The 228,017-nt window shown below is 70.2% G+C and carries 207 protein-coding genes and 10 pseudogenes (2 of these 217 only partly in view); 104 read left to right on the top strand and 113 right to left on the bottom strand.

Annotated features, from left to right (window positions below):
* Positions 1-210, top strand: partial view of a transcriptional repressor LexA gene (lexA, locus tag QF030_RS04920; RefSeq protein ID WP_307161410.1) — the end only. It extends 462 nt beyond the left edge of the window; 210 of the gene's 672 nt are visible here — the last part of the coding sequence; the start codon falls outside the window, past its left edge; its stop codon occupies positions 208-210.
* Positions 211-241: 31 nt separating this feature from the next.
* Here lexA and QF030_RS04915 read toward each other — a convergent pair whose 3' ends face one another.
* Together QF030_RS04915 and QF030_RS04910 are read right to left on the bottom strand one after the other, a co-directional pair.
* On the bottom strand, positions 242-1,804 hold the full coding sequence (locus QF030_RS04915; protein WP_307161409.1) for a DUF4139 domain-containing protein: 1,563 nt from the start codon (positions 1,802-1,804) through the stop codon (positions 242-244).
* A gap of 8 nt (positions 1,805-1,812) precedes the next feature.
* Complete coding sequence (locus QF030_RS04910; RefSeq protein ID WP_307161408.1) at positions 1,813-3,957, bottom strand: DUF4139 domain-containing protein; 2,145 nt, start codon at positions 3,955-3,957, stop codon at positions 1,813-1,815.
* A gap of 249 nt (positions 3,958-4,206) precedes the next feature.
* Here QF030_RS04910 and QF030_RS04905 point away from each other — a divergent pair, with 249 nt between their 5' ends.
* From QF030_RS04905 to QF030_RS04890, 4 genes are all read left to right on the top strand, one after another.
* Complete coding sequence (locus tag QF030_RS04905) at positions 4,207-5,019, top strand: SDR family NAD(P)-dependent oxidoreductase (RefSeq protein WP_307161407.1); 813 nt, start codon at positions 4,207-4,209, stop codon at positions 5,017-5,019.
* 475 nt (positions 5,020-5,494) lie between these two features.
* The gene (locus QF030_RS04900) at positions 5,495-6,679 is read left to right on the top strand and encodes a carboxylate-amine ligase (protein WP_307161406.1); all 1,185 of its coding nucleotides are present in this window, start codon (positions 5,495-5,497) and stop codon (positions 6,677-6,679) included.
* 98 nt (positions 6,680-6,777) lie between these two features.
* Positions 6,778-8,562 carry an N-acetylglutaminylglutamine amidotransferase gene (locus tag QF030_RS04895; protein ID WP_307161405.1) on the top strand — a complete coding sequence of 595 codons (1,785 nt, stop codon included), beginning with the start codon at positions 6,778-6,780 and terminating at the stop codon, positions 8,560-8,562.
* The gene (locus tag QF030_RS04890; RefSeq protein ID WP_307161404.1) at positions 8,535-10,718 is read left to right on the top strand and encodes a S9 family peptidase; all 2,184 of its coding nucleotides are present in this window, start codon (positions 8,535-8,537) and stop codon (positions 10,716-10,718) included. The genes QF030_RS04895 and QF030_RS04890 overlap by 28 nt, the downstream gene beginning before the upstream one ends.
* Positions 10,719-10,860: 142 nt before the next feature.
* Here QF030_RS04890 and QF030_RS04885 read toward each other — a convergent pair whose 3' ends face one another.
* Positions 10,861-11,616 (bottom strand): helix-turn-helix domain-containing protein, encoded by a 756-nt coding sequence (locus QF030_RS04885; RefSeq protein ID WP_307161403.1) that lies wholly within the window; start codon positions 11,614-11,616, stop codon positions 10,861-10,863.
* A 222-nt stretch (positions 11,617-11,838) separates the two neighbouring features.
* On the opposite strand from QF030_RS04885, the gene QF030_RS04880 reads away from it, so the two are divergent.
* The gene (locus tag QF030_RS04880; protein ID WP_307161402.1) at positions 11,839-12,504 is read left to right on the top strand and encodes a DUF4097 family beta strand repeat-containing protein; all 666 of its coding nucleotides are present in this window, start codon (positions 11,839-11,841) and stop codon (positions 12,502-12,504) included.
* A 297-nt stretch (positions 12,505-12,801) separates the two neighbouring features.
* Positions 12,802-13,155: a VOC family protein gene (locus QF030_RS04875; RefSeq protein ID WP_307161401.1), complete on the top strand. Its 354-nt coding sequence runs from the start codon at positions 12,802-12,804 to the stop codon at positions 13,153-13,155.
* Positions 13,156-13,230: 75 nt separating this feature from the next.
* Here QF030_RS04875 and QF030_RS04870 read toward each other — a convergent pair.
* Positions 13,231-14,057, bottom strand: a pseudogene (locus tag QF030_RS04870) (class I SAM-dependent methyltransferase).
* 391 nt (positions 14,058-14,448) lie between these two features.
* Between QF030_RS04870 and QF030_RS04865 the strand changes: the two are divergent.
* Together QF030_RS04865 and QF030_RS04860 are read left to right on the top strand one after the other, a co-directional pair.
* Positions 14,449-14,895, top strand: coding sequence for a hypothetical protein (locus QF030_RS04865; RefSeq protein WP_307161400.1), 447 nt, complete (start codon positions 14,449-14,451; stop codon positions 14,893-14,895).
* Positions 14,896-15,274: 379 nt separating this feature from the next.
* The gene (locus QF030_RS04860) at positions 15,275-16,135 is read left to right on the top strand and encodes an oxygenase MpaB family protein (protein WP_307161399.1); all 861 of its coding nucleotides are present in this window, start codon (positions 15,275-15,277) and stop codon (positions 16,133-16,135) included.
* A gap of 51 nt (positions 16,136-16,186) precedes the next feature.
* Here the strand turns inward: QF030_RS04860 and QF030_RS04855 are convergent, their stop codons facing one another.
* On the bottom strand, positions 16,187-17,086 hold the full coding sequence (locus QF030_RS04855; protein WP_307161398.1) for a helix-turn-helix transcriptional regulator: 900 nt from the start codon (positions 17,084-17,086) through the stop codon (positions 16,187-16,189).
* A 310-nt stretch (positions 17,087-17,396) separates the two neighbouring features.
* A complete protein-coding gene (locus QF030_RS04850; RefSeq protein WP_307161397.1) occupies positions 17,397-18,929 on the bottom strand; it encodes an MFS transporter in 1,533 nt (510 codons plus the stop codon).
* Between the two features lie 608 nt (positions 18,930-19,537).
* On the opposite strand from QF030_RS04850, the gene QF030_RS04845 reads away from it, so the two are divergent.
* On the top strand, positions 19,538-20,731 hold the full coding sequence (locus QF030_RS04845) for an acyl-CoA dehydrogenase family protein (protein ID WP_307161396.1): 1,194 nt from the start codon (positions 19,538-19,540) through the stop codon (positions 20,729-20,731).
* Positions 20,732-20,899: 168 nt separating this feature from the next.
* Positions 20,900-21,391 carry a hemerythrin domain-containing protein gene (locus QF030_RS04840; RefSeq protein ID WP_307161395.1) on the top strand — a complete coding sequence of 164 codons (492 nt, stop codon included), beginning with the start codon at positions 20,900-20,902 and terminating at the stop codon, positions 21,389-21,391.
* A 533-nt stretch (positions 21,392-21,924) separates the two neighbouring features.
* Here QF030_RS04840 and QF030_RS04835 read toward each other — a convergent pair.
* Complete coding sequence (locus QF030_RS04835) at positions 21,925-22,203, bottom strand: GlsB/YeaQ/YmgE family stress response membrane protein (protein ID WP_057577098.1); 279 nt, start codon at positions 22,201-22,203, stop codon at positions 21,925-21,927.
* Between the two features lie 239 nt (positions 22,204-22,442).
* Positions 22,443-23,801: a glycine betaine/L-proline transporter ProP gene (gene proP, locus QF030_RS04830; protein WP_307161394.1), complete on the bottom strand. Its 1,359-nt coding sequence runs from the start codon at positions 23,799-23,801 to the stop codon at positions 22,443-22,445.
* A 348-nt stretch (positions 23,802-24,149) separates the two neighbouring features.
* Between proP and QF030_RS04825 the strand changes: the two genes are divergently transcribed.
* Positions 24,150-25,052, top strand: a complete 903-nt coding sequence (locus tag QF030_RS04825; RefSeq protein ID WP_307161393.1) for an NAD-dependent protein deacetylase — start codon at positions 24,150-24,152, stop codon at positions 25,050-25,052.
* Between the two features lie 30 nt (positions 25,053-25,082).
* On the opposite strand, the gene QF030_RS04820 is transcribed toward QF030_RS04825, so the two are convergent.
* From QF030_RS04820 to QF030_RS04810, 3 genes are all read right to left on the bottom strand, one after another.
* Positions 25,083-25,598, bottom strand: a complete 516-nt coding sequence (locus tag QF030_RS04820; protein ID WP_307161392.1) for a carboxymuconolactone decarboxylase family protein — start codon at positions 25,596-25,598, stop codon at positions 25,083-25,085.
* A 215-nt stretch (positions 25,599-25,813) separates the two neighbouring features.
* A complete protein-coding gene (locus tag QF030_RS04815; RefSeq protein WP_307161391.1) occupies positions 25,814-27,094 on the bottom strand; it encodes a YhgE/Pip domain-containing protein in 1,281 nt (426 codons plus the stop codon).
* Between the two features lie 213 nt (positions 27,095-27,307).
* On the bottom strand, positions 27,308-27,838 hold the full coding sequence (locus QF030_RS04810; protein ID WP_307161390.1) for a GNAT family N-acetyltransferase: 531 nt from the start codon (positions 27,836-27,838) through the stop codon (positions 27,308-27,310).
* A 332-nt stretch (positions 27,839-28,170) separates the two neighbouring features.
* On the opposite strand from QF030_RS04810, the gene QF030_RS04805 reads away from it, so the two are divergent.
* A complete protein-coding gene (locus QF030_RS04805) occupies positions 28,171-29,160 on the top strand; it encodes an aldo/keto reductase (RefSeq protein ID WP_307161389.1) in 990 nt (329 codons plus the stop codon).
* A gap of 99 nt (positions 29,161-29,259) precedes the next feature.
* Here QF030_RS04805 and glpK read toward each other — a convergent pair.
* The 4 genes and pseudogenes from glpK to QF030_RS04785 form a co-directional block, all read right to left on the bottom strand.
* Positions 29,260-30,778, bottom strand: a pseudogene (gene glpK, locus QF030_RS04800) (glycerol kinase GlpK).
* A gap of 25 nt (positions 30,779-30,803) precedes the next feature.
* Complete coding sequence (locus tag QF030_RS04795; RefSeq protein WP_307161388.1) at positions 30,804-31,649, bottom strand: MIP/aquaporin family protein; 846 nt, start codon at positions 31,647-31,649, stop codon at positions 30,804-30,806.
* Positions 31,650-31,932: 283 nt separating this feature from the next.
* Entirely contained in the window at positions 31,933-32,229 is a 297-nt protein-coding gene (locus tag QF030_RS04790) for a hypothetical protein (protein WP_307161387.1), read from the bottom strand.
* 325 nt (positions 32,230-32,554) lie between these two features.
* Complete coding sequence (locus QF030_RS04785) at positions 32,555-33,094, bottom strand: cupin domain-containing protein (RefSeq protein WP_307167467.1); 540 nt, start codon at positions 33,092-33,094, stop codon at positions 32,555-32,557.
* Positions 33,095-33,248: 154 nt separating this feature from the next.
* Between QF030_RS04785 and QF030_RS04780 the strand changes: the two genes are divergently transcribed.
* Positions 33,249-33,887 carry a nucleotidyltransferase domain-containing protein gene (locus tag QF030_RS04780; protein ID WP_307161386.1) on the top strand — a complete coding sequence of 213 codons (639 nt, stop codon included), beginning with the start codon at positions 33,249-33,251 and terminating at the stop codon, positions 33,885-33,887.
* A gap of 112 nt (positions 33,888-33,999) precedes the next feature.
* Here QF030_RS04780 and QF030_RS04775 read toward each other — a convergent pair whose 3' ends face one another.
* The 6 genes from QF030_RS04775 to QF030_RS04750 all read right to left on the bottom strand — a co-directional run bounded on the left by QF030_RS04775 (position 34,000) and on the right by QF030_RS04750 (position 39,731).
* Positions 34,000-34,761, bottom strand: a complete 762-nt coding sequence (locus QF030_RS04775; protein ID WP_307161385.1) for a bestrophin-like domain — start codon at positions 34,759-34,761, stop codon at positions 34,000-34,002.
* Positions 34,762-34,826: 65 nt separating this feature from the next.
* A complete protein-coding gene (locus QF030_RS04770) occupies positions 34,827-35,387 on the bottom strand; it encodes a hypothetical protein (protein WP_307161384.1) in 561 nt (186 codons plus the stop codon).
* Positions 35,388-35,692: 305 nt separating this feature from the next.
* Positions 35,693-37,303, bottom strand: a complete 1,611-nt coding sequence (locus QF030_RS04765; RefSeq protein WP_307161383.1) for a sodium/solute symporter — start codon at positions 37,301-37,303, stop codon at positions 35,693-35,695.
* On the bottom strand, positions 37,300-37,656 hold the full coding sequence (locus QF030_RS04760; protein ID WP_307161382.1) for a DUF485 domain-containing protein: 357 nt from the start codon (positions 37,654-37,656) through the stop codon (positions 37,300-37,302). Before QF030_RS04760 ends, QF030_RS04765 begins: the two co-directional genes overlap by 4 nt.
* A gap of 366 nt (positions 37,657-38,022) precedes the next feature.
* Positions 38,023-38,964, bottom strand: a complete 942-nt coding sequence (locus tag QF030_RS04755) for an ornithine cyclodeaminase family protein (protein ID WP_307161381.1) — start codon at positions 38,962-38,964, stop codon at positions 38,023-38,025.
* Positions 38,961-39,731, bottom strand: coding sequence for an IclR family transcriptional regulator (locus tag QF030_RS04750; protein WP_307161380.1), 771 nt, complete (start codon positions 39,729-39,731; stop codon positions 38,961-38,963). Before QF030_RS04750 ends, QF030_RS04755 begins: the two co-directional genes overlap by 4 nt.
* A 193-nt stretch (positions 39,732-39,924) precedes the next feature.
* Here QF030_RS04750 and QF030_RS04745 point away from each other — a divergent pair, with 193 nt between their 5' ends.
* Genes QF030_RS04745 through QF030_RS04735 form a run of 3 tightly spaced genes read left to right on the top strand, consistent with a single transcriptional unit; the run spans position 39,925 to position 42,767 of the window.
* On the top strand, positions 39,925-41,268 hold the full coding sequence (locus QF030_RS04745; protein WP_307161379.1) for an amidohydrolase family protein: 1,344 nt from the start codon (positions 39,925-39,927) through the stop codon (positions 41,266-41,268).
* Positions 41,265-42,332, top strand: a complete 1,068-nt coding sequence (locus QF030_RS04740) for a dipeptidase (protein ID WP_307161378.1) — start codon at positions 41,265-41,267, stop codon at positions 42,330-42,332. The genes QF030_RS04745 and QF030_RS04740 overlap by 4 nt, the downstream gene beginning before the upstream one ends.
* A 9-nt stretch (positions 42,333-42,341) precedes the next feature.
* Positions 42,342-42,767, top strand: a complete 426-nt coding sequence (locus QF030_RS04735) for a PRC-barrel domain containing protein (protein WP_307161377.1) — start codon at positions 42,342-42,344, stop codon at positions 42,765-42,767.
* A 291-nt stretch (positions 42,768-43,058) separates the two neighbouring features.
* Here QF030_RS04735 and QF030_RS04730 read toward each other — a convergent pair whose 3' ends face one another.
* Both QF030_RS04730 and QF030_RS04725 read right to left on the bottom strand, forming a co-directional pair.
* Positions 43,059-43,394, bottom strand: coding sequence for a MerR family transcriptional regulator (locus QF030_RS04730; RefSeq protein WP_307161376.1), 336 nt, complete (start codon positions 43,392-43,394; stop codon positions 43,059-43,061).
* A 122-nt stretch (positions 43,395-43,516) separates the two neighbouring features.
* Positions 43,517-44,218: an NAD(P)-dependent oxidoreductase gene (locus tag QF030_RS04725; protein WP_307161375.1), complete on the bottom strand. Its 702-nt coding sequence runs from the start codon at positions 44,216-44,218 to the stop codon at positions 43,517-43,519.
* 139 nt (positions 44,219-44,357) lie between these two features.
* Between QF030_RS04725 and QF030_RS04720 the strand changes: the two genes are divergently transcribed.
* The 3 genes from QF030_RS04720 (at position 44,358) to QF030_RS04705 (ending at position 47,016) form a co-directional block, all read left to right on the top strand.
* Positions 44,358-45,068, top strand: a complete 711-nt coding sequence (locus QF030_RS04720) for a TetR/AcrR family transcriptional regulator (protein ID WP_307161374.1) — start codon at positions 44,358-44,360, stop codon at positions 45,066-45,068.
* Positions 45,069-45,422: 354 nt separating this feature from the next.
* Positions 45,423-45,806 carry a hypothetical protein gene (locus QF030_RS04710; protein ID WP_307167854.1) on the top strand — a complete coding sequence of 128 codons (384 nt, stop codon included), beginning with the start codon at positions 45,423-45,425 and terminating at the stop codon, positions 45,804-45,806.
* Between the two features lie 610 nt (positions 45,807-46,416).
* Positions 46,417-47,016: a DUF3291 domain-containing protein gene (locus QF030_RS04705; RefSeq protein ID WP_307161373.1), complete on the top strand. Its 600-nt coding sequence runs from the start codon at positions 46,417-46,419 to the stop codon at positions 47,014-47,016.
* Between the two features lie 32 nt (positions 47,017-47,048).
* On the opposite strand, the gene QF030_RS04700 is transcribed toward QF030_RS04705, so the two are convergent.
* The 5 genes from QF030_RS04700 to arr form a co-directional block, all read right to left on the bottom strand.
* Entirely contained in the window at positions 47,049-47,279 is a 231-nt protein-coding gene (locus QF030_RS04700; RefSeq protein WP_307161372.1) for a hypothetical protein, read from the bottom strand.
* Positions 47,280-47,363: 84 nt separating this feature from the next.
* Positions 47,364-47,816 carry a DUF5707 domain-containing protein gene (locus QF030_RS04695; RefSeq protein ID WP_307161371.1) on the bottom strand — a complete coding sequence of 151 codons (453 nt, stop codon included), beginning with the start codon at positions 47,814-47,816 and terminating at the stop codon, positions 47,364-47,366.
* A gap of 278 nt (positions 47,817-48,094) precedes the next feature.
* Positions 48,095-48,280, bottom strand: a complete 186-nt coding sequence (locus tag QF030_RS04690; protein ID WP_307161370.1) for a hypothetical protein — start codon at positions 48,278-48,280, stop codon at positions 48,095-48,097.
* Positions 48,281-48,328: 48 nt separating this feature from the next.
* Entirely contained in the window at positions 48,329-48,457 is a 129-nt protein-coding gene (locus QF030_RS04685) for a hypothetical protein (protein ID WP_307161369.1), read from the bottom strand.
* A 229-nt stretch (positions 48,458-48,686) separates the two neighbouring features.
* Positions 48,687-49,097 carry an NAD(+)--rifampin ADP-ribosyltransferase gene (arr, locus tag QF030_RS04680; RefSeq protein ID WP_307161368.1) on the bottom strand — a complete coding sequence of 137 codons (411 nt, stop codon included), beginning with the start codon at positions 49,095-49,097 and terminating at the stop codon, positions 48,687-48,689.
* 89 nt (positions 49,098-49,186) lie between these two features.
* On the opposite strand from arr, the pseudogene QF030_RS04675 reads away from it, so the two are divergent.
* Positions 49,187-49,550 (top strand): annotated as a pseudogene (locus QF030_RS04675) (hypothetical protein); the annotation flags it as partial.
* Between the two features lie 26 nt (positions 49,551-49,576).
* On the opposite strand, the gene QF030_RS04670 reads toward QF030_RS04675, so the two are convergent.
* Positions 49,577-49,996 (bottom strand): VOC family protein, encoded by a 420-nt coding sequence (locus QF030_RS04670; protein ID WP_307161367.1) that lies wholly within the window; start codon positions 49,994-49,996, stop codon positions 49,577-49,579.
* Positions 49,993-50,535: pseudogene (locus QF030_RS04665) on the bottom strand (transposase); the annotation flags it as partial. The gene QF030_RS04670 and the pseudogene QF030_RS04665, both read right to left, overlap by 4 nt.
* 373 nt (positions 50,536-50,908) lie before the next feature.
* Here QF030_RS04665 and QF030_RS04660 point away from each other — a divergent pair.
* Positions 50,909-51,247, top strand: a complete 339-nt coding sequence (locus QF030_RS04660) for a thioredoxin family protein (protein WP_307161365.1) — start codon at positions 50,909-50,911, stop codon at positions 51,245-51,247.
* Between the two features lie 175 nt (positions 51,248-51,422).
* Here the strand turns inward: QF030_RS04660 and QF030_RS04655 are convergent, their stop codons facing one another.
* The gene (locus QF030_RS04655; protein ID WP_307161364.1) at positions 51,423-51,941 is read right to left on the bottom strand and encodes a cupin domain-containing protein; all 519 of its coding nucleotides are present in this window, start codon (positions 51,939-51,941) and stop codon (positions 51,423-51,425) included.
* 188 nt (positions 51,942-52,129) lie between these two features.
* Here QF030_RS04655 and QF030_RS04650 point away from each other — a divergent pair, with 188 nt between their 5' ends.
* Positions 52,130-52,411, top strand: coding sequence for a hypothetical protein (locus QF030_RS04650; RefSeq protein WP_307167466.1), 282 nt, complete (start codon positions 52,130-52,132; stop codon positions 52,409-52,411).
* Positions 52,412-52,555: 144 nt separating this feature from the next.
* Here the strand turns inward: QF030_RS04650 and QF030_RS04645 are convergent, their stop codons facing one another.
* Positions 52,556-53,431: an MBL fold metallo-hydrolase gene (locus tag QF030_RS04645; protein WP_307161363.1), complete on the bottom strand. Its 876-nt coding sequence runs from the start codon at positions 53,429-53,431 to the stop codon at positions 52,556-52,558.
* A 468-nt stretch (positions 53,432-53,899) separates the two neighbouring features.
* On the opposite strand from QF030_RS04645, the gene QF030_RS04640 reads away from it, so the two are divergent.
* Positions 53,900-54,598, top strand: a complete 699-nt coding sequence (locus QF030_RS04640) for a GAF and ANTAR domain-containing protein (RefSeq protein WP_307161362.1) — start codon at positions 53,900-53,902, stop codon at positions 54,596-54,598.
* 44 nt (positions 54,599-54,642) lie between these two features.
* Here the strand turns inward: QF030_RS04640 and QF030_RS04635 are convergent, their stop codons facing one another.
* Positions 54,643-55,374, bottom strand: a complete 732-nt coding sequence (locus QF030_RS04635; protein WP_307161361.1) for a maleylpyruvate isomerase family mycothiol-dependent enzyme — start codon at positions 55,372-55,374, stop codon at positions 54,643-54,645.
* 311 nt (positions 55,375-55,685) lie between these two features.
* Positions 55,686-57,152 carry a non-reducing end alpha-L-arabinofuranosidase family hydrolase gene (locus QF030_RS04630; protein WP_307161360.1) on the bottom strand — a complete coding sequence of 489 codons (1,467 nt, stop codon included), beginning with the start codon at positions 57,150-57,152 and terminating at the stop codon, positions 55,686-55,688.
* An 877-nt stretch (positions 57,153-58,029) separates the two neighbouring features.
* On the opposite strand from QF030_RS04630, the gene QF030_RS04625 reads away from it, so the two are divergent.
* Together QF030_RS04625 and QF030_RS04620 are read left to right on the top strand one after the other, a co-directional pair.
* A complete protein-coding gene (locus tag QF030_RS04625) occupies positions 58,030-59,460 on the top strand; it encodes an endo-1,4-beta-xylanase (protein ID WP_307161359.1) in 1,431 nt (476 codons plus the stop codon).
* A 100-nt stretch (positions 59,461-59,560) separates the two neighbouring features.
* A complete protein-coding gene (locus QF030_RS04620) occupies positions 59,561-60,862 on the top strand; it encodes an RICIN domain-containing protein (RefSeq protein ID WP_307167465.1) in 1,302 nt (433 codons plus the stop codon).
* A gap of 94 nt (positions 60,863-60,956) precedes the next feature.
* Here the strand turns inward: QF030_RS04620 and QF030_RS04615 are convergent, their stop codons facing one another.
* Positions 60,957-61,187, bottom strand: a complete 231-nt coding sequence (locus QF030_RS04615; protein WP_307161358.1) for a hypothetical protein — start codon at positions 61,185-61,187, stop codon at positions 60,957-60,959.
* A gap of 138 nt (positions 61,188-61,325) precedes the next feature.
* Between QF030_RS04615 and QF030_RS04610 the strand changes: the two genes are divergently transcribed.
* The 6 genes from QF030_RS04610 to QF030_RS04585 all read left to right on the top strand — a co-directional run bounded on the left by QF030_RS04610 (position 61,326) and on the right by QF030_RS04585 (position 67,235).
* Positions 61,326-62,069, top strand: a complete 744-nt coding sequence (locus tag QF030_RS04610) for an SOS response-associated peptidase (protein ID WP_307161357.1) — start codon at positions 61,326-61,328, stop codon at positions 62,067-62,069.
* Between the two features lie 135 nt (positions 62,070-62,204).
* Positions 62,205-63,158, top strand: coding sequence for a hypothetical protein (locus QF030_RS04605; protein ID WP_307161356.1), 954 nt, complete (start codon positions 62,205-62,207; stop codon positions 63,156-63,158).
* A gap of 381 nt (positions 63,159-63,539) precedes the next feature.
* Positions 63,540-64,289 (top strand): SDR family oxidoreductase, encoded by a 750-nt coding sequence (locus tag QF030_RS04600; RefSeq protein WP_307161355.1) that lies wholly within the window; start codon positions 63,540-63,542, stop codon positions 64,287-64,289.
* 494 nt (positions 64,290-64,783) lie between these two features.
* Complete coding sequence (locus QF030_RS04595) at positions 64,784-65,623, top strand: helix-turn-helix transcriptional regulator (RefSeq protein WP_307161354.1); 840 nt, start codon at positions 64,784-64,786, stop codon at positions 65,621-65,623.
* A gap of 308 nt (positions 65,624-65,931) precedes the next feature.
* Positions 65,932-66,174: an acyl carrier protein gene (locus QF030_RS04590; protein ID WP_307161353.1), complete on the top strand. Its 243-nt coding sequence runs from the start codon at positions 65,932-65,934 to the stop codon at positions 66,172-66,174.
* Between the two features lie 392 nt (positions 66,175-66,566).
* On the top strand, positions 66,567-67,235 hold the full coding sequence (locus tag QF030_RS04585; protein ID WP_307161352.1) for a Type 1 glutamine amidotransferase-like domain-containing protein: 669 nt from the start codon (positions 66,567-66,569) through the stop codon (positions 67,233-67,235).
* Positions 67,236-67,360: 125 nt separating this feature from the next.
* Here QF030_RS04585 and QF030_RS04580 read toward each other — a convergent pair whose 3' ends face one another.
* Complete coding sequence (locus tag QF030_RS04580; RefSeq protein WP_307161351.1) at positions 67,361-70,429, bottom strand: FG-GAP-like repeat-containing protein; 3,069 nt, start codon at positions 70,427-70,429, stop codon at positions 67,361-67,363.
* A 790-nt stretch (positions 70,430-71,219) separates the two neighbouring features.
* Here QF030_RS04580 and QF030_RS04575 point away from each other — a divergent pair.
* Positions 71,220-71,513 carry a hypothetical protein gene (locus QF030_RS04575; protein WP_307161350.1) on the top strand — a complete coding sequence of 98 codons (294 nt, stop codon included), beginning with the start codon at positions 71,220-71,222 and terminating at the stop codon, positions 71,511-71,513.
* Between the two features lie 361 nt (positions 71,514-71,874).
* Positions 71,875-72,408 (top strand): 2'-5' RNA ligase family protein, encoded by a 534-nt coding sequence (locus tag QF030_RS04570; RefSeq protein WP_307161349.1) that lies wholly within the window; start codon positions 71,875-71,877, stop codon positions 72,406-72,408.
* A 212-nt stretch (positions 72,409-72,620) separates the two neighbouring features.
* Here QF030_RS04570 and QF030_RS04565 read toward each other — a convergent pair.
* The 3 genes and pseudogenes from QF030_RS04565 to QF030_RS04555 form a co-directional block, all read right to left on the bottom strand.
* A pseudogene (locus tag QF030_RS04565) lies at positions 72,621-72,707 on the bottom strand (IS5 family transposase); the annotation flags it as partial.
* 41 nt (positions 72,708-72,748) lie between these two features.
* Positions 72,749-73,330, bottom strand: coding sequence for a cadmium resistance transporter (locus QF030_RS04560; RefSeq protein WP_444875787.1), 582 nt, complete (start codon positions 73,328-73,330; stop codon positions 72,749-72,751).
* 457 nt (positions 73,331-73,787) lie between these two features.
* Positions 73,788-74,432, bottom strand: coding sequence for a TetR/AcrR family transcriptional regulator (locus QF030_RS04555; protein ID WP_307161347.1), 645 nt, complete (start codon positions 74,430-74,432; stop codon positions 73,788-73,790).
* 166 nt (positions 74,433-74,598) lie between these two features.
* Here QF030_RS04555 and QF030_RS04550 point away from each other — a divergent pair, with 166 nt between their 5' ends.
* A complete protein-coding gene (locus QF030_RS04550; protein WP_307161346.1) occupies positions 74,599-75,561 on the top strand; it encodes a zinc-dependent alcohol dehydrogenase family protein in 963 nt (320 codons plus the stop codon).
* A gap of 116 nt (positions 75,562-75,677) precedes the next feature.
* On the opposite strand, the gene QF030_RS04545 is transcribed toward QF030_RS04550, so the two are convergent.
* Together QF030_RS04545 and QF030_RS04540 are read right to left on the bottom strand one after the other, a co-directional pair.
* Complete coding sequence (locus QF030_RS04545; RefSeq protein WP_307161345.1) at positions 75,678-76,973, bottom strand: MFS transporter; 1,296 nt, start codon at positions 76,971-76,973, stop codon at positions 75,678-75,680.
* Positions 76,970-77,506, bottom strand: coding sequence for an ArsR/SmtB family transcription factor (locus QF030_RS04540; RefSeq protein ID WP_307167464.1), 537 nt, complete (start codon positions 77,504-77,506; stop codon positions 76,970-76,972). Before QF030_RS04540 ends, QF030_RS04545 begins: the two co-directional genes overlap by 4 nt.
* A gap of 573 nt (positions 77,507-78,079) precedes the next feature.
* On the opposite strand from QF030_RS04540, the gene QF030_RS04535 reads away from it, so the two are divergent.
* Complete coding sequence (locus QF030_RS04535) at positions 78,080-78,892, top strand: hypothetical protein (protein ID WP_307161344.1); 813 nt, start codon at positions 78,080-78,082, stop codon at positions 78,890-78,892.
* Positions 78,893-79,179: 287 nt separating this feature from the next.
* On the opposite strand, the gene QF030_RS04525 is transcribed toward QF030_RS04535, so the two are convergent.
* From QF030_RS04525 to QF030_RS04500, 6 genes are all read right to left on the bottom strand, one after another.
* Complete coding sequence (locus QF030_RS04525; protein WP_307161343.1) at positions 79,180-80,379, bottom strand: PP2C family protein-serine/threonine phosphatase; 1,200 nt, start codon at positions 80,377-80,379, stop codon at positions 79,180-79,182.
* Positions 80,380-80,899: 520 nt separating this feature from the next.
* A complete protein-coding gene (locus tag QF030_RS04520; RefSeq protein ID WP_307161342.1) occupies positions 80,900-81,940 on the bottom strand; it encodes an LLM class flavin-dependent oxidoreductase in 1,041 nt (346 codons plus the stop codon).
* A 90-nt stretch (positions 81,941-82,030) separates the two neighbouring features.
* A complete protein-coding gene (locus QF030_RS04515; protein WP_307161341.1) occupies positions 82,031-82,402 on the bottom strand; it encodes a DoxX family protein in 372 nt (123 codons plus the stop codon).
* A gap of 90 nt (positions 82,403-82,492) precedes the next feature.
* A complete protein-coding gene (locus QF030_RS04510; protein WP_307161340.1) occupies positions 82,493-83,344 on the bottom strand; it encodes an SDR family oxidoreductase in 852 nt (283 codons plus the stop codon).
* Between the two features lie 27 nt (positions 83,345-83,371).
* The gene (locus QF030_RS04505; protein ID WP_307161339.1) at positions 83,372-84,013 is read right to left on the bottom strand and encodes an NAD(P)-dependent oxidoreductase; all 642 of its coding nucleotides are present in this window, start codon (positions 84,011-84,013) and stop codon (positions 83,372-83,374) included.
* A gap of 86 nt (positions 84,014-84,099) precedes the next feature.
* Positions 84,100-85,038, bottom strand: a complete 939-nt coding sequence (locus QF030_RS04500) for an NADP-dependent oxidoreductase (RefSeq protein ID WP_307161338.1) — start codon at positions 85,036-85,038, stop codon at positions 84,100-84,102.
* 100 nt (positions 85,039-85,138) lie between these two features.
* Between QF030_RS04500 and QF030_RS04495 the strand changes: the two genes are divergently transcribed.
* A complete protein-coding gene (locus QF030_RS04495; protein ID WP_307161337.1) occupies positions 85,139-85,846 on the top strand; it encodes a TetR/AcrR family transcriptional regulator in 708 nt (235 codons plus the stop codon).
* A gap of 271 nt (positions 85,847-86,117) precedes the next feature.
* Here the strand turns inward: QF030_RS04495 and QF030_RS04490 are convergent, their stop codons facing one another.
* Complete coding sequence (locus tag QF030_RS04490) at positions 86,118-86,345, bottom strand: hypothetical protein (protein ID WP_307161336.1); 228 nt, start codon at positions 86,343-86,345, stop codon at positions 86,118-86,120.
* A gap of 26 nt (positions 86,346-86,371) precedes the next feature.
* Between QF030_RS04490 and QF030_RS04485 the strand changes: the two genes are divergently transcribed.
* Positions 86,372-86,917 carry an SDR family NAD(P)-dependent oxidoreductase gene (locus tag QF030_RS04485; protein WP_307161335.1) on the top strand — a complete coding sequence of 182 codons (546 nt, stop codon included), beginning with the start codon at positions 86,372-86,374 and terminating at the stop codon, positions 86,915-86,917.
* Between the two features lie 172 nt (positions 86,918-87,089).
* Here QF030_RS04485 and QF030_RS04480 read toward each other — a convergent pair whose 3' ends face one another.
* The gene (locus QF030_RS04480; protein ID WP_307161334.1) at positions 87,090-87,971 is read right to left on the bottom strand and encodes an NAD(P)-dependent oxidoreductase; all 882 of its coding nucleotides are present in this window, start codon (positions 87,969-87,971) and stop codon (positions 87,090-87,092) included.
* 96 nt (positions 87,972-88,067) lie between these two features.
* Here QF030_RS04480 and QF030_RS04475 point away from each other — a divergent pair, with 96 nt between their 5' ends.
* Both QF030_RS04475 and QF030_RS04470 read left to right on the top strand, forming a co-directional pair.
* Positions 88,068-88,442 carry a winged helix-turn-helix transcriptional regulator gene (locus QF030_RS04475; RefSeq protein ID WP_307161333.1) on the top strand — a complete coding sequence of 125 codons (375 nt, stop codon included), beginning with the start codon at positions 88,068-88,070 and terminating at the stop codon, positions 88,440-88,442.
* A gap of 49 nt (positions 88,443-88,491) precedes the next feature.
* Positions 88,492-88,704: a hypothetical protein gene (locus QF030_RS04470; protein ID WP_307161332.1), complete on the top strand. Its 213-nt coding sequence runs from the start codon at positions 88,492-88,494 to the stop codon at positions 88,702-88,704.
* A gap of 34 nt (positions 88,705-88,738) precedes the next feature.
* Here QF030_RS04470 and QF030_RS04465 read toward each other — a convergent pair whose 3' ends face one another.
* Positions 88,739-89,170 carry a hypothetical protein gene (locus tag QF030_RS04465; RefSeq protein WP_307161331.1) on the bottom strand — a complete coding sequence of 144 codons (432 nt, stop codon included), beginning with the start codon at positions 89,168-89,170 and terminating at the stop codon, positions 88,739-88,741.
* 392 nt (positions 89,171-89,562) lie between these two features.
* Positions 89,563-90,156 (bottom strand): DUF4291 domain-containing protein, encoded by a 594-nt coding sequence (locus tag QF030_RS04460; RefSeq protein WP_307161330.1) that lies wholly within the window; start codon positions 90,154-90,156, stop codon positions 89,563-89,565.
* Positions 90,157-90,455: 299 nt separating this feature from the next.
* Between QF030_RS04460 and QF030_RS04455 the strand changes: the two genes are divergently transcribed.
* A complete protein-coding gene (locus QF030_RS04455; protein ID WP_307161329.1) occupies positions 90,456-91,061 on the top strand; it encodes a dihydrofolate reductase family protein in 606 nt (201 codons plus the stop codon).
* A 164-nt stretch (positions 91,062-91,225) separates the two neighbouring features.
* On the opposite strand, the gene QF030_RS04450 is transcribed toward QF030_RS04455, so the two are convergent.
* From QF030_RS04450 to QF030_RS04430, 5 genes are all read right to left on the bottom strand, one after another.
* On the bottom strand, positions 91,226-91,915 hold the full coding sequence (locus QF030_RS04450) for a type 1 glutamine amidotransferase domain-containing protein (RefSeq protein WP_307161328.1): 690 nt from the start codon (positions 91,913-91,915) through the stop codon (positions 91,226-91,228).
* A 90-nt stretch (positions 91,916-92,005) separates the two neighbouring features.
* Complete coding sequence (locus QF030_RS04445) at positions 92,006-92,602, bottom strand: TetR/AcrR family transcriptional regulator (protein WP_307161327.1); 597 nt, start codon at positions 92,600-92,602, stop codon at positions 92,006-92,008.
* A 182-nt stretch (positions 92,603-92,784) separates the two neighbouring features.
* On the bottom strand, positions 92,785-93,387 hold the full coding sequence (locus QF030_RS04440) for a DUF305 domain-containing protein (RefSeq protein WP_307161326.1): 603 nt from the start codon (positions 93,385-93,387) through the stop codon (positions 92,785-92,787).
* Positions 93,363-94,733, bottom strand: a complete 1,371-nt coding sequence (locus tag QF030_RS04435) for a DUF1996 domain-containing protein (RefSeq protein ID WP_307161325.1) — start codon at positions 94,731-94,733, stop codon at positions 93,363-93,365. The genes QF030_RS04440 and QF030_RS04435 overlap by 25 nt, the downstream gene beginning before the upstream one ends.
* 9 nt (positions 94,734-94,742) lie before the next feature.
* On the bottom strand, positions 94,743-95,072 hold the full coding sequence (locus QF030_RS04430; protein WP_307161324.1) for a galactose-binding domain-containing protein: 330 nt from the start codon (positions 95,070-95,072) through the stop codon (positions 94,743-94,745).
* Between the two features lie 205 nt (positions 95,073-95,277).
* On the opposite strand from QF030_RS04430, the gene QF030_RS40530 reads away from it, so the two are divergent.
* Both QF030_RS40530 and QF030_RS04420 read left to right on the top strand, forming a co-directional pair.
* Complete coding sequence (locus QF030_RS40530) at positions 95,278-96,150, top strand: LacI family DNA-binding transcriptional regulator (RefSeq protein WP_373428734.1); 873 nt, start codon at positions 95,278-95,280, stop codon at positions 96,148-96,150.
* The gene (locus QF030_RS04420; protein WP_373428733.1) at positions 96,038-96,547 is read left to right on the top strand and encodes a substrate-binding domain-containing protein; all 510 of its coding nucleotides are present in this window, start codon (positions 96,038-96,040) and stop codon (positions 96,545-96,547) included. The genes QF030_RS40530 and QF030_RS04420 overlap by 113 nt, the downstream gene beginning before the upstream one ends.
* A gap of 202 nt (positions 96,548-96,749) precedes the next feature.
* On the opposite strand, the gene QF030_RS04415 is transcribed toward QF030_RS04420, so the two are convergent.
* From QF030_RS04415 to QF030_RS04400, 4 genes are all read right to left on the bottom strand, one after another.
* Complete coding sequence (locus QF030_RS04415; RefSeq protein ID WP_307161321.1) at positions 96,750-97,511, bottom strand: hypothetical protein; 762 nt, start codon at positions 97,509-97,511, stop codon at positions 96,750-96,752.
* Positions 97,508-99,154: a protein kinase domain-containing protein gene (locus QF030_RS04410; protein ID WP_307161320.1), complete on the bottom strand. Its 1,647-nt coding sequence runs from the start codon at positions 99,152-99,154 to the stop codon at positions 97,508-97,510. Before QF030_RS04410 ends, QF030_RS04415 begins: the two co-directional genes overlap by 4 nt.
* 413 nt (positions 99,155-99,567) lie before the next feature.
* Entirely contained in the window at positions 99,568-100,368 is an 801-nt protein-coding gene (locus QF030_RS04405) for an SDR family NAD(P)-dependent oxidoreductase (RefSeq protein WP_307161319.1), read from the bottom strand.
* A gap of 33 nt (positions 100,369-100,401) precedes the next feature.
* Complete coding sequence (locus QF030_RS04400) at positions 100,402-100,875, bottom strand: anti-sigma factor antagonist (RefSeq protein ID WP_307161318.1); 474 nt, start codon at positions 100,873-100,875, stop codon at positions 100,402-100,404.
* A gap of 330 nt (positions 100,876-101,205) precedes the next feature.
* Between QF030_RS04400 and QF030_RS04395 the strand changes: the two genes are divergently transcribed.
* From QF030_RS04395 to QF030_RS04375, 5 genes are all read left to right on the top strand, one after another.
* A complete protein-coding gene (locus QF030_RS04395; protein ID WP_307161317.1) occupies positions 101,206-101,418 on the top strand; it encodes a hypothetical protein in 213 nt (70 codons plus the stop codon).
* Between the two features lie 10 nt (positions 101,419-101,428).
* A complete protein-coding gene (locus QF030_RS04390) occupies positions 101,429-102,088 on the top strand; it encodes an MSMEG_1061 family FMN-dependent PPOX-type flavoprotein (RefSeq protein WP_307161316.1) in 660 nt (219 codons plus the stop codon).
* Between the two features lie 585 nt (positions 102,089-102,673).
* Positions 102,674-103,051 carry a fic family toxin-antitoxin system, toxin component gene (locus QF030_RS04385; RefSeq protein ID WP_307161315.1) on the top strand — a complete coding sequence of 126 codons (378 nt, stop codon included), beginning with the start codon at positions 102,674-102,676 and terminating at the stop codon, positions 103,049-103,051.
* A gap of 169 nt (positions 103,052-103,220) precedes the next feature.
* Positions 103,221-103,613, top strand: a complete 393-nt coding sequence (locus QF030_RS04380; protein WP_307161314.1) for a YciI family protein — start codon at positions 103,221-103,223, stop codon at positions 103,611-103,613.
* Positions 103,614-103,995: 382 nt separating this feature from the next.
* On the top strand, positions 103,996-104,196 hold the full coding sequence (locus tag QF030_RS04375; RefSeq protein WP_307161313.1) for a hypothetical protein: 201 nt from the start codon (positions 103,996-103,998) through the stop codon (positions 104,194-104,196).
* 29 nt (positions 104,197-104,225) lie between these two features.
* Here the strand turns inward: QF030_RS04375 and QF030_RS04370 are convergent, their stop codons facing one another.
* Positions 104,226-104,753, bottom strand: coding sequence for a winged helix-turn-helix transcriptional regulator (locus QF030_RS04370; RefSeq protein ID WP_307161312.1), 528 nt, complete (start codon positions 104,751-104,753; stop codon positions 104,226-104,228).
* An 83-nt stretch (positions 104,754-104,836) separates the two neighbouring features.
* On the opposite strand from QF030_RS04370, the gene QF030_RS04365 reads away from it, so the two are divergent.
* The 3 genes from QF030_RS04365 to QF030_RS04355 all read left to right on the top strand — a co-directional run bounded on the left by QF030_RS04365 (position 104,837) and on the right by QF030_RS04355 (position 107,881).
* Positions 104,837-106,399: an MFS transporter gene (locus QF030_RS04365; protein ID WP_307161311.1), complete on the top strand. Its 1,563-nt coding sequence runs from the start codon at positions 104,837-104,839 to the stop codon at positions 106,397-106,399.
* 253 nt (positions 106,400-106,652) lie between these two features.
* The gene (locus QF030_RS04360) at positions 106,653-107,138 is read left to right on the top strand and encodes an HIT family protein (protein ID WP_307161310.1); all 486 of its coding nucleotides are present in this window, start codon (positions 106,653-106,655) and stop codon (positions 107,136-107,138) included.
* A gap of 500 nt (positions 107,139-107,638) precedes the next feature.
* Positions 107,639-107,881 carry a hypothetical protein gene (locus QF030_RS04355; protein ID WP_307161308.1) on the top strand — a complete coding sequence of 81 codons (243 nt, stop codon included), beginning with the start codon at positions 107,639-107,641 and terminating at the stop codon, positions 107,879-107,881.
* A 130-nt stretch (positions 107,882-108,011) separates the two neighbouring features.
* Here the strand turns inward: QF030_RS04355 and QF030_RS04350 are convergent, their stop codons facing one another.
* Positions 108,012-108,911 carry a LysR family transcriptional regulator gene (locus tag QF030_RS04350; protein ID WP_307161307.1) on the bottom strand — a complete coding sequence of 300 codons (900 nt, stop codon included), beginning with the start codon at positions 108,909-108,911 and terminating at the stop codon, positions 108,012-108,014.
* 25 nt (positions 108,912-108,936) lie between these two features.
* Here QF030_RS04350 and QF030_RS04345 point away from each other — a divergent pair, with 25 nt between their 5' ends.
* From QF030_RS04345 to QF030_RS04320, 6 genes and pseudogenes are all read left to right on the top strand, one after another.
* On the top strand, positions 108,937-109,227 hold the full coding sequence (locus QF030_RS04345; protein WP_307167853.1) for an alpha/beta fold hydrolase: 291 nt from the start codon (positions 108,937-108,939) through the stop codon (positions 109,225-109,227).
* On the top strand, positions 109,140-109,445 hold the full coding sequence (locus QF030_RS04340) for a transposase family protein (RefSeq protein ID WP_307161306.1): 306 nt from the start codon (positions 109,140-109,142) through the stop codon (positions 109,443-109,445). The genes QF030_RS04345 and QF030_RS04340 overlap by 88 nt, the downstream gene beginning before the upstream one ends.
* A 2-nt stretch (positions 109,446-109,447) precedes the next feature.
* On the top strand, positions 109,448-110,224 hold the full coding sequence (locus tag QF030_RS04335) for an IclR family transcriptional regulator (protein ID WP_373428732.1): 777 nt from the start codon (positions 109,448-109,450) through the stop codon (positions 110,222-110,224).
* 105 nt (positions 110,225-110,329) lie between these two features.
* Positions 110,330-111,265: a PDR/VanB family oxidoreductase gene (locus QF030_RS04330; protein WP_307161304.1), complete on the top strand. Its 936-nt coding sequence runs from the start codon at positions 110,330-110,332 to the stop codon at positions 111,263-111,265.
* Positions 111,266-111,351: 86 nt separating this feature from the next.
* The gene (locus QF030_RS04325; RefSeq protein ID WP_307161303.1) at positions 111,352-112,566 is read left to right on the top strand and encodes a cytochrome P450; all 1,215 of its coding nucleotides are present in this window, start codon (positions 111,352-111,354) and stop codon (positions 112,564-112,566) included.
* Between the two features lie 97 nt (positions 112,567-112,663).
* Positions 112,664-112,807 (top strand): annotated as a pseudogene (locus tag QF030_RS04320) (S-(hydroxymethyl)mycothiol dehydrogenase); the annotation flags it as partial.
* Between the two features lie 54 nt (positions 112,808-112,861).
* On the opposite strand, the gene QF030_RS04315 reads toward QF030_RS04320, so the two are convergent.
* The 3 genes from QF030_RS04315 to QF030_RS04305 form a co-directional block, all read right to left on the bottom strand.
* Positions 112,862-113,212, bottom strand: coding sequence for an STAS domain-containing protein (locus QF030_RS04315; protein ID WP_307161302.1), 351 nt, complete (start codon positions 113,210-113,212; stop codon positions 112,862-112,864).
* Positions 113,213-113,817: 605 nt separating this feature from the next.
* Positions 113,818-113,988, bottom strand: coding sequence for a DUF5670 family protein (locus tag QF030_RS04310; protein ID WP_030933194.1), 171 nt, complete (start codon positions 113,986-113,988; stop codon positions 113,818-113,820).
* Between the two features lie 621 nt (positions 113,989-114,609).
* Positions 114,610-115,230, bottom strand: coding sequence for a TetR/AcrR family transcriptional regulator (locus tag QF030_RS04305; protein WP_307161301.1), 621 nt, complete (start codon positions 115,228-115,230; stop codon positions 114,610-114,612).
* 168 nt (positions 115,231-115,398) lie between these two features.
* On the opposite strand from QF030_RS04305, the gene QF030_RS04300 reads away from it, so the two are divergent.
* Positions 115,399-116,358: an alpha/beta hydrolase family protein gene (locus tag QF030_RS04300; RefSeq protein WP_307161300.1), complete on the top strand. Its 960-nt coding sequence runs from the start codon at positions 115,399-115,401 to the stop codon at positions 116,356-116,358.
* Positions 116,359-116,669: 311 nt separating this feature from the next.
* On the opposite strand, the gene QF030_RS04295 is transcribed toward QF030_RS04300, so the two are convergent.
* Positions 116,670-116,873 carry an isocitrate/isopropylmalate family dehydrogenase gene (locus QF030_RS04295; protein WP_307161299.1) on the bottom strand — a complete coding sequence of 68 codons (204 nt, stop codon included), beginning with the start codon at positions 116,871-116,873 and terminating at the stop codon, positions 116,670-116,672.
* Between the two features lie 79 nt (positions 116,874-116,952).
* Between QF030_RS04295 and QF030_RS04290 the strand changes: the two genes are divergently transcribed.
* Positions 116,953-117,336, top strand: coding sequence for an NAD(P)-binding domain-containing protein (locus QF030_RS04290; protein ID WP_307161298.1), 384 nt, complete (start codon positions 116,953-116,955; stop codon positions 117,334-117,336).
* Here the strand turns inward: QF030_RS04290 and QF030_RS04285 are convergent.
* Positions 117,315-119,057: a subtype B tannase gene (locus QF030_RS04285; RefSeq protein WP_307161297.1), complete on the bottom strand. Its 1,743-nt coding sequence runs from the start codon at positions 119,055-119,057 to the stop codon at positions 117,315-117,317. The genes QF030_RS04290 and QF030_RS04285 overlap by 22 nt on opposite strands.
* Positions 119,058-119,404: 347 nt before the next feature.
* On the opposite strand from QF030_RS04285, the gene QF030_RS04280 reads away from it, so the two are divergent.
* A complete protein-coding gene (locus QF030_RS04280; protein ID WP_307161296.1) occupies positions 119,405-120,832 on the top strand; it encodes a PHB depolymerase family esterase in 1,428 nt (475 codons plus the stop codon).
* Positions 120,833-120,955: 123 nt separating this feature from the next.
* Here the strand turns inward: QF030_RS04280 and QF030_RS04275 are convergent, their stop codons facing one another.
* Complete coding sequence (locus QF030_RS04275; RefSeq protein WP_307161295.1) at positions 120,956-121,960, bottom strand: NADP-dependent oxidoreductase; 1,005 nt, start codon at positions 121,958-121,960, stop codon at positions 120,956-120,958.
* A gap of 101 nt (positions 121,961-122,061) precedes the next feature.
* On the opposite strand from QF030_RS04275, the gene QF030_RS04270 reads away from it, so the two are divergent.
* Positions 122,062-122,976, top strand: a complete 915-nt coding sequence (locus QF030_RS04270) for a LysR family transcriptional regulator (RefSeq protein ID WP_307161294.1) — start codon at positions 122,062-122,064, stop codon at positions 122,974-122,976.
* Positions 122,977-123,235: 259 nt separating this feature from the next.
* Here QF030_RS04270 and QF030_RS04265 read toward each other — a convergent pair whose 3' ends face one another.
* Positions 123,236-123,694, bottom strand: a complete 459-nt coding sequence (locus QF030_RS04265; RefSeq protein ID WP_307161293.1) for a MerR family transcriptional regulator — start codon at positions 123,692-123,694, stop codon at positions 123,236-123,238.
* Between the two features lie 143 nt (positions 123,695-123,837).
* On the opposite strand from QF030_RS04265, the gene QF030_RS04260 reads away from it, so the two are divergent.
* The 3 genes from QF030_RS04260 to tkt all read left to right on the top strand — a co-directional run bounded on the left by QF030_RS04260 (position 123,838) and on the right by tkt (position 127,732).
* Positions 123,838-124,575, top strand: coding sequence for an MBL fold metallo-hydrolase (locus QF030_RS04260; protein WP_307161292.1), 738 nt, complete (start codon positions 123,838-123,840; stop codon positions 124,573-124,575).
* A gap of 318 nt (positions 124,576-124,893) precedes the next feature.
* Positions 124,894-125,286, top strand: a complete 393-nt coding sequence (locus tag QF030_RS04255; protein ID WP_307161291.1) for a hypothetical protein — start codon at positions 124,894-124,896, stop codon at positions 125,284-125,286.
* Positions 125,287-125,494: 208 nt separating this feature from the next.
* A complete protein-coding gene (gene tkt / locus QF030_RS04250) occupies positions 125,495-127,732 on the top strand; it encodes a transketolase (protein WP_373428731.1) in 2,238 nt (745 codons plus the stop codon).
* 262 nt (positions 127,733-127,994) lie between these two features.
* On the opposite strand, the gene QF030_RS04245 is transcribed toward tkt, so the two are convergent.
* Complete coding sequence (locus QF030_RS04245) at positions 127,995-129,128, bottom strand: fatty acid desaturase family protein (RefSeq protein ID WP_307161290.1); 1,134 nt, start codon at positions 129,126-129,128, stop codon at positions 127,995-127,997.
* A 7-nt stretch (positions 129,129-129,135) separates the two neighbouring features.
* The gene (locus QF030_RS04240) at positions 129,136-130,191 is read right to left on the bottom strand and encodes a ferredoxin reductase (protein ID WP_307161289.1); all 1,056 of its coding nucleotides are present in this window, start codon (positions 130,189-130,191) and stop codon (positions 129,136-129,138) included.
* A gap of 86 nt (positions 130,192-130,277) precedes the next feature.
* On the opposite strand from QF030_RS04240, the gene QF030_RS04235 reads away from it, so the two are divergent.
* Both QF030_RS04235 and QF030_RS04230 read left to right on the top strand, forming a co-directional pair.
* The gene (locus QF030_RS04235; RefSeq protein ID WP_307161288.1) at positions 130,278-131,417 is read left to right on the top strand and encodes a PucR family transcriptional regulator; all 1,140 of its coding nucleotides are present in this window, start codon (positions 130,278-130,280) and stop codon (positions 131,415-131,417) included.
* 678 nt (positions 131,418-132,095) lie between these two features.
* Positions 132,096-133,481, top strand: coding sequence for a condensation domain-containing protein (locus QF030_RS04230; protein ID WP_307161287.1), 1,386 nt, complete (start codon positions 132,096-132,098; stop codon positions 133,479-133,481).
* Positions 133,482-133,698: 217 nt separating this feature from the next.
* On the opposite strand, the gene QF030_RS04225 is transcribed toward QF030_RS04230, so the two are convergent.
* Positions 133,699-134,892 (bottom strand): FAD-dependent monooxygenase, encoded by a 1,194-nt coding sequence (locus QF030_RS04225; RefSeq protein ID WP_307161286.1) that lies wholly within the window; start codon positions 134,890-134,892, stop codon positions 133,699-133,701.
* 101 nt (positions 134,893-134,993) lie between these two features.
* Between QF030_RS04225 and QF030_RS04220 the strand changes: the two genes are divergently transcribed.
* The gene (locus tag QF030_RS04220; protein WP_307161285.1) at positions 134,994-135,710 is read left to right on the top strand and encodes a TetR/AcrR family transcriptional regulator; all 717 of its coding nucleotides are present in this window, start codon (positions 134,994-134,996) and stop codon (positions 135,708-135,710) included.
* Between the two features lie 280 nt (positions 135,711-135,990).
* On the opposite strand, the gene QF030_RS04215 is transcribed toward QF030_RS04220, so the two are convergent.
* The 5 genes from QF030_RS04215 to QF030_RS04195 all read right to left on the bottom strand — a co-directional run bounded on the left by QF030_RS04215 (position 135,991) and on the right by QF030_RS04195 (position 139,620).
* Positions 135,991-136,722, bottom strand: a complete 732-nt coding sequence (locus QF030_RS04215) for a GAF and ANTAR domain-containing protein (RefSeq protein ID WP_307161284.1) — start codon at positions 136,720-136,722, stop codon at positions 135,991-135,993.
* 46 nt (positions 136,723-136,768) lie between these two features.
* Positions 136,769-137,521 (bottom strand): GAF and ANTAR domain-containing protein, encoded by a 753-nt coding sequence (locus tag QF030_RS04210; protein ID WP_307161283.1) that lies wholly within the window; start codon positions 137,519-137,521, stop codon positions 136,769-136,771.
* A 91-nt stretch (positions 137,522-137,612) separates the two neighbouring features.
* Complete coding sequence (locus QF030_RS04205; RefSeq protein ID WP_307161282.1) at positions 137,613-138,029, bottom strand: hypothetical protein; 417 nt, start codon at positions 138,027-138,029, stop codon at positions 137,613-137,615.
* Between the two features lie 348 nt (positions 138,030-138,377).
* A complete protein-coding gene (locus tag QF030_RS04200) occupies positions 138,378-138,638 on the bottom strand; it encodes a DUF5958 family protein (protein ID WP_307161281.1) in 261 nt (86 codons plus the stop codon).
* A 106-nt stretch (positions 138,639-138,744) separates the two neighbouring features.
* On the bottom strand, positions 138,745-139,620 hold the full coding sequence (locus QF030_RS04195) for a LysR family transcriptional regulator (protein WP_307161280.1): 876 nt from the start codon (positions 139,618-139,620) through the stop codon (positions 138,745-138,747).
* A gap of 121 nt (positions 139,621-139,741) precedes the next feature.
* Between QF030_RS04195 and QF030_RS04190 the strand changes: the two genes are divergently transcribed.
* Positions 139,742-140,740 (top strand): NADP-dependent oxidoreductase, encoded by a 999-nt coding sequence (locus QF030_RS04190; protein WP_307167462.1) that lies wholly within the window; start codon positions 139,742-139,744, stop codon positions 140,738-140,740.
* 9 nt (positions 140,741-140,749) lie between these two features.
* Here the strand turns inward: QF030_RS04190 and QF030_RS04185 are convergent, their stop codons facing one another.
* A complete protein-coding gene (locus QF030_RS04185; RefSeq protein WP_307161279.1) occupies positions 140,750-141,703 on the bottom strand; it encodes a LysR family transcriptional regulator in 954 nt (317 codons plus the stop codon).
* Between the two features lie 96 nt (positions 141,704-141,799).
* Here QF030_RS04185 and QF030_RS04180 point away from each other — a divergent pair, with 96 nt between their 5' ends.
* The 5 genes from QF030_RS04180 to QF030_RS04160 all read left to right on the top strand — a co-directional run bounded on the left by QF030_RS04180 (position 141,800) and on the right by QF030_RS04160 (position 148,835).
* Entirely contained in the window at positions 141,800-142,957 is a 1,158-nt protein-coding gene (locus QF030_RS04180) for a nuclear transport factor 2 family protein (protein WP_307161278.1), read from the top strand.
* 407 nt (positions 142,958-143,364) lie between these two features.
* Positions 143,365-145,911: a hypothetical protein gene (locus QF030_RS04175; RefSeq protein WP_307161277.1), complete on the top strand. Its 2,547-nt coding sequence runs from the start codon at positions 143,365-143,367 to the stop codon at positions 145,909-145,911.
* A 907-nt stretch (positions 145,912-146,818) separates the two neighbouring features.
* Positions 146,819-147,403, top strand: coding sequence for a TetR/AcrR family transcriptional regulator (locus tag QF030_RS04170; protein ID WP_307161276.1), 585 nt, complete (start codon positions 146,819-146,821; stop codon positions 147,401-147,403).
* Positions 147,404-147,489: 86 nt separating this feature from the next.
* A complete protein-coding gene (locus QF030_RS04165) occupies positions 147,490-148,074 on the top strand; it encodes a hypothetical protein (RefSeq protein WP_307161275.1) in 585 nt (194 codons plus the stop codon).
* Positions 148,071-148,835, top strand: a complete 765-nt coding sequence (locus tag QF030_RS04160; protein WP_307161274.1) for an SDR family NAD(P)-dependent oxidoreductase — start codon at positions 148,071-148,073, stop codon at positions 148,833-148,835. Before QF030_RS04165 ends, QF030_RS04160 begins: the two co-directional genes overlap by 4 nt.
* A gap of 232 nt (positions 148,836-149,067) precedes the next feature.
* Here QF030_RS04160 and QF030_RS04155 read toward each other — a convergent pair whose 3' ends face one another.
* On the bottom strand, positions 149,068-150,054 hold the full coding sequence (locus QF030_RS04155) for an alpha/beta hydrolase fold domain-containing protein (RefSeq protein WP_307161273.1): 987 nt from the start codon (positions 150,052-150,054) through the stop codon (positions 149,068-149,070).
* A 173-nt stretch (positions 150,055-150,227) separates the two neighbouring features.
* A complete protein-coding gene (locus QF030_RS04150) occupies positions 150,228-151,151 on the bottom strand; it encodes an SDR family oxidoreductase (RefSeq protein WP_307161272.1) in 924 nt (307 codons plus the stop codon).
* Between the two features lie 134 nt (positions 151,152-151,285).
* On the opposite strand from QF030_RS04150, the gene QF030_RS04145 reads away from it, so the two are divergent.
* Positions 151,286-151,909 carry a TetR family transcriptional regulator gene (locus tag QF030_RS04145; RefSeq protein ID WP_307161271.1) on the top strand — a complete coding sequence of 208 codons (624 nt, stop codon included), beginning with the start codon at positions 151,286-151,288 and terminating at the stop codon, positions 151,907-151,909.
* Between the two features lie 347 nt (positions 151,910-152,256).
* Here the strand turns inward: QF030_RS04145 and QF030_RS04140 are convergent, their stop codons facing one another.
* The 4 genes from QF030_RS04140 to QF030_RS04125 all read right to left on the bottom strand — a co-directional run bounded on the left by QF030_RS04140 (position 152,257) and on the right by QF030_RS04125 (position 154,171).
* Positions 152,257-152,541 carry a GlsB/YeaQ/YmgE family stress response membrane protein gene (locus QF030_RS04140; protein WP_307161270.1) on the bottom strand — a complete coding sequence of 95 codons (285 nt, stop codon included), beginning with the start codon at positions 152,539-152,541 and terminating at the stop codon, positions 152,257-152,259.
* A gap of 565 nt (positions 152,542-153,106) precedes the next feature.
* Positions 153,107-153,388 (bottom strand): hypothetical protein, encoded by a 282-nt coding sequence (locus QF030_RS04135; protein WP_307161269.1) that lies wholly within the window; start codon positions 153,386-153,388, stop codon positions 153,107-153,109.
* A gap of 73 nt (positions 153,389-153,461) precedes the next feature.
* Positions 153,462-153,740: a hypothetical protein gene (locus QF030_RS04130; RefSeq protein ID WP_307161268.1), complete on the bottom strand. Its 279-nt coding sequence runs from the start codon at positions 153,738-153,740 to the stop codon at positions 153,462-153,464.
* Positions 153,741-153,901: 161 nt separating this feature from the next.
* Entirely contained in the window at positions 153,902-154,171 is a 270-nt protein-coding gene (locus QF030_RS04125; RefSeq protein ID WP_307161267.1) for a hypothetical protein, read from the bottom strand.
* An 88-nt stretch (positions 154,172-154,259) separates the two neighbouring features.
* Between QF030_RS04125 and QF030_RS04120 the strand changes: the two genes are divergently transcribed.
* On the top strand, positions 154,260-154,472 hold the full coding sequence (locus tag QF030_RS04120) for a hypothetical protein (protein ID WP_307161266.1): 213 nt from the start codon (positions 154,260-154,262) through the stop codon (positions 154,470-154,472).
* Positions 154,473-154,752: 280 nt separating this feature from the next.
* Entirely contained in the window at positions 154,753-156,414 is a 1,662-nt protein-coding gene (locus QF030_RS04115) for a RecQ family ATP-dependent DNA helicase (RefSeq protein WP_307161265.1), read from the top strand.
* 87 nt (positions 156,415-156,501) lie between these two features.
* Here QF030_RS04115 and QF030_RS04110 read toward each other — a convergent pair whose 3' ends face one another.
* On the bottom strand, positions 156,502-157,488 hold the full coding sequence (locus tag QF030_RS04110; protein WP_307161264.1) for an oxidoreductase: 987 nt from the start codon (positions 157,486-157,488) through the stop codon (positions 156,502-156,504).
* Positions 157,489-158,014: 526 nt separating this feature from the next.
* On the opposite strand from QF030_RS04110, the gene QF030_RS04105 reads away from it, so the two are divergent.
* On the top strand, positions 158,015-159,235 hold the full coding sequence (locus QF030_RS04105) for a DUF3500 domain-containing protein (protein ID WP_307161263.1): 1,221 nt from the start codon (positions 158,015-158,017) through the stop codon (positions 159,233-159,235).
* Positions 159,232-160,632, top strand: coding sequence for a HupE/UreJ family protein (locus QF030_RS04100; protein WP_307161262.1), 1,401 nt, complete (start codon positions 159,232-159,234; stop codon positions 160,630-160,632). The genes QF030_RS04105 and QF030_RS04100 overlap by 4 nt, the downstream gene beginning before the upstream one ends.
* A gap of 285 nt (positions 160,633-160,917) precedes the next feature.
* Here the strand turns inward: QF030_RS04100 and QF030_RS04090 are convergent, their stop codons facing one another.
* The 3 genes from QF030_RS04090 to QF030_RS04080 all read right to left on the bottom strand — a co-directional run bounded on the left by QF030_RS04090 (position 160,918) and on the right by QF030_RS04080 (position 163,760).
* Positions 160,918-161,694 carry a hypothetical protein gene (locus QF030_RS04090; RefSeq protein WP_307161261.1) on the bottom strand — a complete coding sequence of 259 codons (777 nt, stop codon included), beginning with the start codon at positions 161,692-161,694 and terminating at the stop codon, positions 160,918-160,920.
* Between the two features lie 227 nt (positions 161,695-161,921).
* Positions 161,922-162,362, bottom strand: a complete 441-nt coding sequence (locus QF030_RS04085; RefSeq protein WP_307167461.1) for an ALF repeat-containing protein — start codon at positions 162,360-162,362, stop codon at positions 161,922-161,924.
* Between the two features lie 513 nt (positions 162,363-162,875).
* Positions 162,876-163,760, bottom strand: coding sequence for a sigma-70 family RNA polymerase sigma factor (locus tag QF030_RS04080; RefSeq protein WP_307161260.1), 885 nt, complete (start codon positions 163,758-163,760; stop codon positions 162,876-162,878).
* 69 nt (positions 163,761-163,829) lie between these two features.
* On the opposite strand from QF030_RS04080, the gene QF030_RS04075 reads away from it, so the two are divergent.
* Entirely contained in the window at positions 163,830-164,306 is a 477-nt protein-coding gene (locus QF030_RS04075) for a carboxymuconolactone decarboxylase family protein (RefSeq protein WP_307161259.1), read from the top strand.
* Between the two features lie 125 nt (positions 164,307-164,431).
* Here the strand turns inward: QF030_RS04075 and QF030_RS40760 are convergent, their stop codons facing one another.
* Positions 164,432-164,953, bottom strand: coding sequence for a barstar family protein (locus QF030_RS40760; RefSeq protein ID WP_307167460.1), 522 nt, complete (start codon positions 164,951-164,953; stop codon positions 164,432-164,434).
* Positions 164,954-165,185: 232 nt separating this feature from the next.
* Between QF030_RS40760 and QF030_RS04065 the strand changes: the two genes are divergently transcribed.
* The 6 genes from QF030_RS04065 (at position 165,186) to QF030_RS04040 (ending at position 172,378) form a co-directional block, all read left to right on the top strand.
* Positions 165,186-165,422 (top strand): hypothetical protein, encoded by a 237-nt coding sequence (locus QF030_RS04065; RefSeq protein WP_307161258.1) that lies wholly within the window; start codon positions 165,186-165,188, stop codon positions 165,420-165,422.
* Positions 165,419-166,165, top strand: a complete 747-nt coding sequence (locus QF030_RS04060; RefSeq protein ID WP_307161257.1) for an RNA polymerase sigma factor — start codon at positions 165,419-165,421, stop codon at positions 166,163-166,165. The genes QF030_RS04065 and QF030_RS04060 overlap by 4 nt, the downstream gene beginning before the upstream one ends.
* The gene (locus QF030_RS04055) at positions 166,162-167,601 is read left to right on the top strand and encodes a M48 family metallopeptidase (RefSeq protein ID WP_307161256.1); all 1,440 of its coding nucleotides are present in this window, start codon (positions 166,162-166,164) and stop codon (positions 167,599-167,601) included. Before QF030_RS04060 ends, QF030_RS04055 begins: the two co-directional genes overlap by 4 nt.
* Before the next feature lie 247 nt (positions 167,602-167,848).
* Entirely contained in the window at positions 167,849-168,523 is a 675-nt protein-coding gene (locus tag QF030_RS04050; RefSeq protein WP_307161255.1) for a formylglycine-generating enzyme family protein, read from the top strand.
* A 404-nt stretch (positions 168,524-168,927) separates the two neighbouring features.
* Positions 168,928-170,616 (top strand): carboxylesterase/lipase family protein, encoded by a 1,689-nt coding sequence (locus QF030_RS04045; protein WP_307161254.1) that lies wholly within the window; start codon positions 168,928-168,930, stop codon positions 170,614-170,616.
* Position 170,617: 1 nt separating this feature from the next.
* On the top strand, positions 170,618-172,378 hold the full coding sequence (locus QF030_RS04040) for a tannase/feruloyl esterase family alpha/beta hydrolase (protein WP_307161253.1): 1,761 nt from the start codon (positions 170,618-170,620) through the stop codon (positions 172,376-172,378).
* Between the two features lie 407 nt (positions 172,379-172,785).
* On the opposite strand, the gene QF030_RS04035 is transcribed toward QF030_RS04040, so the two are convergent.
* Together QF030_RS04035 and QF030_RS04030 are read right to left on the bottom strand one after the other, a co-directional pair.
* Positions 172,786-173,693 (bottom strand): IS5 family transposase gene (locus QF030_RS04035; RefSeq protein ID WP_373428878.1). Its coding sequence is split into 2 segments (ribosomal slippage): positions 172,786-173,348 and positions 173,348-173,693, totalling 909 coding nucleotides; the frame shifts between segments, so codons are not numbered across the junction.
* 225 nt (positions 173,694-173,918) lie between these two features.
* A complete protein-coding gene (locus tag QF030_RS04030) occupies positions 173,919-175,433 on the bottom strand; it encodes a Helicase associated domain protein (RefSeq protein ID WP_307161251.1) in 1,515 nt (504 codons plus the stop codon).
* An 861-nt stretch (positions 175,434-176,294) separates the two neighbouring features.
* Here QF030_RS04030 and QF030_RS04025 point away from each other — a divergent pair.
* The 3 genes and pseudogenes from QF030_RS04025 to QF030_RS04015 all read left to right on the top strand — a co-directional run.
* The gene (locus QF030_RS04025; RefSeq protein WP_307161250.1) at positions 176,295-177,287 is read left to right on the top strand and encodes a hypothetical protein; all 993 of its coding nucleotides are present in this window, start codon (positions 176,295-176,297) and stop codon (positions 177,285-177,287) included.
* A 1,055-nt stretch (positions 177,288-178,342) separates the two neighbouring features.
* Positions 178,343-178,639 carry an acyltransferase family protein gene (locus QF030_RS40520; RefSeq protein WP_373428729.1) on the top strand — a complete coding sequence of 99 codons (297 nt, stop codon included), beginning with the start codon at positions 178,343-178,345 and terminating at the stop codon, positions 178,637-178,639.
* Positions 178,640-178,669: 30 nt separating this feature from the next.
* A pseudogene (locus QF030_RS04015) lies at positions 178,670-178,804 on the top strand (IS5/IS1182 family transposase); the annotation flags it as partial.
* A gap of 341 nt (positions 178,805-179,145) precedes the next feature.
* Here QF030_RS04015 and QF030_RS04010 read toward each other — a convergent pair.
* Positions 179,146-180,096, bottom strand: a complete 951-nt coding sequence (locus QF030_RS04010) for an alpha/beta fold hydrolase (protein WP_307161249.1) — start codon at positions 180,094-180,096, stop codon at positions 179,146-179,148.
* A 143-nt stretch (positions 180,097-180,239) separates the two neighbouring features.
* Here QF030_RS04010 and QF030_RS04005 point away from each other — a divergent pair, with 143 nt between their 5' ends.
* A complete protein-coding gene (locus QF030_RS04005; protein WP_307161248.1) occupies positions 180,240-180,899 on the top strand; it encodes a TetR/AcrR family transcriptional regulator in 660 nt (219 codons plus the stop codon).
* A gap of 21 nt (positions 180,900-180,920) precedes the next feature.
* Here the strand turns inward: QF030_RS04005 and QF030_RS04000 are convergent.
* The 5 genes and pseudogenes from QF030_RS04000 to QF030_RS03980 all read right to left on the bottom strand — a co-directional run bounded on the left by QF030_RS04000 (position 180,921) and on the right by QF030_RS03980 (position 184,711).
* Positions 180,921-181,794, bottom strand: a pseudogene (locus QF030_RS04000) (IS5 family transposase).
* Positions 181,795-182,003: 209 nt separating this feature from the next.
* Positions 182,004-183,188, bottom strand: coding sequence for an IS701 family transposase (locus QF030_RS03995; RefSeq protein WP_307161247.1), 1,185 nt, complete (start codon positions 183,186-183,188; stop codon positions 182,004-182,006).
* Between the two features lie 117 nt (positions 183,189-183,305).
* Positions 183,306-183,538: pseudogene (locus tag QF030_RS03990) on the bottom strand (IS630 family transposase); the annotation flags it as partial.
* A gap of 295 nt (positions 183,539-183,833) precedes the next feature.
* A complete protein-coding gene (locus tag QF030_RS03985) occupies positions 183,834-184,058 on the bottom strand; it encodes a hypothetical protein (RefSeq protein WP_307167459.1) in 225 nt (74 codons plus the stop codon).
* A 95-nt stretch (positions 184,059-184,153) separates the two neighbouring features.
* Positions 184,154-184,711, bottom strand: coding sequence for a CGNR zinc finger domain-containing protein (locus QF030_RS03980; protein WP_307161246.1), 558 nt, complete (start codon positions 184,709-184,711; stop codon positions 184,154-184,156).
* Between the two features lie 135 nt (positions 184,712-184,846).
* Here QF030_RS03980 and QF030_RS03975 point away from each other — a divergent pair, with 135 nt between their 5' ends.
* Complete coding sequence (locus tag QF030_RS03975; RefSeq protein WP_307161245.1) at positions 184,847-186,076, top strand: MFS transporter; 1,230 nt, start codon at positions 184,847-184,849, stop codon at positions 186,074-186,076.
* A 14-nt stretch (positions 186,077-186,090) separates the two neighbouring features.
* On the opposite strand, the gene QF030_RS03970 is transcribed toward QF030_RS03975, so the two are convergent.
* Together QF030_RS03970 and QF030_RS03965 are read right to left on the bottom strand one after the other, a co-directional pair.
* Positions 186,091-186,330: an ATP-dependent DNA ligase gene (locus QF030_RS03970; RefSeq protein ID WP_307161244.1), complete on the bottom strand. Its 240-nt coding sequence runs from the start codon at positions 186,328-186,330 to the stop codon at positions 186,091-186,093.
* A 384-nt stretch (positions 186,331-186,714) separates the two neighbouring features.
* Entirely contained in the window at positions 186,715-187,149 is a 435-nt protein-coding gene (locus QF030_RS03965) for a nuclear transport factor 2 family protein (protein WP_373428728.1), read from the bottom strand.
* A gap of 77 nt (positions 187,150-187,226) precedes the next feature.
* Here QF030_RS03965 and QF030_RS03960 point away from each other — a divergent pair, with 77 nt between their 5' ends.
* On the top strand, positions 187,227-187,793 hold the full coding sequence (locus QF030_RS03960) for a TetR/AcrR family transcriptional regulator (RefSeq protein WP_307161242.1): 567 nt from the start codon (positions 187,227-187,229) through the stop codon (positions 187,791-187,793).
* Positions 187,794-187,891: 98 nt separating this feature from the next.
* Here the strand turns inward: QF030_RS03960 and QF030_RS03955 are convergent, their stop codons facing one another.
* Entirely contained in the window at positions 187,892-188,143 is a 252-nt protein-coding gene (locus tag QF030_RS03955; RefSeq protein WP_307161241.1) for a hypothetical protein, read from the bottom strand.
* Positions 188,140-189,225, bottom strand: a complete 1,086-nt coding sequence (locus tag QF030_RS03950) for an ArsR/SmtB family transcription factor (RefSeq protein WP_307161240.1) — start codon at positions 189,223-189,225, stop codon at positions 188,140-188,142. The genes QF030_RS03955 and QF030_RS03950 overlap by 4 nt, the downstream gene beginning before the upstream one ends.
* Positions 189,226-189,281: 56 nt before the next feature.
* On the opposite strand from QF030_RS03950, the gene QF030_RS03945 reads away from it, so the two are divergent.
* A complete protein-coding gene (locus tag QF030_RS03945) occupies positions 189,282-190,565 on the top strand; it encodes an MFS transporter (RefSeq protein WP_307161239.1) in 1,284 nt (427 codons plus the stop codon).
* 318 nt (positions 190,566-190,883) lie between these two features.
* On the opposite strand, the gene QF030_RS03940 is transcribed toward QF030_RS03945, so the two are convergent.
* Entirely contained in the window at positions 190,884-191,948 is a 1,065-nt protein-coding gene (locus tag QF030_RS03940) for an alpha/beta hydrolase family protein (RefSeq protein ID WP_307161238.1), read from the bottom strand.
* Positions 191,949-192,061: 113 nt separating this feature from the next.
* On the opposite strand from QF030_RS03940, the gene QF030_RS03935 reads away from it, so the two are divergent.
* The 3 genes from QF030_RS03935 (at position 192,062) to QF030_RS03925 (ending at position 193,778) form a co-directional block, all read left to right on the top strand.
* Positions 192,062-192,706 carry a GNAT family N-acetyltransferase gene (locus tag QF030_RS03935; RefSeq protein WP_307161237.1) on the top strand — a complete coding sequence of 215 codons (645 nt, stop codon included), beginning with the start codon at positions 192,062-192,064 and terminating at the stop codon, positions 192,704-192,706.
* A complete protein-coding gene (locus QF030_RS03930) occupies positions 192,703-193,578 on the top strand; it encodes a PaaX family transcriptional regulator C-terminal domain-containing protein (RefSeq protein ID WP_307161236.1) in 876 nt (291 codons plus the stop codon). The genes QF030_RS03935 and QF030_RS03930 overlap by 4 nt, the downstream gene beginning before the upstream one ends.
* Before the next feature lie 68 nt (positions 193,579-193,646).
* Positions 193,647-193,778 (top strand): hypothetical protein, encoded by a 132-nt coding sequence (locus QF030_RS03925; RefSeq protein WP_307161235.1) that lies wholly within the window; start codon positions 193,647-193,649, stop codon positions 193,776-193,778.
* A gap of 50 nt (positions 193,779-193,828) precedes the next feature.
* On the opposite strand, the gene QF030_RS03920 is transcribed toward QF030_RS03925, so the two are convergent.
* Both QF030_RS03920 and QF030_RS03915 read right to left on the bottom strand, forming a co-directional pair.
* Entirely contained in the window at positions 193,829-194,392 is a 564-nt protein-coding gene (locus QF030_RS03920; protein WP_307161234.1) for a bacterial transcriptional activator domain-containing protein, read from the bottom strand.
* Between the two features lie 328 nt (positions 194,393-194,720).
* Positions 194,721-195,146, bottom strand: a complete 426-nt coding sequence (locus QF030_RS03915; RefSeq protein WP_307161233.1) for a Tat pathway signal protein — start codon at positions 195,144-195,146, stop codon at positions 194,721-194,723.
* A gap of 397 nt (positions 195,147-195,543) precedes the next feature.
* Between QF030_RS03915 and QF030_RS03910 the strand changes: the two genes are divergently transcribed.
* The gene (locus QF030_RS03910; protein ID WP_307161232.1) at positions 195,544-199,134 is read left to right on the top strand and encodes a BTAD domain-containing putative transcriptional regulator; all 3,591 of its coding nucleotides are present in this window, start codon (positions 195,544-195,546) and stop codon (positions 199,132-199,134) included.
* An 88-nt stretch (positions 199,135-199,222) separates the two neighbouring features.
* Here the strand turns inward: QF030_RS03910 and QF030_RS03905 are convergent, their stop codons facing one another.
* Positions 199,223-199,873, bottom strand: coding sequence for a TetR/AcrR family transcriptional regulator (locus QF030_RS03905; protein ID WP_307161231.1), 651 nt, complete (start codon positions 199,871-199,873; stop codon positions 199,223-199,225).
* Between the two features lie 89 nt (positions 199,874-199,962).
* Here QF030_RS03905 and QF030_RS03900 point away from each other — a divergent pair, with 89 nt between their 5' ends.
* Positions 199,963-201,024 carry an oxygenase MpaB family protein gene (locus QF030_RS03900; RefSeq protein WP_307161230.1) on the top strand — a complete coding sequence of 354 codons (1,062 nt, stop codon included), beginning with the start codon at positions 199,963-199,965 and terminating at the stop codon, positions 201,022-201,024.
* A gap of 455 nt (positions 201,025-201,479) precedes the next feature.
* Here QF030_RS03900 and QF030_RS03895 read toward each other — a convergent pair.
* Positions 201,480-201,596: pseudogene (locus tag QF030_RS03895) on the bottom strand (NAD(P)-dependent oxidoreductase); the annotation flags it as partial.
* A 333-nt stretch (positions 201,597-201,929) separates the two neighbouring features.
* Here QF030_RS03895 and QF030_RS03890 point away from each other — a divergent pair.
* Entirely contained in the window at positions 201,930-214,223 is a 12,294-nt protein-coding gene (locus QF030_RS03890) for a non-ribosomal peptide synthetase/type I polyketide synthase (protein WP_307161229.1), read from the top strand.
* Positions 214,224-214,560: 337 nt separating this feature from the next.
* On the opposite strand, the gene QF030_RS03885 is transcribed toward QF030_RS03890, so the two are convergent.
* Positions 214,561-215,397 (bottom strand): YihY/virulence factor BrkB family protein, encoded by an 837-nt coding sequence (locus QF030_RS03885; RefSeq protein WP_307161228.1) that lies wholly within the window; start codon positions 215,395-215,397, stop codon positions 214,561-214,563.
* A gap of 366 nt (positions 215,398-215,763) precedes the next feature.
* On the opposite strand from QF030_RS03885, the gene QF030_RS03880 reads away from it, so the two are divergent.
* Positions 215,764-215,940 (top strand): hypothetical protein, encoded by a 177-nt coding sequence (locus QF030_RS03880; RefSeq protein WP_307161227.1) that lies wholly within the window; start codon positions 215,764-215,766, stop codon positions 215,938-215,940.
* Between the two features lie 5 nt (positions 215,941-215,945).
* On the opposite strand, the gene QF030_RS03875 is transcribed toward QF030_RS03880, so the two are convergent.
* The 3 genes from QF030_RS03875 to QF030_RS03865 form a co-directional block, all read right to left on the bottom strand.
* A complete protein-coding gene (locus QF030_RS03875; protein ID WP_307167458.1) occupies positions 215,946-217,190 on the bottom strand; it encodes a PP2C family protein-serine/threonine phosphatase in 1,245 nt (414 codons plus the stop codon).
* 639 nt (positions 217,191-217,829) lie between these two features.
* A complete protein-coding gene (locus QF030_RS03870) occupies positions 217,830-218,132 on the bottom strand; it encodes a WhiB family transcriptional regulator (RefSeq protein WP_307161226.1) in 303 nt (100 codons plus the stop codon).
* A 428-nt stretch (positions 218,133-218,560) separates the two neighbouring features.
* On the bottom strand, positions 218,561-220,858 hold the full coding sequence (locus QF030_RS03865) for an ATP-binding protein (protein ID WP_307161225.1): 2,298 nt from the start codon (positions 220,856-220,858) through the stop codon (positions 218,561-218,563).
* 283 nt (positions 220,859-221,141) lie between these two features.
* On the opposite strand from QF030_RS03865, the gene QF030_RS03860 reads away from it, so the two are divergent.
* The 3 genes from QF030_RS03860 (at position 221,142) to QF030_RS03850 (ending at position 223,816) form a co-directional block, all read left to right on the top strand.
* Positions 221,142-222,041, top strand: coding sequence for a PIG-L deacetylase family protein (locus QF030_RS03860; RefSeq protein WP_307161224.1), 900 nt, complete (start codon positions 221,142-221,144; stop codon positions 222,039-222,041).
* Between the two features lie 83 nt (positions 222,042-222,124).
* Positions 222,125-222,808, top strand: a complete 684-nt coding sequence (locus QF030_RS03855) for a DUF4232 domain-containing protein (RefSeq protein WP_307161223.1) — start codon at positions 222,125-222,127, stop codon at positions 222,806-222,808.
* Positions 222,809-223,375: 567 nt separating this feature from the next.
* Positions 223,376-223,816, top strand: a complete 441-nt coding sequence (locus QF030_RS03850) for a DUF3592 domain-containing protein (protein ID WP_307167457.1) — start codon at positions 223,376-223,378, stop codon at positions 223,814-223,816.
* Positions 223,817-223,986: 170 nt separating this feature from the next.
* Here QF030_RS03850 and QF030_RS03845 read toward each other — a convergent pair whose 3' ends face one another.
* From QF030_RS03845 to QF030_RS03835, 3 genes are all read right to left on the bottom strand, one after another.
* Positions 223,987-224,895 carry an RNA polymerase sigma-70 factor gene (locus tag QF030_RS03845; RefSeq protein WP_307161222.1) on the bottom strand — a complete coding sequence of 303 codons (909 nt, stop codon included), beginning with the start codon at positions 224,893-224,895 and terminating at the stop codon, positions 223,987-223,989.
* Positions 224,896-224,969: 74 nt separating this feature from the next.
* Positions 224,970-226,148, bottom strand: a complete 1,179-nt coding sequence (locus tag QF030_RS03840; protein ID WP_307161221.1) for an NAD(P)/FAD-dependent oxidoreductase — start codon at positions 226,146-226,148, stop codon at positions 224,970-224,972.
* A gap of 448 nt (positions 226,149-226,596) precedes the next feature.
* Positions 226,597-226,848: an acyl carrier protein gene (locus tag QF030_RS03835; RefSeq protein WP_307161220.1), complete on the bottom strand. Its 252-nt coding sequence runs from the start codon at positions 226,846-226,848 to the stop codon at positions 226,597-226,599.
* A 121-nt stretch (positions 226,849-226,969) separates the two neighbouring features.
* On the opposite strand from QF030_RS03835, the gene QF030_RS03830 reads away from it, so the two are divergent.
* Both QF030_RS03830 and QF030_RS03825 read left to right on the top strand, forming a co-directional pair.
* Positions 226,970-227,272: an acyl carrier protein gene (locus QF030_RS03830; protein ID WP_307161219.1), complete on the top strand. Its 303-nt coding sequence runs from the start codon at positions 226,970-226,972 to the stop codon at positions 227,270-227,272.
* On the top strand, positions 227,269-228,017 hold the 5' portion of the coding sequence (locus QF030_RS03825) for a bis-aminopropyl spermidine synthase family protein (RefSeq protein ID WP_307161218.1). The gene runs 409 nt beyond the window's last position; 749 of the gene's 1,158 nt are visible here — the first part of the coding sequence; the start codon lies at positions 227,269-227,271; the stop codon falls past the right edge of the window. Before QF030_RS03830 ends, QF030_RS03825 begins: the two co-directional genes overlap by 4 nt.

Raw genomic sequence — 228,017 nt, 5'->3', positions numbered from 1 at the left:
GACGGCGACATCGTGACCGTACGGCGTCAGGACAGCGCTGATCACGGAGACGTCGTCGCCGCGCTCCTGGACGACGAGGCCACCGTCAAGGTGCTGCGCCGGCAGGACGGGCAGGTATGGCTCATGCCCCGCAACCCGGCCTACGCCCCGATCCGTGGCGACCAGGCGCAGATCCTCGGAAAGGTCGTCGGCGTCCTGCGCCTCCTCTAGAGCGGGCGCGCCGCACTCCCCGCCCGGCGGCTCACAGCCCGGCGACCTTCGCGCTCGCCGACAGCTCGTAGACCAGGGTGACGGTGCGCCGGCCGCCGGGCGGCAGGGTCAGGCTCCAACCGGCGATGCCGTCGGCGTCGACCGTGTCGGGGGCGGGGGAGCAGGCCTCCTCGCGGAGCCGCACCTCCACCGCCGACACCTCGGAGACGGGGATCCGTTCGCGCAGGACGATGACCCGGTCGCCGTGTTCGCCGGGGGAGGAGAACCGGGACACGTGCAGGCGGACCGTGCGGGTGACCACCGTCCGCTGGGTGAGCGTGGCGGTGTCGCGGCTCTCCTCGGTGTGCCGGACGACCCGGTGGTCGTCGCGGCTGCCGTAGGCGAGTTCCACGGGAGCGTGCGGAGCGGTGAAGTCCAGTGTGCCGCGGCCGGTGAACCCGCTGCCCCGGATCAGGTCGACGGGCCCGGCGAGCAGTGCGTGGCCGGACCGGTTGTCGAAGCGTGCCACCTCGGTGACCAGCGGGGACAGTTCGGGTGCGCAGGCGTACTCGAGGCTCGCGGTCGTGGTGAACGAGGAGAGCGGCACACGGTGGGCGCGGCCGTCCGCGGGCACCGAAACCGGCGCGGGGGACTTCAGCACGCGTACCTCGTCGCCGTCGTCCAGCCCCGGCAGGCCGAGCACCGGGGCCGGACCGAGGTCCGCGACGTCCTCCTCGCGCAGCTCGACGTCGACGGTGCGGCGCTCGGCGGGGGAGCGGTCCTGCAGCGTCAGCCGGTCCTCGCCCAGCCGGGGCGGCTCGGTGGACTGTGCCGAGCGGGCCGTCGACAGCGTCAGCCGAACACCGGACCAGTCCTCGCCGGTGCGCTGCCAGACCATCGCGTCGGTCTCCAGCGTGAGGGAGTCGCCGTCGAGCAGGGCCCGGTAGGCGGGCCGCCACAGCGCACACGGGGTGAGATGGCTGAGGCGCAGGCCGGCCGGCCCGGCGGCCACGGCCTCCAGGGTGAGTTCGACATGGGCGACCAGTTCGGCGGGTCGGTCCTCGGCGAGGTCCACGGCCCGCTGCGCGTCGGCGAGTTCGGCACCGAGGGCGGTCAGCCGGGCTTCGACACTGCGCAGTTGCTCGCCGTGAGCGTCGCGCTCCTTGTCCACCCGGTCCAGCTCGCGGGTCCAGCGCAGCCCTTCGGACTCTCCCGCGCCGGCTCCTTCGCCGATCTCCCTCAGCAGATCGGCGGCCAGACGGTCCAGCGCGTCGAGTCGCGCGTGCAGCCGGTCGCGCCGCCGCCCCAGGGCGGGCAACTCCTCCTCTTCGAGGACGTGCACGCGGTGGCGCAGCGCGGAGTCGTCCTCGGCGGGCCGCGGCCCGTGCGGCGTCCAGCTCCGGACGATCCGCGCGTCCAGGACGGTCGCCGCCTGCTCGGCGGTCAGTTCGGCGTGGAGCGTACGGTCGACGGCCAGCGCGCTGACGGGCCCCAGACGCAACCGCTGTACTCCCGCCTCGAGGTCGAGCACGGTCGTGCGCTCGACATGGGCGCGGTCCTCCAGACAGGTGACGGCGGTGACGGGGACGGGAATCGGCTCCGGTGCCATGGACATGGGGTGTGTCAGCTCCTGCGGTTGCCGCCGGACAGCGTCTTGGCGGACGCGATGCGGATCTCGTAGCCGCCGTCGAGGGCGGTGGTGGCGCCGGCGGGCAGGTCCACCCGCCAGACGCGGGTGCCGGGTGTGTGCTGCTCGGGGCCCGCGCCGTCCCGGGGCGCCGTCCAGTCGGCCCGTTCCTCGATCCGGATGTCCGCGTCGGAGGTGACCGGGACCCGCTCACGGACCTCGACGGTGGCGGGCTCGCCGAGCTGGTTGGCCAGCTCCACGTGCACGCGGTGGTCGAGCACGGTGGTGCCGCCGCGCAGCCCCGACGTCGACTCGTGCACGTTCGTACGGCGGGTGACCCGGATGCCCTGGGCCGGGCCGAGCCCCACCCGGCGCTCACCGCCGGGGGCGAGTGTGGGCAGCGCGGTGCTCAGCAGGAAGTCGTCGCCGACGGTGACCTCCACCGGGCCGGCCAGCAGAGCCTGATCGGTGGAGTTGGAGAGCACCAGCGTCGCGTAGACGGTCTGCTCCACGGACGGCACGCAGAGGTACTCGGTGCGCAGACCGACCGGGATCTCGCCGACGGTGACGGTGTGCCACGTACCGTCCGAGGGAATGTCGGCGCGGGCGACGGCGTCGAACCGGTGGTCGAAGGAGCCCGCCGACTCGCGAGGCCGCACGGCATGTCCGGGCAGCGGCAGCGCGGCCACCGCCTCGGCGCGGCGGCGGTACTCGGCCGCCACCGGGTCGAACGGGGAGTCCGGGAACAACCGGCCCCGGCGGCCGCCCTGTTCGTCGGGACCGCACAACACGAGGGCGCTGTAGTCGAGTTCGGCCCCGCTGGGCCGGGGCGGACCCGCCGTCGGCGCCACCGGCTGCGACGCCGCGAAGCCGCCGGGGGCCGCGGGCGGCGGCGGCGCTGCGATCCGGCCGGGCGCCCGGGGAGCCATCGCGGGCGCCGCGAGGGGCATGCCGCCCGCCCGCTGCCTGCCGCCCGGTCGTGACCGCACCGGCTGCGCGGCCTCGTTCGCTCCGCCGCCCCCGAAGGGCTCGGGGTACGCGCTGCCCGCACTGCCCGGCGGCGGCACGGGGGACGGCGCGCCGTAGCCCTGTGGTGCCCCGGCGAGCGACTCGCCGTACCCCTGGGATGCCGGCTGCATCGGCGGAACGGGACCCGGTGCGGGGCCGGCCGCCACGGGCGCCGGCCCGCCGCCGGGAGTTGGGGGAGCGGCGGTCGTGGCCGGCCGGCGAGGTGCCACGTCGTACCCGGCGAACAGGTCGGACAGACCCGTCGGCGGCTCCCGCCAGCCGGACGGCAGGGGTGCGGGCTGACGGCGTCCGATCCGCACGGAGCGGAGCCTGGGCAGGTCGGTACGGCGCCGTAGGTCGGCGGTGGCCAGAGCGATGCGCACACCGTTCCAGTCCTCGCCCGTGCGCTGGGCCACCGAGGCGCGCAGCACCAACCGGCCGCTGCTGTCGCCCTGACGGTGCGTGAGACGGTACGCCGGCACCCAGACCGCGCCCGGCACGCCGTACTCCAGCTCCACTTCCGCGTCACCGCTGCCGTCGAGGGTCAGAACGGCCGAGACCGTGGTCTCCACGTGCGCCGCCGGTGCGTCGGTGGAGGCGCGGGCGAGCCGGTCGGCGGCGACGGAGAGGGCGTGTTCGGCCTGCCCCAACGCCTCCTCCAGCTCGACGAGCCGGGTGTGCAGCCTGGTCAGCCGCTCGTCGACGAACTCGGCGAGCTCCAGCCACGCGTCGACCGGGGTGCGCCGGTGCGGGTCGTCGCGTCGGCGGGCCGGCGGGACCGGCCGCAGCCCCTTGACCTCCTCGATCAGCTTCAGGTGCCGGTCCCGGCGCCCCTGCGCGGCCGCGTACGCGTCGACCAGCTGTTCCGTCTCGCGCCGCAGCGCGTAGGGGGCGGCTCCGGCGAGCGGCTCGGCCTCGACCTCCACCCGTGCCTCGGTGACGCGCACACCGGAGGCGCCGGTGACACGGGCCCGTAGGGACCCGGGGTCCAGTGAGCGAGGCAGTCCCGTCACCCGCACCCGTCCGTCCGCCGGCACGCTGCCCGAGGCCAGGCGGCGGCAGACCGCGCCCTGCGCGTACACCACCACCGAGTCGAGGGCCGACCCCCACCTCTGTGCCGTCCGAGCCTTCATGTGCCTCGCCCCCCACCGCGTCCGTGCTGAGCGAAGCCTACGCGGACCGGCGACGGACCTGGCCGAGCGGACCGGAAAGCCGCCGCGCACAGCGGAGTTCGGCGCGGGGCAGTGCGTTCGCCGGGCGGGCTGACCCCGGTTCCGGACGGCCGCCCGCCCTCCGGTCCGCCCCTCATCCGCACGCGCCGACACGTCACCCGCGCGCGACGAAGGCGCTTTCACGCGACTGCGCAGGGGTACCCGGCGGCCATGGACGACAACAAGCCTCTGGCTCTCGTCACGGGTGCTTCGAGCGGCATCGGGTTCGAGCTGGCCAGGCAATTCGCAGAGAACGGGTACGACGTGTTGCTGACCGCGGAGAACGGTGAGCTGCACCTGGCGGCGGACGAGATCCGCGCCCACGGAGCGGCGGTCACGGCCGTGCAGGTCGACCTCGCGGAACCGGGAGGTGTGGACCGGCTGTACGCCGCCGTCACCGCCCAAGGACGGCCGCTGGCCGCCGCGGCACTCAACGCCGGCGTGGGAAAGGGCGGGCCGTTCGTCGAAACCGACATCGAGGACGAGATCCGTGTCATCGACCTCAACGTCACGTCGACGGTGCGGCTCGCGAAGCGGCTGCTGCCGGACATGGCCCGCAGGGGTGCGGGGAAGGTGCTGTTCACCTCGTCGATCGCGGCGACCATGCCCGGCTCGTTCCAGGCCGTGTACAACGCTTCCAAGTCGTTCGTGCAGTCCTTCGCGGAGGCTCTGCAGAACGAACTCGAGGACACCGGCGTCACCGTCACCTCGCTCATGCCCGGCCCCACGGAGACGGAGTTCTTCCGACGCGCCGACATGGAGGACACCAAGGTGGGCCGGCAGGACAAGGACGACCCGGCCAAGGTCGCGAAGGACGGCTTCGAGGCACTCATGGGCGGCAGGAAGAAGGTCGTGGCCGGCTCCGCCAAGACCAAGGCGCAGGGCCTGGTGAACAGGGTCCTCCCGGACAGTGCCAAGGCGGCCGCCCACCGGCGGATGGCGGAACCGGGGTCGGGCGACGACGACGCGTCGGGAAAGCCGTGAGACGACCTGGCGTCCGTGAGCCCCGGAGCTCCGTCCGATCCGAGTGACGCACGGCCGGCCGTCGGCCGGCCGTGCCCCTGTGGCCGCCGTGCCCCCGTCGCACGGCGGCCACAGGGGCACGGCGTGGGGGTCCTGCCGTCGTCGACCGCTTCGGGCCACCCGGCTGTCGGATCGTCGAGCCGTCGGGCCACGTTTCGAGCCATCGGATCATCGAGCCGTCGGGCCCGCGTCTGCGTGTGTTCGAGCCTTCGAGGAGCCTTCGCGACGGCACAGTCGGAGCGTCCCTCACTGCCGGATCCCGGGTGCCACCGGCCCCGCATCCGCTCATCTGAGATTTGCTCATGTCGCATATGCAATGTGCGCTTATAAGTCGGCGTTCTGGTGACTCGAAGTGTCTCACCTGCGGCCGTCCGGCCGTGGTGAAGGCCCTTCGCCTGCGGCGAACTGCCGCTACGCATCGCCCCGAGGAGTGACCGTGAGCGTTCGTATCGGAGTGGAGGAGGAGTTCCACGTCCTGGAGGTGGAGAGTGGACTGCTCGTGCCACGCGCCAATTCGCTCCTGCGACGCCTGCCCGGGCGTACCTTCACCACGGAACTGCACCAGTCCACCGTGGAGTCGAACAGCGAGGTGCACACGTCCCTCGGCGATCTGTACGCCGACCTGGCCGAGACCAGACGGCGGCTCGACGCGGCCGCATCCTCGCTGGGACTGGCGGCGGTGGCCGCGGGTTCGGCGCCACTCGCGCCGACGACCGCCGCGCATCCCACGGCCGGAGCGCGTTATGGCCGCATGATCGAGGACTACCGCACGGTCGCCGACGAGCAGCTCATCTGCGGTGCTCAGGTCCACGTGGACGTACCGGACCGCGACACGGCGGTGCAGGTGATGTGCGCGGTCTCGCCGTGGCTGCCCGTGCTTCTCGCGCTCTCAGTCAGTTCGCCGTTCTGGCAGGGCTCCGACACGGGGTACGCGAGTTGGCGCACCATGCTCTGGCAGCGCTGGCCCACCGCGGGTCCGGTCGGCTGCTTCGCGAACGCGGCCGAGTACGACGCCACGGTGCGCGACCTCGTCCGGTCCGGGGTCATCAGCGACGAGGGGATGATCTATTACGACGTACGCCCCTCCTCGCACCTCCAGACGCTGGAACTGCGCATCTGCGACTCCTGTCCGCGCGCGGAGACCGTCGTGCTCGTCGCGGGACTGTTCCGCGCCCTGGTCACCGAGGCCTGCGAGAGGCTCCGGACGGGCGGTGTCCCGGGCTGCGACGGACGGCACGAGTGGCTGCGCGGCGCCGCCTGGCGGGCGGCCCGCTCCGGACTCGAAGGCGGTCTGCTGGATCCCGAGACCCATCGGGAGGCGCCCGCCGGGCAGGTCGTGAGCAAGCTGCTCGCCCGGCTGCGTCCCGTTCTGGAGGGCGACGGCGATTGGGAGACCGTCCGCTCGCTGGCGGACGAGGCGCTCGCCGACGGCAGCGCGGCTCGCCGTATGCGCCGTGTCGCGGAGGAAGAGGATCTGCTGGCCTGCGTCGACATGCTCATCGCCGAGACGCGCGGGGAACGCGCCTCCGGGAGGGCGGCGGCCGGCCGGCGCAGGGACCTTCCGTCCCCCGAGGCGACATCGCCCTCCCACCGGTTCGCACGGCCGCTGACCCGGAGGTAACTCGCCATGGACACTGACGACCCATTCCCTTCCGCCGAGCGTCCGGTACCCGGGTACCGGCGCTCGGCCCACGCCGAACGAAACGGAGGCGGCAAGTCATGTGCGGTCTGAGCGGGGAGATCCGCTTCGACGGACACCGGCCCGACCTGGCGGCAGTCGAACGGATGAGTGAACGGCTCGCCGCCCGCGGCCCCGACGGCCGGGGGATCTGGACGCGCGGCGCGGTGGCGCTGGGGCATCGGCGCCTGAAGATCATCGACTTGTCGGACCTCGCGGCGCAGCCGATGACCGACTCCCGCTCGGGGATCACCGGGGTCTTCAACGGCTGCATCTACAACTACCGGGAGCTGCGCGACGAACTGCGCGGTCTGGGACACCGGTTCGCGACGACGTCCGACACCGAGGTCGTGCTGAAGGCCTACCAGCAGTGGGGCACCGCCTGCGTGGAGCGCCTCTACGGCATGTTCGCTTTCGCCCTCGTCGAGCACCGGTCCGGACGCGTGGTGCTGGGGCGAGACCGGCTCGGCATCAAGCCCCTGTACCTGGCGCGGACACCGGGGCGGCTGCGGTTCGCGTCCTCCCTGCCCGCCCTCCTCGCCGCCGGCGACGTGGACACCTCGCTCGACCCGGCGGCCGTCCACCAGTACCTCAGCTGGCACGCCACGGTCGCCGCCCCGCGCACGGTACTGCGCGGTGTGCGCAAGCTCCCGCCGGCCACCGTGCGGGTCGTCGAACCGGACGGCACCCACCGCGACCACCGTTACTGGCAGCCGTCGTACACGCGACGTGCCGAGTACGCGGCGATGGACGCGAACGACTGGCGCGACGCGATGCTGGAGGCGCTGCGCACGGCCGTACGCCGACGGATGGTCTCCGACGTCCAGGTCGGCGTCCTGCTCTCCGGCGGCCTGGACTCCAGCCTGATCGTCGCGCTGCTGGCCCAGGCGGGACAGCGGGACCTGATGACGTTCAGCGTCGGGTTCGAGTCGGAAGGCGGGGAGGAGGGCGACGAGTTCCCGTACTCGGATCTGGTGGCCCGCGAATTCAGCACCGACCACCGTCGGCTGATGGTCCCCTCCGACCGGGTGTCGACGGCCCTGGACGGGGCCGTCGCGGCGATGAGCGAGCCGATGACCAGCCACGACGTGGTCGCCTTCTACCTGCTGTCCGAGCAGGTGTCGAAGGAGGTGAAGGTCGTGCAGAGCGGGCAGGGCGCCGACGAGGTGCTCGCCGGCTACCACTGGTACCCGCGGCTCGCCGAGGTCGCCCGCGAGGACGCCGCCGAGCGGTACGCCGACACGTACTTCGACCGGCCGCACGACGACCTCGCCCGGATCCTGGAGCCCGGCATGCTGGCCGGCGACGACGTCTCGGGCGCTTTCGTCCGGGACCACATGGCGGTCCCCGGAGCCGAGACGGCCCTGGACGCGGCCCTGCGCCTGGACACGCACGTGATGCTCGTCGACGACCCGGTCAAGCGGGTCGACAACATGACGATGGCCTGGGGGCTGGAAGCCCGGGTGCCGTTCCTCGACCACGAACTGGTGGAGCTTGCCGCGGCCTGCCCGCCGGAACTCAAGCTGGCCGACGGCGGCAAGGGCGTGCTGAAGGCGGCCGGGCGGCAACTGCTGCCCCTGAACGTCGTGGACCGTCCGAAGGGCTACTTCCCGGTCCCGGCGATCAGGCACATGGCGGGCCCCGTCCTGAAGCGCGTGCGCGAGGCGCTGGAGGCGCCCGAGGCGAGGCAGCGCGGCCTCTTCCGGGAGTCGTACGTGTCCCAGCTCCTCGAGGCGCCCGACGAGCACCGCACCAAACGGGGAGCGAACGCCCTGTGGCAGGTAGCGTTGCTGGAGATATGGCTCCAGACCCACGGCATCACGTGAGCGGCGGGCTGATGGCGGCGGACCTGGGCGGCGACCCGGTCGCCCCGCCCCCCGGCACGCGGCCGGCGGACTCGAGGGGCACCGCCTTCGCGGCCGCCCCGGCCCCGGCGCCGGTCCCCCTGCCCGAGGCGAGCGGTCCTCGGGAGGCCGTGACGCGGCTGCGCTCGCACGGCTGCTGGTACCCCTCCGCCAGCCCCGACGGCTCCGAGGCGGCCTTCATCTGCGACCGGGGCGGCGTCCCCCAGCTGTGGGCCGGGCCCGTCGACGGGGACGAGGTGCACCTGCTCGACTCCTTGCCGGACCCGGTCAAGGAGGTGTCCTGGTCGCCGGACGGACGCTGGATCGCCTACACCACCGCACCGGGCGGCGGCGAGCACACCAGGGTGCTGTGCGTACGTCCCGACGGCACCGGCCGCCGTGTGCTGGCCGGGGCCGATCCGGGCCACACCGCCTACCTGGGCTGCTGGGCGCACGACGGCTCGGCCGTCGCCGTCACGCTCGCCGCGCCGGGCGCCCGCACGCAGCGCAACGGCGCGGGACCGACCCGTGCCGACGCCGCCCTGCCGGCCAACTGGGCCGACCGGGACGGCCGGGCGGCACTCCTGGGCGGAACCCCGTACGACGCCGCACCGGGGACGGGGCCGACCGTGACGGCGGCCGACGCCGCGGAGCCTCCGGTGCCGTCGGTCCGTCCCGGCGGCGGCCTGTCGGCCTACCTGATCGACCCTGACGGTCTGGCGTCCCCCGTCCTCCTCGCCACGGAGACGCACGCCGCCACCCTGCGGGTGTGCGACATCAGCCGCGACGGCGGTCTCGTGCTGCTGCGCCACGGGCCGCGAGGACGGCGGGAAGGCGTCGTCCGGCGCACGGCCGACTCGGCCACGACGTGCACCATGCCGGTCGCCGACGGCGATCCGTGGATCGGACGGTTCTCACCCGACGGCCGGACGCTGTGGCTGCGCAGCGACGCCGAACGCGAGTACGCGGCGCTCCTCGCCGTCGCCCTCGGCGCCGACGGCCGGCCACAGGGCACGTCCGTCATGGCGGAACGGCAGGACAGCGATCTCGACCTCCTGGCGTTGTCCCACGACGGCCGCACCGCCGCACTGTCCTGGAACGAGCGGGGCGAGAGCCGGCTCGAACTCGTCGAGCCTCTCCCGACGCGGTGGGCCCCCTACGGCCCGCTGCCCACGACGACCGTCCCCCTGCCGCACGAGGTCGTCACCCGTGTCGTGACGGCCGGCCCGCGGGGGCTGCTGCCGGCGCTGTCCGGTTCCCAACGCCGGCCCGGGGTGTGGTGGGCCCCCGACGGCGTGTCCCTGATGCGAACGCCCTGGTCATCCCGTGACGAGGACGCCACCGCGGCGGGCCGCCGACCCGTACGCCCCGTCCTCCTGCGACTCACGGCGCGGGACGGGCTGCCCCTGAGCGGCTGGTACTACCGGGCGCCGGGCCGCGCTCCGGGTGAACCCGCCCCGTGCGTGATCCACCTGCACGGCGGACCGGAGGAGCACGAGCGCCCCGTCTTCAGCCCGCTCTACCACGAGCTGACCGGCCGGGGACTGGACGTCTTCGCCCCCGACGTCCGGGGCTCCTCGGGGCACGGCAGATCATTCGTCGACGCGGACCTCGGCGCGGGACGCTTCGCCGCGCTGGACGACGTGGCGGACTGCGCGGCCCACGCGGTGCCCGCGGGCCCCGCCGACCCGACCCGACTGGCGGTCATGGGCCGCTCGTACGGCGGCTACCTGACCTTCGCCTCCCTGGTGCGGCACCCCGATCTGTTCCGTACCGGCGTCGCCGTCTGCGGCATGTCGGACTTCGCGACCTTCTTCGCCGGTACGGAACCCTGGCTCGCCGAGTCGGCGGCCCACAAGTACGGCCACCCCGAGCGTGACCGCGAACTGCTGCGGGAACTCTCGCCGATGACACGCATCGACGCGCTGCGCGTCCCCCTGCTCGCCGTCCACGGAGAGCACGACACCAACGTGCCGCCGGGGGAGTCCGAGCAGTTCGTACGCGCGGCGCGAGACCGAGGCATCCCGGCCCGGCTGCTCACTCTGCGGGACGAGGGTCACGACTTCCTGCGCGCGGACAACCGTCGGCTGTTCCGCCGGGCCGCGGCGGACTGGCTGGAGCGCCACCTCACCGGTTGAACCACCGGTCGGCAACCGTCCGGCAGCGGCCGCGGCCGGGACCGAAAGCGCGACTCCGTCCGTACCGGGGCGGCACGGGCACCCGCGCCGCTCATGCGCCCAGCGCGCCCGCCCTGACGGCCGTGACCGTCAGGACGGCCGTCTAAGCGTGCTCCGGGCCCGGCTCGGCATCGTCGCCCGAGGACGCTCTGGGTTTGGTGTGGAGGACCTCGCGGGCCTGCTCCGCGGCGCGGGTTATGCCCTCGGCGACGAAGTCGACGAAGCGGGCGATGTTCTCCAGGCGGGCGGCGGCCGGGGTGTCGGAGCCGAGGACGCCGACTCCCTGCCGGGCCGCCTCGGCGAGCTGGAGGCTGGACCGGGCGCTCGCGATCGTCGACTGGTAGAAGACGTCGTCGTCGACGGCGTAGCGCTCGCGGCGGCGTTCGTCCCGTTCCCGGCGGATGAGGCCCTGGCTTTCGAGGAACGCGACCGCCTTCGAGACGGACGCCGGGCTGACGTCGAGGCGCTCGACGAGCTCGGACGCGGTGAGGCTGCCCGCGTCCGTGGTGTAGAGGCAGGTCAGCACCCTGGACATCATCTTGGGCAGGCCCTGTCCCATGAGGAGGGTGGTGAACATCTCCTCGTACGCGCGCACGGCCTCGGCGTCGCGTCCGTGGGCCGGCGCGGGCGTGGCCGCCCCTCGGGGCGTGGCCTGCCTCCTCCGGTGGGTGCGGCGTTCGGTGGCGTGGTGCGCCAGGTCGGCGCGGTAGGCGGTGGGACCGCCGTTCCGCATCACCTCACGGGTGATCGTCGAGGTCGGACGGTCGAGACGTCTGGCGATCTCCGCGTAGGCGAGGCCGTCGGCCAGTCCCAGGGAGATCTGCTGGCGTTCCTGCTGGGTGAGTCTGCCTCCCGGCATCGATGTCTCCTTAGTGCGCCGTGGTGTCCGCAGCATAGCGTTCACTTCTCATCCATTGCAACGAATGGAGGAGTCGTCGTTGCATTGATTCTCTCACCATTGCAACGAAATGATGACGCTGACCTGCATTAACACGAAGTTATTGCAACGAACTGGTTGATGAATCGGTGAAGGCAACGTAGCTTTTGCGATGTCAGAAACAACGCGCCAAAGGAGAGCACCATGCGGAAGTTCGACACCCCCGCCCCGATCGCCGCCGTCCTCGACATCCCCGCGGGGCGCATCCGGTTCATCGCCGCCGACCGGGCCGACACCACGGTCGAGGTCCTGCCCGCGGATCCTTCGAACGGCCGCGACGTGAAAGCCGCGGAGCAGGCCGAGGTCGCATTCGGCGGCGGGCTCCTGCGGATCCAGGCCGCGGCGCAGAACCGGATCCTCGGCAGCTCCGGAGCCATCGAGGTCACCGTCCAGCTGCCCGCCGATTCCCGGGTCGAGGCGAAGGCGGCCAGCGCCGAGTTCCGGGGCGTCGGACGGCTCGGTGACGTCGTCATCGAGGGCTCGCACGGTTCGATCAAGCTCGACGAGACCGCGAGCGCACGCCTCACCCTGCTCGCCGGTGACGTCTCGGTCGGCCGTCTCAACGGTCCCGCGGAGATCAGCACCAAGAAGGGCGACATCCGGATCGCCGAGGCCGTGCGGGGCACCGTCGAGCTGCGCACCGACGCGGGCGAGGTATCGGTCGGGGCCGCCCGTGGAGTCTCCGCCTCGCTGGACGCCGGCACCGCGTACGGCCGGATCCACAACGCGCTCAAGAACACCGAAGGCGTCGCCGACCTGAACATCCACGCGACCACCGCCTACGGCGACATCGTCGCCCGCAGCCTCTGAGGAGCATGCGTCATGACCACCCCGGCGGTCACGGCGAACTCCTGGTGGGCCTCGAAGCTCGACAGCGACCCCGAGTAACCGCCGTGACCGCCGTGACGGCCCGGGCCCGGCTCCCGCACCCTGTTCCGCCCGAGGGCGGCGTGCTCCGACACCACGTCGGCGCACTCCGCCCCTCGCACGTCCTCGGCTCTTTGTCCCCGAGCGGGCCGGAAAGGACGACCGGACTGCCCTCGTCGGCCTCGACGACGTCCCTCCCGACCACCGCCCGCCCGATCGCCGTCCTGGCAGGATGGCGGAATGGAACGTGTGCTTGGAATCGGTGGGTACTTCATGCGGGCTGCCGACCCGGCGGCCCTGAGCGCCTGGTACCGCGACTGCCTGGGTCTGGACGCCGACGCGAACGGCCTATGGCGTCAGGATGCCGGGCCGACGGTGTTCGCGACGTTCGAGTCCGGAACCGACTACTTCGGGTCCCGCGCCCAGCGGACCATGCTCAACTTCCGGGTCCGCGACCTGGAGGCGATGCTCGCGCAGTTGCGTGCCGGGGGAGCCGACGTATCCGAAGAGACGCAGGACATGGAGGGCGTCGGTCGTTTCGGCTGGGTCACCGATCCGGAGGGAAACCGGATCGAGCTGTGGCAGCCCGCCTGACCGCGTCTTCACGCGGGCGGTTGCGTACCCCCTGGCGATGAGTCCATGTCTCACGAGAGACCCGGCGGCGGGGCGTCATCGCGGAGCCTCCCCGGGTTTCCACCCCCAGACGGTGAGCATGCCGGCCGACAGTGCGGCGCATTCCTCGGAGTCCAGGTACCGGACCGCCTCGTCGACGGCCCGGTCGTCGACCAGGCCGGTGGCCAGCATCGCCGCGCGGCTCCGCTGCCAGGTGTCCGCCCAGAAGCGGCTGATGGGGCTGCCCGGGAGCAGCGGCGGCACATGGATCCCGGCGGCGACGGAGCCGAGCCCCGCCCCACGCAGCAGGTGCGGGTACGACGGCACCCAGGAGACGTCGGTGCCGACGGTGGCCCGCAGCCCTTGCCACATCGCCCGCATCACCGTGCTGTACGGCGTGCCGGGCGTCCGGTCGCTCGTCAGGTCGACCGCGTCGCTGAGCACCAGCACCCCGCCGGGCGCGACGAGTTCGGCCAACGCGGTGATCAGGTGGTCCCGCTCGGGCAGGTGCATCAGCACGAAGCGGGCGTGCACGAGCGAGAACCGGCCGGGGAGGGCGTCCGGCGCCCTGATGTCGGCCTCCAGCACGTCGAGCCCGGACACGGGCCGCGCGCTGAGGAAACGGACGTCGCGGTCCACGGCGAGCACGCTCGCCACCCCGGCCTCCGCCAGCAGCCTTCGGGAGACGGTGCCCGTCCCGGCGCCCACGTCGAGACAGTGCCACCCGGGGCCGACCCCGAGAGTCCGCAGCCGCGCCATGGTGATGTCGTCGTAGGCGAGGGCGCCGAAGTCGATGCGCTCGCCCTCGCCCGCCTGTTCGGACGGAAGACGGCCTCACCGTAGCGGCCACCGCCCGGCGCGTCCCCACGCGCGGCGGCGCTCACGTCGCCGCCGGCACGACGAGGCGGGCGCAGGGCTCGAGACGTGCCGGCGTGTGGCCGGCACGTGCCCGGAACAGCGGGGCGTCGAACGGTTTCATGACCTGACCTCTCCACACGGCGGGGCGGTGCGCCGGCGACCTGTGCCGCGGCCGCCACCGCACCGATCCTCCACCGACGGACGCCCGCGCCGCCGAGGCGCGCCGCCCCTGAGCCGATCGGCCGTAGCGAGGAGCGCGCCGTGCCTCGCGCGGGCGGAACCGGTGACGCGCCCGACTGTCACATCACCACGGCAGCCTTGTCACAGGGCCCCGCCGAAATGCCACCCGCGCGGCCATGGCGCGTCCCGGCCGTGGCACCATGCCCTTTTTGGCACCACCGTCCAGGGGGGACAACCATGCGCACCCGCGCAACCATCGCCACCGCAACCCTGCTCCTCGCGGCGCTCACCGCCTGCTCCTCGTCCGACGACACCCCGGCCGCGAGCGACAGCGGGACACCAGCCGCCGAGCCCACCGTCAGCGTGCCGGCCGAGCACGAGGGCGACGACCTCAAGGCCGCCGTCGCCGTCTACACCGCCGCCTACTTCGCCGCGGACGCCGACACCGCGTACGCCATGCTGTCCGCACGCTGCTCGAAGGAGATCACCAAGGACGCGTACTCCGGCGTCGTACAGCAGGTGAAGTCGGACTACGGGCCGGACCACTCGGCGACCGACGTGCAGGCCGAGGTGTCGGGGGAGCTCGGCCGCGCCACCTACAAGGTGGAGGGCCTGCCCAAGTTCGATCAGACGAAGCAGCCGTGGGCGCTGGAGGGCGACGCCTGGAAGTACGACGCCTGCTGACCGAGCACGACAGCAGGACCCGGCTGCCGGACACGGCGCGGCGGCGTTCGTCCCCGCCGTCCCGGCAGACGCGACCTGACGCGGCCTCGGGTCCGGTGACGTGCTGCGCGGGGAGGGGGCGGCCTGCCGGGGGCGGGCGGACCCCGCGATCGGTGTGACCCTGTTCCCGCTCCGTCGAGACCGTCGGCGGTGGAAACTCGACACGGTGCGGGGACGCTCAGGAGAGAGGCCGCGTGGTCCCCCCGGTCCTTGCGGGGACCGTGCGCGACGCTGAGCCCCTCTTCGCCGATCTCCGGCCGGACGAACAGGAAACGCTCACCCATGCCCGGATGCGGGCGGGGATCGCGGACACTGGACAGCAGGAGAGGGGAGGCCGCCCGTGCTGACCGTAGTCCGTGAACAGATGGGCCGGGCCCTGTTCCGCCGCGTCGCCGGGCCCGACGGACCGGCGACGCGTGCCCGCATCCACGACACACCCGGCCCGCGCTGGTTCGCAGCGGACCGCCCGATCCGCACCGTCCACGGTGACGCGTCGATGTTCATCGGCGGACTGAGCGCACTGCTGTTGCAGTCCCTGCACCCGCTCGCCATGGCTGCCGTGGCCGGGCACTCGGGATTCCGCGGCGACCCGTGGGGCCGACTGCAGCGCACCAGCACCTTCCTGGCCGTGACGACCTACGGCACGGCCGCGGACGCTGAGCGGGCGGTCGGCAAGGTCCGTGGCATCCATGAACACATCCGCGGGACGACGGCCGACGGAGTGCCGTACCACGCGGCCGATCCTCACCTGCTCGGATGGGTGCACGCAGCCGAGACGGACAGCTTTCTGCGCGCCCACGAACGCTTCGGCGCCCACCCGCTGGACGCCGCCGGTTACGACGCCTACGTCGCCGACACCGCGCGTGTCGCCGAGGCGCTGGGGGTGAGCGACCCACCGCGCGACCGCCGCGAGCTCTCCGAGCGACTGGCCGCGTACCGCCCCGAACTCGAGGCCACGTCCGAGGCCCGCTCCACCGCCCGCTTCCTGCTGTTCCAGCCGCCCCTGCCGCTTGCGGTACGCCCCTTCTACGGCATGCTCGCCGCGAATGCCGTCGTGCTGCTGCCGCCCTGGGCCCGGGGCATGCTGTGGCTGCCGCGGGTGCCCGTCGTCGAGGACCTCGCCGTACGCCCCACCGGACAGGCCCTGACCCGGACCATCCGCTGGGCGATGGCCCCACCACGCCGGAGCCGCCCGGCGTGATCGCGCGGCACCCGTGGACCGGGCGCCCGCACAGGCGCGCCGTGCGTTGCGCTATCGCTGACGCGAGCGGTCCTCGTTCACGTCGGTACCACTGGGGTGGGGCTTTTCGGAGGCGGCCCAGGTGGCGAGGAGCCGAAGGGCGTCGTGGTCGGGCGTGCCGGGCGCACAGCTGTACGCCGTGAGGGTCAGGCCGGGCTGGGCGGGCAGTTCCATGGCGTCGAAGTCCAGGGTGATCAAGCCGACCGAGGGGTGGCCGAAGGACTTGCGGCCGGTGTGGTGCAGGCGCACGTTGTGCTTGGCCCAGGCCGAGCGGAACTCCTCGCTGCGGGTGACGAGTTCACCGACGAGCCCGGTCAGTTCACTGTCGTGCGGCGCCCGCCCGGCTTCGGTGCGCAGCAGGGCGACGGTGGTGTTCACGGACTCCTCCCAGTCGGGGAAGAAAGCGCGGCCCCGTGCGTCGAGGAACTGGAAGCGGGCGATGTTGACCGGCTCGGCGGCGTCGTGGGCGAACAACGGGGAGTACAGGGCGCGGCCGAGATCGTTGACGGCGAGGATGTCCAGACGGCCGTTGCGGATGAAGGCCGGGGAGTCGGCCATGGAGTTCAGGACGCGCAGGACGCTGTCCGGGAGCGGGCCGCGGGCACGCCTGCCACGGCGGACGGGCCGCTTGGCGGCGGCCCGGGCCAGGTCGTGGAGATGGGCGCGCTCGGCCTCATCGAGCCGGAGGGCGTTCGCCACGGAGTCGAGGACTTCCTCCGAGGCGCCGGCGAGGTGGCCGCGCTCGAGGCGGACGTAGTAGTCGATGCTGACGCCGGCGAGCAGGGCGACTTCCTCGCGGCGCAGGCCCGGTACGCGTCGGTTGCCGCCGTAGGCGGGCAGGCCTGCCTGCTGCGGGGTGATCTTGGCGCGGCGGGAGGCCAGGAAGGCGCGGATGTCGCTCTCGGTGCTCACGCTCTCCAGGCTAGGCCGGGCGGTACACCCGTGGGGGGCCCTGTCAGTACCTGTGACGGTGGACCCGGTCATCGGTGAGCCGGCCCGGCCGCTCCCTGCCGCGCCGAGCGGCTCGGCTGCCACCTCGGGGGCCCGGAGACGATGCCTTCGTCCGTGTGCCGCCGCTCAACCGCCCGGTGTGGTGGGTGGGAGAGTAGTCGTCCGCCGCCCGCCTGGCGGCCCGCGCCGGTACCGGGCAGGCGGCCCGCCGGATGACGACGTCCAGGCCCGGTCTCCCGCGCAGGAGACCGGGCCTGGGGTCAGGTGCGGTTCAGCGGCGGTCGGACGTCTCGCGCCCGGTCCGGTACAGCTCCCGCGAGGTGGCGATCAGTTCGCGGCGCTCCGTCTTCGATCCCACCATCGGCTGGGAACCGTGGAGGGACACCTGGGCGCTCTCGGGCAGGAAACGGACGGTGAGCAGCCCGACCGCGCCGGCGGCCATGAGGTAGAACGCGGGCATCAGGTCGTTTCCGGTGATGCTCACCAGGGCCTCCGTGACCAGGGGGGTCGTACCGCCGAACGCCGCCACCGCGAAGTTGAAGCCGATGCCCATGGCCGCGTAACGGACGGCCGTCGGGAACAGCGCGGGCAGGGTCGCGGCGCTCGGCGCGGCGAAGCACGCCAGCAGGGTGGAAAGGATCAGCACACCGAAGACCGGCGGCCAGGTGCCGTCCGTCTTGAGCAGCAGGAAGGCGGGAACGGCGAGCAGGATCATGCCCGCCGCCGCGAAACCGTAGAGGGGGCGTCGGCCGACGTGGTCGCTGAGCCTGCCGAGGAAGGTGATCAGCAGCACGATCCACACCATGCCCACGAGCACCAGGACGTCCGCCGAACTGCTGGAGCGACCGAGGGTGTCCGTCAGGTAGGTGGGCAGGAATCCCGTGACCATGTAATTCGTGACGTTGTAGAGCAGTACCAGTCCCATGCAGATGAGAAGGGCCCGCCAGTGGTCCTTGACGATGGTCCTGAACTCGGTGCCCGCCGATTCCTTGGCGAGGCTCTTCTCGTGTTCGTCGAGCTGCTGCTGGAACGCGGGCGACTCCTCGAGCTTGAGACGCATGTAGAGGCCGATCGCCCCGAGCGGGCCCGCGATCAGGAACGGGATCCGCCAGCCCCACGAGAGCATCTGCGCGTCGCTGAGGGCGAGGTTCAGTGTGGTGACCAGGGCGGAACCCAGCGCGTAACCGACGAAGGTGCCGAAGTCGAGCCAGCTGGAGAGAAAGCCGCGACGTCGGTCGGGCGAGTACTCGGCGACGAAGGTCGTGGCGCCCCCGTACTCGCCGCCGGTGGAGAAGCCCTGCACCATCCGGGCGAGCAACAGCAGGATCGGGGCGGCGATACCGATCGTGGCGTAACTGGGGATGAGACCGATGGCGAACGTGCCGACCGCCATCATGATCATGGTGGTGGCGAGTACCTTCTGCCGCCCGAGGCGGTCCCCGAGCGGCCCGAAGACGAGGCCGCCGAGCGGGCGTACGACGAACGCGGCCGCGAAGGTGGCGAAGGACGAGATCAGCTGGGCGGCGGGTGACGCCCCGGGGAAGAAGACCTTGCCGATCGTGGCGGCAAGGTAGCTGTAGACGCCGAAGTCGAACCATTCCATGCAGTTGCCGAGCGCCGAGGCGCTGACCGCACGTCGGAGGAGTGGTCGCTCGACGACCTGGACGTCGTCGTCGCCGAAGGGGCGTTCGTTCCGCCTCAGACGGAGCGTCAGGTCCTCACGGACCTGTGCGGGCAGGCTGGCGATGTCGGTCGGCCCGGACCGCGCCGGGTCGGGCTGCCCGCCGGTCAGTAGGTCAGCCACTGAAGTTCCTTACTGGTCTTGCGCGAGGTGACGCGGGTGCGAAGTGAAACACCAGGTGTTCGTGTGCCAAGAGTGGCTTCTGCCCTCTTTCGCAGGGCTCACGCCCAGACCCCGGACGCGCCGACCTCCCCCGTTCGGCAGGGGGCAGGGCCGGGAGCTACCGCCACGAGCGCCACAAGTCCGCCGCGGCCGGCTCACGCCGACGGCCTCGGACGTCGTACGGCCGCCTCGAGGCCGGATGCGCCCTCGAGTTGGAGGCCAGGACGATCGCTCTCACCCCGGGTGGGAAGGGGCTGTTCTTCAGCGTCGAGACCGAGGTGCTCCGGGTACATGCCGACGAGCGCGTCGTCGTGCCCGGTACGCAGCACGTTGACCCGGCCGTATGGAGCCCCCTGCTCTAAAACTTCCGCCACTACCACGGTCTCGCCCCGGAGGTCGGACACGGCTTTCGCTCGGAAACGGCGAAGGCGGCCCTTCGGACCGTGGGGGACGGCGACGAGGGGACGCCCTGACCGATCGGTTTCCAGGGGCCCGCGCGGAGGTGGGTCACGTACTCGGTGGTGGTGGGCCGCGCGCATCGCTCGGCACAAGCGTGGAAGAAGGGCCCCATGACTTCACTCACGGAACAGCAGAACGTCGCCGACTTCTACGACTTCGAGGCCGCCCTGACGGAGGAGGAGCGCAGGGTTCTGCTCAGGACCAGGGCGTTCATGCGCGACGAGGTCCAGCCGCTGGTGGCCCAGCACTGGGCCGACGGCACCTTTCCCCAGGAGCTGATCAGCCGTTTCCGGGAGAGTGGACTGGTCGGACTGTCGTACGAGGGCTACGGCGACCACGGCCCCGCCGCCGGCCATCTGTTGACCGGGATGATGGCGATGGAGATGAGCCGTGTCGACGCTTCGGTCGCCACCTTCTTCGGCGTCCACAACGGACTGGCCATGTACGCGATCCATGCCTGCGGGGACCAGGCCCAGCGTGACCGCTGGCTGCCCGGCATGGCGAGGATGGACACCATCGGGGCGTTCGCCCTGACGGAACCGCTGGACGGCTCCGACATCGCGGCGGGCATGCACACCACCGCCCGCCGGGACGGCGACACCTGGGTGCTCAACGGCGCCAAGCGCTGGATAGGCAACGCCACCTTCGCCGACCACATCGTCGTCTGGGCCCGCGATGTCGACGACGACCAGGTGAAGGGCTTCGTCGTCGAGAAGGGCACGCCCGGGTTCACGGCCGAGAAGATCGCCCACAAGACGTCGCTGCGCATCGTGGAGAACGCGGACGTCACCCTCACCGACGTCCGGGTGCCGGAAGGCGACCGGCTTCAGAACGCCTCCTCCTTCCGTGACGTCGCGGAAGTCCTGCGCGCCACGCGCAGTGGAGTCGCCTGGCAGGCCCTCGGCGTCATGACCGGCGCGTACGAACTGGCCCTGCGCTACGCCACCCAGCGGCAGCAGTTCGGCCGTCCGCTCGCGGGTTTCCAGCTCGTGCAGGATCTCTTGGTGAAGAGCCTGGGCAACATCACCTCCAGCTGGGGCATGCTGCACCGGCTCGCCGCCCTGCAGGACGCCGGAGTCTTCCGGGACGAGCACTCGTCGCTGGCCAAGGCCCATGTCACCGCCCGCATGCGCGAGGTCGTGGCCTGGTCCCGGGAGATCTTCGGAGGCAACGGCATCGTCCTCGAGTACGACGTGGCGCGCTTCTTCGCGGATGCGGAGGCCATCTACTCGTTCGAAGGCACCAGGGAGATGAACGCACTGATCGTCGGTAAGGCGATCACCGGGCAGAGCGCCTTCGTCTGATCGGCCGGGCGATCGGCGCCGAGCCCGTGCAACGCGTGTGAGGGCAGCCTCAGGACAGCCCCGAAGCAGCCCGAACAGCAGAGCCGGATCAATGAAAACGGCCGGTGGGGGTACTCGGTCCTGTCCCAGGACCCTCGTACGAAAGTGAAGCCCGCTCCCATGGCCGACATGCCTGACACGCGAGACGTCGTTGCCCTCATCCTCCAGGACCACCGAAGAATGGAGGACCTCTTCCGTCTGATGCGCAGCGTCGAAGCCGACCGCGCGGCCGCCCTGCGGGAGTTCGCCGACCTCTTGATCGCGCACGCCCTGGCGGAGGAGGAGAAGGTCTACCCCGCCCTCAAGCGCTTCAAGAAGATCGACGACGAAGAGGTGGAGCACGGCGAGGAGGAGCACGAGGAAGGCAACAAGGCGCTCCTCGAACTCCTGGAGGTCGACGAGGTCGGCTCCGAGGAGTGGGACGAGAAACTGGAAGAGCTCGTGGAGGCCATCGCCCACCACACCGACGAGGAGGAGCGCACCATCCTCAACGGTGCCCGCGAGAATGTCGCCATGGAGCGACGCGAAGAGCTCGGCGCGGCGTTCCTGGAAGCAAGGGAACGTCAGCTGAAGGCCGGTTGCGGCGACGTGGACAACGTGCGTCGCATCGTCGGCTCCTGACAGCGGTTCGTCGCGTGACCGGCCCCTGGCGGGAGAGTCCTTCCGCCAGGGGCCGGTGACGTGACCCCCGCGCCCACCGGCCGCGCCCACATGCCGACGATCCTCGGCCGTGCGCGGCCGTAGCCGTACCGTCCTCACCCTGTTCCGGGCCGTCGGCACGGTCTCGCGGCGCCAGGTTGACGGAGCACACCACGGCGACCAGCGGTACGGTCCCCACGGCGCCGATCACCCCCGCCGCGACGGCCCCGCCGACGGCCGCCAGCGCCACCACCACCGGGGGCAACCGGACGGCCCAGCTCCCGTACCACTCGCCGACCGCCGGACAGCGGGCGGGACCCGAAGTTCCCCCGAAGGCCGGTAGGGACTGTCACATCCTCATACCGCGGCCCCGTTCCTGGGCGGCCTGCCGAAGCGGGCCGGAGCCGGGACGTGGCGTCCCGGAGGCGTAAGGGGCTGTCAACGCCGACGGCTCCCATCCTGAGCACAGGACGGGAGCCGTTCGGATGCCTTGCCGTCTGAACCGTCGGCGGCAGTCACGCGTGGCGGTGCGAATGCCGGTTGCCCGTGACGAGGCGGTAGAGGGCGAGCAGGATGAACGAGCCGACGATCGCGGCGATCCAGGTGGAGAGGTCGAAGAACCCGTCGATGGAGTCCACGCCGAAGATCACCTTGCCGAGCCAGCCACCGAGCAGACCGCCGACGATGCCGATGAGCATGGTGACGATGATGCCGCCCGGGTCCTTGCCCGGCATCAAGGCCTTGGCGATGGCGCCGGCGAGCAGGCCGATGACGATCCACGCGATGATGCCCATGATGTCTCTCCGCTTCTTCGTGTAAAGACAGTGTCAGCATCTCGTGTGCACCATTCGCGTTCGAACAAACGTGGCTGACGCATAGTTCGTGGAAGGAGAAGCGACGCCCGGTTGCGAAGCGGGCTCTGTCCCACCGCTTCGGCCGGCTTGCCGTCAAGGGCTCGAAGGTTCGCGCCCCGTGTTCCGGCCGGCCGGTCCGGACGTCCTCGGCTCGCGTCCCGCGCTCCGCGTCCGCAGCCCTACAACGAGGGTGCCGAGCCCGGCAGCGGGCGGCCCGCCGACTCGGCCATGAACCACACCGCCACACCGCCGACCACGGCCGCGGCCATCATGTAGTACGCGGGCATCATCATGTTCCCGGTCGCCCCGATCAGGGCCGTCACCACCAGCGGGGTGGTGCCGCCGAAGATCGAGACGGAGACGTTGAAGCCGATCGACAGCGAGCCGTAGCGCACCTTCGTCGGGAACAGCGCCGGCAGAGCGGCCGGCATCGCCGCCGTGAAGCAGACCAGCAGCAGGCCCAGCGCTCCCATGCCGAGCGCGACCGCGAACAGGCTGCCCTGACGGATCAGCAGCACCGCGGGGACGGACAGCAACAGGAAGCCCGCACAGCCCGCGGCGATGACCGGCCGGCGACCCACACGGTCGGTCAGGGCTCCCGCGAAGGGCTGGACGATCATCATCAGGGCCATCACGCCGAGTACGACGAGCAGGCCGTGCGTCTCGTCGTAGTGGAGCTCACTGGTCAGGTAGCTCGGCATGTACGACAGCAGCATGTAGTCGGTGACGTTGAAGACCAGCACCAGTCCGACACAGAGCAGCAGCGCCCGCCACTGGCCCACGATCATTCGGCGCAGCGGCACCTTCGGGCGGTTCGACTCGGCCTTCTCCAGCTCGGCCGCGAACGCCGGGGTCTCCTCCAGCCGCATCCGCAGATAGAGGCCGACGATGCCCATCGGACCCGCGATCAGGAACGGGATCCGCCAGCCCCAGCTCAGCAGGTCCTCGGTGGACAGCAGAGCGGTCATCAGCGTGACGAGGCCGGCGCCGCCGATGTACCCGGCGAGCGTGCCGAACTCCAGCCAGCTGCCGAAGAAGCCGCGCCGTTTGTCGGGGGCGTACTCGGCGATGAACGTGGAGGCGCCCGCGTACTCGCCGCCGGTGGAGAAGCCCTGCACCAGGCGGGCGGCCAGCAGGAGCAGCGGGGCTCCGACGCCGATCGACGCGTACGACGGGATGAGGCCGATGGCGAAGGTGCCCGCGGCCATCAGGATCATGGTGACGGCCAGCACCTTCTGACGGCCGACGCGGTCGCCGAGCGGCCCGAAGACCATCCCGCCGAGCGGTCGGACCAGGAAGGCGGCGGCGAAGGCGCCGAAGGTGGAGAGCAGCTGGGCGGTCGGGTTCCCGGACGGGAAGAAGACCTTGCCCAGGGTGACCGCGATGTAGCTGTAGACACCGAAGTCGAACCACTCCATCGCGTTGCCCAGCGCGGCGGCCTTCACGGCGCGTTTCACGAGCGCTGGGTCGGTGACGGTGGCGTTCTTCGGGACGGTCGGGACGGATGTCGGGGGAGAGGCGACTGTCGCAGTCGACAAAGCTTCGCTCGCCTACTTTCGTCGGGGGCAGGGGCGGGACTGCTCGGCGGCGTCGGCGGCAGGCCAAAGAGCGACGATAGGCAGACATGTCCCCCTCACGGACCGTGCATGCTTAGGTGCATACTGCACGTAAATGTGGTGTGGGCAGGCCCGAAGGCCCGGTCGGAAGGCCGCTTCGCCGGACCGTGTTGTGACCCATCTCGCGTCCCGCGCACGCAACCGAACCGCAGGTCGCCCGCATGCGCCGGCCGGCCGGGTGCCGGACCGAGGGGTGGGAGGAGTCCGGCTGGACCCGGCCCCGGACTCGGTCGCGGACGCCGAAGGCGGTCCGTTCCGTACGCTGGCGGCATGCGCATGCGCCCCACTCTGAGCTGGACCCCCGCCGAGGACCTGCCGCCGGGTACGACCGATCCGGAGCAGGTCGTCGACGCGCTGAGCGCCGGCGGTGTGCTGGTGCTCAGCGGGGCGGGCATCTCGACGGAGTCGGGAATCCCCGACTACCGGGGCGAGGGCGGGAGCCTGAGTCGGCACACCCCGATGACCTACCAGGAGTTCACCGCCGATCCCCGGGCGCGACGCCGGTACTGGGCGCGCAGTCACCTGGGGTGGCGCACCTTCGGGCACGCCCGGCCCAATGCCGGGCACCTGGCCGTGGCCGCGTTCGGGCGGCACGGCCTGCTCTCGGGTGTCATCACCCAGAACGTCGACGGCCTGCACCAGGCGGCCGGCAGCGAGGGTGTCGTGGAACTCCACGGAAACCTGGGCCGGGTCGTCTGTCAGTCCTGCGGCGCCCGCAGCCCGCGCCGCGAGCTCGCCCGACGGCTGGAGGAGGCGAACGCGGGCTTCGAGCCCGTGGCGGCCGCGCTCAATCCGGACGGTGACGCCGACCTCACCGACGAACAGGTCGGGGACTTCCGTGTGGCGCCCTGTGCGGTCTGCGGAGGCGTCCTCAAGCCGGACGTGGTGTTCTTCGGCGAAGCCGTTCCGCCGCCACGCGTCGAGCACTGCCGATCGCTGGTCCGCGACGCGTCGTCACTGCTGGTTCTGGGATCCTCGCTGACGGTGATGTCCGGGCTCCGGTTCGTCCGTCAGGCGGACCAGGCCGGGAAGCCGGTGCTGATCGTCAACCGGGACCCCACCCGGGGCGACCGGCACGCCGTCGCCCGGATCGAGCTGCCCCTGGGAACGGCCCTCACCACGGTGACCGCACGGCTGGGGATCGCGCTCGAGGACCGCACGGCGCCCGCGTGAGACGGTGACGGCGCCGGACGTCGTCGGCACTTATCGGTACGGGCTGGTCTCGCCCTCGGTCGTCACGCCGAAGGTGTTCAGGAAGTTGCTGACGAGCTGGTAGAACCCGACGGTGATGACGAGGTCGGAGAGCTGCTCCACGGTGAGGAACTCCAGCGCCTCGGCGCGCTCGGCGTCGCTCAGGGTGTGCCGGGCGAGCAGACGGTCCGTGCAGCGGAGGACCGACGCCTCCTCCTGGGACAGCCCCTCGGTGGAACCGGTGGCGGCTGCGGCGAGGGCGGCCTGGCCAAGCCCGACCAGGCGGCCGATGTTCTGGTGGTGGTGGACCTCGTACGGCGCACCGTAGACGTGTCCGACCCGCACGATGGCGAGTTCGCGCAACTGGTCCGGGAGAGAGTTGTGCTGCAGGATCGCGTCGGCCATCTCCAGGAGGCCGGGGGCGAGTCGGGGGGAGTGCATGATCATGCGGAAGACGTTGAGCGAACCGCGCCGGCTGACGGCTTCCCGCAGTTCGGCGGGCAGGGCCGACAGGTCGGGATACTCCATGGCGAACTCCTTCGGCAGGACGGCTCGGTCGCACTTCCGGGTCGGCTGCCACGGCACTGTGCCGAGACTTCCCGGAGCGTAGTGAAGGCGCCCCCTCGCGCGCGCCCGACTTCCCGGATCCCGGGCGCTCCGCGGCGGATTTCCCGGAGAAGAACGCCGGCGCCGCCCTCGACCCGCACCACAGGCTTTCGCGGGGCGGTGGTCGGCGTGTCCGCTCAGGTCGGCTGCGGGGTGAGGCGCTTGTGGCCCTTGCGGTCGTAGTACGAGGTCATCGCGAAACCGAAGAGGAGCCCGACGGCCGCACCGATCGCGATCATGGTCCAGGCGTGGGCGAGTCCGGCGTCGCCCCGTGCGTCGAAGTAGAGAATGGCGCGGACACCGTCGCTGAGCTGGCGCATGGGCTCGAAGTGGGACAGGAAGCGGTAGAACGCGGGGACCGCCTGGAGCGGAACGGTGGCGCCGGACGACGGCAGACCGAGCACGATGAACACGAACATGGACACCAGTTGGCCGATCCCGCCGAAGGCCGCGTTGATGGCCTGGACGCCGAGGCCGACCGCGAGGGCCGCACAGTAGGAGTAGATCCACAGCAGGGGGATGTGCGTGGCGTCCATGCCCAGGACGCTGACGCAGGCGAGCAGTACCAGGGAGACGCTGAGGACCGTGATGCCGGCCGTCATGGCCATCTTCAGCAGCAGCGTCTGGGTGCGGTTGATCGGCACCGTGGGCAGCCGGGTGTGCCAGGGGCCGATCTCGTTGTCCGCGTAACCGAGGGCCGTGTCCACGCCGTTGCTGATGACGTTGCCGCCCATGAAGCCGGCCAGCACGAGGAGCAGCGTGTAGTAGAAGGCGCTCAGACCCAGGCCGCTGTCGTCGCCCAAGGGGTGACCGACCCGGGTGACGACGTTCACCGGGTCGGCGAGCAGAAGCCTGGTCGTCGAGTTCGCTCCCGAGGCGGCGGCCGTCAGCTGTTCGCCGATGGTCCGGGAGGACTGCTGGGCCGCCGTGGTGGTGATCTTGCTCGCGAGCGAGGAACCGAGGCTGCCCTTGGCGGGGTTGGTCAGCACGGTCATCGTGGGGCGGGCGGTCGCGTCCGCGCGGGTGAGTGCGGCGATGGAGTCGGTGAAGTCCGCGGGGATGACCAGGGCGCCGTAGACCTGGCCGGAGTTCAGCTCGTCCTGGGCCTGGGCGAGGGTCGACTGCCGCCAGTCGGCCGTGTCGCTCGAGGTGTCCGAGATGATGGCCGCCGCCACCTGGGCGCCGAAGTTCTGTTTCTGCCCGGTCGGCGGCTCGCCGGTGTCGCCGTTGACGAGTGCGATCGGCAGGTCTTGCAGGTCGCGCTGCGGGTTGACGATGCCGCCCATGTACAGCAGCGACAGCAGCAGGGCGAGCAGTCCGGTGAGGACGGTGGGCACCAGCCACAGCCGGGGACGGCGCAGGAGCGTGGCGGCATGTGCTTGCGGGCCGGGGTCGGGGGTCGTGCCGTCGGCGGTCATGGTTCTCCGTCGTGTCTGGGACCTGGCGGGTGGGCGTCCGCTCCCGGGCCGGCCGCCGTGGGTTGCCGGTCGGGACGAGGAGGTACGGCGAGTCGTCCCCAGTCTGGCCGTGCCCGGGCCCGGGAAGGCGCAGGCAGTCGGCGCGGAGTCGCGGCACCAGCCGGATGGGGCCAACCCCGCCCCTGGCGGGGCCCGGCGGCCGCGCCCTCTCGCTCAGAGAGCGATCCAGTACCGCCGCTTGCCGCCGGCGTCGGTGGCGCGCACATCCTCCAGGACGCCACCGTTGCGCTCGATGGTCCGGGCCGATCCGATGTTGTCGTCGTCGCACGTGACGAGGACCCTCTCCAGGCCGAGCGCGCGGGCCTCGGGCAGCACCGCCCCGAGGGCCCAGGTGGCCAGGCCGCGTCTTCGGGCGGACGGCCGGACGCTGTACCCGATGTGCCCGCCGACATCGAGCAGGACGGCGTTCAGACGGTGCCGCAGATCGATGGCTCCCAGGTAGCGGTCGCCCTCGACGATCCACCAGTGGGTGGCGTGGACGCGCTCCTCTGCCACGGCGACCGACGTGTCGGACTGCTTGCGCAGTTGTTCCACCCACGCGGAGAAGGCCTCGGGGCCGGCGAGGTCGGCCTCGGATGCGAGACGCAGACCGGTTCCGGCCTGGTGGGCCCCTGCAGGCCACTCGTCACGCGCCGCCAGCCAGGAGGACCGGAGTCGGTCCGTGGGGGTGATCAGTGCGGGCATGCGGGCGAAAGTACCACTCGGTCACCCTCTCGTGACCAGGCATTTTCCTTACCTTCGCGCACGTGCCGCCGCTCGCGCACGACGTCGTGGAACTCCGGTACGGAACGGCGGCGCGGCACGGAGGCTACCCGCCAGTAGGTGCGGATCCCGGGCGGTCGACTTGCGCTGGAGTGCGCTCCAGGTCGTAGCGTCGCAGACATCGCGGCGCGCGAAGCCGGTGCCGTCAGGGACCTCGCACGGGATGCCGGGCGGTGGAATCCGTCGCTGGACGGATGAGGGGCTTCGCGCGGTCCGAACAACGGATCAGTGCGCAGGAAAGGCTGGGACACGGCATGCAGAAGCGCAGTCTGCGGGATCTCCAGGTATCGGCCATCGGTCTGGGGTGCATGGGGATGTCCGCCTTCTACGGATCCACCGATCAGGAGGAGGCCGTCGCGACCATCCGGCGTGCCCTCGACCTCGGGGTGACCTTCCTCGACACGGCCCAGATGTACGGGCCGCTCACCAATGAGTCGCTGGTCGGCGAGGCGATCCGGGGACACCGTGACGAGTACGTGATCGCGACCAAGTTCAACTACCGGATGGACGAGGCCGTACCGGGCGACATCAGCACGGTCGGCCCGCAGGACGGCTCGGCGGAGCACGTCCGGAGCTCGGTCCACGGTTCCCTGGAGCGGCTGGGGACCGACCACATCGACCTGTACTACCAGCACCGGGTCGACCCGAACGTGCCCATCGAGGAGACCGTCGGCGCGCTGGCCGAGTTGGTCGCCGAAGGCAAGGTGCGGGGCATCGGCTTGAGCGAGGCGAGCGCGGAGACCATCCGGCGCGCCAACGCCGTACACCCGGTCACGGCCGTGCAGAGCGAGTACTCGCTGTGGTCGCGGGACGTGGAGGACGAGGTCCTGCCCGCCTGCCGTGAGCTGGGCATCGGCTTCGTGCCGTACTCGCCGCTGGGCCGCGGTTTCCTCGCCGGCCGGTTCACGTCGCCGGACGACCTGGACGCGAACGACTGGCGCCGTGAGAACCCGCGTTTCCAGGACGCCAACCTGACGGCGAACCTTCGGCTGGCGGCGAAGGTGAAGGAGATCGCCGCCGAGAAGGACGTGCCCCCGGCCCAGCTGGCCATCGCCTGGGTGCTGGCCCAGGGCGAGGATCTGGTGCCCATCCCGGGCACCAAGCGCCGTACCTACCTGGAACAGAACGCCGCCGCCGTGGACATCACGCTGACCGGGGAGGACCTGGCCCGCATCGACGCGGAGCTGCCCGAAGCGGCGGGTGAGCGGTACGACGAGGCGGGAATGCGGTCCGTCGATCGCTAGCCGCGGTCCAGGGGAAGGCGGGCCCTGCCGGATGCCGGGGCCCGCACGACGCGGACAAGCGCCGCCCGACGTTCACGGGCGGCGCTTGTCGTCGTCGGGCTATTCGACCTTGGCCCAGTCGAGCGTGCGCTCCACGGCCTTCTTCCAGCCCGCGTATCCTTCCGCGCGCTGGTCGTCGGACCACTGGGGCTCCCAGCGCTTGGACTCCTGCCAGTGGGTGCGCAGCTCGTCGGTGTCGCGCCAGAAGCCGGTGGCCAGACCCGCCGCATAGGCGGCGCCGAGCGCGGTGGTCTCGGCGACCACCGGACGGGCTGACCGGGACGCCGAGGACATCGGCCTGGATCTGCATGCACAGGTCGTTGGCCGTGACGCCACCGTCGACCTTGAGCACGTCGAGGTGGACGCCGGAGTCCTGCTCCATCGCCTCGACCACGTCGCGGCTCTGGTAGCAGATGGACTCCAGGGTCGCCCGGGCCAGGTGGCCGTTGTCGTTGTAGCGGGCCAGGCCGACGATCGCGCCGCGGGCGTCGGAGCGCCAGTACGGAGCGAACAGACCCGAGAAGGCGGGGACGAAGTACATCCCGCCGTTGTCCTCGACGGTGCGCGCCAGCGTCTCGCTCTCCGCCGCGTCGTTGATGATCTTCATCTGGTCGCGCAGCCACTGCACCGCGGACCCGGTGACGGCGATGGAGCCCTCCAGCGCGTAGATCGCCGGGCTGTCGCCGAACTGGTACGCCACGGTGGTGAGCAGGCCGTGCTGCGAACGCACCAGTTCCGTACCGGTGTTCAGGACCAGGAAGTTGCCCGTGCCGTAGGTGTTCTTGGCCTCGCCCGGCGCGTAGCAGACCTGTCCCACCGTGGCGGCCTGCTGGTCGCCGAGCACCCCGGTGATGGGGATGGCGGCGCGCAGCGGCCGGGAGGTGCGGGTCACGCCGAACGCCTCGCGGTGGGAGGACGGGTTGATGGCCGGCAGCATCTGCCGGGGGATGTTGAAGAAGCCCAGCAGCTCGTCGTCCCAGTCGAGGGTCTCCAGGTCCATCAGCATGGTACGGCTGGCGTTGGTCACGTCGGTGGCGTGGACGCCGCCGTCGGGGCCGCCGGTCAGGTTCCACAGGACCCAGGCGTCCGTGTTGCCGAAGAGGGCGTGACCCTGTTCGGCCGCCTCGCGGACGCCGTCGACGTTCTCCAGGATCCACTGGATCTTGCCGCCGGAGAAGTAGGTCGCCGGGGGCAGCCCCGCCTTGCGGCGGATGACGTCGCCCTGGCCCGAGCGGTCCAGGGCCGCCGCGATGGAGTCGGTACGGGTGTCCTGCCAGACGATGGCGTTGTAGTAGGGACGTCCGTTGCGCGGGTCCCACACCACCGTCGTCTCCCGCTGATTGGTGATGCCGATCGCGGCCAGGTCCTCGGGGGAGAGGTTGCCGTGCCGCAGCGCGTTCTGCATCACCGAGTTGGTGCGCTCCCAGATCTCCACCGGGTCGTGCTCGACCCACCCCGAGCGCGGGAGAATCTGGGCGTGCTCCAGCTGGTGCTTCGCCACCTCGTTGCCGGAGTGGTCGAAGATCATGAATCGGGTGCTGGTGGTGCCTTGGTCCACCGCGCCCACGAAGTCCGCCATGGGTTGCCGCCTCTGCTGTGGGGGTTCATTCCTCGGGGGTCGGAACTCGGCCGGGAGGCTCCGGCTCCGCCGTCGGCAGGAACCGGCCGATGAAGGCCTTGTAGAGGCCGGCGCCGAGCAGGCCGCCGATCAGGGGACCGACGATCGGCACCCAGAAGTAGAGGTTCCCGTACTGATCTCGCCAAGCCGTGCCGTAGCCCGTGATGAAGCTGGCCAATCGGGGCCCGAAGTCACGTGCCGGGTTGATCGCGTAACCCGCGTTGGTGCCCCACGCCATGCCGATGGCAACGACGATCAGACCGACGATGAACGGGGCCAGGTTGGCGCCCGGCGGAGTGTTCAGCAGGTCCGTGACGGCCAGGATCAGCAGCAGCAGGATCGCTGTGCCGATGATCTGGTCACGGAACGCGCCCCACTCGTGGACCGGCAGATTCGGATTGCCGTTGGCGGGGAGCGTGGAGAACACGCCCTGCGTCTTGATGGTGTGTCCCGGGTCGGCCTTCGCCAGCGCTTCGGTGTAGTTCCACCGCACGATGAGGGCCGCCACGAAGGCGCCGGCGGTCTGGGCCAGCGCGTAGGGCGCCACCTTGCGCCACGGGAAGCCCTTGAACGTGGCGAGGGCGACCGTCACCGCCGGATTGAGATGGGCGCCGCTCAGCCGCGCCGCGACGTAGACGCCCAGGGTCACGCCGAGGCCCCAGGCCCAGGCGATGCTGTCGTGGTTTCCGAGTCCTCCGGGCGGCGTCGTGAGCGCTCCACCGGCGACCACCTGGGCCACCACGCCACAGCCGAAGAGGATGAGAATCATGGTGCCGGCGAACTCGGCCGACAGTTCGCCGACCAACCCCAGCCTTTTCAATCGCTCAGCCATGGAAGCCCGCTTCCCGCCGGCACGGAGCCGGCACGTCGACTGCTCGAGCTCTCCCGCACAACAGCATAAGGCGATCATGGGTCAATCGCACAGAAGGAAAAATTCCCGGGCTGCCGGGGGTTCCGCCGGACGGCAGCTGATTCGGGACAGCCCGCAAATGGATCACGCAATGGATCACTGAAGAGAAAGGAGAGTCGCTCCGTGACGGATTCCTGAAATCGACAGGCCGGTATCAGGAATCGCATACACGACGGGAATGAGGATGGTTCGGCGACCTTCGTCGCTAGCGGGTGACCACGTTGAACACCGGATAGGTCCGTGGTTGGACGTCCGGGAGGCCGAGCTCCCGCAAAATCGGGACGAGGGTCTCGCCGAACTGACGGAAAGCCTCCTCGGACTCCCAGACGTCCACGACGAGCCAGCCGTCGTCCGTGGGCGCGGAAGTGTGCGAGACAAGACCGGCCACCGGCCAGTCGGCGGGGCTTTTGACCGGCCCGGGTCGGCCGGCCACCTTCTCCGCGCTCTGCTCGTACTTCTCCTGGGTCATCCCCGGCATTTCGAGGATTACGACGACGGCCATGCTGAGCTCCTTTGCACAGACAAACGGAGTCTTCCGGCCAGTTGACCAGCTTGGCGCGCCGTCTGCGCGCGGGCGTGAGCCGTACAGGGTACGCGGCGACCGGAACAGCGGCGGCGAGGACGGCGACCGGGGCCGCGTTCCGCACGGTGGCCGCCTCGGCGGGCGCCGCACGGGGAGCCCGCCGACGCGTTCGCCCCGAGGAGCCCAAGAGCCGGGGAGACTGCCGCCGGGCGCGGTGCGAGGTGGCGACGGAGCCACTTGGCCGCAATTACCTTCCGGGAAACATCTTCTGACGTGCAGTCATGTCCGACGACAGGCGGCGGCCTCAACCGCGCGCGGCCAGCGCCTCGCGCCATGCCGGGCTGTCGACGTAGTGGTTGTCGAACCGCTCCGACGAGTCCTTGATCTGCTGCGGGTCGGCCTCGCCGCGCATCACCCGGCCGAGCAGCCGCAGGTAGTCGAAACGTCCGGCGCCAGGGGTGAAGACGAACAGCACGTCGGCCGTCCTGCCCGGCGCCGCGGCGAAGGCGTGCGGGGTGTGCGGCGGCACCACGAGGAAGTCGCCCGCCTCCAGGACGACGATCTCCTCGCCCACGAGCACCTGGAGCGCTCCGTCGATCACGAAGAACGCCTCGGACGCTTCGGTGTGCAGGTGGGCGGGTGCTCCCACCGCCCCTTCGGCGAACGTCGAACGGTAGCTGGTGAGTCGCCCACCGGTGTGATCGGAGTCGGCGAGAAGTGTCATGACACTGCTGGGGTCACGGGTCGTCTCGGCGGCGGCCGCGCGGGTGAGGATCGGGGCGAAGTCCGTGGTCTGCGTGGTCTGCGTGGCCTGGGTGGTAGGCGTGGTCTCGTTCTTCTTCATCATGACTACGACTCTAGGGAGTCGATCGACCGGTATCACGGTGCATTCCGGGGCCTGATCCATGGGTCAATTCGCTCGGGGTCGTACCGCCGGACCCTGAGCTCGGCGCCCCACGAGGAGCCCGCCCAGCGCCTCTCGGACATAGGTTGTACCGATGACCGACCTCCTGCCGCCCGGCGGCGCCGTGCCCGGTGCGGACGATCTGCAGGCCCGGTGGGCTGACGCGTGGCGGCCCGAACAGGTGGTGGAGCGGCTGGGTGGGGTGGGTGCGCCCTGGTGTGTCGCCGCTGGGTGGGCGCTCGATCTGTTCCGCGGGGAGCAGTCGCGGCCGCACGGTGATCTGGAGATCGCGGTACCCGCGGCGGGATTCCCGGAGATCCGGGACCGCTTCGCCGAGTACGTGTGGGACGCGGTGGGTTCGGGACACATCTGGGCGGAGGCCGGAGCCGAGGCCCTGGAGGCCACACATCAGACCTGGCTCCGGGACCCGGCGAGCGGTCGGTTCCTGTTCGACGTCTTCCGCGAACCGCACGAGGGCAGGACGTGGATCTGTCGGCGCGACGAAACCCTGAGGCTGCCGTACGACGAGATCGTCGAGCGGACGGCGGACGGGATCCCCTACCTCATCCCGGAGTTGGTCCTGCTGTTCAAAGCGAAAGAGACACGGCCGAAGGATCGGGCGGACTTCGAGGGGGTGCTGCCGCTGCTGGCCCCGGCGCGGCGCGTTCGCCTCGCTGAGTGGCTGGACCGTGTACACCCGGGGCATCCCTGGCTGGCTGAGCTGACGGGGTAGGGGCGCGGGACGCGTCGGATCCGTGCGCGAGTCGAAGGCGCACAGCCGGCCGGCACGCATCGGGGCCCGCCCCCCCAGGGCCGTTTCGTCGAGCGATCGACCGACGTCTGTCTCAGGTCGTGCCCGCGTACAGCTCTTGCAGCGGCTGTGCCGAGTCGAGGCCGGAGTGGCCGAAGGGCGCGTCGAAGCTCCAGACCATGAAGAGCAGGAAGACCACCAAGGCGCTGAACGCGGTGGCCAGCATCAACTCCCGGGCAGAGCGCCGGATCTGAAGGGCGTAGAGCAGGCCGAGCGTGACGATCCCGCCCGCGATCAGGCCGAACCAGACCACTCCCGGCAGGGTGCTGCCGGCGCTGTCGAGGCGTTGGTGGCGTGCGTCGTCGGCGGCGGCGACCTGATCGAGGAGCGGCTGGTAGGCCTGTGCCTGGAGTTCGTCGGTGGGGGTGTGGTGCGCGATGTCGCTGCGGATGCGGGTCAGCAGTCGGCCCCCGGTCGCGTCGATCGGGCCGTCGTCCTCCATGGCGGGCCATTCGGCGGCCACGGCGTGCCGGGCGTAGGCGTCGATGTGCTGCTGGACCCGGGTGTGGAAGGAGGCGGGGTAGACGTCCAGACGCTGGTCGATCTCGTACAGCGCCTGGGCCTCGCGCTGCACGGTGTCCTCGGCCGCGCCGCGTGCTTCCCACACGCCGGCGATCGCCAGACCGAGGACGATGGCGTAGACCACGCCGACCATCATCACCATGTACTCGAGCACGTCGGGTGTCTGTGAGGTGTCCTCGTCGTCCGCCACGCGGCGGTGACGCATCACGGTGGCGGCGATCACGAAAGCGCAGACCAGCGCACAGGCCAGGGTGTAGATCAGCCATTCCGGCACGGCAGGACTCCAGGATGTGCAGATGAGCAGATGGGGGGCGAGGTGAAGGGCGGGTCCCGGGCGGGTCAGCCGCTGTTGCGGCGTCGGGAGCCCGGGCGTAGCGCGGCGGCGGCCAGGATGGCCGGGGTGGTGATCACGACGGTGGTCATCGTGGTGGACAGGCCGGCGGGCGCCGGACGTGCCGAACCGCCGCCGTAGTGGAAGCGCGGCACCCAGCGGAAGGGCGCGGCGCGGGGCCCCGGGGCGGGCGCGTCGGCGGCGACGACGTCTGTCTCGGGCGGCGGTTCCGGCGCGGGCGCCCGGCGTTCGGCGGCCCGGGGGAGCGGGGTCGCCGACGGGCGCCGAGCCGGTGGGGTGCCGACAGGGCCAGGTGCCTGTGCTGCCGGTGCCGGATCTGCCGAGGGGACCGGCTCACGCGACGGCCGGGGTGCGGGCGGGGGCGACGACGGACGGATGACGGGCCGCTGTGGGGAGGGGGCGCCGATCTCGACCCAGCCGTCGGCGGAACACATCACCACATGGGTGGTGGTGGGAGTGGTGTCGACGACGACCGCGGGTCCGCCGGCGCCCGGCAGCGGGCAGAGCGCGGCGGCGGTTCCGAGACCGACGGTGATCCAGCCGCTCACCAAGGCTGTTCCTCTCCGCTGACGGTGCGCGCTTCGGACAGAGGCACACCTGAGTGGGTGCCGACGCGCTCACCGGGCGGTGGCCGTGCGGCAAGGGGAGCAACGATCATGCTCGGCCCGGGACACGGCTGCGCCCGGCCTTCCGCCCCGCAGGTGTCCGAGCGCCCACGTCCCGGCCGCCGGGCGTGCCGGGGACGTCGGCCGGTTCGGTCGCGGCGCCCGTCCGTTCCTTCCTCCAGGGCGGTTCCGAGCGCTTCAGGGCGCTCCGGGCTGGTCCCGTCCGGGCCGCGCCGGTCGGGGCGGGCTCAGCGGCTCCGGGGACTTGGCGGTCCGGCGAGGAGGACGGCTTCGATGGCGGCGTAACGGTCCCGTTCGCGTGCGGTCGCCCTTCTGCCGGACAGGACCGTGCCGAGCAGACCGCAGAGGAAGCCCGCCGGCACCGAGACGAGAGCCGTGGTCGTGAACGGGAACCAGTTGAAGTCGACTTCCGGGAACGCTGATCCCGGAGAGCCGGAGACGAGGTTGGTACCGGTCATGAGGACCAGGACGCTGACCGAGCCGCCGATGAGCGTGCACAGCAGGCCGGCGCGTGTGAAGCGCCGCCAGAAGAGGCTGTAGACGAGGGCGGGGGCGATGGCCGAGGCGCCGAGGCAGAAGGAGACGGTGGCGAGCGGCTGGAGGCTGCGGTGCTGGGCGACGACGGCGAGCAGGATGACGGGGACGCCCACGGCCAGGGCGGCCAGCCGCGCCAGTGCCATTTCGCGCAGCGGCGAGACGTTCGGGCGGGCGGCCGCGATGTCGTGGGCCAGCGAGTTGGCGCAGGCCAGCGTCATGCTGGCCACGGAGGCCAGCAGGGTCAGGAAGATCGCCGTCGTGACGGTGGCGAACAGCAGGCTCTCCGGGCGGGAGAGATGCATGCCGAACGCGGCGCGCGAACCGAGCAGATAGGCGGTGTTGCCGCGCGGGTCGGCCCCGGCGACGCCCGCACGCCCGATGAGGGCCGTCGCGCCCACGCCGATCACCGTGATCACGGCGATGAACAGGGTGACCGTCGATATCGCCCAGGACATCGCGCGGCGTACCTGAGGAGCACTGCCGGCGGTGTACATCCGCATGGTGACGTGCGGCAGACAGGCGCCGCCCAGCACGATGGCGCACTGGGTGCTCACCATGTCGAGTCCGCGGTGCGGGCCGTCGGCGAACTGGAGACCGTAGCGCAGGAAGTTCTGCTCGGCGCCGCTGCCGTGAGCCGCGGCCTGGAACAGGGTCCGTGGGCTCCAGCCGAAGGTGTGCAGGATGAGTCCGGCGACGACCAGTCCGGACCCGAGCAGGATCACCGTCTTGAGGATCTGGATCAGGGCGGTGCCCCGCATGCCCCCGATGGCCGCGTAGCTGATCATCAGGGTGCCCGCCCCGACGATGCAGCCGGTGCGCATCGCGCTGTCGGAGAATCCGAGGACGTACGCCAGCAACTGGCCCACCCCGGCCAGTTGTACGACCATCATCGGCACCAGCGAGGCGAGGGTGACCACACACGCGGTGATGCGCACCGCGCGGCCGGGCAGCCGCCTGCCGAGCGCGTCGGCCATGGTGAACCGGCCGGTGTGATGCAGCGGTTCGGCCAGCAGGACCATCAGGAGCAGCAGGGACAGCAGGGTGCTCAGGGCCAGTACGACACCGTCGTAGCCGCACAGCGCGATGACCCCGCCGATGGTGAGGACGGTGGCGGCGGAGATGTAGTCACCGGCGATGGCCAGGCCGTTGCGCAGCGGGGACAAGGAGCGGTAGCCGGTGTAGAACTCGTCGAGGTCGTCGCGGTCGGGGCCGGTGAGTACGCACAGCATGAGCGTGAGGGCCACCACGCTGGAGAACGCCACCAGGGACCAGGACTGCGCGGAGCCGTCGAAGTCCGTCACGACCGTGGCTCCTCGTGCGGGACGGGGTCGGGCCGGCGGTGCACACGCCGGGCCAGCGGGTCGACGAACCGGCGCGCCGTGTACTCGTAGAGGAGCACGGCCAGCCAGGTGACCGGCAGTTGCACCAGCGCGAGGAGGAGTCCGGTGGGAAGTCCGCCCGGTGCGAGGCGGGTCATGACGGAGGGGGCTTCGACGGTGAGGGCGAGGAAGACGGCGAAGTAGCCGAGCGCGGCGAACGTGGCGACGCGCCGCTGCCAGCGGCAGGCCCGGCGCAGCCGGCGGAGGTCGCGGTGGCTGCCGGTCCACGGTGGGACACGTCCGGAAGGAGCGTCTCGTTCTGCCGGGCGGCCCACTGCGGGGTGGCGGCAGGGGAGGCGTGCCGTCCGGGCCGGTGCCGCGCCGGGTATAAGTCGGAGCTGTCGGAGGACATCCCAGGATCTCCTACTGGGTCGTGGGCCCCAGGGGTGCGGACCGCGCGCGAACGTGGGGAGCGGTGCGTGTGTTCGGGTGCCCGCACGCTATGCGGGTGTCGGACCGCGCGCAGAGAGTTTTGTGAACTCCCTGGTGAGGACCCTTGCAACGCTCTGACCTCGAATGTTGTCCGAGTGACGGGTGTGATGAGGGGGCACGGCGGTGCTTACCGGGCAGCGTGGGTCGAATCGTTCGAACGGGTGCCGGGAGAGGTTCGTGGGGGTTCGGCGGATTCCCCTGCCGACGCCCTAGTGGGGCGGTTCGTCCGTACCGCGGCGGGTGGCCGTGCGGTGGACGACGTGCGCGGCGGCCACGTCCAGAGCGGCGTGGCCGGTGGACTTGAAGACGGTGAGCCGATCCGGGGCGGTCCGGCCGGGGGCCTCGCCGGAGAGGACGGAACCGAGGAGGACGGCTCGGCGGCCCCCGGGCAGGCCCTGCAACTCGTGGGCGCCGGAGGGCGGGGGAGTCGTGGCGGCGCCCGGCCACTCCGTGAAGAGTGCGGCGTCGCGGATGGTGTCGTCGTCGAGTTCGGGCCCGTGTGAGCCGCCGACCGAGCTGACGTGGGTGCCGGGGGCGAGCCATGCGCGGCGCAGGACGGGGCGGGTCGCGCCGGTGCAGCAGTACACGGTGGCGGCCCCGCGCACGGCGGCCTCGATGCCCTCCGCCGAGCGGCCGGCCGGGTGCAGGGCGGCCAGCGCGCGGGCCGCGTCGGGGTCGCGGCCCGCGACGGTGACGGGTTCGGCCGGGCGGAGCGCGGCGAGGAGGGAGACCTGGGCGCGGGCCTGGGCGCCGGTGCCGACGACCACGACGGGCCCCGGCCGGGCCAGGGCCAGGGCGCTGTGCGTGGCCGCCGCCGCGGTGCGCCAGGCCGTGACGGGTTCGGCGTCCATGACCGCCAGAGGACGGCCGTCCTCCGGGTCGAAGAGGGCGACGATGCCCCGGTGGGTGCTGCGGCCGGGGTGGGCGGGGTCGGCGAACACCGACACGAGTTTCGCCGCGAGGCCGAGGCCCGGCACGTATCCGGGCATGGCGCCCAGCAGGCCGCCGGGCGCGAAGGCCGCTATCCGGGGCGGCGCGGACACCGCGTCCCGCGCCACGGCGACGAGTGCGTCGGACACGGCGGCCATCAGGCGGCACGGGTCGAGGGCCGCCGTGGTGGCCGCCCGGTCGAGGACCAGGACGTCGTTCACGCGCCGCTCGCCGTACCCGTGCCGGACAGCAGGTCACGGAGGGTGTCGACCGCCGAGGCGAGTTCCTCCCGCAGCCTGCGCATGCGGGGTTCGTCGATCTCGGCGTCCGGGCCGACCACGGTGACGGCGCACACCGGCGCCCCGGGGAGCGGGACGACGGCGCGGCTCAGGGAGGCGACGAACTGCTCGTTGCGGCCGTGCTCGACGGCGAACCCGTCGGCCTCGGTCCGCGCGAGGTCGGCGAGCAGGCCGGTCTCGCCGTCCAGGGGATGCCCGGCCTCGCGGGCCACGTCGAGATAGGGGCCGCGTGCCCTGGGGGGCAGGGCGGCCACCAGGGCGAGCGGCCCGGCGAACCGGTGGACGGGCAGTGCCTCGTCCCGGAGTGTGCTGATCATCGCCAGCCGGTCCGGGCGGATCACGTCGACCACGCGGGAACCGTCGTTCTCGAGGACCTGGAGGTTGACCATCATGCCGGTGCGCGTGCAGAGGTCCTCCAGCACCGGGCGGGCCAGGGAGGTCAGCGAGTTGTGCGCCGCCCGGGCCGACAGGCGCAGGACGGCGGTGCCCGGCAGATAGCGGTCGTCGACGCGCAGGACCCAGCCGCGGCGGACCAGGTCCACCAGGACGCGGTAGGCGGTGGCCCGGTGCAGCCCCACCTCGTCGGCGAGGTCGGTGAGCCGGGGCGGCCGGGAGGCCCGGGCGACGGCCTCGACCAGGTCGAGCGCCTTGTCCACGGCCGTCCGCGGTGCGTGCGTCGCTTGCGGCATCGAAACCCTTTCCCTTCCCCGATGACCGGGACGACCGGACAGAGCACCCCGGCGAGACGTGTCCGGCGCCGGATTCGGAGGTAGGCTACCGCTTGTTTCGTGTGGCGAGAGAGTTGTTACGTACAGCGTAACAGGCGAGAGGGTGACCTTGACGTACGAGAGTCCCGGGGCGACGAGCGAGGGCGCCGGAGCGGTGAGTGAGAGTCTCGGAGCGGCGGACGGAGTTTCCGGGGACGGGACGCCCTTCGCGCCGCCCGGGGCCGGCGAGTTGGTGGTGTACCCCGGACTCACGCTGTTCGACGGGACCGGCAGCGCGCCCCGGCCCGGCGCGTCGCTCGTCGTCGACGGCTCCGTGATCCGGTCCGTCGCGGACGAGACGGACGTGGCGGCCGCTCTCGCCGAGGGCGCCGAGGTCGTCGACCTCACCGGTCACTTCGTCACGCCCGGCCTGGTCGACGCGCACCAGCACCTTGCCACCCCTCCCGACCGCGCGGCCGCCGAGGCGGTCCTGCGCCGTCTGGTCCACAGCGGGGTCACCGCCGTGCGGGACATGGCGGACGACCTGCGTCAGGTCGGCGACCTCGCGCGGGCCGCGCTGGTGGGGGAGATCGCCGCTCCGGACATCCACTACGCGGCGCTCATGGCGGGCCCGGGCTTCTTCGACGACCCCCGCACCCATCAGGTGACCCGGGGCGCCGTGCCCGGACACGTGCCCTGGATGCAGGCGGTCGGCGACACGACGGACCTCCCGCTGGCGGTGGCCCTGGCCCGGGGGACCTACGCGTCGGCCATCAAGGTCTACGCCGACCTGGAGGCGGATCTCGTCGCCGCCATCACCGCCGAGGCGCACCGGCAGGGCATCGCGGTGTGGGCGCACGCCGCCGTGTTCCCCGCAACGCCCGGCGAGGTCGTCGCGGCCGGCGTGGACAGCGTCTCGCATGTGACCCTGCTGGCCCACGAGGCCGCCGAGGAGCCGCTGACCAGCTACAAGGACAAGCCCGCCGTCGATCACGAGAGTCTCGTCACCGGCGAGGACGCCCGGCTCGACGCGCTCTTCGCCCGGATGCGGGAACGGGACGTCGTCCTGGACGCGACCGCCGGCATGTGGGCGAGCGAGGAGCTCGCGGGCGACGACCCGGAGAGCACCGAACGCGCCCGCCGCCAGACCGAGTTGGCCATCGCCCTCACGGCACAGGCGCACCGGGCGGGCGTGGCGCTGGCCACCGGCACCGATTACGAGACCGCTCCCGGCGAGCCGTTCCCCGCCCTGTACGAGGAACTCGCCTTCCTGGTGAAGCGGTGCGGCATCCCGGCCCCGGACGTGCTCCGTTCCGCGACGCTCGTCGGCGCCCGCAGCGCCGGCACCGCACACCTGACGGGCAGCGTCGAGCCGGGCAAGCTGGCCGACTTCGCGGTCTTCGCGCAGGACCCGCTGGCCGACATCGACCACCTGCGCACCATCACCCTCACCGTCAAGCGGGGCCGCCGCTTCCCGCGCGCCGCCTACGCCGCCACCCCGTCCAGGGAGAACCGTTGACCGGCACGCCCCTGATCATCAACGCGCTGGGACAGCTCGACAACCCCAACGCCCCGCAGTCGATGGCGGCGGCGGGAGACCTCAACCCGACCGGCGAGCAGTACACCGTCGACGCCCGGACGCTGGCCGAAGCGAAGGCCTCCGGCCTGACCGCCGTCAACATCACCCTGGGCTATGTGATGGGTGACCTGCCTCCCTACGAGCACACCCTGCACGAGATCGACATCTGGGACGGCGTCATCGACCGCCACCCGGACGACCTGCTGAAGGTCACCACCGTCGAGGACATCCGCAGGGCCGCCCGCGAGGGCAGGGTCGGTGTCGTCTACGGGTTCCAGAACGCGGTGGCCGTCGGGGACGACGCCGGGCGGGTGGCCACGTTCGCCGAACGCGGCGTACGCGTCGTGCAGTTGACCTACAACCAGGCCAACCGCCTCGGCGGCGGCTCGTCGGCGCCGGCCGGCACCGGGCTGACCGCGTTCGGACGCGAGGTGGTCGAGGCCCTCAACGAGCACCACCTCATGGTCGACCTGTCGCACAGCGGCGAGCGGACCTGTCTGGAAGCGGCCGCGCACTCCCGCGTCCCGGTGTCCGTCAACCACACGGGGTGCCGCGCCCTGACCGACCTGCCGCGCAACAAGACCGACGAGGAACTGCGCCTGGTGGCCTCCCGCGGCGGCTTCGTCGGCATCTACTTCATGCCGTTCCTCAACTCCACCGGGCACGCGCGCGCCGCCGACGTCGTCGAGCACATCGCCCACGCCGTGGACGTCTGCGGCGAGGACCACGTCGGCATCGGCACCGACGGCCCCGTCACCGCGATCGACGACCTCGACGCCTACCGGGCCCGGCTGGCCGAGCACGTGGCGCAGCGCCAGGAGGCCGGGGTCTCCGCGGCCGGCGAACGGGCGGACACCTACCCGTTCGTGGTCGATCTGCGGGGCGTGGACCAGTTCCGCGAGCTGATACGGCTGCTGGAACGGCGTGGCTACTCCGCCGGCCGCATCGAGAAGATCATGGGGCGCAACTTCGTCGACTACGCCGAACGGGTGTGGACGGCGTAGCCCTGCGACGTGCGCCGTGAGGAATCCCGCACGCCTGTCGCCCGCCTGAGCGGGCACAAGCAGGAGCAGGACGACAGGGAGGACATCGTGAGTCAATACCGCGCACACCACGTGCCGACCGCCGGCCACACCCCGGACGACGACCTGACCGGATACCAGGTCGACGCCACGGACGGTCACGTCGGCAAGGTCAGCAAGTACTCCAGGGACCTCGGTCCGGGGTTCCTGGTGGTGCACACCGGGCTCTGGGTACTCGGCAAGGACGTGGTGATCCCGTCGAGTGCCGTCCTGGGCATCGACCACGACGCCCGCATCGTGCAGTTGTCCCGGACGAAGGAGCAGGCCAAGTCGGCGCCCGTCTTCGACGCGGACACCTTCCTGGGCGATCCGCGCCACCGCGACCAACTGGGTGGACGGCACGGATCCGGTCACTGACACCGGCGGCCCGCACCCCTGACGGGTGCGGGCCGCTCGCCGTTCGGCCCTCATGCGCACGGCCTGCCCTTCTGCCGGTGGGCGGGCCGGTGGCGCGGATGCGGGGTGGCGCCGACGAGGCGGGTGCGGCGGCGTAGGCCGAGCAGCACGGAGAGTCCACTGGAGCCGACAGCGGTCGGCCCCGCCCCGTTCGGGTGCAGGGATGGCCCTCCCGCACAACCTCACCACCGGCCTGCCCACCACCCACCCGTTCACGCATGGCGGGGCCCGGTGGGGCGGGCGCGTACCGGTTCAGCCGGCGGTGGCGGCGTCGGGCCGGCCGGCATCGTCAAGCCGGCCGCGCAGTGTCGCGGCGAATTCCTCGGCGCGCTCCAGCTGGACGCGCAGGGCGAGCACACGCTGCTGCGCGGCCATCTCGAAGCCGCGCACCCGCTCCGTGAGTTCCTCCCGATCCTCCGGCCGCAACTCCTCGCCGGAGTCGAGCCGGTCGGTGGCCTCCAGCAGCGAACGCATCTCGTCCAGGGTGAATCCGAGCGGCTTCATGCGGCGGATGACCATCAGACGCGCGACGTCGGCCTCCGCGCCGTCCTGCGCGCACCCCGCCCTGCCCGGGATGTGCCCGAGCACGACAGCTGCGGTCGTTCCGTCCGGTGAACAACGGGCGTTGTGGCCGGCGGCGGGATCACCGTCAGGTGATCGACGGGATCTTGCACCGCCGACAGCTGCGGCGTTGGTCCGTCGGCGTCGGTTCAGTAGCCGATGGTGAAGCGGCGCTGGACGAAGCGGGGCAGTTCCGCCTCGTCGACGAGGGCGACGGCGGCGTCCTCCACCGAGATGCGGCTGCGCCCGTCCGCGTCAAGTACGGGCTGATCGCCGCCGATCCGGAACCGGCCCGTACGCTCGCCGGGCGCTATGTCCTCCGCTGGGCTGAAGTAGGTCCACAACCGGTTGGAGGTGCGCAGGACATCCAGCGCGTCCCGGTGGCCGCGCACCGCAGCGGTGTACTCCCTCGGCAGGCCGATCGCGTCAAGGGTCTCGTGCAAGAGCTCATCTGAGTCGGCCCGTACGAGTCCGGGCTCGATCTCCAGACTGCCAGCGCCGCCGATGACGATGAGCCGGGTCCGGGGATGACTCTCCAGCGCCTTCAGGAGTGCTCGCGCGGCGGTGGCGTACACCGTGGGGTCGGCGATCGAGCGGGCCACCGTATCGGCGATGTCCTTGGCGGCATTTCCGGGCTGGAACCCGCTGATCAGGACGTCGAGGCCAGGTATGACGGCGGCGATGGCGTCGGCGTCGAGAACGTCGACGCTCCGCCAGACGACGTTCTTCCGGACCTCGTCGATCCGCGTGGCGTCGCGGCTGAGGGCCGTGACGTGGTGCCCCCGGCCGAGTGCTTCGGTGACGACGCGACTGCCGATGCCGCCTGTGGCCCCGATGACTCCGATGTGCATGGCTCTCCCCTGGTGGTTGCTCGCGCGTCAGTTACCCATGCCGCCATCTTCTCTTCACGGCATGCAGTGACTATACGGTGTGAAGTATCGATACGGCGCTCAGTATTATGACGCTGTAGAGTGAGTGATCGTGGGAAGCGTGGGAAGCATCAAAGGGCGCCGTGAGCGGTTGCGGGCCGAGACGACCGCCGAGATCAAGAAGGTCGCGCTGGAGTTGATGGCCTCGGGAGGACCCGACGCGATCACGCTGCGGGCCATTGCTCGCGAGATGGGCATGACGGCTAACGCCATCTACGGCTACTTCGCCACCCGGGACGACTTGGTCACCACGCTGATCAACAACGTCTACACCTCGCTGGCCGACACGGTGGACGCCGCCTGGGGCGCCGCCCCCGCCCAGGTTCCGGCCGCCCGGATCCAGGCGTGGGCCTGCGCCTTCAGGGACTGGGCGCTGGCCAACCCCGAGGGATTCCGCCTCATCTACGGTGACCCCGTGCCCGGCTACCGGCCCCCCGAGGGCGGCGCCGCCCCGGCCGCCGCCCACCGTGTCTGCACCGGCATCACCGCGCTGGCGGCCGCCGCCTGGCCGCACGCCGAACGTCGCTATGGGGACAGCGACTTCGAGTGGTCCGACTTCGACGCTGGTCTCCTCGAGAAGGTCCGCCCGGCCTTCCCCGACCTGCCCCCGGCCGCCGTGGCCCTCGCCCTGCGCATTTGGAGCCACCTGCACGGCCTGGTGTCACTCGAGATCTACGGCCACCTGCAGACCCAGGCCCTTAGCCCGGAAAAGCTCTTCCGTGAAGAACTGGCCCAGCTCATCCGGTCCTTGAACATCGCGCCGCAGGGGTAGCGGCCCTACACAAGGAGCGCGCCCGCGAGCTGAGCCGGCTGTGGGTCCGCCGCCTTGTCCCCCGCAGGCACGCAACCAACGCGGGGCAGCGATCTGACCAACCTGTGCACCACGCTGACGGACGTTCCCCTGGAAAATTGCGTGGTGCTCAAGCGCGAATCCCTGAGCGCGCAGGGTTCAGTCAGTGCAGAGAAGCGTCTTCGCGTCCTGCGGCCAGGAAGCCTTCTTCGAAGGCCACGTTCACGCGCTACAAACGCTGGGCGGAGTCCCACGGAACAAGGTTCGATACGACAGCCTCAAGGCCGCCGTCGCCCGGGTGCTGGGGCTGAGCCGGGCGAGGGCGGAAGCCGACCGATGGATCGCCTTCAGGTCGCATTTGCGCGAGAGCTTGTACTGCCGGCCGGGCATCGAGGGCGCCCACGAGAAGGGCGGAGTGGAGGGACAGATCGGCTACTTCCGCCGCAACCACGGAAGCTGACCAAGCGGTGCATCAGCCACAGTGGCGCCAAGGTCACGGTCAAGTTCTCGAACACGACCGCCAAAACCGCCCAGGGTCAGTTCGGTGTCACGTGCGCCGGCTCCGGCGGCCAGGAAGCCAAGGCCCTCAAGGACGGCACGATTCCCGGCTACGACACCTTCTCGAAGTCGTACCAGTGCCCGAAGGGCTTCCGTGACCACGCCACTGGCTGGCAGATGAGCAATGGCAAGGCCTACCGCACACCGGCTATCAAACTCTAGGCAGGTCGAGCAGGAGGCAGGCACCATCCGCGGTGCCTGCCCCAGCGGGAGCGCATAGCGCACCCGTCCGTCGCCGGTCAGGTCAGCCCGCTGCCGGCGCCCCGGCCGACCATTTGTGCGGTCTTTCGTGGGCGAAGGGTGCATGCCACGATATTCCGTGCCGTGCTGATGCCGTCTCGTATCCCCGTGACGGCATCAGCACTCGCCCCGTAATGCCCGCCGATCGGAGCACGGCTTTTCAGCACCATCCCAGCGCCGAAATCTCCTACCAGCTGCTCCCGTGGACGGAGCAATGGACACCTCGCTTGAGCGAATCGATCGGCCGAGTGGATCGCAGCCTGCCCTGCCCTGCCCTGCCCTGCCCGTCACCGCCCCCAGCCCCGTAATGGGCGGTGCAAGAGGCCACTTGGAGAGGGAAAACGCAACTTCGACAAGGCCCGCGAAGGCAGCTACCTTCACCTTGTCTTCGGCGATCGCCCACCGCTGCACGGGAGTTCGTTCAGGCTGTCCCGCCCGCGACGGGATGAGTGGCCACGCCCACGAATCCTCGTCCCCCTGCGTAAGCCACCGAACCGGGACCACACCAGCACCCCCAACCAGGGAGAGACGCATGCCCCATCTTGCGCTGTACACATTCGGCGTCCTGAAGTCACCTCTCGCCGATCCCGGGCCTCTCACGCGCGAGTTCTACGACAGTGGTGAGGCCGTCTACCGGAAGATCAGTCAGCACCCCGGATACCTCGCGCGTGCTGAAGCGGCAGACGGTGACCGGGGCATGCTCTTCGGGGCGGACTGGGGTGCGTGGGGAGAGTTCGCCGTACCGACCTGGTACGGCAAGGGCCATACGGTGGAAACCACCGCCCTGGCCGCGACCCTCTCACTCTGGACCGACCTGCGCCCCGCCTTCGACGCCATCTACACCGGTCTGCACCGTGAGGCGCTGAACAGGCGTTACGACTGGTTCGAGAGGACAGAGCACCCGAACTACGTGTGCTGGTGGGTCTCCGACGGCGTGATACCCACCTGGCAGGACGGGGTCGTCAGGCTGGAACACCTCCACGACCACCGTCCCGCGCCGCACGCCTTCACCTTCCACCAGTCGTTCGCCCCGGACGGAACTCCGGCCAGGATCAAGGACATCGGGCCGAAGAGCGACCAAGGAATCCCTCGGTGCGGGACGGACGAAGCCGGCCGCGTGGCAGGAGGGTAGTGAGAGCACGTCACGGTGGCCGTCACCGTCATTCACTCGATGTGTCCGGTCCCGGGGTCCACCTGCGAGAGGAATTCCCTGATGGCCGCCTCAAGATCGGCCATGCTGGACGGCACCGCAGGATGGGTGCTGTATCCGAACCCGTACTGGGGATCAGGCCCGGTCAGCCAGGTGAAGTCGTAGGTGCCCGGCTTGCCGTCCGGCTGGCTGACGTCGAACTCCTGACCGTCGACCGACATCCGCCACGGCTCGTTCGCTGACATCACGACCTGCTTTCCTTCAGCCCCGGAGACAAGAGCACCCGTGGCCTCGTCGGCCCACGCGCTACGGTCACATGCACGTGCGGATCACGCAACGGTGAAATCCGCTGCCTTGGTGTCCAGAGTCGTCTCGCCGTCCTCAGCGGTAGCCAGGACCGCGACGTGCCAGACACCGTGCGGGGAGGACTCGGCATCGGAACCGGTGACCTTGACGGTGTAGGTGCAGCGCACGGTTTCCCCACCGGTGGACTTGCAGACGGCCGACTCCGCGGCGGCCATGTCCTTGGCGGTCAGCCCTTCCTTCGCGAAGGACGACTGCTCCGGCCACGCCAGCACCTTCACGTTCTTGACCCCTGAGGACGCCGTGACGTCAGTGGTAAAGGTCAACGAACCACTGCGGTCGCCGTCGGGGGCGGCGTAGCGAGCGGTGTTGTGTGCCAGCGCCGGGGGCTGGTCCCCGGCGTAGGCGACGGCGAACACTCCGGCACCGGCGACAACGACGACACCGGCGGCCACGGACAATGCGATACGTCGCGACATGAAAAGTAGTCCTTCATAGGCTCAGTTGGATCAGACCGGCGCTCGGCTGCGCCGTTGCACCCATACTGGTCGCGCAGTGGACGTCGGGTATGAGCACACGTACTCAACTCGGCTCTGAGTAGGGCCAATTGCTGAGGCCTTCGGAATGTTGCCGGCGGTGGTGACGTGTGGTGATCCCTGCGATGAGCCGCAGTCATGCGGGCCGCGCGGGGTGGAGGACTGACCGCGGAGCGGCGGCCGTTACGCGAGCGGATCCGTACGAGGCGGGTGAGCGCTGATCAGCTGCTGAAGGTGGTGAATGAAGCCCGGTCGTCGAGACGGGAGCCGGTGACACGGTCGCGCACATCGGTGAGCAGCCGCTCCACCAGCTCCGTGGTGGCGTGGTACTCGCTGTGGAATCCCAGGCTCAGGTCGGTGATCTCGTACTCGAACAGCACGTCGACCATCAGGTCCGCCAAGGTCACACCTACCAGGGAGAGATCATCTCGGGCAAGGTCGCAGAGGGGTGGGTGTCAGTCGATCAGCCACTCGTCGAGGCGCTGGACGGACCTCGGCGTGTCCATCTCGTCTGCCCCTGCCAGCAGTCGAGCGTGGTACTGCCGGGTGATGGGCAGGGCGTCCTCGTAGATCCACGAACACACACATCCTGTCGAAGGCCAAAGCCTCCTCACCGTGCGAGAGCAGGTGGCGAAACGTCCGTGATGACAGCCTCAGCAGTGAGCGGCGAATCCTCCAGGAGCGCCACCACACGTGCTCGATACGACAGGCTCACGCGCTGTCCTCCTGCCAGAACCCACCGGACCGATGGCATCTGCCATCCCCGCCTCCAGCCAAGGAGCTGTCGACTCGCCCGGTCTTTGCGCGCAACCCTTAGTTGATGATTTCGGCGCGGTCATCCAGACGGATTGCGGCCAGCCGGTCTCGCCACATCTGGAGAGCTTCGGGTGTTTGTCGCGTCCAGTCGGTGACCTCGCCAACGATCCGGAGAGGTTCCCTGCTGCGAAACGAGCGGGTGGGATTGCCCGGGAACTTCTTGTCGGTGACGTTCGGATCGTTCTCGAACTCCCCGGTCGGTTCGACGACATACACGCGCGGGGCCCCGTCGCCGGCGGCGAGTTCGGCGGCGAGTCCTGCGCCGTCGCGCAACGCGGTGAAGTAGACGTGGTTCATCACGATTTCGGGCAGGTAGTTGGAACGGAAACCGGCGGTGAGGTGATCTCCGACCCGCAGCTCGGCTTTGGTGCCGTGAAAGAACGGACCTTCGTCCAATGCCTCGTTCATCGCTACAGGCTATCAAGCCAAGCTGTCGTGACACCCAGCAATCCAGGACGGCTCGGACGCCGCTATCACGCCAGCAGTAGCAAGATCACCGCAACTACCGCTTCTCGGCGAACGTGCAGGTCATCATCGATGCCGGCACACACCTGGTCGTGGCCGCCGCCCGTTCGGCCCCGGGCAACAAGGCCGACGCCTACGTCTTGCGCATCTCCGGCCTGTTCGACCGGTGCCGGGTGTCACGGTGCCCGGCGACGGCGCCTACATCAACACCGGCCTGGCAGTCCCGTACCGCAAACGACCCGGCCGGGCCCTCTTGGCCGGCAACGCCGGGTCCGTGCGCGGGTCGAGCATGCGCTCGTCTTCGCCCGCATGCGGCACTGCAAGGTCCTTCGAGACTGTCGACAGCGCGGCGACGGTACTTGGAGAGGGTCACCCATGTGGACTGAAGGCGAGTAACTTCACGACCCGTGGATCGATTGATCTCAGTTTCGTTCGGGTGATTTGATCGCGACGAGTTCGACTTCGAAGCCGTCGTCGTTCTCCAGGTAGGCGGCGTAGTGCTGTCCGCCGCCGGCGTATGGATGCCGCTCGGGGAACATCAGGTGCCAGCCGTGCTGAGCGGCGTCGACGGTCAACTGCTCGACATCAGCGGCACCTTCAACGTGAAACGCCAGGTGGTTCAGTCCTGGACGGCAGCGGTCGTGCCGTTCGGCGGTGAGAGCCGGGGAGTGCTCGATGACCAGGTAGGTCGGCCCAAGCCGATAGCTGCGGCCGCCGTCCCAGCTCTGGAAGGCGGCATAACCCAGCTCCTCCAGCAGCCAGCCGAGCGAGGTGAGCGCGCGGTGGAGGTCCGGCACCCACAACTCGACGTGATGCAGCGTGCCGTGCGTCGGCCGGCTCATGCCGCCACCCCGTCGGCACGCTCGACGAGCTGTACGCGTTCGAAACGGGCTCCGGCGCGGACGAGGGCGAGGTGAGGCGCGTTGACCGCCCCCCAGCGGACCTGGGCGGACTCGACGAGCTTGAAGACCATGGCAGGCGCGGCGACCGCGCCGCCGGCGCCCTTGGCGCCCTTGGTCCTCAGCCGTATTGTCGTGAAGGTCGGTTCGATGGGGGTCGTCGTGCGCAGGCGAACCCAGTGCTCGGCCGGGAGGTCGTTGAAGGCCAGCAGTTCGTCGACGGCGTCGGTGATCTTCTGAGTGGCCTTGAGCCACTTCGCGCCGTACGCCTCCTCGCATGCGGCGGCTGTGACCGCATGTTCGCGGCCCTCGGCGGTGTGGATGTCCTGCAGCGCCTTTCGCGTACTGAACTGGGCCGACGTCGGGATGGCGTTGAGCACGTTGGCCGTCTTGTGGCAATCACACAACAGGTCGGCACAGGACTCGGCGGACTCGTGGCAACCGTCAGCCATCGCGATCAGCTCCTTGGTGCAGTCCGACCGACGCGCCAACGTCGGCCAACTCGATGACCATCAAAGGATCATTTGGAAAGGTACGCCCTTTGCACGTCAAGCCGAGGCTGCTCCGGAGGTATTGAGAATCGCTCCCTGAAAGGCGGGACGCTTGCTGTATGTCGGCATCGGCCCTCGGTTATGGCGAACTGGACCAGCACGGAGGACCTGGACAAGCGGCTGCGGTACCGCTACCAGTGCAAGGCGGCTGGCTCGACGCTTCGGCCGGCCTCGGGTGCCTGCTCGACTTTGAGTTGCGCTGCGCCGCGTAGGTTGTTCCTCACGCCGCAGGCCCGGGGCAGGCCAGATGTGACACGCGGGGGATGATGGGCTCGGAATGAAGAACGTAAGGTCAGGAGCTTCCATGACAAAGCGCGTCCACCAGCCCCGTGAGGACGCGGAGTTCGATTTCATCCTCGGGATGAGTGGAGTTCCGGTCCTCGCATACTTCACCGGGACATGGCCCAAGGCGATCGAACCCTGCCGGGCGATGGACCTCGTCGTGGGTGGCATCGCCGACGACTACAGGGGCCGCCTGACGGCCGTCCGCACCGACATCACGCGCTGTCCGGCCGCAACCGAGCGATACGGGATCACTGGAGCCCCGTCCTACGTTCTGCTGAAGGAGGGGAAGGCGGTGGCGCACGGCACGGGGCTCATGACCATCGCCGAGGTACGGGACTTCCTGGACGGCCACCTCTGAGTCGCCACCGCGGCATTAACGGCCGCGACGTACGAGATGGTCTGGCAGTGCTGGCAGCACTCGCAGCGCTGGCGGATCTGGCCTCCCCGGCTCAGGCCAGGCCGCCGTCACCTCGCACGCGAGAAGCGCGACAAGAGCCTGCCCGTCTGAGAACAAGGTCAGGGCCGTTGGTTTGTTACCCCGTTCCGGGCGGGGGAGTGAGCCCGAACCTCTCGACGATGCCGGGTAGCCATGCCGGTCGGCCAAGTTCCACGCCGTAGTTCTCGGCAAGCCCGGCGACCGCTTCGGGCTCCGGCGGTCCGGCGGAGACCAGTTCGGCCAGTTCGCGGAAGAAGTGTTCGAAGCCGGCCGGAGTGATGATTTCGATCATGCGGGCCGGAACGGGCCCGGCGTTCCACATCGTGTGCAGCTCGCCACGTGGCTTTGTGATGTACCCGCCAGGGCCGAGAACGGTCTCGCGGTCACCGGAGCGGAAGCCGATCTCGCCCTCCGTGACGATCGAATACTCGTCTTCCCGCGTATGCAGGTGTGGCGGCACGAGCGCGCCGACAGGAAACGGGTGTTCCACTACCGAGAGTGAGCCGTCCGTGTCAGCGCCCCAGATTTTGAAGACCACCCCGATGGCTCCGATGTCGACCTCGGTTCCCTCCCCAGGTCGCACAACGGTGAGCGGAGGCACCTGCGGCTCTGCCATGGTGAACACCCCTCGGCGCGAACGATTCGCATGTCGAGTCACACCACTGCGTGTCGAATAAGTGTCCAACGCTGATGGAGGAGCCGCAACCATTGCCCCGCGCCTCCGAGCGGTGCGGCTGCTCGGTGATTTCACGGCCCCGCTACGGGTACTCGGGGCCGGTGGCGAAGAAGACACGGCGTTACGCGGTGGCGGCATCGAGCCGCTGGTGGGACGAGGAGGACGGGCGCTGGCTGCCCGGCGGTGAAGTGCACGCCTGGGAACAGGGCACGAACCAGTCGGTGTGCGGACTGTCCCTGCATCGGTCGCAGCTGGCCCGCTTCGCGGGCGTCGCCTGGCCGGATATCCTCCCTGAGTCCGGGGGCGCGGCTGACGCGGTGCGCCGCGTCTGCCCACGATGCGCGTCCGCCGCTGGAGGGCGCGGTTCGGACGCTCGCCGGGACCGGCGAAGGATGAACCACCGACCTTAGCTGCGGCCCATCCGGCCCCCGCACGTGCCCCGCCCCAGGGACCGGCCAGGGGAGATCGTCCACGACGGACGGGCCCCGACACGGCGGCCGACTCGGCGGCCGGCTCGGTCGTTGAGCAGCGCTCGGTCGTTGAACAGCGGTTGGTCACCTCGTACCGGTCACCTCGGTCGATGACCACTGGCCGGTCACGACGGGCGGTTCTCCGTCGGGGGAGAGGGTCGCCTCCTGTCCGTGACGACAGTGGACGATCCGCTCCGCGAGGCCCAGCCTCTCCGCTTCCGCCAGGAACGCGCTGAGCGGCGACCGCATGACGGTGTAGTCGCCGTAGTGCACCGGCAGGATCAGTCCGGGGGCCAGACGGCGTGCCAGTTCCGCGCCCTGGACTCCGTCCATGGTCACCACGAACCCGCCCGGAAGCACGGTGCCCCCCAGGTGCAGAACGGCGAGGTCCAGATTCGGGAAGCGCCGGGCGATCTCGTCGAGGCCGTCGAAGAGCAGCGTGTCGCCCGACACGTACAGCCGAAGACGGGTGGGCCCCGACACCGGGCCGAACTCCAGAAGGCTGCCCATGACAGGTGGCAGCAGACCTCGCAGGACGCGAGGGCCGGCGTGGCGGCCGGGCAGTGACGTCACGCGCACCTGTGAGTCCGTGCCCTGGACGGTGTACTGCTCCCAGGTGCGCAGTCCCAGGGCCCGATGGAAGCCGTGCAGGCCCTGGAGCCGCCGGGAGGCGTGCGGGGTGGTGATCACCGGCAGGGAGCGCGGAAGATGCCGTCGGGCCCGGCGGTCCCAGTGGTCTCCGTGCAGGTGGGACAGGAGCACGGCGTCGAGGTCCGGCAACTGCTCTACGTCCAGGGCCGGTTCGGTCAGGCGACGGCTCACCAGCCCGTAGCCGAGGTAGGCGCGCTGACCACGGTGGAGGAAGTTGGGGTCGGTGAGGAGGGTCAGCTCGCGGTATCGCATCAGTACGGTCGCGTTGCCGATGAAGTGGATGCGCAGAACGTCGTCGGAGCGGGCCATGCTGTCCTTCCTGTCCGGCGGGCGGCCTCACCCCGGCCCGTCCGCCTGTCGTCGAGTACGCACGAGTCCCTGCCCGGGCCGCACGACTCCGCCTGGGCGCCCCGGGTCCACCGTTCGGAGCCGCCCGGCGACTCCGTGCGCCGGAACGGCCCGGCCCCGGACTCCCGGGTGCGGGGTGGGCCCCTTGCCGTGCTGAGTTCGGCCAGGGACCCCGGGTACCCACCGGAGCGAACCCACCAACGCCTCCACACGCCGCATGCGCGCGAGTGCCACGTCGGCGGCCAGGCGCAGCCGGTCCTGTCCGCCGATCACGGTCTGCCCGCGTTGCAGGACGCGGACAGCGGGTACCGCTCATTGCATGAGTCATGATCCGAGGAATGGCGTGACCGCCGGCTCGTCGAGAACAGGTGTCCGTCCGCCCACTGCGGACCCGTCGTCGCGGCGGGGCCGCCGATGACGGCCGACGCGATGAGGGCCGCACGACAGGTACGGGACGCCCTGACCGGAGTGGCGCCGCAGGACCTGCCCCGCCGCCTGTGCACGGCGGTGTGCCGGGCACTGGGCGCGGACGGTGCGACGCTCTCCCTGCTCACCGACACCCCGGCACGCCAGCTGCTCGGCGCTTCCGACAGCACCGCACTGTTGCTCGAGGAGATCCAGTTCACCGTCCTGGAGGGCCCCTGCATCACAGCGGCGGCCGACGGGGAGCCCGTGACCGTGCAGGACCTGCGGCACGAACCCACGCCGTGGCCGCTGTTCGGGGCGAGCATGCGCGAGCAACTGCCCGAGGTCGAGGCCGTGTACGCCTTCCCCGTGTACTTCGGCGACTACGTACTGGGCTCGATGGACGTCCTCGGCCTCAGCGGCGACACCCTGAACGAGGACACGCTGGCGCAGGGGACGCACGTGGCCGAGGTCGTCGCGACCGCCCTGATGAAGGTGCGGGCCCTGCTGCTCACGGGGGGCGAGAATCCCGCGTGGGAGCCGACGGACATGGTCCGGGCCCACTGGTCCGACACCCGCCGAGCCATCGGTGTGGAGGCTTCGCGGCAGGAGGTGAGCCGCGAGGACGCCCTGGCCCTGCTGCGCGCGCGAGCCTTTCTGACCGGGCGGACACTGGCCGACGTCACCGCCGACGTCCTCGGCCGGCCTCCCGGGGCGAAGTGACCCCTCCCGGCGGCCCAGGCGGGCCAGCGCGGTCGCACTGCCGGTCAGTTCCGCCAGGCGGGGACGGACGGCAGTGGGCCGGGCGGATCGACCGTCAGCACGGTCCCGTCCGTGCGGCCGGTCAGCCAGCCCAGGAGTTCTGCCGCCGGCCCCGTAACCTGTGGCCCGCCTCCGCCACCAACCTGGCGCAGCACCGGGTCTCCGTCGGCGAGCAGCACCATGGCAGGGGCATCGGCACGGTCACGGAGCGCGTCCGCGGTGGTGACGAGTTCCCGCTCCACGAAGTGCGGCGGCCAGTCCGTGGGCCTGTGCCCGGTGGCCAGGTCGGTGTGGTGCACCTCCACCTCGCGCAGCATGCTGCTGACGGTGCCGCGCACTGGGCGCAGACCTGCGCCCAGCCAGCGAACCGGTACGTCCCAGGCGTCTTCCGGGTGACCATCGGCGGCCATCAGGAACCGATGCAGCGCGGTCTCCAGGTCTTCGGCCAGCACGGCGGCCCGGCGCCCGGCACCTTCCTCGATCTCGCGCTCCCGCCGGTCCTCGTCGCTGTATTGCGGAAGGTCCCTGCCGGTGCGGGCCGCGGTGAGCAGTCGTGTGCGTGAGTCAGCGCTGCGGGCGATGTGAGTGAGTACGTGCGCACGGCTCCAGCCGGGTAGCAGTGACGGCGCCCGCACGTCGTCATCTGTCAGGGCGGCCGCGGAGGCGAGCAACCGCTTGACGGACGTACGCAGCACCGGCAGCAGATCCGTGGGTGACTGCGGCTCGTCGTGCGACATACGGTGCCTCCTCGTCGTGTCCGCGCCGCAGCAGCGTCTACCCTTCGCCGGCCGCTCCAACCGTCGTCCCCTGGTGCCTGTGCGGCTCATCGGTGTGCGGATCATCGGCGTCCCCGGCTGGCCGTGATGATCCCCGTGCCGGTCCGCAACCGAGCCCTCGGTCATGAGGCACGGAGGCGATCGTTGCCGCGGTCAGCGACTCGCACTGCTCCCAGGAGTCTGTGTGACGCCTGGCGTGACACGGGTGGGCTCGGCCTTCCGCCGAGCCCACCACGCCGGCCCCCCACCGGAGCCGGAGTCGTGTCACGCCGTCAGCGCTGCAGTGTCAGCAGACCCGGACGGTAGGGCAGGAGGCCGTAGTCGCCACCGGAGTCGGGGCTGCGCCCCTGGTAGAGCAACTGCAGATGGCAGGGATCGACGGTCATGGTCTGATCGGGGCCGGTGCGGATCAGTTCGCCATGGCTGATGTCGTTGGTCCAGGTCGCACCGCTGTTGGCCTTGCCGGCGAAGGGATTGCTCTCGGTCGCGGCCTGAGGTGTCCACGAGCCGTTCAGACTGGTGGCCGTGAACGAGCGGAAGTAGCGGCCTTGCGAACCGATCGCCTCGACGATCATGAGGTAGCGGTTCTGGCCCTGCAGCTTGTAGACCTGCGGGGCTTCGAACAGGTTGTTCGTCGTGTCGCTCATGATCACTGTCGAGGTCGCCCCGAAGCTGCCCGGGAAGTTCCCGATCGGCATACCGGCCCGGTAGATCTTGCCGTTGTCACCGGCGAAGAACAGGTACATGTTCGTCCCGTCACCGATGAGCGTCTGGTCGATGGGTCCTGTTCCTGAGCCGGGGATGCTTCCGGAGAAGAGCACCTGCGGGGACGACCAGCCGTTCGGGTTGGTGGGGTCGCTGGACGTCCGGTAGGAGAAGGCGGTCGAGCCCCACTGGTAGGCGAGCACCCAGATGTTCTTCGGCGCGAAGTAGAAGAGCGTGGGCGCGACGGTGGAAGCCGACATCGTGTTCTGGCCGGCCGAGGCCATCTCCGACCAATCGGTGAACAGGCCGAAGTTCATCGAACCCCAACTGGTCCCCGTGTCGTGCGTCGTCGCATAGACGAGTTGCCTGCCGTTGTAGGGGACGACGGTGAAGTCCTTGAGGGAGACCCACCCCGGCTTGGGCTGCGCCAGCGCGCCCGTCGACGTCCAGCGGTATGCCGACGGAAGATCACACGGGCCGGAGTTGTCGCTGCCGACCTTGACGAGCTGCCACTGCTGGTTGGTGCCGCCCCAGTCGTCGTACTGGACGGTGTTCGCGTTGTCGGCGGTGGAGGCGCCTTGTACCTCGAGGGCTTTGTCGCTGTGGCGCGCGATGAGCCTTACGTAGCCGTCCGAGCTGTCGGCCAGCCGCCACTGCTGGTTGGTGCCGTTCAGGTCGGCCCACTGGACGATCGGGCCGCCGTTCGCGGTGGACCAGTTGTAGACGTCCAGCACCTTGCCCGAGTGGCGGGACTTGATGCGGTAGTAGCCGCCGCCGGAATCGACGAACTGCCACTGCTGCTGGCTCTGATCGTTGCGGGTCCACTGGGTGATGCGGGCACCGTCGTTGGTTGCCATGTTGTAGACGTCCAGGGCCTTGCCGCTGTTGCGGTTGACCAGCACGTACGAGGCGTTGGGGTCCACGGTCGCCGCGCCGGCGGGCTGAGCGCCGAGGAAGGTGGCCGCCAGCAGCAAGGGCGCAAGGACGGCGAGTAAGCGTCTCAGACGGACCAGGGACGGGTGGCGAAACCACATCAGAGGGACTCCTTTTTGGGGACGGGGGTGAGGTGACCCCGATGAACCGCGCAGCGGACATGCCGGGGGATAGGGACCATCTCGAAAGTTTCGAAGAATTCCCGGATGCTTCGACGCCACAAGCTAGGAATCCGGGGCCCCCGGGTCAAGACCTCTCGCCGATCTGTCTACAAACAGCGCCTCGCCTCGGGCGTGACGAGCTGTCACGCCAGACCGGAACCACTCTCAGGTGCGCTGTCGGGTGTGCCGGGGATCCGGAAAGTTTCGGGTGAGGATCCGAAACTTCTTGTGCGGGAAGTATTGACGATGCGTCATCAACACCTCAATCATCCCTGTCTGAGAGATCGGCCACGGTTCGAGATATCGAACCTATGGTGTCGCCCTGGACCAGCTGTGCCACACGGCAGATCCACGCACGACCGCACGGCAGATCAACGCACGACCACACGACGGATCCGCGCACGGAAGCACCTGCGCCACCCCGTTTCGTTTCGTTCCGGTGAGGTTCGTACCAGCGCATCGTGGCTCTTCGCGCACTTGAAGAGGTACGCGACGCGGCGTGGCGGTCCCCCGGCTGAGCCGCGAGGGAGTGCCCCCATGCCTGTATCGAAACACCGTCGCCGCCCGCCGCCCGCCGCCCGCCGCCCGCCGCCCGCCGCCCGCCACGCGTCACCCGTCACCCGACCGTCGATGGCTGACCGAGTAGACCGGGTGCCGTCCACGCTGGTCAGGCCGTCCCGGTCCCATGACCGCGGCGTCCGGTGATTTCGTGCTGCCGGGGTTCCGGGCCGCCCCGTCCGTCTGCCGGGCGGGAGCGGATGACGCATTCCCCCGCGCTTCAGTCCTTCCGTGATTCTTCTACCTTGGAGGCACAGCCATGGGCTCGTATGCCCTTCCCGGACCCGCTGTCCGCCGAAAGATCCGCGGCCTACTGTTGGCGCTGGTGGTCGGCGTTCTCGGTACGGTCGCCGCACTGGTCGCACCGCCGAGCGCACACGCCGCCGAGAACACGATCGGCGCCGCGGCGGCGCAGAGCGGCCGCTACTTCGGCACCGCCATCGCCTTGGGCAGGCTGGGCGACTCGGCGTACACGACGATCGCGGGCCGTGAGTTCAACTCGGTGACGGCCGAGAACGAGATGAAGATCGACGCCACCGAACCGCAGCGGGGCCAGTTCAACTTCACCGCCGGTGACCGCGTCCACAACTGGGCGGTCCAGAACGGCAAGCAGGTGCGCGGCCACACCCTGGCCTGGCACTCCCAGCAGCCCGGCTGGATGCAGAGCCTCAGCGGCAGCACCCTGCGCCAGGCGATGATCGACCACATCAACGGCGTGATGGCCCACTACAAGGGCAAGATCGCCCAGTGGGACGTCGTGAACGAGGCCTTCGCCGACGGCAGTTCGGCTGCCCGGCGCGACTCCAACCTGCAACGCACGGGCAACGACTGGATCGAGGTCGCCTTCCGCACGGCGCGCGCCGCCGACCCGGCCGCCAAGCTCTGCTACAACGACTACAACGTCGAGGACTGGACCTGGGCCAAAACCCAGGCGATGTATGCCATGGTCCGAGACTTCAAGCAGCGCGGCGTGCCGATCGACTGCGTCGGCTTCCAGTCGCACTTCAACAGCGGCAGCCCCTACAACAGCAACTTCCGCACCACCCTGCAGAACTTCGCCGCCCTCGGCGTCGACGTGGCCATCACCGAACTCGACATCCAGGGCGCCCCGGCCACGACCTACGCCAACGTGACCAACGACTGCCTGGCCGTTTCGCGCTGCCTGGGCATCACCGTCTGGGGTGTGCGCGACACCGATTCCTGGCGAGCGGAGCACACGCCGCTGCTGTTCAACGGTGACGGCAGCAAGAAGCCCGCCTACACCGCCGTTCTCAATGCACTCAACGGCGGCTCCCCTACGACCCCTTCGGGTTCCGCGCCGATCAAGGGCGCCGGTTCAGGCCGCTGCCTGGACGTGCCGGGCGCCAGCACCACCGACGGCACGCAGCTGGACCTCTGGGACTGCCACAACGGCACCAACCAGCAGTGGACGTACACCGCCGCCGGCGAGTTCAGGGTCTATGGCAACAAGTGCCTGGACGCCGCCGGCACCGGCAATGGCACCAAAGTCCAGATCTACAGCTGCTGGGGCGGCGACAACCAGAAATGGCGCCTCAACTCAGACGGATCCATCGTCGGCGTCCAGTCCGGCCTCTGCCTCGACGCCGTCGCAGCCGGCACCGCCAACGGCACCCTGATCCAGCTCTACTCCTGCTCGAACGGCAGCAACCAACGCTGGGCGCGCACCTGATGAGGCCTGCCGCAAGCGAAAGGGCGAATCGATGAAGACCTACGGTGCGGCATTCCCCGCCCCTCCGCGACGACATCGCTGGTGGTCCCGGGTCGCCGCCGTGGTGGCGGTGACCCTCGCGATCGGCATGCTCGCCACAGTGAATCCGGCGCCCGCCGAGGCGGCCACGGTGGACACGAATGCCTGGTACGTGCTGGTCAATCGCCAGAGCGGCAAGGCGTTGGACGTCTCTGGCGCGTCCACCGCCGACGGCGCGCGGGTCAGCCAGTGGACGCGCACCGACGGAACCCATCAGCAGTGGCAGTTCAGGGACTCCGGCGACGGCTTCTACCGCCTCAAGGCCCGGCATTCGGACAAGGTTCTCGACGTGGCCGGCGCCTCGACCGCAGACGGTGCCGGTATCCAGCAGTGGGCAGACCACAACGGGGCCAACCAGCAGTTCCGCCTGGCCGACTCCGACACGGGCCACGTCCGGCTGATCAACCGCACCAGCGGCAAGGCGGTGGAGGTGCAGGGCGCCTCCACCGCCGACGGCGGCAGCGTCGTCCAGTACACCGACTGGGGCGGCGCGAACCAGCAATGGCAGATGATCAAGCTGTCGTCCGGTGGCGGCGGCGGATGCGGCAGCACCCCGACTCTGGCGAGCGGTACGCACACGATTCAGAGCGGCGGTAAGAGCCGCACCTTCATCCTCAGGGTTCCCGCGAACTACGACAACAGCCACCCCTACCGGCTGATCTTCGCGTTCCACTGGAGGGGCGGAACCGCCGGCGACGTCGCCTCGGGTGGCACGAGCGGGAATGCCTGGTCGTACTACGGCCAGGCGGAACAGTCGAACAACGGTGCGATCCTCGTCGCCCCCCAGGGGCTCGGCAACGGCTGGGCCAATGCGGGCGGTGAGGACATCACCTTCGTCGACGACATGATCCGGCGGATCGAGGGCGGCCTCTGCGTCAACCCGACACAGCGTTTCGCCACGGGATTCAGCTGGGGCGGCGGTATGAGCTACGCACTCGCATGCAGCCGGGCGAACGTCTTCAGGGCCGTCGCGGTCATGTCCGGCGCTCAGATCAGCGGGTGCAGCGGCGGCACCCAGCCCATCGCCTACTTCGGAATCCACGGCGTCGGCGACTCCGTCCTCGACATCGGGCAAGGACGGTCATTGCGCGACAGATTCGTCGGCAACAACGGCTGCACCGCCCAGAGCCCGCGCGAGCCCGCGCCGGGCAGCCGAACGCACATCACCACCACCTACTCGGGCTGCCGTGGTGGATACCCGGTCCAATGGGCGGCGTTCGACGGAGGCCACATACCCGGCCCGGTCGACGGCTCCTCCGGCGAAAGCGGCGTCGCCACCTGGACCAAAGGTGAGATCTGGAGGTTCTTCGCACAGTTCCGGTGACACCTCCGCGCCGTGGGGTGGAGTCAGGAGCCGGGATGGTCCTGACTCCACTCCGTCGGCGTCCACCCCGGGGTTGAACGACGGAGAGGCCTTGTCAGGAGAGCCCCAAGTCCCAGTCGGCGGGCGGTGACGCGCTGACGGTCTGCACTCGACTCTTCGTCCTGAAGACGATCAGGTGCCGGGTGTCCGTACCGGCGTACGTGACGACCACGCCCGCGCCCCTGGCTACGGCGCTCGGGGTGCTGGTCGACTCCGACAGGGACGTGGCGGCACTCGTCGCGACCGGCACGGAGACCGGAGTTCCCGGCACCTCCTCACCGGCCACGCCATGGGCGGTGCCGTCTAGCCGACGGACTCGAGGGTGATCCTCCCGGCCAGCTGCGCGGTGTGCCGGCCCTGTCGCCGCGCCGGGCGGACCGATGGGTGGGTGACGCCCCCCGACCACGGGTGGCACAGTGGCGGCATGTGCGGCCGATACGTATCCACCCGCAGTCCCCAGGACCTCGCCCCGCTCTTCCATGTCCCCGACCCGCCTCCCGAGGAGACGCTCGCGCCGAGCTGGAACGTCGCCCCCACCGACGACGTGTGGGCCGTCCTGGAGCGAGCGCCCCGCGGCAGCGACGACCGCACGGGAGTCCTGCGGGAGCTGCGGTCGCTGCGTTGGGGACTGGTGCCGTCCTGGGCGAAAGACGTGAAGATCGGATCGAGGATGATCAACGCACGCGTGGAGACCGTGCACGAGAAGCCCGCCTACCGCCGCGCGCTCACCCGCCGCCGCTGCCTGCTGCCCGCCGACGGCTTCTACGAGTGGCAACAGATCAAGGACCCCGACACCGGGAAGACCCGCAAACAGCCGTACTTCATCCACTCCGCGGACGACCGGATACTGGCCCTCGCCGGACTGTACGAATACTGGCGCGACCCGGCCATCGAACACGACGAAGACCCGGACGCCTGGCTGATGACCTGCACCATCATCACCACCGAAGCCACCGACGCAGCCGGCCGCGTCCACCCCCGTATGCCCCTCGCCCTCACGCCCGACCACTACGACGCCTGGCTCGACCCCACCCACCACGACACCGACGACCTGCGCGCCCTGCTCGAGCAGCCCGCGGGCGGCCACCTCGACGCACGCCCCGTCTCGACCATGGTCAACAACGTCCGCAACAACAGCCCCCACCTCGTCGACGAAGTCCCCACCTGATGGGGGACGGGAGTCAAGCCCCAGTGCAAGAGGCCGGCGGCGACTCCTCGCACGGCGGCGAGGGCGGACTTCTACGGACTTCCACGGTATGAGGGCCCGCAGGCGTCTTGTCCGATCAGCGAGGAGCAGCAGACGGTGAATGTCGAGATCGAACCGTTCGTACGTGACACCGCGGCACAGTCAGGGGCCGGTGTCCCCTATGCGCTGAAGGTCGTCGCCGGTCGGCTGGCCGAGGACCCGGACATGGGCGTGCCCTCGGGCCTGCCCGGAGTCCTCACCGTGAGGGTCGACGGCGACATGTTCGAAGACTGCCCAGACCTGTTCGTCGGCTACCTCCGTGAACCGGACCGGATCCGGATCCGCTTCGTGCGACCGATTACTCCCGCCGAACCGTCTGCCGAGGTTCCGGACCGGGAGCGGGAGCAGGCCCGAGACCAGCACCAGCATGTCGATCCTGTCACCGCTGCGGTCACCGTGCGGGAGGTCGCCGATGCCTGGCGGCGCATCACCGGCTGGCTCCGGGTCAACGCCTCCGACTCCTACGCCGGGCTTCGAGCCGGTGCTGGCCCCACTGCTCTCGCCGCCCTGGAAGAGGACCTCGGTATCGCGATACCCATCGAGCTGCGCGTTCTGTGGCTGCTGACCGGGGGCGACGACGGAGGCAACGGCTGGGGATGCCTTCCGGGCAACAGAGCCCTCATGCCCCTGGACGCCGTGACCGCGGTCTACCGGCTGAAGATGGACTCCCAGAGCCACCAGGACACCCGCAACGCCGACCGTCCCGAAGACGAGTGGATCACCGTGTGGAAGGAAACGCGGATTCCCGTTGTCGCCGCGGGCCCCGCGGACAGGACTTCGGGCCTGTACCTGGACACCGCAACCGGCTACCTGGGCCGCTGGTCCCGCTCCGACGAGCAGCCCTGCGAAGAACTCGACACGCTGGTCACCTACTTGGAAGAGGCTGCCGACATGCTCGAAGCCCCGGCCCTGGCCACCCGGGACAAACCCGGCCTGATCGGTGGGGCGCTGGTGTGGCTCAGCGGCATCGACCCCGCCCGGGAAGACCGGTGGCAGCCTCTGACCGGCTGACCACAGACGGGAAAGGGGACAAGGTTGCGGGCCGGCCCCGTTGTCAGCTCCCGCCTGCTGTCGCGGCCGAGGCCCGGCGCGTCCGACCGCGCGTGAAGCCTCGGCCGCCGCGCCGCGGGCTGCGTTCCGCCGTGCCGTGTCCCGCCGGGCCGGCGGATCCGCGATGACCGCCCAGACCCTGATCCCGGCCGCCGGGATCTCCCGCGGGCGGCTCGCGGCGGCCCGGTGTGGAGGCGTCGACCGGGCTTATGGCGTCTTCTACGGCTCAGCCAGGGACCGCCGATCCATGGACAAACCTTCCTCTCCCGCCCCTGCGCGGGCGCCTCTACGGTCGAGGTCGCGGGCGCTCACCGGCCCGCCGCAACCAAGGAGCGAGACCCCATGAAGATGACCGGCAACACGATCCTGATCACCGGCGGTACCTCGGGCATCGGGCTGGGCCTGGCTCTGCGCCTGCACGAGGCCGGCAACAAAGTGATCGTCGCCGGGCGGCGCAAGGAACTCCTCGACGAGATCACGGCCGAGCACCCGGGCATCGACGCGCTCGTCCTCGATGTCGCGGACCCCGACTCGATCGCCCGGGCCCGTGAGACCCTGGCGGCGAGCCACCCGGGGCTGAACGTCCTGGTCAACAACGCCGGCATCATGCTGCGGGAACACCTCCTCGACCCGGCCGGACTCACGGCCGCCGAGGATCACGTCACGGTCAACCTGCTCGGCACGATCCGGATGACGTATGCCTTCCTGTCCCTGCTGGTGGGCAGGGACGACGCGGTCGTCATGAACGTCACCTCGGCCTTGGCGTTCGTACCGTTCCCGAGCACCCCGACCTACAGCGCGACCAAGGCCGCGCTGCACTCCTTCTCCGAGAGCCTGCGCGTCCAACTCGCCGGTGCCGACGCGGGCGTCCAGGTGATCGAGGTGGTCCCGCCGGGCGTGCGCACGACCCTGCTGGGCCAGCAGGACGACGATCACGCCATGCCGTTGGACGACTTCCTCACCGAGGCCCTCGACCTGCTGCGCGAGCAGCCCGACGCGAAGGAGCTCGTCGTCGAGCGAGCCAGGTTCATCCGCGACGCGGAGGTCAACGGCTCCTACGACAACGTCCTCGCCATGATCAGTGGCAGCTGACCGACCAGTGACGACGGCACGCGGGCGGACCCTGTTGGGCCACCTCACGGACGAACGCGAGCTGGGCCCGCCTCGGGTGGCCGGCACCGAAGACGCGGAACGGTAAGGAAGCGCCTTCCGCTTCCCCCCGGTCGTCGCACTGGAGGCGACCGGCTCCGGCCTGAGTGCCGACGGGCACGCGAGCGCCCGGCGAACATCGTCGTGTCGGCGGGCCGGGCGACGAGGCGAGGGGCGGGCCGTCCCATGCGCTGGGCGTCCTCGACGGGACCGCCGCCACGGGCCGCCTTCCATGCCCACAGCCTGCGCTGCACCTCCGACAGCCGGCGACTTTCCCCGCGGCCACGCAGGGCAGGTGACCATCGGGGCGGCTCCCTGCGAGCGCCCCCGGCGTCGGCCGTCGCCCGTCAGGCGGTTTCGCTCGGGTGGGAGAGGACTGCTCATCCATGGATCGGTGGTCTCTGGATAGTCGGACGCGATGCGGCGAGGATGAAGGCATGGACAAGAAGGAACTGGCGGAATTCCTGCGCCGTCGGCGCGAGGAGCTGCGCCCCCGCGACGTCGGGCTGGTCGAGGGGCCGCGCAGGCGTACGCGGGGGCTGCGCCGTGAGGAGGTCGCCCAGCTCGCCGGCATGTCCACCGACTACTACGCCCGGCTGGAACAGCAGCGTGCTCCGCAGCCCTCCCTCCAGATCACCACGGCTCTCGCCCGGGCGCTGCGGCTGTCCCTGGACGAACGCGACCATCTCTTCGTCCTCCTCGGCCACAACGCCCCGGCCCGTTTCCAGCGCTCCGAACATGTCAGCCCGACGCTGATGCGGGTCCTGGACCGCCTGGACGACTCTCCGGCCCTGGTGCAGACCGATCTGTTCGACACTCTCGCGATGAACCCCTTGGCCGTGGCGCTGCTCGGCGACCAGACCCGCCACACCGGTCTGGCCCGCAGCGGTTACTACCGCTGGTTCATGGATCCGGCCGAACGTCTGATGGTTCCCGAGGAGACCCACGAACGCCACGGCCGTGCCCAGGCAGCCCGCCTGCGGGCCGCGCTGACAGCCGGCAGCGACACCCCCCGAGCCGCCCAGATCGTTGCCGAACTTCAGGAACACAGCATCGAGTTCGTCCGCATGTGGGAACTTCAGGAGGTCGCCCAGCGCTACGACGACTGCAAGATCATCCTCCATCCCGCACTCGGCCGCATCGACGTCGACGCCCAGATCCTGTTCACGGAGAACCGCGCCCAGACCCTGGTGGTGCTGACCACCCGCCCCGGCACGGAGAGCCACAGCAAACTCGAACTGCTCTCCGTCATAGGGGACCAGCAGCTCACCCCCTGAATGCCGGCCGGCATGACCGACGTCCGTGGCGTTCCCGGATCAGGGCGGCCGAGCGGTCGAGATCGGTGAGGCTGGCGGAGTCAGCCCGGACCGTGAACAGACGCGCACCCTGGCCGGACGCCTTGGCCAGCTGTTTCACCGCCTGGCCCACGCCGGCCCCCGAGGCGGCCCGGTCCGCGAGATTCCGGCCCCGAGCGCCGCTTCTTGCTGCGCCGCTGTCCTGTGGTCCGTGTACGACGAGATGTGGTTTCAAGGTGCCGGGGCGGTGTTACTCGGTCGTCGTTCCGCTTTTCGTACAAGGAGGACTCATGGCGACAGGTGAAACGGGATTCAGTGACGTCGTGTACGACCTCATATCCGTGCAGTACCACTCGTTGAAGGCTGGGCACGATTACGGTCAGTACGTGCGCGACGCGGAGAACGCCGGGAAGAAGGAGATAGCTGATTTCTTCCGATCCGTCATGGAACAGGACTCGGAACGTGCCGCCCGGTGCCATCAGTTCCTGGCCGACCTGTCAGGCACCGAGGAAGCGGGCCCGGCTGTCAGCTGAGGGCTGAGGAACGAAAAAGCGCGGGGCCTGCACACCTGGGCAGGAGCCACGGTCGTTCCTACACCCCGTGAGCCTGGGACTGGCCGAGTAAACCAGGTTCCGGGGTTGCCAGGGGGCCCGAGCGGTACGGGCCGTGGAAGACGGAGCACGGGCACGTCCGTACCGGGCGGCGGTGGTGGCTCGGGGTCTGCGACATGATCAGAAGTACGCCACCGCGCCCGGTGCACGACGAAGGGCCTTTGAGTTCAGCGTGCGTGGCCAGGCCGAGCCGAGTTCAGCGGTCGCTGGCGGGCTTGCTGTGAGTCTGCCTGTTTCTGATACGGCCATGCCATGACGGTAGGTGCGCCCTAAGTTCGTTGCGCGTGCATGGTCAGCCGTGCTTGGCTCGCCCGATGAACTTTCTGTTGACGGCGAGTGGCCTGCGCAACGAGACACTGCGGGACGCGCTGCGGGACATGCTGGGGAAACCGTTCGGATCGGCGAACATCGTGTTCGTTCCCACCGCATCGGTCGCCGAGCCCGGGGACCATGGGTGGTTCGTCGCGGACATGAACCGGCTCCACGGCCTCGGCTGGCGGGAGTTCGACGTCCTGGAGCTGAACGGCCTGCCCCGGCAGACGGTGCTCGACCGGCTGCTCCACGCCGACGTCATCTATGTCGAGGGCGGCAGCCACTACCACCTCGCGCGCAGCATCACCGGCAACGGCCTGGCGGACGGCTTCCTGGAGGCGCTGGAGAACCGGGTCTATGTGGGGGTCAGCGCCGGATCGATGATCTTCAGCCGTCATCTCACCGGACACTCCGCCGACGTCATCGGGGACACCGCTGACCTCCACGCGCTCGGTGCGACGGCCGTGGAGCCGCCGTTCGGCCTCTTCGACTGGTATCTCAAGCCTCACCTGTACTCGCCGGACTTCCCCGAGCGGGACGACGCCTGGGCCGATCGCATCGCTGCACGGGCGGACTTCCCGATCTACTTCATCGACGACGAGACGGCCGTGCGCGTCAGGGACGGCAAGGTGGACGTCGTTTCTGAAGGCCGGTGGCGGTTCCATCCGTGACTGCGGGACTGACCGGCAGGTGAATCATGCCGGCGCGTCCCCCGCCGGCGCGCACGAAGGCTCCGGACGACGCGGCGGTAGGACAGGCCTCCGCGTCGTCCGGAGCTTCGGTGCGCTGAGGTGCGTCACAGGATGCTCTTGAACGCACCCCAGCCTGTGGCGATCTTCACGCGGACGCCGAAGGATCCCTTTCCGTTGCCGGTGTAGCGCCAGACGTTGCCCGAGGTGTCACGGGCGATGACGTCGGCCTTGCCGTCGCCGGTGACGTCGCCGACGCCGGCCACGGCGTTGTACGACGCACCCCAGCCGATCGCCACCTTCACCGGTGCGGTGAAGCCGCCGGTGCCGTTGCCGGCGTAGCGCCACAGGGTGTTGCGCTTGTCCTGGACGAGGAGGTCGCCGCGGCCGTCGCCGGTGAAGTCGCCGACGCCCACGATCTTCTTGTAGGCCGACCAGTTCGCCGCGATGCGGACGCGCGCCGACAGCTTCCCCGCGCTCGTGCCCTTGTAGAGGAACACCTCGCCGGTCGACGACTTGCGGGCGATCAGGTCCGCCAGACCGTCGCCTGTGATGTCGCCGGGCGAGGTGAGCACGTTGTACTGGTTCCAGCCGGTGCCGAGAGAGATGTGCGGGGTGCTCGGGGTGAGGGCCTGGCCGCGCGCGGTCCGGTACACGCGCAGCTCGCCGGTGGCGAACCGCACGAGGATGTCGCCGCGGCGGTCGCCGTTCAGGTCGCCGAAGGGGACGAGGGTCACCGTGGAGGGCCAACCCGTGGCGGATATGGCCGCGTTGAGGCCGCCCGCCCCGTTGCCGGGCCGGTAGGAGATCACCCCGGAGGTGGAGAGCGTCAGGACGTCGCCGATGCCGTCGGGCGCGCGGGAGCCGCTGCTGGTGTAGTCGTGGAGCACCGTGGCGCCGGTGGACAGGGTCACCGTGCGGGACACGGTCAGCGGCACGCCGGAGCCGTCGGCGGGCGGGGCGGTGAGCTTGAAGGTGTACGTGCCGTTGGGCACGAGCGCGCCCTCTGTGTCGCGTAGGTTCCATCGCGCGGTGAGCGTGCCGTCCACCTCGCCCCCGGTGAACGTACGGACCACTCGGCCCGTTGCCTTGCTGGTGAGGGTGGCCGTCCAGGAGGCGGCGGGCTTGGAAAGCAGTCCGCGCCACTGCCACCAAGGGGCGGTGGCGGCGCTGCTCTCGGCTGCGTTGTCGGTCGCGTCGGACTCGATGGCGCCGAGCGGCTGGGTGGCGGCCCCGCTGGGCACCAGGTGGATGCGGTTGGCTGCGTCGACGTAGGCGGCGGGCCCGCCGAACTTGTCCACCGTCCAGGTCACCCCGCGCAGGTCGGCGCCGCCCGCCGCGAGGTCGCCGATCTTCCGGGTGGCGGCCGTGCCGTCGGCGAAGGCGGTGAGCAGGAGCGCCCCGGCCGAGGTGTCATGGCGTACGAGATAGCCGTCGCCGAGCAGCGCCTCGCCGGACGGGACGGGGATGTTCTTCTTGGCCGTGCGGTCGAAGACGCCTGCGGTTGCGGTGGTGCCGCACGACCAGTAGATCCAGCGGCCCACGGCCTGGAGCTCCTGGGGGATGCAGGGGGCGCCGGTGCTGACGGTGGAGATCGCCTTGCCCGTCTTGAGGTCCTTGCCGGTGACAGTGCCCGCGGTGGCGCCCGGCGTCCACAGCTCGGTCCCCCAGACCGAGGCGGCGGTGACGGAACGGGTGACGATGGGCCGAAGGTCGGTGTAGACGCCGAGGTCGCCCACGTACTGCCGGGCCGGCGAGGAGCCGTTGACGACCGCGTAGCGGCCGGTGATGTCCAGGACGCTGCCAGCGACCGAGGGAAGGTAGAAGGCGCCCGCCGTGTCGGAGCGGTCGATGGAGGCCACGGACGAACCGACGTCGGGGTTGACGTCGGCGACGAATTCCACGGCGCGGCCGTCGCCGGTGGCGTACGGACCGGCCTGCTCGTGCTTCCAGGTCCGCCAGGTCGGCGTGCCCGGTGTTCCGTCGGCGGAGATCGGGCGGGTGTAGAAGGCGTTCAGGAAGCTGCTGTCTCTCTCGTCGGTGGCCAGGGTGCCGTTTTGCAGAGAGAGGCGGTCGATTCTGGCGGCGACCGGCGGCACGGGGGTCACTTCCGTCAGGGCCGGCGACCCCGCGCCGGTGTCGGTGACCTTGTGCACCGACCAGTGCCCGGAGTCGGCGCCGCCCACGGCCAGCAAGCCGCCGTCCGGGGTCGGTGTGAGCGATGTGCTCGCGTGCCGCAGGAGGGTGACCGCGTCGCCGCCCGCCAGGGGAACGGCGCTCAGCGGCTCACCGGACTTGTCGACGAGGTTTCCGGGCAGCGACGGCACCGAACGGGCCACCACCAGCCAGCGGCCGGCGATGCCCAGCTGTGGAGTGCCTTCGGTGCCGGGCAACGCGACCGTGGTATCCGGGGCGGACAGGTCGGCCCGGTCCAGGACGTGCGCCGTGGCGCCGTACGCGTACCAGACCAGGCGGTCGGCGCTCAGGGCGACCGTGGTCGGCGTGGCGGCGACCGTCACGTCGGCGGTGACCTTCGCCGCTGCCAGGTCGACCAGCGCCAGGTGGCGCGTGCCGTCGAGGGCGTAGCTGATGACGGCGGTGGCGTCGTCGCCGCCCAGGACGGTGAAGTTGGCGGTGATGCCGGTCGGCCAGCCGTCGACGAGGCTGCCGTCGGCCCGTGCGTCGCCGCCGAACAGCCACAGCACACGGTTTCCGTCGGCGTCCCGTGCCTGGGTCAGTACATGGGCGCCGTAGGTGGCCCAGTAACTGCCGTGGGTGATCGCGACGTCCGTGGTGGTGCCGGTGGCCATGTCCCGCAGGACGACCTTCGCGGTGCGCGAGACGACCTCGGTCACGATGTCGGACGACGATCCGAGGTAACCGGGGATCGCGGCCTGTGACAGGGTGCCCAGCTCGGTCGTCGTGCCGGTGCCGTACGCCGTCCACAGCAGGCCGGAACGGCCTTCCTGGGCATGCAGATAGCCGCTCGGTCCGGCGGATTGGATCACATCCCGACGTGGCAGGTAGCGGTCCGACTGGAAGACCTTCTCGCCCGAGAGAGGAGTGTCGGTGCTCCCGTCCGCGGCCGCCGAGGCGGCGACCGGGAGCGGACCGGTGATCGCGGTGAGCACCGCGAGCGCGGCGACGACGAGACGGGCGGAAGTACGGCGGGCCACACGGCCTCCAGGGCGAGGAGAGGACATCGACATCACTGTGCCGGGTCGGCCGCGTACGGCTCCCGGACAACGGGGGTGTGCCGGGTCCGGACGGTCGGCGACGGGCGGGACATGGGAAGCGGCGCCGATCCGCGCGCGGATGACGTGACCACGGAACAGCCCCTTCGCACGGCGGACAGGCAGATACGAGATCTGCGACCACCCGTGCCCACAGCAGTCCACGGCCGGTCGACTTCCATGACGTCGGCGGCAGACACGCGGTGGTGATGTTCGCTCCCCGGCACAGAACGTACACAGCGAAGGCCACAAACGCACACCAGGTTTACCTGACATTGGCAAAAGGTCCTGAGACCCGGTCAATTGTGATGACCGGCCTCCCTTCGCCTGGCGCGCCATCGCCCCCGCCGCGCGGGTCTGACCGTCGTGGCACTCGTCCTGGCGGTGAATGCATCTCCCGCACGCTGCACGGCGATTGAGCGGGCCGGCCCCGACCGCGACCGATCCGCTCACCCGCACGGCCCGCCGAGCCCTCAAAGGTCCGTCGGGACCGCATCGTGCACGGCAGGACGCCAGTTGCCGGTGCCGGCCGGGCGATGCGCGAGCCCGCCCGGCGCCTTCTTCGTGTACGGGAGTCATGGCCACCGACGACTCGCCCGTCTCGCCTACCTTGTACTCCTGCCGGCTCCGCACCTCACCGACGGCTGGTGGACATCGGTGAGCCGCTTGCAGATCACGTCCTCCGTCCCGACCGGTGCCCACGACTGTCCGTCGGCGCTCGTAGGATGCGTGGATGCCCAAGCCGATTCGGATGAGCCGCCGCACGTGGATTGCCGCGTGGGCGGTGCTGTGCGCGGTCGGCCTTGGCGCCACCGCCGAACTCAACGCGTCCTCGACCCCCGACCCGCAGCCGGAACAGCCCGTCAGTGCCGAGTGCGCCGAGTACATCGCGGACATCGAGGGGCAGTTGGCCAAGGCCGAGCGGGAAGGCGAGGGAGACGGCGTGCTGGCCTTCTCACGAGGCGGCGTCGGCGCCTCGGGCGACTGCCTCGACGAGCTCCGCGACCACTTCGGTGGCGATCGGTGAGACGCGGAACGTGGCTCGCTGCGACAGCAGGGCTGACCTGCGTCGGTGCCCTGACGACCATTGCCGTGGGCGCCGCGTCACAACCGGAGCCGCGGCTCGCGCCGCCGCGGGTCTACTCCTCCTGCCTGGCGGCCGACACCGGCCCGATGCCTGCCGACGACGACCCGTGCGATGGCCGTTGAAGAACGACTGAGGGAGTGTCCGCCGCGTGATGGCACCCGCCGCTGAAGCCTGCATGAGGGCACCGAAGACGACTGCAGCGGGGCCGGGGCTGCGTGGAATCCCGGTGGGCTCCGCTGCCTGTGCCCCCTCGCCGAGCCGGAGTTCCTGTTGGTCCTGGCCTCGCCGGTAGGGTGCGGCGGTGCGCACGGTCGAGTTTTTGTTGGATGAGGCGGCAGAGCTGGCGGTTCGGGAGGCCTGGCGGCGGCTCGCGGACGCGGGGCTGCCCAGTCAGGCGCGCCACCGCTCACCGACCAACAGCCCGCACGTCACTCTGGCCGCTTGCCCGGAGCTGACCGCCCCGATCCGCTGGGAGCTCGCCGACGTGGCCGCCGCCCTGCCGCTCCCGGTGCGATTCACCGGCGTGGTCCGCTTCGAGAGACCCACCTCGGTGCTGGCCTGGGCGCTTGACCTCGACTCCGCGCTGGCCGACTTGCACCGTCGGGTGTGGGAGGCGGTGGCCTCGGACAGCCCGCCCGGGACTCTCAACCCATTTCATGAACCTGGGCGCTGGAGCCCGCACGTCACCCTCGGCCGTACCCGGCGGGCAGGTGCCTTCGTCGGCCGGCACGTTCCCGAATTGCTGCCGGCGCCGCCGCTGTCGGTTCGGCTCATCACGCTGCGCAGCTACGACACCGAGACCGGCGCCCTGGAGGTGCTGGAGGCACGCCCTTGAGCCGTTCCGACGCACGACCGGTCAGCGCCCCCGCCGAAGTGAAGCGAAACGAGCGGGGCGTACACCGTGAGATCCGGGGTCGGCGGCGGTGACTGCAGGGCGCCCGGCGGCTCCTGTGTCGCGCGGCTTTCGCCCTGGGCGGAGACGACGACGGGAGCGGGGATGCAGCGCCCGGCGGCCGGCTCGCGGTGCGTAGGCGGCGCGCGCCTGTGGATGGCGTCCATGATGTCGCGCCGGTCAGGCTCGGGCGGCCGGCCGAAGTCCAGGGCTCTACCGCGGCCTTCGAAGCGCCAGGCGGCAGCAGCCGCGGCTCTTCCTCGTCCGTGCGAGCAGCGCGGCCTCACGCCGCCGAGCCGAGGCCGAACGCGCCGCCCTCGATGAGGATCAGCAGCCCGATCCCGATCAGGACCAGCGGCAGCAGGATGTGACCCCACCGGGCGAGAAGCCTGGCGATGACCGGGCGGGTGGCGAAGAACTTGCCCGCGAAGCACCAGACTGCCACCAGCACGAGGAACACCACGGCGTACACGCTCATCCCGCCGACACCCGCGGTGGCGAACACGGGGACGTAGACGCCGATGTTGTCACCGCCGTTGGCGAAGGTCACCGCAGCGACCTCCAGCGGGCCCGGCCCGCCCTCGTCGGCCTCGGCTTCGTCATCCTCCCCGGCATCGCGGTGGCTCTCCCAAGCCTGCCAGGCGGCTTTGAGACCAAGAACGAGCGGCAGCAGCCCGAGGTAGGGAATCGCCGCCTCGGGCAGGAACGTGGCACCGAACGCGGCAGCCACGGCCACAGCCAGAATCCCCATGAAACCGAGGTACTGACCGAGCACGATCCTGCGGGTCGCATTGTGCTGTCCGGCACCCTGGGCGAAGAACAACGCCAAGACCAGGATGTCGTCGATGTTCGTGACGGCGAACAACCCAGCCGCCTGCCCGATAACTCCCAGATTCACGAACCGGCCCGCTCCATCCGTAGGACAAGACCGGATGACCCTACTCGGGCCCGGGCCACGCACGACGTCGTCACCCCGCCGCCCACTCCAGTCCACGGCCGGCCAGCGCGGCAAGCTTGTCGACGGTCAGCTTCTCGCGCCTGCTCTTCCGGCTCCGGCGGCAGCGGCACGACACCGATCTCCTTCACAGCCCGCACTGTTCGCCCGTCAGCCCAGCTCGCTCGTGGTGGACCCGCCCGGCCGCCAGTGCCCTGGAACCGCTCGTCCGCCATGCTCCCCGATCGGGTTCGTGCACTGCCGTAGCGCCGTATAGCCCCGCGCCCAGTATGCCGCTCGGTGTCGATCACCTGAGCCTTTGCCAGCCTGCTGCGGCACCCGGCAAGGCTGTGGGCTGCGTGGATTGACAGACCTCGTGGCGGCGGGGTCACGGGGTGCTGGGCGAGCGCGCGAGCTGCAGGCGTGGTGCCGGCGGCAGCGGCGTAGGGGCTCCCGTCTCCGGCGCGGCGCGGAACGCCTCGATCACGTAGGCGGCGAAGCGGCGGGAGGCGGTGACCCGGGCGGCACGCGGCGCATCCTGGACGCCCCGGTGGGCCATGAGCATGAGGATCAGGTCGTCGACGACGAAGCCGGGGCGGAGCCGGCCGGTCTCCTGGGCGCGGCGGGCCAGTTCGGCGACCGCGTGCAGAGTCCGCTCTCGGTCGGCGGCGAAGTCCATGGCCTCGGGGAAGGCTGTCATGAAGGCGTCGGCGAATCCCCGGCTGTGCGCGTGGAGTTCGCAGATCCGCTCGACCAGGCCCCGGAATCCGCGCCACGGGTCCGTGTCCGTGAGAGCGTCGCGGACGGCGGCGTGGCAGGCCCGCCGCTGCTCGGCGAAGGTCTCCGAGATCAGGGCCTGCTTGGTCGGGAAGTGCCGGTACAGCGTGGCGGGGCCGACGCCCGCATGCCGGGCGACCTCGCGCATGGGCGCACCCAGGCCCTCCTCACCGAACACCGCGCGGGCGGCGTCCAGGATGCGGGCCCGGTTGTCGCGGGCGTCGGAGCGCACGGTCTGAGGCAAGTGGCTGGTCATCGTTTCTCACTTTAGCCAAACGGACGGGGGCGTCCGTTACGGTCCGACGACGGTGCTGCCGCCCCGCCCCCGCACTTCGCCGGTGATGCCTGCCATGGGGACGGGCCCGGCGCCCACGGCCGCAGCAACCGTGATCCGTCCCCTTATACCGACCCGAGGAGCAGAGATGAAAGCCGTCGTGATCAAAGCGTTCGGAGACCCCGATGGCCTGGAGGTCGTCGATGTTCCCGCGCCCGTTCCTGCCCCGGGGCAGGTGCGGCTCGCCACGGAGGCGATCGGGGTGGGCGGCGTCGACGCCGTGATCCGCCGGGGAACGCTCGCCGCCTACGGCTTCCGCGAGGGCCATCTCCTCGGCAGCGAGGTCGCGGGAAGCGTCACCGCGGTGGGAGAGGGCGTGGACGCCTCGTGGATCGGGCGGCGAGTGTGGGCGTTCACCGGCCTGTCCGGTGGGTATGCCGAGCAGGCCGTTGCCTCGGTCGAGGACATCCTTGCGTTGCCCGACGGCCTGACCGGCGCCGACGCGGTGGCTCTCGGCGGCTCCGGGGTGGTCGCCCACTTCGCCCTGGACAGGGCCCGTTTCAGGCCCGGTGAGACGGTCCTGGTGCGCGGTGCGGCGGGCAGCATCGGGATCACGACGGTCCAGCTCGCAGCCAGGGACGGCGCGGGCGTGGTGGCGGTCACCACCTCGTCGGCGGAGCGTGGCGCCCGTCTGCGGGCCTTGGGCGCGACCCATGTCCTCGACCGCTCCGGCGAGGGCGGCCCGGACGTACCGGCGGCCTTCGACGTGGTGATCGATGTCGTAGGGGGCCCTCAGCTTCCCCTTTTCCTGGACAAGTTGGACTCCAACGGGCGGTATGTGGCCGTCGGCGTGGTCGGCGGGCAGCCGCCGGCGGACTTCGGCATGCGGTTGATGGACGGCTTCCGCAGGTCGCTGTCGTTCGCCACCTTCAGCTCGGACACCGTGCCCGGCCCCGACCGGCAGGCCGTGCGGTCGTCCCAGTTCGCCGACGCTGCGCGCGGGGACCTGCGCACGGTCGTGCACGAGGTGCTGCCGCTGGCCCAGGCGGTGCTGGCCCACCGCAAGATGGACGCGGGGGAGGTGTTCGGCAGGGTGGTGCTGGTGCCCTGATCCGGGCAGGGACGGCGTTCGCGGCCCCGGGGTTTCCATGTGCCGGCCATCAGTCCTCGTCGTCCTCGGCGCCGGAGCCTTCCCCACGACTTGTTGTGGCGCCTTCGCGGCAGGCGTCACAACAAGTCGGGTGCACTCTCCTGGGCGGGATCCTTGGATGTCGGGTGCTCCGGACCGTCGGCCGGGGCGGCGGCACGCAGCGCCGCTTCGACCCGGCGGTTGCTGGTCATGGATGCCGTGACGGCCGTCATCGACAGGAGGAGGCCGGCGGCGGCGTAGAGGGGGGTGCGGATGTCGTAGGTGGTGGCCAGCCAGCCGCCGAGGAAGGCCCCCATGGGGGCGGCGCACATGGCCAGCATGCGGGAGGTGGAGGCGACCCGGCCCATGAGGCGGGCCGGGACGATCGCCTGCCGGAGGGAGGGCCCGAGCACCATCGTGGCGCCCATGCCGGCCCCGCAGACGGCGAGCGCCAGCCCGGCCACGTACGGGTTCGGCGCAGCGGCCAGGCCCAGGATGGCAAACCCTTCGACGGCGGCCGTACAGGTCAGTGCGGTGCCGGTGCCGAGTCGTCGGCCAAGGCAGGAGGCGATGCCGGCGCCGAGCAGGCCGCCGGTGGCCTCCGCCGTGAGGAGCAGGCCGAAGCCGTAGGTGTCGATGCCGAGCCGGTCGTGGGCGAAGAGGGCGAGGACGGTCTCCACAGCGAGGAAGGCGACGTTGCCGACCGCCGGGCGGAGCGCGAGCCCGAGCAGCAACCGGTCCCGGAAGACGTACGAGGCCCCGGCCCGCGCCTGCCGAAGCAGCGACTCGTGGACCTCCGGCACGGGCCGGGGCATGGCGGGAAGCGACCGTACGAGCAGTGCGGAGAGCATGAACGACACCGCGTCGGCGACCAGCGGAAGCGCCCGCCCGAGTGCGAGCAGGGCACTGCCCGCGGGCGGCCCCGCGAATCCGGACATGGCGGTCTGGGTGCCGCGCAGGCGGGAGTTGCCGCGCTCCAGGAGTGCGGCGTCGCGGCCGAGCAGATCGGGCAGATAGGCCGTGGCGGCCGTGTCGAAGAAGAGTCCGCCGAGGCCGAGCAGGAAGGCGACGGCAGCGAGCAGCGGAATGCTCAGCACGTCGAGCGCGGCCGCTGCCGCCGCTATCGCGAGCAGGACCGCACGCGCCGCGTCCATGACCCACATCGTGCGCCGGCGGTCCCAGCGGTCCACCAGAGCACCGCCGAGCACCCCGAAGAGCAGCCACGGCAGCGTCCCGGCGGCCGTGACGACGGCGAGGGCCATCGGATCCCGCGTCAACGTCAACGCCAGCAGTGGCAGTGCGGCATGCGACACCCCGTCACCGAGCGAGGACACCGTCTGCGCGGTCCACAGCCGTCCGAACCCGGTCCGCAACTTCCCCACATCCGCGGTCACTTGGCGCCCCCCTCGGCCTGCTCGCGCGGTGCCGGGTGGAACAGCGCGAAGACCAGTGACGCATCGGGCAGCGACGGATCGGACAGCTCCCGGTACTCGTCCGCCAGTGCCTGCAGCCGTGCGGCGAGCTGCGCGAACTGCTCCTCGGTGAGCCGCAGATGCGCCATCCGTACGTGCCGGTCATCCACCGGCGACGCCTCCAGGTCCGCCACCGCATGACGCATCAGCACATCCGGCCCACCCTCGCCCGGATCCGGCAGCGCGATCGCCCGCGCGGCCATGGCGTAGTACCGCTCGGTGACACCCCGCACCTTCCGCGTCCGTACCACCTTCACCAGGCCGGCCCGCTCCAGCAGCCGCACGTGATAGCTGGAACTCCCTTTCGCGAGCCCCACCTGCTCGGCGATCTGCGTGATCGTCGCCGGCTCGAAGCGGAGCACGGCCATGATCCGGTGGCGCGTGAGGTTGGAAACGGCGCGCAACTGGTCGTCAGTGGTGACGTGAAACGTCTCGGGAAGATCATCAGCAGGCATGCGAGTAATGGTCAACGATCCTTGACCATTACGCAAGGGGATTCACCGGGACCTCCAGAATCTGCCGTCCGGCGCGATGAGCTCGTACAGGTCGGGAGTGATCAACCGCAGCCGATACGGACCGTGCCGGGACCTGTTCGGCAGCACTCCACCACCTGCATGGTCGTCCCGGAACTCTCGAGCCCGATCAGTGCGGCAAGCAGCCAGTAGCCATCTACCGTCCACGGGCCGTGCGCAGAAGCGGAGTTGCTTGCTGTCGACCCACCCGAAACCCGTGCTCCTTCGGATCCGGGAGGAGGGCCGAAGGTTGATGAAGGTGCTTGCCTGAGCGCGGTGTCAGTGGGATCGGCGGGGGAGCCGGCGTAGGCCGTCTTGAGCCGGCCGGGCCACGGGTGGCGAACGCCGGTGTTTCTGAAACGCCAACTCCTCGTTGAGATCGGCTTCGTCATCGGCGTCGGACTCTCAGTGGACGGCGTTCAGGCCAGGTCCGAGCAGCGGGCTGCTGCTGACATGCCTTGACCAGCGGGTTCGTGTAGCTGAAAGTGGCCCTACTGATCGACTGGGGCGGGAAGCATGACACACCAGGATTACGCCGACCGCTGCGAGGAACTCTTCGCGGTGGGCGGTTTCACGAAGGTCCGGAAGCTGGCCGAATCCGGCTTGGAGGAACTCGGGCCCGATCCGGTGCTCTACCGGTGGCTCGGCCTCGCACATGCGGCGGAGGACGAGGACGATCACGACGCCGAGGCGGAGAAGGCTTACGAAGCCGGACTCGCACAGTGGCCCGAGGACCTCGGACTGCTCGTCTCCTACCTGGAGTTGTGCCTGCGGGCCGACGAGTGGACGTACCCCCGACGCAGCGCTCGGGCGGGCCTGCTCAAGGAGCGGATCGCCATGCTGGCTCCAGCGGGGTCGCCCGAGGCGGCACGGGTGGAGAACGCGCTCGGCTGGGCCGGGCGGGGCTACTGGCAGGACGTACGGGAAAGGACGGCCTCGGTGCGGGCCGAACGGGCCGCTCTGACATCCCACAGCGCAGATGTCGCCGAAGCGCTGGAGCAGGGTGGCCAGGCGCCTGCGCCTCCCGAGGATCTGCGGGCCGCCGAGGTGGCGGCCGCGCTGGAACTGCTGGCCGGCCCGTGGCGGGCCCCGCTCCGGTTCTTGGTCCGCTACCGGGTGGCCGCGTACGTCGCCACCTTCATGCTGGTCCTCGCCACCAACAAAGCGCTGGTGCTGAGCGGAACCGTTTCCTACAGCGTGTGGGGCTGGTTCTGGTACGCGCCCCTGCTGCTGGCCGACGCGAAACTCAAGCAGGCCCGGCGGCTGGCCCGGCAGCGGGTGATCGACGCGATGGAGGCGCGGCACGCCGAGACCGCCGCCGCAGGCTAGGACCTGCCCGACGGGTCGTATGAGCTGGTCAGGGCTGTGTCCTGCTGAGGTTCTCAGCGTTGCCTCTCCGGGGTGATGACGGCCTTGGCGGCTGACGTCATGCGAGGGGGGCTGATCCGGGATCTTCCGAAGATCCGCCAGGACTTCAGCAGTGCCATGCCCCGTTCGTCGGGTGCCCGGGATGTGGCCAGTGCCCGGGTGACCGTCTCGCGGGCCGGCCCCGCCGGCCTTTGCGCCGGTTTGACGGCGTGAGCCGCCCGACGGCGGATCGAACGACCCCGCCTGTTTCATCCCTCCACGATGCCTGGACCGTGCCATTCGCAGAACAGGACGGTGGCGTCGTCCTCCAGCCGTCCCTGGTGGTAGTCCATGACGGCGTGCATGAGACGGCGCAGGGTTTCCTCGACGGGCAGGTTGTCGGCGTGGTGGCGGATGATGAAGTCGGTGAAGCGTTCCACGCCGAATTCACGGCCGTCGGCGTCGCGGGCTTCGGTGATGCCATCGGTGAAGAGCAGCAGCCGGTCGCCTGGCTGCAGCTGCTCGGTGCACTGCTTGATCGGCAGGTCGAACTCGCTGCCCATCGGCCCGGCCGGCGGGCAGCGCAGCGTACTGGCCCAGCGGCCGTCGCGGATCAGCACCGGCAGCAGGTGGCCGCGGTTGACCCAGCTGAACTTGCCGGTGTTCAGCTCGAGGTCGGCGAGGATGCCGGTGACGTAGCTGCTGTGCCCGAACTGCTCGACAAGGGTGTCCTCGATGGCCTTGCTGGCTTCGGGGATGGTGGCGCCGACGCGGCGGTGGCTGCGGCAGGTGGACATCGCCAGAGCCGCGGTCAGGCCGGCGGAGGTGTCGTGGCCCATCGCGTCGAAGACCGCCAGGTGCAGGACGTCGTCGGCCATCGCGTACTCGAAGGCGTCCCCCGCCACCTGGTAGGCCGGTTCCATGAAAGCGCTGATCGTGACCCGCCGGTCGGCGAACGTCCGCGGCGGCATCAGCGCCCACTGCAGCTCCGCCGACACCCCCATCGGCCGGGTACGGATCAGCCGGGCGTGGGAGTCGCTGTTGGCCCGCTTGGAGACCAGCAGCAACCCGGCCACCGACGCCAGCGCCCGCACCACGTCCTCATCGGGCTTGCCCCCGTCGCCGGGACCGGGCTGGACGTGCAGGACACCAAGGCGCTGGGTGCCGTCGCGCACCGGCGCCCAGCAGGCCCCGCCGCGCGCCGGCACCGCGATCTCCGTGAGTTGGTAGGCGCGGCCCGGCAGAGTGCCCTCGATCCGGCACTCCTCGCCGCCTTCACCGGCGTCCAGGCCGATTCCGGTGACCTCACGCAGCACCTCCTCCTGCAGATCCGCCACGAACAGCCGCGCCCCGCCGGCACCGGCCTCCTTCGCCGCGGTGTCGAGAAGGCAGGGCAGCAACTCGAAGGGCGCCGTGTGGCTGGCCTCCAGCAGCCCGGCCAGCGCCCGTGCCAAGCCCTGCGCCGTCATACCAGCCTCCGCAACCCAGGGCTCATCAAGCCGACATCCCGCTCTTCCGCCATGACCTATTCCCCACGAGCGCAAGAACACAAGCGCGAGACCGCAAAGGCCCGTGAGCGTGAACCGACGAACACCTGCCACAGGGAATCACAGGGCTCGGCTCGAATGAGCGACCACCGGCGGGACCAGCCCACACCGGACCCTCGGCGCCAGCTGAAGACCGTTGCCCGACCGGGACGGCGTAGCAGGTGTGGCGGCAGCACGGGGTGGGGGCAGCGGTTCTGGTGCCGGACGAAGGCCGCCAGGAGAACGGCGGCCGCGCCGCAGTCCGTGTCGGAGGCGTCAGCGCCGGGCGATCGTTGCGGTCGCCCGATCACGGCGATCCTCGCGACTCCGACAGGCGGTTCCAACGGTTTCTGATCTCCGGACCACAGCCATGAACCCCGGACGAAGGAGTTCGGTGGCGAGGCCGGGTGGCTGAGGCTGTCGGGTCAGCCCCGTTGCCGCCTTTTCTGCCGAAAACAGGCCGTCAGCGCGCTGTCAGTTCGGTGCGGATCTGGGGGAGCACCTTGGTGCCGAGCAGTTCGATGCCGTGCAGGAAGTCGCGCTGGGGCATGCCTCCGACGTCCATCTGGAGGATCTGGCGGGTGTGGCCGAGCAGGCCGTGGAGGTGGAGGATGCGGTCGGCGATCTCGTCGGGGCTGCCGACGAAGACCATGCCCCCGGGGCCGAAGGCGGCGGCGCGGTCGGCGCGCCTCGGAGCCGGGCGGCCCAGTTCGGCCATGCCCTCAGCCATCATGCGATGTTCGTACTCCAGGTAGGTGGCGCGGGCTCTGGCGCCGGTGTCGGCGACGAATCCGTGGACGGCTACGGCGATGTCCGCCTGCTCGGACGGGTGGCCGGCCCGGACCCAGGCGGCGCGGTAGGCGCGGCCGTACTGGGCCCAGTGCTCGGGGGTGCCTCCGAGGATGCCGAGGAACATGGGCAGACCGAGTTCGACCGCCCGGTAGACGGAGTCGGGGCTGCCGCCGGTGCCCAGCCAGATCTTCAGGGGTACCTCGGGGCGCGGGAAGACCGTCGCGTTCTGCAGGGGACGCTTGCGGTGCGGGCCGTTGAAGGAGACGTTCTCACTGCCGTTGACGGCCATCAGCAGTTCGAGTTTGGAGGCGTAGAGCACGTCGTAGTCGTGCTCGTCGTGGTCGAACAGCGGGAAGGTGATGGTGGAGGACCCGCGTCCGGCGACCGTCTCGATGCGGCCGGGTGCGATGGCCGCGGCGGTGGCGAGCTGCTGGAAGACGCGGATGGGGTCGTCGGTCGACAGGACGCTGACTGCGGTGCTCAGCTTGATCCGGCTCGTGGAGGCTGCGGCGGCGTTGACGAGAGAAGTGGGCGAGGACAGCGGCATCGCCCGCATGTGGTGTTCGCCCACCCCGAAGTAGTCCAGCCCCACCTCTTCGGCCAGCTTGACGGCCTCCAGTACGTCCCGGACGGCCTGAGCGGTCGGTCCGCGACGGCCGTCCTCCAGGCGGGGGGTGTTGCCGAAGGAGTAGACGCCGAGTTCGAAGGTCATGACCGGTCCTGCGCTTTCCGTTGCTGAGGGCGGGCAGAGGTGCCCGCCGGGACGCGCCGTGTGGCACGTCCCGGTGACTGGGGCAGTGGGTCAGAAGCTGTAGGGGCCGAAGCGGCCCCAGGCGACCAGGGCGGCCAGGACGAGCAGGGCGGTGTTGAAGGCGATCGCGGAGGATTCCTTGCGGCGGGCGTGGGTGATCGCGGCGAGGACCATGACGACGGCCAGGCCGGTCGCGGCGACCGGCGTGAGAAGGGGTGCTATGCCGGTGGCCGCGGGCAGGATCAGGCCGAGCGCGGCGGCGAATTCGACGATGCCGATGAAGCGGACGGTGGCCGGGGAGAAGTCGGCGGCCCATGGCAGCTTCTCGGCGAGCTTGTCCTGGGGCTGGGTGGACTTCATGGCACCGGCCGTCGCGAACATCGCGGCGAGCACGGCCTGCACGATCCACAGGAAGACGTTCACTGGAGCGGGATCCTTCGGGAGAGCGGGGATGGGGGGTGACAGCGGCGCAGGAGACGCCTGGCCCTCTGCGCCGAACCGGTCAGAAGTTGGTCAGACCCAGGTGCGAAGGGTGGTGGCCAGCGGTTCGGTCCGGTGGCCGATGAGCTTGGCCAGGTCGCCAGGGGTGGGGGCCATGGCGCCGTCGCGCAGGTTGGCGTTGAGCGTGACCAGGAATGCGGCGGTGCCTTCGTCCAAGCCTGCGGCGAGGAGCTGCTCGCGCTCCTGCTCGGCGGTGAGCGGCCGGTAGCGCACCGGGGTGCCCAGCAGTTCGGCTGCGGTGGCGGCGAAGTCCTCGAACGTCCAGGCGGTGTCGCCGGACAGCTCGTACGCCTTGCCCTCGTGACCGGGCGTGGAGAGAACGACGGCGGCGGCTTCGGCGAAGTCCTTGCGCGGGGCGGTGGCGATACGGCCGGCGCCGACGCTGTTGGCGATGACGCCGCGCTCGCGGGCGCCGTTGAAGTCCTGCAGGTGGTTCTCGGTGTACCAGCCGTTGCGCAGGAACGTTGCGGGGATGCCGGAGCCGGTGACGAGTTCCTCGGTGGCCTTGTGGTCAGCGGCGAGTTCCAGGATCGTCGTCGGCGCCTCCAGACCCGACGTGTACACCAGGTGCGGCACACCCGCCTGGCGAGCGGCGTCGATCGCCCGACCGTGCTGAGCCACACGGTCACCCGGACCGAAGGAGACCAGGAGCAGCTTGCCGGCGCCGTCCAGCGCCTTGGCGGTCGCGGGGACGTCGTCCAGGTCGACGACGCCCGTGCGCACGCCGCGGCCGGCGATTTCGGCGAGGCGGGCGGTGTCGCGGCCGAGCGCGAGGATGTCGGCGGCGGGGACGCCGCGCTTGAGGAGGGCGTCGATGGTGAGGGCGCCGAGCTTGCCGGTGGCGCCGATGATCGCGAGGGTCACGGGGAGTCTCTTCCGGTGAATCGGGGGTCAGTTGCTGATGGCGGGGGCGCGGCCGACGTACGTGGCGTCGTCGACCTGGGCGGCGGTGAAGGCGGCGATGTCGGCTCGGCTGACGGCGAAGCCGAGCCTGTCCGTGCCGAAGAACCCCACTCGCACGCGGTCCTGCCGGGGAGTGTTCTTGGGGGCGATGAAGCGCACGACGGTCCAGTCCAGGCCCGAGCGCATGATCTGGTCGGTCATGCCGGTGATCTCGTCGTAGGCGCGGCGCATGAAGGTGCGGGGCAAGAAGGCGATGAGCCGGGTGGCCGGGGTGGGCTTCTCGCGCGGGTTGAGGACGGCGGGGGTGGCGTGGCCGATGTAGCGGCGCACACCGTGGTGCTGCATGGCGGTGAGGATGTGGCCGGTCCCGGCGACCAGCGGCAGGCCGGTGGCCTTGCGGTCCATGCTGGGGCCGAGCGCGCTGACGACGGCGTCCGTGCCGGCGACGGCCGAGTCGATGGCGACCTGGTCGGACATCTCGCCGACCACCACCCGCACCCGCTCACGCCAGGATCCGGGGACCTTGGCGGGGTTGCGGGCGTAGGCGGTGACCTGATGGCCACGCTCCAGAAGCTCGGTCACGGTCAGGGAGCCGATCGCGCCGGTGGCACCGAAGACGGTGATGTTCATACGGTTTCGTTCCTTCGGGGGGGGGAGGGTTCGGCGCGCCGCGGCGGTAGCGCCGCGAGGCCCCTGGGCGCGGGCGGTAGCCGGGGTCAGGAGCAGGTGACGCTGATCTTGCCGAGGGTCCCGGCACGGAAGGCGTCGAACGCCTCGGGCGCCTCCTGGAGGGAGAACGTCGCGGTGACGGGGACACGCAGCTCGCCGGCCGCGACCCGGTCGGCCAGCGTGGCGAGGGTCCGGGGGTTGGGGTCGGCCATGATCGGGTGGACGATGACACCACCGGTCCCGACGGCCTCCTGGGTCAGGCCGAGGGTGGAGGCGATCCGCCCGCCCTCACGCAGCAGCCCCGCCAACTGACCCGCGTCGCCCGCCAGGTGCAGCACCACGTCCACGCCTTCGGGGGCCAGCGCGCGGACCTGGGCGTCGAGATCCGCGGTGTGGTCCACGACTGCGATGTGCGCGTCGCTCAGCCCGGCGACGAAGTCGGCTTCCCGCCCGGGGCGGGCGGTGGCGATCACGCGGGCACCACGGGCGGCGGCGAGCTGCACGGCCAGCGCACCGACGCCTCCGGTGGCGCCGGATACGAGCACCGTCTCGCCCTTCTCCGGCGCGGCAGCGGCCACGCTGTTCAGCGCGGCGGTGCCGGCCAGCCCGAGCGCGCCCGCGTCCTTGATGTCCAGGCCCGCCGGGATCGGGGCGACGCCGTAGCCGGCGGAGACGGTGAGGTACTCGGCGAGGGCGCCGCTGCCGAGGTAGGGCTTCATCGCGACTCCGAAGACGGCGTCGCCGACGGCGATGCCGTCCACGCCTTCGCCGAGGGCCTCGACGGTTCCGGCGAAGTCCATGCCTACGACCAGGGGGAACCGGTGCTCCATCATCCCCTGCAGACGCCCGGACGTGACGGACAGGTCGAAGCCGTTGACCGAAGAGACCGCGACCTTGACCAGCAGCTCACCGGCCTCCGGCCGGGGAGTGGCCACCTCGGTCACGGTCGGAGCGGAGGGGACTTCGTTCAGTGCGACAGCACGCATGACAGGGAACCTCTCAGAAGTGGAACGGCCGACCCGTTTTCAGTGTCGTCAGCGTAACAACAGAAGTGGGCCGCCTGTTCCACTTGGGTAGGATGCATGCATGACCTCCTTCGCAGTCCCCGGAACCGCCCCGGATGAACAGCCCGGATCGGGGCTGCGCATCGATGCCGAACGCAATCGCGACCGCATCCTCGCCGCGGCCCGCCGCCTGTACGCACGTGAGGGACTCGGCGTCTCCATGTCCGCGGTCGCCCGCGAGGCGGGCGTCGGCAAAGCCACCCTCTCGCGCCGCTTCGCCACCCGCGAGGACCTCATCAACGCCGTCTTCGCCGACCGCATGGACGCCTACGCCGCCGCGGTGACCACCGCCCTGGACGACCCCGACCCCTGGCACGGCTTCACCGGCTACATCCACGCCATCTGTGCCATGCAGGCCGCCGACCGCGGCTTCGCCGACGTGCTGACCATGACCTTCCCCGCCGCCAAAGCACTGGAAGAGCGCCGAGCCGAGGCGTACAACGGGGTCCTCGAGCTCATCGACCGAGCACGCGGGACAGGCCACCTGCGCGAGGACTTCACCGACCGCGACCTGCCGATCCTGCTCATGGCCAACGCAGGCGTCGTCAACGCAGCCGGCGACGCCGCCCCCGACGCCTGGCAACGCCTGGTCGCGCACATGCTCCGCTCCTACGCCACCCCCGGCGCCCCGATACCGCCCCTGCCGGATGCGCCCGCACCCACCGCCCTCTATCGCGCCATGGTCCGCCTCACCCGACCCGGCGCCGACCACCTCGGGGAAAACCGCTGATCCCTGCCCCGTAGCGCTGAAGGGCGAGCGCACGAAAGCCCGGAGTTCTCCGCGACGGATCAGGGGCCCGTGCGATCACCGGCCGGCCGGCCCGTTCATCCCTCGGCGTTCGAGTCGTCGCGGGGGCAGCCACGTCCGGACCATGCGGGGCGCAGGCGCTGACCGCCCCGCTCGCCGTACAACGCGGCAGTAACGGCCCAAGGCGCAGCGAACGAACGGCCCAAGGCGCAGCGATCCCGCCGACCCGGCTGACCAAGAGCATCTGGCGCGATCAGGTGGCGTTGCTGCGCTCGCGTGAGGCGATACTCGCCGCTCCGGCACGGAGCATGGCCTCATACAGGGCGTCATCCCCGGGTGCGGCGGGCAGCGGGCCCCGCGCCGGGGCCTGGAACGACTGGATCACAAGAGCGACCAGGCGGCGCCAGGCGTCCGGGACGGTGCCGTCGGCCAAGGTGACGACACCGGCGTTGGCGACGAGCAGGAGCCGGCTGCCGAGCACCTGGAGGAGCGGCGCAGTGCCTGCGCATGCGGATGCGGATGGTCACGGCCGCAGCGTTCCCCGCAGACGTCCTCGACCGCGACGCGCTCACCCGGGCGCTCGAGGACGCCGCCGCCCACTTCGGTGGCATCGACGTCCTGGAGTACTCCCCGGTCGGCACGATGGGCTCCACCACCCTGACCACCCCGGCCCGCACCGAACCGGCCCACGTACAGCACGAGATGGAGTTCCAGCTGTACGGAGCGATCGCTGCCACCCAGACGTTGCTGCCCGCGATGCTCGAGGCCGAGGCGGGCACCCTGCTGTTCACCACGGGTGCCGGCTCCATCGACCCTGTTCCGCAGGTCGGCAACGTGAACGCCGCGGCGGCGGCGCTGCGCAACTGGGCGATCAACCTGCACAAGGAACTGGAGGGCACCGGCATCCAGGCCGCCCACATCGGCATCGACGTATCCATCGGCATGTCGGTCATCCCCGACTTCCCGACTGCCCAGCCCGAAGAGATCTCCCCGGTCTACTGGGACCTGCACACCACCAAGCGCGGCCAGGCCGAACTCGTCTTCAGCCGCTGACACCGCATTTGGTCCACCCACGAAGAGCGCCCACCCGCCCGTAGACCCCCTTCTCGGCAGGCCGCCACTCGGCGTCAGTACCGAGGTGCGGGCGGCGTCAGGGCCGCGAAGGCCGGCTCCGCGGTGACGGAGAGATCGTCCCGTGCTCGCTTCTGGGGCGGCAGGTGGCCGGTCAGCGCACCAGCAGGTCGATCACGCCCGTCAGGTCCTCCTCGCCGCTGCCCTCGGCCAGGCGGCGCCGCATCAGCTCGAAGTAGGGACTGAGCAGTTCCGGGCTGACCCCCTGCTGCTCGGCGGTGCTCACGAAGGTCGGAGTCCCGGCCACCTGCATGGCGAGGTTAGAGACGACATGCTGGGTGTAATCACCACTCCGCAGCTGGTCGGCGGTCCGGTGAACCGCCGGGGCCATCGCGATGAGCCAGTCGGCGAGCAGCACGGCGAGCGCTGCCGGGTCGATGTCCTCCTTGCGGATCAGGGCGAAGGCGTGCGCTGACCCGGCGAACATCCCGTACATGGCGCTGAGCAGGGCCACGTCGTGCAGGGCCGCGAAGCCCGCGTCCTCGCCGACGTAGGCAGTGCCGACCGGGACGCCGAGGGTCTGCTGGTGCCGCTCGAACAGTTCTGACGAGCCGCTGTAGAAGACGTAGCCGCCGGCTTCCGGGACTCCGATCATTGGAGGGACGGCCATGATCCCGCCGTCCAGGTAGCGGGCACCGCGTTCACGGGCCCACTCGGCGCGGGCGCGAGCCTGGGCAGGGGTGCTGGTGGTCAGGTTGACCAGGTCCCTGCCGGCCAGGTCGGCGCCGGCCAGCACCTCGTCGACCGCGGTGTCGTTCAACAGACAGACGACGACCAGAGCGTTCGCTGCCACCGCCTCGGCGGCGCTGTCCGCAGCCGCCGCCCCCTCGGCGGCGAGCGCCGTGGCACGGGCCGGGGTGCGGTTCCAGACGGTGACCTGATGGCCGGCGGCTAGCCAGGTACGGGCCAGCGCGGTCCCCATCGCGCCCAGGCCCAGCAGCGTGACGGGAGTCTTCTCAACAGTGTTCTGTGTCATGCCGATTAGGCTGGTCACAAGTCCGGAGGTGATCAAGTACGCACTTCGTGGTGGGTGGTTACCCCGGGGTGAGCGAGCACGTCGGAAGGGTGGGGCATGACAACGCTGAACCGGCCGGGCACACCAGACGGACACGTCTGCGGGATCGACACCGCGATGGAGGTGATCGGTGGCAAGTGGAAGGTGCTGATCCTCTGGGCGCTCCACGAGCACCCCTGCCGTCGCTTCGGCGAGCTGCGTCGACTGCTTCCGGGGATCACCGAGAAGGTCCTGGCCTCGCATCTGCGGGAGCTGGAAGCGGACGGTGTCGTGCTCCGCGTCTCCTACGACGAGGTACCGCCCCGCGTCGAGTACTCACTGACCGAGGACGGCAAGCGCCTCAACGGCGCACTCCAGCCGCTGGCCGCCTGGGGTCGCGAGCGGCCGACCGGTCGAGGACTGCAGGAGAAGCCGGCCCCGGGTCTGCTGTGAACGTGCTGGTCGTCGCCACTCCTTGATGGTCGACCAACAGGGTGGCGTCATGGCGGACAGCGAGACTTCGTATCGAGTGGCCACCGCCCGGCGGCGTTTCAGCCATCACGGCGCCGAGATCTCCCTGCTGCGCGACCTCTACCGCTGGAGGACGAAGCCGCACCGCGCCGAATATGACTTCCCGGCAACCGGCAACCGGCAACCGGCGACCGGCAACCGGCAACCGGCGATCGGGCTTCGGAAATGTACGTGGACTCGCTGACGTCCGTGGCTGCGAGCTTCAGTGAAATCGCGCCCTAGAGTTCGAAGTCCCTCGCGGTGTCGTTCCAGCTGAGGCTGCGGAGACCGTGATCGGCCTTCTCACCTGACGGGATGTCGGGAGTGTCCTGGAACCACACGACGGTCAGTGCGGAGTAATGCAGCACCGACTCTCGTTCGGGATCGATCGGATGAGAGCTGAACGAGCCAACGCACGTGACGGCAGGCAGCAGTTCGACGGGTCCGAAGCCACCAGCAGGTAGGTCCGGCAACTCCCGGACCGGCGCGACCAGGTGCACCGGCACCGAGGGACAATCCTTCTCGACGCTCCTCAGCAGGTGCTCCAGCTTGCGATCGTTCCAGCGCCGGAACGGGTATCCCTCCAGCATTCCGCCATACGTCGAAGACAGTCGCACCTCCGAGAGTTCGATCGAGCGGCCTGAAGTGAGAACAACGTGCGCCAGTGCCATGGCCCACAACCTATCGGCGCAACAGGACGACTTCTGGTTCCCCGGCGCCGAGGCATGGGTTGGCCCGAAGTCGCAGCCTGCCATGGAGGGAGAGGGCGGCCAGGCACCAAGGCCGTAGTACGTGGCGTACCCGGCTGAGTGCACTGCGGCCGAAGAATTCTCGAAGCCGCCGACCGCTTCACAGCGGAGCAACCGGAGCATCCGGTGCAGTGCGGCTTCTCGGGTGGTCGTGGCCCCACTTCGCGCGGGCCGGTCAGCGTTGAGTGACGCTGCCGTTGCTGTGCTCTCGTGTCTTCGCGACGCCGACCGGGCAGGACACGCCGGCCCCCCCCTGATCCCGTTGTGCCGGGGGACCCATCGGCCGCGGTACGGCTGTCGGGTGAGCCGGCTCGTCATCCCGTGAGGTGGGCAAGAAGTTCGCCTCCGACCGGGTAGGGGCGTTCCTGGGGCAGTAGCCGGGCAGCGGAGTGCAGGTCACCCTCGCCGACAAGGGCGTGGATCTCGTGGGCGAGTGGGGTCACGTCGCGGATGGAGAGCGTCCACTCGTCCGCGTAGCGTCGTACGGCCTCACCGGAGAGGCCGAGTTGCAGGGACCGGTACGGCAGGGGCTGCAGGCGCAGGTCCCGCTCGGGATCCCACTGCACGCGAGCGGGCGCGGTCTTCAACTGACGCTGCCAGGTGGTTCGGTCGGGGTGCACCCCGCGGACGTAGCTCGACAGGCACGCGTGGCGCAGCGCCCACTCGAAGCCGTCACGGCTGATCTCCACAGCGAGGACGGTCTCCTGCCCTGTCTTCGTACCCCAGCCGCAGCGGTACATCATCCACAGGAACGACGGCTTGATCCACGTCATCCGGTCCCGCTGCCAGGTGGTGGGAAAGCGGCCGTCGAGTGCGGCGGGCAGGCCGATCCTTGGTGCGTATGCCTGGTAGACCGTCACTGTGGTGGCCGTATGGAGGGCGCGGATCTGATGCTTGGGTTCTGACACGGTGACCAGATTCGGTGCTGCGTGCGCTCCGCGCCATCGAATATCAGGCCCGATGAACTCGTTGAGCTTTGAATGGAGACAGGTATCTCGGACCCGTCCTCGGTGGAGGCGAGGCGCTGTCCGTGCCGGAGCCGGTGAGGGAGGTCGGCATGAACACCTCACCTTCGCCGTCTCGACGGCGTCGTTGAGGGATCAGGGAGGACGGGCGAAAGGGCGGGAGCCCGGCGTCGGCGCGCGGACGTTCCATCGATGAGTTTCCGGCGGTGGTGCCGTCTACCCGTCGACGAAGGGAGCGCACCATGCGCAAGATCATTGTTTGCACGTTCCTGACGCTGGACGGCGTCATGCAGGCGCCGGGCGGTCCGGACGAGGACGCTGAGAGCGGCTTCGAGCACGGCGGCTGGCAGAAGCCGGTGGCCGACGACGAGGTCGGCGCGGCCATCGCCGGATGGTACGAGCACTCCGACGCGATGCTGCTCGGCCGCAAGACGTACGACATTTTCGCGTCCTACTGGCCGACCGCCGATCCCGGCAACCCGTTCACCGCCCGGATGAACAGCATGCACAAGTACGTGGCGTCTCGGACCCTGACGTCCGTCGAGTGGCAGAACTCCACGCTGCTGGAGGGCGACATCGTCGATGCCTTGCGCAAGCTGAAGGCGTCCGACGGCGGCAACATCAACGTCGTCGGCAGCGGTGACCTCGCCCAGACCCTCATGCGGCACGATCTCGTCGACGAGTACCGGCTGACCATCCATCCGGTGATCATCGGCACCGGTAAGCGGCTGTTCGCCGACGGAGTGATCCCCGCCGCGTTGGAGCCGGTCAGCGTCTCGACGACGAAGGGCGGCACCATCGTCGGCGTCTACCGGCCGAACGGCAAACCCAGCTACGACAGCTACTGAGCGGCTTCTTTCCGCCACGCACGGAGCAGAGAAACGGCGCCCGGGACCGGCGATCGATGCCACCCGTGACACCAGTGATACCCGTATGCGTTCGCATCGGAGCGGCCCGGAGGCCGCCCAGAGGCGAACGGATACGGGGACTCTGGTGCGAGGCAGGGAGCCTGTCAGGCGTTGACCGTCGTGGTCAGCTTGATGAGGGCTTCGGCTGCGGGGCCCGAGGACGCCGGGTTCTGGCCGGTGATCAGAAGGTCATCCTGTACGACGTAGGGCTGCCAGTCGCCGATCTTGGAGTAGACGCCGCCGAGACGCTTGAGTTCGTCCTCGACGAGGAACGGGACGATCTCCGTGAGTGCGACGCCCTCCTCCTCCGAGTTGGTGAACCCGGTGACCTTCCTGCCCTGCACCAGTGGCGTGCCGTCCTCGTCGACCGCGTGGCGCAGGACGCCAGGAGCATGGCAGACCAGTGCGAGCGGCTTGCCCGAGCGCAGGGTGGTCTCGATCAGGCGGGCGGAGTCGGCGTCCTCGGCCAGGTCCCACAGCGGACCGTGGCCGCCAGGGTAGAAGACGGTGTCGAAGTCCGCCGCGGAGACGGAGTCCAGGCGCACGGTGTTCGTGAGCGCCTCGGTCGCCTGCGCGTCGGACTCGAACCGGCGGGTCTGCTCGGTCTGGAAAGCGATCTCGTTGCTCTTGGGGTCCAGCGGCGGACGGCCGCCCTTGGGGGAGGCCAGGGTGATCTCCCAGCCGGCCTCCTGGAAGTGGTAGTAGGGCGCCGCCAGTTCCTCCAGCCAGAAACCGGTCTTGCGGCCGGTGTCGCCGAGCTCGTCGTGCGAGGTGAGAACGATCAGGACCTTCATGGTGCTCTCCTAAAATAGACCAGTCGTATATGAACTGGCGAGAAAAACGGCCCCCTCCTGCGGTTCGCGGAGGGGAAGCGCGCACTGTTCCTACAGGTGCAGGAGTCGGCGGGTCATCGCCGTAGTCGCTTCGAGGGGTTCGACGCTTCGATGGATCTTGGTCATGACGCTGGCGCCGAGCCACATGTCGTAGAGGATCTGTGCTGTTTCGCGCGGCCCGCCGTCGACCGCGATCGATCCGTCCGTGAGACCAGTGGTGATGGTCCGCTCGAGGCGGTCGATGATCGCGCCTGTTCCCTCCTTGAGCGCCAGCCGCATGGGCTCGGACAGGTCGGAGACCTCGGCTCCGAGCTTCACGGCGAGGCACTTGCCCTGGCAGTCGTCGAAGCTCTGGGTTTCCCGCCACAACTGCCAGTAGGCCATCAGGCGCTCGGCGGCAGACTGGCCGGGGTGCGCGAGAACGCGGTCCATGTCGGCGAGATATTCGTCGAAGTAGCTCTTCAGCAGGGCTTCGCCGAAGGCGTCCTTGGAGGGGAAGTAGTGGTAGAAGGACCCCTTCGGCACGCCGGCCTCCGCGAGCACCTCGTTGAGGCCGACCGCGGAGTAACCCTTGTGGGCCATGATCCGCCGGGCGGCGTCGAGGATGTTCCGACGGGTGTCGGTGCTGCGCGTTGTGGTGGCTGGCATGTTCTATATCCTACCCCGGATTAGACCAGTCGTCTAGACGTTGAGGTGATGGTGAGGATCGGCTGCCCCCGCACGGCTGAAGCTTGGCTGCCCCCGCACGGCTGAAGCGGCGCGGGGGCAGCAAGCGTCACGCCTGCTGCAGTGTGCCTGGCTTTTGGCCGTCAGTCCCTGCTGCCGTATCCCTACGGAACGCTTGTCGGCGGTGAGCCGTCCGATGCCGCAGGCGCAGCCGGGCGCAGTCGGTCGAGCCAGGAGATCTGTTCGGCCGTGCTCCGGGCGATGGCCGCGGCCAGGTCCTTCGCCTTGGCGGCATGCCCCTGGGTGCGCTCGCCGGCGCAGAGCATTCGGGACTGTGTGAGGTGAGCGCGCAGGGCTTCGTTGAGGATCCGGTCGAAGGCCTGACCGGTCGCGGTGCCCGCCCTTTCAAGGGTGTCGAGGCTCACCATGCCAGGCATGTCGTGCCCCTCGTGGGGGTGGCTGTCGGGGATCCCGGAGAGTTCCAGCAGATCGCGCAGACGGACCAGGTTGTCACGCAGTCGCAGAGCGGTCTCGGCTGCCAGTGCCGCCAAAGCTGTGTCTCCGTCGCGTGAGGGAGCCAGACGGGTCAGAAGCTGCGCACGCTCGTCCATGGGGATCATCAACTGGATCCATGCGGTGTCGGTGGCGTTGAAGGCTGTTGCCGGCGGCGTGCCGGCTGTCGGCTGCGTGGTGCAGCCGACAGCCAGCAGGGCCATAGCCAAGGCGCATACCGACCGCAGGATCAGAAGGTACCGGCGGAGTTGCACTTGGCCTTCTGAGTGATGCAGTCCTTCACGCGCTGGCCGAGGGCCGCGTTGTCCCAGGCGTTGAAGAAGTCGCCGTGGATGGACGATGCCATGCCCGAGGCCAGCCGAAAGCCTGCGGCGCTCCCGCTGGTCGGGTAGCTGAAGACGAAGGAGATGTTGGGGATGGCGACCGGGTAGGCGCCGCTGCACTTGCCGTTGTACGTGAACGCGACGTGTGACTTGTGGTCGGGACTGTCCAGGTTCTTGCCGTCCCAGCAGTCAGGGAAGACGAGTTGGTGGGTGAGGTGGGCTTTCGGGGCGCAGACCGGCCAGTTGCCGTCGGTGCTGCGGCCGATCTCGCCGCCCTCGCCGGAGCACCAGAACTGGCCGGTTGACCCCGCGGGGGTGGGCGTCTGCGCCTTCGCGTCTCCCGCGATCATGCGGAACCCCTCCGGGAAGGGAACGGTTGCCGAGGGGTCGTCGATCCGGGAGCCGTAGTAGACGATCATGCCCTCCGGCTCGACGGCCCTGTCGCCCTCGTAGAGGGTGGGGATCCAGTACGCCGAGAGGTCCTTGGCGGGAGTGCAACTGGTAGGCGTGTTCGCCAGCAGGGACTGGGCCGTGGAGAACGCGTCGGTGCTCCTGTTGCCGAAGAAACTGTGCATGTGGGATGCGCCGGGAAGGCCCGGCAGGACGATGGGGTCGTCCTGCTTGGAGTGACTGTAGGTGCAGGTGGCGTTGAACTCCGGTACCCGGACCACGCCGGCGGGCACTGCGGCCGGCGTCATGGCGCGGAACTGGGTCAGCTGGGCGTTCCACTTGGCCTGATCGACAGGTACCCATCCGGCCGCCGCGCCGTCTCCCTCGCCGACGAAGGAGAACCAGTTGACATTGACGAAGTCGCCCGGTTCCGTGCTGCGCAGCACGGCGAACACCGTCTGCGAACCGGTTGGGTGGCCGGTGACGTCGGTGGCCCGGGTCACCCAGTTCTGCCAGCCGCCGGTCGGAGCGACCTGCACGACCGCGAGCAGCGGACCGGTCAGGCTTGCGGTGCGCAACTCCACCGTGCCCGAGCCGACGGCGGAAGCGACCCGGGCCGAGACCGTCAGGCGGCCGGTGGGGCCGAGGTCGACGTTGTCGAAGCGCATCCAGTCGCCATTGGCGAGGAACGCCGCGTTCTGTCCGCCTCCGGTGTCCGCGGTGGCCTCCAACACGATGCCGGACTGGGCGGTGTAGGACTCGGCCTGGACCGTGACCGTGGCGGCCTGCGCGGGCTGGGTCGAGACAGTCAGACTCAGGGCAGCGGCCAGCACGACCACGAGAAGGCCCACTAACAGCGTGTACAGATGGACGGGATATCTGCGCATCTCACTTCCTCACGTGCGTCGGGTGCGGGGAGGGGTGTTCCCGGAGAGCGGGAACTGAGCGGTGGAACGTGCTTCGGACGTGCGAAGCAGGTGTCCCGGGCCGCTTCGAAGGGTGGGGCCGCCGGCGCCTGTCGCCGTCCGGTGGAGGACCGTCGATGTCCGGGCGTCGTCCGACACCTCGATCCTGAACGGTTCGGCGTACGCGGCTTCCCAGGTGAGCGCGGTTCGGCCGGCCTCGGCCGCGGTCTCGAGGTCGACCTGCGTCCGCTGCGGATCGGCGAAGGCGCCGGACCACCGGGCCCCGGGGGCGCCGTCGACCGCGCTCCGCGCTCCGCGCAAGGAAGGCTCCCTCGGTGCTCAAGGCGGTGGCGGGCTTGTCCTGGGAGAGCAGGACCTCCGCTGCCTGAGCGGCTGGGGCCGGGAGAGCGGTGTACGTGAGCGGTGAAGCCGCCATGGCAGAAAGGAGGCCGAAGCGGCGCAACAGTGTTTGCACGGGCGACTCCTCCGGTGAGGATGGAGGTCAGGGAGCGCTCCCTCAGGGAGAATGCTGCGGCTGCCCATGACTGTCAATAGCCTTGTTCACCTTGAAAAACGGCGCCGAATCAAGCGCACAGCGCTGGGGGAGCGGTCTCTCATGACTGGCGGGCGGTTCCAACGGCCACGGCTGCGGCGCAAAGAGAGCGCATGTCCGGAGCGCGGTCATGCCGCCCCGGCCTGCGGATACGCTGCTTGCATGCCACGACGCGCAGCCGGAGGTCGCCCCGATGAGAAAGCGCTCCCCGAGAGCCCTCCCGAGTGGCGGAACGGGGGAGGGGCAGGGATGAAACGGCCTACTCTCGAAGTGGTCGCGGCCCGGGCGGGCGTCTCCAAATCAAGCGTCTCCCGCGTCATCAACGGCGAGACGACTGTCGCCCCGGAGATCAGGGACGTCGTCATGCGAGCCGTACAGGAACTGGGCTACGTGCCCAACGGGGCTGCCCGCAACCTGGTGACCCGCCGCACGGACACGCTGGCCGTGGTCGTCTCCGACCCGCCCCAGGGAGTCGTCTCCGACGACCCCCTCTTCTCCGCCGTGGTCCGCGCCGTCAGCAGGGAACTCGAGGCCGCAGGGAAACGGCTGGTGCTCATGCTCGCCGAATCGGACCAGAGCCGCACCAGAGTGGAACAGTACGTCGCCGGCGGACATGTGGACGGCGTGATGCTCGTAGCACTGCACGGCACGGATCCCCTGCCCGCCCGCCCTGGCCAGGCAGGGCCTGCCGGTCGTCTCCTTCAACCGCACCTCAGCCCGGGACGTGCCGTACGTGGCCCTGGACAACGCCGGCGGAGCGGCCCTTGCCGTGAGTCACCTTCTGCAGCGGGGCCGACGCCGGATCGCCGCCATCACCGGACCACTCGACCTCTACGAGGCGCGTGAGCGACTCGACGGCTACCGCCAGACACTGCGCGACACCGGCCGTCGCTCCATCGTGGCGCTGGGAGACTTCACCAGAGTCTCCGGCGCGGAAGCCATGCGCCAGCTCCTGGAGGACGATCCCCACCTCGACGCCGTGTTCGCCTCCAACGACCTGATGGCGATCGGAGCGCTGCGCACCCTGCACCAAGCCGGACGGCACGTCCCGGACGACGTGGCCGTGGTCGGTTTCGACGACATAGAAGCCGCCTCCTACACCAGTCCCGCACTCACCTCGGTGCGCAGCCCGATGGCCGACCAGGCAACCGCCGCGGTCCACTTGCTCCTCCGCCTCATCGAAGGCGGCTCCACGGACCCGGTGATCATGCCGAACGAACTCGTGGTCCGCGAGTCGACTTGATCTGCCCCGCAGGACACTGTGGCTGCGGTCCGACCCATTGGCGCCGCCTCGAGAGCGCCGCCTCGAGAGCGCCGACTCGTGATCGTGGTACGACCGCACGGGTTGCCGGCCGACCTTGCATACGAGCCGCTGCAGCCGAAGCGGCTGCAGTCGGAGCGTCAGGCGTCAAGGCCCGGTAGGACAGCAGGCCGGTACGGCAGCGTCAGGGGTGAGGTGCTCGGGGGCAGTCGTAGGTGAAGCGGACCTCGGCCGCGTGCGGCTCGGGGGCGAGGACGCGCAGCTCCGCCACGGCCCGCAGCCGCCCTGGTCCCTCGAAGGTCCACAGCAGTTCCAGCCGGACCGTCCGCTGTCCCCGGACGACGTCGGCGTGCCGCAGGGCGGAGGAGGTGCCGTCACTGCGCAGCCAGCGGTAGGTGAGCGTGCCGGGGCGGCCGTCGGTGCGGACCACGCCCACAATGCCCGCCGTGGAGTCGCAGTCCAGGGTGTCCCGCGCCGCCGTCACCGACACGCTCCGCACTCCGAGCCCTGTGCTCTCCCGCCAAAGCAGGAGGAGGACGGCGGCGACGAGCACCAGCGCGGGCAGCGCGTACCGGCGCGGTCGGCCGCGCCGGAGGACGGGCGGCGCGGGCACGGCGGGCAGTGTGCGGTGCGGCTGGCGGGCCAGGGCGGCGGTGACTCCCGGGCCGAAACGCAGCACGGTGCCGTCGCCGTCCGGCGTCGGTGCTGCGACGGCGGTCCGATCCTCGGGAGGAGCCGCGTCCTCGACCACGGTGTGGTCGTCGAGGACAGCGGTCGGTCCGTCCAGAACAGCGGTCGGTCCGTCGAGGACGGCGGTCGGGTCGGTCTCGGGTCGCTGGATCCAGTGGCTGGCCAGCGCCGTGGCGCTGTAGTCCTCGTTGTCCCCCGGGGGCGCCGGAGGGAGAGGTGGGGACGCGGGCCGGTCGTGCGGGTCGGGTCGGTTCATCGGATGTCGCACCGCCGGGTCAGGAGTTGCCTGGAGGCTTCGCCACCGGCGGCGGCAGTGGTGGTGACCTGGACCGTCCAGTAGCAGCCGGTTCCGGCGAAGGAGTGCTCGACGGTGAAGGCGTACTGCGTGGAGCCGCTCAGTCTTCGGACGTCGGCAGCCCCGTCAGCGCTGCCCGGCTGCCCGGAGGCATCGCCCGAGAACCAGCCGACGGTCACCGAGACCGGGCCCGTGCCGTCCGTTGTCACCGTGATCGACGCCGTAGCTGTGCTGGTGCCGGTCTGCCGGAACTCTGCGACGGCGACGTCCTTCACCCCGGTCCGCGGTGGGGGAGAGGGGCTCGTGGTGGTGCCGCCGGAGGAGGGCGGTGCCGACGGCTCCGCACTCGGTGTATCGCCGTCGGGGGTGGTCGGCACGGGGCCGGTGGGTGGCGTGACGGAAGCGGACGGCGTGGTGGAGGCTTCGTTCGTACTACCGGACGGGGTCACGGAGCCGGAGGGCGGTGTTCCGCTCGGGGGTGCGGGAGTCACCGGATCGCTCGTGTACGGGGCGTCCGGCGTGGCGCTCGTGGTGGCCAGCACCTCGGCCGCCTGCCCGGTGGCCACCCCGGCGCCGTCCTTCCCGCCCAGACCCTGCGCCAGCAGCGCGACCAGGACGGCGAGGGCTGACACGAGGACGCCCGGCCAGGTGGGGCGCCACGGACGCAGCCGGCCGGGCCCCGTGCCCTGCCTGAGGACCGTACGTGCGGTGTCGGTCCCGGCGTGGGGCGCCTGCTTGGCGGACGGCAGCAGGAACAGCAGCAGTGCGACGAGCGCGGCGAGCCGTCCGCGTCCACGCTCCTCCCAGTCGGGGCCGTAGGCCCCCACCGCGATCCGCTCCAAGTCCTCGACGAAGGCCGCCGCGTCCGAGGGGCGCTCGCTGGGCGACTTCGCCAGCCCACGCCCGACCAGCGGACGCACCGCCTCCGGTAGTTCCTCGACCGGGACGGGGCTCTCGACGTGCCGCAGCGCCAGCTCGGCCATGTTGTCGCCCGTGTAGGGCCTGCGTCCCGTGAGGCACTCGAAGAAGGTGGCCGTGGCCGCGTAGACGTCCCCTGCGGGCGAGGCGGGGGCGCCGGTCCACTGCTCGGGAGCCATGTAGGAGGGCGTTCCGGCCACTCCGGCCCGGACGCCCGCGTCCACCGCGATGCCGAAGTCGACCAGCTTGGAGCCGCCGTCCGGCTCGACCAGGACGTTCTCCGGCTTGTAGTCCCGGTGCACCACCCCGACCCGGTGCGCGTCGGCAAGACCGAGCAGGGACCCCTTCAGGACGACGAGGGCGGCCTCGGGGGTCAGCGGGCCCCTACGGGCGAGGAGGGTCCGCAGGGACACGCCCTCCACCAGCTCCATCACGATGGCGGCGCCGTTCGTCGCCTCGACGTACTCGTAGAGCCCGGCCACGTGAGGGCTGCTCAGGCTCCCCAACAACTCCGCTTCGGCCCGGAAGCCGTGCACGAAGCCGGGGCGGGTGCGCAGCGATTCGCTCAGGTACTTCACCGCCACCGACACGCCGGTCGGCTCGTGCACGGCGCGTACGACCCGCCCGCTCGCCCCGGACCCCAGCTCCAGAGCCTCGGCGTATCCCGGTACCGCCCATGCGTGCATCGTCGTCCCCCTGCCCTGCAGTCCGCGGAGTGTTCCCGGTGCCGTGTCCCGGCACGTCGGACCACGCGGACAGAGACACGATTATGGCCGCCGCGGTTGCAAGCGCACCCGCTCGCGACGGCGGCGCTCCATCTTCCGGGCTCGGTCGGCGCTCGACGCGAGCATCCCCGGTGCCCGGCGGCCACCTCGGTGGGTGACCACCGGTCGGCCACCACACGCCGGAGCCTCGGCCGGTGATCACCGAACGTTCCCTGCAAGGTGATGAGCCGCCGGTGATGCCCGCCGGATGAAGGTCACCGCCCGGCGACGGACGGCGGAGCCGGTACGAGGGACGAGGAGGGCAATGGCTCGCGGGCTGGCCGCGGCCGTCGCCTCAGGTGGTTGGTTCGTGTCATCGAGCGCCGCGCGCCGTGTCACCGAGCCCGGCCGCGCCCTGAGCGGATCTGCAGCTCGGCCTTGGCCAGGCCGGCGAGCGGGGCGGGATCGGAGAGTCCCGGCACGCACACCACCTGAGCTTTCTCCAGAGCGGCCAGCGAGGCGTCGATCACCTCGTCCACCGGCATGCCGCCGTCCTCGTGCACGCACTGCTCGCGCCCCGGGACGGGCTCCTCGCCGCGCGAGCGGTGAAACTCCGTCGCGGTGAGCCCCGGACACAGCACCTGGACGCGCAACGGCGTATCAGCCAGTTCCGCGGCGAGAGTGCGTGTGAACGTGACCACATATCCCTTGGTCCCGCCGTACACAGCGCGCTCGGGCAGCGGATGCGGTGGAAGCGCACCGGCGAAGGCGAGCTGGGAGGCCACGTTGACGACGACGCCCCGTCCGCGCGCCAGCATCGCCGGTATCACCGCGCGCGTCAGCGCGGTGACCGCGAACACGTTGAGCGTCAGTACCTTGGCCATGAGCGCCGGGTCGAGTTCGGCGAAGGGGCCGTATCCGTTGATACCCGCATTGTTGAGCAGGAACCCCACCTCCGGGTCCGCAGCCCGCCGCGCGACACGGCTCAGGTCATCCTGCTCGGACAGGTCGGCCACCAGCGTTTCCACCGTCGTGCCGGTCTCCTTGCGCAGCCGGTCCGCGAGATCCTCGAGCCGCTGCGCCCGCCGGGCCACGAGAATCGTGTCCCAGCCGTCGGCGGCCAATCGCTCGGCGTAGCCCGCGCCGATACCCGAGGAGGCTCCGGTCACCAGCGCCGTACCGCGTTCCGCGCTCATTTGTTGTTCCTCGCCCTTTCGCCGTGTCCGGCCTCACCGCAGGTCGCAAGCATGCGACTGCCGCGCCGCGGCCGTCCGCTCCTTCGTGTCCGGGCAGACGAAGCGGTAGAGCCGCACCTTGAGACGCGCTCGCACCGTGGACGCCGGGCGCCGGGGCGATGTCGCCGCACAGCACACCCGCGTCCGCTCCCGGGCCTGTGACAGCGTGCGCGTGACACGCAGGATGCGCTCGAGACCGGCTTCGCGCAGTGCCTCGGCGACCTGTTCGTGGCGCGCCCTGACGCACAGGAAGACGCGGCAACGCTCCGCGAACCCGCGCAGGCGCACCAGCAAGCTCACAAGGCTGGGCGACACCTCCTCGGAGTCCACGTCCACGATGGCGGCAGGGGTGTCGCAACGCCGCAGCAAGGTGCGCACCTGTTGCTCGGCGGCCAACGCGTCGTCGGAGCGGGTGACCCCGCGCAGTTCGATGACCCGGTGGGTCCGGTCGAGACGGTAGCTCTTCACATACAAGGCCCACTCCCCTGGGGAAACAGAACGTCGGTACGGCCGCGTCCTGACCGGCCTTCCGCGTGCCCTCTCAGCCCGCCGTCACACATGCCCGACGACCACGAGCCGGCGGGCAGGGCAGGGCGTGGTCGACAGAGCGTCCTGCGGCGACTGTCGTCGCCGACGCTCCGCAGCGCGTGCGAGTGGCCTGTGAGCAGGCCGGGTGCGGAGCGTAGTCGCGGGCGGGCGTGCTCCTGAGCGGCCGCGCCACGGTCGCCGACGCGCATCTGGCCGCCCTCGACGCGCGGATCCGCTCACTCAAGGTGAGCCGGGCCCATCCTGTCCACCGTGGCGACACGGGCTTCGACCGTTGAGGGGACGAGACTGACGAACCGGTTGGCGCGGCTTTCCGCCGCCGAGCGCAAGCAGATCACCGACGAGTTCAAGGAGGAGGTGTTCGGCGGCCTCGACGACCCGCGCCTGCACGACCGCATACGCACCGACGGCACCGAGTTGCCGCTCGGCGATCCGATCAAGATGAGCCGCTGGCCCGCCCCATAAGGTCACAGGCATGACGACATCCCCTGCCGACAGCGCATTCGACTCGCTCCGCCTCGACGCCGTACGCGACCAGGAGGCGTTGCGCCGGGTATACGACCTCCCCAGTGAGACGGCCGTGCGCAAGCAGACGACCGAACTCACCGAGCAGACCCGGCGGTTGATCGGCTGCTCATCGCTGGTCCTGATCGCCAGTGCGGATGCCGAGGGCAACTGTGACGTTTCCCCGCGCGGCGGCCCGGCCGGGTTCGTCGCCGTCCTGGACGCACGGACGGTGGCGATACCGGACGCGACCGGCAACAAGCGTCTGGACACCCTGCAGAACGTCATCGCCACCGGACGGGCAGGGCTGCTGTTCGTCATCCCGGGACGGACCACGACGCTCAGGGTGAACGGCCGGGCGTGCGTCTCCTCCCGGCCTGAGCTGCTGTCGCAGCTGACCGCCGTGGGCAAGCCGCCGGCCAGTGCGCTCGTACTGGGGATCGAGGAGGTCTACCCGCACTGCCCCAAGTCACTGCTGCGCAGCGGGGCTTGGAAGCCGGAGACATGGCTGCCGGCCGACGCCCAGCCGGCCTCGGCCGAGGTGACGCTGGCCCAGCTGCGGATACCGGAGCTGACGATCGCCGACATCGAGCAGGCCGAGGCGGACTCGCTGAAGTACCGGTACGAGTGACGGCCCGACCCACCACGCTCTGCGGCCGGCGTTGCTCTGGGCAGCGGACAGCGGACAGCGGGCAGGCAAGGGGTCGAGTTGCGAAGCCATGTCGGGCCTCGCCGCCCCGGCAGAGCCGGTACGGCTGACCGAGCTCCGTCCACGACTTCGGCTCAGGGGCTTTCACGGGGCGGCCGCCGGGTCGGCTCGGGAATGCCGGGTGAGGGGGCGTACGGATCGAACCACTGGGTGCGGTCGGTCTCTTCGCCGCGCGGCCGACAGCAACGGCTTGACCTGTGGGAGGGATATATGCCGGCCCCACTGTCCCGGGGGGAGGGGAAGTGGGGCCGACGTGCGCTCGAACGGCCGGGGGGACGGCGCTGTGTCGAGCTCGCATTCGTCTGCTGCCCCCGGTCGGGAGTTGTATGCACGAGAGTCTGGCGGCAGCATCTACGCCGCCTACCGGCGGCTCGGACTCGCGGACTCGGGGAACCGGCTTCCGTGCCGGGCCTGCGCCAAGCGTGCGGCAAGGCGCCGGTGCATGGGTTCCGTATGCGGCAAGACCCCCTACCGCGCCGGCGAAGCGCGAGGGGCGCGGAAAGCCGCGTGATCCTGTACATCGACCGTGCGTGGCTGCTGGACCTCGCGCACCGTAGCCTGCCCGGCGATCCGGACGTCACCGACTTCGGGACGCTTCAGGCCGCGGTGGCGCGGCACGCGGACAAGGTGATGGACCGGCCCGTCCATCCCGAGGTGCACCACCGGGCCGCCGCGCTCATGCACCAGCTCATCCGCGTGCCCGCGCTGGAGCACGCCAACGAGCTGTTCGGTGCGGTCGTGGCCGCCTCGTACCTGACGGTGTCCGGGGTCGTGGTGACAGCCGACTTCAAACAGGCCGGGGACCTGGCCGAGCGGATCGCCCGTAACGGGTTGGACGTGCGCATGGTCGCCGAGGAGATCAAGGGCTGGGCCGGCCGAGGCTGAGCAGTACTAAGCAGGCAGCGATCGAATCTCCGAGGAGGCGGGCGAGGTGGGCTCGTCTCGAGGAGGAGAAAACAGCGTCGGAGGGCGCCGATGACTTTCGCTGCTCCCGGCCGTCTACCTCTTCGCAAGCGCTCAGAAGCGCAGCAGCTGCTTCGGAGAGGTGAGGGACATGAAGTACATGATCCAGATGAACGTGCCTGCCGCCCAGTGGGACACCATCATGTCGTCGTACTCCAAGGACGACATGGCGGCCATGTTCGCGCACATGAACTCTCTCAACGACGACCTCACGTCCGCCGGAGAGTGGGTGGACGGGCAAGGCCTCGGCGGCCCGTCGCTGGTCAAGACAGTGCGGGCCGGAAGCGACGGACGGCCGCAGGTGACGGACGGACCGGCCGAGCCGGGACGCATCCTGGCCGGGTACTGGGTGGTCGACGTCAAGAGCGAGGACCGGGCCCTGGAGATTGCCGCACGCGCGTCAGCGTGTCCCGGCCCTGGCGGGAAGCCCGGCAACGACCCGGTCGAGGTGCACGCGATCCCCGGAGACCCGACGGAGGCCTGAGCCGCCGCCCGAGGCAGTGCCCGGAAACGTGCGAGCCGAGTTCGTCGATCCCCCGGGCACAGGCCGGCCAGTGCCCGTGGAGGGCCGGGACCGATGGCGGACTGGGGCAGCAGCGGTCGGTGGGGGAAAGGCGGCCCTGGAACTCGATGTCCTGCCTGTACACGCTCGCGCTGCTCCGCCAGGCCCGTCGAGCCGGCGCCTGGGGCCTTCCCGGAACGCAGTCCATCAGTCGCGGTAATCGTATGGAGATGTGCCGGAATCCGACGGCGAGCCTGGCTCGGGATCGCGCGGAGTGAGACTGTCGGCGAGCCGTGGCGGCCCGTCCGAGCAGTGCGTCGGCCGCCGGGCCCTCCCCTGGCCGATCGTCGATCGAGGAGTTCAGATGCGTCTGCGCAAGCGAGCGGTTGCCGTCGTGTTCGTGGCCACCGCAGCCTTCACCGCCCTCGCCCCCCAGGCCATGGCGGTCCCCATGCCCTGGGAGACCAGCGAGACCCCCACGGCCACGACCCATCACACCACTGCCGACGCAGCCGGCGGCAGCAGCACGATCACCCTGCTGTGCGGGAACCCGTGCTACCAGTAGGTGGCCCTCATAAAGGTTGATGGCGCGACCTAGCGGCCCTGCTCGCCGGACCGCGGGCCGAAGGGCGCAAGCCGCGCCTCGGTCTCCTCGATGCCCACGTCATGGCCCGCCCCGCACCGCACGGCCGGGAGCAGCGGCTCACCGCATCCGGCGTGCGCGAGTTCGACCCCGCCCTGCGCGCCGTTCGTCGCGCCCCAGTTCATCAACGCGACGAACAGCGGGAACAGGGAGCGGCCCCGCTCGGTCAGCACGTACTCGTGGCGGGTGCGCGCGCCCGGCACCCGGTAGGGCTGCCGCTCCATCAAGCCGTCGGTCACCAGCTGCCGCAGTCGCTTGGAGGCGACCGTCTCCGCGAGGCCGGTGCGCCGGACCAGGTCGTCGAAGCGGCGCCCGCCGTAGAACGCCTCCCTCACCAGCATCATCGCCGAGCGGGTACCGACCACCTCCAAGGACCGTTCCATGGCGCACCAGCCGGCCGCCGTGAAGGCGTCGCGGTCGGCGAACTCGCCCGTGCGCGTGAACACCGTGTGTTCGTCATGCAGGTCAGCGCGTTCCATGAACCCATTCTAGCCTGGCTAGCGTTTTCGAAAGTCAGGCTGCTACCTTCCTGGCTATGCAAAACAGCAGCCAGCCATCACGCGTGAGCACCGCGCTCGCTCCGACTGCCCCCACTGCCCCGACCGCCGCGCTACCCGTCCGCCCCTGGCGCGGAGTGCTCACCGTGTGCCTCGGCGTGATGATGGCGTTCGTCAACGTCTCCTCCACCATCGGGGCGCTCGGCGCCATCCAGCAGGACCTGCACCCGTCCGCGAGCACGCTCGTCTGGGTGACCAGCGCCTACTCCCTGGTCGTCGCCACCCTGGTGATGTTCACCGGCACTCTCGCCGACCTGATCGGACGCCGCGCGGTATTCCTCGGCGGAGCAGTGGTGTTCACCGCGGGCAGCCTGCTGGCCTACGTCGCCGACGGCACGGGGGTGTTGATCACCGCACAGGCAGTCATGGGCCTCGGAGGCGCGGCGGTCCTCCCCGCCAGCCTGTCGATCGTCAGCCACTCCTTCACCGACCCGCACCAGCGGACCAAGGCGATCGGCGCCTGGGCGAGCTGCTCCGGCCTCGGCCTGGCCGTCGGCCCGCTCGGCGCAGGGCTGCTGCTCGGAAATTTCACCTGGCAAGCCGTGTACCTGATCGACGTCGTGATCGGTGCGGTCACCGTGATCCTGACACCGTTCTTGGTGCCGGAATCCAAGCACCCGACCCGACGCCTGGACCTCGCCGGCGTGCTGCTCGGAACCGTCATGATCGCGTCCGCGACCTACGCCATCATCGAGGGCGGCTCCTCCGGCTACACCTCGGGCCGCATCATCACCATGTACGGCGTCTTCGCCGCCTCCCTCGTCCTGTTCGTCACCGCCGAATCCCGCCACCACGACCCGATGCTGGACCTGCGCCTCTTCCGCAACTCCTCCTACACCGCGGTGATGGGCGTGGCAGCAGCGTCGATGTTCGGCTTCGTCGGCACCTCCCTGCTCGCCGTCCTGTACATGGAACGTGTCCAGCGGCTGTCCGCACTGGCTACCGGCGTCCGGCTGCTGGCGATGTTCGCCACCTACATCGTGGTCAGCGCACTCGCCGGGCGCCTCGTACAGAAGGTCGGCTTCGCCCTCACGCTGACCGCAGGCCTCGTCGTCCTGGGAGGCGGCGCCCTGGCCCTGCTGGCCATCGGCCCCTTCACCGGCTACAGCGCCCTCTGGCCCGGCCTGCTGATCGCAGGCTTCGGCTCGGCGCTGCTCACCGCCCCCTCGACAGCCGCCGCCGTCAACAGCGTTCCCCGACTCCAGGCCGGCATGGCGAGCGCGACCGTCAACATGTTCCGCCAGATCGGCTCCGTACTCGGTCCCAGCATCCTCGGAACCATCGTCACCACCAGATTCCCGCGGTACCTGGAAGAACAGCTGATCACCTCAGGCGTACCGGCCCCGGACGCCTCCCGAATCACCGCCGGCGCCGTCCACGGCGACAGCGCAACCTCACTGCCGACCGCACTCGCCCACACCGTCACCGACTCCGCGGCACGCGCCTTCACCGACGCCGTCCACCTCGGACTACTCATCGGCGGCATCACCCTGCTCCTCATCGCGATCCCCACTGCGGTCTTCGTACGGCACCGCAACACACCTGCCCCCACACCGTCAGCGATCTGACCCACAACACGCTCCCGGAAGAACGGCCCGGCGGACGCGGCGAGTCGCGTCCGCCGACACCGGCTTGCGACAGCGGCTACGCGCACATGCCCGGCCGGGTCCCAACGTCACAGACGCGGGGCACTCGGCTCGGCGAAGCCCCCCACACTCTCACCGAGCGTCAGAGAGGTTTTCCTGGCGTGACTGGTGACTGGTGACTGGTGACTGAGGCCGACAGCCGCTTCGCAGGGAGACAGTTCTACGATCTCGGTTCATGACGACTCCCGACTGCTACACATGCAGCAAGGAAGAGGTTTTCGACAACCTTCCACCACGCGAGTGCGTGGTACATGACCAACACTGGCGGGTGGCCCACGCCTTCAACACCGCAGTGCCCGGATGGCTGGTGCTGCTGCCTCGGCGCCATGTTGCCGCAGTTCATGACCTCACCAATGCTGAGGCATCGTCCCTAGGACTGTGGCAGGTCAAGCTCTCCCGGGCTCTCCGCGGCATGACTGGCTGCGCCAAGACCTACGTTGTCCAATTCGCCGAGGCCGAAGGCTTCGCGCACGTGCACTTCCATATCGTTCCGCGCATGGCAGATCTGCAGCCGGAGCATCGTGGCCCGGGGATTTTCGATCTGCTTCGGCGACCAGAGCAGGAGCGAGTAACGGCTGACCAGGCGGACCAAATAGCCCTCTCACTTCGAACTCAACTTCATGGGCACCCGAACGCTCAGCAACCAGATCACGGAATCTGAGCTGGAACGCGACTTGACGGCAGTGATTGCGCAGATCGTCGGGAGGAGGTCTTCTCTTGACACTACGAGCAACCAGTGATTGCTTCAAGTGCACTTTGGTCAATGGGGATTTACTCACACGCATGTGACGAATGCCATGCAGGCGCCCACGCGGCACACTCCGCTCCTCACCCCCCGAATTGATTGCGCCTGTGTAACTGATCAAGTCACATATTTGCACTTGATGTGAGGCCAGAGACTTTTAACGTTCCCGGCATGAACCTCACCGTCCTTGCAACCTTCAGCCAGACCGGAATCGCCGTCACCCGACAGGCGCTCGACGTGGGCGCACCGTGACCGCCATCGCGCGTGATCCCGAGCGGATTGCCGTGCCCGACTCCCGAACCTGCGCAAAGTGGCGGGCGACGTGAACGACGCGGGCAGTATCGCCGCCGTCGTGGACGGGGATTCCGTGGCCCTTTCCGCGCTCGGCACGGACCGGGCGCGGATTCTCCTGGCCGGTGCCCGGTTCCGGCGTCGCCGCGGGACCACGGCGCGTCATCTGGCTCGGTGCCTACGGCACGGGCAAGTCGGCCGAAGTGCCGGGTGAGGGCGCGGTCGTGCTCGCCAAGGTGCTGGGCGACCGGTACGCGGACAAGGCCGAAGCCGACAACACCGTTCTCGCGGCCGGGGGCACCGACTTCCACGCCGGGATGCTCACTGACGGGCGGGAATGCCGCCGTCGACGCACGGTCGGCCTGTAGGCCGTGCCCTCCCTTCGGCCTCGATGCGAAGGTCAGCCGGGAAACCGTCGGCGCGTCGATGCTCGACGAAGCGGCAGCGCCCGGTTTTCCCCGTGCCGTAGCCCTGCCACGGGCGGAGTGGGTCGAGTGGTCAGCAGGCGGTGATCTCCTCGATCGACGCCCGGACCTGCTCGCGGAGCCAGGCGTGGGCGGGGTCGGAATCGTAGCGCTGGTGCCAGTTGCAGTTGATCGTCGCCACCGGGGACTCGATCGGCAGCGGCCGGGCGAGGAGCCCGAACGCCTCGATGAGCGGGCGGCTGTGGATCGCCGCGCAGGTGACCAGCGCGTCGCCACGAGCGGCGATCTGCAGGGCGGTGGACACCGTCGCCACCGCCGCGACCACCCGGCGCCGCAGGCCTTCGGCGGCCAGCGCGTCATCGATCGGTGCGGTGAGGCGGCCACGCCGGGAGATCACCACATGCGGCTGCGCGGCGTAGGAGGCCAGGTCGAGTCCGGTGGCGCAAGGGTGGTCCGCGCGCATCGCGACGACGAGCCGATCGTCGCCGAGCGGCTCGGACCGGAACTCGGGCAGACTCGGCCTGCCGCCACCGAGTTCGAGATCGACGCGGCCGTGGCGCAGGTCGTCGGTGTCGACGGAGTTCTCCGCCAGCACCCGCAGCTGGACCCCGGCAGCCTGCCGCTGAACCCTCCCGACCAGTACCGGTACCAGGGACGCGGCCGCCGCGTCGTGACACTGAATCGTGAAGGTGCGATCCAGCTCGGCCAGGTCCAGTTCACGGATCGGTGAGAGCACTGCGTGCGCCTGCCTGACCAGCCGGTGGACGTCCTCCCGCACCGACAGTGCGTACGGGGTGGGCGTCATGGAGTGGCCGGTGCGCACCAGGATGTCGTCCCCGGTGACGGCGCGAAGCCGGCCGAGGGTGCGGCTGACCGCGGGCGAGGACAGGTGCAGCCGCTCGGCCGCGCCCATCACGCTGCCCTCTTCGAGCAGGGCGTCCAGCACGGTCAGCAGATTCAAGTCCAGTTGCATGGAAGTAAATCCTAAGGAGCGTTCCATGAGCCAGGAACACAATCAGCTGGCCTATGACCTCGACGGCACGGGACCGCTGCTCGTGGCAGTCCACGGCATCACCGAGAACCGAAGCTTCTGGGATCCTGTCTGCCTGCAGCAGCACTTCCGCGTGCCGCGCGTCGACCGGGCCAGTGCCTGCGGACAGCCTGGCGCCGCCGAGGACGAACTGTCCTGGCTGCCGGCTCGGTGGCCGAAGTTGCCGACCCGCGCAAACCGCGCAACAGGCGCCACAGCCTGGTGTACGTACTGGCGCCGGCGGCCTGCGCGGTACTGACCGGCGCAAGTTCGCTGCCGGCGATCAGCAAGTGGGTCACCGGTGCATCGGCGGTGACACGACCGCCCCGGTGGCAGGAGCCCCAGCCCCGGCGCGTCGGAACACCCCCGCCCGTACGGGCGCAATGGGCACCACCTGTCGCGTCCTTCGAGGGCTCGGGAGGCGCCCGTGGGATGTTGCCGGTGCACGCCCGTGGACCTGAGCGGTCAGGGGGCTGATCATGGCTCGTGTGAGGGCACCTGTGGGTGAGTCTGTCCTGTCGCGGGCGGTGCGGATCTTCGAGGCGTTCACGCCGGACGAGCCGGCCCTGACCGTCTCCGAGATCTCCCGGCGTACGGGCCTGCACCTGGCGACCGCTTCCCGGCTCGTGGCCGAGTTGGTCGCGCACGGGTTCCTCGCGCGAGACGCGGACCGCCGGGTGCGGATCGGCGTACGCCTGTGGGAGTTGGGGACGCGGGCCTCGCCCACCCTGTCGCTGCGGGATGCGGCGATGCCCTTCATGGAGGGCGTGCACGACGTGGTGGGGCACCATGTCCAGATCGGTGTGCTGGAGGGCGAGGAGGTTCTGTTCCTGGAACGGCTGACGGCGCTGGGAGCGGTCGTCAACTACACCCGCATCGCGGGGCGGCTGCCGCTGCACGTGTCCTCCAGCGGCCTGGTGCTGCTCGCCCATGGCGCTACCGACCTGCAGGAACGTGTGCTCGCCGGGCCGCTGCGCAAGTACACGCCGCACACCATCACCACGGCTGTCGCACTGCGCTCCACCCTGGCCGCCATCCGGAAGCAGGGGTATGCGTACTGCCCGGGACACTTCCACGAGGACGCCCTCGGCATCGCGGCCCCCGTGCGCGACGGCGGGGGAGAGGTGGTGGCCGCCCTGTCGGTGATCATCCCCAATGACGCCGCCGCCGCTGCGGTTCCGCCGGTGGTGCGGACCGCCGCGCGTGGCCTCTCCAGGGCCCTGGCGGCGGGTGGCGCCCGCGGCCTGCCTGGCTGAGGGGCCCGCAAGTTCGTCTCTCATTGAATGAGAGTGCCGTCGCGCCTCACGCCCGCTCCCGCGCATCCTTCCTGCAACCCATTGACGGGAGGCGACAAAGTGGTCGTGACGCTGGAGATCTCCGCCAAGGAGGACGTGGCCGAGGGTGTGGTCGCGCTGTCCCTCGTCCATCCGAGGGGCGGACGGCTGCCGGACTGGACACCCGGCTCCCACATCGAACTGGTACTGCCGGAGGGGTCGGTCCGGCACTACTCGCTGTGCGGGAACCGGTGGGACCCGTACACCTACCGGATCGCCGTTCTGCGCGAGCCGCACGGCAGGGGTGGCTCCGCATACGTGCACGACGCACTGCGCCCGGGCAACCTGGTCGGCGTCGGCGGGCCGCGCAACCACTTCCCGCTGGTGCCGTCGGAGAACTACCTGTTCATCGCGGGCGGCATCGGTATCACCCCGCTGCTGCCCATGATCCACCAGGCCGAACTGCTCGGCTGTGATTGGCAGTTGCTGTACGGCGGACGGACCCGGGCGTCCATGGCCTTCGGCGAGGAGTTGTCGGCCGCCCATGGCGAGCGGGTGCACATCGCCCCGCAGGACGAGTACGGACTGCTCGACCTCACCTCCTGGCTCGGCACCCCGCGCCCGGACACGAAGGTCTACTGCTGCGGCCCCGCCCCGCTCCTCGCCGCGGTCGAGGCCGCCTGTGCCGACTGGCCACCGTACGCTCTGCGAACCGAGCGGTTCACCGCCGTCGAACAGGGCGCACCGGTGCGTGACACGCCCTTCGAGGTCTACCTGCGGCGCATGGGACGCACGGTCACCGTCACGCCGGACGTGTCGGTGCTGGAGGCGGTGCGCGGGGCCGGCGCGGAGGTGCTCACCTCCTGTGAGCAGGGCACCTGCGGCACCTGCCTCACTCCGGTCTCGGAGGGCCGTCCCGATCACCGCGACTCGGTCCTCGTCGATCACCAAAGGGCCGCGAACGACTGCATGGTCCTGTGCGTGTCCCGCTCCTGCGGCGACCGCCTGGTCCTCGACCTCTGAGTCCAGTCCTCCGGGACCGGAGAGGCATCTGAGATCCCCGAGACCTGTGACCCACCCCTGTATTCGAGCCGTGCCCAGGAGCCGCCATGTCCGCAACCGCCGAGCAAGCCCCGCCCGCGCCCCTCTGCGACGCCGACCCCTTCTCGCTCTCCGCCCTTGAGAATCCGGACGAACTCCACCATGCCCTGCGGACCGCCGGGCCCGTGGTGTACCTCTCCCGTTACGACGTCCACGCCCTGGCCCGCTACCAGGAGGTGCACGCCGCCCTGGTGGACTGGCAGCACTTCGAGTCGGGGTCCGGGGTCGGACTCGTCAACTTCCGGCACCAGAAGTCGTGGCGACCGCCCAGCCTGCTGCTGGAGGCCGACCCGCCCCGGCACGACGCCCCCCGCCGGGTGCTGCAAGAGATCCTCGCCCCGCCCGCGCTGCGCCGGCTGCGCGCGGCATGGCAGGCGGCGGCGGAGGAGTTGGTCGATCAAATCCTCGCCAACGGAACGGAGTTCGACGCCTTCACCCGGCTGGCGAGTGCCTTCCCGCTGAGGGTCTTCCCCGATGCCGTGGGCCTGGGCCCCGCTGGCCGTGAGAACCTCCTGCCGTACGGCAACATGGCCTTCAACTCCTTCGGGCCCGCCAACGACCTGGTGAAGGCCGACGCGCACCGCGTGGCGGAGCTGTCGGCGTGGGTCAATGCACAGTGCGCCCGCGAGGCGCTGAGCGAGGACGGGTTCGGGGCCCGGATCTGGGCCGCCGCAGACCGCGGTGACCTCACCCACGAACAGGCGCCGCTGGTGGTGCGCTCGCTGCTCACCGCCGGAGTCGACACCACGGTGCACGGCCTTGCGGCCTGCCTGTACGCGTTCGCCACTCACCCCGAGCAGTGGCGACGGCTGCGGGAACGGCCCGAGTCGGCGCGGGTCGCGTTCGACGAGGCGGTGCGCTGGCAGTCACCGGTGCAGACCTTCTTCCGCACCGCCACCACCGACGTGACCATCGCCGGCACCGTCATCCCAGGGGGCACGAAGATCCTGATGTTCCTCGGGGCCGCCAACCGCGATCCTGCCCGCTGGAGTGACCCGGACCGTTTCGACCTCGCTCGTGACCCTTCCGGGCACGTCGGCTTCGGCATGGGCGTCCACCAGTGCGTCGGCCAGCACGTCGCCCGCCTGGAGGCCGAGGCCCTGCTGACCGCACTGGCCCGCCGCGTCGAGGCGATCGAGCTGACCGGTGCGCCGCGCCGCCACCCCAACAACACCCTGCGCTCCTGGGCGTCCCTGCCCGTACGCGTCCACCCGGTGGCCTGAGCCGTATCACGAAGCAAGAGGAACCACCCGTGTCGCCGGAGGTGCCCCGTCCGTGGAGCGGCGCGTGACGCCCAGACACACTTCAGCGAACGAGAGGTTCCCCCTGCTCATCGACCTCTACCTGCAAGGCCGCCTGGACCTTGACGCGTTCGTCACCGAGACCATCACCCTGGACGGCGTCGAGGAGGCCTTCACCCGGATAGACAAGGGCGAAGTGCTCCGCTCGGTGGTGACCCTGTGATGCCTGCCCGCATCGGGCACCTGGTCACCTCGGGAACCTTCAGCCTGGACGGCTTCACGAGGGGAGGGCCGCCTGGAGCGTGGCATACATCGGCATGAGGTCGTCCAGGCCGACGAGGTGCAGGAGCCGTCGCACGGGAGCGGGAACGTTGGCCAGGCGGAGCCAGCCGTCGCTGTCCTGCGCGGCACGGTGGGCGTAGAGGAGGAAGGAGATGCCGCTGCAGTCCATGAACGTGACGTGTTCGAAGTCGATGACCGTGCGGGCTGCGCATTTCTCGCCTGCGCCGTTGTCGAACGCCCAGCCCACGAAGGGCACGCTGCTGCGGTCGATCTCCCCGCTCAGCGTCAGGACGTGCACGCCGGCAGGGGTGGTGTGCTGGGAGACGGCCAGGGGGGATACGTCCATGAGACCACCTCGTTCTTCCTCCGGAGACCCTTGCAACGGAGTCGGTGTCCTTCCCCACGCAAGCGCATGAGCGGTTGCAGCGTCAACAAAATCCGGGTTCGTATACCGCACCACTTCATGGGACGGCGCGGCTGGTAGCGGGGGAGTGAGGCCCTCGTTCTGCGGGTGAGTTCCCTGTTGATCAAGGGCGCGAGGCAGCCGGAAAAATCCCCACGGTGCATCGTCTGCTGGGTGCCCGCGCCGGCAGCAGGGTGGCCGACCGTGCCCGCGGCCAACAGCGCCGGTGTAACCCGGCCGGTGGGCGAAGCGGCTGTAGATCGCGCCTCGGCAAGTCCGGCCCCGGCGTGATCGGCCGCGCCTCGTGATTCCACGTGCCCGAGTCCGCTGGTCGGTATGAGGAGCGGGTGCGGGTGCGGGTGGGGTGTGGCTGGGGTCCGGTGGGTGGAGGTGCAGATTCCGCTGCTTCGCCGGGCCCCAGCTATGGGGTCGGGTGCCCGGGAAGGTGGTGGTTACACCGATTGTCGGAAGTGAGTCGTGCGGCGGGACATGGCTGTGGGCCCCCGGTGTGTCCCCGGGGGCCCACAAGGCGGCTGCCGCTGGCTGGGTTACCAGCGATACCAGCGGCCCTTGCGGCCTCCGGTGTCCGCGCTGCGCATGACGAAGCCCAGCAGCCAGACGACCAGCACGATGACGGCGATCCACCACAGTGCCTTGAGCGCGAAGCCCGCGCCGAAGAGAATCAGAGCCAGCAGAAGAACGAGAAGCAGGGGAACCATAGTTATCAACCTCCGCTGCTCCTGGTGCCCGGCGAATCGAAGAGCACACGGAGGATTCACCTGGTTTCTTTACCGCTCTTGCGGGCACTGGAGCGGGATTGTCCACCGGCGTTCACAGGTCGGGTTACCGACGCCAGTGATCTGCGGGATGGTCTGGGCCGAGGGCCACCACGACATAGCCCTGGGTGCTTGCCGCGAACAGCACCGGGACCCGTGCCCGCGTTGTCGCGGCACACGAGGTCGGTGCCCACAACTGAGAGGACGACCTCTTCGTACGCTGGTCGGACGGCGAAGTGTCCATGTACGGCAACCCGCAGGCCGGGGCGCTCGGCTGCGAAGCCCAGCTGGTGCCGCCGCGGACTGCCCTCGCCGCCACGTGTGAACGTTCGGACTGTCCGTCCGCCCGAGTCTGCGGCCCCGAGCTATACCGCCGCGGGAACTGCTAGCACCCCCGTGGCGGCGCCACGCCGGCACGCTCGACACCGGAGTCCCATGCGCGCACGCCACCCTCTCGTTCGCGGAGATCTGATCCCAGCCTGCGGGGACGGTAGTTGCGGCTGTCCGACTGTCGGGAGGTTGCCGCTCCGGTCGTAGCGAAGTGTGGAGGAGCCCGGTTGCGAGTCAGTCGTCGGCGGCAGGTCGCTTGGGGTCGGTTTCAGGTCGCTGAAGTCCGTGCAGGAGCAGTGCGATCAGGCGTCGGGGGTCGTAGCGGGGGTCGTTGTCGCGTCCGATGCAGAGGTTGCCGATGCCGCGCATCAGCTCGTAGGGCTGAGTGCCGGGCCTGATGTTGCCGGCCTCGACCGTAGCGTCGAGCAGGTGGGCGCAGACAGGTAGCAGGCGGTCCAGGAAGTAGGCGTGCAGAGCGGCGAAGCGCTCGTTGTCGGACTGCAGGGCGTCGGCGAGCCCGTGCTTGGTGACGAGGAAGTCGACGAAGAGGTCGATCCACTGGCGCAGTGCGTCGAGCGGTGAGTCGGCACTGGCCAGCAGGTTCGGGCCGGCCTCGGCGCATGCCTCGATCTGGTGGCGGTAGACGGCTGTGACGAGATCGGCCCGGGTCGGGAAGTGGCGATAGATCGTGGCCACCCCGACGCCCGCTCGGGCCGCGATCTGGCGGATCGGCGCGTCGACGCCGGAGGTGACGAACACCTCGGCGGCGGCAGTGAGCACCGTGTGCCGGTTGCGCTGGGCGTCGGCACGTCTGCCTCGGGACGGCGACTGCCCCGCAGTGCTGTCGGTGGCCATCACGTGCTCCTCCTGTGGCGATTGACAAAGCGGAACGTTGTTCCGGATACTAAACGGAGCGGCGTTCCGCTTCAGGTTAGTCGAAGCGGGAGGTCCCTGACCACCTTGTCCGTTGTCGGTCGCAACAGACCGGCGGACAGCAGGTGCCACCGAAAAGGAATCCACACCATGAGCACCTCCACTGTCACCAGCGCCGACGCCTTGGGCATGCCCGCCCCGGTCCTGTCCTTCGGCCCCGTAGTCCTCTCCGTGCCCGGACGTCCCGTGGACCTCCAGGTACGCGTCTCCGCACCCGCGACCGGAACCGGCCTTCCGGTCATCCTCCTCTCCCACGGTCAAGGTCCCTCGAACAACCTCTCCTCGCTCAACGGCTACGCACCGCTCGTCAACGCCTGGGCCGCCCAGGGGTTCGTCGTCATCCAGCCGACCCATCTCACGTCCAGGACGCTGAGCGACCGGGTTGCCGATGCTCCCGGGGCGCCCTTCTTCTGGCGCTCGCGCTCCGAGGACATGTCGCACATCCTCGACCGGCTCGACGTGATCGAGGAGGCCGTGCCACTGCTCACCGGGCGGATCGACCCCACCAAGGTCGCCGTGGCCGGGCACTCCTTCGGCGGCTTCACCTCCAGCCTCCTGCTCGGGGCCCGGGTCGCCGACACCGACGACGGAGAGGTGAGCCTGCTCGAACCCCGGATCAAGGCAGGCGTGCTGCTCGCCGCGCCCGGCAGGGGTGACGTCCTCAACGGACCGATGGCTGACGCGCTGCCGGTCTTCCGAACGATCGACTTCTCCACCATGACCACACCCGCACTGGTCGTCGTCGGCGACGCGGACGACTCCCGGCACTTCACGGACATGGGGCCGGACTGGCACGCCGACCCCTACACCCTCGCCCCCGGACCCAAGGCTCTCCTCACCCTGTTCGGCGCGGAGCACGGACTGGGCGGGATCGCCGGATACGACGCCGCCGAGACAACCGACGAGAGCCCCGGGCGAGTCGCCGCCCTCGCCCGGCTCACCGCGGCCTACCTCCACACTCGGCTTCACTCAGGGGCCGTGACGTGGCACGCCGCGTGCGAGGCACTGACGACCGGCCCCGACGCGATAGGACGAGTCGAATCCAAGTAGGCCCACCCGCGCGGCCACGCCCCTCATCGGACGATCCGCGCGTCGTACGCACGAGGGCGCGGCCGCGAAAGTGGGCGTCGCGCGGGAGTGATCCCTTCGCCACCTCGCCTTCCCCTTCGGATCTCCACCGGCGGCCGAGGGAGATGCCGACGCACCCGCCGTCAGGGGGTCGGCGCGTCGATGAGGGCCTTGACCACGTCTTCCGTGGTGGCCGTGCCGCCGACGTCGCGGGTGAGGATGCCGGCGCCCGTCGTCGCCTCCATGGCTTTGTTCACGGGCCGCCCGGTCGGGCAGGCCGAAGTGCTCCGGCATCAGCGCGGCGCTGCCGACCGCGCCGATCGGGTTGGCCGGCCCCTGGCCCGCGATGTCCTCGGCGGAGCCCCGTGGACGGGTTCGAACATGCGGGGGAAGCGGCGCCCGGGGTTGAGGTTGGCGCTGGCGGCGAGGCCCAGGTTGCCGGCCAGGGCGCTGTCGAGGTCGGGGAGGATGTCCGCGTTCAGGTTGGAGGCGACCACCCACCGACGAGTCCTCCGGCTTCAGCACGAACGTCGCGGACATCGCGTCGATCAGGACGCTCTCCGTCTCCACGTTCCCTTGTCTCCGGCCGAGGCCGCCCGTGACGCCCACGTCGTCTTGCTCGCCGTACGCGACGACCAGGCCGAGGCCGAGGGCGCGCTGTTCGGCACGGACGGCGCCGCCGAGGCCCTGCGCCCCGGCTCGGTCGTGGTCCTCACCACCGCGGTCGGCCCCGACACGGCACGCAGGTGGCGGCGTGTGGGCCGGTCAGACGCCGGGCGACGGGGGGAGGCCACTGCCGTACTGACCATGCTCGTCCCCTCGGGCAGCGATGTCCGGCCGCCGTCCGCTGTGGCCTCTGGTCCGGGACCCGGCGATACGCACGGATCCGCCCGCCCGAGCCCCCGACCGGCCCGGGCGGGCGGTTGGCTGTACCGGGGCTACTTCTTCGCGCCCTTGTAGCCGGTGACCTTGGCGATCCAGGTCACGAAGTCGGGCAGGTCGATGTTGGCGCCGTGACCCTGGTCCCAGTAGTAGAGGTGGTTGACGTCGTCGTCGAGGCCCGCCGCGGCCGCCGCCAGGTTCGCGGAGATGACATGCGAGGTGTCGGTGTCGTTGGTGCCGAGGCGGATCCACCAGTGCTTCGTCCGCTTCGGGTTGGCCTTCTCCACGAGGTGGTACATCGGGTTCATCAGGTCGAGCTTCTCGGGGATGTCATGCGCGACGCGCCTGGTGGTCAGGCCCGTCGTGTCGTTCCTGGCGCCGTACGCGGTGAAGTGGCGGGCCTTGGTGGTGCCCGTGCCGAACTCGTTGTTCTCGCCGGCCGACAGGTCGAAGGCATCGAAGGCCGGGGCGGTCTTCTTGCGGGCGCCCACGTGGGTGAGGAAGTCGTCCCAGGTGAAGGTCGCCTTGCCGTTCTTCCAGGTGATGAAGGTGTTCTTGGCCAGGTAGGTCTCGCGCTCGGAGTCCGACAGATCGGCGAGGTAGGCGGTGGCCGAGGGTTCCAGGTACTGCGTGACCAGGTAGTCGTCGTAGTTGCGGGCCGTGAGCGCGCCGAAGCCCGAGCCCTTCAGGCCGCGCAGCTTCAACTTCGCCTGGTAGTCGGCGAACTCTGACTGGAGATCCTTGGACACCGTTTGGTCGACGACCTTCCCGGTGGACTGGGTGACGTTGCCGCCCCAGTTCCACTCGTAGGCGCCGTCGGCGTGCTCCAGGTCGGTGATCGGACACCAGGCACCGGTGGCGAAGATCGCGTCGGAGGCGTCGGCGGCACCGATTTCCTTGAGGAGTTCGTCGTAGAGCGGGCTGTCGCCGGACGCGCCGAGCAGCGCGGACAGGGCGCCGCCCGCGCTCACGCCCGCCGAGACGATCCGGTCGGTGTTGCCGGGAACGCGGCCCTTGTTGGCCCGCAGATACCGCACGGCCGCCTTGAGGTCGACGATCGCTGCCGGGGCCGTGCCGTAGTACTCGCCGGCGGAGTTGGTGGTGGTGCGGCCTCGGGCGCCCGGCTCGACGACGACGTAGCCGGCCAGCAGGGCCATCTGCGGCATGGCCGCGGCCCCGCCGCCGCTGGGCGCGGTGGGGGTGGCCGGCGCGGTGGCGGATGCCGACGGAGACGCCGGCGCGGGGGAGTTGCCGCCGCCAGGGGGTCCTCCGGCCCCCACCGCGCCACCGATCCCGGTGGCGGCCGCCACGGAGGACTCGACGTAACCGGCGATGACGTTGGACAGGACGATGGGAGCGTTGGAGGCGTCCACGGCCTTGCCGTCGATCTCGACGGGCACGCTGACGATCAGGCTCTGGTACTTCTCGTCCACCGGCTTGGAGACGTACGGGATGGCCTTCCAGAAGTGGTAGGTCACGTCGTGGGTGGTGCCGTCGGTGTCCGTCAGGGTCGTTGCGATCTCGGTGTATGCGTCCGGATCGAAGACCAGGCCGTCCGAGGAGGACGACGAGTCGGAGGCGGTCTCGCTCGACGCCTGCGCGCTGACGGCGATGCCGCCGACCGCCGCGACACCGGCGGTCGCACCGATTCCCAGAACGACCGACCTACGCTTGATGGCCTTGTGCTTCAACTTGACGCCCTCTCCGGAAGTGTCCCGCCGGTGCTCACAGATCAGCGCGGACCGGGTGATCCGCTCCTGTGAACGTAGAGAATTGTTGACGATGATGCCAACGATCATCCTCGTTTCATGGGTGACGCACAGGACCTCACGGGCGGCTCAAAGCTACGTCCCGCCGGGGCGCAGGACACCGCGCCGGGCATGGCCGGCCGGTAGCGCCGGCCCTCGGCCTCGGCGTGATCGGCCCCGCCCTCGGAGTCGTGTAGCCGGCCGCCCCGCACCGCGCCGGAGCGCACCGGTAGGGCCATGCGGTCACCGGAAGGGCGGCTGATCCCTGGACGGGCCAAACCTCAGGATCTGTATCTGCTGTGAGTTCGCTATTTAGTCGACGATATTGTTGACGATAATTCCGGAGCGTACCTAAGGTCACCGCGAGAGTGTCGAGGTACCAAGGGAGGAAGAGATCAGTGAAACGCCGGAGTCTCCTTGCCGGAATCGTCGCCGCAGGTGCGGTTCCCGCCGTGGCCGGCTGTTCCTCCGGATCGGCGCGTACCAGCGTCGCCGGGGCGCAACTGGCCGCTGCTTCTGGCCACATCGTCGAGGGCACGGCCATCACCGAGGTGTTCGGCGACGGGCAGAAGCTCACCACCGTAGCCCTCGAGTACGACACAGAGATCGACGCGTCGAAGCTGTCGCCGGCCTCGTTCAAGGTCACCGACAGGACCGTGACCAACGTCTACGCCAATACCGCCGCGGCGAAGGCGGGACACGGGGTCAGCGGTCGATACGTCGTCATCGAGCTGTCGCTCATGGACGAGGCGGCCCGCTTGTACGAGGACGGCTTCTCGGGCTCGTCGTCCTCCTCGCAGCAGCCCACCGCCTCGACCTCGGCTTCGCCGTCGTCGTCCGCGACCGTCTCGCCGCCGGGCTCTCCGTCCGGGGGCCCGGGCGGAGGCGGGGGCATGAAGAGTCCCACGCTGAAGACGGCGTCGGCCGAGGTGACCCAGGTCGGCACGGTGACCACCACTGGCGGTGACGCGTACGCCGCGAACAGCGCGGCGATCACGACGAGCAAAGTCGACAACCTGATCGTCGACGACTTCCAGCAGCTGAAGTACACGGACGCCGACACCGGCAGGTCTCTGCAGTACAACCTGTTCGTGCCGAAGAACTACGACAGGTCGAAGTCGTATCCCCTGGTGTTGTTCATGCACGACGGGGGCACGGCGAGTACGAATCCGCTCATCACGCTGACCCAGGGGCTCGGGGCCGTCGTCTGGGCGACGCCGTCGGAGCAGGCCAAGCACGAGTGTTTCGTCCTCGCACCGCAGTTCACCGGCGAGGACGATGAGGGCAGCGACGGCAACGCACCGGCCCTGAAGACCATCAAGGGGCTGATCGACTCGCTGACCGGCAAGTACAGCATCGACAGGAAGCGTCTGTACACCACCGGCCAGTCCGGTGGCACGATCACGTCGATCGCGCTCGACTTCACCTATCCCGACCTCTTCGCCGCCTCCTTCCTCGTAGCCGGCCAGTGGGACGACCTCTCCCAGGTCAAACCGCTGGCCACGCAGAAGATCTGGGCCGTGGTGTCGCAGGGCGACGAACAGGCCTACCCCGGCATGACCGGCATCATGGACGCCATCGAGAAGGAGGGCGCCAAGATCAGCCGCGCCGTCTGGGACGGCCAGCTCACGCCCGCGCAGTTCGCCCCGTACGCCGCTCAGATGCGGGCCAAGAAGACCCCGGTCAACTTCGTGGCGCTGAAGAAGGGGACGGTGGTGTGGCCCGACCTGCAGGAGAACTCCGTCGACAACCACGTCTGCACCTGGCGGGCCGCCTACACGATCGAAGGAATCCGGGACTGGCTCTTCGAGCAGAGGAGGAAGTGAGCCGGTCGATCCCGAGAGCGAGCTGGGCCGGGGATCGGCTTTCGGCCGCAACCAGTTCGGCCAGCACCGGCACGCGTTCCCGTCGGCCGAGGCCAACCGCATGCGCCGGCCAGCCCCGGTCCGTCAGACGTCCGCCCCGGCCGCCCGCACGATGATCTTGCCCCGGTTCTCGCCCCGCAGCATCCCCAGGAACCCGTCCACGATGCCGTCGAAGCCGTCGACCACGGTCTCGTCGAGCATGATGCGTCCACTCTGCAGGTGCGGTACGACGAACTCGTACAACTCCTCTTGGACATCAAGGTAGTTGCGGACCAGGAAGCCATCGATGCGCAGGCTCTTCTCGACGATGTCGGGAAGGTTGCGCAGGGCATAGGGCGTACCGGTGCTGTTGTACTGGGAGATCGTGCCGATCCGCACGATCCGCCCGTACTCACGCAGCGAGGAGATCGCCGCTTCGAGGTGCTCGCCGCCGACATTGTCCATGTAGAGGTCGATTCCGTCGGGCGCCGCCTGGGCGAGCAGCTCGGCCGCCGGCCCCGAGTGGTAGTCGAAGACCTCGTCGTAGCCGACGTGTTCGGTCAGGTAGGCGGCCTTCTCCGGCCTGCCCGCGCTGCCGACCAGCCGTCCAGCGCCCATCAGCCTGGCGAGCCGCCCGGTGGCCGTGCCCACACCGCCGGCCGCCGCCGAGACGAAGATGTCCTGCCCCTCGCGGAACTCGGCGATGCGGGTGAGGCCGACGTAGGCGGTCAGGCCGGTGCCCCCGAGGATGCTCAGGTGCGCGGAGAGCGGTACGCCGTCGAAGTGGGGGACAGCACGTGCCTCGTCGGGGGTGACGACAGTGTGGGTGCGCCAGCCCTGCCGGTGGAAGACGATCTCGCCCTCGCGGAGCGCCGGATGGCGGGAGTCTACGACCCGGCCGAGGGTGCGGCCCTCCAGGGGAGCGTTGAGCGCGAAGTCCGCGTCCATCATTTCGCGGTGGTAGGGGTCCACCGACCAGAACAGGTTCTCCACCAGCGCCGTTCCCGGGCCGGGTTCCGGCATCGGGGACTCGACGAAGGCGAAGTGGCGGGGGGTGGGGAAGCCATGGGGGCGGGCGGTCTGGTGCACGGCGAACGCGGTCTCGGTCATGACGGTGACCGTACGGAGGAATGCGGAGACCGGGGAGTGGGTTGCGCTCATGGAACGGGCCGATCCATGAAGGGCCCTCATAGATGCAGACGGGACCCGCTATGCCAGCCGCAGCCACTGCATTCCCCGCGCCCACTCCGACCGCCGCCACGGACCTCGCCCCGCACGAGCTCCGCATCCTTGTGGCTGTCGACGGCGAGCGTGGGTTCTCGGCGGCCGCCAGGGTCCTCGGGCTGACCCAGTCCGCTGTCTCGCACTCCATGCGCGGGATGGAACGCAAGGTCGGAGCAGTCCTCTTCGAGCGGGGCCGCAAGGGCGCGACGCCGACCGCAGCCGGTGCCATCGCTGCCGCCCACGCCCGCCGGGTCCTGCGGCTCCTGGACACTCTGGCCGCAGAGGCCCGCGGCGCGGAGCGGGGCACGGTCACCGGTCCGCTGCGCATCGCCGCCTTCCGTAGCGCCGCCCTCTTCCTGCTGCCGCCCGTCCTGGAGCGCCTCACCGCCCGGCACCCCGGCATCGAACCCGAGGTGCATGTCGTCCGCGAGCTGGGTGTGGGCACCGCAGGCGAGGTCGTCCAGGGGCGCGCGGACGTGGGCATCGCGACCGTCGGCGCCACGTCGCCCGTGCCCGCTGGGCTCATCGGCGACGTACTCATCGAGGATCCCTACTCGCTGGTGCACCCGGCCGGCCACCCCGCCCCGCGCTCCCTGCCGCTGGTGGACTGGCACGAGAACTGCGGCTCCCACACCCGCCGGTGGTGGGCCGGACAGGACTGGATTCCGAAGGCGACCGTCCTGGCCGAGGACGACGGAGCGGTGCTCTCGATGGTGAGCCGCGGTCTCGGTATGGCGATCATGCCGGCGCTCTCGCTGAACGAAGCACCGGACGGCATCGAGATCACCGATCTCGGACCCGGGCGTCCGACCCGTTCCGTGGGCTACGTCACCACTCCGGAACAGGCTTCCAGCGTCTCCGTCCGCGCCCTGATCCGAGAACTGAGGGCGGCCCGCCCCTGAAGTCGGGGTCGGTTTGATCGTCCCCAGCCTCGTCAGGCCCCTCCGAGCCGTCATCGACCAGAGCGAACTCCTCGCCACAAGGGGCGCCGAGGAGCCGGCAGATCATTTACCCAGCCCCTGAGCGTGATCGGATCGCTGCCCGCTTCCCGGCATGTTCGGTGCAGCGCCTTTCAGGAGGCCAGGCACCAAGAGGCGAGCAGGGCCGGGCGCCCGTCGCGGGTCAGTGAGCGATGGAGGGGCGTAAGGCGCCCCTCCGCCGTCACCGGGCCTGGGGAGCCTGCGTCTCGACGGTCAGGGGGGCGGTCTCGCTCGGGTCGGTTGCCGGTGTGGATACCTCCCCGACGGCACGTTTGAAGTCGGGGCAGTCAACGATCGGTTCGTAGTCGCAGACGGCCGCGTGGCGGAGACTGTCGCGGAGCCGCGTGAGTCTGCTGACCTGCTCATCGAGATCCCGTGCTCTGGCGGCCATCCGTACGCGCAGGTCCGCATCGGAGGGTCGCGCCACCACGAACCGGCCGATCTCGGCCAGCGAGAATCCTGCGCTCCGTGCGCACGTGATCAGCGCCAGGCGCTCCAGTACCTCCGGCATGTATGTACGGCGAAGCCCATTGCGTCCTGCGGAGGTGATCAAGCCCTTCTTCTCGTAGAAGCGCAGTGCCGAGGGCGCCAACCCGGACGTCTCGGCAACCTCAGCGATGTCCAGCAGCGATGGGTCCACCCAACCTCCTTGACTTGAAGCGCAGTTCAAGTAGCAGCCTAGTCGGCATGAGGATTCACCACTTGAACTGCGGATCGGTTCTGACGATCGAAGCAACCTACGACGGTCCGAGCCCCGCACCTGCCGTAAACCACTGTCTGCTGATGGAGACCAGCACCGCCGGTCTCGTGCTGGTCGAAACCGGCCTCGGCCTCGGCGACGTCCGGGATCCGCGCGGAACCCTCGGCGCGGACTGGGTCGCGATGGCGCAGCCGGCGCTCGACGAGGAGGAGACAGCCGTCCGGCAGATAGCCCGACTGGGCCACAGGCCGTCCGACGTTCGGCACATCATCGTTACCCACCTCGATGTCGACCACAGCGGTGGACTGCCCGACTTTCCCGGCGCCGACGTCCACGTCCTCGCGTCCGAACTCGATGCGGCCCGTTCTCAGGCTCCCAGCTTCCGCTACCGGCCGGCCCACTGGGCACACGAGCCCCGCTGGATCACCTACGCCTCCGAACCCGACTCCGGCGAACAGTGGTTCGGCTTCTCCGCCGTGCAGCCGAAGGGGCTGCCCCAAGAGATCAAACTCATTCCCCTGGGGGGCCACACCGCAGGCCACACCGGCATCGCTGTCCAGGACGGTGATCGATGGCTCCTGCATTGCGGCGATGCGTACTACTACCACCGCGAGATCGATGGTTCGAGGGAGGTCCACCCGCTGCTCGACATCGTTCAGACCGGTTCGCAGGTCTCTCGTGACCTGCGGCTGGGGACGCAGGCCCGCCTACGCGAACTGATCCGCGACCATGGCGATCAGGTCGAGGTCTTTTCCGCGCACGACCCGTGGGAGTTCGCCCGCTACGTCGATGACGTCTCACCGGCTGGTCGGCTGGGGTGAGGTGAGATCCAGGCCGTTCGCCACCCGCCTCTCGGTGGACTGTTCACCTGGCTCTGGGCGAACCCACGGCACACCACTCGTCTTCGGCGGGGCGGACTTGATCACCGAGGTTCACCGTGCTGGTCAGGGAGGTCGCGTCCGGGGTGAGCGCACTGGCTCTTACTGGGGAGGCCGGGGCGGACCGGGCGGGGTGTCAGCGCGGGTGCCACCACCGCGTGGTGCCGTCACGGGCGGCGCCGAGGCTGATTCGGGTGCCCATGTGTCGAGCAGCTTTCCCGGGTGCCCACTGCGGTTGGGCACCGTCAGGGTGGATACCCGGTGAGCGTGACCGACGCCGCCATCGCCGTCCTCGACACTGACGGGACGCTCATCGATTCCGATTACCGGCACGGGCTCGCCTGGTACCGGGCTCTGCGCTCGGGGGTCGAGACCTGTGCAGTGTGGCGGCTGCACCGACGACCGATCGTGAGGGGCGGGGACCAGCTGGTCACAGCCGTACGTGGCGAGGAGCTGGAGCGTCGGGTGGGTGACCGGGCCCGGAAACAGCAGGGCACGGACGTCGACGCGCTGCTCGAGAAGCTGGCGCCGCCGCGCGTTGCGCGCGATCTGCTCGTGGCCCCCAGGGAGCGTGGTCACTGGCTGATGCCGGCCGGCTCTGGTCGGCAGCGCCCCGTGGAGGGTCCTCCGCAACGCCCCGTGGAGGGGTTTTGACACGCCCCGCTTCTTCCCCGCCACCTGTAGCAGGTCCGGCGTCGGCTTGCTTCTCCACGACACCCCCGGCGACCTCGCCACAGCAACGGACGACACTCCACTCGCCTGACGCCCGGCCGCGGCCCGAACTGCGGCCGGATGCGGGCGCCCGATCCGGTTGTGCGCCCGCAGCATCCACCGCCCCACCCCCGAGGGAGCACCGCAACCGATGACCGCCAACCAGACAGACCCCGCCACGGGGACGAAGAGCACTCACCCCGAGGCCCCCGCCGAGGCCGCGAGTGACGCGCCCACCGGCAATCCCTTCCAGCCGCACCCCACCCTCCCCGAGGGGATGGGTGATCTCGATCGCCGCGCGATCGACACCGTGCGCGTGCTGGCGATGGACGCGGTGCAGAAAACCGGCAACGGCCACCCCGGCACCGCGATGAGCATGGCTCCCACGGCCTACCTGCTGTTCCAGAAATGGCTGCGCCACGACCCGAGTGATCCGAACTGGATCGGCCGTGACCGCTTCGTGTTGTCGATGGGGCACTCGAGCCTCACCCTGTACATCCAGCTCTTTCTCTCCGGCTACGGCCTGGAGCTCTCCGACCTCAAGGCGCTGCGCACCTGGGGCTCCCTGACCCCGGGCCACCCCGAGGTCAACCACACACCGGGTGTCGAGACGACGACCGGCCCATTGGGCCAGGGCATCGGCAACGCCGTCGGCATGGCGATGGCCGCCCGCCGCGAGCGCGGCTTGTTCGACCCCACCGCCCCGGAGGGCGAAAGTGTGTTCGACCACACGATCTGGGCCTTCGCCTCCGACGGCGACCTCGAGGAAGGCGTCAGCAGCGAGGCGTCATCGCTGGCCGGCACCCAGGAGCTGGGCAACCTGGTCCTGGTCTACGACGCCAACCGGATCTCGATCGAGGACAACACCGACATCGCGTTCAACGAGGACGTCGGCAAACGGTACGAGGCCTATGGCTGGCACGTCCAGCACGTTGACGACGGCGAGGACCTGGCCGCGGTCGACCGCGCGCTGGCCGCCGCCCACGCCGAGACCGGCCGTCCCTCGCTGATCGTGCTGCACACGATCATCGGCTGGCCCTCGCCGAACAAGCAGAACACCGGCGCGGCCCACGGATCGGCACTGGGCGAGGACGAGGTCCGGGCGACCAAGGACATCCTCGGCTTCGACCCCGACAAGACCTTCGAGGTCGCCCCGGAGGTGCTCGAGCACGCCCGCCGGGTGACCGAACGGGGCCGACAGGCGCACGCGCAGTGGCAGCAGCGATTCGACGCGTGGCGGGACGACAACCCCGAGGGCGCTGCGTTGCTGGAGCGGCTGTCCACCCGCCGGCTGCCGCAGGGCTGGGCGGACGACCTGCCGAACTGGGACGCCGACCCGAAGGGCGTGGCCACGCGGAAGGCCTCCGGTGAGGTGCTCGCCGCTCTGTACCCGGTCCTGCCGGAGCTGTGGGGCGGTTCGGCCGACCTGGCGGAGAGCAACAACACCGCGGTCAAGGGGGAGGCCTCGTTCCTGCCCGCGGACCGGCAGACCAAGATGTGGTCGGGTGGCCCGTACGGGCGCACGCTGCACTTCGGCGTCCGCGAGCACGCCATGGGCGCGATCATGAACGGCATCGCGCTGCATGGCGGGACCCGCGTGTACGGCGGCACGTTCCTCACCTTCTCCGACTACATGCGCGGTGCGGTGCGGCTGGCCGCGCTCATGCAGCTTCCGGTCACCTACGTGTGGACGCACGACTCGATCGGGCTGGGCGAGGACGGCCCCACCCACCAGCCCGTCGAGCACTACGCGGCGCTGAGGGCCATCCCCGGCCTGGACTTCGTCCGCCCGGCCGACGCCAACGAGACCGCGGTGGCATGGCGCACCATCCTCGAGCACAACGACCGCCCGGCCGGACTGGCGCTGTCCCGGCAGAACCTGCCCGTCCTCGACCGCACGAAGTTCGCGTCGGCCGAGGGCGTCGCCAGGGGCGGCTACGTACTGGCCGAGGCCTCCGGCGGCACCCCTGAGGTCATCTTGATGGGCACCGGCTCCGAGGTGCAGATCGCCGTCGCCGCCCGCGAAACCCTGGAGGCCGACGGCGTCCCGACCCGGGTCGTGTCACTGCCGTGCTGGGAGTGGTTCGCGGCCCAGGACCGGGCCTACCGTGAGCAGGTGCTGCCGCCCACAGTGCGCGCCCGGGTGAGCGTCGAGGCCGGTGTGCCCATGGGCTGGCGGGAGTTCGTCGGTGACGCCGGCCGCATCGTCGGTCTGGACCACTACGGCGCCAGCGCGGCCTACACCGTGCTGTACGAGCAGTTCGGCCTCACCGCCGACGCGGTCGTCGCCGCGGCTCGCCAGAGCCTTACCGCTGCCAAGGAACCGTCGGCAGCCCCCACCGGCCCGGACAGCGCCGGCGTCCTGCACAGCCCCACCGGCGATCGCTGACCAGCCAGCTCCCCCTGATCTACCCGAACTTCGGAAGATCGTTGTTCACGAGACGGGAGGCGGCCTGCTGAGGTCGCCGTAACCGGTCCTTCGGAATCGAGCACCGCCCGCTTGCCGTGGCAGGCAGCCAGCGCCATCGCGGGTCGCTCCCGCGATGGCGCTGGTGCCGCTGTTCAGCTCGGCCGGGTGCCGGCGTAGGCCTCGATGGCGTCGCGCTGGCAGGCGGCCAGCTTCCCAGAAAGCTCTGAACCCGTACCGGGAATCAGGCCGCGACGAGCTCCTGCTCGCGGTCCGGCGTCTTGACCTTGGGCGTCTTGACCTTGGGCTTCTTGTTCGGCAGTGAGAGCCGGAAAACCTTGTGCCATGCGGAGAACACCTGCTTGGGCAGCGGCCCGGTGACGTAGTCCAGCTCGTACTTCTCGAACAACGCGCGCACCTTCACCGCGACCTCGGCATACCGGTTGCTCGGCAGGTCCGGGAACAGGTGGTGCTCGATCTGGTGGGACAGGTTGCCGGTCATGAAGTGCATGGCCTTGCTGCCGCTGATGTTCGCCGAGCCCATCATCTGGCGCAGGTACCACTGGCCGCGCGTCTCGCCCCTGATCGACCGGCGCTCGAAGACCTGCACGCCCTCGGGGAAGTGCCCGCACATGATCACCGAGTGGGTCCAGAGGTTGCGGACCAGGTTCGCGGTGAACGTGGCGGCGAGCGTGGTGGGGAAGGACGGGCCCGACAGCAGCGGGTGGATCACGTAGTCCTTGAGCACCTGCTTGCGGATCTTGCGGCCCACGGCCCTGGCCCGCGCGCGGAACTCCGGGCTCTTGCGGCGGCGCTTGCTCAGGTTCTTGCCGAGTTCCAGGTCGTACGCCGCGATGCCGTACTCGAAGAAGCAGGCGTTGATGAAGTTCCACAGCGGCTGGCCGAGGTGGAACGGGTGCCACTTCTGGTCCTCGTCGACACGCATGATGCCGTAGCCGAGGTCGTTGTCCTTGCCGATCACGTTGGTGTACGTGTGGTGCAGCTCGTTGTGCGAGTGCTTCCACTGCTCGGCCGGCGAGACGTGATCCCAGTCCCAGGTGGTGGAGTGGATCTTCGGGTCCCGCATCCAGTCCCACTGGCCGTGCAGGATGTTGTGGCCGATCTCCATGTTGTCCATGATCTTCGCCACGGACAGGCCTGCGGTGCCGATCAGCCATGCGGGCGGGAAGATCGAGAACAGCAACACGCCCCTGCTGACCAGCTCGAGCTTGCGCTGCGCCGAGATGACCTTGCGGATGTAGGCGGCGTCTTTCTCGCCGCGGCCGGCGATCACCTCGTCGCGGATCGCGTCCAGCTCGCGGCCGAGCTCCTCGATCTGCTCCGCGGTCAGGTGGGCGGTGGGGTCGATGGCGGTCAAGATGCTCCTACCGTTCGATGTCGCAGGGGCCCGCCGCGGCGGACACGCAGGTCTGGATGAGGACGCCCGGCTCGGCCTCGGTGATCTCGCCGGTGCGCAGGTCGCGGACGGCACCCGCCTTGAGCGGCGTGACGCAGCCGAAGCAGATGCCCATGCGGCACCCGGACGGCATGAGCACGCCGGCCTCCTCGCCGACGTCCAGCAACGGCGTGGCGCCGTCCGCGTCGACGGTCTTGCCGGTGGTGCTGAACGTGACCTCGCCGCCGTCGCCGGCGACGACGATGCTGGGGCGGAAGCGTTCGGTGTGCAGGCGCTCTTGGACGCCGTGCTCGCTCCAGTGCTTTTCGGCGGCGTCGAGCATGCCTGCGGGCCCGCAAGCCCAGGTCTCGCGCTCGGTCCAGTCGGGCACGAGTTCGTCGAGACGGGCGATGTCGAGCATGCCGTCCGTGTCGGTGTGCAACTCGGTCAGACGCAGCTTCTTGTCCGCGACCAGGGCGTGCAGATCGTCGCGGAAGATCACGTCTTGCGGCTGGGGCGCGGAGTGGACCATGACGACGTCGTCGAACTCGATGTCGCGGAGCATGCCCATCACGGGCGTGATGCCGCTGCCGGCCGTCAGGTAGAGCACCTTGGCGGGCTTGGCCTCCGGCAGCACGAAGTCACCGGTCGCCTGGTCGAGCTGGATCAGCGTCCCCGGTTTCACCCTGCGGACCAGGTGGTTGCTGACCTTGCCGTCCGGGATCGCCTTCACGGTGACCGTGATGCGGCCGTCCTGGCGGTTCGTCGGCGAGGTGACCGAGTAGGCACGCCACAGGCGCACCCCGTCGACGTCGACCCCGATCCGCACGTACTGACCGGCCGTGTGGCCTCGCCAGCCCCGTCCCGGCCTGATCACGATGGTCGCGGCGTCACTCGTCTCGGGGTGCACGGCCTCGATGCGACCGCGCAGGTCAGCGCCCGCGCGCAGCGGGCTGACCAGGTCGAGGTAGTCCGACGGCAGCAGCGGCGTCGTGACCATCTCCAACATTTTCCACGCCCTGCTGCGGAGGGCTGCACTCGTCATGACACCAGCTTGATGCGCCTCAAGGCGTAAAGTCCTGTCCGCAGGACGTAAATCTGGTCGACTGAATTGTTCGTAGGGAACAAAACATGAGCCATGCGATCCAGAGGGCCACCGAACTGGCCCTGAATGAGACGACGGTCACCGCACTTCGGGCCACGCTGAAGACCACCGCCGATGAGGTCGTCCAGGCGATCATCGACGAAGTCCCTCCCTACGCCAACGCCCTTTCGGGCAGCATGGGCGGCACCATCCGCCGAGCGGTCCGCACCGCCCTGGGCCACTACCTGGACCTCGCGAGCGGGAACACCACAGGCGGCGACGCCGGTGACGCAGCCTACGAGCTGGGCCGCGGCGAGGTGCGCGACGGCCGTTCGATGGACGCCCTGCTCAGCGCCTACCGGTTCGGCGCCCGCGTGGCCTGGCGATGCCTGGCAGCGGGTGCCGTACCCGCAGGTCTGCCCGCCGCCGAGGTAGCCAAGTTCGCCGAGCTGACCTTCGCCTACATCGACGAGCTTTCCGCCGCGAGCGCCGCTGGCCACGCCGACGAACTGGCCGCCCGTGGCCGGGCTCATGAGCGCCACCTGGAACAACTGGTCCGCGACCTCCTCGCCGGCGCGAGCCCGGACGCGCTGCTTGCCTCTGCTCAACGGGCCGGCTGGCAGCCTCCGGTCTCGCTGACCGCGGTCCTGCTGCCCGCCGCCCAGGCCCGGCCGGCCTACCGCACGCTCGACCCGAGCACCCTCGTCCTCGACGATCTGCCGGACGCCTTCGGCGTGCTGCTCGTCCCCGATGCCGACCGATCACATCTCTTGAGGCAGCTGACCGACCGCACCGCCGTGGTCGGCCCGGCCCGGCCTTGGACTCGTGCGTCCGACTCGTACGCCCGAGCCGTACGCGCGCGCTCCCTCTCCTCTGATATTCGCGACACCGAGGACCACCTGCCCGAGCTGGTGCTGAGTGCCGACATGGACGCGTTCGCAGACCTGCGTGCCCGAGCCCTCGCACCCTTGCGGACCCTGCCTGCCGCGACCGCGCGGCGGCTGGAGGAGACGTTGCGGGCGTGGCTGCTGCACCAGGGCAGGCGGGAAGAGGTGGCGGCGGCGTTGTTCGTCCATCCCCAGACCGTCCGGTACCGGATGTCGCAGCTGCGGGAGCTGTTTCCGGATCTCGGGTTGCCGCACCGGGTCCTTGAACTGACGCTGGCGGTCGGTCTTCGGGCCGGCTGACGCGTTCTTCGACCGCCCGCGAGCGGTCCGGGAATCGTGCTCGTCCTCGGCGCCATCGGCTGCAGACCCTGGGCCGGGCGGAGAGGTGCGAGCTCTGTCGACGACCTTCGGACATCGGGAAGACCACGGGCCGCGAAGCAAGCGTGCGCGCAAGAGGCCCTTCGCCCATGGAAGTTGACCCACGCTGAAGTCGTCGTTCACTTTGGGCGGCTCCCGGCCGGTGGGGCTGGCCAGGTGCCAGCTGCATACCGTCGCCCGGACTCAGGAACTCGGCCACGGCGTTCACCGGAATTCGGGGTCGAGCACCGCCGGAAGAGCGGCGCGTGCATCGCGGCGTGGCGCGACCGGCCCAAGACGGCGTACGTCGGCATCCTCGCCGCGCCTCGGTACCACACGAGACGTGGGAGACCAGCTGTGCCTCAATCGCCAAGGCGCAGCGTGAACAGGCCGGCCGTCCATGGTTGCCGGGCCGGCGGTCGCTGCCGGGCCGGCCGTGATCAGGGCGACGGTGGGGCTCGTTGGACGAGTTGTGCGGCCGTCTTGCCGTCCTTGACAGAGGCGCCCTCAGGAGCACGTCCTAGTAGGGCAGTTCCACCACCTGACCGTCGACGGCGCCTTCCTCACAGAACCGGCGTCGGCCCCAACTCTGTCCCGCAGTACCCGACCCCAAGGCAGGGCATGAAAACGACCACCGGCCCCCGGCACCCGGCACTTCCGCTCTCCTCGCGCCAGGAAATGTGCTGGGAGTGGGAGCGCTGCCACGAAAAGCCCTATTTCGCGGTGGTATCGATCGACTGCTCGACCGCCCTGCGGCTCCTGGGGCCGCTGGACGCCGGCGCGCTGCGAGAGGCCTTCGCCGAGGTCACACTCCACCATGACGCCCTGCGCCTGCGGCTGGACGGGCCGCCGGAGCAGGCCGCCGACGTCATCCGGCCCCACCAGACGCTTCGCGCAACGCCTCTGCCGCTGGAGGAGGCCGTGCTGCCCGCGCGGCCGTACGCGCTCCTGGTGGACCTCAGCACCCGCCCCTTCGACGTCACCGAAGCCCTGGGACGCGCCTACCTGCTGCGCGCGGCCCCCGACCACCACGTCCTGCTCACCAGCTTCCACCACCTGGTGTTCGACGCGGCCAGCCACCGCCTCTTCCTCAGCGACCTGGCCCACGCGTACAACCGGAGGGTGGCCGCCGGGGCACCGCTGCGGCCCGCCTTCTCCTACCTCGACCTCATCCGCGCCGAGTCCACCCGCCCGGCCCTGGACGACCGTGCGGCCCGCCTGGCCGCCCGGGCCGCGTTGTTACGAGCGTACGGCGCCGGGGACCTGCTGCCAGGCCGCACCGCCGGGCCCCCGGCGCTGCGCCACTGCTACGACGAGGAACCCCTCGACTTCTCCACCGAGCAGACACGGCGACTTCTGCACGCCGCCCGGGCCGCCAGGGTCTCCCTGTACTCGTTGCTGATCGCGGCGTTCGCCGGCGCCCTCGGCCATCACTTCGGCCGGGAAAGGATGATTTTCTCCACGCCGTCCCACGGCCGGCTGCGGCCCGAACATCGCACCGCCGTCGGTGAGTTCGCCAACATGGTGCAGATCCCGGTGGACGTGTCGCAGGACGGCGGACACCGGCTGCTGCGGCAGGCGCACGAGGCCGTCCGCGAGGCCTCGGCCACCGTCGACCTGCCGTTCGGGCTGCTCGCCGAGACCGTGCTGGGCCGCAGCGGCGACGCCGGCTTCTTTCGGTACGGCCTCGGACACGCCGCGCTGCGCCTGCACGGGGTGACCGGCTGGGCCCTGGACCGGCAGCGCGACGACGCCACCCCGATGCACGCGATGCGCACCGAAATCATGCCTATATACCAGGACTTCTCCCGTTTGACCTACGCCACCCGCCAGGCGTCCGATGCGGCGGCGGCCACGCTCGCGCTCAGTCTCACCATGACGCAGGACGCCCGCCTGTCGGGGGCACTGCGCCACGAGACGGCCTATCACGGCCCGGACACCGCACGCTCGATCCTGCACCACCTCCGTGAACGCCTGGGCGCACTGTCAGGCTCGGCCAGGACGTGAGGCGTCGGCGACCGGTGCCGGCGCAGGGAGCCGGAGGCGCGCGCCGCAGGCAGGGCGTACACGTACTACCGCCGGCACCCCAACGCGTCGATGGTCCGGTGCGCACAGACGGCCCGCGCAAGTGAGGATCCGACCGTGCCTGCGGGTCGTCGCCTCCGCCACGGGGGACACCGACTGCTCCAGCGACTCGGCGGAGGAAGCTTCGGGCGTGATCAGGTCATCGCATGACGCGGTCGGGGTCTACTGGATAGTCGGGCAGGTCTACGGTGCTGCTGACCTTCTCTCCCAGCTTGAGCATTCCGTTCAGGACCATGGGGCGGGACAGCGCGGTGTTGCGAAGACGTATGCCGGTGGCGGTGCGGGGGGCGAGGAATTTCCCGGTGCGGTTGCCACCTGCCTGGCAGCCCTGGGCGTACTTTCGGAGCCTGGCCTCGTACTGGGTGAAGGCCGCCCGGTAGTCGCCCCGGGCTCGCGCGAGTTCACCGGCGAGCACGTAGGCGGCGACCACCGCGGTTCCTGTCCCCATGCCGCCGATGGTGGCCCCGCAGGCGGCGTCGCCGACGAGGCACACTCGCCCTGCGGACCAGGTTTCCACGTCCACGCGGCTGATCGAGTCGAAGTACAGGTCAGGGGCCTGCTGCAGTGAGGCGAGCAGTCGGGGCACCTCCCAGCCGAGACCGGCGAACGCGCTGCCGATCAGTTGCTTGTGCTGTTCGCGGTCATGGCGGTCGTACGGCAGTTCAGGCGCGGCGAAGACGACGAACGCCCCTGCCTGTGCCGGGTCGCGGTGGTCGGCGCCGACCGAGGCCAGGCGCCCCGGCGCGTTGTAGCCGACCGAGCCGCTTCCCAGGCCGGAGTCGTTGGGCATCATCCAGGTGGCGGCGTAGTAGCCGAGGTGGCTCACATAGTCCTCCTCCGGGCCGAAGGCGAGCCGACGGACGTTGGAGTGCAATCCGTCCGCGCCGATGACCAGATCGAAGTCCCGTGAGACCCCCCGCTGGAAGTCGACCCGCACGCCGGTGGAGGTCTCGGTGAGGCGGCTGATCGAGTCGCCGAAGATGTACTCGGTGCGTGGGCGGCTGCGCTCGTACAGCACTCGGGCCAGGTCCCCGCGGAGCACCTCTATCTCGCCGCCGGCGAACTCGGCCGGCAGATGCAGCAGTGTGCGGCCGCGTGCGTCGACGAAGCGCATCGGGCTGCCGCCGGTCTGGATGTGGCGCAGCTCGGGAAGCAGCCCCATCCGTTCCAGCACCGTCAGGTGCGTTTCGCCGCGGAAGTCGACCGCCTGACCGCCGCCGCGCAGGGCGGGCGCCAGTTCGACGACGGTGGGCTCGAAGCCGTGCCGTCCCAGCCAGTAGGCCAGCGCGGGACCGGCGACGCTCGCGCCGGAGATGAGGACGTTCCTGTTCACGGATTCCTCCACTCTGAAAACTGTGTCCTGCGGACACTGTTGATTACTGTGTACCGTAGACGCAGTTGATTGGGCAAGGCAGGTCAGGAGGAGCGGCGGACATGGGTGACGAACACGCCGAGGCGGTGCGGCTGCTCTGGGGTCCGCACTCCAGACCCGCACGGGGACCCAGGCCGACACTCGACCTGGACCGCATCGCGCGGGCCGGAGTCGAGATCGCCGACTCGGAGGGGTTGGCCGATGTGTCCATGCAGCGGGTCGCCGCGCAGCTGGGCGTGACCAAGATGGCCCTGTACCGGTACGTGCCGGGCAAGGCTGAGCTGGTCGCGCTGATGGTGGACTCCGCGATCGGCCCGTACCCGTCGGTGGGGGCGCGGCACAGTGGCTGGCGGGAGCAACTGCAGGAATGGGCCCGCGAGCTGATTGATGTCTTCGGCCGGCACCCCTGGGTGCTGGACACCACCGTAGGGCCGCGGATCATCGGGCCCGCGGAGCTGTCCTGGATGGAACGTGCGGTCTCCGCCCTGGACGGCACGGGACTGAGCGGCGCCGAACGGATGGACGCGGCTGTCCTGCTGGTAGGTCACGTGCGCGCTATCACCCAGCAGGCCCGTGCAACAGGTCCGGCGGGCAACCCCGAAGCCCAGTTGGGCGCCATCCTCGGCGACCTGATGGAGGCACACGGCGAGCGCTTTCCCGCCCTCACCGCGGCCCTCACATCAGCAGCTCGATCCGGCGGTCAGGACCAGGCATGGGAGTTCGGCCTGCAGCGCATCCTGGACGGCTTGGCCGTCCTCGTCGAGGAGCGCGCACGCTGACCCCCATCAGGCCGTGCCCTCTGGTGTAGCTTCCCGAGATCGGCAGACAGTGGAGGTGGGCTGTCCCGCAGGCCTATGAGCAGATGATGTCTCGGGACTCGCTCAGGGAGCCGAGTACCGGCGGCGGCTGAACGGCCGGGCCGCAAAAGCGCCCCCCGCCTGGCACCGCTCCTGCACCTGCGCCGCTCCCGCACCTGCGCCGCTCCTGCACCTGCGCCGCTCCCGCACCTGCAACCGCTACGGCACCCGCATCGGCTGCCGAGCCTCGCAGGCAGGCGCTTCAGGAAGCGTTCTGCAGGACGGTTTGCGGGGTGATGGCGCGCCGGACGAGCTGTTCGGCGATCTCGGTGGGGCGTTCGCCGCGGACGGACGCGTACCGGATCAGGTGCGTGACCGCTTGGACCGGGGTGATGTCGGCGGTGGCGGCGAGCATGCCTGAGGCGATGTCCAGGGCGGCCTTTTGGGAGAGGGCGATTTGGGTGCGGGTGACGATGTCGAGGGGGCGCAAGGGGCCGGCGGTCCAGGTGATCACTGCGGTGACGGCGACGTCCGCAAGGGCCTGCAGCAGCCGGCTGTCGGAGTCGGAGAGTGAAGTGGGGGTATGGGTGAGGAGATTGAGGGCTCCGACCTGCTGGTCGCGGACGCGCAGGGGCAGCGCGTGGGCGCCGTGGAACCCGGCGGCCGTGGCCAGGGGGATGAAGGCCGGCCAACGTTGCGTGTAGTCGGCAAGATCGTCGGCGTGGACCGGTGCGCCCGTGGTGTAGGAGTCGACGCACGGTCCTTGTGCGATCTGGCCCTGGAACATCTCGGTGACCTCTACCAGGTCCGAGGTCGCGCAGAAGGGGCGGAGCCGGCCGTGCGCGTTGGAAAGCATCACGCCTGCCGCGTCGATGCTGGTGAGCCGGACGCTGTGGTCCACCAGGCGGCGGAGCAGGACCAGGGGATCGACATCGTCGGCGGTGAGGTCGGTGAGACTCACGAACGCCTCGCTCAGTTGCTGTTCGCGGTTCATGCCGGTGTCAACCTTTCCCAGCTCCGGTCCTGCCGTCCGGCGGGGCCTAATCATGGAACCTGATCCTTCCGGCGATGACGTCGCGAGCAGTCTCGGTCACGGTCTGTCCGTGTCCGAAGGCGTGGGCCCTCAGGCGGGCCAGCGCATCCTCTGGACTACTCCCGAGATGCACCATGACCATTCCGGTTGCGTGGTGGACCTCTTCGTGGTCGGTCTCCATGGTGTCCAGCCACTCAGCGGACCAGCCGTGGTGCGTGCCGGCCTGGGCGTGCAACGCGAGCAGCGCCGTAGTGATCGCTTCCGCTGCGGGGAACGCGAAGGACAGCTCCCGTTGTGACAGAGGGCCCGGGGTGTCGCGGTAGAGGTCCAGGGTTCCGATGGCGAGTCCGTTTGCGCCCAGGGGCAGGCAGAACACGGCCTTCACTCCGAGCGCGACGGCCTGTTGGGCAAAGACCGGCCATCGCGAGGCATCCTCACCGCCGGTGAGGTCCGCGGCCAGCGCCGGTGCCGCCTGCTCGAACGCGGTGCGGCACGGTCCGTCACCCAGCGTGTACTGGGCCTCGGCCAGCTGGCCGGCCCGTTCGTCGGAGGACCACCACAGCGCCCGGGCGTCACCCGACCCGGCGAGGGAGACGGAAGCGCCGGTGATGTCCAGCGCGTCGATGCAGGCTCGGCCCAGCACAGCCGGCACTTCCCGGCGCTCCACACCCGACACCGCACCCGAGAGCGCCTCCGGAGTGCCCTGGTCCTCCGCCGCGCCGGGCCAGGGCCGGTCGTCGTCAGGAGGGACGGGGTCCACGGCGCTTCACCTCCCGAGAGGGCTCATCTCCCCATCATCTCACCACACCGTCCTGGCCACGCCGCACACATCGGACACGATGCCCGGCAGGTCACAGGCCCGCGCAGGGATGGGCATCGCGGCGGGCATGTCGTATGCCCAGGGCCAAGTGGACGACGTCCCGCTCTTGCATGCCGCGCCGGAATGCCCGGGGGGCGGCCTGCGGTCCGCTGTCCGTTGTCGCCGCCACGCCACAGGCCGAGAAGGCGCCCGGCCCGGCCGGCCCGTCCAGAACGGCGACGAAGACAGCGTGTGCACGGGCCCATTCCAGAACCGCCACCAGCCCGTCGGCCGCGAGTCCGTCGGCGTGGTCGAGATCGAGAATGAGAAAGACAGTCCGCTCCGGAAGCGCCGCGAGCGCATCGGCGAGTTCAGCTGCGTCGCGCCGTACCGCGCCGGGCCTTGTGGCGCAGAGGGTCACGACGGCGAGCTTGCCGTGGAGCTGGAGGTGAACGGCGTGTGGCTTCATCGGGCCTCCCCGTGGTGGGGCGGGCGACGACAGCCCTGGAAGCCCTGGCAGGCAGCCAGGAGGTCCGGAAACACGGCCGGGAGGCCGTGCATGAGTCCGGCGTTCAAAGCCGCGCAGGCACGATCCGCGTGCCCCGGCCCGCTCGGAGCGGGGACGAGGGCTCAACGAAGCCTCAAAGCGACGGAACCAGGCTGGTCCATCACTTCCACCCTCCCACACGACATGGCGAAGCGGGTGCTGCGCACCCGACCGGTACAGCTCGCCGGGCCTTGCGCCGCTGCCGTCCCGTCTGCCAGACGTGGCACCACTGGGCCAGCAGGACGGTGGCGTCGTCGGGGGGTTCGCCCATCAGGGCGTCCATGGCGGATGGGGGAGTGCACGGCGTGCGCCGCCGAGGGCAGGCCGGGTGTGCGTCGGGCGCAGCCCGGCACGTCGGATGCTCTCAGGCCCGTCTTCGGTGACGGCGCGAGGCTGCACGCAGTGATGGCGCAGGAACAACAGAACCTCGGCCGCCTCCTTCGGGCCGTGGGTGTCGAACCATTCGATGCCCTCCGACATCGGGCGCAGGCCCTGCGCGAGTTCGTTGAGGAGGATGTCCCGCTCGGTCATGATCAGCTCCCGCAGTCCAGCGAGGCGAATACCTCCGTCGTCTCATCGACGAAAGTGCACAGTGCTGCACGGCTTGCCGGCAGTCATGCGGGTCGAGGGCGCCCGGTCAGGCTGCCTGGGCGGTCAGGACGGCCTTGGCCGCCAGCCGGAGATTCCTGATCATCGGATTCGGGTCGCCCTTGCGGCTGACCAGGACGACCTGGCTGGGGGGAGCGCCCTCGATCGGGACGGTGACGAGGTCGGGACGCAGTGAGCTGCGCCGATCGCCGACCGGTAGCACGGCGATCGCCCTGCCACTCGCGACGAGTTCGAGCTTGTCCTCGTAGCTCTCGATCGGTGGTACGCCGGCCCCGAGGATCCGGTAGGAAGTCCAGTCGGCGGTCTCGAACGCGCACGGCGCCGCTTCTTCGCCGGCCAGTTCTTCCGCGGTCACCGACGTGCGGTCGGCCAAGGGATGGCCGCGCGGGACCGCGAGCATCCGGGGCTCCTCGTACAGCGGGGTGGTGAACACGTCGTCGGCGGCGAGCGGCAGCGGGGCCCGCGCGATCAGGGCGTCGACGCGCTTGTCGGACAGCGCCCCGACGTCGCGGCAGCTCAGGTACCGGGTGGCGATCTCGGCGTCCGGGTAACGGCGGCGCAGTTCCCGTACGGCGGCGGTGATCACCAGGTCTTCGACGTGGCCGATGGCGATTCGTTCGGTCTCGGCTTGGTCACGCACGACCAGCTCGGCCTGGCGGGCGGCCCGCAGCAGGGCTTGGGCCCGGGGGAGGAACCTCTGGCCGGCCGGAGTGAGCCGGGTGCCCTGGGGCACGCGGTCCAGCAGTCGTGCACCGAGATGCTTCTCGAGCCGTTGGATCTGGCGGCTCAGCGCCGGCTGGGCCACGTGCAAGTCGGCGGCGGCCCGGCCGAAGTGCTGGTGCATTGCCACCACGGTGAAGTAGCGCACCAGCCGCAGTTCCAAGTCCTGTCCGCGATCGTTCACCTTTCCAGCGTACGCGTCATGCCGTTTCGGAATGATCAGGTTGCCGAACCGGTCTTGGACGGCCAACCGGTCCTGGGCCTTGACTGGAGGAGCAACCTTCCCCAAGAAAGCGACAGGTGCGATGAAGGCGATCCAGTTCCACGAAGCGGGCGGGCCGGAAGTTTTGCAGTATGACGAGGTGCCGGTTCCCGAGATCGGCCCGGGCGAGGTGCTCGTCCGGGTGCACGCGGCGGGCATCAACCCGCCGGACTGGTACCTGCGTGAGGGGATGAAGGTCATGCCGGCCGAGATGAGGCCGACGTTGGAGTTCCCCCTGATTCCCGGCACGGACATGTCGGGTGTGGTCCAAGCGGTCGCTCCGGACGTGCTGGGGTTCGCCTTCGGTGACGAGGTCTTCGGCATGCTGCGGTTCCCCGGATTCGACGGCCGGACCTACGCCGAGTACGTGGCCGCGCCGGCTTCGGACCTGGCTCACAAGCCGGCCGGTATCGACCACGTGCAGGCGGCTGGGGCGCCGATGGCCGTGCTTACGGCCTGGCAGTACCTGGTTGATCTCGGCCACGTTGTGCCGTCTCCTTTCACCGGCCAGGTGCACCAGCCGGTGCCGATCACGCCCGGGATGACCGTGCTGGTCAACGGGGCCGCCGGTGGAGTGGGCCACTTCGCGGTGCAGTTGGCGAAATGGAAGGGGGCACACGTGATCGCGGTGGCCTCGGGACGGCACGAGCAGTTCCTGCGCGAGCTCGGTGCCGATGAGTTCATCGACTACACCAGGACGCAGGCCGCGGACGTGGTCAGCGGTGTCGACCTGGTGATCGACACCGTCGGTGGCCCGGACAGTTCACGCTTCCTGAGCGTGCTCAAGCACGGCGGCACCATGCTTCCGGTGTTCTTCGCGCAGTACGACCCGCAAGAGACGGCGAGTCTGGGCGTCACAGTCTCGAACATCCAGGTCCGTTCAAACGGCTCCCAGCTCGCCGAGATCGGGCGCCTCTTCAACGAGGGCAAGCTCCAGGTCGGGGTGGACAGCACCTACCCGCTGTCCGAGGCGGGCAGCGCACACACGCGAGCCGCGCAGGGCCACATCCAAGGCAAGATCGTGCTGACGGTGGTCTCGTGATCGCCGAACTCACTCCAGCAGGCGGTGGCGAACTACGCGCACGTCCTGGGCGAGCCGTGTGTCCCCGAGTTGGAAGCGGTCCTGACCAAAGGCTGTCCTGAGCTGGTCGAGCAGGGCCGCTGAGGATGGGTGTGGGTCGCGACGCGGTGTGATCGTGTAGATGCCCCGGGTCGGGGGATCGATGAGAGCCAGAGTGGTGAGGTCGGTCCGCAGCGAACACGTCAGCACACCGGGAATGAGCGCGATGGCGTGGCCCGTTGCGACCAGGGCCATCTTGCCGGGGAGATCGGCTGCGGTGAGGTCGATGTGGGCGGTGACTCCGGCGCGGGCGGCGTGCTGGCGCAGCAGGGCTGCCGAGCCGTCGTTGTCCTCGACCCAGGTCTGGTCGGCCAGCGTCCGGATGTGCACCGGGCCGTGTCCGGCTCGCGAATGGTCGATGGGCAGCACAACGACCATGTCGTCCATCCCCAGGAACCGCCGTTCGACACGCGGGTCATGGGGCAGTCCCGGTGGCGCGTCGGTGACGACCGCGATGTCGAGATCGCCGGCGATCACGCGGTCGTGCAGGTGTGAGCTCAGCCCGGGCACCAGGCTCCACCGGAGGGAGGCGTCCTCGTCCAGCAGGCGGCGGATTGCCGCGGGCATGATCCCGGCGGCCAGGGACGGCGTCGCGCCGACGGCCAGAGGCCGGCTGGGCGACCCGTCACGAGCGTCCCGCACGGCACGCAGGGCGCGGTCGGCGTCGTTGAGCGTGACCAGGGCGTGGTGCCGGAACACCTCGCCGACAGGCGTCGGACGCACGCCGCGCGCATGCCGCTGCACCAGCGGCACCCCGAGCTGGCGCTCGAGCCCGGCGATCTGCCGGGACACGGCCGACTGCGTGTAACCGAGTTCGGTGGCCGCCGCCGACAGCGACCCGAGCCGGCACACCGTCACGAACGTCCGCCACACGGTCAACTCCATGGGAGAAGTATGCCTAGTTGATATGCGCATCCCGCATCGCTGTCCTGCTGGATCTGCGCTTGTCGCAGGCATCGCGATGCCTCCACGCTGGGATGCATGACCGCACCGCACACGATCGCCGTCCTCGGCTTGGGTCGCATGGGCGCCGCAATCGCGACACGACTCGCCGGCCATCATTGGGATGTCGTCGGTTGGACACGCTCCGGGCACACTGCAAGCGCTGTCGAGACGACCGGCGACCCGAACGACGCCGTGGCGAGGGCCGACCTCGTACTTCTTGCGTTGTTCGACGGCCCGGCCTGCCAACAGGTCGTCGACCAGGTCCGTGACTCGCTGCGAACGGACGCGATGGTGCTGAACGTCAGCACCATCGCCCCCGCCGAAGCGTCGGAGCTGGCCCGGCAACTCGGCCAGTCCTACGTCCACGCGCCCCTGCTCGGATCCGTGCCGGCTGCCGCCGCCGGCACCCTGCAGATCCTCGCCGCCGCCGACCAAGACGCGCTCGACCGAGCACGGCCGGTTCTGGAAACGCTTGGCACCGTGCGGCGCATCAACGACGCCGCCACGGCCGCCGCGCTCAAGCTGATCGCCAACAACAGCCTCGTCGGCGCCGTCCTCGCGCTGCGCGACTCACTGCGGCAGGCCGACGCCCTGGGCCTGCCCCGTGGCCAGGTGCTGGACGTCCTCGAACTGGGCCAGCTCGGCGGGTTCGTCGCCCGCAAGCGAACCTTCCTCGACGACGAACCGGGCGCTGTCACGGCCGAGTTCACGATCGGTGCGCTGGCCAAGGACATGGCGCTGCTGGCCGCCGCCTCAAACACGCCCCTGCGCAGCGCAGCCGGCCTGGCCGACGCCCCTTCGGACCCCGAGGCAGACATCGCCGTTGCCGCCAGGGTCCCCGCCGTGGAAGACATCGTGCTCGAACCACTTCGTGCCTATATCCGCGGACACGCCACTGGCGACGCCTCCCACTTCCGCGACGCGTTCCTGCCCACTGCCCATATCGAGGGAATACGGGACGGCGCATTCGTCTCGTGGTGCCTGGACGAATACTGCGCTCTCTTCCACGGCCAGCCGGCCCCGGACGAACCGACCCGCTCCCGCCGAATCGACGCCATAGACGTCCACGGCACGATCGCGACCGCAACCATGACGCTCTGGCACGGCGCGGACACCTTCACCGACATCTTCCTGCTGGTCCACGACGACGGCCGCTGGCGCATTGCCAACAAGGCTTATCACCGAAACCCTTGAGAGGGCGGGGGAGCGATCCGGGGCCCGATGTCAAAGGGTTCTTCCCAGGGTTCACCTGACTGATTTGTGGTGGCGGAGAAGGCCAGAGCAGCTCCCGGCCCCGAACGGCACACCGCCCCAGGCCAGGGCCGATTCGCCAAGGTTAGGCCAGGGTGCATCCGGGTTCGGCCAGGGCTCGGGCCGAACGAGGGGGAGCGCACGAAGCGGGCCGCCTGTCCCGACGGCCGTTGGTGAGCCCGGCAGAGGGCGGCGCCGGCGGGTCGACGCTCGGCGGAAGCCACCGCGGCACCGGCGCCCCGGCGGAAGTCGCCGCGGACTGCCCGCCCGCAGTGGGCCCCTGCTTCCGGGTGTGTCGGGTCGGCGGGATATCGTCCCGCTGCTTGTTCCCTTTTTCTCACAGGAGCCTCATGCGCCTCAAACAGGTCTCCCTGGTCGCGACCCTCACGCTCGTGGCCGGCCTGACCACCGCCAGCGTCGGACTGGCCGGCTCCGCGGTATACGCCGACGACACGGCCGCACTGCCGTTGTCCGGTTACGCGCACCTGGTGGTCGACCCCGCCCACCAGCACGTCTTCGTCAGCCAGGGCGCCGGCTCGACCGGCATCGTGGTGACCGATCTGTCCGGCACCCCGATCACCACCGTCGCGGGGGAGCAGGGCGCCACCGGTCTGGCGCTGTCGCCCGACGGCGGCACGCTGTACGCGGCGCTGGCGGACGGCGGCGCGATCGCGGCGATCGACACCGCGACACTCACCGAGACCGCCCGCTGGTCCACCGGCGCGGGCAGCTCCCCGGTCTCCGTCGCGGTGGCGGGCGGCCGCGTCTGGTACGGCTACACAGCCGACGGCAAGGGCGGCATCGGCTCGGTCGACCCGTCCGCGCCCGCGCCGGCAGCGATCCCCCAGCCTGCCCTGTCGCAGTGGACGACCGCACCACTGCTCGCCACGGGCGGCGAGGTGATAGCGGCCGAGGAACCGCAGGGCAACCTCAGTCACGTGGCGACCTTCGGCGTCGCTTCGGGCACGGCGTCGGTCAAGGCGGACACCCTGGTCCACGGCGGCACGGCAACCGGGCTCGCCGTCACCGGCGACGGCACGCGGGTGCTGCTGGCCGCCCCGCAGCAGCTCGCCCTGAGGGCGTACCGCAGCACGGACCTCGCGTCCGCAGACCCCGCCGCGTACTTCACCGGCGGCTCCGGTTCCGCGCCTGGCTCAGTGGTCGTCGACACCGACGGCACGGTCGCCGTCGCTGGCGCCTCCGGCCTCTACCTCTACGCCGGCACGAACACCCTCGCCGAGAACCACTTCACCTTGCCCTCCGGCACGGTCGTCCCGGACGGCCTGGAGTGGGGCGCCGACGGCACGACCCTCTACGCCGTCACCAAGGACTCCTCGGGCGCCTACAGCCTGAACGTGCTGGGCGCCGCGAAGCTGACGGACAGCGAACTCGCCCTGCGCCACCCGCAGTACGCGGTGCCGACCGAGCGGTACACGGTCAGTGGCTCGCTGAGCTCCCGCGGCCTCCTGCCGGCCGGCGCCGCGCTGAAGGTCACCCGCGACGGCACCGCCCTGCCCGACACGACACTCGGCGCGGACGGCACGTTCACGTTCACCGACCTCCGGCCGGACGAGGGCGCATACACCTACCAGGTGGCGTACGCCGGTGACGCCACCCACCGCCCCGCGGCGGCCTCACTGGTCGTGCACGTGGCGAAGCTGCCGACCGACGTCGTGGGCACCGACATCACCTCGGCGAACCCGGGCTCGGTCGTCCTCACCGGCCGCCTCATGGCCCAACTGGGGCTGGGCACCTTCCCGCAGGGCACCACCGTCCAGGTGGCCCGGCGCGACGAGACCACCCAGCAGACCGTGCCGCTGGGATCCGTACCCGTGGACCCGGCCACCCTCGGGTTCACCGTCGCCGATGCCCCGGGCGTCGCCGGCTCGTTCATGTACGTCTTCACGTACGCCGGGGACGCCACCCACCAGCCGTCCGAGAGCGGCATGAGCCTCGTGGTCGCCCCGTACGCCCCGGCGCTGACGCTGAGCGCCCCGGCGACCGCAGTCCGAGGGGCGGCCCTGTCCTTCGGCGGCAAGCTCGGTGACGGCCCGTACGCCGCCGGCCGGACGGTCACCGTCTCCCGCAAGGACGCCGCCCACAGCACCCCGGTGACCTGGACCGCTCCGGTGGCCGCCGACGGCACCATCACGGTGAAGGACACCCCCGACATCGGCGGCGCCAACACCTACACGGTCACCTACCCGGGTGACGCCTCCCACAAGGCGGCCACCGCGGTCGCCACCGTCCAGGTGTCCCGCGCGGCGACCGCCCTGACCGTCACCAGCAGCGCACCCTCATACGCGTACGGCGCGACGGCCACCCTCACCGCGCACCTGGGCACCACATACAACGGCCGCACGGTGTCGATCCACGCCACGCCCTACGGCGGGGCGAAGACCCTGCTCACAACGGGCACCGTGGACGCCTACGGCAACCTGAAGACCACCTACAAGGTCACCCGCAACACCACTTTCACCGCGTCCTTCGCGGGCGACTACCGCTACGCCCCCGCGACGGCCACCCGCGCCGTCAACGGCTACGTGAAGATCGCGACGGCGCTCGGCGGCTACTACACGAGCACCACGTACAGCGGGATCACCTACCGCGTCTTCCACAAGACGGTGAAGCCCACGGTGACCGCGACCGTCACGCCCAACAAAGCCGGCCAGTGCGAGCGCTTCGAGGTCCAGCGGTACTACAGCGGCGCCTGGCACACGCTCACCACGTCGGGCTGCTACGCACTGTCGTCGACGGGCAGCGCGAAGGCGCAGCTCAGCCTCACCAACGCGCTCAACCAGAAGTTCCGCATCCGCTCCAAGTACGAGCGCTCCACGAAGGACCTCAGCAACGTGAGCACGTGGGGCGGGTGGCTCTACTTGGTCGTGCGCACCTGAAACCCGTGACCAGGCCGGAGACCGCCCGGACGACGCTGGACTGCGCCCGCCGTGTGCAGCCTGGCATACGTTCATGGGCGTAGTGGATGGCGCGTTCCCCGAACAGCCTCGGCGGGCAGGACAAGAGTCGCAGGCCGTGCAGATCCTCGGTCGTAGGAGCACCCCCGCGTCGGTGGGGGTGCCTTGTGCGGCGCCGAGGTGGCGTCACCGGTTCGAAGACCCCCGGCCCATCGCGGTCGGGGGTCTTCGGCGGTTCACGGCCCCTCGTCCACAGCAGGCGGACCGGGTCGGTTGATTCCTGCCGGAAGGGGGTCGACGGCAGACGGGATGGGAGTTGAGGTGAGTGGTGGGTGGGCGCGAGTGGGATCATCACGTATGGCACTGATTAAGTACATGACAAGCGCCAAGGGTGAACGATGGTGGATACAGGGTCTCGGGCTCACGGCCGCAGCGGTCTGGGCCGGCGCCCGCGCGTTGGGTAACGGACGACCGCCACTACTGCGGGTGGGTTTCGGCGCAGCGGCGATCGGTTTCCTGGCCGCACTTGCGGGACTCGTCATCGACCGAATTCGAGCAACCAGGCTATGCCGCAGGGGTTTTGCAGATGACGCTGGCTCGGACGAGCCGCAAGAACCTTGATCGATGCGGTTTCGAGGGGGTCGCGCGGTGCCGCGCACAGAGACACCCAGCGCAACCTACTCTCCAACCACCAACACTGTGTCCACGGGTCAACGACCGGGCCTCAGCCGATCAACCCAGCGGCCGGGGCCCCGTCGTGACGGTGCTGGTGAACGGGGCGGTCGGTACCGGCGGGAGGCAGAAGTCGAGCACGGGCGGCGCTGCCGGCCCAAGCCGCCGGAGTCAGAGAAAACTTGACCGATCGTTTCAATATCCCTAGGGTTCGAGCGTGGCCAGAACCAAGGAATTCGACCCGGACGCCGCACTGCAGTCAGCCCTGGAACTGTTCTGGCAGCGTGGCTACGAGGCGACCTCGATGGCGGACCTCGTCGAACGCCTCGGCATCGGGCGCGCCAGCATCTACGCCACCTTCGGCAACAAGCACGAGCTGTTTCTGAAGGCGCTGGACCGGTATAACGAGAGCCAAGACGCGGGCCTTCTGCGCGAACTGTCCCAGCCGGGCCCTGCACTGCCGGTGGTGCGGGCGGTGGTACGGCGTTTCGCGGCCGAGGCGAGCTCCGATGATCAGCGTGGCAAAGGGTGCTTCGTCACCAACGCTGCCGCCGAGCTGGGTGCGCAGGATCCGGCGGCGGCCCGCCGGGTCGAGGCGAGCTGGGCCCACATCGAGACTCTGCTGCACTCGGCGCTGGAACGGGCCCGCGCACAGGGCGAACTGTCCGCTGATCGCGATCCGCGGGCCCTCGCACGGATGCTGCTGGTGCTCATGCAAGGTTTGCGGGTGGTCGGCAAGGCGTCGGATGACCCGGGCCGGGTACGGGACGCGGCCGAGCAGGCGCTGAGGCTGCTGGACTGAACAGCGCACCGCCTGTTGCGGATGCCTCCATAGGCAAATTATGGAATGGGCAGTCAAATATTTGGGGGAGAGATGGCCGTGACGCGGTGGTGGAACGCGACCGCAGGCACCTCGACCGAGGCTGCGTCCGGCTCAGCCTTCGCGCTGCTCGCCACCGTACGGATGTCACTGATTTTCACCTCCAGCAGAACCGCGGCTGGTCGCAGGCGCAGACTTCCGCCGCCTTCGTTCCCTTCGCGGTGGCACTGCCCGTAACGGGCCGTATGGCAGGCCTGCTGATTGCCGGATACGGAGCATCAGCCGTCACCACCTGCGGGCTCGCTCTCTCCGCGACAGGTCTTGCGCTGCTCGCACTCACCGGTCCGGCACCGCACACCCCGTATGTGTACGGACTTCTCCCTGGCCTGCTCACGCTGCCAGCGGGCGGAGCCGCCAGTTCCGCGGGGGCTGCTGTCCTCGCGACACACGGGGTGGAACCGCAGCAGACCGGACTCGCGGGCGGCGTCATGAACACCGCGATGGAACTGGGCGCCACCGTCATCTTCACGGCCGCTCTGACGCTCGTCTCCGATGCCACCTCGCTCGCCGCAACGACGGTTGCCTTCGCCGCTGCTGCTTTCCTCAATGCCCGCCAAATAACCGAGCATCGATCAAGAAAGTCATCACCATGACCGCACGTTTCACCGGTAAGACCGTCCTCGTCACGGGTGCAGGCTCCGGCATCGGCCGGGCCATCGCTCTCGCCTTTGCCGCCGAAGGGGCCTCGGTGGTCGCGGCCGGACGCACGGCGCCAGTGCTTGACGAGACAGTCGCTCTGATCGAGAAGGAGGGCGGCACAGCGGCCGCGGTCACCGCCGACGTAACCCGCTCCGAGGACGTCAAAGCTCTGGTCGGCCGCACCGTCAAACACTTCGGCAACCTCGATGTCGCCGTCAACAATGCTGGAGTCTTCCGGGGCGGCGCACCCATAGCCGACCTCCAGGAGGAGGACTGGCGCAGCCTGCTCGACATCAACGTCACCGGTGTCCTGTTCAGTCTCCAGGCCGAAATCGCCCAGATGCGTAACCAGCCCACCGGCGGCGCGATCGTCAACATCGCCGCGAACCTCGGCGCCCACCGCCGCACTCCGGGCTTGGCCGGCTACATCGCCACCAAAGCGGCTGTCTCCGCGCTGACCCGGGCAGCCGCTCTGGATCACATAGCCGAGGGGATCCGCATCAACGCTGTAAGTCCCGGCCCCTCCGCCACACCCATGTCACTGCGCTCCGGTGAGACCGACGCCGACCGCGCCGACCGGATGAAGAGGGTCTCCCCGCTGGGGCGTGTCTCATCTACCGCCGAAATCGCAGCGGCAGTGCTGTATCTGGCCTCGCCGGACGCCGCCTCCGTGGTCGGCAGCGACCTCGTCGTCGACGGCGGCGCCTCCGCCTGACTTACGAGTCCGAAGCAGGGTTGGCGGTGGCACGTCGGACCCCGATCGTCGGGCATGGTCTGCGTGGTGGGAGACCGGACGCGTGCAGCGGTCATTCGCAGTTCAAAAAGAGCGCCTCGGACTGATATGAGGAGATCCATGAGCCAAGGGGCAAGGACACTCGCGTGGTGGCAATCGGCTCGGAGGCGCCGGTGGGATTACGGAGAGGACGGCACGCCGTCAGACCCGCGTGTTACGAAGCAGCCGACGTTGCCGGGGCCTTCGTGAGGTGCCGGGCGAGGTAGCGGTTCCAGGTGTGGCGGAAGCTCTCCGCGAGCTGGGACCGCGGGGCGAACAGGTCGAAGGCGTGGTAGGCGCCAGGGTAGAGGTGCAGCTCGACGGGCACGCCGTGGGCGCGCAGGCGCGCGGCGTAGTCGAGGCTCTCGTCGCGGAAGACGTCGAGTTCACCGACGCCTATGAAGGTCGGGGGCAGGCCAGCGAGGTCGGTCGCCCGGGAAGGAGCGGCGTAGGGCGTGACGTCCTCGGTGCCAACGCGGTTGCCGAGGATCGCCTGCCAGGCGAGGAGGTTGGTCGAGCGGTCCCAGATGCCGATGTCGGTGATCTCCCGACTCGAGTCGGTCGCGTTGCGGTCGTCGAGCATCGGGTACTGCAGCATCTGGAACAGGGGGGCCGCTGCGCCGCGGTCGCGGATCAGAAGGGCGGTGGCGGCGGCGATGCCTCCGCCTCCGCTCTGGCCGGCCAGGCCGACCCGGGTGGGGTCGAGACCGAGATCGGTGGCGTTGTCGCTGATCCACCGGTAGGCGGTGTATCCGTCCTCGGCGGCGCCGGGCGCGGGGGTTTCCGGGGCCAGGCGGTAGTCAACGGCGACGACGGCGCAGCCGAGTGCCGCGGACAGCTGCTTGAGCCAGGGTGCGTCCTGGGCGGCGAAGCCGAGCACCTGCCCACCGCCGTGGAACCACATGAGGACCGGCAGCGGTCCGGGCGCGTTCTGCGGACGCAGCAGGAGGACGTCAGGGGCTTCGGCGCGCGGCACGTGGATCTCGTGGGCGGTGACGGTGGGCTCGTCGGGGATGGTGCCGGCGATGACTTCGGCGAGCGCGCGGACGGCCTCGCGTGTGGCGGGGACGTCGGTCAGGTCGAAGACGCCGTTCGGGCCGATCGGCATGGCCTGGAGTGCTGCGGCCAGTTCGCTGTCGATCGCGGGACGGGAGCGGGGCATGGTTCTGCCTTCCTGGGTGGGGTCTGCGTCAAGGCGCGGGAGGGTGGTCAAACCGTCGGTGCCGCGAGATAGTCGCCGCACCGACGGTCTTCGGGCAGGCCCGGGTGGCTGTGACACGCCGAGCAGGGCTCGGAGGCGGCGCGGGGACCGAGTGGGATGGAGCGGGGGCCGGCTCAGTTTGTGGCGCTCGCCGGGACGTCGAAGTAGTGGCCTTGGCTGAGGTCCTCGATGAGGCCGGGCTGAACGGGCTTCCAGCCGAGGAGACCCTGGGTCAGCATGTTCGAGGACGGGTTGTCGGCCGTGACGTGGCCGCTGAGGAAGCCGAAGTGGGCGTCGGCCTCGGTCGCCGGGATGCTGACCACGGGCAGGTCCAGGCCACGGCCGATCGTCTCGGCGATCTCCCGGAAGGGGATGCCCTGGTCGTCGACGCCGTGCAGCCGTGACCCGGCCGGCGCGGATTCCAGCGCCAGCCGGTACAGGCGTGCCGCGTCGAGCGTGTGCACGGCGGGCCAGCGGTTGGCCCCGTCGCCGATGTAGGCGGAGACGCCCTGGGACCGGGCGAAGGAGATCAGGGTCGGAATGAAGCCGTTGTGGTCCAGCGTGCTGTGCACCGTCGGAGAAAGCCGGACGACGGACGACCGGATGCCGCGTTCCGCGAGTGCGACCACCGCGTTCTCGGCGTCGACCCGCGGCCCTGCGTCGATCACGTCGGCTTCGGTGGCGGCGTCCTCGAGCCCCGCGAAGGCGAGCAGCACCGTTCCCGACGTGGTCACCAGAGGCTTGCCGGTGCCGGCGAGCGCGTTTGCGAGCGTCTCGATGGCGCGCAGATCCGCCGTGACCGCGCTGTCGAAGTCGCCGGCGAACATGGCGTCGTGCTTGAAGGCCAGGTGGATGACGCCGTCGGCCGCGGCAGCGGCCGCGGCGAGGCCGTCGAGATCGTCGAGGTCCCCTCGGTGCACCTGGGCACCGGCAGCCGTCAACGCGGCGGCGGACTTGTCCGAGCGGGCCAGGCCGACGACCTGGTGTCCCGCTTCGAGAAGTTCGGGAACGACGGCGGAGCCGACGTGTCCGGAGGCTCCGGTGACGAATACGCGCATGGTGCGTGCCTTCCTGCTGCGGGTCCCCACCGGGGGCGGGACCCTGATGTCAGTTTGTGACATCACCGTAGCATCGACGTCAGAGCCTGTCATCACCTGATGTCACAGTCTGTCATCGGGGGTAGCATCGGAGCATGAGCCGATGGAAACCCGACGCACGAGGCCGCCTGGAGAAGGCGGCGCTGGAGCTCTACAACCGCCAGGGCTTCGACGCCACCACCGTCGCGGAGATCGCCACCCGCGCCGAAGTCACCGAGAGGACCTTCTACCGGCACTTCGCCGACAAACGAGAAGTGCTCTTCCCCGCCGACAACCCCCTCACCGACACCCTCGTCAACGCCACGGCCTGCGCCCCCGCCCCGCTCATGCCGCTGGAGGTGATCACCCGCGCCCTGACCGAAGCCGCTCCCGTCTTCGAAGAACGCAAAGACCTGGTACGCCAGCGCCAGACCGTCATTGCCGCCAACCCTGAACTCCAGGAACGCGAACTGGCCAAACTCGCCGCACTCGCCTCCACACTCGCCCACGCACTGCGCGAACGTGGCCTGGAGACCACTACCGCGGCACTCGCGGCCGAAATCGGGATCGCCGCGTTCAAAGTCGCCTTCGAACGCTGGGTCAACGACCCCGACGGGCACGCCCTGGCCCAGCACATTCGGGAAGCCCTGGACACCGCCAGGCACCTCACCACGCCACCCGAGCATGTCGCCTCGACCGACGACTTGAGCTTCACAGACCAGGAGGAGGGAGTGGCATGAATGCGGTGGGCACCCCTGAGAGTTGGTGTGGCAGCCGCGGGGGCGGAGCACTTCTCTCATGCGTGTGTCCGTGCCGAACGCAGGGTTGGCGGAACTCGGGGATCGCGGAGCCCGCAGATGTCGATGGGAACCAGCAACGTTCAGAGGGGACCGGACGCTGACGTCGGCCGCAACGGGCCCCAGGTGTAAGTGTCACGGGGTGAGGGGACCCGCGGGCGAGCGTTTCCTCAGGCAAGTGCGGGGCGATGCCTTCGCTGGTGGGGTGCTGGGCCCGGCCGTACATGCTGACGGCTCCCTTCCTGCGAACAGGGAAGGGAGCCGTCCGGGTGGGCCGGGGCGTTGTGCCGTCAGCGGGTCGCGTGACGGTGCGAATGCCGGTTGCCGGTGACGAGGCGGTAGAGGGCGAGCAGGATGACGGAGCCGGCGATCGCGGCGATCCAGGTGGAGAGGTCGAAGAACCCGTCGATGGAGTCGACGCCGAAGATGACCTTGCCGAGCCAGCCGCCGAGCAGACCGCCGACGATGCCGATGAGCATGGTGATGATGATGCCGCCGGGGTCCTTGCCCGGCATCAGGGCCTTGGCGATGGCGCCGGCGAGCAGGCCGATGATGATCCACGCGATGATGCCCATGGTGCCTCTCCGCTTCGTCGTATAAAGGCTGTGTCAGCTCATCGTCTGCACCGATCGCGCCCGTACAAACGTCTTCTCCCGAACCCGGCCTTACCAGCTCCTGCCCGCGGCGGCGTGGAACTGACCGTCGGCGAGACAGCCGAGCGGTGCGCACTGAAACCGTCGACCGCCTCAGAACACCTCTGCTTCCTGCGTCGCGGCGGCCTGGTCCTTCCCCGCAAAGCGGTCTCTTCGCCACCCGTGCGTATTCGACGTCACCCAAGGCCGGAGGGAGGTCAGGCGGAGAACATCACGCCCGCCTGAGCTTGCAGTGCCATGGCGTGGGGGCACCAGGACGACAGCTGGCACCCACGCTCGGCTGACCCACGCCTCGGGATGCTGAACAGCTGCCCGCAACTGCGCCTCCGGCTGACGGCCCACCCGGACAAGCCGAGCCGCCTCGCTGGCCGCGGACCTGGGCTGTGCGCCTGCCGAAGGATCACACAGACCTGCTCACCGACCCACCGCAGCCTGCCGGCACAGGATCACCCTGGCCACCGGAGGGGACCGCGGCGGGCCGGGACCGTCACTCGGTGCCGTCGCTGTCCGTGGGCTCGTGGAATTCGGGCGCGAGCGGGCCGCGGTCCTCGGGGTCCTCTCCGGTGAAGGCGGCGGCGCTCGTGTCGTCGTCGACGGCCTTGCGGACGGGCGCCTCCTCCTCCATGGCGTCGGCGGTCGCTTCCAGCGCCGCGTCGCCTTCCGCCTCGGTGTGCTTCGGCCAGCCGGCGTCAGACCGAGTGCGGTGGTCGTCGTGATCCGCCCGCATGCCGGACGCGGGGGTGGCCTTGCGATCATCACGGTCGGTCATGGGGTCCTCCTGTGTCGACGGGGGCTCGACGTCCTGCCCGGCGGACCGGTCCGTGGGCGACGAAGGACGTTCATCACAGCAGTGCGCGCGATCGCGCCGCCTCAGCGCCGCTTGCGCGGCAGCACGAGGCCGCAGCGGCGGCGGTCATGAGGACGCCGGCCAGCGCGATCGGTACCTTCTTCACCCCTTTCGCGGAATTACCGACGCCGAGCGCGTCACGCATCCGGTCGTAGAGACTCAGCGGTACGCCCAGGACCGCGTTGCCGGGCGGACGCCGTGGGACGGCCGGTGCGGATGCGTGGGTGCGCTCTTGCGCCCCGGTCTCCCACGCCGTGCCGAGCTGTCGCAGCACTTCCTGCGCTGTGAACGAACCGGCGCCGAGCTCAGCAAGCGTCTCAGTGCACCGGGGTCCGCAGACCGGGCCGAGGGCCGGGTACCCCGACGCGGCCCGTCACACCGGTCGGGGCGTGCTCGCTCAGGACGACAACGTGCTTGCGCGGTTCACCGCACACGTCACTCCCTGCCCTCGGGCAGGTAGTAGGTCTGCCGCAAGAAGGCGGCCATGTCCGCGAGTGCCTGCACATAGCCGGCCTTGTAGCGCGCATCGGTGTCAGTACGCCGGCTCTCGGCCGTCGCCCACTGGTCCAGGAGCAGGGCGATATGCAGGTGGTTGCGGTACAGGGCGCCGTCTTTGCCGTCGAGTGCGGTTCGAACGCGCGCCGGGTCCCAGTCTTCGAGGGTGCTGGTGTCGAAGTTCAGCAGTTCCTCATCACGCTGCTGCACAGGCGCCCTCCTCGCGATCATCAGTTCGACGTACCCGTACCCGTACGGGTACCCAGGGTCGTCGTGTCGTGGGTCGAGTTGCCATGGTGTGCGTCTGCCACGCCTGCGCTACCAGTGGCTGCAGAACCCCCGTCCGCGTGTCCGCACAGCGTGCCTGCGTACCGCCGGGCAGAGCGGCGGGCCGGGCGTGCCGCCCGAGGTTCAGCAGCGCGCCGTACGCCAGTTGCAGGGCGTCTGCTCCGGCGAGGGTGAGTTCGCGTACCACCAGGACCGGCACGTCGTCCACGCTGCGCCGCACTAGCTGACCGGCCGGGAACTGGTCCACCGTCCCGATCCGATGCCAGCTCCCTTGGGGTGCAGTCCCGAAGCGGCGTCGGCCCGCAGACAGCGGCTTCGTCCGGGTTCTCCCTGGTGACGGGTGGCCGCGACCGCGCGGGGCCGAAGAGCGCGCAGGTGATCACCCGGGCGGCAGCCGGCATCTCGCCCTCGCACGACTGCCCGCGCGCCGCTCCGCATCGCGGCGCGGCCACGGGGGTACCCGGGCCGGGTTCAGGAGTGCCGGCTTGTGAAGGGGCGTCGCGATGAGTGTGCAAGACCGGATCGCCGAGCTGCGCCGCATCGCCCGAGAACGGTTCGGGTGGAGCGACCTGGCCGCCGAGCAGACCGAGGCGATGGAGGCACTCCTCGACGGCCACGACGTGCTGGTCGTCATGCCCACCGGATCCGGCAAGTCGGCGATCTACCAGGTGCCGACCGTCATGCTCGGTGGCCCCACCGTCGTGGTATCGCCGCTGATCGCCCTGCAGCGCGACCAGGTCGTCGGCTTGCGGCAGAGCGAGGCACCGGACGCCGTGGCCGTGAACTCCGCACAGCCCCGGTCGGCTACCGACCGGGGCTGGCGGGCGATCCGGAACGGTGACGCCGAATACCTGTTCTTGTCCCCCGAGCAGCTGACCAAAGACAGTGTTGTGGAAGAGCTGCGGGAACTGGGCCCTTCGCTGTTCGTCGTGGACGAGGCCCACTGCGTCTCCGCCTGGGGACACAGCTTCCGCCCCGACTACCTGAACCTGGGCGAGGCCGCCGAACGGCTGGGCCGTCCGCCGGTACTCGCTCTGACGGCGACGGCCGCAGCCCCGGTCAGGGCGGACATCGTCGAGCACCTGAACATGCGCGAGGCCCACGTCGTGACGACCGGGACCGACCGGCCCACCATCCATCTGGCGGTGCGCACCTTCACCGACGACTCCGCCAAACGCGAGGCCGTCGCACGCTGGACGGCCCGAGCGTGCGCCCCGGGCATCCTCTACACCGCAACCCGCAAAGACGCCGAGGCGTACGCAGGGCGACTTCGGCGGGACGGCGTGGACGCCGAGGCGTACCACGCCGGCATGAAGGCGGGCGACCGCCGCCGGATCCACGACGGCTTCATGGCAGGCGCTCCCGCCGTGGTGGTAGCCACCTCCGCGTTCGGGATGGGCATCGACAAACCGGACGTACGGTTCGTCGCCCATGCGTCCGTCCCGGAGTCGCTGGACTCCTACTACCAGGAGATCGGGCGCGCTGGCCGGGATGGGGAGCCAGCCCGCGCGGTGCTGTTCTACCGCCCCGAGGACCTGGGACTGCAGAAGTTCCTCACGGCCCGAGCCCTGGACGCCGACGCACTGTGCCGGATCATGACCACGCTGCTCGGCCAGGACGCCCCGCAGAGCCGTAGCAGGACAGCGCAGCTGTGCGGCCTGTCGCGCCGCAAGACCAGCGATCTGCTGAACCTGCTGGAAGAGGCGGGAGCGGTGACCGTCGAGGGCAGGCGCCGCACCGTCCGGGCTCTGCCCGGCCGCACGGGAGACGAGGCCATCGAAGAGGCGGCACAGGTGTTCGAGCGGCGGCGTCGCGTCGACCGCTCGCGCATCGAGATGATGCGCGGCTACGCCGAGACGCCCACCTGCCGCCGCCAGTACCTTCTGGGCTACTTCGGCGAGCAGCTCGACCAACCGTGCGGGCGGTGCGACGTGTGCGACCGCGACGACGAGCACCCCGCCACCGGAACCGGGCACCGGCACGTCGCTGCCCCGCCCGGGCATGTGCCCTATGAGACGAACGACCGGGTGCGCCACGCGGAGTGGGGTGCGGGCACCGTGATGCGCACGGAGGAAGACCGCCTCGTCGTGCTGTTCGAGCAGGTCGGCTACAAGACGCTCTCCCTGACAGCAGTACAGGAGGGCGACCTACTGACCGGCACCTGATGCGCGCCCGGCGACCGGGCCGTGCCGCATCAAGCCGCAGAGTTGACGGTCCCGCACAATCGGGTGCGCGCGACCGGTCCAGCGCCGTCAGCCGAGGGCGTCGAGCAACGCGCGCTCGCGCTGCGCGCTGAGGCCCGCGCGCCTTTCCCGGTCCAGCCCCTGCTCGCGTTCCCAGCGCAGCGTGTCGGCCAGCATCTCCGCCCGGGGCCGGTGACGCAGCCCCGCGGCGCGCGCCGAGGACCCGTCCCGGGCCGACCACCCCTCCCAGCCCGGCTCGACCAGCCACATCGCCAGCGACTCGGACCCCATGTACTGGGTCACGCCGTTGGCGAGCAGCCACGCCGATTCCGCGGTGACCACCGGACCGGTGTGCCCGCCGATGGCGCGGCACAGCTCGATCCACTCTCCGAACGGAACGACCGGACCGACAGCGTTGTACGTGCCCGTGGTCCCCGTCTCCGCGGAGTCGAGCAGCCAGGAGCTGAGGTCCCGCACATCGACTACCTGGGTCGGTATGGCCGGTGTGCCGGGGACCAGCATCGGCCCACGCGGATCGAGTGCGGCGCGGGCGACCCAGTAGCCGGAACGCCCGCTGTGATCGCCCGGGCCGCCTATGAGCCCGGCTCGTGCGATGAGGAGGCGGTCTCCCACAGCGGCCGTCGACGCCTGCTCACAGGCGACCTTCGCCTCGCCGTACAACTCGAGGCCGACCTCGCTCCGGTCGGTCGGGGCGAGTAGGGCCGCGGACTCGTCCGCCCCCGGCGTGGCGTGGGAGGCGTAGGCGCTGCCGGACGAGACGTACGCCCAGTGCCCGGCCTTGCTGCCCAGCACGTCGAGCGCTCCACGAACGAAGCCCGGCTGCCATGACACCTCGACGACCGCGTCCCATACCCGGTCGAGCAGGGGCTCGTACGGCGACGGACCGCGGCGGTCGGCGGCGACCAGTGTCGCTCCGTCCGCGACTTCTCCACTCTCGCCACGCGCGAGGCAGGTCACCCGATGGCCGCGTTCGATCGCCTGGCGCGACAACTCACGAGCCACCCATGCCGTTCCGCCCAGAACCAGGATCTCCATATCGACACACAAGCACCGGGATCACCGCCCGGCCAGACCGATTCGCCGACAGCAGAGGGGCAGCCGTCAGATCGAACTCAGTCCTCGGGCCCCACAACGACGACCCCGGTCACGAGTACAGGGTCGCCGGGTCGGGGCAGGGACATCGTCGCCGCGATCACACCTCTGACGCTGTTCATCACGCCGAAGTGTGGCCCGCACACAGTGGAGCAGGCGCCGAGACGGCGATCGTCACGTGACGCGCGTCCGCTTCGGCTGCTGAAGCCGCGATAAGAGCAACCTGTCAATGAGCCCAGCATATTTGCTCAATATGCGGTGCCGCTGTCCAAATGGGACTGGCCTGGCGGCTCGGGCATTGAGTTGTCAACAATATTGCTGATAGTTCTCTCATCCAGCGCGCGCGTGTCCCGGACGCCGCCGTCCGCAGAGTCGGCGCACCGTCCCCACCTTTCTCCAGGGAGTGTTCGTGAGTAAAGAGAGAACACGTCAGGCTCGTAGCCGCCGGACTTGGCGGGGCATCGCCGGCGTGGCCGCTGGTGTCGTCCTCGTCGGCGGCGGTTTCGTGGCGGCCAACGCCGCGACAACCGACAGCGATGCGAAGAAGGCCGGCGTCCACTACCCGGTCAACAAGAAGGCCGCCGGCGTCGCGGCCGTGGTCAGCGCCGCCAACGCGTTCCTCAACACCCTCGACTCGGACCAGCAGACAGACACGCTTCTGGACTTCACCGAGGAGAACGCCACGGCGTGGTCGAACCTGCCCTGCGGCTCCTCCTGCCGCCCCGGCATACAGACCGGCTCGCTGACCGACACCCAACTGACCGCTCTCGAGAATATGCTGAAGGTCGCCCTGGGTTCCGGCAAAGACACGGGCTACGACCACGTCATGCAGACCCTCCTGGCCGACGAGGTGCTCGCCTCGGCGGGTAGCGGCAGCTCCGCGTCCGCCGCACCGACGGACAGCACGTCCGGCGCGCCCTCGGCCGACCCGACCGCCAGTTCCACTGCCTCGGATCTCCCGACCGACGTCCCGACCGGCGCCCCGCCCTCCGGCGGCCCCGGCGGTGGCGCCGGTGGTGGCCCCGGCGGTGGCGGCTACGGCAGCGGCGTCTACTTCCTGGCGTTCCTGGGCACCCCGTCGGCGACCGGCACCTGGCAGCTGCACTTCGGCGGTCACCACCTCGCCGTGAACATCACGTACAGGGACGGCAAAGTGGCGGGCGCCAGCCCGTTCTTCACCGGCGTCGAGCCGACCAGCTGGACCGCCGACGACGGCACCACCTATGCGCCGATGGCGAAATTCCGCGACGGCCTGCTCAAGCTCACCGGCAGCCTGAGCGACACGCAGCTGGCCACCGCCAAGCTGTCGACGTCCTTCAGCGACGTCCTGCTCGGCCCGGACCAGGACGGCAAGTTCCCGGCGACCAAGGAAGGCATTCCGGTCAGCTCTCTGTCGGCCAAACAGAAGAAGCTGGTCCTGGAGGCCATCCACCCATGGGTCGCCGATGTGGACGACGCCACCGCGAAGCAGCTCCTGAAGACGTACGAGCGTGAGCTGAACCAGACCTACCTCGCCTATTCCGGCGGCACCGGCCTGGACACCCAGGGCGACTACGTCCGGATCGACGGCCCCAGCGTCTGGATCGAGTTCGTCTGCCAGGACGGCGTGGTCTACCGGGACCAGATCCACTACCACACCGTGTACCGCGACCGTACCCGCGACTACGGCAACGAGTTCTCCTTCTCATGACCGGACCGCGAAACTGGCTGACCATAGCGCTCCGCTGGGTTGCCGGGATCGCGTTCGCGGTACCGGCGACGCTCCTGCTCGGGGCGTCGCCGGCCGCCGCGCATCCGATGCCGCACTCGGTGGTCCAGCTCGACGTGTACCAGACCTCGGTCACCGCCCGGCTCGAACTGCCGGTGGATGACCTCTCCCGAGCCAGCGGGATCGATCTGAGCGACACCACCCGCGCCACGCTGTCCCTGAAGGCCGAGGCCCTCCGCACCTACCTCGCCGAACACATCCACCCGGCCACCACCCGTGGCAAGGCCTGGCAGGTCAGCGTCGGCGCCCTGAGCCTCAGCAGCACCGAGCAGACCTCTACCGGCCCCTACCGCGAGCTGGTCGCCGAGGCCGTGCTCACCCCGCCGGTCAACACCGACGTACGCCGCTTCACCTTCGGCTACGACGTCATCGTCCACCAAGTCATCACGCACACCGCACTGGTGACCGTCCGTCAGGACTGGGCTGCCGGTCACGTCGACGGCGCCGGCACCACCCAGGTCGGCACCATCGGCATCGACACCCGGACCATGACCGTCCCCGCCCTGACGGTCGACCTCGGCCACGGCAGCGCCTGGCATGGATTCCTCGCCATGGTGAAGCTGGGCGGCAACCACATCCTCACCGGCACCGACCACCTGCTCTTCCTGCTGATCCTGCTCCTGCCCGCGCCGCTCGCAGCAGCTGGACGACGCTGGCACGGCCTCGTCGGCGCCCGGCCCGCCCTCGGGCGCATCAGCCGCATCACGCTCGCCTTCACCGCCGGGCACTCAGCCGCGCTGGCCATCACCGCACTCGGCCGCCTGGACATTCCCGGCTGGCCGGTTGAGGCGTTCATCGCCGCGAGCATCCTGGTCGGCGCGATCCACGCGATCCGCCCCCTCTTCCCGGGCAAGGAAGCGCTCGTGGCCGGGATCTTCGGGCTCGGTCACGGCATGGCCTTCTCCTTCGTCCTGTCGGAGATGCACCTGTCCACCGGACAGCTTGTGACCAGCCTCCTCGGCTTCAACCTCGGCATAGAACTGATCCAGCTCCTGCTGGTATGCCTTGCTCTACCCTCGCTGCTGGTACTCGCACGCCTGCGGGCGCAGCCTGCGCTGCGCCTGACCGGAGCAGTGCTCACAGGCACCGCGGCCCTCGGCTGGCTGGCAGACCGTCTCGGCATGCCCAACCCCGTCGCCCGGGCCGCCGACAGCGCCGGGTCCCACACCACGCCGATGCTGGCGGCCCTCACGGTGACCGCACTCGCCTCCACCGCCTGGACCCTGTTCACCCGCCGGCAAGCGCAGCCGGACCCGGCCGAGTCCCCGGCAGCCCCACCTCCCAGGCGTGAAGAGCGACACGGAGCGACGAGGTTGTGACAGGCACTGACGGGCAGAACCGCCGTCGGAGATGGTGGCCGCACCTGATCAGCCCGCCCATCCGATGTCACGGACCTATCGCCCCGGCGTGTGGCATGTACTGAATCCAGCAGAGTCGGCCGAACGCCTCCCGGATCTCCTCCACCGGGAGCGCGGGGTCGCGGACGTCGGTTCAGGCCCGCAGATCCCATGTGACCGCGCGGCGCCGAATGAGGGCGGCAGATTCCGGGAGCCGCGCACACGGGGGAACCGTGCGCAGTGGGCAGAGCGCAGGGGCGGGCCGGATCAGTTGGCCGACGTGTTCCGTGTCATCTCGGCTGCCTCGGTGAGGGCGCGTTGTCTGAGATCGCCGAACAGTTGCATCGTGACGGCGGCCAGGACGTCGTCCCCGCCAACAGTGCGCCCGTCCCCGCGACGGGTGGACAGGGCGAGGAGGGGGTCCTTGAGCAGCGGGGCCGGGGTCGGCTCGCCCGGCACCACCAGACTGACCGTCCCGAACCGCTTGACCCCGCCCTCGCGGACGACCTTGGCCGCGTCCCGGGCCAGGGCCGTCAGGAACACGCTCGCGATTCCGTCCAGGTCGCGGACCATCGCCGGGACCGCCCTCACCCCCCGGCTCCCCAGCAGCCTTCTCACCCCGGCCTCGAACCGGTGGGCGCCGGCCACACCACTCGGTGTACGCGCCCCGCGGCGCTCACGAAGAGACACGAGCGCACCATCGGCGTTGCGCACCTCGCCCATCAGGCCGTGGAAGGTCGGGCTGTGCAGGTACCACGCCGATCCCACCTCCACCTCGATGTTCCGGTCGATCGCCGAGATGAGGTCCTTGGGAATCAGCCTCTTCCTGACCTCCTCGGCCGCCGCGCTTCTCGCGCCCTCGATGATCTCCGTCAGCACGGTCCGCGTCACCGACGCGGCGGCCCACGCGGCCGGCCGGGAGACGTGCAACGAGGTCACGTCCCTGAACACCGCTTTGACGAGCTGAGGCTTGAACGGCAGGTCGGTCACGACGGAGGCGGTCTGCTGACCGCTGCGCTCGGTGCGTAGGGGTTGTGTGGTCATCGAAGAAGGTGCTTTCTGCTGTCGGAGGTGTCAGTGGCCCATGCCGCACCGGGCGGCGAGACCACAGAGCTCTGCGGAGGGCGCCGAGCCGGCACAGGGACTGCCGGGCGGGGCCGCCGGCACACAGAGGTACAGGCGGCCCCGCCCGGATTCTCGGCGTTCCGGCGACCGGGCGTGCGGCAGGGGGTGCCACCCGGGCGACGCGCTGTGGTGCGGCGCCGTGCCGGTCAGGCGACCTGGTACCTGCCGACTTCCAGGAAGTGGCGCAGTGCTTCGGGTGTGTTGTCGTCCAGGGCGGCGTTGGCTGCCGCGCGCAGGGCCGGGCTGATGGACGAATCGGCGAGGATACGGGCGATGGCGACGCGGTCGTCCTCGGCCTGGGCGATGCGGTAGCCGGTCTCCAGCCAGGCGCGCATCGCCTCGGGGTCGTTGGCGTCCAGGAGGGCGTTGGCTTCTCGTGTGACACGTCGGCCGCTGTCCGGGTCGGCGAGGATCCGGACTATGGCCACCCTCAGGTCGTCGGCGTCCGGCTCGTCCGCGGACGGGGACACCGCGGGCACCGTCACCGCGGTCGGTGCAGCCGTGGCGGCGAAGGACGGGGTGGCGAGCAGGAGGGCCGGGGCAAGGATGCCCGCGGCGATGCCGGGCGCTACGCGATGCAGTCGCAAGGGGAATGCTCCTCTTCGTTTGCTGCGGAGGTGAGTTGAGGACGCCTCAGGGGCGTTCACTTGGGTGATGCTGCCACCTGGGTCTGACAGTGGCAGTCGCCCCGCTGCGGTCGCAGGGCACCGTCGTCGCGGAAGTGGCCGGTGTTCCATGGTGGCGCGCCTTCGAGAAGGGCGGCCTTGGGCGCGGCTCGTGGCTGTCGGGGCGTGATCGGGGGGAGAGGGGTAGACGAGGCAGTCGGAGAGTACGGCGAGCGGGTACGGGCCGGTCATCCTGGCCATGTCGGTGAGTTTGCGGTGCATGTTGATGCGGGCTTTGGAGATGACGGCGGCGCGGATGTCGGGAGCGCCAGGTCGGGCGCTGGAGGGTCGGCCACCGCCCCGACAACACCTTCCGCACGACCGCGGTCGAGCCCCGCTCCGACACCGAGTACCGCGTCACCGGCGACCTCACCGCCAAGGACACCACCCGCCCGGGGTAGCCGGCATCGGTCACGGGGTCAGATGGTCAGATGGTCAGATGGTCAGGCGGAGAGTGGCCAGACGGTCAGGATCGCTGAGGATGTCGAGTCCGGTGATGCGGCCGTCCCGGATGGTGAACGACATGACGGACAGCAGTCGGCCCTCGGCGAACGAGACAACCCCGGGCGTGCCGTTGATCAGGACGAGGCGTGCGTCCGCCGCGAAGCGAGCGAAGGTGATTGCCTGGGACGCCACGTCGGACGCGCCGCGTCGCAGGATGCTCGGGACGCGCGTGCCGCCGTCGGAGCGCGCGACAACCTCGGGGTCGAGGACCGCCAGGAGCGCTTCGAAGTCGCCGCCGCGAGAGGCGGTCAGGAAGGCGTCCACGACATCGCGCTTGCGGGCGAGGTCCGTGTCGGCCGCAGGGGCGGCACCCTGGACCCGGCGGCGGGCGCGGCTGGCGAGCTGCCGGGTGGAGACCGTCGTCCGGCCGAGGATGGGGGCGATGTCGTCGAAGGGCAGGTCGAACATGTCGTGCAGGACGAAGGCGAGTCGCTCGGCCGGGGCGAGGGTCTGCAGCACGATCATGAGTGCGATACCCACCGAATCCGCGATCAGGATCTCCCGCTCGGGGTCGACGCGGGCCAGCGCGGTCACCACCGGGTCCGGCAGCCGGATTGACCCGTCCTGCTCGGGCAGCGGATCCTCGCGTCGCGAGGTACGCGAGCGCAGCATGTCCAGGCATATCCGGCCCACCACCGTGGTGAGCCAGGCCCCCAGGTTGTTCACGTCACTCACATCGGTGCGACTGAGCTTGAACCACGCCTCCTGGACGGCGTCCTCCGCCTCGGCGAGCGACCCCAGCATCCGGTAGGCCACCGCCCGCAGCGCGGGCCGCTCCGCCTCGAACTGGTCGGCCAGAAGAAAGTTCTCGCTCACTGTCACACCCCCGTGTCCGTATCCGTCGATCCAGTGACAGACGCTAACGGATCACGAGGAGAGCATCGGATGAACGCCGCGATCACCCCCACTGCCCGGATGAAGAACCCCGCCCTGGTCCTGCCGGACGCCATGAAGGGCATCCAGAACATCTACAAGGCCATGTACCAGGGCGGCGTCTCCCCGCAGACCCTGGAGCTGGTCCACCTGCGGGCCAGCCAGATCAACGGCTGCAGCGCCTGCGTGTTCGCCGGTGTGGCGGGCGCGAAGAAGCACGGCGAGAGCGACGAACGCCTGCATGCCGTGGCCGCCTGGCGCGAGGCGCCGTTCTTCACGGACGAGGAGCGCGCGGCCCTGGCCCTGACCGAGGCCGCCACCCGGATCGCCGACCGCTCCGGCAAGGCCGTCCCGGACGAGGTGTGGAACGAGGCCGCAGACCACTTCAATGAGGAGCAGCTCTCCGCGATCATCCTGATGATCAGCCTCACCAACTTCTTCAACCGCATCAACACCACCATCGAGGAGCCCGCCGGCGCCACCTGGTAACCGGCGCTGCTGACCTGTCGTCAGGGCCGGAGGTGGATGCCCGTCCACTCTCCGGCAAGGCACGGCCGGAGGGGCGCCGTGCACTCCCTGGGCCGGGATGAGACTCTCGGCACCGCCTACAGCGATCACGATGTAATGGTGGTCCTCAAGGGCGCGGGCATCCGGGATCCCGACAGCATTCTGGACGACGACCGATGGATCGAGTGGCGCGGCGGCCGCGCCCTCGTGCGGCGGCAAGATCGGCGCCCACAGAAGGGCGATCTGTGGGAGGACAGCGTGACAGCCCGGATCTCCAGCTGGCGAGCTGTCTCCGAATGGCCGAGACGCTGACGCAACACCTGGTGCTCGCGCCACTCACCCACGCGATCCTCATCGTCGGGCGCTCCCAGGCCGCCGGTGAGGCAGTCGGCGAAGGCTTCGAGGTTCCGACCGAGGCAGCCCCCGGGACCGTTGATGACCTCGCCGATGACACGCCAGAAATCTTCCAGCGTTCCGATCTGCCTGCCGTCCAGCGCATGTATCGGTGTCAGCGCTCGGCGGGTACATCCGGCTCCGTCGCTACGGCCCCTCGATGCCGGCCATTTGTCCGGAAGAGGGCAAGCTGCTTCAACGAGATCCTTGCCCGTGGACTGTGCGGTCGAGGCCACGACACCTGAGTCGAGCACTTCCACGTCCGTCCCTTGCGGGCCCTGATCAGCCCGTCAACGGCACCGGCCACCCCCGGCCCCACACCGCCGGCCACCCGATGAAGCGTCGCCGACTGACTGAAAGAAATTCGGTCGACGGGTAAACGCGGTCCGCTGCCACGGGTGTTGAGAGGTGATGCGGTCGGCAGGGCATCTGCTGACGTTACGTGGCCGCCAAGGGAGATGGTCGGATATGTGGGAATCGGTAGTGCTCGCGGCGCTGGCCGCTACGGTCAAAATCGCCCTTCAGGTGGTCGCCTGGCGCCGGGAGGTGACCCGTGAACGCCAGCGGGGGCGGCTGCTGCTCGCTGCGCTGTGCCTGGCGGGACACGACGTCCGCTTGGAGGAACGCCGCCCGGACGGAGGCGTCCTGAGTGTGCAGGGCGATGGCCGGACCGCGTACAACGATCAGGAAGGGAAGGCACCATGAGCGGCGGGACGGACAGCGCCCGGACCGGTGTGCCCGAACCCGCACGGCGGGCCGACGACGGGGCACCGGCCAACGAAGTCTTTCCCGTCGACTTCGAGGCCTTCTTCGCGGCTCACTATCCGGCCCTGCTGGCTCGGGCGTTGATGTTGTGCGGCAACTATCAGGACGCGGAAGACGCCATCCAGGACGCCTTCCTCGCGGCGCTGGAAAACTGGAACCGGGTCAGCGGCTACGAGCAGCCAACCGCGTGGGTAAGTCTGGTGATGCGGAGAAAACTGTGGCGCACGCTGCGTCTGCGCCTCAGGGCCAAGCGCGCGGCCTTGGACGTGCCCGTGCCCTGCCAGGCGCAACCCCATGAGACGGCGCAGGCCCGACGGGTGCTCACCGCGATGGCCGCCCTGCCGCCACGCCAGCGGATGGTGCTGGTCATGTACAGCCTCTACGCGATGACGCACGAGGAAATCGCCGACGATCTGAACATCGCGGCCTCCACGGCGCGAGGGAACTTGCGCAAGGGACGCGAAAACCTTCGGCGCATGCTCGGCCTCGACGCGGACGCCGAGCCGCTGAGCGAGGTGCCGCTCGTCGGAACCGGCGCCTCCGCGCGTGAGGACCTGTTCACCGGGGTTCTGAACGCCACCGAATCCTGGCTCGGCTCCGCCCTCCGGCAGGACGAGAACGCACTGGAGCAGGCTCGGACAGCTCTTGCCGACCGTGGACCAGAAGGCGCGAGGCGCAAGTGAGAGAGCAGATGCCGGGGGCGACCTTGTCACGCGCACTGCTCGGCTGTGCCCTGCTGGCCGGAGTCCAGCTGCTTGCACTCGCCGTGCTGAGCGCCCAACTCCTGCTGATCATCGTCGTCCTGACCACGAGGACCTGGCAGGTCGCCCTGCTGGGATCGCTCACCGTGATCTCCGTCTCCACCCTGGCCTACGGGCTGCTCGCCAGGACGTCAGCCGTCGGGGCGGAAGGCATCCGCATCGCGTTGACCCCGCGACAGCAGCCCGAACTCTGGGCGCTCACGCTGCGACTCGCAGACGAGCTGAACACCCCCGCACCCACGACGCTGCGCCTGGCCGACACCGTCAATGCCCACGCAGGCGAGCGCAGCAGGCTCCTGGGCCTGGTCGGAGGCGCTCGAACCCTCGATCTGGGCCTACCCCTGCTCCTCGGGCTCACCAGTGACGAGCTGCGGGCCGTTCTGTGCCACGAACTGGGGCACTACGCGCGCCGGCACACCCGCCTTGCCGCCGTCAGCCATCGCGGCAGCGTCGCTTTGGCACGCACGGTCCGCTACCTGGAGGTCCTGGAGACGGATCAGACCAGCCTCAAACCGCCGGTGCGACTTCTCCTGAAGCTTGTCTCGGCATACAACGGAATGTACCTGCGCCACACCCTGGCCGTTCGGCGCAGCCAGGAACTCGAGGCGGACGCCGCGGCGGCCGCGATCGCCGGGGCACACACGCTCGCGCAGGCGCTGCGGACCGTGCATGCACTCGCTCCGCTGTGGGACGAGTTCACCGGGGGCCGGTCCCGGCCGACGGATCCGACAGCATCGAAGGCTGGCAAGAACGGCTCCGGGGCCCTTCGCCGGCTGATGCTTCCCGACGGTGTCTTCCGGGATTTCGCGGACCGGATCACCGAGCCGGTGGGTGTGCCCTTCGAGGACGGCCAGGGCGCCTGGGAACCGGATACAGCTTGGGAGGACGGCGGGCTCGGCAGTCACCCGCCTCTGCGGGTTCGGCTGGCGGCCCTGGGCTGCGACGTCGATCCGGACAGCGTCCACCGGCCGGCTGTGAGCGAACGGGCCCCGGCCGCAGGTCTTCTGCGCAACCTCCCCGAACTGGCCGAAACCTTGCAGGAGGCCATGCGCGCGGTCCACGGCGCGGCCCCCGAGCGGGCCGTGTCGGTGGAACCGCCTCGACTCACCAAGGCGTTCCTGCGCTTCAAGATCAAGACGACACTGATCGGGGTGTTTCTGATCCTGTTGGCGAGCGTTCTCGTCCACGCCGTCGTCTCACCATCGCGCAGCGATCTGCCACCGTTGCCGACGGTGCCCGGTGAGCCGGGCGTATGGCCGGAGGCGTCGCAGTCGCCGCTGACCATCCCGACGTTCAGCCTCCCGCCCATCCCACCCTCTGACCGGTTCACCGCTTTACCGCTCGTGCCCGTGAAGTAGCCGGCGCCGCGGGCGAACAGAGAAGCGAGTCCGCACGGAAATCGAAGAATGCTGATCCGGTAAGCACCCCTGCGGGATCCGCAGCCATTGCTTCCCAACGCCAGGCTGCCAGCCGTTCCGACGCCACTGCCCCGGAAGAGGACCCGGTGGCCCTGGCCACAGACCTGAAGCGACGCCTCACCCCACAGCGACTCGAGGACCTGGCCGAGCTGCTCGCTCTGACAGGTCTCGTTAGGATCTCTTGATCATGGACCTGATGATGGGGAACGAGATGGTCGCCATCCCGCCGGGGCAGGTGACGCTGTCGGACCGGCGGACACAGCGCAGTTGGTCAATTGAGATTGCGCCCTACCAGCTCACGGCATGGCCGGTCACCCAGGCGTTGTATGCACAGATCACAGGCCAGCGGCCGAGTACCAGCGTTGGCGACCAGTTGCCGGTCGAGTGCGTCTCCTGGTGGGACGCGACGCGGTTCTGCAACGCCCTGTCGCAGTGCGCCGGCCTCACGCCCGCGTACCGCATCCGTGCCGAGGCCGAAGTCATCGAGTGGGACGCGTCCGCCGACGGGTATCGATTGCCGACCGAAGCTGAGTGGGAGCACGCCTGCCGTGCCGGGGCGACCGGGCCGCGCTACGGGGAGCTCGACGAGATCGCCTGGTACCGCGGAAACTCACACGAGCGCATCCACGAGGTGGGCGGCAAGCGCCCCAACTCCTGGGGGCTTTACGACATGCTCGGCAACGTCTGGGACTGGTGCTGGGACGTCTACGACGCCGAGGTCTATGGCGCCTACCGGGTGCTCCGTGGCGGTGGTTGGTTCGATGAGCACTGGAGTTGCCGGGCTTCCGCGCGACGCCGCAGCCACCCGACTTTCCAGGTCGACGACGTGGGGTTTCGCGTCGCGCGTTCCGTCGCGCGTTGATCCACGTCGTGTGCAGCGGGGCCCGCGCGGGGGATCACCGGCCGGACAGTTGGCATCCATGGCCCCGCCCCACCACGGCGAAGGTGTGCGGTCACCTCAGCAGCGGAGCATGACCGCGCGCGGAAGCTCCCGTTCGGTGGGCCGCCCATGTCGACCGACCGCGGCTGATCGTGTTCTGGAGTTACCAGGATGTAGGCCCCCTGGCACTGTCAACCTGCGCGGAACGCAATCTCATCGTGCAGGGCGGGACCTGTGAGTGCGTACCCGGCCGGTTGTGACGCCCGGGACACGGGGCACAGCATGAGGCAGCCTTCCCGAGCCCGGCCGGCTGGAGACGAATCAGACCCGGGGACGGGCGCCGAGTCATGCACGAAGGCGCCTTCCCCTTTCACCAGGGAGAATTCTTGAACTGGCGAGATGTTCCGCCGCCCCATCACTCCACGCCGCTGGGCCGCCGCGGCTTCCTCGGTGCCGTCGGAGCGACGACCGGTGCCTCACTGATCGGCACCCTGGACGCCGCTCCCGCCTCGGCCGCCGTCCGGGCCGCCGCCGAACGGCCCGTGCGGACCCGGTCCGGCCTCGTCACCGGTGTCCCTGCGGCCCTCGACGGCGTCACCGTTTACAAGGGCATCCGCTACGCGGCCTCCACCGCCGGTCAGAACCGCTGGCGCGCACCGCGACCGGCACCGTCCTGGACAGGGATACGCAAGGCGGACACGTGGGGTGCCGCCTGTCCCCAGCCCGTTACGGGCATCGACGCGGGCAAGGTGCCGCCGCTCAGCGAAGACTGCCTGAACCTCAACGTCTGGACACCGGAGGCGGATGCGAAGGCCCGGCGCCCGGTCCTCGTCTGGATCTACGGCGGCCGCAACAGCGCCATGTGGGCCTCCCAGCCGGTCTACGACGGTGCGGCGCTCGCCGCCAAGGGCGTGGTCGTGGTCACCTTCAACCACCGCGTCGGTGCCTTCGGCGGCCTCGTCCACCCCGAGCTGAGCGCCGAGACCGGCCACGGCGGCTCCGGCAACTGGGGCGTCCTGGACACGGTGGCCGCGCTGCGGTGGATCCGGCGCAACATCGCCGCGTTCGGAGGGGACCCGGAACGCGTCACCCTGGCCGGCTGGTCGCACGGCTCGTCGTTCGTGAACATCCTGATGATCTCGAAGCTCGCCCGGGGTCTGTTCCACCGGGGGCTGCTCGCGGCCGGGGTGCAGTACACCAAGGACCCGGCACTCGGTCATGTGGCGGGCGGTTACGACTCGTTGGCCGCCGCCGAAGCGAACGGCAGCGCGTTCGCCGCCTACATGGGCGCCTCGTCCCTGGCCGACCTGCGCGCGCTGAGCGCCGACGAGATCGTCTCCAAGGTGTACGCGCCCGGCGCCCCGAGCACCGGCACCGACTTCGGCAACGTCCTGGACGGGTACGTGCTGCCGACCACGTACACCGACGCCATGGAGTCCGGCACCGAGTACGACATCCCGGTCCTCACCGGCAACAACAGGGACGAGAACGGCGCTTCACCGACGCTCGCGATGACGGTGGCGCAGTTCCGGGAGTACGCGGCCACCACCTTCGGCGACCGGGCAGCCGGCTTCCTGAAGCTCTATCCGGCCACCGCCGACGCGGAGGCGGCCGCCCAGTACAACAACTACGCACGCGACGAGGAACGCGTCTCCACCTTCCTGTGGGGCACGCAGTTCCGGGACACCGCCGGCAACCGCAGCCCCCTCTACAACTACTGGTGGACGCACGCGCCCCCGGGCACGGACACCACCAACGCGATCGAGCCGGCGGACGGCGCGGGTGCCTACCACGGCGCGGAGAAGTACTACCTCTTCGGGAACCTGTACGGCACCGACCGGCCCTGGACCGCCGAGGATTACGCGATCGCCGATACGACGTCCTCGTACGTGGCCCGTTTTGCCGCCACCGGAAACCCCAACGGCCCCGCCCTGCCGCCGTGGCCCGCCATGCGCGCCACCAAACCCCTCGCCATGGAACTCGGCGACGCCTTCGCGACCCTCCCCGCGGCCGACAGCGACGCCAAGTTCGCCTTCCTCAAGGCCTACCTGCTCTCCCAGCCCACGGAGTACTGACATGACCGTACTGAGCACCTGGTTCCGTAGGAGAAAGGTCGCCCGGTTCACCGTCCTGGCCGCCGGGATCGCGCTGGTCACCGGGGGCGGTGCGGCACTCGCCGCCGGCTCCCCCGACAGTGCGCGGACGGTCACCGGGGTCAGCGCCGCCGCGACCGACTCCGGCATCGCCCCGGCCATGGCCTGCTCCCAGGTGGCCTCCCTGGACCTCGCGGCCGCCGTACCGGACGTGCCGTTCGAGATCACCTCCGCCGCCGAGGTGCCCGCCGCAGACAACACGCTCGGTAACTGGGCGTACTGCAATGTGCAGGGCGTGATCGCCCCGCAGATCCACTTCCAGCTGCGCCTCCCGCAGACCGGCTGGCAGGCCGACTATTTGCAGCTCGGTTGCGGGGGCCTGTGCGGCAACGTCAGCACGGGCAACGCCGCCGCGTCGTACGGCTGTGTCCCGCTGACCAGCGGCGCCTTCGCGGTCGGCTCCAGCGACGAGGGCCATTACCAGGGCGGCGGCCTGTTCTCCACCGACGCCGCCCTGCGCGCCGACTTCGGCTACAAGTCCGACCACTGGCTGGCCCAGGTCGCCAAGGTCCTCGTCAAGCAGTACTACGGTCAGTCGGCCACCCACTCCTACTTCGACGGCTGCTCCCAGGGCGGCCACCAGGCCCTGACCGAGGCCCAGCGCTACCCGACCGACTTCGACGGCATCGTCGCCGGCGCACCCGCCAACAATTTCACCGCGCTGAACACCTTCTCGCACGCCTGGACCGCCCAGTCCGTCTTCCTGAACGGCGGCCCGGCGACCATCACCACAGCCGACCTCGCGCCCCTGCACGCGGCGGTCCTCAAGGGCTGTGACGCCCCCGCCGACGGGATCGTCACCGACCCGCTGGCCTGCGGCTGGGACCCGGCGAGCATCACGTGCAAGGCAGGACAGACCTCCACAGCCTCCGACTTCTGCCTCACCTCCGACCAGGTCACCACCTTGCGCCGCATCTACGCCGGCCCGACCGACGAGCACGGTGCACTCCTCTACCCGGGCTACCAGCTGCGCGGATCGGAACTGAACTGGGCCGGGATCATCGTGCCCACGACGGCGACCGGCACCACCGGCGACATGAGCTTCGTCCGGGAGACCATCCGTTACCAGGTCTTCGACGAGCCGCACCCGGAACTGACGTACAGGGACGTCAAGTTCACGGCGGCCTACTTCAAGAAGATCATGCAGCCGAACGAGGGCACGTATGACGCCACCGACCCCGACCTGACCGCGTTCAAGAAGGCCGGCGGCAAGCTGATCCTCTGGCACGGCCTGCGCGACCAGCACATCCCGGCTGTGGGCACCATGGCGTACTACAAGGCAGTGCAGAACGTCATGGGAGGAGCGGCGGCCACCAGCAGTTTCGCCCGGCTGTTCCTGCTCCCGGGCGTCGCCCACTGCGGCGGCGGCCAGGGCCCGGACAAGCTGGACGCGCTGACCGCCGTCGTCGCCTGGGTCACCAAGGGCGAGGCACCGGACAGCCTGCTCACCACGGCGGTCGACACCAGCGGGAAGACCACTGCGACGCGACCCGCGTACCCCTTTCCGTACATCGCCGGGAACACCACGGGGGGACCGGCGGACGAGGCGAGCAGCTACACCCCCGTGCGGTCCACGGCGGAGGCGAACCTGACCTTGAACTGGCTCAGCTCGTTCCGCTCCGGCTACGAGACGGTCGGCAACTGGATCCACGGCAAGTGGGTGGTCAGCAAGGGCAAGGCGTGAACTGATCGCCGTCGGCCGGCCCGGCCCCGCGCACGGACGGCGGGGCCGGGTGTGGGTGGCGCCGAGGTCCAGTCCGCCGCGCGGGTGCGCGGTCTGCCGCTGGGCGCGCACGAGAGGCCCCTCCCGCTGGCCGAGCAGCCCGGTGCGCCCGTCCACCATGAGGATCAGGACGGCAGGTCTCTCACCCGGCGGCATACGCGCACAGCCGCCCATTGGTCAGCAGCCGATGGGCACCTGGGAGGTGGCGAACGGAGAAAGGGAACATGGAGCGTGATCGGGTTTCTCCCCAACCGGCGTCGACCGGAGTTGTTCCTTCAGCGGCAGCCTGGACGCGATCAGCTCCTCACTGAGGAATCCGAATCGGGAAACGGCAGCGCCCGCTTCTCGAGTACCAACACCCAGGTCCGCTAGGACCTGCCTGACAAATGATCTTGTTGGGTTTCGCGGAGCCAGAGGATGAGTGCCGCGAGGTGGAGTCCGGTCCGGTAGCGGGCGGCGAGTTTGTCGAAGCGGGTCGCGATGGCGCGGAACTGCTTGAGCCGGTTGAAGCAGCGTTCGACGACGTTGCGGGCCTTGTAGAGATCGCGGTCGAAGGCCGGTGGTCTGCCGCCGGCCCGGCCGCGCCGTATCCGGTTGGCCTTCTGGTCCGCTCTCTCCGGGATCACCGCCCGGATGCCGCGGCGCCGCAGCGTCTGGCGGATCGCCCGTGACGAATACGCTTTGTCGGCGATGACCGCGTCGGGCCTGCGGCGCGGCCGACCGACGCCGGTCCGGGGCACTCTCACCGCGTCCAGGACCGCGTCGAAGGCGGTGGAGTCGTTGACGTTGCCCGGCGTGAAGAGGGGGGCCAGGGGCAGGCCCCGGCCGTCACAGGCGAGGTGGACCTTCGTGGTCAGCCCGCCGCGGGACCGGCCGAGCGCCTGACGATCCGCCGCGCGTTCCGGATCTTCCAGTTCGTCCCTCGACGCCGCCCCTTTTTGCGGGCGCCAGCGGCGTGCTGGTGGGCACGGTTGATCGTGGAGTCGACCGACACGGTCCACTCCACCGCCCCGACCGAGTCGTCGCGGACCTGGACCTCCTCAAGCAGGCGGGCCCAGGTCCCGTCCGCCTCCCACCGGGCGAACCGCTCATAGACCGTCTGCCACGGCCCAAAGCGTTCCGGCAGGTCACGCCACGGAGCACCCGTCCGCAACCGCCACAACACCCCGTTGATCACCTGCCGGTGATTCCGCCACGGACGACCCCGCCCGTCAACACCCGGCAACAGCGGCGCCATCCGCTCCCACGCCGCATCCGTCAGCTCACCACGACCCACCACAAGATCAATTATCAGACAGGACCTAGCTCCCGAGGGACACGGCCAGGGCGGCGTCGGCGAACGGCGCGAGGGCTGCTGTTGTGTGGGCGGGCGCGGCGAGGAGTCCGGAGATGTGGCCGTAGTGGGTGGTGCCGGTCTGACGGGTCCTTCCCGCCGACGCGGGAGTGCTCCGGAGTGAACAACCCGCGCGGCCCAGGTAAGTTTGGCCAGGGCTCACGGCGGTCAGGGCAGGGTCTCGCCGTACTGAACCAGCAGCGCCCGCAGCCGGAGAGCCTTGTCGTCTCGGCGGCCCCGTAGTCGGTTCTTGTTGTTGCGCTTCCACCGGGCGAGCGCCTTCTCCTGCTCGTCGCCGAGAGTCAGGCTCGGCTGTATGTGGCCCCGTGTGGCCGCGAAGTCCTCAAGTTGCTGAAGCATCGAGGTCCACTGGTCTCCTCGCTGGTCCCAGGTCCATCCCGGCAGCGCCTCGAGCTCGGCCTCCTGCGAGGCCGACAGCACATTGCGACGGGCGCGCCAGGAGTTGAGCCACACTCCCACGGGGTGACTGTTCCACTCCTCGCGCTGCTTGATCGACGAGACAGGCCGGCCGGTGACGGCGCAAAACTGCTGCATCACCTCGACTTTTGCGTCTTGGGCGTCCTGATATGGGTCCCAGGACCAACCGGCCACCTTCTCCATGGCCTCGAGCTGACCGCCCGGCAGATCGTCGCCGCGGGTGATCAGCTCCGCCCGCCGCCTCCGGAGGTTGGTCGCCCACACGGTCGCGTCGCGGCGCGACGGCGACTTCTCCCGCTCGCCCGGATCCGGCAAATTGGCCCGCCGCAGGTACTGGTCGTAGCTGGCCCAGAAGCCGGCCTCATATGCGGTCTGGGAGGACCAGGTGGCGATCGTGGCCAGGCGCTCGGCCCGGTCGGCCCGCAGGCGACCGGTGCGCTGCAGCCCTCGCTGCTTGCGGCACCAACGCCCCAGACTTCGCCCGTCGACGCAGGCCTCGTCCGTGGGGTAGCAGTCGCCGGCGTTGGCCTCATAGGCCACCAGCTCCTCGAACATGAAGTCCCACGCGTCGTTCTGCGCCGAGTACTCCAGCCTCCGTGCCGCGCGCTCGCCGATGCGCTCGCGGAGCCACTGGCGCGCCGTTTCCTCCGCCTGCGGAGCGTCCAAGGCCCGGTAACGTTCGGCCGCTGCTGGGTCCAGCAGACGGAGCACCACCAAATGATCGAGGACGTCGGCCGCGGCTGCCTCCGGCTCTGCGAGGAAACTGACCCGCACGTCGTAGGTCTGGTCGAGAAGGTCGAGCGGGACCTCCCTGATACGCACCACGGTCCAACCATCCTCGCGCAGCCGTTGGGACTTCGCACTGTCCCTCCTGGCCGACTGCTCGGTCCCGTGGAAGTAGGAACCATCGAACTCGAGGACCAGGCGCAGTTCGTCGGCGTCGACCACCATGTCGACCCGCTCGACACGCGCGGTGTGAACGGCATCGCGATCGACGTCGATCGCAAGGACCGTGCTGAGCTCGGCCTTCAACCGCAGTTCTTGCACCGATGTCTGGCGCAGCCGGCAGGTGGGGCATCCGGTGCCGTAGCGTTTGCGGAACCCTCCCGTGCGGTTGTTCACCACGGCTTTCCACGGCTCATGCTCGGGAAAGTCGGGGCAGTTCCACCAGACCTTTCGGTTGGACGCGACCGTCAGCGAGTCTGCGGTGACCGCGGACTTATCGACGTTCAGCGTTTCGGCCAACCCCGGTTTCACTATCGATAGCCGGTTCGCATCCGTGATCCGCGTTGTCCCCACAGAAGCTGTTTCCTTCCGCCTCACGTCGCGTCCAGCCACCGTACGCGTCACCCCCGACACTTGCGGCGTCCTCGGCACTGGAAGCTCACCCGCCGTCTGGCTAGCTGGAGCGCTCAGTCGCACCGTCTGACTGCGATCTTCGCGTTTCCGGGAGCTTGCTCAGCTCGTCGGGAGACAGGTACGCGGTGTGGACGTACGTCGCTTGTTGCGTTATGGCGTTTCCCCCGGTCGTGACCGACGATCAGCGCAGGGATAAGCCTGGGGTGGACATGGCCGGGACGCGCGAGCGCCCCCCCAGTGCCGGCCGGGCGGGCACTTGTGAGTCAGGCTGTCGTTTCGGACGTCATGTCGGAGTCGGTCAGCGCGGCAGCGTCGGCGGTCGCGGAGTAGGCCCCGGAGTCCAGCACTGCGCGCAGCCGCGAGGAGTCCACGTCCCTCACGTGGGAATGGCCGGCGGTGAGTAGCATCCCTACAGTTGTGACCTGGACAGTCAGTACGCAGCTCCCTGGTAGTGACGAGACACTGTCCCTCAGCCAGGCGTCTGCTCTCGGTTCCTTTTCTGAACCGGTCCATCTGCCGCTGCCGATCGGGGGATTGATCACTGAGTGGGGCCGCTAGACGGAGCAGGATGGTCTCCGCCCGACGTGTAGGTATATCTCGTGGTCTGTACGATGCCGATGCTCGGCAGATGTCCGGTAAACGGCCTCTGCGGCCCGTCACTCACCTGCTCCGAATCCAGAGAAGACACCACCCTTGAACCACCCGCCTGCTTTCCCGTCACCTCCGTCCCCCGCCACCCGCTGGTGGTTGACCACGCCGGCCCGCATCGGCTTCGTACTCGCCGTCCCCCTGCTCGGTCTGATCAACCAGTACCTGGGTTTCCTCGCGATGATCGCAGCGATCGTCCTGGTGTGGAAGGACAGCCTCTGGCAGAAAGGCGCGAAGGTGGCCGCCACCATCGCCGCCATGGCGCTGCTCGGTGCGGTACTCCCTGACCCGCCCGAGGAAGGCGCCGCCGTGGCCCGGGAAGACGGAAAGGGCGCGGCGGCCCGCACGCTGGCCCCGCCCTCCGCAACTCCAGACGTTCCGTCACCGACCCCGAAGTTGCGGCCGGAAGCCGCGGACTACCGCGGCATGCGCCTGGACGAGGCTCGGGACAAGGCCGAAGCCGCAGGGTTCGGCGCGAGTGACCACAATGCGTCCGACGATGACAAGAGCATCTGGATGCGATCCAACTGGACGGTCTGCTTCCAGAAGACCGGCTGGACCATGTCAGAGACGAAAACGATCGACTTCGGAGCCGTGCAGACCGGCGCTCCATGTCCCGGCACGGACGGCGGTGCCATCCCATGGCCGACAATGCCGGAGCTGACCTGGAAGACGTGGAAGACGGCACGAAAGGAAGTCGTGGCACTTGGCGTCGTCCCCGCGGATCATGTGCGGGCCGCCACGGCCTACCTCAACGACACGCTGCCCGACGAAGGGAAGTACGACAACTGGCGGGTATGCGCGACTGACCCGGTCGAGGGCGCGGACGTCACCATCGACACGTGGGTGACCCTTGGGCTGACGCACCCGGACAACGGCTGCCCAGAGCCTGGCGAAAGCAAGGAAGGCAGGGCGGACCTGCCCGATCGAGACGACGACGGCGACCCCGACTACCGTGATCCGTTCCCAGGCGACCGCAGTCGCAACAGCACGTTCCCCAACGGCTTCCCGGACAGCTCCGGAAACTCGTCCGGCGGAGGCGGCGGGGGTGATGGAGACGGCTGGAACTGCCCCCGCACCCGTTGGTGCTGACCCGTCTGGCGAGCCCGCGTCGACGGAGCACGGCCGCCCCTCCCGAAGGGCCGGGACGTACCTGGCACCTGAGCCTCGGGTCTGCTACCCACGCCATTCGCATGTAGCTGGTGGGGTACTGCCTACCAACTGTGGTCGTGGGGGTGGCCTTCGGGGTGGAGGCACAGGCTGTCGTCGTTGAGGTCGGCAGCTGTCACGGGGCATTCGGGTAGGACAGCGATGCGGTATGGGGTGTTGCCGGGGGCGGGCCAAGTTACCCACCATGCGGTACTCGTGTCGTCGGGGCGGTCCTGGCTCGGGGCGAGACAGACGTGTTCTCCCTCGCGGAACGCTTGGTAGTGGCAGAGGTGATCGGTCTCTGCCTGAAACGCGGCGTCGCCGGACCGTACGGCCGTCACGTGACCGTCGTCGACCCGCTGGCATGGGAAAGGTGGTCCCCCTCAGCTCGCAGCGGCAGCAGCCGTCGGTATTTCGTATGTACCCGCTGTGGGCAGCGGTTGTGGCCGCGGTCCTTGCGTTCAGCCTGGTGGGCATCGCGGAGGTCCGTGACTTCGGTCAGCACAGTGTGGCCGCAGTGGCCGTAGCCCATGTCACCTTGCTCCAGGAGGCCATCTGCCCGAGGGGCATCCTGCCGACTCCGGCGAGCGACTGCGCGGAGGGGCGCGTCAAAATCCTGGCCGGGCTGGCAGCTGTGAGTGTGATGGCAGGGGTCACGCTGCCGCCCTCGGCCCTCTCGGACAGGGCGGTGCCGGCTGGCTGATGGCGCTCGCTTCGATCGCGATGGTGGTCGCCATCTGCTGTGCCAGCGCTGGGGCGCCCGCCCTTCGGCTGTTCGGGGGCGCGCTGGGAGGAGTGTTGGCCCTCGCTCTGGTCGTCTTGAAAGGCACAGTCCCCATGTGGGAGGGCTTGGTCATCCTGGCCGTGATGTTCCTCGGTACCGCGATCTATCGGGCCGAGCATGCTCAGAGCACCTGGCGGCACGCGGTGTGCACAGGCCTCGTGGTCGTCGCCTGCGCCGTGGGGAGCGCGTACTGGGACGGCGACGGCGCGCCTGGATGGTTTCTTTCCTGCTGGCCGTGGTCACCTTCGGTGCTGGCCTGGCGGTGCGCCGCCTGCGGATACCGCGCTGGCTGACCGGACTGGGAACGATCAGCTACTCGGTCTACCTGGTGCATCCCGTGCTGCTGGCGGTGACCGACGGCACGACCGGCCGGGGGGAGCGGGACAATGTCGTTCTCGAAGTGGCTTTCTACGCCGTGCTGCTGCCGCTGTGCGTGCTGACTTACCGTTACATCGAAGTGCCGGGCCAGGCATGGGGACGGAAGCTGACACGCCGCGTCCCGCCGTTGTGACAAGCAGGCGTGTCATACGCATCCCCGAGAGTTGTGGAGAGGACAGTGTCCTGGCTCGCCGGATGTCGGCGTCTGCACCGCCGCTACGAACGCAAGGCCGAGCACTTCCTCGCCTTCGTCGGCATCGCCGTAGCCCTCACCTGCCACCGCCGACTGACCAAGTGAGGCTTTCGGCAAGCCTTCAGCCGCCCTCCTCGACCAAGTGGAAGCCGCACGAGCCGCAGACCGTAAGCCCGGCGGGTGCCGCCCGCTTGCACTGCGGGCAGTGAAACGCCGGCGGTCCGGGGTGTCCGAGGGCAGCGCCCTGCACGGCGCGGACGAGAGGCTCGATGGCGTGCGGGATGCCTCCAGTACGCTGCTGCGGATCGCCGACAACACAGCCGCCCAGCGCGGGCGTGCCGAGTCCAATGTTCTGCTGCTCGCCCATCTCCAGCAGCGCCTGGTGTCCGTCACGCTTCTGCTATCCCCCTGTGACGCCCCGCGAGTGGTACCGGATGTCTCACTGGCTACACGTCGGTGACGTCCCGGGTCGTCGCCCGGTGAAGGGAGTCGATGTCCTCCATGAAGCTCAACATCCGGGCGTTGACGAGGTCGGGGTGGTCGATCTGCGGCCCGTGTCCGGTCGCGGCGACGATCTCGGCGCGGGCGCCGGGAATCACCCGAGGAACGCGTTCGAGCTGGACCTTCGGGTGCACCAGCAGGCTGCGCTTACCCATGATCAGGTAGAACGGCGTCCGGATGGAGCCCAGCTCGGCTTCGGACAGCGGCAGTGGAGCGGGACGGCGTATCCGGAAGGCCTTCACGCCGGCCTGGATCCAGGCGCGCAGATCCGGATCGGATATGACCGGCTGCTCCAGCCACTTGGCCAGAGCCGGGCGCAGCCGCTTAGGAGCGAAGGTGGCGAAGAGGCTGGCGAAGATCCAGACGAAGAAGCGGAGCCCCACCTTCTCCAGTCCGCCCGGGTCGAGGGCGGTGACTGAGGCGAGCCGTTCGGGCCGGCGGTGGACCTGGTTGATGACGAGCCAGCCGCCGTAGGAGGAGCCGACGAGGTGGACCTTGTCGAGGCCGAGGGCGTCGAGGGCCTCGTCCATCCACTGGGCGGCCCGCTCGGGTTGCCACATCGGCTCGCGGTGGATGCTGCGGCCCGGGTCGCCGGGGGTGTCAAGGGCGTAGACGGGGCGGTCGGCGCTGAGCGCGGCCGTGTTGGGGTACCACATCGCGGAGCAGCCGCCCGATCCGTGGATCAGGACGACCGGCGTGCGGGACCCGGCTGCCGGGTCCGCGGGGCTGTACCGGTAGACGTGAGTGGTCCCGAAGCTTGTCTCCACGTCGGTCTCGGAGCGGATCGGTGCGCCCTTCGCGTAGAGCACGTCGCAGGCGGCGAAGTAGCGGTCGCGCAGCTGGTCGTTGACGTAGCGGCCTATGTCGCGGCGCGGTCGGGGCGTGTTCTCGGGCATGGGCACCTCCGTGAGATCCACTCTTTGTGATACGACCGTACCATATGGGTGATACGGCGGTACCATGAAAAGGTGCCGTCGAGCCGGACCGGACGGCGAACAGGCAACCCCACCAACCCCAACCACGGCCGGAGACGCCACGGATGCCCAAGCGAGTGGACCACGATGAACGCCGCACCCAGATCGCTGAAGCACTCATCCAGGTCGCCGGGCGGCAGGGCCTGCACGCGGTCGGCATGCGCGACGTCGCCGCCGAGGCGGGCGTCTCACTGCGCCTGGTGCAGTACTACTTCCAGACCAAGGAGAAGCTGCTTTTCCATGGCCTCCAACACCTGACCGACCGCTTCACCGCACGCGTTGGCGCCCGCCTCGCCGCTGCTGGCCGTGACCCGGGCCCCCGCGCGACAATCGAGGCACTGCTGCTGGCCTCGCTGCCGACCGACGAGGAAGGCCGAACCTTCCACCTTCTCTACAGCTCCTACTCGATCCTGTCCGTGACCGACGAGGCCCTCGCCGCCCAGCCGTTCATCGACAACCCTGACGCCGCCGAGAATGCCCTTACCGGACTGATCCAACAGGCACAGGAGACGGGCCGGGCCGATGCTGGAGCCGACGCTCGCACTGAGGCGATCAGCCTGCTTGCCATGACGGCAACCATGGGTACCAGCATCCTCGTCGGGCAGCGGACGCCGGAGGCTGCCACCGCGGCGCTCCAATACCACCTCGACAGGATCTTCAACAGCAGCCAGACCGCGCCTACGACCCGGTGCGTAGCGCAGGAACTCAAGGGCGAGCTGACCTAGGGCGTGTCGTGAAAGTGCTGGTCACAGCCACTCGTTGATGGCTGCGACCAGCACGGTTGCCTCGTAGCGGACGGCAAGTTTGTCGTACCGCGTGGCGACGGCCCGGTGGCGCTTGAGGCGATTGATCCCGCACTCGACCGCGTGCCGCTGCTTGTAGTCGTCCTTGTCGAACGTCGGCGGTCGCCCGCCACGCGATCCGCGCTTGAGCCGGTTGCGGACACGGTCTGCCGGGACTGGGATCGTGGCCTTGATCCCGCGTCTGCGCAGGTAGGAGCGGTTCCTGTGAGAGTCGTACGCCTTGTCGGCGCGCACCCGTTCCGGGCGTCTGTGCGGCCTGCCAAGGCCCAGCCTCGGCACCCGGATGGCTTCCAGGACCGCTTCGAACTGCGGGAATCGCCCCGCTGCCCGGCCGTGATCACGACGGACAAGGGCTTCTGACCTTGCTCGACCGCGAGGTGGATCTTGCTGGTCAGTCCGCCGCGGGAGCGTCCGAGGCCGTGGTCGGCCGGCTCGACGAAGACGCCGCCGGGCGGTTCCTTCCGCAGGTCCCCCTTTTCGCCGCTCCGGCGGCGTGCTGATGGGCCCGGCAGACGGTGGAGTCGACGTTGACGTCCCAGGTGATCAGGCCTTTCGCATCGGTCTCGGCCTGGAGTTGGGCGAGGATCCTCGCCCAGGTGCCGTCCCGCTGCCAGTGCCGGAACAGGTCGTAGACCCGGTCCCACGGCCCGTAACGCTTCGGCACGTCACGCCAGGGGGCACCTGTCCGGGTCCGCCACCGTATGCCGTCTATCAGCTGCCGCCGCGTCCACACCTGCGGACGACCTGGCTTAATGCCCTGCGGCAGCAGCGGCTCAAGCCGGGCCCACTGGCCGTTCGTCAGATCCCCACGTCCCACGACAGCTGATCATCGACGAACAAGATCCACTTTCGCAACAGGCCCTAGTACTGCAACGGTGTCTGTTCTGATTGCTGGTCAGTTTTCAGGGACTGCGGCCTCGTCGTTTGTAGTACTGACGCGGGCTTGGTGTTGGCGTCTTCTGCGCCAGGTCGACCAGTGCAGGATGTGGTCGACCGGGGTGGGTCGGCGGTTGGTGAGGCGGGTGATCAGGCGTCGGATTTCGGCGAGGCTGAGGTGGACGAGCTGGGAGGATCCGTTTCTGCTTTGTCCGTGTCCAGCTGTCGGGCCCGCAGGACGGTCAGGCAGGCGTGGTCGGCCATGGCCAGGGTCATGTGGCGGTGCCAGCCGGGGTAGCGGCGGACCTGGTAGTCGTCCAGGCCGCATTCCTGCTTCGCGGTCTGGAAGCATTCCTCGACGGCCCATCGGCTGCCCGCAACACGGATCAGTTCGTCCAGCGTCGTGTCGGCGGGACAGTAGGCGATGTAGTAGGAGATCTCCTCGGGCCTGCTGACGCTGCGGCGGGCGAGAACCCAGTGCCGGCGGTCCTCGCGGTGCCAGGGCCGCACCTCGACGTGGGCCCGGTCGAAGATCCGCCGGCCGTGGGCTCCCTCGCCGCAGGAACGGCGCTTCCATTTCTGCCGGGGCAGGCCGGGAAACAGTTCGTGGACGGGGTGGTCGAGGGCCCAGCGGGTGACGACGGTGTCGTGTCTCGTTGTGGCCATGACGTGGAAGACGTCGGCCTGCTCGAGTTCGTGTCGCCAGCCCTTGCTGAAGCCGTAGGCGGCATCCGCGGTCACCCAGGCGAACGGGATCTTCCCGGCGATCGCCTTGCGGACCATCGCCTTGGCCATGGCCACCTTGGTCTCGAACACGACCTCGTCACCGATGCCGGCGCGGCGGCAGCGTTCCCGGTCGTCCGTCCAGGACGTGGGCAGATACAGGCGCCGGTCGATCAGGGTGCGTGCGCGGCCGGTGGCGTAAGCCAGGAAGACGCCGACCTGGCAGTTCTCGGTGCGGCCGGCAGTTCCGGAGTACTGGCGTTGCACGCCGGCCGACCGCACTCCCTTCTTCAGGAAGCCGGTGTCGTCGACGATCAACACGGCATCCCTCTCACCGAGGTGTTCCACGACATAGGCGCGTACGTCGTCCAGGACCTCGTCGGCGTCCCACTCGATCCGGTTCAGCATCCGCTGGATACGGTCGGGCCCGTCATGCCCGGCCTCCTCGGCCGGCGTCCAGCCGTTCTTCCGCTGCAGCGGAGCAACCAGCCCCCGCATACAGGCCAGAGCCGACTCACGCGGCTCCGACCTACTGAAACGGTGCACAAACCGCCCATGCAGAGCGGTCAGTTCACCCGCCCACAACCTGACATCAGCAAGGTCCCCACCCATAACCACACCAGCGACCGACCTGGCCACTAGTCACGGCAAGAACCGTTGCAGTACTAGACGGGGGCGGACGCCTACCCAACGGGGGTGAGCTGGTCGCGGAGTTTCTGCACCGCCTCGCTAATGTCCTGAGTCGGGAATTCGGTTCAAATATCCGGCGAGGCGTTCGAGAATCTCGTCTGCGGTCTTCGTCCAAACGAAGGGTTTCGGGTCCTCGTTCCAGGTCCTGATCCAGGGATGTCCTTCTCCAGGGCCTGGACGTTCTTGTGGACGCCTCGCCGTATCTGCTTGTCGGTGAGCAGGCCGAACCACCGCTCGACCTGGTGGAGCCAGGAGCTGCTGGTGGGGGTGAAGGGCACGTCGACCAGCCTGTCCACGGATGACCGCGCTGCCCCGCAGCGAGCAGACCGGCGACCGCCGCACCTGCCGCCTGGGCCAGGGTGGTAGTGCGGCCGACGTACTGAAAGCGCCCTTCGGTGTCGTATCTGCCGAGCAGCAGCGTGCGGGGAGCGGCCAGAGAGCCCGTGATCGCCGCGATGGCCTCGCTCGTCTCGCGGATCTTGTATTTCTGTCAGCCCCTCACCGACGGGCGGTAGGCGTCATTGAGCCTCTTGAAGACCACACCCTCCATCCCGACCGACGCCCACGTCAGCCACTCGCGTACGACGTCGGCCTCGGTGGTCGACGGGCAAAGGGCCCACGGCGCCGACAGCCGACGAACACGGACTCCAGCGCGGCCCTGCGCCGCCGATACGGCCAAGAGGTGGTGCACGTCCCAGACAGCCGCAGCAGATCGAACGCGACGAAGTGAGCCGGCCACTCCTCCGCCGCCCGAGCCGCCCCGGCACCACGCCGGGCAAGCTGGTTCTGCAACCGCTCGAATGCGAGGCGGCCCGCGGCGTCCCATACGACCAACTCGCCATTTATGTGAGCTGCCAGCCTGTCTCATCGCGGGGTACTTGTCCTCGTCACTTCGTGGTCTGCCCGTCCTGGCGGACCCGGCGGCGGTAGGCGGCGGCGTTGATCCTGCTGCCACAGCTACGCTTCGAGCACCAGCGTCGGGTACCTGCCCTGGAGCGGTCGAGGAAAAGACGTGTGCATGGCTCACCGGTGCAGTGCCGGATGAGGAGTCGGCCGGGACCGCCGAGCAGGTCGCTGGCACTCGCCGCGACAGTGGCCAGCACCTCATTGACTCCGCCGCGGCGTTCCACCTCGCCCAGGGCCTGGAGCGCGGGGCGGACCGGTGTGTGTGCGGCGGCCCGCCGGATCACGGCGGCGTCCTGCGGGTCACCCGGCTCTCCTGCGGCGGCGGCGAGTGCCAAGCGGTAGATCGCCTCGCGCAACGTGCGGGCCGCAACCAGGTCGCCCTGGCTCACCGCCTCCAGTCGGTCGACCACCTCGGCTGCGGTCGCCCATCGGGCGAAGTCCTCTGGCTCAGCGAGCAGTTCCGTGTGACGGGTGGTGCGCCAGGCCACCGTAGCGGCGAAGTCGAGGGCAACGTGATCACTGACGAAGGTGAATCTCACCCCTCGAGTATGAGCGGGGATCTCGAACGCACATGTCGTCATACCTTCAGGGTATGACGAGAGAAGGTGGGCCGCACATGGGGCGGCGAGGCGCGGAATCCGGTCGGAGGCATGCACTTGCGTACGCAGACACCCATGCATACGGGAACGCGCTCAGGCACGCACAAATGGGTGCTCGCCCGGTACATGCTGGTGGCCGTGTTGGTCCGCCTCGCCTCCGAAGGGGCGCGGATCGGTGTAGTAGTGCTCGCCGTAGAACGCACCGGCAGTGCCGGCTTCGGGGGCGCACTCGTCGCTGCCCTGCTGTTTCCCAGCGTCGTCGCCGCCCCGTTGGCCGGTGCCCTCGCGGACCGGGTCCGGCGCCGGCGGCTGTTCCACGCCGGTTGCCTGGTCTACTACGGGGCAGGCCTGACCGTGGTCGCGGGGCTGATTGGGCGGGCACCCGCTCCGGTCGTCCTAACAATGGCCGCCGCGGCGGGCTGCTGTACCCCGCTGCTGACCGGTGGCCTGACCAGCCTGCTGAGCGACCTGCTGCCGTCCACGGAGTTGCCCCGCGCCTTCAGCCTGGACGCCGTCTCCTACAACCTGGCAGGAATCACCGGGCCTGCCCTCGCCTCCGCCCTCGCGGCGGCTACCGGTCCCGCCCCCGCCGTCGTGGCCCTGGGGGCAGGAGCCGCCGCAGGAGGCCTACTGGTCTTCGCCCTGCCGCTGCGGCGCCGCCCCGGACGGGGCGCTGGACCGCGCCCCGCCGGTCTGGGTGCCGCCATCGCGCTGCTGGTCCGCGATCCGCCGCTGCGGTCGCTCACCTGGGCCAGCGGGGTGGGCCAGCTCGGGATCGGTGCTCTGCCCGTGGTCTGCGTGCTGCTCGCCACCCACTACCGGACACCCTGGGCCGCAGGCGGTCTGATGACCGCGATGGCACTCGGCTCGCTGACCGGTTCTCTGGCGTACGCCTGGCGGCCGTGGGGCACCCTGCGCCCCGAACGGACCGTCGTGACCATGCTTTTCGCGACCGGGGTGCCGCTGGCCGCCGTGCCCTGGATGGACAGTGCCACCGCGGCAGTCGGCGGCTTCGCCTTGGCCGGGTGGTGCACCGGTCCGCTCTTCGCCGCACTGCTGGCCGGGCGCGACCGTTACGCGCCCCAAGGTGCCCGTACCCAGGTCTTCACCCTGGGAGCAAGCATCAAGAGCACCTTTGCCGCAGGCGGGGCTGCCCTCGCGGGCGTCTGGCAGGCCGCCGGGCCGGGAAGCCTCGTCCTAGCAGTGGCCGCCTGCCAAGTTGCTGGGGCCGCGCTGGGCGTAGTCCTCCTGTATGGGCGCCCGAACAGGGGCGACCGCCCATCGCCTGAGACACCGAGCACTTGAGACACCCGTGCAGGTCACATAGCGCCGTCCAACCCGGTGTCCTCCGGCAGCTGCGCCAGGGCAGCCGCCCGGATCTCGGGGAACGCGGCCGTCATGTCCGTGCCGCGCCGTGAGCGCAGCAGCACCCGCCCGCCCGCGTACACGGCGAGCTGGGCACGGTAGCCGTCCCACTTAGGCTCCGCGGCACACCCAGCGGGTAGGACAGGGCTGTCCACGGCCACGGTGAGCATCGGCTCGGGCAAGGACCACGTCATGCGGCCATACCTTCCACGTAGCTCGGGGAAACTCCGTAGTTGCTCACCGCCAGGCCGCTTACGCTGTGCGATGTGTCTGCACCGAAACTTCACCACTATGTGTCTCAGAGCTACCTGGCACGATTCGGGCGAGGCGACATGGTCAGGGTGAGGCGCCGGTGCCCGCCGAAGACGCACCTCGGGCACCTCCATCTGTGAGAGTTCTGAGTGGGCGGTTCGTAACGTGATGTCTGTTTCTGCCTGAGGTTGAGGCAAGGTTGCTGCTGGAGGGCCGGTGGGCTATTGCCTCCTGGCGAAGTTGCCGGTGTCCGCCTCGGTGAGGATTCCGAGCTTGACCAGGCGTTTCAGCTTGGCGCGGGTGCCTTCGACGTTCTGGTCGGGCCGTCAGGCCCTGGCGCTGGCGACTCCTGAGCCGTCCATGTAGTCGTGGACCCGTGTGATCAGTCCGTTGCGTACGTGGAGTATCAGGAGGCCGGGGACGGTGAACGTGGTGGCCTTGGGCGGCAGCGTTCCCACCACGACATGCTCGGCGATGATCACTTCGGGATCGGCGGTCTCGTGGGTCGCGATCCTCCTGACCTCCTGCACCTTGGCGGGGCTGGCGCCCCAGACCGCTCGGTAACCGGCGCGCACGGCCTCACGACCCTCGAAGCATGCGGGGAAGCCGGGTGAGGTGAACGGGAACTTGTGCACCGCATCGATGGCGTAGAGATCGGCGAGATCGTCTGGCGACTTGTCGAGCATGGCTTGGTAGTAGCAGGTCAGCACCTCGTGAGGGGTGCGAACGGCAGGTGTATCCAGAGGTGACACGGGGGTCATTCCATTCGCTCAACGCTTGTTGACCCACTCACGGTATGGTCGGCTGGAAGTTCGGTCAACGGCTGTAGAGTGAATCGGTGTCCACTCCTCGCCAGTCCCGCGCCGACCGCCGCCGAGCGACCGAGGTACGCATCCTCGACAGCGCCCGGGAGCTGTTCGCTGAGAAGGGATTCGAGCGCACCACCATCCGCGCTGTGGCGGCCGCGGCAAGCGTCGATCCGGCTCTGGTCATGCAGTACTTCGGCTCGAAACGGGAGCTGTTCAGCCAAGCCGTGCAGGCGTTGCCGACCCCGCTGACGGTCACCGGCGCCGACGAGCTCGTCGATCAGTTGCTGGCCTCGCTCGGCCTCAAGCTCGGCGGTCTTCCCGAGGGCACGCTGGCGATGATGCGGTCGATGCTCACCGACCAGGCAGCAGCCGATCACGTCCGTGCCGCTCTCGGCCGGCAGATCGACAGCGTCGGTGCAGCCCTGCCCGCTGCCGAGGATCCCGAACTGCGCGCCGCACTGGTTGTCACCGCATTGCTGGGCGTGACCATCGGCCACCAGCTCCTCGGCCTGGCCGCACTGCGTGAGGCCCCTGCGGATCACATCGCCGCGTTGCTCCGCCCGGCCATCAAAGCCCTGGCAGGACCGCCGGGGTGAACGAAGAGTCCCCGTTGCTCGGAATGTGAGCAGGCTGTACTCAGGCTCAGCAGCGGTAGTAGGGGTGGAACGGGCTCCACCGTGTTTCCGCGTCGGCTTCATCGGGCCCCCCACGACTTTGGCGTCGCGAGACCCTGGCTCTGCAGCTGCACAACCGTGCGGCGCCTGCTGAGCGGCATGGCCTCGATCGCGGGCTGGACCAGCTCCTTCAGCGGATCGGCGTCCTCACCGCCCGGGTTGCTGGCCGCCACAAGCGCGGTCTCGTCCATCAGATCGATCCGCTTCTGCGCGCGCAACGTGTCGATTGCCAGACGCGATGATGTCCTGCGCAGATAGGCCCCGAGTTTCACACCGGGCTCAAGCCCGGCTTCGCATTGGGGTTGGCCCCTCGAAATTCGTCGGCAGCCTGTGGGTGCTGGGTTTGTGCGTCCGCAGCGGATGGTGGTGAGCCCGACTGGGCAGCCTCTGTCACTGTCTGGCCGGCTCGGGTACGCGCGTACAGGACCTGCCTGCCTGCGCGGTGGGCGCTGACCAGACCGGCGTTCCGCAGGGCGGTGAGGTGCTGGGAGGTGCCGCCGGGGGTCAGGCCGGTACGGCGGGCGAGTTCGGTGGTGGATGCGGGGGCGGTCAGCTCGGTCAGGACCATCGCGCGGGAGCGCCCCAGCACCCCCGCCAGGGCGTTGGGGGCGGTCGCGGGCCGGGTGTGCCAGAGCGTGCCGACGGCGCGGGGTGGATAGCGCAGCGAGGGCTGCCAGGGTTCGTTGAGCACGGAGAAGACGCGTGGCCAGATGAAGACGGAGGGCACCAGCAGCAGGCCTTGGCCGTCGAGCCGGCGCGCTCCGCGCGCGGTGCGGTGTTCCAGGTGCAGGGTGCCTTGGGCCCAGGTGACCTGCGGGTCGAGGTCGGTGAACAGGTGCTGTGCGCCGCCGGCGACCAGGCGGCCGGCGCGGTAGCGGATGTCGTCCTCCAGAAGGGTGAGGATGCGTGACCAGTACGGGGCCAGCGCCAGCTCCCAGTACGCCTCGATCGCATCGGCCAGCCGCGCGAGCTCGGTGGCCGGATTGCCGCGCAGTGCGGCCATCCGCGCTTCCGGCACTTCGGCCGTGGTGTGCAGAAGCGCCGGCGGCATGGCCCGCACCGTGGCCAGCTCCACCTCCAGCGACGGCAGCGGCGTCGTGGGCGGCGGGCAGATGAACCCCGGGATGCGGCCGGCCCAGGGCGAGCGGACGGGCATCGGGACGAGGTCGAACAGCGGGCTCAGGTCGAGACCTGCCGCCGCCAGCCGGGGGCGTACGCGGTCTGCCCATGTGCGGTGCAGGCCGTGTTCGTCCGCACCCTTGAGCACCCGGACGCTTGCCACGACCTCCCACAGCGGAGAGATCGCGAAGCGGGTGCGTGCCACGTCCTCGATGGCGAATTCCACCTCGATCATTTAGCTGAGCCTAAATCTCTGTGGGGAGCCGCGCAGCGTCCCGCACCGTACGCCGCATGACCAAAGCCCCAGATTCTCCGTGGCGCGTGGGCGCCTTCCGCACGCTCTTTGCCGCAAGCGCCCTCAGCCACCTCGGCAGCAACGTCGGTTATGTGGCGATTCCGCTGCTCGCCGTCACCACGCTCGACGCCGGCCCCGGCCAGGCCGGTGCGCTGGCTGCGCTGTCCACCGCCGCCTTCCTGCTCATCGGGCTGCCCGCGGGCGCGTGGGTGGACCGCCTGCCCGGGCGCCGCCTGCTGGTGGCCGCCGACGCCGCTCGCGCGGTGTTGCTCGCCTCCATTCCGGTCACCTGGTGGCTGGGCGTGCTCTCGCTGCCGCAGCTGTACGCAGTGGTGCTGCTGAGCGGTTGTGCCACCGTGTTCTTCGACGTCGGCTCGCAGAGCGTCCTGCCCGAACTGGTCGGCCGCGAGCGCCTGGTACCGGCGAACGCCGCCATCGTCAGCCTGATGGCCGGCGCCAACATCGCCGGCCGCGGCGCCGGCGGCTTGATGGTCCAACTCCTCACGGCACCCCTGGCGATTCTCGGCGGGGCCCTCGCCTACCTCGCCTCCGCCGGCTGGCTCACTGGTATGGCCCGCAACCCCGCTCGCACGCAGCCCTCGAGCGCCAGGCGACGGCTACGTACCGAGATCGCGGAAGGGCTGCGCCACGTCCTGGGCACCCGCGAGCTGCGGTCCCTGGCGCTCACCGCGACCCTCACCAACCTCGGCGCACAGATGATCAACGCCATGTTGCCAGTGCTGTTCACCCGCGAACTGCACCTGCCCGCCGCAGCACTCGGCCTGTACTGGGCAGCCGGCGGCCTGGGCATCCTGTTCGGTGCCCGCCTCGCCCGCCCCCTCGCCGCCAGCCTCGGCCACGGCCGCACCCTGGCCCTGGCCGGGCTGTGGTTCGCACCCGCCGCGCTGGCCGTTGCACTGGTCGGCACCGGTACGTGGCTGTGGGTGGCCGGCGCTGCGTGGCTGGTTACCATGACCAAGACGGGCATCGACAACGTCCTGGGCGTCACCTTGCGCCAGCACCTGACTCCGGATCCGCTACTCGGCCGCATGAACGCCACCTTCCGCTTCCTGCTCACCGGCGCCCTGGCCATCGGCTCCACCCTGGGCGGCCTCATCGGTGAGGCCGCGAACGTACGCATCGCCGTGTGGGCAGGCGCCGTGTGCCTGGCCAGCGCCTTCCTCCCGGTCTTCTGCTCCCCCATCCGCGCCCTCCGAGAGCTGCCGGGAACTTTGGCGCCGTCCCACCGGGCATCAGCGACGTCCGCCACCGAAGCGTGAACCCGGCACCGCCCGCACGCCCACTTCGTGGGCCAACCACCATGCTCGACCCGGCTAAGAAGAGCACTCAGGGGCCAAGGTGATCACGGTGGTCCTGGGATAACGCCCGAGGGCGGAGACGATCAAGGAGCGGAACGCCGCAACGCTCGCGGAGCGACTCGACTTCGGCCCTCCGTTGCCCGTTGCCCGCAGACTGCCCATGCTGCCCGTGGCCCAGCTGTATCTACGCGACATACCCCTGCTGCGGCCGCCAGGACAGGCCGACCTGCGCCAGGTTCTCTGGTGTCCTTACGACCACGTGCCGGCCTTGCGGGAGTGTCATGGCGTGGCGTTGCCGCCGTGGCCGAGATCCTCAAGAAACTGCCGTTGGTCGTCCAGGTATCCGTCCGCGAAGAGCGAACGAGGGAAGAAGAGCGCGGTGAGCGTGGTCTTGAGGTCCGACTGCTCGATGGACCGTTTGAGCAGTGAATGGGCCGCGTCCGGGTATCGCTTGACCGTCAATGCACCGCCTCGGTCCAGCGCACTGCGGTAGCCGCGCTCCGTGTCGGCGGTGTCCACGTTGATGTCGTGGCCTGCGAGGGTGAGCAATACGGGTACACCGCGCAGAGCGCGGAGATCCTGGGTGGCGTCCGCGGTGTAGTTCTTGGAGATGAAGCCCCAGCGGTCGGCGGTCATGCCGTCCGCGTCGCCGCCCATCGCCCTGACGTACTCCTCGAAGGTCGCCTCGCGTTCCAGCAGCCGGCGGGTCGTCTCGCTCCTGGCGATCTCCGCCTCGGTGCGGGCCGCCGACGCGCCGTCGGCGCGCAGCTCGGCGAGAAGGTTGTAGCGGCCCTGCTGGAGCCAGTTGATCGCAGGCGAGACGGCGATGACGAAGCTCACGGGCGTCTTGGCGGCGATCTTCGGCACGACCCAGCCCGCCTGACTGGCGCCCCAGAGCCCGATCCGGTCGCCATCGATGTCCGGGCGGGCGCGGGCCCAGGCGATGGCGGCGGCGGCCTCGTCGGCTCGGTCGTCCATGGACTGGTCGAGCCAGTCGCCGGGTGCGCCTGCGACTCCGGGCTTGTCCCAGGACAGGGAGGCGTACCCGGCCTTGGCATTCGCTTCCCACATGGGCTTGTAACCGTCGTCGTGGGTGGCGCTGACGGGGCCGTCGTCGTGAACGTACACGACCAGGCCGTGCTGCTTGCGGGCGTCCCTGGGAGTGGCGAGTACTCCGTTGAGGGTGTGGCCGCCGTGGCGTATCGACACCCGTTCCTCCTCCATGTCGTAGGTGTTCTGCCACAGCACCACGCCGACGAGACCAGCGGCCACGACCAGGACCGCGACGATGGACCACGCGGCGATGCGGAGCACGCGCCGTCGGGGCTGGATCTTTGCGTACATGAGATCTGACCGCCTCTGTTCGATTCAATCGACATAAAACTATCACTACTGGAACGATCGTTCAGTGAGTGATAGTTTCGAGGGGAGGTTACGGCCACAAGAGGGGACATCGCATGGGATTCGACGCGCCGGATACCGGCACCGGGCCGGTGACAGTCCGGCGGGGGATACCGGAAGGAGCCGAGCGGCGGGTGGCCGAGCTGTATTGGGACGCCTTCGGCCGCAAACTCGGCCCCGCCCTGAACCCGCCGGACAAGGCGGTGTCCTTCCTCACCGCCCACCTGAACGCCGACCGCGCGGTGTGCGCGTTCCTCGATGGGCAGCTCGTCGGCCTCGCCGGCTACCAGCTCGGCGGGCGGGCCCTCACCGGGGGCTCGGCTGCGGCCGTGCTGCGCGCATACGGGCACCTGCGGGGACTGCACCGACTCCTGCTCCTCGCCCTGTTCGAACGCCACCCGGCCCCCGGGCAGCTCGTCATGGACGGCATCGCCGTGGACCCGGACATACGTGGCCGCGGTGTCGGAAGCCTGCTCATCGAAGAAGTGGCCGCAGTCGCGGCTGAGCAGGACTGCCGGGAGATCCGACTGGACGTGATCGACACCAACCCGCGCGCCAGGGCTCTGTACGAGCGGCGCGGCTTCACGGCCGTACGGATCGAGCACACGCCCTGGCTTCGCGGACTCATGGGCTTCGGCGCGGTGACCACCATGCACCGCCCTGTCGGGGCGAACGGGCCGAGAGGATTGAACACACCATGACCGAACACATCGAGATCCCCACCCGCATGCTCGTCCACGCGCTGATCCGCGAGGACGGCACCGTCCGCGCGGACGAGCTCTACACCGTCGCCAACACCCTGGGCATGAGTGACCAGCAGGTGCGGCTGTGCGTCAAACGCCTCGTGACCGAAGGCCGGTTCACCCACGAGGGCCGAGGTCGCAAGGCCGAGCTGCACGCCACCGCGGACACCATGCGTGCCCTCACCCCCAACGCCGACTTCCTACGCCACGCGTTCCAGCAGGACGCCGGGCTCGCGCCCTGGGACGGTGTCTGGCACCTCGCCGCCTTCGCGGTGCCCGAATCGGCGCGCACGGCCCGGGACTCCCTACGCGAGACCCTCGTCCACCTCGGCGGTGCCCCGCTGCAGGGAGGACTGTACGTCTGCGCCAACACTTGGGAACCGTACGTTGAAGAAGCGGCCCGCCACCTAGGCGCCCATGAAGCGCTCACCCTTCTCACCACGACGGACCTGCGAAGGGGCGCCACCCAGGAGCCTGCCGAACTCGCCCGCCATCTGTGGCCCCTGCAGGAGATCGCCGAGCGCTACCACCGCCTCAGCCGCCTCGCCCACCCCCGCCTCGCCGCGCTCACCGGCCCCGACCGGCTCTCCCCCTCCGCACTCCTCACCATCGCGGTCGAACTAGCCGCCGAACTCACGCGCGCCATGGAACCCGACCCACTCCTGCCGCCTCAACTCCTGCCCCAGCCATGGCCCGGCACCCAAACCCGGGCCCTCATCGCCCGGTGCTGGTCCGCCCTGCACCACCGAGAACACGGCGAAGCCCGCCCGGTCCTCTTCCGCCTCTACGCCGACATCACCCGAGAGGTAGCAGACGGTGCCGCGCAGTGAAATGGGTGAGGCACCGCGCGAGCGCCAGGCCTTGGTTGCTCTACAACTCGACGTGTACGGCCGGAGACGTGACGGCGCTCGACGACGACCTGGCGCAGCACGTCCAGGCCGTCGCGCAGGCCGTCCGCGACACCTTCTGCCAGTGGAGTGCGCGCCCTCCCGCCTCCACCGAGGCCGCCATCGGTGAACTGCTCGCGTAGGCAGCCCGGGACGTCGTTTCCGGCCGGTAGGGCGCTCGCGTACCGATCGGCTACAGCGCCTTGCGTACGGTGCCCGAGCCGTTGAGGAGTTCGTCGATGAGCTGCGTGGTCTCTATCTCGAGCGAGCAGACCAAATCCCGGTTGACCTGCTGCACGCGAGTGATCGCGGTGTGCAGCCCGGAGCGGTTCCCGCGCGCAGCTTCCAGACGCATCCAATCCCGGTAGAGGAGCTCGGCCGTGTCGTCGACATCGAGACCGGTCGAGACGGCCCGGCGCGCGGCGTTCAGATCGTGGTGGGGGCCTGCGGGGATGCGGTAGGTGGCCACGGTGTGCGCGACGTCGACGATCAGCGTGATCATTTCCTGCTGATAGGGCCTGGCCCAGGGCAGTGGCCGACCGCCGAACGGCTTGCCCCGCACCAGCGTCAGCGCCTTCTCCAGGTCGGGAAGGCCAGACGGACCCAGCGGCAGTGCGCGTTCGACGAGCTGGAGGAACCGGGTCCAGTCGCATCGCACGCTGGCAGTGAGCCGGTACGCGTCCTCGCCCGCCTTGCGGCGCGGCACGTAGACGTTGCCGGACGGGTCGCTGCCCAGGGAGCTGCGCAGGCCCTGCATCCGGCAACTGGCCCGGGTGGAAGCTGGGTGTGTCCTGTGGCCGGGTGACGGCCAGCCCGGACTTCGGCGGCCCGGAATCCAACGTGAATCAGCGACCAGGCTGGAGAACGGGCGCCACGAGGGGGGCGCGTGTGCTGCCCGGATCCGGTGGCGGAGACTGAGCCGCTGCCGCTGGCACACAGGCCGCCTCCACCGGTGCCGTGGCGTCCACGCCATCTCCGTACACCAGGATCCGGGCGCCTCTGCGCACTTCGACCACGCCCTCCCTGCCCCTACGGGGTGTCGCCGGCGAGGGCCGGGGGCTCACCCGGACCCACTCCTGGGAACGTCAGAACAGCGCCACGCAGGAATTGCCGTCACCGACGAAGCAGACGTACAGCTTCACGTCGCGGACGCTGTGCCCGCTGCCGTTCGCGTAGCCGGGGGTGCCGTTGGCGCCGTTGCTGTCCGAACCGAGCTTGGTGTAGCCGTGGTAGTTCCACCCTCCGTTCTCCCACTTCTGGTAGGTGGTGTAGAGCCCCGCGCCCTTGCCGTCCGCGCAGTTGTCCCAGATCGTGAAGTCCCAGTTGGTGTCGTAGCCCGTCGTGACCTGCCAGTAGTTGTAGGAGCCGTTGACGGAGGCGCAGCCGTCGGACGTGCTCTGGTAGTAGCTCGCGGCCTGAGCCTGGCCGGAGAAGGCCATGACCAGGCCTGCGGCGGCGGCCGCGACCGCGAGCTTCTTCTGAACGCTCTTGAGCGTGATGCCATTGACCATGGCGGTCCTCCTGGATGTCGATGGTGTGACGGTGAACGGATCCACTGGGTGGACGACGGGACAGAGGCCCAAGGGCTGTGCTGCTCGCACCCCGGGGCGAGGTCGCTGTGCGTTCAGTGGGACAGCCTGCGTTCTGCCGCTACATGCGTGCGTATCCGGGGAATTGGTGCGGAGGCGCCACTCCGCGTCCCCGGGTCGCAGACCGCCCGCCCGTCGGGTGCGGCGTGTCGCTGTGTGCGCTGAACGCTTGCCGAGCTGGCCCTCCGGGTTCTTCGTGCCGCTGTCTCCTGTCCTGGACCAAGATGCTCGGCCGACCGTCGGCGAACCTTGAGCAAACGTTGAATTGGCTGGTCGAAGGTGTTATGCCAAGGTGGGATCCGAGAGTCGGGGGCGTGCTGTGACGGTTGAGTTCGGTGTGCTCGGCAGCGTCGAGGCGCGGGTGGACGGCCGAATCGTCGATCTGGGCCATGCCCGTCAGCGGTGTGTGCTCGCAGTGCTGCTGGTGGACGCCAACCAGGTGGTTTCGGTGGACCAGCTCGTCGAGCGCGTCTGGGCCGACCGTCCCCCGCAGCGGGCCCGGAACACGGTCTACGGCTATGTCTCCCGTCTGCGGCGGGCCTTGGCCGTCGCCCAGGGGGCGGAGATCGTCCGCCGTTCCGGTGGGTATGTCCTCGACGTCGAGGCGGTGGCAGTGGATCTGCACCGTTTCCGTGACGTTGCCGCACGGGCTCGCGCGGCCGCGCGGAACGAACAGGACGAGCGGGCTGCAACCCTGTTCGGGCAGGCACTCGGCCTCTGGCGGGGAGATGCCTTCGCGGGTCTGGACACCCCTTGGGTCAACGCCCTCCGCGACGCGGTCGGCCAAGAACGGGTCGCGGTCGAACTGGACCACACCGACGTCCTGCTCCGCTGCGGTCACCACGGCGGACTGTTGTCCGAGTTGTCGGCCCGGGTCGAGATGCACCCACTCGACGAACGACTGGCCGGCCAGTTCATCCTCACCCTGTACCGCTGCGGTCGCCCGGCCGATGCCCTCAACCACTACCAGCAGATCCGGCTGCTGCTGGCCGAAGAGCTCGGCTGTGACCCTGGCCTCCCGCTGAGGCGACTGCACCAGCAGATCCTCACCACCGACCCCGCATTGAACAACGTCCCCGCCGCCGGCCCCGCTGCCGGGCGTGCTCCGGGATCCGCACCCGCTCTCGGGCCGGGTCCGTCGCCCACGCCCCCGCCGGTGGGAACCCCACGGGACGGCGCCGACCTGCCCGGCCCGCCGACACCGCGGCGCGCCCGGACGGGGAGCCAATTCGTCGGGCGGGCAGCGGAGTTGGCGGTTCTCGACGGTGCGACAGGGGATGCCCTGGCCGGTGCGCCGGCGGTGGTCGAGGTGGTCGGGGAACCGGGTATCGGAAAGACACGGCTGCTCGGCGAACTGGGCGAGCGGGCGAGAGCGCGCGGTTTCGTGACCCTGGCCGGCCGCAGCGTGGAGTTCGACCGGGCTCCGTACGGTGCGTTCGTGGACGCCTTGGACGACCACCTCGGCCGTGTGGACTTCCTCCGGCTCCGGCACGATGGATCACTGCCCGGCGCGTTCGCGCTGCTGAGTACGGTGTTCCCCGCACTCCGTGACCGGTTACCGACCGGGCCGGATCCGGTGACGGTCGAACGGTACTGGTTCCACCGAGCGGTGCGGACGTTGCTGGAGGCGCTGAGTGCCGACGGCGGGCTCGTGCTCAGCCTGGACGACCTGCAGTGGACGGATGACGGTACGGCCGAGCTGATCGACCATCTGGTACGGCACCCGCCGAGGACACCGCTCCTCCTCGCCCTCGCCTACCGTCCCCGGCAGGCTCCGCCGCGACTGGCCGCGGCACTGGCGAGGGCCGGAAGGGAGGGAAGTGTGGTCAGAATCGAGCTGGGGCCGCTGTCCCCGGCCGAGGGGGCGGAGCTGTGCGGGGCCAGGCCGGATCACTGGCGTTTCCGACGGCTGTACGAGGCCAGCGGCGGCAACCCGTTCTACCTGGAGGCGCTGGCCCGAAGCGCCGGGAACGAAAGCCCGTCGGTGCTCCCGGCCGACGCGGTGCCTGTCGCCGACGATCTGCCGCAATCGGTGCGTGCCGCACTGCTGGAGGAGCTGGGAGGTCTGTCGGCCACCGCGAGGGCCTGTACCCAGGCGGCCTCGGTGCTCGGTGACTCCTTCGAAGCCGAGATGGTCGCCGTCGTGGCCCGGACCGGTGAGGCACAGGCCCTTGCCGCCCTGGACGAGATCGCGGAGCGGGACCTGGTACGCCAGATCGGCTCCACGCGCCGATTCCGGTTCCGCCATCCGCTGGTGCGGGCAGCGGTGTACCAGGGGGCGGGCGCCGGCTGGCGGATCGAGGCGCATGCCCGGGCCGCGCACGGCCTGGCGCTGCACGGCGCACCGCTGACCGCCCAGGCGTCGCACCTTCAGCGTTCGGCGCGGGTGGGAGACGAACATGCCGTTGACGTACTGGTACGGGCCGCCCGTCAGGTGATGACGATCGCACCGGCCGCTGCCGCGCACTGGACGCAGGAAGCCCTGCGGTTGCTCGGTGAGCGGAGTCGGCTGCGGCCCGAACTGTGGCTCCAGCAGGCCGATGCGCTGGGCATGGCCGGACGACTGCTGGAGAGCCGCGACGTCCTGCGCACGACCCCTTCTCTGCCGCCTGCGCAGGCGGGGGCTCAGCGGGCTCGGCTGACCGTCTCCCGAGCCACGGTGGAGTGGAAGCTCGGCCGTTACAAGAAGGCGACGTCGCTGCTGCTTCGGGAACTGGCGGACCACGACGACCGGCCGGAATCCGAGACCGCCGCTCTCCAGATGGGGGTCGCGACGGTGGCGCTTCGCACAGCCGACTTCCCGACAGCCATCGGTTGGGGCGAACGCGCGCTGCACTCGGCAGAAACCATCGGCGACCCGTGGCGGATCACCGCTGTCCGGAGTCTGCTGGCCCTGGCACATACCTTGGCCGGGGACTCCGTCCGATCGACCGACTACCTGGACCGGGTACTGGAAGCAGTCGACGAAGCCGATGACCAGCAACTGGTCGACCAGATCGACACCCTTGTCACGATCGGCTGGACGGAGATGTTCCTGGGGCACTACGACGCCGCGCTCCGGCACCTCGGTCAGGGCCTGGACCTTTCCCGTCGTACCGGCCAAAGCCTCATGCTCGCCGATCTCTTCGCTGCCTCCGCATACGTACTGATGTGGCTCGGGCATCTGGACGAGGCAGCGAAGTGCGCCGATGACGCACTGGAGGCGGCATCACTCGTCGGCAGCAACGAGCCACGCTCGCTGGCCGAGGCGGTGAACGCGGCGGTCTCGATGTGGCGGGGAGACTTCGCCGGAGCACTGAAGATCTGTGAGGAGTCGCTTGCGCAGGCCGGCCCCGAACCGGCCCAGTACCGGTCGGCGATCCTCGGGATGCTCGGCAATGCGTTGCTGTTGACCGGTGATCCGGCGGGCTGCGTCCGCAGGGTGATCGAAGCGGGTGGTGGCCCCGAAATGTCAGCGTTCGAAGCACCCGTGCGCACGGTGTGGTTGCGGCTGCTGACCGGTGCGGAACTGGCCCGGGGCGATGTGGTGGCTGCCGACATGTGGGCCGGCCGCGCGGCATCCGCTGTGAGCCCCGACAGACCGCCCGGACAGCTCGGCTTCGCTTTGCTGGCCCGCGCCGAGGTACACCTCGCAAGGGAAGACGCGGCTGCGGCAGCGGCTGCGTGCGAGGCCGCTGCCGCGTTCTGCGCAGCTCGAATGCCACTCTATGAAGCCACAGCCCGGCTGACGGCGGGCATCGCACTGTCCGTCGTCGACCGCCGGCCCGAAGGACTCGCGCAGCTGGAACGAGCGAGAGCATTGTTCACTGGCTGCGGGGCAACGGCCCTGTCCGCACTGGCCGATCAGGAACACGACCGCGTCGCCGCCCGAACTCCGCCTCCGGCGACCGGAATCACACCCGGGATCTGAGACTCCCGGCCTGGTGTCGGGGGTGAGGGGAGACGCCCGTGGCCTGCCGAGGCCGTTGTTGGGATTGCTGTTCTCCGCTCACGTGCCGTCAATGCGTCGGCTGCAAGAGGGCGTCGAGGATCACGCGCACTTGGCCGATCAGGTGCTCCGGGTCGAACGTGTCGGGATCGGTGAGCGCGATGCGGCCGAAGTGTTCCGCGCAGGCGACGAGTGCGTGCGCGAGGACCTGCGGGTCGAGTGCCGGGCCACTGTGGTCGGCCAGGACGTGGGAGATCCATCCCTCGACCTGGAGCCGGAACCGTTCCCTGTCCGCCTCGATGCGGTCGCGGACGACCGTGGGCATGTTGCCCGGAGTCAGCAGGATCAGCCGCCACGTGTCCGGGTCCTGGCGGAGCATCGCGGACATCCGGCGGACCGCTTCGGAGGCGGACGCGGCGGGGTCGCGCAGGTCCTCCGCGCTGGGGATCGTCGCCAGCAGTCGTTGGAAGACCCGTGCCTGCTGACGGTCGAGCAGTGCGGACAGCAGGGCGTCGAGATTGTTGAAGGCGCCGTAGACCACCGACCGGGCTACCTCGGCCCTCTTGGCGATGGCGTCGACGGAGACCCGGTCGTAGCCGTCGCTCACGATCACGGCGAGAGCCGCGTCCAGCAGCTGTTCGCGCCGTTCCGCGATCGGGAGCCGCGGGGCGTAGGGGCGTCGCTTGCGCGGCCTGTCTTCCGAAGATGGGGGAGCTGACACCTTGGCATTTTACGACACGCGTGCCTTAATTTACGACAGTGGTGTCGTAATTGGGCGGTGTGCGCCCCGGACGTACGAGGAGCGGCTACATGGCGAAGCTGAAGTGGAGCGAGGTCGAACCGCACGAGGACTACGGTTTCTTCGGCCCGGGGTCGGTGGTTTGGAAGGTCTGGAGCTATCCGACGGCGCCGACGGTCGGTTTCCAGCGGGCTGTGGTGGTGGAGGAACTCGACCCGCCGCTGGTGGCCGCCGTCCACGCGACCCAGGGCATCTACCGGCGCTCCCGCACTCGCTACGACCGCACCCTGCGGTACTTCGCGATGGTGGCCTTCGCTGGTTCACGGGAAGTGTGCAGGGCCGCGGACGTCCTGGTCAGGATCCACTCCAAGGCGATCGGCAATCTGCCCTACGGCGGCGGGACCTACGATGCCAACGACCCCGCCTCGCAGCTGTGGATCCAGCTCACCGGCTGGCACTCGATCCTCTACGCGTACGAGAAGTACGGACCCGGCAAACTCACCGCGCAGGAGGAGGACGAGTACTGGGAGGCGTGTGCGGTTGCCGCAGAGCTGCAGACGTGCTCCCCGGACGACGTTCCGCGCAGCCGTGAAGGCGTCCGGGCGTACTTCGAACGGATGCGCCCTCGGCTGTCCGCCAGCCCGATCGCCCGGCAGGCGATGAACCACCTGCTGAGGAGCGAACTGGTCCTGCCGCCGACGCCGCGCTGGGCGAGGCCGGCGAGCTTGGCCGTCGCGAGGGCCCAGCGAATCGCCACGGTTGCCACGATGCCGCGCTGGATGCGTGAGATGGCGGGCATCCGGCAGTCACGCCTCCTCGACACTCTCATCGTGCCCGTCATGAAGGCGACCTTCGCGCTCGCCCACCTCAGCCCCAAGGCCGAACTGCGCCTCATAGCACGGCTCTCGCCCTCCACGGTTCCGGTGATCGCGCCGATGAAGCTCGGCGTTCCTCCCCGCAAGGAGGACATACTGACGCCCGCGGAAGCCCGCGCCCGCTACGGCTACGCCAAGCCCGCCGAAGCCCATCTCGAATTCCGGGCACAGCAGGCAGCCCGCGTCTTCGACGCCGGTACAGCCCCGAGCGACCAGGGGCTCATCGAGTCGCAGGAGATCCTGGGACCTCTCTCGTAACCAGGACCGACCGTCCGCCCCTGCCGCTTCCTGCCGCTGCACGACCTTGCACCAGCGCGCAGGGCTCGGAGAATGAGCTCCATACCCAGGACGCCTTGTGGCGGTTGACGGACGGACGTCCGGCCCTCGTGGTCCGCCGCACCGTCTGCTCGAAGGCACGTGGCGCGAACGCGAAAGAGCTCTGCGGGAGCCGGATCCCTCGACGAGGGAGTGCGTGAACGCGTGGGCACCGCCGGAGAGTTCGATGATCCGGCCGATCATCGCGCCCAGGGCGATGAGGGTGGCGATGTGCCCGAGGGCGCCCCCCCGTGCCGTCCTCGACGGTCTTCACCAGGTCGGTGGCGGGCACGCCCGCGGCGAGCGCGACACCGACGCTGACGACCATGAGGGCGACGAACGCCTTCGACCTGCGCTTGGTCGGGTACGGCGAGCACGACGACGTCGGCGTCACGAGCGGCCTCGGCCGGGGACGCGGTCGCTCGGGCGGCCTCGGAAGGGGCGAGCGCGGCTCGCCGGTCGGCGGCGATGTCGTAGACGGGCACGGGCAGTTCAGCGGCCAGGCGGCGCGCCATGGGAAGTCTTATGGCGCCCAGGCCGATCACATCCGCCGGTGGGCAAACGCACGTGTGTGGAGCCACCCACGCAGGAGCTTTCGTGCGGCGGCCGGCCCGCGGCACCGGGTCACGACGGCGGCTAGGGTGAGGGCAGACCCGCCCCGGCGGTGACTGCGCGCGTGCCGGAGAATACGGCCCTGACCATCCAGAAAAAGGCCGTGGCAGCCCGGCGTACCAAGCGGGCCGCGGCTGCCGTGCGGGCCGCTTGGGCGCAAGTCCGATGCGGCCGCTTCCGGCCGGCCGAGGGCGCCGGAAAGCCTGTAGACCACCGGCCCGATCGAGAACGGACCCATGAGCGATACGACCCTGCTGGACCTACTGGTGGACGCCGCTCATGAGGCGCCCGGACAAGTCGTGGTGCACGTCCGCCCCGATGGGAGCGAACTGACTGTCACGCTGCGCGAACTCGTGGCGCAGGCCTGGCGCGTGGCCGGCGGGCTGCGCGCGGCGGGTGTCGAGCCGGGAACGTGCCTGCCCTTGGTGGCGGATCGCAGCGAGGACTTCCAGCAGCTGTTCTGGGGCGCGCTCGCGGCCGGCCTGGTGCCGGTCCCGCTTGCCGCGGACGCACACCGTGTTCTGCCCGTCCGGGAGCAGTTGGGCCGACCGCCCGTCGTCGTCGATGAGGCATGCGAAGCGTGGGCAGCCCAACTTCCCGGCAGCGTCGAGGTGTTGCGCCTTGACGAGCTGCGAAAGGCCCCGCCCCTCGTCCGCCCCGCGGCGTGCGGGCCCGACGACCTCGCGTTCGTCCAGTTCTCCTCCGGCAGCACCGGCAGCCCCAAGGGCGTCGAACTGACGCACCGCGCGGTACTCGCCAACCTGGAGCAGATACGCGCGGCTTCCGCCCTCACGGCGGGGGACGTGGTGGTGAGCTGGATGCCGTACTTCCACGACATGGGGCTCATCGGCACTCACCTGGCACCCCTCGCCGCCCGCGCGAAGCAGGTGAAGATCGGGCCGATGACGTTCGCCAGAAGACCGGGCATCTGGTTCGAAACGGCGGCGGCCCACCGCGCCACCGTCCTGTCGGCGGCCAACTTCGCCCTCGCTCTAGTGGTCCGGCGCGTCCCCGACGAGGCCGTCGCCCGGCTCGACCTCACCTCCGTACGCCTCCTGCTGGTGGGGGCCGAGCCGATCTCGGCAGCCGTCTGGCGGGACTTCGCCCGCAAGACCCGGCCGGCCGGCCTGCGGTCCGAGGCCGCTCAGCCGGTCTACGGACTGGCCGAGGCGACGCTCGCGGTGGCCTTCCCCTCGCTCGGCGAGGTGGCCGAGCCGCTCGTCCTGGACAGGGCGGCGCTCAGCACCGGCCTGGTGGTGGACGCGGACCGGCCGGACGGGGCCGTGGAGCTGATGGACGTGGGCCGTCCGGTGCCGGGCTGCGCCGTGCGCATCGTCGACGACGAGGGACATGTCCTGGACGAGCGGAGAGTGGGCCACATCGAGGTGCGCGGACCGCAACTCGCACGCGGCTACCACCGGCAGCCCGACGTCACGGCCGAGACCTTCCGCGACGGCTGGGTGCGCACCGGCGACCTGGGGTTCCTGCGGGACGGACGGCTGTGCGTCAGCGGGCGCCACAAGGACGTGCTGTTCCTCAACGGCCGTAGCTTCCACGCACCGGACCTGGAAGGGGTGGCCGCCACCACGCCCGGACTGCCGCCCGGCACCCCGGCCGTGGTCGGATCGACCGACCCGGTACACGGTGATGAGCGCGTCGTGGTGTTCGTGCCCTGGGCTCGGCCGCCGGCGACAGCGCCCGACGTGCTGGAACGGCTGGCGGCCCGAGTCGGTGAGGTCCTGTACCACGATGATGTGCGGGTGCTTGCCCTGCCGCCTGCCGCGTTCCCCCGCACGACGAGCGGCAAGCTGCGACGACACGTGATGCGGACGCGTTTCGAGGCGGGGGAGTACGCGGACGCCGTGGCCCACCCCCCGGTGGCCGCTCCGTCCGGGCGGAAGCCCCACACATCCGAGGCCGACGGTTCCACCGGCCCGCGAGGTGCGGCGGGCGACGCGTCGACGCGGCCCGGCGGCACCCCACGCTCGCGCACCGAGACCGAGCGTGCGGTGCGGGACGTCTGGTCCACCGTGCTCGGCGTTCCCGCCTCCGCCGTCGGCGACGAGGACACCTTCCGCGGCCTCGGCGGTACGTCGCTGAAGGCGATGGAGGTGCTCGCCGCGCTGGAGGACACCCTCGGCGTCGTCCTGGAGCCCTCCGTCATGCGGCAGGGCACGGTCGCCGCCCTGGCGGACCACGTCATCACCGCGGAGCACGCCCAGCGTGCCGCCGGGACGGCGCCGCCGGCGGGCCGGACCGGCCTCGCCGCGCGACCCCGCCCGCCGCATACCTCCTCCGGCGTCGCCGTCGTCGGGATGTCCTGCCGCTTCCCCGGCGCCGACACCCCCGAGGCCTTCTGGGACCTGCTGGTCCAAGGGCGCGACTTGGTCACCACCGTGCCCGCCGACCGGTGGAACGACACCGCTCCGGATCCGCGGCCCACCGAGCGGTGGGGCGCTTTCCTCGACGACCCGGCCGCCTTCGACGCCGCCTGCTTCGGCATCGGTGACGAGGAGGCCGAAACCCTCGACCCGCAGGCCAGGGTTTTCCTGGAACTCGCCCACGAGGCGATGGAACGGGCCGGTTACGCCGGGACCCGGCGGGGCGGGCACCGCGTCGGCGTTTTCGCCGCGGTGGGGGACAGCGGCTATCGCGAGGTGCTGCGGCGGGCGCTGGGCGAGGACACCGCCCCTGCCGCCCTGGCGCTGACCGGAAACCTGCCGAACCTCGTCGCGGCCCGAGTGTCCCAGGTCCTCGACCTGGACGGCCCGGCGATGGCCGTCGACACCGCCTGCTCCTCCGCGCTGGTGGCGCTGCACCTCGCACGCCGCAGCCTGCTGGACGGCGAGTGCGACCTCGCCCTCGTCGGCGGGGTCAACCTGCACCTCACGCCGCACGCGCACCGGATGCTGGAGGCGGCACAGGCGCTGTCTCCGACCGGTCGCAGCCGCGCCTTCAGTACCGCCGCCGACGGGTTCGTGCCCGGCGAGGGAGGTGCGGTCCTGGTCCTGCGACGTCTGGACGACGCCCGGCGCGGCGACGACGAGGTCCTCGCGGTGGTGCGCGGCACCGCCGTCAACAACGACGGCACCTCGCTCGGTCTCATGGCGCCCAACCCCCGCCGCCAGCATGAGGTCATCACCGCCGCACTCGAAGCGGCCGACGTCGACCCCGCGGCGGTGACGTACGTCGAGGCCCACGGTACCGGCACGGCCATCGGCGACCCGACCGAACTGCAGTCGCTCTCCCACGCCTTCCCCGCACGGGCCGACGGGCGACCGCGCCTGCTGGGCTCGGTCAAGACCAACATCGGTCACCTGCTCAACGCCGCCGCCCTCCCCGCGCTGGTCAAGACGGTGCTCGCGTTGCGGCACGGCAGGCTGCCCGCGTCCCTGCACAGCGCGCCCGCCTCGCCGCTGCCGGAGCACGCGGGCTTCCAGGTCGTCACCGAGACCACGGCATGGGTGTCGGACGGGCCCCGCGTCGCAGGCATCAACGCCTTCGGCTTCGGCGGCACCAACGCGCACGCCGTCGTGGAACAAGCCCCCGAACCGGTCATCACCCCGGAACCCGCCGACGCGGCACCGGGGCCCCGGCTCCTCACTCTCTCGGCCGCGAGCGAGTCCGCCCTGCACGCCGCGGTCCGTGACCTGGACGCCCATCTGCGGGACCACCCGGAGATCGACGAGGCTGACGCGTGCCTGACGGCCGGCACGGCCCGGGACGACAAGCCGTACCGCCTGGCGGTTCTCGCCGACGGCGACCTGCGGGGCCGTCTGGCCGCGCTGGCAGCACGGCGCCCCGCGCAGTCCGGTGACCCGGCGGCGACCGGGCGCGGCGAGGGGTCGACGGCGCCGAGCACGGTGTCCGCCGCTTCGCCCCGACGCGCGGGGGAGCACCCGACGGCATCCGCCACCGCGCCGGGCGCCGACGGCACGTCCCCCGTCCGGGGGTCCTTCACGGGGAGGGCCGGTTCCCGTCCCCGTGTCGTCTTCCTGTTCCCCGGCCAGGGGACGCAGCGCCCCGCCGTGGCACGCGCCCTCCATGCGACGGCCGGTGTCGTCCAGGACACGGTGGAGGAGGCGTCCCGGCTGCTGGGCCCGATCCGTGGGCGCACGCTGGCCGACTGGTGCCTGGACGAGGCCGCCGACCCCGCCGAGCTCGCGCGGACCGAGGTGGCGCAGCCCCTGCTCGTCACGTTCGGTGTGGCGCTCGCCCGGCAGTTGCGCGACTGGGGTGTCGAGCCCGACGCGGTCGCCGGGCACAGCGTCGGGGAGATCACCGCCGCCTGTGTCGGCGGCACGCTGTCCCTCGAGGACGCGGTGACGTTCGCCGCCGAGCGCGGACGGCTGATGGGCGCGCTCACCGAACCCGGCGCCATGGCCGCCGTGCGCGGCGGTGAGGATGTCGTCGCCGGACTGGTGGCCGCGTCGCGTGGGCGGCTCGCGGTCGCCGCCCGCAACGGCCGCGACCGACTGGTGATCTCCGGCAGCGAGGGTGCGGTGCGGCGGGCCCTGGAGGAACTGTCCGAGAGAGGTGTCGCCGCGCGCCGACTGCGGGTGTCGCACGCCTTCCACTCCCCGCTCATGGAACCGGTCGCCGGACCGCTCGAGGACGCCGCACGCCGCATGGTGCCCACCGCCGCGTCCGTGCCGCTGCTCAGTACCCTCACGGCCGACTGGCAGCCCTCCCTCGACGCGGCGCACCTGCGGGCGCACGCCCTGTACCCGGTGCTTTTCGGCGCCTCCGTGGATCGCCTGCTCGCCGCCGGGTACGACACGTTCGTCGAGCTCGGGCCGGGAGCGGAACTTTCGCACCTCGTGCGGGCGATCGCGCGCGACACCGGTGACGGGACGGCGCTGGGGACCATACGCACGCGGGACGTCGTGACGCTGCCGGTCGCCACGGAGGTGCCTGCCGACGGGGCGGTTGCTGTCCGGGCGACCCATGAGGGACTGCTCGAGGTGGTGGGCCGGCTGTGGGTCCGGGGCGCCGGCGCCGACCGGACCGCGCTCGCCCCGGGCGGCCGACGGGTCGCGCTGCCCACCTACCCCTACCAGCGCGCGCGTCACTGGCCCGAGCGGGCGACGAGTCGGTTGCTGCACCGGGTCATATGGCGGGACGCCCCCGCCCCGACGGTGCCCGCCGGGCAGGGGCCGGGAGCGGCCGGGAGAGTCGTGGTCACCGGGCCGGACCGTGCCCGCGTGCGCGAACTCGAACAGTCGCTGGCCGAGCGAGGCGCGCGCGTGGTGAGGCCGGACGGACCGGCGGACACGGCCGACACCGTCGTCGTCCTCGCCGGCTCCCCGGGTGCCGGTCGCGCCGTCACCGGAGCGGTCGAGCGCGCGGCGCTCCACGAGGCGCTCGCCCTGCTGGACCGGACGGGCGCAGGACACCTGCTGCTGCTGACCGAGGACGCCCATGCCACCGGCCGGACCGCCACACCACCGCGCCCCGCGCAGGCCCTGCTCGCCGGGCTCGCTCTCGCGGTCGCACCGGAGACCCCCGGTGTACGGGTGACCGCGGCCGACCTGTCCTCGCTGGACAGCCCCGCACAGCGGCTCGAAGCCGTACTGACCGAACTGGGCACCCCTCACGGGGCCGCGGCGCATGAGCGGCCCGCCACCGTGGCATGGCGTGCGGGACACCGGCTGACACGCGGCGTAGAACCGCTGACGGACGTACGGCCCGGACGGCACCCGCTGCCCGCCGACGGCACCTACCTCATCACGGGCGGAGCCGGTGGCATCGGGGGCGCCCTGGCCCGGGACCTGGCGCGCCGGGGCAGGCCCACCCTCATCCTCACGGGCCGCTCACCGCAACCGCCGACCGGGCTGCTGCAGGATCTCGCGGCGCTGGGAGCCACGGCGCGCTACGTCACGGGAGACGTCTCCGTGGAGGAGGACGTGGTCGCCCTGCTGTCCCGGCTGGCGCGGCTCGACGCGGTGTTCCACGCGGCGGGTGTCGTCCGGCCGGGTTCGTTGCGGGCCACAACGGCCGAGGAGTCGGCGGCCACGTTCGCCGCCAAGACCGACGGCACGCGTCTGCTGGCGCGGGTCCTGCGTCGGCAGCGCCTGCGTCCGGCAATCTGCGTGGCGTTCTCCTCGGTGTCCTCGGTGCTGCCGGGCCTGGCGGGCGGACTGGGTGACTACGCGGGGGCCAACGCCTACCTGGACGCCTTCGCCGCCGCCGAGCGCCTGGCCGGACGCCCGTGGACGGCGCTGAACCTCGGCCCGTTCGCCGGGACGGGGCTGGCCGCCGAGCTGCCCGCGGGCGGGCTGTCGCCGCGCGGTGGCCGAGCGCTGTCCACCGCCGACGCCCTGGACGCGCTGCGGACGGCCTGCGCTCTCGACCCGGCCCAGCTGGTGGTCGCCGACCTCGCGGCACCGACGCCGGAAACGGCCCCGCGCTCGTCCGCCGCTCTGCCGGCGGCGCTGGGCCCGACCCGATCCGCCCCGGCGCGACCCCACCCCGGACGGACGGCCGCGTCCTTCGCCACGACGGCCGTGACCGGCACCGTCCTGCGGACCCTGCTCGCCGAGGCGCTGAGCCTGGACGCCGACGCCGTCACCGACGATCAGCCGTTCCTCTCCCTCGGCCTCGACTCGCTCACCGCGGTCGACCTCGTCAAACGCCTGGAACGCGAGCTGGACCGGACGCTGCCCGCCACGCTGTTCTTCGAGCACCGGACCGTGCGCGAGCTGGCCGCCCACCTCGACGCCCGACCCGCCGCGGAAGCCGGTTCCCCGCTCACGCCGGAGGACCCCGGCAGGCCGACCGTCCCGTGCGGCACGCCGTTCCCGCTCACGCCGGTACAGCTGGCCCTGCACACCAGCAGTCGGCTTTACCCTGACCTGCCCGCTCGCGGCTGGGTCCGGCAAACGGTGACCGGCCCTCTCGACACCGACCTGCTCGGCCGGGCGCTCGCGGCCCTCGCCGACCGGCATCCCATGCTTCGCCTGCGCGTCCGGGACGACGAGGGGCAGCCGGCCCAGCTCATCGCCGACGCGACACCCGTGTCCGGATGGTACGAGGTGCACGAGCGCGGTGAGCGCGGTGCCGCCCCTCAGGTGGAGAAGCTGGAGGCCGCCCTGGCCAACCGGCCGTTCGACCTGGCCGCCGAGCCTCCATTGCGCGCCCTGGTCCTGCGGGAGAGCGCTGACCTCGCGCATCTCGTGCTGGTGATCCACCATGTGGCCGGTGACGGCTACAGCCTGAACGTGCTGGCCACCGAGCTGTGGGCGCTGTACTCGGCCCTGGCACGGGGACGAGCGGCCGGTGGTCTGCCGTCGTTGCGGACCGACTTCGCCGTCTGGGCCGCTGCCGACAGCGAACCGTCCGCCGCCCGTGTGTCGGACCTGGCCCACTGGTCGGACCTGCTGTCCCGACGCGGTGCACCGCTGGCCCTGCCCTACGACGGCGATGCCGCGCACGTGCCCTCGGCACCGCTGACCGCCCACCCAGGCCTGATCGACGAAGAGGTCACCGCAGCGCTGCGGCGACGCGCCGCCGACCACGACGTCACGCTGTTCCACCTGCTGCTCGCCGCCTACGTCCGGTGCCTGGCGCGCTGGAGCGGCCGACGGGACGTCACCGTGAACGTCGCCCGTGCCCGGCGCGATGCTCGCCTCGACGGCCTGGACCGGCTGGTGGGCCCGCTCGCCGACACCCTGCCGCTGCTGTGCGACGTCGACCCGGACGAACCGCTCGCCGCGCTGGCCCGGCGGTTGCGCGGCGACTGGCTGGAGTGCGAGCGGCACGGCACTCTCACGAGTCTTGACGTCGCCCGGCTCGTGCCCGTTGAGCATCCGGGCCCGCGTACGGCGAGCCCGGCAAGCTTCAGCCTCGCCCATTTCCCAGCGACACCGGCGGCGGACTGCCCCGTGGCGGCGCGGCCGACCGCCGCGGGCACCGGCTCCGCGGCGACCCGCCTCGGACTGCTCTGCTGGGAGGACGGCCCGCTGCTGAGGCTCTCCTGGAACGTCCCTGTCCGTCTGTTCACCCCGCGGACCCTCGCGCGTATGTCGGTCGAGTACCGCGAGGAACTGGTGGAGTTCGCCCGCCCCACGGACCGGACGACGGCACGGGACAGGCCGCTGGACGGTTGCGCGGCGACCGAGGCGGAGCCGGAGCCGGAGCAACAGGGGGCACCATCGGCGAACCTTGTCGCTCGGCTCCTCGACCGCTTCCGCGCGACCCCCGACGCGCTCGCCGTCGACAGCGGCACCGCCCGCCTCACCTACGCAGCCCTCGACGAGGCCTCCGGCGCGCTCGCGGCGCGCCTCCGCGCCCAGGGGGTGGCCCGCGGCCACTTGGTGGGTCTGCTGACCGAGCCCGGTGCGGACACCGTGACCGGCGTGGTGGGCATCCTGCGCGCCGGGGCGGGGTGGGTGCCGCTGGACGCGAGTCACCCTCGCGCTCGGCTGACCGAGCAGCTTGCCCGCACGGGCGCGCACACCGTCGTCCACGACGCCGCGACCCGTGAGGCGGCCGGCCGGCTGACCGGCACGGGACTCGTCCCGATCGAAGCCATACCGCCGGAGGCGGAGGCGCCTCACGGCAGGGCGTCCGGGCCCGCGCCCGCCCCGCCCCCGGCAGACGCCACCGCCTACGTCATCTTCACCTCCGGCTCCACCGGCCGTCCCAAGGCCGTGCCCATCACCCACCGTTCGATGGAGAACTACCTGGACTGGTCGGTCCGCACCTTCGGCTACGGTCCCGGCGACCGGCTGGCCAACACGGCCTCCCCCTGCTTCGACGCCTCCGTGCGGCAACTGCTCGCACCCCTGCTGGCGGGGGCCACAGTGGTTCCCGTCCCCGGTGCTCTGGTCCGCGACCCGGAGCTGCTGCTGGACCACGTCGAACAGGCGCGTATCACCGTGTGGAGCTCCGTGCCGAGCCTTTGGGAACGACTGCTCACGGCGGCCGAGGCACAGGTCGGGCGAGGCGGGACCCGACCCGACCTGTCCGCCCTGCGATGGATCCACGTCGGCGGCGAGGCCCTCCCCGCCAACTGGGTACGCCGCTGGTTCGACCTGTTCGGCGAGGGACCGCGCGTCAGCAACCTCTACGGGCCCACCGAGACGACCATCAACGCCACCTGTCACATCATCGGCTCCCGCCCCGGCGACGAGGTCCGCACCCTGCCGATCGGCCGTCCGGTCGCCGGTACCGAACTGCTCGTCGCCGGCCCCGGCGACAAGCCCGCCGCACACGGTGAGGCGGGAGAGCTGCTCATCTCCGGCATCGGCCTGAGCCCCGGATACCTGGGCGACCCGGCACTCACCGACGCCGCGTTCGTCGTCCGGGACGGCCGGCGTTGGTACCGCAGCGGGGACCGCGCCCGCCTGCGCGAGGACGGCACCCTGGAGTTCCTCGGACGCCTCGACGACCAGGTCAAGATCCGCGGACACCGCGTCGAACCGGGCGAGGTCGAGGCGGCTCTGCGCACCCACCCGGACGTGGCGCACGCCATCGCGCTGGCCGACAACGACCGGCTGGTCGCCTTCGTCACCTCGGTGCCGGATGCCGCGCCGCCCTCCGCCGTGGCCCTGCGGCGGCACCTGGCAGACAGCCTGCCGCCGTACATGCTGCCGGCCCGGATCACGCCCGTGACGTCCTTCCCGCTCACCGGCACCGGGAAGATCGACCGCCGCGCGCTCCTCGGTCCGCGCGACGGCGGTCCCTCGGACACCCCTTCGAAGGAGGAGCCCGCACGCGGCGCAAGCCTCCCGGTGACACCGACCGAAGTCCGGCTGGCCGCCGTCTGGCGCGGCCTCCTCGACGTCGACGTGGTGCACCGGGAGGACGACTTCTTCGAACTGGGCGGCGACTCCCTACTCATCCTGCGGGTCTTCGCCCGCCTGGAGGAGCACGGGAGCCCACTGCCCCGCCCGACCGTCGTCTACGCCCACCGCACACTCGCCGCGCTCGCCGCGGTGCTCGATACCGCGCAGGCCGGGAACCGCGCCGACACCCCCGGCGCCGCGCCGCACCGCACCGACGGTCCGGGGCCGTCCGACCCCTTCCCTGTCACGCCCGGCCAGCGTGGCTTCCTCCTCGCCGAGGCCCTCGCGCCAGGGACGGACTCCTCCTGGCTGGCCCGCCTGACGCTGACGGGTGAAGTAAAGTCCGACCTTTTCCAGTCGGCGGTGGACACCCTGGTGGCGCGGCACCCGATGCTGCGCACGGTCTTCCCCGCCGGGGCCAGGCCGCCGGTTCAGCAGGAACTGCCGGCCACGCTGCGGCTGCCGGTCGACTTCGAGACCCTCGACGGTCCCCACCAGGTGCAGGAGCGGATCACCGCCGAGCGGTGCCGCCGCCTCGAACCGTGGGCGTGGCCTCTGCTGCGCCTGCGACTGCTCACCCTCGCACCGCGGCAGCACGTCCTGATCGTCCACGCCCACCACCTCATCGGCGACGGTTACAGCGCAGCCCTCCTCATCACCGAACTGACAGCGGTGTATGACGCGCTCGCCGTCGGCGAACCCATTGCTCTGCCCGCACTTCGCGGCACCTTCCGCGACCACGCCGTCCGCCTCGCCGCCATCGGGACCGAACCGGCGTCCGCCACCGGCGTCGCGCCGGACGAGGCGGACGAGACGGATGAGACGGACGAACGCCGGGCCCGCCTGGAAGCGCCCTACCCACGGCCGCGCCTGCGCGGATTGCCGCACCGGGACGACGTGAACAAGGCCGGAACCGGACCGTACGTGTCCCATGACCTCATACTCGAAGCGGATCAGGTGGCCCGGCTGCGCCGCATGGCCGCCGACGCGGGCGCCACGCTCCACGCGCCGGTGCTCACTGCCTACTACCGTGCGCTGACGCGGCTGACCGGTCAGGACGACCTGATCATCGGCCTCGCCGTCACCGGCCGCGACAATCCGCAGCCCGACATTGACCGGGTCTTCGGCCCGTACGCCCGCGCCGTGCCGGTACGTCCGGCGCGAGGCGTCCCGGGCAGCGCGTCGGGCAGGCCACGCGACTTCACCGAGGACCTGCGGCGCATCCTGACCGAATCCGTCGACGCCCAGCGGCACACCGGCGTCACCCCACGCGACGCCCACGGCCTTCCGCTCACCTCCCAGTTCTTCTTCACCTTCCTGGACTTCACCGCACTGGGCTCGTGGGACGCCCGGTCCCTGCGGGTGTCCTGGGACGACGGAGGCAGCGAGTTCACGCCGCCGGCGGCAGGTACGGACGTGTTCATGGCGGCGCGGCCGGAAGGCGACCGCCTGCGGATCACCGTGCGCGCCTCGTCGGCCGCGCTCACCGCGCAGGCGCTCGCCGACTTCGCGGAGGCACTGCACGCCGACCTCACCGCCGCGACCGACGTGACCACCGGGCGGAGCGCACCCCGCCCGGTCACCACCACACCCCGCCCGGTCACCGCCACTCGCTCCCTGGACGCCGCGCTCGTCGGCTACCTGCCGGCGCCCGCCCACCTTGCCCGGCTGGCGGGCATCCCCGAGGCGGCACTGCCGCGCGAGGACCTGCGCGCGCTGCTGTTCCCCGACGGGGGCCCTCGCCTGCTGGAGACGGTGGTGACCCCACTGGGGCGGTCGGGCTTCGTCGCCCTTCCCCGGTTCGCCGACGAACTCGCCGGTGGGGTGGGCCTGGTGGCGCACACCGCCCGCGCCGTCGACCTGGCCTCCCGCGAGGGCGCCCGGTGCGTCTCCCTGGCGGGCATCATCCCCTCCCTGACGGGCTACGGCTTCGACGTGCTTCGCGCGACTTCTGCGGGGTCGGCGGCCGTCACCACCGGGCACGCCGCGACCGTGGTGTCCGTGGTGAAGACCGTGCACGCGGTGCTGGACACCACGGGCCAGGATCTGGCCGACCTCGATGTGGCGGTCGTCGGCCTCGGGTCGATCGGCGCCTCCTCGCTGGAACTCCTCCTGGACCGCGGACCACGCCCCCCGCGCCGACTGCTGCTGTGCGACGCGCCGGGCAGCGGTCCCCGGCTGAGGGACCTCGCCGACCGGCTGCGCGGGGGACGCGGCCCCGCCGGCATCGACACGGTCGAGTCCACCCCGTCCGCGTTGCCACCGGCCGTGTACGAGGCGGACCTGATCATCGCCGCGGTCAGCGGCGGGGGCACCCTGCTCGACATCGACCGGCTCCGGCCCGGCACGACGGTCGTCGACGACTCGTTCCCGCACTGCTTCGACACCGGCCGCGCCCTCACCCGGATGCGGGAACGCGGGGATGTCCTCGTGGTCGGCGGCGGTCTGCTCGCCGTCGGCGCGACCGAACGGCATCTCGAGGCCGCACTGCCGGCCGGCGCCACCGCGGACCATCTCGCGCGGCAGTGGCTGGAGGGGACCCTCGCCTCTTGCCGGGCGGAGTCCCTGCTGCACGCCTCCGGAGCGGATGTGCCCCTGGTGCACGGACTGGTCCACGCCCGCACCGCGCTGGACTACTGGAACGCCATGGGCGAGGCCGGCCTGGAAGCGGCACCGCCGCACCTGCACGGCAGCACAGTCGATCCGCATCCGTTCACGCACGCGCGGCGTACCGGATGGTGACGCCGTCCGGGTCATGTCGGCGGTGCGCCGGGTGAGCGGTGCACCGAGCCGTGCGCCGGTCAGGTGGCCGGGCGCTTCTCACGGTACGGGCGGTCCGCTGATGCGGGGGTCCTCACGGTCGGGGGCCGGACGTCGGCCTCCCAGGTGTGCGGGCCCTTACCGCGGGCGCGAGGCGTCCAGGGGACATGCGGCGTGACGCGCGGGCAGCGGTCGTCAGTGGCGCCGGTCACGGTGCCCGGCGTACGGGTCGTCGCTTCGCACGGGGGAGCGTCTGGGTGCGGGGGAATCGAATGCCCGCCTGATCGGGACGAGGGCTGAACAGCTCATGCCCTGTTGATCATCGACGGCGGACTCTGGCCAGTTCCGCGTTGAACTGGGCCCCGGTGAGGAGGGCCAGGTTGGACAGCCACAGCCACACCAGGAAGACGATGATGCCGGCGAGCGATCCGTACAGCCGGTTGTACGTGCCGACGTGCGAGACGTAGAGGGCGAAGCTTGCGGAGGCGACGAGCCACAAGGCCACGGCCAGAGCGTCCCCCAGCAGCCTTTGTCGCACCCCACGCGTTCCGGCCGGGCCTGAACGGAACAGCACCAGCACCAAGACGGCGACCAGGCACAGCAGCAGCGGCCACTTCAGCGCGTTCCATGCGGTGGCGGCCGTGCTGCCCATGCCGATGAACCGGCCGACGGTGTGCGCCGCTTCGCCGGTCAGGATGAGCACCAGGGCACTGGAAACCAGAAGCATCAGCAGCACCATGGCGGTCAACACCAGCCGCGGTGCCGTCCGCCACGCCGGGCGCAGGTCCTCGATGCCGTGCATGGCGTGCAGGGCTCGGCGGAAGACCCCCAGATAGCTGGAAGCGGACCACAGGGCGCCGATCGTGCCGAATACGGCCAAGGTCCAAGCAGCCGCGTGCTGTGCCGCCATGCCCTGCAACGTGCTCTGCATGACGGGGCGGGACTCGGTCGGCACGACAGCGATCACGTTACTGATCAGGTTGTCGGTGGTCGAGGCGCCGACGACTCCCAGCAGCGAGACCGTGACAAGGAGCGTGGGAAAGAGCGCGAGCACTGCGTAATACGTGAGTGCGGCAGCGAAGTCGGTCACGTTGTCGTTCCACACCGAGGCGGGTGTCCGCCGCAGAGCGGTGACGGTGTCGTGCCAGCCCGGCATATCGCGCGCATACGTCGGGGGCCGCAGAAGCGGTGTGGTTGCCCGGTGTGTCTGCGAGCGGTGTGCAGGGAGCCCCGGTTCGGCCCGGGGCAACGGTGCGCGGCCGGCACCGCCCGGCTCCCGCGCAGGCGTTGGCGAGTTGCTCATCAGGCGGGCGCCTCCCCCTCGTGCCATACGCCGTTGTCCGGCTCTCGCAGGCAGCCTTCCCCGGCGAGCCGTTCGTACGTTACCCCGCACGGCACGCCTCTCTCACCGACGCGCGACCTGGATCGGGCTACAGCGACCCGCTCGACACGGTCGCCAGGTCGCTGTAGCCGCTCCCGGCCTGCCCCCCCCGAAGGCCGGCCACTGATTCTCCACCATGGGGTGGTACGGAGGGCTCTCTTCGTCCCGCTGGTCTTTGCCGCCATCGTGCTCGGCGTCGTCGGAGTGCCGGCGAAGGACCTGTCTCACCTGCTGGTCGACGGTGTGGTGGTTTTGGCCGCCGACCTCGTCCTCCCCGGCCTGCGTCCGGGCCGCCGTCGCAGTCGCCTGCGCCGGTGACGCGGTCACCCTGGGAAAGCCCCCCGCTCTGCCCGGTCCGTGGACGGTGCGGAGGCTTCGGCGAGGTCGGCTCCGGTGTCGGCGTCACGCTGGGACTGGCCGACGCCGTGCCAGTCCAGGCACATGACAGTCGCGTCGTCCTGCAGGTGGCCGTGATTGGCCTCGACGATCGCCGCGATGAGGGTGCGGGCGGCTTCGCGGGGATGCAGCGCGCGCGTGTGGACGAGCAGGTCCGCAAGGTCGAGACTGTTGGCGTTGCGCTCGAGCATCCCGTCGGTCAGCATCACCAGCCGGTCTCCAGGCCGCAGATCCAGCGACTGGACCCGGTAGGTGTGAGGGAAATGGAAGCCGAACGGCATATCGATCTTCGGAGTGATCTGCCGCACCTGTCCGTCCCGCATCCGCAGCGGCCAGGGGTGCCCGGCGTTGATGAACTCGGTCTTGCCGTCGATCAGGCTGATGCGCAGGAGCTGGCCGGTGACATAGCCCAGGCGGCCGTGCTCGCGCATGGCTTTGTCGGCCTGGCATGCCTGTTCGGCGAGATCGGCACCGGCCCGCCGTGCCCGGCGCAGGGCACCCACCAGCAGGGTGGCCAACAGCGCGGCGTCGACATCGTGCCCCATGGCATCGGTGACGGAGAGCTGGACCGTGTCCCGGTCGATCACGTAGTCGAAGGTGTCACCACCGACGTGGTCGGCTGGCTCCAGTGCCCCGGCGACAGCGAACTGCGCCGCCTCACACGCCAGGGACGCCGGTAACAGACGGTGCTGGATCTCCGCGGCCAGGCTCAGCGGGGTGGTACGGCGGCCCCACTGGTACACGTCCGTGAAGGACCGGTTCGCGATGACGATGTACGCCAGAGCGTGCGCGGTCTCGCCGATCTCCCGCATCACTTCCGCGTCCGGCATCACAGGCAGGAACAGTTCCAGGAGCCCGATGGCATCCCCGCGGTTGGTCACCGGGGCGACGATCCGCACCAGTGCGCCCTCGCCCTTGTCCTCCACGCTCGGCCGCTGGCTGCGGATCACGTCGTCGTAGAGGGTGCCCCGCAGCGTGATGCGCTGGGCGGGCTCAGCTGTCTCGACGCTGCCCGCCGCCCCCAGCCGTACGACCGAGCCGCCGGTGAAATCGGTGATCAGGAATGACACGGACGCCGCTCCGAGGCGCTCCGCGAGCATGCGCGCAACCACGTCGAGCGACTCCACGGGCGCTGCGGCCTCCGCCGCCTCCAGCGCCTCCGCCAGAGTCATCGCCCTGCCTCGGCCATGCCCGTTCTCATAAGTACGAGTGGCCGGCCCACCGTCCCCGGCAGGCTCACATGCGGTCACGGTGACTCCTCGCTGCTCGCCTGACGTTCGAGGCTCTGTCCCGGTTGCGCAAGGAAGCCGGCGCCAAGCCCGGTGGCGGGCCCGGTGCCGGGCAGATGTCACATTGCATCACAGCGCTCCTGCAGATGCACCTGTCGGCCGACCACTCCCAAAGGGACGGCCGCCGTGTGGAACGCCCAGGCCTCGCAGTCGCCCGACTTGTCACAGTTCCCAGCACTCCGGCGCGGGCGTCGACCATGCCGGGTGCCGCGGGACCCGAGGCCTGACGGGAGTAGTGAGGAAGTGCAGCACGGTGCATGTAGCTCGGTGCGGCCGAGTGTCACGAGGTGACTGCCGTTGATGCCGTACGTCTGGCCGCTGGGCTCGAAGTGCATCCGAGGGACCGGGCCTCGGGCTGGTCAACGCGCCGTTCGGCACGGCGCATGTGCGTGCTCGGCGGTGGAACGGAGCTTCGGCCCCGGGGCACCCGCACGATGTTCTGCCTGCGGCCTGAATCGGTCGTCGCAGCCCGATGTTGGACACCCTCCCTCCGTCCGGGAATCCCGCATGCGGAACTACTCGCTAGTCGCCGTGGCGCCCCTTCGTATGCGTATTGGGCGGCTCCATCGTTGCGCGTCGTATCGCGCGGCGTTGGGCGGCGGTGGTGGCACCCCAGATGCCGTCGTCCTCGCCGTGTTCGAGCGCCCAGGTGCGGCAGGCGATGAGTACGGCGCAGCGTCGGCATACGGCTCGGGCCAGGGAGGCTTCGGTGCCCGGAGCTGCGAGGTCCGAGACGGGGAAGAAGATCTCCGGATCTTCTCCGGCGCACGCGGCCTGATCGCGCCAGTCCGGAGTCGCCGGGTGTCCGCGGCATGAACCGGTCATGATGCACCTCTCACGGCCGCCCGTAGGCAGGCGAGCGACGGATACGGCGCACGGCGGCGCCGCAGCCCCGGCAGAGGTTTAATGCATATTAAACTTATATGCCGGATGTGCACTAGAGGGTGCAGCGGATGAGCGTAGGTGGGCTGGCCGGGCCGGGCCGCTGGTGACGTTCCGTACCTGCGATCGGTTCTCTGTACGGCCTCCCGTGGCTGGGCAAGCGCGTCGCCATGGCCCGGTCGCCATGGCCCGGCCGATCTGCTGATCTTCGGACTGCTTTGTCGGTGTCGGCCGGGCCCTTCGCCGCGCTGGGGGGGGGCGGAGCGGGTAGCGCCCGCACGGATCCGGTGCTCCACGTCGTGCGGGGGATCAGAATGAGGCGGTTGGCCATATCGGCCGGATCCTGTCGCCGCTTGAGGGCCGTGCGGACCTCACATGGCGGCGGTGGACCGGTCGAGTGCGTCGGCGGCCTGTACCTGTCGCGGGCTTCTCAGCGCGGCGAGGCCGTCGCGGGCGGCGAGCAGCGTCTCCCGGGCCTCCGGGTGCCCCGTGGCGGTGAGGACCAGGCCCAGGTCGAGCCGAGCCGGTTCGATCCAGGCCGGCATCTGCGCGGCTTCGAAGTCCGCGAGCGCTTGCCGGAGCGGAGGTTCGGCCTCGTGCCAACGTTCCAGGGCCGCCAGGTCGTTGCCGATCTGCTGCCGGGTGACCGCGTGGTACAAGGCCATCAGCTCATGCGTGCGGCCCGGGATTCCCGTGCGGCAGATCTGCTCGCTGCGGCGGTGGATGTCGAGGGCCTCCGCTGCCCGGCCGGTCTGGCGCAGCAGGGTGCCCAAGCTGTTGAGGATCGTCAGTTCGGCCAGCCGGGCCTGCGGGGAGGTCTGCGAGGCGAGGCAGCGGCCCGCCTCGCGCAGGCGGCTGTGGGCCTCCTCCACCCGGCCCAGCCGGTGGAGTGCGCCCGCGCCGTAGCCGAGTGCCCAGCCTTCTTGCAGCCCGTCACCGCACTTGCGGGCCGCCACGAGCGCGGTGTCAGCCGTGGTCAGGGCGGCTTGGGGGTCGTGGACACAGAGGTTGTAGGCCCAGGCGAGGTAGTTGAGGTGGGCCGCCTCTGCGCGCCCGTCGGCCAGTGAGCGGGCGCAGTCGGCGGAGCGCCGGAACACCTCCACCCACTGCTCCCAGTGCTGGTTGACATCGGAGAACCAGTGCATCGCCTCCGCGGTGTCCAGAACCTGCCGGTGCCAGCCGGTGTCGTGGGCCCGGCGCAAAGCGGCGAGCCACTGGGCTCGCTCGGCCTCCAGCCAGGCCCGCGCCTGTTCCCGACCGGTGGGTGCGCCGTCCGGGTCCGGGTCGCCGTGCGGGGCGGCCCGGTCGCTGTCGACCTCGAAGTGCAGCGCGGCCGCGGTGGCCCGGCGCAGCATCCATCGCGCCGTCCGGTCGAGGGCGGCGTCGCGGACGGCGGGAGCGTCCTCCGCCTCGGTCTGCTCGGCTGCGTAGAGCCTGAGCAGGTCGTGGAAACGGTAGCGTTCCGCGTCCGCATCACTCTGGAGCAGTCCGGCGTCGGTCAGCTCCTCGGCGCAGGTGACCGCCTCGTCGTAGGACAGGCCGGCCAGGAGGGCGCCGGTCTCGGGGCTGAAGTCCGCTCCGGCGGCGAGCGAGGCGCGGCGCAGGAACGTCCCGGAATCCGGGGGCAGTTGCCGGTACGAGAGTGCGAAGGCGGCGCGCACCTGGAGGCTTCCGGCCTGGAGGCCGTCCAGCCGCCGGCCTTCGGCGGCGAGGCGGGCGACGAGCTTGCCCAGCCGTTCGTGCGGTCGGCTCAGCAGCCGTTGACCGGCGATCCGGACGGCCAGGGGCAGGTGTCCGCACAGGCCGGCCAGATCGCGTGCGGCCTGCGCCTCCGCCTGGACCCGTTCCGGGCCGAGGATGCGGGTCAGCAGTTCCACCGCTTCCTCGCGTCGCAGCAGCGCCAGATCGCTGCGGTGGACGGATTCCAGGCCTGCCAGGGTGTGACGACTGGTGACGATGGTGAGCGACGTCCCGGTACCGGGCAACAGGGGGATGACCTGGGACTCGTCGGCGGCATTGTCCAGCAGCAGGAGCACCCGTCTGTCAGCGACCATGGAGCGCCACAGGCCGGCGCGGTCGTCGGTGTCGGCCGGTATGGCTGCGTCGGCGACGCCCATCGCGCCCAGCAGCCGGGTCAGCGCGTCCCGGGGGTCGGTCGGCTCAGGATCCATGCCGCGCAGATCCACGGCGAACTGCCCGTCCGGGAAGTGCGGGGCGAGGCCGTGCGCGGCGTGCACGGCGAACGCGGTCTTGCCCAGGCCGGGTTGACCGGTGACCACGGTGACCATCGGCCGACCCGGGTCGGCGTCGCGCGCCAGGTCCAGCAGTTGGGCCAGGGCCGGGGCGCGGGCGGTGAAGTCCTGGATGTCACGCGGCAGAGCCAAGGTGACGGGGACGGCCGTGCCGGTGGCCGGTCGGCGGCGCGGACGGCCTTCGGCGGCGGACTTCTCCAGGTTCGCCGCCTCGCCGTCGTCCAGTCCCAGCGCTTCGGCCAGGGCCTGAACCGTGCGGCGCTGTGGCCCCCGGGTCCGTCCGCGTTCCATGTCCGCCAGAGCTCTGACACTCACCCCGGCCGCATGGGAAAGCGCCTCCTGGCTCAGTCCGGCGCCGTCCCGCAGATGACGCAATCGCTGCCCGAACTCCCCCGTGAGAGGCGTGCCACCGTGCACTCTTGCTGTCCCCGATCGTCCGGCTCTTCCTGTGCGAGCCCCCGGCAGAAGTATGGCGGACGGCATTTCTGCCGGGAGAACCGCCTGGGAGACGGAGACCGGAGGTGATCGACTGAGGACTGACGCGGGGCGGCCCCCGGTCCTGCGCAGCCCCGGCGACCAACCCTCGGCGGACGCATCCGCCAAGGGCGGAGCCTGTGCGGGCTCGGGAGGCGCACTGACCACCCCGCCGCCGAACGACCGTCACCTGCGTGCCGGTGATCACTGATGGGGGAGATCTCGCATGAACAGCACGACTGAGCACAGCGGTGGGGTGTCCAGGCGGAGCGTTCTGGCAGCCGGTGCGCTGACGGCCGCCGCCGTGGCGTACCAGGCGGGCCGGGCGCCGGCGGCGTCGGCCGCCGCCAAGCCCGCCATCTTCTACGCACCTCACCAGGACGACGACGCGATCGGTCTGGCCGGATCGATCCTGGAGCACAAGGCTGCCGGCCGGCCCGTCTACCTCGTGCTGGTGAGCGACGGCAGGAACCCGGATCTGGCCCAGCTCATGAACACCGACCCGTGCCCCCTGACCACTTGGTCCAGCCCGCACCCCTGTGCTGCGGGCGGCAGGCACAACCTGAACTGGCCGACCGACGGAACCGCCAAGATCGTCGCGGCTCGGACCGCCGAGTTCATGGCCTCAGCGAAGGCGCTGGGCGTGGACAAGGTCGTCAACTTCAAGGTCGTGGACGACGGGTTCGACAGCACGTCCGCCTACGACCGCCTCGTCTCCCGGATCGACGCGAAGGTCAGGGCGCTGGCCGCGCGGTACCCCGGCGCCTCACACAAGTTCACCGCGGGCTGGCTGGAGGGCACCGAGACCCACAAGGCGTGCAGTGACGTCGCCTACCGCCTGATGAACGACGGCACGATCTCCGACGTGCGTTTCAACTACGTCTACGCGTACGGGCGCCCCCGGGAGCGGCGCGCGGACGGTGCGGCGTACGTGCTGAACATCCCCAGCTCCCACATGAAGACCAAGCGCAGCGCGATGTACGCCTACAACACGTGGGACCCGAGCCGGAACCTGTACGCGCTCGGCTACCACAGCGTCCCCGAGCTGCTCGAGGCCGCGCACGCCGATCCCCGCGAGTTCGTGTACACGCTTCCGGCCGACTACCGGCCGGGCAAGGGCAACTGAGCGCCGCGGACCACCAACCACATCACCCAAGGCCGACGGCACCGAGCCGCGGCCCCACACCACTCACCAACGGGGGAACCTCCATGAACACCCTGCGTCACCACTCCACCTTGCTGACTGTCGCGGCTACGGCCCTCGCCCTGTCCCTCACCGCCTGCCAGAGCGACGCGGACACCGAGTCGGCCTCTGCGGCGACCTCTTCGGCTACCGGGAAGACGGCGGACGGCAAGGGCGCCGGTGCCTCCGGTCCGACGGAATCCATCGACTCGACGAGCCCGGCGAACTCCGCTGACTCCGAAGGCACTTCGGGTTCCACCGGTTCGAACGGCGAGCAGGCGACCGCCTCCACCCCGGTCTGCACCGCGGAGGACGTCACCGTCACGGCCGCCACGCAGGACGGCCCGCCGTACACGCACCTCGTCCTCACGGCGAAGAACGCCTCCCGCCGCTCCTGCCGGCTGACGGGCTTTCCGCGCATCCAGTTCCTGGAGAGCCACAAGCAGGACGTCGCGGCCGTCGCCAAGAGCAAGCCTGCCACGTCGGTCGTGCTCGCGGCGGGCGCACCCGCCTACGCCCTGGTGAAGCTGTCGGACGGAGGGGTCGACGAGGACAACGAACCCGTGTCGGCGTTCTCCGTCATGCTGGAGGACGACTCCACGGTCATCGCGGTCACCGCGCCCGGCAGCGGCGGCATCGCCGTAGACCCGGCCAAGGCACTCACCGGATACTGGACCCCCGAACTCCGCAATGGCGCCGATGACTTCTGAGACCCGCTGCGAGGCATGACGCCCTGTCGCCCCCTCTCCGCCCGGCCCCATGAAGGACAGCGGAGTCGTGGTGACCGATGCGCTCGCCGGCGCATCGGCCACCCGGCGCTTGATTCGAGACGGCAGAGGTGAAGGGCCCCACGAGAGGCAATCTCGTGGGGCCCTTCGCGGCTGCGCCCCAAGCCGTGCCGCCGCGACCTACTGCGACAGCTACCGGCTGGCCGGCGGCGGCCACCGGCGGACCACGCTGGTCATCCCGGTGCTCTGCGCCGCCGCGGCCGCCGCCTCCCTTCTGCGGTTGCCGAAGACGCCGAGTCGGTACCTCATGAAGGGCCGCTCTTGTACCGCGCTTCGCCGGAACCTGGCGGCCGTCCGCCGCGCGAGCCTTCGACGTGAGCACCGAGGTGTCGACGACTCCGGAAAAGACCCGGTCGGCATCGCGACAACAGGCCGTCAGCGTGAACATGCGGGAGGTCCGACCTGCTTCGCAATGGATCCGAGGGCCCTCCGGGTACGTTGGCCGACGCACCGATCATTAAGGCAAGCGGTACGACCTGGGGGGATCCCGTGGCAGTTCTGTTCAGCATCGTCCCCCTTCTTCTGATCGCCCTTGCGGTGTACGGCGCCGTCGTCGTGCTCCGCCGTTCCCGTCAGGTCAGCAGGGCCTGGTCCAGCGGGATCACGGCGGATGCACGGTGTATCAGGTCATACACGACGACCAGCCGCAGTGGAGACAGCGTGACAACCACGCTGCACCACGTCTACGAGTTCATGACCCGGGACGGGCGCGTCATCCGGTTCGACGAGACAGGTGGGCCGTCGACCCGGGTCGAGAGTGACATCGTGACGGTGCACTATCTGCCGGAGCGCCCCGAACGCGCCACCGCCAAGGTCCCTGCCCCAGGGAAGCTCGCCGCGAGCACGGGATGCGCCCTGCTCTTCATTACCGTGTTCATCGCCTTTGCGATCTTCCTCATCGTCGTCGTGAACTCGGACTCGATGCACTGACACCCTCCGCATCTGAAGACCGGACTGCCGCTCATCGCCCCAGACTGGCCGAACCAAACTTGCCGGCCGCATCGACGATGCGATCCGCAAAGGCCCTTTCGGCGTCGTAGGCGAATGGCTGCGGCCTTCCTGGACGGCTCGTCCCGGTCCAGGGTCCCGCCGGTCATGCTTTACGGCTGAACGCTTCGGGGCAGCGCCAAGCTGTTGTCGGGGGTCAGGCCGCTGAGCTTTTCGGGGTTGACCTGGAAGCGCAGGTTCTGGATGCGGTCGTCGACGAGGTCGAACGAGAGGGCACCGACGGTATGTCCGCCGAGGGTGGCCAGGACGCCGAGTTCGCCGTTGATGATGGCCGGCTCCATGGTCAGGGCGGCCAGTTCGGGTTTGGCCAGGAAACCTACGAACCAGCGCGCGACGCGGTCGATGCCGTGCAGGGGGCGGTGGGCGGCGGTGACCTTGCCGCCGCCGTCGGACCAGGCGGTGACGTCGGGGGCGAGCAGTTCCATGACGGCGTTCAGGTCGCCGCCCGCGCAGGCCGCCAGGAACTGCGCGGTGACCTGCCGGCGCCGGGTCCGGTCGGCGTCGAAGCGGGGGCGGCGGGCCTGGACGTGCTCGCGTGCGCGGTGCGCGATCTGGCGGACTGTCGGCTCGGGGCGGTCGAGGGTTTCGGCGATCTCGGCGTGTGAGTAGCCGAAGACCTCGCGGAGCAGGAAGACGGCGCGTTCGACGGGGCTGAGGGTCTCCAGGACGACCAGCATCGCGGTGGAGACGCTGTCGGCCAGTTCGGTCTCCGCGGCGATGTCGGGGGAGGTCAGCAGGGGCTCGGGAAGCCACGGCCCGACGTAGGTCTCGCGGGTCGCCCGTGCCGAGGTGAGGCGGTTCAACGAGAGGTTGGTGACCGTGCGCACCAGGTAGGCCTTGGGGTGGCGAACCGTGTCGCGGTCCGCGGTGCTCCAGCTCAGCCAGGCGTCCTGGAGGACGTCCTCGGCGTCGGTGACGCTGCCCAGCATGCGGTAGGCGGTGGCGAACAGCAGCCTGCGGTGTTCGAGGTACGGGTCCGGCTCGTCCCTGGCGTCGACCATCGGCTCATGCTGCCAGCGCCGTAACCAGGGCGGCAAGGCCCGAGGCCGCGGCACTGGGAGAGCCGATGCGCCCGTCACGCCCCGGGATTGCGGGTGGCGCGGCCGCCCTTGGAGACGATGGTGGTGACGTTCATACGCTTGCTGAACCGGTAAGTCGTGAGCGGGCTGCCACTGACCGTCTCCTTGTACGCGACGGCGATCCGGCCGGTGAGGTGCAGACGGCGGGGGGTGTCATCGGCCTTGGTGAACTGGATGACGGCGTCACGGCGGCCGAGGCTGACCGGCTGGTGGAAGTAGCCGAAGCGAAAGGGCTTGACGGCCTTGCCGCGCACGAGCCGCGCGATGGTATCGGCGGTGTACTGAGCGGTGGGCAGGCCGCTCTGGCAGGTGCCGTGGAGCTGTCCCCAGGCCAGCCGGATGGCGGCGGCGTCACCGATGGCGTGGATCTCCGGGTGGGAAACGGAACGCAGCTTGGCGTCGACCAGGACGAGGCCGCGGTCGTCGGTGGCGATCCCGGCGTCGGCGGCGAGCGGCGACACCTTGACGCCGGTGGTCCACAGGCAGGCGTCGGAGGGGACGAGCCGGCCGTCGGCCAGTTCGACGGCGTCGGGCAGCACCTTGGTGACGCGGGCGCCGCTCTCCACAGTGACGCCGAGGCGGTCCAGCGCGCCGTAGAGGTAGGCGCGGGCGTTGGCGCCCATCATGCCGCCGGGCTCGTCCAGGCTGATCAGCGTGACGTCCAGGCCGGGGTGGCTCTCGGCGATCTCGGTGGCCGCCTCGACGCCGGTCAGGCCGCCGCCGCAGACGGTGACCGTGCCGCCGGACGCGGCGACCTCGGTGAGGCGCGCGGCAAACCGACTGGCGATCTCCGGGTTGTTGAGGGTGAACGCCTGGGTGTCGGCGCCGGGAACCTTGCCGGTGTCGGTCGAGCTGCCCAGCGCGTAGACGAGCGTGTCGTACCCGAGAGCCTTGGTGCCGCCGATGGTGATCTGCCGGGCCTCGGGGTCGATGGCGGTGGCGGTGCCCTGGACGAACGTGACGCCGGTCCCGGCGAGCAAGTCGGGGATCCGGTGGTCGGCCAGCTCCTGACCGGCGGCGATCTGGTGCATCCGCAGCCGCTCGACGAACTGGCTCGAGGGGTTGACCAGGGTGATCTTCACGCCGGTTCGGCGGGTGCGGTGGGCCAGCCGGATGGCGCTGAACAAGCCCGTGTAGCCGGCGCCGAGGACGACGATGTGGTGGCCGTTGTTCATTGGATCTCCCAGGGTCGGGCACCGGCTTCGGTGTCGGTGACGCCCATGGGACAAGCAACCCGCAGCGGACGTGACAGGCCGCAGATGTGATCCACGTCGCACCATGCAGATCACTGTTGTGCTGCCCCTCGAGGGAGCCGGACTCCGCCAGCGATCTCAGCGTGGGGTCCTCGACGCAGACTGATATGCGCCTGCACCCAGCCCAACGCGCCGACGCGCTGGGCGGTGCCCTCCACGGCCGGCCCACGGCATCGCGGGCGAACCGCGTCCGTGATCGGAGGCGACGCGCCGCACACCACCCGAAGGCCCCGGGCCGCGCCGCGCACCGGGGTGCTCCCGACTCCATACCACGGGCGGGTGCCAGGTGCGGATCGTCTCCGACACCGGTCCTGCCCTCCCAGGGACGGCAACCGGCCCTGGGGGACAGGTGGGTTCGCCGGGCGCACGCTCAGCTGCGAGGGAGCTTCGACAGACTGCTCCACAGGGTCGACGGTGTCTCGAAGGTCTCCATGACCAGCATCTCGTCCGGCAGTTCCACCGAGAACCTGTCCTCCAGCTCCGCCACCAGGCCGAGCAACGTCAGTGAATCCAGGCCCAGTTCCGTCAGACTCGCATGCGCGTCGACGGGTGTCTCCTCGTCGAGGAAGGGGAGCGACTGGCGGAGCACGGATTCGAAGTCGCTGTAGGAAAGGTCGTTCACGGGCTGCTCCTCGATGCTGTGGGGCCTGCGGGCGACGACTGCGCCCCCGTACCGGCCAGGGTAGTCCGTACGCGATCAAGAAGGGGAGGCCTTTCTGAAACAATCTGTTCATGTTTGGCCAATGATTTCCCCGAGCAAGTATGTCGGTGTGACGAGTCATCAGCGGAATGAATTATTCTATGACGTATCCACACTTCTGAAATCGGTCGACGACACATTCGAACCGGAGCGGATCGCGCCCGATGCGCATTTGCTTTCCCTCGCTTTGGGATCCCTGCAGCTGCTGGAGTTCCTGAACCGGCTGGAGGAGCGGTTCCGGATTTCCATTCCGGATGAGGATCTCGTCGTCGACCGTTTCTCCACCCTGGAGAAAATCGTCGCCTACGTCGCCTCGCGGCAGGCGGAAGCCGGGGACGGGCGGTGAGTGCAGGGCAACACGCCGAATGGTCCGGTGTCCTGCGGAACGCGGGGCCGGACGAGGTGTGCGACCCGCGGGCCACGGAGCGCGCGGTGGCTCAGGTCGTCCAGCGCGCGCGGGGCGGCGGGCGGCTCGACGACATCGTCCGTGGCCCCATGACGGTCAACTCCGGGCTGTGGGTGCTCTCACGGCTGTGCCGGGACGGAGCGGCGCGCGTCGACCCCGACGGCACGGTCCGGACCACCGCCGGGACCCCGGCCGCCCGCGACGACGGAGCGCCGGGTCTGGTCGACCTCACGCTCGCCGACGGACTCGTCGACTGGGATGTCCTGGCCGAGGTCCTCACCCGGCGCACCTACGCACCGGACCCGGAGCTGCACCAGAGCTTCGACACCTTCGCCTCGCTGCGGCGACGGCTCGCGGTCATGGACTACTACGACGACCTCGACGGCCGGACGGTGCTGCAACTCGGCGACGACGAGATGTTCGGCGTGGCCATCGGTCTGGCGGACGGTGTACGGCACGTGCATGTCGCGGACACCGACGAGCGGGTGCTCAGGTCCATCGGGGAGGAAGCGGACCGCCTTGCCCTGGACCTCACCACGCACGTCGTCGACGTACGCCGGGACCGGCCGAATCTGTCCGGCGTGGACACGTTCTTCGTGAGCGGGCTGAAGGATCCCGGTGGTCTCTTCCTGTTCGTGGCGACCGCCCTGTCGACCGTGTCAGGAGCGGGTGCGGTCGGCTACGT

Source organism: Streptomyces rishiriensis, assembly GCF_030815485.1.
Taxonomy (GTDB): Bacteria; Actinomycetota; Actinomycetes; order Streptomycetales; family Streptomycetaceae; genus Streptomyces; species Streptomyces rishiriensis_A.
The sequence above is the reverse complement of the archived record's forward strand: the minus strand, read 5'-3'. Positions and strand labels throughout refer to the sequence as shown.

What these genes read in the sequence shown, in the direction of transcription:
- QF030_RS04115 (WP_307161265.1), top strand. Translation starts at nt 154,753, where the DNA reads ATGAGTGTGCAAGACCGGATCGCCGAGCTGCGCCGCATCGCCCGAGAA.
- QF030_RS03885 (WP_307161228.1), bottom strand. Translation starts at nt 215,397, where the DNA reads ATGCCGGGCTGGCACGACACCGTCACCGCTCTGCGGCGGACACCCGCC.
- QF030_RS04345 (WP_307167853.1), top strand. Translation starts at nt 108,937, where the DNA reads ATGAGCCAGGAACACAATCAGCTGGCCTATGACCTCGACGGCACGGGA.
- QF030_RS04485 (WP_307161335.1), top strand. Translation starts at nt 86,372, where the DNA reads ATGCGGATGCGGATGGTCACGGCCGCAGCGTTCCCCGCAGACGTCCTC.
- QF030_RS04360 (WP_307161310.1), top strand. Translation starts at nt 106,653, where the DNA reads ATGACGACTCCCGACTGCTACACATGCAGCAAGGAAGAGGTTTTCGAC.
- QF030_RS04205 (WP_307161282.1), bottom strand. Translation starts at nt 138,029, where the DNA reads ATGAAGCCACACGCCGTTCACCTCCAGCTCCACGGCAAGCTCGCCGTC.
- QF030_RS04630 (WP_307161360.1), bottom strand. Translation starts at nt 57,152, where the DNA reads ATGTGGTTTCGCCACCCGTCCCTGGTCCGTCTGAGACGCTTACTCGCC.
- QF030_RS04700 (WP_307161372.1), bottom strand. Translation starts at nt 47,279, where the DNA reads ATGTCAGCGAACGAGCCGTGGCGGATGTCGGTCGACGGTCAGGAGTTC.
- QF030_RS04215 (WP_307161284.1), bottom strand. Translation starts at nt 136,722, where the DNA reads ATGAACCGCGAACAGCAACTGAGCGAGGCGTTCGTGAGTCTCACCGAC.
- QF030_RS04550 (WP_307161346.1), top strand. Translation starts at nt 74,599, where the DNA reads ATGAAAGCCGTCGTGATCAAAGCGTTCGGAGACCCCGATGGCCTGGAG.
- QF030_RS04655 (WP_307161364.1), bottom strand. Translation starts at nt 51,941, where the DNA reads ATGGCAGAGCCGCAGGTGCCTCCGCTCACCGTTGTGCGACCTGGGGAG.
- QF030_RS04405 (WP_307161319.1), bottom strand. Translation starts at nt 100,368, where the DNA reads ATGAGCGCGGAACGCGGTACGGCGCTGGTGACCGGAGCCTCCTCGGGT.
- QF030_RS04335 (WP_373428732.1), top strand. Translation starts at nt 109,448, where the DNA reads ATGGCTCGTGTGAGGGCACCTGTGGGTGAGTCTGTCCTGTCGCGGGCG.
- QF030_RS04810 (WP_307161390.1), bottom strand. Translation starts at nt 27,838, where the DNA reads ATGCCCGCACTGATCACCCCCACGGACCGACTCCGGTCCTCCTGGCTG.
- QF030_RS04310 (WP_030933194.1), bottom strand. Translation starts at nt 113,988, where the DNA reads ATGGTTCCCCTGCTTCTCGTTCTTCTGCTGGCTCTGATTCTCTTCGGC.
- QF030_RS04780 (WP_307161386.1), top strand. Translation starts at nt 33,249, where the DNA reads ATGACCGACCTCCTGCCGCCCGGCGGCGCCGTGCCCGGTGCGGACGAT.
- QF030_RS04305 (WP_307161301.1), bottom strand. Translation starts at nt 115,230, where the DNA reads ATGGCCACCGACAGCACTGCGGGGCAGTCGCCGTCCCGAGGCAGACGT.
- QF030_RS40520 (WP_373428729.1), top strand. Translation starts at nt 178,343, where the DNA reads ATGGTTTCTTTCCTGCTGGCCGTGGTCACCTTCGGTGCTGGCCTGGCG.
- QF030_RS04185 (WP_307161279.1), bottom strand. Translation starts at nt 141,703, where the DNA reads ATGGAGTTGACCGTGTGGCGGACGTTCGTGACGGTGTGCCGGCTCGGG.
- QF030_RS04040 (WP_307161253.1), top strand. Translation starts at nt 170,618, where the DNA reads ATGACCGTACTGAGCACCTGGTTCCGTAGGAGAAAGGTCGCCCGGTTC.
- QF030_RS04495 (WP_307161337.1), top strand. Translation starts at nt 85,139, where the DNA reads ATGACCTCCTTCGCAGTCCCCGGAACCGCCCCGGATGAACAGCCCGGA.
- QF030_RS04220 (WP_307161285.1), top strand. Translation starts at nt 134,994, where the DNA reads ATGGGTGACGAACACGCCGAGGCGGTGCGGCTGCTCTGGGGTCCGCAC.
- QF030_RS03890 (WP_307161229.1), top strand. Translation starts at nt 201,930, where the DNA reads ATGAGCGATACGACCCTGCTGGACCTACTGGTGGACGCCGCTCATGAG.
- QF030_RS03945 (WP_307161239.1), top strand. Translation starts at nt 189,282, where the DNA reads ATGACCAAAGCCCCAGATTCTCCGTGGCGCGTGGGCGCCTTCCGCACG.
- QF030_RS04575 (WP_307161350.1), top strand. Translation starts at nt 71,220, where the DNA reads ATGCCCAAGCCGATTCGGATGAGCCGCCGCACGTGGATTGCCGCGTGG.
- QF030_RS04060 (WP_307161257.1), top strand. Translation starts at nt 165,419, where the DNA reads ATGAGCGGCGGGACGGACAGCGCCCGGACCGGTGTGCCCGAACCCGCA.
- QF030_RS04155 (WP_307161273.1), bottom strand. Translation starts at nt 150,054, where the DNA reads ATGCCCCGCTCCCGTCCCGCGATCGACAGCGAACTGGCCGCAGCACTC.
- QF030_RS03935 (WP_307161237.1), top strand. Translation starts at nt 192,062, where the DNA reads ATGGGATTCGACGCGCCGGATACCGGCACCGGGCCGGTGACAGTCCGG.
- QF030_RS04635 (WP_307161361.1), bottom strand. Translation starts at nt 55,374, where the DNA reads ATGTCGCACGACGAGCCGCAGTCACCCACGGATCTGCTGCCGGTGCTG.
- QF030_RS03995 (WP_307161247.1), bottom strand. Translation starts at nt 183,188, where the DNA reads ATGGGTGGGGACCTTGCTGATGTCAGGTTGTGGGCGGGTGAACTGACC.
- QF030_RS04555 (WP_307161347.1), bottom strand. Translation starts at nt 74,432, where the DNA reads ATGACCAGCCACTTGCCTCAGACCGTGCGCTCCGACGCCCGCGACAAC.
- QF030_RS04445 (WP_307161327.1), bottom strand. Translation starts at nt 92,602, where the DNA reads ATGCCAGCCACCACAACGCGCAGCACCGACACCCGTCGGAACATCCTC.
- arr (WP_307161368.1), bottom strand. Translation starts at nt 49,097, where the DNA reads ATGAACGAGGCATTGGACGAAGGTCCGTTCTTTCACGGCACCAAAGCC.
- QF030_RS04600 (WP_307161355.1), top strand. Translation starts at nt 63,540, where the DNA reads ATGAAGATGACCGGCAACACGATCCTGATCACCGGCGGTACCTCGGGC.
- QF030_RS04890 (WP_307161404.1), top strand. Translation starts at nt 8,535, where the DNA reads ATGGCTCCAGACCCACGGCATCACGTGAGCGGCGGGCTGATGGCGGCG.
- QF030_RS04505 (WP_307161339.1), bottom strand. Translation starts at nt 84,013, where the DNA reads ATGAACATCACCGTCTTCGGTGCCACCGGCGCGATCGGCTCCCTGACC.
- QF030_RS04590 (WP_307161353.1), top strand. Translation starts at nt 65,932, where the DNA reads ATGGCGACAGGTGAAACGGGATTCAGTGACGTCGTGTACGACCTCATA.
- QF030_RS04175 (WP_307161277.1), top strand. Translation starts at nt 143,365, where the DNA reads ATGCGCCTCAAACAGGTCTCCCTGGTCGCGACCCTCACGCTCGTGGCC.
- QF030_RS03860 (WP_307161224.1), top strand. Translation starts at nt 221,142, where the DNA reads ATGAACAGCACGACTGAGCACAGCGGTGGGGTGTCCAGGCGGAGCGTT.
- QF030_RS04905 (WP_307161407.1), top strand. Translation starts at nt 4,207, where the DNA reads ATGGACGACAACAAGCCTCTGGCTCTCGTCACGGGTGCTTCGAGCGGC.
- QF030_RS04135 (WP_307161269.1), bottom strand. Translation starts at nt 153,388, where the DNA reads ATGACCGACCGTGATGATCGCAAGGCCACCCCCGCGTCCGGCATGCGG.
- QF030_RS04050 (WP_307161255.1), top strand. Translation starts at nt 167,849, where the DNA reads ATGGACCTGATGATGGGGAACGAGATGGTCGCCATCCCGCCGGGGCAG.
- QF030_RS04240 (WP_307161289.1), bottom strand. Translation starts at nt 130,191, where the DNA reads ATGACGAGTGCAGCCCTCCGCAGCAGGGCGTGGAAAATGTTGGAGATG.
- QF030_RS04190 (WP_307167462.1), top strand. Translation starts at nt 139,742, where the DNA reads ATGAAGGCGATCCAGTTCCACGAAGCGGGCGGGCCGGAAGTTTTGCAG.
- QF030_RS04375 (WP_307161313.1), top strand. Translation starts at nt 103,996, where the DNA reads ATGCGTCTGCGCAAGCGAGCGGTTGCCGTCGTGTTCGTGGCCACCGCA.
- QF030_RS04825 (WP_307161393.1), top strand. Translation starts at nt 24,150, where the DNA reads ATGCGCATGCGCCCCACTCTGAGCTGGACCCCCGCCGAGGACCTGCCG.
- QF030_RS04910 (WP_307161408.1), bottom strand. Translation starts at nt 3,957, where the DNA reads ATGAAGGCTCGGACGGCACAGAGGTGGGGGTCGGCCCTCGACTCGGTG.
- QF030_RS04875 (WP_307161401.1), top strand. Translation starts at nt 12,802, where the DNA reads ATGGAACGTGTGCTTGGAATCGGTGGGTACTTCATGCGGGCTGCCGAC.
- QF030_RS03940 (WP_307161238.1), bottom strand. Translation starts at nt 191,948, where the DNA reads ATGTACGCAAAGATCCAGCCCCGACGGCGCGTGCTCCGCATCGCCGCG.
- QF030_RS04370 (WP_307161312.1), bottom strand. Translation starts at nt 104,753, where the DNA reads ATGGAACGCGCTGACCTGCATGACGAACACACGGTGTTCACGCGCACG.
- QF030_RS03840 (WP_307161221.1), bottom strand. Translation starts at nt 226,148, where the DNA reads ATGAACAACGGCCACCACATCGTCGTCCTCGGCGCCGGCTACACGGGC.
- QF030_RS04235 (WP_307161288.1), top strand. Translation starts at nt 130,278, where the DNA reads ATGAGCCATGCGATCCAGAGGGCCACCGAACTGGCCCTGAATGAGACG.
- QF030_RS04610 (WP_307161357.1), top strand. Translation starts at nt 61,326, where the DNA reads ATGTGCGGCCGATACGTATCCACCCGCAGTCCCCAGGACCTCGCCCCG.
- QF030_RS04275 (WP_307161295.1), bottom strand. Translation starts at nt 121,960, where the DNA reads ATGACCGAGACCGCGTTCGCCGTGCACCAGACCGCCCGCCCCCATGGC.
- QF030_RS04835 (WP_057577098.1), bottom strand. Translation starts at nt 22,203, where the DNA reads ATGGGCATCATCGCGTGGATCGTCATCGGCCTGCTCGCCGGCGCCATC.
- QF030_RS04750 (WP_307161380.1), bottom strand. Translation starts at nt 39,731, where the DNA reads ATGCCGCAAGCGACGCACGCACCGCGGACGGCCGTGGACAAGGCGCTC.
- QF030_RS04625 (WP_307161359.1), top strand. Translation starts at nt 58,030, where the DNA reads ATGGGCTCGTATGCCCTTCCCGGACCCGCTGTCCGCCGAAAGATCCGC.
- QF030_RS04645 (WP_307161363.1), bottom strand. Translation starts at nt 53,431, where the DNA reads ATGGCCCGCTCCGACGACGTTCTGCGCATCCACTTCATCGGCAACGCG.
- QF030_RS04435 (WP_307161325.1), bottom strand. Translation starts at nt 94,733, where the DNA reads ATGCGCAGATATCCCGTCCATCTGTACACGCTGTTAGTGGGCCTTCTC.
- QF030_RS03845 (WP_307161222.1), bottom strand. Translation starts at nt 224,895, where the DNA reads ATGGTCGACGCCAGGGACGAGCCGGACCCGTACCTCGAACACCGCAGG.
- QF030_RS04475 (WP_307161333.1), top strand. Translation starts at nt 88,068, where the DNA reads ATGACAACGCTGAACCGGCCGGGCACACCAGACGGACACGTCTGCGGG.
- QF030_RS03920 (WP_307161234.1), bottom strand. Translation starts at nt 194,392, where the DNA reads ATGCAGGGCCTGCGCAGCTCCCTGGGCAGCGACCCGTCCGGCAACGTC.
- tkt (WP_373428731.1), top strand. Translation starts at nt 125,495, where the DNA reads ATGACCGCCAACCAGACAGACCCCGCCACGGGGACGAAGAGCACTCAC.
- QF030_RS04110 (WP_307161264.1), bottom strand. Translation starts at nt 157,488, where the DNA reads ATGGAGATCCTGGTTCTGGGCGGAACGGCATGGGTGGCTCGTGAGTTG.
- QF030_RS03870 (WP_307161226.1), bottom strand. Translation starts at nt 218,132, where the DNA reads ATGACCGGTTCATGCCGCGGACACCCGGCGACTCCGGACTGGCGCGAT.
- QF030_RS03900 (WP_307161230.1), top strand. Translation starts at nt 199,963, where the DNA reads ATGGCGAAGCTGAAGTGGAGCGAGGTCGAACCGCACGAGGACTACGGT.
- QF030_RS04150 (WP_307161272.1), bottom strand. Translation starts at nt 151,151, where the DNA reads ATGCGCGTATTCGTCACCGGAGCCTCCGGACACGTCGGCTCCGCCGTC.
- QF030_RS40530 (WP_373428734.1), top strand. Translation starts at nt 95,278, where the DNA reads ATGCTGCGGCTGCCCATGACTGTCAATAGCCTTGTTCACCTTGAAAAA.
- QF030_RS04660 (WP_307161365.1), top strand. Translation starts at nt 50,909, where the DNA reads ATGACAAAGCGCGTCCACCAGCCCCGTGAGGACGCGGAGTTCGATTTC.
- QF030_RS04865 (WP_307161400.1), top strand. Translation starts at nt 14,449, where the DNA reads ATGCGCACCCGCGCAACCATCGCCACCGCAACCCTGCTCCTCGCGGCG.
- QF030_RS04160 (WP_307161274.1), top strand. Translation starts at nt 148,071, where the DNA reads ATGACCGCACGTTTCACCGGTAAGACCGTCCTCGTCACGGGTGCAGGC.
- QF030_RS04065 (WP_307161258.1), top strand. Translation starts at nt 165,186, where the DNA reads ATGTGGGAATCGGTAGTGCTCGCGGCGCTGGCCGCTACGGTCAAAATC.
- QF030_RS03950 (WP_307161240.1), bottom strand. Translation starts at nt 189,225, where the DNA reads ATGATCGAGGTGGAATTCGCCATCGAGGACGTGGCACGCACCCGCTTC.
- QF030_RS04260 (WP_307161292.1), top strand. Translation starts at nt 123,838, where the DNA reads ATGGAGACCAGCACCGCCGGTCTCGTGCTGGTCGAAACCGGCCTCGGC.
- QF030_RS04725 (WP_307161375.1), bottom strand. Translation starts at nt 44,218, where the DNA reads ATGCACATCGGAGTCATCGGGGCCACAGGCGGCATCGGCAGTCGCGTC.
- QF030_RS04180 (WP_307161278.1), top strand. Translation starts at nt 141,800, where the DNA reads ATGACCGCACCGCACACGATCGCCGTCCTCGGCTTGGGTCGCATGGGC.
- QF030_RS03830 (WP_307161219.1), top strand. Translation starts at nt 226,970, where the DNA reads ATGATTTCCCCGAGCAAGTATGTCGGTGTGACGAGTCATCAGCGGAAT.
- QF030_RS04820 (WP_307161392.1), bottom strand. Translation starts at nt 25,598, where the DNA reads ATGGAGTATCCCGACCTGTCGGCCCTGCCCGCCGAACTGCGGGAAGCC.
- QF030_RS04585 (WP_307161352.1), top strand. Translation starts at nt 66,567, where the DNA reads ATGAACTTTCTGTTGACGGCGAGTGGCCTGCGCAACGAGACACTGCGG.
- QF030_RS04010 (WP_307161249.1), bottom strand. Translation starts at nt 180,096, where the DNA reads ATGCCCGAGAACACGCCCCGACCGCGCCGCGACATAGGCCGCTACGTC.
- QF030_RS04315 (WP_307161302.1), bottom strand. Translation starts at nt 113,212, where the DNA reads ATGGACGTATCCCCCCTGGCCGTCTCCCAGCACACCACCCCTGCCGGC.
- QF030_RS03930 (WP_307161236.1), top strand. Translation starts at nt 192,703, where the DNA reads ATGACCGAACACATCGAGATCCCCACCCGCATGCTCGTCCACGCGCTG.
- QF030_RS04885 (WP_307161403.1), bottom strand. Translation starts at nt 11,616, where the DNA reads ATGCCGGGAGGCAGACTCACCCAGCAGGAACGCCAGCAGATCTCCCTG.
- QF030_RS04450 (WP_307161328.1), bottom strand. Translation starts at nt 91,915, where the DNA reads ATGAAGGTCCTGATCGTTCTCACCTCGCACGACGAGCTCGGCGACACC.
- QF030_RS04540 (WP_307167464.1), bottom strand. Translation starts at nt 77,506, where the DNA reads ATGCCTGCTGATGATCTTCCCGAGACGTTTCACGTCACCACTGACGAC.
- QF030_RS04285 (WP_307161297.1), bottom strand. Translation starts at nt 119,057, where the DNA reads ATGATCGTTGGCATCATCGTCAACAATTCTCTACGTTCACAGGAGCGG.
- QF030_RS04480 (WP_307161334.1), bottom strand. Translation starts at nt 87,971, where the DNA reads ATGACACAGAACACTGTTGAGAAGACTCCCGTCACGCTGCTGGGCCTG.
- QF030_RS04785 (WP_307167467.1), bottom strand. Translation starts at nt 33,094, where the DNA reads ATGAAGAAGAACGAGACCACGCCTACCACCCAGGCCACGCAGACCACG.
- QF030_RS04465 (WP_307161331.1), bottom strand. Translation starts at nt 89,170, where the DNA reads ATGGCACTGGCGCACGTTGTTCTCACTTCAGGCCGCTCGATCGAACTC.
- QF030_RS04815 (WP_307161391.1), bottom strand. Translation starts at nt 27,094, where the DNA reads ATGACCGCCGACGGCACGACCCCCGACCCCGGCCCGCAAGCACATGCC.
- QF030_RS04200 (WP_307161281.1), bottom strand. Translation starts at nt 138,638, where the DNA reads ATGACCGAGCGGGACATCCTCCTCAACGAACTCGCGCAGGGCCTGCGC.
- QF030_RS04350 (WP_307161307.1), bottom strand. Translation starts at nt 108,911, where the DNA reads ATGCAACTGGACTTGAATCTGCTGACCGTGCTGGACGCCCTGCTCGAA.
- QF030_RS04915 (WP_307161409.1), bottom strand. Translation starts at nt 1,804, where the DNA reads ATGTCCATGGCACCGGAGCCGATTCCCGTCCCCGTCACCGCCGTCACC.
- QF030_RS04300 (WP_307161300.1), top strand. Translation starts at nt 115,399, where the DNA reads ATGAGCACCTCCACTGTCACCAGCGCCGACGCCTTGGGCATGCCCGCC.
- QF030_RS04705 (WP_307161373.1), top strand. Translation starts at nt 46,417, where the DNA reads ATGCCCCATCTTGCGCTGTACACATTCGGCGTCCTGAAGTCACCTCTC.
- QF030_RS04270 (WP_307161294.1), top strand. Translation starts at nt 122,062, where the DNA reads ATGCCAGCCGCAGCCACTGCATTCCCCGCGCCCACTCCGACCGCCGCC.
- QF030_RS04535 (WP_307161344.1), top strand. Translation starts at nt 78,080, where the DNA reads ATGACACACCAGGATTACGCCGACCGCTGCGAGGAACTCTTCGCGGTG.
- QF030_RS04640 (WP_307161362.1), top strand. Translation starts at nt 53,900, where the DNA reads ATGAGGGCCGCACGACAGGTACGGGACGCCCTGACCGGAGTGGCGCCG.
- QF030_RS04415 (WP_307161321.1), bottom strand. Translation starts at nt 97,511, where the DNA reads ATGAACCGACCCGACCCGCACGACCGGCCCGCGTCCCCACCTCTCCCT.
- QF030_RS04005 (WP_307161248.1), top strand. Translation starts at nt 180,240, where the DNA reads ATGCCCAAGCGAGTGGACCACGATGAACGCCGCACCCAGATCGCTGAA.
- QF030_RS04895 (WP_307161405.1), top strand. Translation starts at nt 6,778, where the DNA reads ATGTGCGGTCTGAGCGGGGAGATCCGCTTCGACGGACACCGGCCCGAC.
- QF030_RS04100 (WP_307161262.1), top strand. Translation starts at nt 159,232, where the DNA reads ATGACCGGACCGCGAAACTGGCTGACCATAGCGCTCCGCTGGGTTGCC.
- QF030_RS04145 (WP_307161271.1), top strand. Translation starts at nt 151,286, where the DNA reads ATGAGCCGATGGAAACCCGACGCACGAGGCCGCCTGGAGAAGGCGGCG.
- QF030_RS04090 (WP_307161261.1), bottom strand. Translation starts at nt 161,694, where the DNA reads ATGACCACACAACCCCTACGCACCGAGCGCAGCGGTCAGCAGACCGCC.
- QF030_RS04805 (WP_307161389.1), top strand. Translation starts at nt 28,171, where the DNA reads ATGCAGAAGCGCAGTCTGCGGGATCTCCAGGTATCGGCCATCGGTCTG.
- QF030_RS04595 (WP_307161354.1), top strand. Translation starts at nt 64,784, where the DNA reads ATGGACAAGAAGGAACTGGCGGAATTCCTGCGCCGTCGGCGCGAGGAG.
- QF030_RS03855 (WP_307161223.1), top strand. Translation starts at nt 222,125, where the DNA reads ATGAACACCCTGCGTCACCACTCCACCTTGCTGACTGTCGCGGCTACG.
- QF030_RS04500 (WP_307161338.1), bottom strand. Translation starts at nt 85,038, where the DNA reads ATGCGTGCTGTCGCACTGAACGAAGTCCCCTCCGCTCCGACCGTGACC.
- QF030_RS04840 (WP_307161395.1), top strand. Translation starts at nt 20,900, where the DNA reads ATGCCTGACACGCGAGACGTCGTTGCCCTCATCCTCCAGGACCACCGA.
- QF030_RS04845 (WP_307161396.1), top strand. Translation starts at nt 19,538, where the DNA reads ATGACTTCACTCACGGAACAGCAGAACGTCGCCGACTTCTACGACTTC.
- QF030_RS03875 (WP_307167458.1), bottom strand. Translation starts at nt 217,190, where the DNA reads ATGACTCTGGCGGAGGCGCTGGAGGCGGCGGAGGCCGCAGCGCCCGTG.
- QF030_RS03975 (WP_307161245.1), top strand. Translation starts at nt 184,847, where the DNA reads ATGCATACGGGAACGCGCTCAGGCACGCACAAATGGGTGCTCGCCCGG.
- QF030_RS04695 (WP_307161371.1), bottom strand. Translation starts at nt 47,816, where the DNA reads ATGTCGCGACGTATCGCATTGTCCGTGGCCGCCGGTGTCGTCGTTGTC.
- QF030_RS04075 (WP_307161259.1), top strand. Translation starts at nt 163,830, where the DNA reads ATGAACGCCGCGATCACCCCCACTGCCCGGATGAAGAACCCCGCCCTG.
- QF030_RS04230 (WP_307161287.1), top strand. Translation starts at nt 132,096, where the DNA reads ATGAAAACGACCACCGGCCCCCGGCACCCGGCACTTCCGCTCTCCTCG.
- QF030_RS04470 (WP_307161332.1), top strand. Translation starts at nt 88,492, where the DNA reads ATGGCGGACAGCGAGACTTCGTATCGAGTGGCCACCGCCCGGCGGCGT.
- QF030_RS04325 (WP_307161303.1), top strand. Translation starts at nt 111,352, where the DNA reads ATGTCCGCAACCGCCGAGCAAGCCCCGCCCGCGCCCCTCTGCGACGCC.
- QF030_RS04710 (WP_307167854.1), top strand. Translation starts at nt 45,423, where the DNA reads ATGGATCGCCTTCAGGTCGCATTTGCGCGAGAGCTTGTACTGCCGGCC.
- QF030_RS03965 (WP_373428728.1), bottom strand. Translation starts at nt 187,149, where the DNA reads ATGACCCCCGTGTCACCTCTGGATACACCTGCCGTTCGCACCCCTCAC.
- QF030_RS04390 (WP_307161316.1), top strand. Translation starts at nt 101,429, where the DNA reads ATGACGACATCCCCTGCCGACAGCGCATTCGACTCGCTCCGCCTCGAC.
- QF030_RS04520 (WP_307161342.1), bottom strand. Translation starts at nt 81,940, where the DNA reads ATGACCTTCGAACTCGGCGTCTACTCCTTCGGCAACACCCCCCGCCTG.
- QF030_RS04525 (WP_307161343.1), bottom strand. Translation starts at nt 80,379, where the DNA reads ATGACGGCGCAGGGCTTGGCACGGGCGCTGGCCGGGCTGCTGGAGGCC.
- QF030_RS04670 (WP_307161367.1), bottom strand. Translation starts at nt 49,996, where the DNA reads ATGAGCCGGCCGACGCACGGCACGCTGCATCACGTCGAGTTGTGGGTG.
- QF030_RS04790 (WP_307161387.1), bottom strand. Translation starts at nt 32,229, where the DNA reads ATGGCCGTCGTCGTAATCCTCGAAATGCCGGGGATGACCCAGGAGAAG.
- QF030_RS04140 (WP_307161270.1), bottom strand. Translation starts at nt 152,541, where the DNA reads ATGGGCATCATCGCGTGGATCATCATCGGCCTGCTCGCCGGCGCCATC.
- QF030_RS04380 (WP_307161314.1), top strand. Translation starts at nt 103,221, where the DNA reads ATGAAGTACATGATCCAGATGAACGTGCCTGCCGCCCAGTGGGACACC.
- QF030_RS04410 (WP_307161320.1), bottom strand. Translation starts at nt 99,154, where the DNA reads ATGCACGCATGGGCGGTACCGGGATACGCCGAGGCTCTGGAGCTGGGG.
- QF030_RS04880 (WP_307161402.1), top strand. Translation starts at nt 11,839, where the DNA reads ATGCGGAAGTTCGACACCCCCGCCCCGATCGCCGCCGTCCTCGACATC.
- QF030_RS03970 (WP_307161244.1), bottom strand. Translation starts at nt 186,330, where the DNA reads ATGACGTGGTCCTTGCCCGAGCCGATGCTCACCGTGGCCGTGGACAGC.
- QF030_RS03915 (WP_307161233.1), bottom strand. Translation starts at nt 195,146, where the DNA reads ATGGTCAATGGCATCACGCTCAAGAGCGTTCAGAAGAAGCTCGCGGTC.
- QF030_RS04455 (WP_307161329.1), top strand. Translation starts at nt 90,456, where the DNA reads ATGCGCAAGATCATTGTTTGCACGTTCCTGACGCTGGACGGCGTCATG.
- QF030_RS04795 (WP_307161388.1), bottom strand. Translation starts at nt 31,649, where the DNA reads ATGGCTGAGCGATTGAAAAGGCTGGGGTTGGTCGGCGAACTGTCGGCC.